This is a genomic window from Pseudomonas sp. GW821-FHT07F01, assembly GCF_059418825.1.
On record NZ_JBWKQO010000005.1, the window covers coordinates 386985 to 610206 of the forward strand.

Sequence of the window (223222 nt, forward strand, 5' to 3'; positions counted from 1 at the left end):
TTCTCGATCCGCTCCAGTACTGGTGCCGGTTTGCCACTGGCGTCCTCCGCGGCGTGCAGCGCCTGTTCGGCCGCCGCCAGGGCCGCGGCCAGGGTTTGCAGTTCGGCTTCGGGGGCTGCTGCGGCCTGGGCCTTTTTCAGTTCGGCGCGGCGCATCGCCAACTGGATCTTGGCTCGCTTGAGGTCGGCATCCCGGGCCACCGGCGCGGTCGGTGTAGGCGCCTGGGCTTCCAGTTGGGCCAATGCCTGCTCCGCTACTTCGAACTGGCGCTGCAGGACGATCAACTGCGATTGCTGCTCGAAGGTCGGCGGATGACCGAAGGCCTTGAGGGATTTGTGCAATTGGGCGCGACTCATGGCCAGCTCGATCTTGGCCTTTTTCAAGGCGGCATCGGCCGCCGCGGCTTTCTGTGCGCGGACCCGCTCGATAGCCGACTGAACCGGGTCCTGGCTGGCGTCGCTGGCCTGGGTGGCGCGCTGGGCCCTGGCCTGACGTTCGGCCAGGCGCCGGGCCTCTTCGCGCTGCAAGCGATCATTGCGCTGCTCGAAGCGGCGCCGGGCGTGATCGCGTTTGGCGGTGCGAGCCTGCAACTGCTCGGGGCTGCTGGCCAGGCCGCCGACAATGGGCAGCACTCGGGCCATGGGCAACTGCAGCATGTCGATGCAATCCACCGGGCAGGGCGCCACACAGAGGTCGCAGCCGGTGCATTCGTCGATCAATACGCTGTGCATGAGCTTCGCCGCGCCGACGATGGCGTCCACCGGGCAGGCCTGGATGCACTTGGTGCAGCCGATGCATTCGGCCTCGCGGATATGGGCGATCTGCGCCGGGGCTTCGCCACGGCTGTGGTCCAGTTCCACCACCGGCAACTGGAGCAGTTGTGCCAGGCCGGCGATGGTTTCCTGGCCCCCTGGCGGACACTTGTTGATGGCCTCGCCACTGGCGATGCCCTGGGCGTAGGGTTTGCATCCGGCGTGGCCGCACTTGCCGCATTGGGTCTGGGGCAGAAGGGCGTCGATGCGTTGAATCAGACTCATGTCTTGAGCAGTCCGTTGAAGCCGAAAAACGCCACTGCCAGCAGGCCGGCGCTGATCAGGTCGATCGGCAGGCCTTGCCAGGGCAGGGGAATATCGTTGGTGGAAATACGCTGGCGCAGGTCATTGAACAGGCACAGTACCAACCAGAAGCCCAGCCCGGCACCCAGGCTCATGGCGCCGAGGGTCGCCAGCCCGAGGTTTTCCCCGCTGGCGATCAACAGCAGGCCGAGCATCCCGGCATTGGCCAGCAACAAGGGCCAGAGGCCATCGAATGGCAAACCGGGCAGGGCTCGGGGCAGCCAGTGTAGGGCCGGCCTGATCAGCAGCACACTCAGGGACAGCCAGGCAAACAGCTGCAAGGACTGCAGCCCCGAGGGCACCAGCACACCACGATAGAGAACATGGCCGAGTACGCAACTGACCAGCATCAAGACCGTTGTTGCTAGGCCCAGCGCATGGATCCGAAGCCGAGCGCCATCGGCTGGGGCCTGCAGCAGCGGGTCGACGCCCAGCGGCCACTGCAACACGAAGTTGTTGATCAGGGCAGTGCTGACAAGGGCGAGGAGGAAGTCGGTCATGGTCGGGGCCGGTACGGGCAGGCTGTCCTTCAAGAGTAGGCAAACTCCAGCGTCGGCGCAGGGCCCGCCAGATATGCAAATCCCCCCGCTGCGCCGGGCGCAACGGGGGGATGGGGTCCAGCCTGCAGCCTTACTTGATCCGCTGGCCGGGCTTGGCGCCGCTGTCCGGGCTCAGCAGGTAGATTTCTTCACCGCCAGGGCCGGCAGCCATCACCATGCCTTCGGAGATGCCGAACTTCATTTTCCGTGGCTTGAGGTTGGCGATCATCATGGTCAGGCGGCCATCGAGCTTGGACGGATCAGGGTAGGCGCTCTTGATGCCGGAGAACACGTTGCGCTGTTCGTCGCCGATATCCAGGGTCAGGCGCAGCAGCTTGTCGGCACCTTCCACGGCTTCGGCCTTGACGATCAGGGCGACACGCAGGTCGATGGCGGCAAAGGCATCGAAGTCGATTTCCGCGGACAGCGGGTCCTTCACCAGTTCACCGTTGCCTTTAGGGCCACCGGTGTCGGTCTGGCTGGCGGCCAAGTCTTCCTTGGAGGCATCGGTCATGGCTTGCACTTTTACCGGGTCGATCCGCGTCATCAGCGGCTTGAATTCGTTGAGCTGATGGTTGGCCAGCAGTTGCTGGTGGTCGTTCCAGGTCAGCGGGGCCACGTTGAGGAAGGCCTCGGCATCGGCAGCCAGCAGTGGCAGCACCGGTTTGAGGAAGATCACCAACTGGCGGAACAGGTTGATGCCAGTGGCGCAGATGGCCTGGACTTCATCCTGCTTGCCTTCCTGCTTGTTCAGCGACCATGGAGCCTTGTCGGCGATCCAGGCGTTGGCGCGGTCGGCCAGGCCCATGATCTCGCGCATGGCCCGGGCGAAGTCACGGGCTTCATAGGCGTCGGCGATGCTTGGCGCCGCGGCCAGGAAAGCCTCGGTCAGCTCGGGGGCGGCATTGCTGTCCACCATCACCCCGGCATTGCCCTTGTGGATGAAGCCGGCGCAACGGCTGGCGATGTTCACCACCTTGCCCACCAGGTCGGAGTTGACCTTCTGCACGAAGTCTTCGAGGTTCAGGTCCAGGTCGTCGACACCACGGCCCAGCTTGGACGCGTAGTAGTAGCGCAGGTATTCCGGTGACAGGTGCTCCAGGTAGGTGCGGGCCTTGATGAAGGTGCCACGGGACTTGGACATCTTCTGGCCATTGACCGTCAGGTAGCCGTGGACGTTGATGCCGGTCGGCTTGCGATAGCCGGCGCCTTCGAGCATGGCGGGCCAGAACAGGGCGTGGAAGTTGACGATGTCCTTGCCGATGAAGTGATACAGCTCGGCGGTGGAGTCCTTGCCCCAGAAGGCGTCGAAATCCAGTTCCGGACGACGGCTGCAGAGGTTCTTGAAGCTGGCCATGTAGCCGATCGGCGCGTCCAGCCACACATAGAAGTACTTGCCCGGCTCATCCGGGATCTCGAAGCCGAAGTACGGTGCATCGCGGGAGATGTCCCACTGCTGCAGGCCGGCGTCCAGCCACTCGGCGATCTTGTTGGCCACGGCGTCCTGCAGGGTGCCGCTGCGGGTCCAGCTCTGCAGCATCTGCTGGAAGTCCGGCAGCTTGAAGAAGAAGTGCTGGGAGTCCTTGAGCACCGGAGTGGCGCCGGAGATCGCCGACTTAGGATCCTTCAGGTCGGTCGGGGCATAGGTGGCACCGCATTTTTCGCAGTTGTCGCCGTACTGGTCCTCGGTGCCGCATTTCGGGCAGGTGCCCTTGATGAAGCGGTCGGCCAGGAACATTTTCTTTTCCGGGTCGAAATACTGGGTGATGGAGCGCGTGGCGATGTGCCCGGCGTCCCGCAGCTTGAGGTAGATCTGGCTCGACAGCTCACGGTTTTCTTCGGCGTGAGTGGAGTGGAAGTTGTCGAAATCCACCAGGAACTCGGCAAAGTCGGCGCAGTGTTCAGCCTGCACGTTGGCGATCAACTGCTCCGGCGTGATGCCTTCCTTCTCCGCGCGCAACATGATGGCCGAGCCGTGTGCGTCGTCCGCGCAGACATAGATGCATTGGTTGCCGCGTAGCTTCTGGAAGCGCACCCACATGTCGGTCTGGATGTACTCAAGCATGTGGCCAAGGTGGATGGAACCATTGGCATAGGGCAGGGCGCTGGTGACGAGGATCTTGCGTGGCTCGGACATGGGGCTCGGCTACTTGATGAAACGGAGGTCGGCCACTATAAAGCGCCGGAGCGGAATTTTCACCCTTCCAGGCACATTGTGCGCAGCAAGCTTTCTCGCCACGAAGGAGTCGGCGGCGTAGGATAGCCGGCTGATTTTCCTGTCTTGTTATCGGAGTTGCCCATGAGCGCCGTCAATCGCGCAGCGGTGGAAGCCGTCCTTCGTCAATACACCGACCCTTACCTGAACCAGGACCCGGTCAGCGCCGGCTGCGTGCGGGACATCGAGGTCCAGGGCGACCGGGTTACGGTCCGCATGGAACTGGGTTATGCCGCCGGCCTGTTCAAGAGTGGCTGGGCGCAGATGCTGCAACTGGCCATCGAGGGCCTGGACGGCGTGAGCTCGGCCAAGGTCGAGATCAGCAGCGTCATTGCCGCGCACAAGGCCCAGGCGCAGATCCCGGGCCTGGCCAACGTCAAGAACGTGGTGGCGGTGGCTTCCGGCAAGGGCGGTGTGGGCAAGTCCACCACCGCGGCCAACCTGGCCCTGGCCCTGGCCCGCGAAGGCGCCAAGGTGGGGATTCTCGACGCCGACATCTATGGCCCGAGCCAGGGCATCATGTTCGGCATCGCCGAAGGCACCCGTCCGAAGATCAAGGACCAGAAGTGGTTCGTGCCCATCGAGTCCCACGGCGTGGAGGTCATGTCCATGGCCTTCCTCACCGATGACAACACGCCGATGGTCTGGCGCGGTCCTATGGTCTCCGGGGCCTTGCTGCAACTGGTGACCCAGACCGACTGGGGCAACCTGGACTATCTGGTGATCGACATGCCGCCAGGCACCGGCGACATCCAGCTGACCCTGGCGCAGAAAGTCCCGGTGGCCGGTGCGGTGATCGTCACCACGCCCCAGGACCTGGCTCTGCTGGATGCGCGCAAGGGCGTGGAGATGTTCCGCAAGGTCAATATCCCGGTGCTGGGCGTGGTGGAGAACATGGCGGTGCACATCTGCTCCAACTGTGGCCATGCCGAGCACCTGTTTGGCGAAGGCGGCGGCGAGAAGCTGGCCAGCCAGTACGACGTCGAGCTGCTGGCCTCGCTACCGTTGTCGATGCTGATCCGCGAGCAGGCCGACGGCGGCAAGCCGACGGTGATCGCCGAGCCGGAAAGCCAGATCGCCATGGTCTATCAGGAGTTGGCGCGGCATGTGGGCGCGCGCATTGTCTTGCAAGAAGCGGCCGCCCCGGCGATGCCCAACATCACCATCAGCGACGACTGAAGCCCCAGGCGGGTGAGTCATGTAGGAGCCGGCAGGATCAGACCCGCAGGCCGCCGTCCATTTCCAGGATGCGCCCGGTGTAGTAGTCGTTCTCGAAGATATAGGCCGCCGAGTGGGCGATCTCTTCCGGCTTGCCCATGCGCTTGAGAGGAATACCGGAAGTCATCTTCTCCAGGGCCTCGGGTTTCATGCCCAGGGTCATCTCGGTTTCGATAAAGCCCGGGGCAATGCCCGCCACGCGGATGCCGTAACGCGCGAGCTCCTTGGCCCAGGTGACCGTGGCTGCCGCGACCCCGGCCTTGGCTGCGGAATAGTTGGTCTGGCCGATATTGCCGGCGCGGGAGATCGAAGAAATGTTGATGATCGCGCCGTTGTTTCCGAGCTCGATCATCTTCGCCGCCACTTCCCGGGTACAGAGGAAGACCCCGGTCAGGTTGACGTCGATCACCGCCTGCCACTGGGCCAGGCTCATCTTGGTCATCTGGCCGTCCTTGACCTTGACCAGCAGGCCGTCGCGCAGGATCCCGGCGTTGTTGATCAGGCCGTGGATGGCGCCAAAGTCCTCGGCCACCTGGGCCACCATGTGGTTCACCTGCTCTTCATCGGCGACGTTGCACAGATAGGCACGGGCTTCGACGCCGTGGGTCTTGCACGCCGCGACAGCCTGGTCGAGCTTTTCCTGGTTCAGATCGACCAACGCCAGGCGCGCGCCCCTGGCTGCGAAATACTCGGCCATGGAGCGGCCCAGACCTTGGCAACCGCCGGTGATAATGATTACTTTGTCAGTGAGTTGCATTCGCATGTCCTGCTAGCTGGTCTTGAGGGGAGTCCTTTTCGGGAACCCTCGCTCGGCTGCCGGACCTGGCCTGGCTGCAGATGAGAATTGCCCTGTTGGCGTAGCTGGAACAATGCTCCAGGCGCCCGTCCGTTTTCGACGGATTCTACATAAGGAGTCATAAAGTGAGCGTTGAAGCTGCCAAGAATGCACGAGAACTGCTGCTCAAGGAATATCGTGGGGTGCTGTCCACTCACTCCAAGGCCATGCCGGGATTTCCCTTCGGGTCCGTGGTGCCCTATTGCCTGGACGCCGAGGGCCGGCCGCTGATCCTGATCAGCCGTATCGCCCAGCACACCCACAACCTGCAGAAGGATCCCAAGTGCTCGCTGCTGGTGGGTGAGCGCGATGCCGATGATGTGCAGGCAGTCGGTCGCCTGACCTACCTGGCCGAGGCTGAGAAGCTCGAGGACGAGGCCGCCATCGACGCCGCAGCCGAGCGTTACTACCGTTACTTTCCCGAGTCGCAGAACTACCACAAGGCCCATGACTTCGATTTCTGGGTGCTCAAGCCGGTACGCCACCGCTACATCGGCGGCTTCGGGGCGATCCACTGGGTCGACCAACTGACCCTGGCCAACCCCTTCGCAGGAAAGGCCGAGCTGAGCATGGTGGAACACATGAACAGCGACCATGCCAAGGCCATTGCCCACTATGTCCAGTTGACCGGGTTGCCGGACAACGCGCCGGCGCAGATGGCCGGGATCGATACCGAAGGCATGCACCTGCGCATCGGCCAGGCGTTGTATTGGCTGCCCTTCCAGGCGCCTTGCAATACGCCGACACAAGTACGCGAGGCCCTGGTTTTCCTGGCCCGAGCTGATCAATGGCCGAAAAATCCGCCCCCGGGTGCTTGAATTCACGAATTGGCGACGTCATTTACGGTCTACTGGAAGGCATTCTTCCGCAGAGGAAACCATTTGATGCGCCCTTTTCTGTTGCTCTTTTTACTTTTCCCGGTGCTCGAGCTGTTCGTCTTCGTCAAGGTCAGCGCGGCCATCGGGTTTTTCCCGGCGCTGCTGCTGATCATTGTCGGTTCGATGCTCGGTGTGCTGGTGTTGCGCGTGGCCGGTCTGGCCACGGCACTGCGTGCCCGTGAAAGCCTCAATCGCGGTGAGCTGCCGGCCCAGCAAATGCTCGAGGGCCTGATGCTGGCCCTGGGTGGTGGTTTGCTGATCCTGCCGGGTTTCATCAGCGATGTGTTCGGCCTGCTGATGCTGTTGCCGATCAGCCGTCGCCTGCTGGCCAATAAAATGCGCCAGCGTGCCGAGGAGCAGGCCCTGCGCCAGCGCGCCTTTGCCGACGACATGCGTGCCGCCCGTGGCGGCCCTGCGCCCCAGCAGCCGCTGGGCCGCGAGCCCAACGTGATCGAAGGCGAATTCGAGCACCGCGACTCCTGAGTCAGAAGCTCACGTCTCACGGCACCTTCGGGTGCCGTGTTCGTTTTGGCGCCAGCGATGTAAAAAATTTCATCGGCCAGCCCTTGTAATAACCTTATGCGCCCTTATGTAACGGTCACCGCAAGGTTTCTGGTGCTGACACCAGACAGACTTCCGCGGCTCGCTTGTCGAGCCGCACCCGGCAAAGCCGGATTTGCTAACCCGCCGGTATCGACACCGGCCGTTGAAAACCACAATTAGGAGAGATCGACAATGAAGCTTCGTCCTCTGCATGACCGCGTCGTCATCCGTCGCAGCGAAGAAGAATCGAAAACTGCCGGCGGTATCGTTCTGCCTGGTTCGGCTGCTGAAAAACCTAACCGTGGCGAAATCGTCGCTGTAGGTACCGGCCGTGTGCTGGACAACGGTGAAGTACGTGCGCTGGCCGTGAAAGTGGGTGACAAAGTGGTGTTTGGCCCGTACTCCGGCAGCAACACCGTGAAAGTCGATGGCGAAGATCTGCTGGTAATGGCCGAGAACGAGATTCTCGCTGTTATCGAAGGCTGATTTCCCGCGTATTTTCCCGCTACTACACAGTATTTAAGGAATATCGATCATGGCTGCTAAAGAAGTTAAATTCGGCGATTCCGCCCGCAAGAAAATGCTCACTGGTGTCAACGTTCTGGCTGACGCAGTAAAAGCGACCCTGGGCCCGAAAGGCCGTAACGTGATCATCGAGAAGAGCTTCGGCGCTCCGACCATCACTAAGGACGGCGTTTCCGTTGCCAAAGAAATCGAGCTGAAAGATCGCTTCGAAAACATGGGCGCGCAGCTGGTCAAAGACGTTGCCTCCCGTGCCAACGATGACGCTGGCGACGGCACCACCACCGCTACCGTTCTGGCTCAGTCGATCGTCAACGAAGGCCTGAAAGCCGTCGCTGCCGGCATGAACCCGATGGACCTGAAACGCGGTATCGACAAGGCGACCATCGCCATCGTCAAAGAACTGAAGGGTCTGTCCAAGCCATGCGCTGACTCCAAGGCCATCGCTCAGGTCGGCACCATCTCCGCCAACTCCGACAACTCCATCGGCGACATCATTGCCGAAGCCATGGAAAAAGTCGGTAAAGAAGGCGTGATCACCGTTGAAGAAGGCTCGGGCCTGGAAAACGAACTGTCTGTCGTAGAAGGCATGCAATTCGACCGCGGCTACCTGTCCCCTTACTTCATCAACAAGCCGGACACCATGGTCGCCGAACTCGACGGCCCGCTGATCCTGCTGGTGGACAAGAAGATCTCCAACATCCGCGAAATGCTGCCAGTGCTGGAAGCCGTTGCCAAAGCCGGCCGCCCACTGCTGATCGTGGCTGAAGACGTTGAAGGCGAAGCCCTGGCGACTCTGGTTGTGAACAACATGCGTGGCATCGTCAAAGTCGCTGCCGTCAAGGCACCTGGCTTCGGCGACCGTCGCAAGGCCATGCTGCAGGACATCGCCGTTCTGACCGGCGGTACCGTCATCTCCGAAGAGATCGGCCTGAGCCTGGAAAGCACCACCCTGGAGCACCTGGGTAACGCCAAGCGCGTGATCCTGTCCAAAGAAAACACCACCATCATCGACGGTGCTGGCGTTGAAGCGGACATCCAGGCTCGCGTGACTCAGATCCGTCAACAAGTCGCCGACACTTCGTCCGACTACGACCGTGAAAAACTGCAAGAGCGTCTGGCCAAGCTGTCCGGCGGCGTTGCAGTGATCAAGGTTGGCGCTGGCTCCGAAGTTGAAATGAAAGAGAAGAAGGCCCGCGTTGAAGACGCCCTGCACGCTACCCGTGCAGCCGTTGAAGAAGGCGTGGTACCTGGCGGTGGCGTAGCCCTGATCCGTGCTCTGCAAGGCATCAACGACCTGAAAGGCGACAACGCCGACCAGGACGTGGGTATCGCTGTACTGCGTCGCGCTATCGAAGCTCCACTGCGCCAGATCGTTGCCAACTCCGGTGACGAGCCAAGCGTTGTCGTGGACAAGGTCAAGCAGGGTGCCGGCAACTTCGGCTACAACGCTGCTACCAGCGAATACGGCGACATGATCGAAATGGGCATCCTGGATCCAACCAAGGTAACCCGTTCCGCGCTGCAAGCAGCTTCGTCCATCGGCGGTCTGATCCTGACCACCGAAGCCGCTGTTGCTGAAATCGTGGAAGACAAGCCTGCAGCTGGCGGCATGCCAGACATGGGCGGCATGGGTGGCATGGGCGGCATGATGTAAGCCAGCCTTACCCCTGTACTGAAAAAGCCCCGCCGGTGAAAGCCGGCGGGGCTTTTTTACGCCCCGGATATGGGGGGCGCCTGGATCTTCGCGGGCAAGCCTGCTCCACTTCTGCAGGAGCGGGCTTGCCCGCGAACGACTTCAGCGCTGGCTCAGTTCATCCGCCGCTGCCTTGGGCGCCTTCCAGCCCAGCAATTGCTGCTTGAAGCCATAACTGGCGCTCTGGTAGTAGCTGATGCCGCGCTGGATCAACGGATCGCTGTCCGGTACCCGGGATTCCTGGCTGGCGCCCAGGGCCTGGTCATGCCGGCGCAACCCCTGGCGCGGGCTGAGAATCGCCAGGTCCTGGCCGTCGAACAGGCCCAGGTGCTGATAGTTGCCCACCAGCACCCGGGGAGGCAGAGGGTTGTCCTGCAGCAGGTTGCGTCCGAAGAAGGTCGACTCGTAGTCCAGGTTCAACAGGCCCAGCAGGGTTGGCGCCAGGTCGATCTGGCTGGCCAGCTGTGCATTCTCCCGCGCCGGAATCAGCTTGGGCGCATAGATGAACAACGGAATCTGATAGTTGCTGATGGGCAGGTCTTCCTTGCCCGCGCTGCCTGCGGTGTGGTCGGCGACAAACACGAAAATGGTGTTGTCGAACCAGGGCTTCTGGCGGGCTGCCTTGAGGAACTCGCCAATGGCGTAGTCGGTGTATTTGACCGCGCCGTCCCGGCCCTTGCCGGACTTGATGTCGATCCGGCCATCGGGATAGGTGTAAGGGCGATGGTTGGAGGTGGTCATCAGTTGCAACAGGAAGGGCCGCTGCTGTGCGTAGTCGGCATCCGCCAGCTTCAGGGTCTGGGTGTAAAGGTCTTCGTCGGCCATGCCCCAGGCGTTCTTGAAGTGGATCTCGGACTCCTCGACGCTGCTCTGGTCCACCACGCGGTAGCCGTTGCCACTGAAGAAGGCATTCATGTTGTCGAAGTAACCTCGGCCGCCATAGACAAACACACTGTCGTAACCCACGGCCCGCAGTTGCTGGCCAAGGCTGGCGAAACCACTTTCACGACCGATGCGCTTGACGATGGAGCGCCCCGGGGTGGGGGGAATCGCCAGGGTGATGGCTTCCAGGCCGCGGTCGGTGCGGGTGCCGGTGGCGTAGAAGTTGTTGAAGTACAGGCTCTGTGCGCGCAACGCATCCAGGTTCGGGGTCAGGTTGCGGTCGTCGCCGTTGCTGCCCATGTATTTGGCGCTGAAGCTCTCTATGGTCACCAGGACGATGTTGGGGGTGCGTGGAGCCCCCGGGTTGTCGATGGCGCGCCGGATATCCAGCGGGTCCTTGCCGATGAAGCGGGCATTGGGTTCATTCAGTTCGGCGCGCATCTGGCGGGCCACCACATCGGCGGGCAGGCTGCGATAGAACTGCTGGTAGTCCAGCTCGTTGTTACGAAAGGCGGCAAAGAACTGATAGGGGCCGTTGCTCGCCAGTTCGTTCTGATAGGCGTTGCCGCCCTGGCTGCGCGGGCTGTCCTGGCTGAGCAGTTGCAGGCTGGCGCCGACCACCAGCAGCAGGCCGAGGGCACTGAGCAGGCGGCCACGCAGAGGCGGCAAGGGCGCATCCAGCGCAGCCTTCAGGGGCTTGCGCAGGGCCAGGCTCAGGGCGATTGCCGCCAGGGCCAGCAGGCTCATGTACAGGCCGATCGGGTAGGACTCGAGAATGTTGTTGAGGACCTCGTCGGAGTACACCAGGTAATCGACGGCGATGAAGTTGAAGCGCACGCCGAATTCATCCCAGAACAGCCACTCCGCCACGGCCGTGAACAGCATGGCGAACAGGCTCAGGCTGAACAGGCCCTGCAACAGCCAGCGGTGGCCGCGTCGACGCCACAGGGCGGGCGGGCAGAGCACCAGGTACAGGCCCAGGGGCAGGGCGGCATAAGCCAGGAAACCCAGGTCGTAGAGCAGGCCGACGCCAAATAGCGGCAGCCAGCCGCTACCGGCTTCGTCGAGGTGGGTGAGCAGCAAAATGCCGCGGGTCAGCAGGAAAATCGCCAGCCAGGTGCTGGTCAGCAGCAGCACGAAACGCGCCGGAGCTGTCTTGAGAAGATCCATCAGAGGGTGTTCCTTGGGGGCAAATGGCCCGCAGTCTGAGGTTGTCCCTGTAGTCAGCTTGTGAACCGCTGGTGAAAATATTGTTAAGCCCCCAGGCCCGGGAAAACTCTGCCTGGCACCGGCCGACAAGGCTGGCGGCGAGCCGGACTTGGCCTTAAGCTGCGCGAGCCAAGATGGCCGTAACCCTGTACGGAGAGAGTGCCGATGCGAATTCTACTGGTTGAAGACAACCGCGATATTCTCGCCAACCTGGCTGACTACCTGGGGCTCAAGGGCTATACCGTGGATTGCGCTCAGGATGGCCTGTCCGGGTTGCACCTGGCGGCCACCGAGCATTACGACCTGATCGTGCTCGATATCATGCTGCCGGGAATCGATGGCTATACCCTGTGCAAGCGCCTGCGCGAAGACGCCCGGCGTGATACTCCGGTGATCATGCTCACCGCCCGCGACCAGCTCGACGACCGCCTTCAGGGCTTCAAGTCCGGGGCGGATGACTACCTGCTCAAACCCTTCGCTCTCTCGGAACTGGCGGCGCGTATCGAGGCGGTGATGCGCCGTTCCCAGGGTGGTGGCCGTCGGTCGCTGCAGGTTGGCGACCTGAGCTACGACCTCGATACCCTGGAGGTCACCCGCGAAGGCCGCTTGCTCAAGCTCAACCCCGTGGGCCTCAAGCTGCTGGCGGTGCTGATGCAGAAAAGCCCCCATGTACTGCGTCGGGAGATCCTCGAAGAAGCCCTGTGGGGCGACGATTGCCCGGACAGCGACAGCCTGCGCAGCCACGTTCACCAATTGCGCCAGGTGATCGACAAGCCGTTCGCCAAGCCGCTGCTGCACACCGTGCACGGTGTCGGGTACCGCCTGGCCGAGGGCCGAGATGGAGTTTAAGCAGAGCCTTGCCCAGCGCATCATCATCGCCTTTGCGTTGATGAGCGCACTGGTGGCGGGGGCGTTTGCCATGGGCATCGTGGCGACGGTGCACCTGGTGGAGGAGAAGCTCATCTCCGCAGGCCTGGGCGGTGACCTGCAACGCCTGTTGCTGATGGATAACGTCGGCGACTGGAGCCACCGCCCCGAGCCCGACCAGTTGTTCTACTACAGTGGCGGGCGCGGCGACTTCGAGCTGCCCAAGGATTTGCGCCATCTGGATCCGGGTTTCCACGAGGTGTTCCGCGAGGAGTTGTCCTATCACGCCATGGTCGAGGTGGTGGACGGTCGGCGCTATGTGCTGCTGCAGGACCAGAGCGATTTCGAAGAGCGCGAGCGGGTGCTGTTCGCCGTGGTGCTGGTAGGTTTTGTCCTGAGCCTGGCGCTGGCGGTGTTTCTCGGCTGGGTCCTGGCTCGCCGAGTGATGGCGCCGGTGGTGCGTCTTGCCCGGCAGGTGCGCCACCGGGATCAACTGCTGGGCCTGGCTCCGCCCCTGGCGCCGGACTACGCGGCGGACGAGGTGGGAGAGCTGGCCATTGCCTTCGATGCAACCCTGGGCCGCTTGCGCCAGGCCTTGAGCCGCGAGCGGCTGTTCACCAGCGACGTCAGTCACGAACTGCGCACGCCATTGATGGTTCTGGCCACTTCCTGCGAGCTGCTGCTGGAGAATCCACGGCTGGACCCCCGTGGGCGAGCCCAGGTCGAACGCATCGCTCGCGCTTGCGACGAGATGCGCGAGCTGGTGCAGACGTTCCTGATGCTGGCCCGAGCACAGCGTGAAGATGCCAGCATGTCGCCGCAGCTGAGCCTGAGCCAGGCGGCCAGTGACTTGACCGGTATCTGGCGCGAAGCCATCGAGGCCAAGGGGCTCGAGCTGATCTTCGAGCCCGGAACCCCAGGTGACAATCGCTACAACGCCACCTTCCTGCATGCGGTGATGGGCAACCTGCTGCGCAACGCCTTGCACTACACCGAACAGGGTTTCATCCGCCTGAGCCTGGTGCCCGATGGATTCGTGGTGGAGGACAGCGGCGTGGGCATTCCCGAGGAGAAGCGCGAGGCAATGTTCCAGCCGTTTGTGCGGGGCGATGAAAAGCGTGGGGAAGGCCTGGGGCTGGGGCTGTCCCTGGTGCAGCGGATCTGCGAGAACCAGGGCTGGACTGTCAGCCTCACTACCATGACGCCCAATGGCTGTCGTTTTTTCGTTCAGCTGAACTCGGCCAAGGCCTGATTGTTCTTTCCCGGCCCTGTTTTACGGGGCCGGTCACTTGTCGTTTTTTCCTCTTAAGTGGCCCCAGGCCACTGTCCTCAGCCTGTAAAACCCTGAAATATTTCCTCGTTGGACGGTACGAAGTTTTCACAAAGGGATGACCTGTCGCTGACACGTCGCTGCTTAAGGTGGCGCCATCAGTTGCAGGAGACTTTGATGATGGCTACGCCGATCAAGCTGGAATTTTCCGAAAAATACGATGCCCAACACGCCCAGGAATACCTGCTCAAGCACCAGGATGGTCTGGCGCGGCAGTTGTCCCACAAGCGTGACGAACAAATGGCCCGTACTGCGCTGGCCCTGGCGGGAGAGCCCGGGCTGGTACTGGACCTGCCCTGCGGTGCCGGTCGTTTCTGGCCGCTGCTGGCAGAAAAAACCAATCGAGTGATTATTGGCGCTGACAATTCAGCGGCTATGCTGAGTACCGCCACGGTGGCCCAACCGGCAGACGTGGTAAAACGGGTACGGCCCTTGCAGACCTCTGCGTTTGCCATTGATTTGCCGGACAACGCCGTGGACTGCATTTTCTCCATGCGTTTATTGCACCACATAGGCCAGGCGGAGCACCGCATGGCGCTGCTACGGGAGTTTCAGCGGGTCAGCCGTGACAGCGTGATCATCTCGTTGTGGGTCGATGGCAACTTCAAGGCCTGGAAACGCAAGCGCATGGAGCGCAAGCGCCAGGCTGAAGTTGGGCAGGAGGGTTACCAGAATCGTTTTGTGTTACCGGCGGCCACGGTCGAAGAAGAATTCAGGCAAGCCGGCTTTCGTGTCCAGGAACACCTGGACTTCTTTCCGCTCTACGCCATGTGGCGGGTCTACGTATTACGCAAGAGGTAAGAGGATGGCTGTTGAATGTGCTTCGGAACTGGATGCCGCGCCCACAGATTGCTTCGAATACTTCTGGAACAAACAAGGTGAATGGGTCGAGGAACCCAATCAGCGTCGAGGCGGCGAGAGCGGCGTCCAACGCATTCAAAGCAGTAGCGGCGGCCTGCTCTATGCCAAGCGGCAGATCGGGCACATTCATCGCAGTTGGTTGCACCCTTTCGGGCGACCGACGGTCCTGCGTGAGCGCGAGGCTCTGCAAGGCCTGCGCCTGCTGGACGTGGAGGTCCCGGAACTGGTGTTCTGCGGGGCCCGGCGTGGCCCGGAGCGACAATGGCAGGCGTTGCTGGTCACCGCAGCGCTGGAGGGCTTCATGGAGGTCGACAACTGGTATGCCGCCGGTGGGCGCGAGCGCCATGGTGAAGCCTTTCATGATCGTTTGTTGCAGGCGGTGGCTGCGACCCTGGCGCGCATGCACAAAGGGCGCTGGCAACATGGTTGCCTGTACGCCAAGCACGTTTTCGTACGGGTGGACGGCGAGGGCGAGCAGGCTCAGGTGCGAGTCGCATTGCTGGATTTCGAGAAATGCCGCCAGCGCTTGAGCAGCCGCCGGGCCGCAGCCCATGACCTCAAGCAACTGCGTCGCCATTCGTCGTGGAATGACGCGGACTGGCAAAAGCTCTACTACTTTTACAAGACGGTGTTTGGCAGCCCCATCAAAGGTTTATAGCGATGAAGCTAGAAATTGCACGAGGTTTGTTCCTGGCAGGAGCCTTGGCAGTCGCTTCTTTGGCCGTAGCTGCCTGGGAGCAGCCGCGCACGCAGGTCCTGAGCGCCCAGGGAGACGCCCATTGCCCGTTGCCGCGGGTGGCCAAAGCCTCTGTGGCGGTCAAGCCCGATCATGACCTGTTGCTGTTCATGTTCGGCATGGCTCAAGGATTGAAACCCCAGAGTTGAAGCTTGTTCAGCCCCTAGAAAAAGGCCTCGCAATGCGAGGCCTTTTGTTTGCCCGGAAATGATCAGATCAGATGCAGGTGGTTGTCCCACAGGCCCGCTGGAAGGTCCAGGGGCTTGGCCACGATCTGCGTCTGACGGCAGTCGTAGAAGCGGCAGCGACCTTGTCCCGAGGTCACCACGAAGCCATCGGCTACCGCTCCGACACCGGCGCAATCGGGCAGCGGGGCGTCGACCCGCACGGCACCGCTGTCCAGGTCCCAGATAAAGAAGCGGTTGCCCCGGGGAGCGGTCAGGGCCACCAGCCGCAGGTCGCTGTGCACTGCCACGCTGGCGGTGTAGTGCCCCATGGCCTGCAATTGTTCCTGGGCTACCGGGAAGGGGGCGAAAGGCTGGCCGGGACGCTTGATCGCCAACAGTTCCGAGGATTCGTGGGCGGCGCCCATGAACTGCTGGCCGGTGACTATGGTGCCGTCGCCGGCAATGCCCATGTGGCGCACGCTGTTCATCTGCTGGGCCAGGGTTTCCTTGCTCAGCAGCGTGCCATCGCGCTGCATCAGGACCAGGCTCGGTTCCATGGCGTCAAGGTTCATCTCCACCCGGCTTTCGGCTTCGGTACGGATACCGCCGTTGGCCACCACCAGGGTTTCCCCGTCGGGCATCCATGACACCTGGTGGGGGCCGATGCCATGGGTGGACAGCTCGCTGTTGTGCACCAGGCGCTCACCCTCGAAGCGGTAGACACCCAGCAGGCCCCGGCCCGGGTCCCGGGTATCGTTCTCGGTGGCGTACAGCCATTCGCCGCTCTTGTGGATCACCGCATGTCCGTAGAAATGCCGGTCCGGTTGCGCGGTCAGGGTCTGCAGGAGCGCGCCGTTGCGCAGGTCGATCAGGTAGCTTTCGGTGCCCGGGCGCCGCGCCACGAACAGGGCGATGGGCAGTTGCGGGTGGTTGATGATGTCATGGCAACGTTGGCCGACCTGGGTGGCAAACACCTGTTTACCGTCCAGTTGATAACCGACGGCGTAATGCTTGCCGTCACCATCGTCCCTGGCCGAAAGCAGCAGGGGCTGCTTGCCCTTTTGCTTGAACAGCGTCCAGCCGCCCAAGGTCACCGCACTGAGCAGCAGGCTGCCCAGCGCCAAAGCCTGACGTCGCAGCATCATCAGTCACCGTCGTTGGCGTTGAAGCCCAGTTGGATCCCCAGCGCCTTGGCCAATTCGCCTTCATGCAGGCGGTGGACCACGTTGAGGCTGTCATACAGGTCGTTGAGTTGCTGGCGGCCAGCGTCGTCACTGAGCATTTCGGTCAGCGAGCGCTGGGTGCTGGCGAAGAGTTTCAGCGAGGCAGCGTAGGCGGCGTCGATCTTGTCGGCCAGAGGCTTCTGATCGGCAGGCAACAGGCCGCGCAGGCCCTTGTTGTCGACCCCGGCCCAGACTGTCTGGGCAGCGCTGAGGCTGGCTTCCAGGCCCTGCAGGGACGACTGGCTGCGCCAGGCATCGGCCTGGAACGGCTGCGGGATGCCCTTGGTCTGGCGGCCCATCGGCGTGCCGAGCTTCTTCTTCAGGGTATCCAGAGCCGTGACCTGGACCCGCAGCAGGTCGGCGATGGCCTCGTGGGAATCGGCGTACCGCTGGTTGGGGAACTTGCTCATCTGCGCGAGCATGCCGTCGTTGGTGTTCCAGCTCGACAGGATTTCTTCGGCCAGTTGTTTCTGGCGCTCACCAATGGCAGTCAGCAGCGGGCAGTAGCGGGCTTTCTGCGCGCTGTCGGCCATGTCGATCTTGCTGTCGAAGAGGATGTATTCGTAGGCCGACAGCCCCTGCACCACGACGCTGGACTTGGCCAGGGCGGCGGCATCGATCTGCGGGTTGGCGGTGACCAGTTGCTCCACCTGACGGCCCACCAGGTTCTTCTTGTCCGGCCAGAACTGGACCTGCCAGGAGCGGTTGCCCTCGGCCAGTGGGCCGATCAGCAACGGCTGGAGCTCGGCCCAGGCTTTTTGCGCATGGAGGAAGTCGGCCCGTGCGGTGTCCAGGCTTTCCTTGCCTTCACAGAAGGCCAGGGCACTGATGGCCAACTGGCGGTCGGCGTCGACCCAGCGACTGTAGGTCGGCAGGATGACCTGCTTGGCGATGGCCGCCGAGGTCACGGCTTGTGGGTCCTGGGGCGAGCAGGCGCCCAGGGCGAGTGCGGCAAGGCTGGTGAACAGCAGTTTGGGGCGGAACATGTTCGGGCTCCCTTTATTGTGGAGAAAACGTGTGAGTCGAGTGTTATAGAGAATTCAGGAATGCCAGCAACGCGGCGCGCTGCTGGGCATTGAAGGTCAAGACCTGTTGTTTCGCGCCTTCGGCTTCGCCGCCGTGCCAGAGCACCGCCTCCATCAGGTTGCGGGCGCGGCCGTCATGCAGGAACTGGGTGTGGCCGCTGACGGTTTCGGTAAGGCCGATGCCCCACAGCGGCGCGGTGCGCCAGTCGCGGCCACTGGCCTTGAACTCCGTGCGGTGGTCCGCCAGGCCTTCGCCCATGTCATGCAGCAGCAGGTCGCTGTAGGGGCGTATCACCTGGTTGGCCAGCTCGGGTTCGGCGGCGTTGGCTGCGGTGGTGAAACTTGGGGTATGGCAGGACTGGCAGCCGGTCTGGAAGAACAGGTTCTTGCCGGCCAGGACCTGGGGCGAGTCGACATCGCGACGTGCCGGCACCGCCAGGTTGCGGGTATAGAACAGCACCAGGCGCAGGATGTTGTCGCTGACCTCTGGCTCGCCATCCGGGCCGTTGCCATTGGGGGCCTGCTTGCAGGCGGTTTGCGCGTCGGTGCAGTCATCGAAGGGTCTCAGGCGGGTGGTCAGGCCCATATCACCAGAAAACGCGTGAACATTTTGTTGATTGAGGTTGGGTTGCCCGGCTTTCCAGCCAAAACGCCCGAGTACGGTCTTTTGCAGGGCGTCATCCCAGACCCAGTTGGGCCGGCCGGCGATGGCGTTTTTATTCGCCGGCCTGGCATTGGCCAGGATCGCCTCTTCGGGAATGGCTTCCAGCAGCCCCAGGCCGATCATCGGTGGCGCCACCCGGGCGGAAAAACGCGTGTCCGGGTGCATAGGCCCGTAGCCCAGGTCGGTGATCTGCAGCTTGGGTTTGCGCAGCTCCACTTGGGTGCCGTCCTGGAAGCGTACCGGCAGGGGATCGTAGTCCACCCGTACCCGGCCTTCGGGAGCGACCCCGGGAATGGCCATGTCCTGCAACTGGCCGCCGTACACCGGCTCCGGAACGATGCCTGCCTGTTCGATGAGCCTGGCAAAGGCCGGATCGTCGGGGATCGACAGGCGCACCAGCATTGACACCGCGTTCAGCGCATCCGGCGCCGGGGGATGGCCGCGCCCGTCCTTGACGTGGCAGTTCTGGCAGGCGTTGGTGTTGAACAACGGGCCGAGGCCGTCGCGGGCGGTGGTGGTGGAGGGGGCGATGACCCAGGGGCTGCGGAAGAAACTGTTGCCGACGCTGAAGTCCAGGCGTCGGGTGGGTGGCAGGTTGGCCGACGGCAGGGAGAAGGCATTGCGATCGCTCTTGTTGACCGTGGTCGCGCCGCCCGCCCGGGCTTCTCCAGGTTCGGCCTGGGTAAAGCGCGGCGCGTCATCGCAGGCACTCAGGCTCAGGGCCATGAACAGAGCGGACCAGCGAAGCGGCAACGAGGGCATCGGACATCCTGCAAGACGAGCAAAACAAGGGCGCAAAGTCTAACAGGGCGGCCTGGATTGAATAAGAGGAATTATCGTTTGGTTTGACCCAGGACAAGCTGGACGGGGCGCAGGCAACGATGTTGCAGGCTGTGCAAACGGCTGCGGCGGGCACAAAAAAGGCGACCCGAGGGTCGCCTTTCTGCCTGGCGCAATGCGGATCAGAATTCGTGATCGGCGTTGTCCGGGTTCAGGTCGCTGATGCCCAGCTTGCCGGCGGCCTGCTCGATCGAGCCGGTCTGCTTGACCAGGGCGGCGATGGCGTCACGCACGATCTGGTTGCCGGACTCGTTGCCCGCCGCAATCAGCTGGTCGTAGTGCTCGCCCTTGTTGGCGTGGTCGACCATGACCTGGATCTTGGCTTCGGTGGCCGCCAGGTCGGCTTTCAGGGCCGCGTCGGCGGCCGGGTCGGCCTTGGCCACCAGGGACGACAGGCTGGCGCCGCTCATCTTGGTGCCGTCGGTACGGGTGTACTCGCCCAGGTAGACGTTGCGGATGCCCTTGGCGTCGTAGAAGTGCGAGTTGTGGGTGTTGTCGCTGAAGCAGTCCTGCTCGTCTTCAGGGGAGTTGGCTTCCAGGGAAACCTTCATCCGCTCGCCCGCCAGTTCACCCAGGGACAGGCTGCCCATGCCGAACAGCATCTTGCGCAGGCCGGTCTCGGCCGGCTCGGCTTCCAGGGTGGCGCGGTAGTTGTCGGCCACGTCCGGCTTCCAGTTGCCGACCATTTCTTCCAGGTCGTTGACCAGCAGTTGGGTCACGGCCTTCAGGTAGGCACGACGACGGTCGTTGTGGCCGCCGGTGGCACCGGCACCTTCCAGGTAGTCCGAAGCAGGGCGGGCGCCGGCGCCAGGGCCGGTGCCGTTGAGGTCCTGGCCCCAGAGCAGGAATTCGATGGCGTGGTAGCCGGTGGCGACGTTGGCCTCGGCACCGCCCAGCTCGTTCAGGCTGGCGAGTTTTTCCGGGGTGATGTCTTTTACGTCGACCTTGTCTTCGCCGACCTGGATCTCGGTGTTGGCGATGATGTTGGCGGTGGCACCCGGGTTGCCCAGTGCGTGCTCGTAGCTCTTGTCGACGTAGTCGATCAGGCCTTCGTCCAGGGGCCAGGCGTTCACCTGACCTTCCCAGTCATCGATGATGGTGTTGCCGAAGCGGAACACTTCGCTCTGCAGGTAAGGCACGCGAGCGGCGACCCAGGCAGCCTTGGCGGCTTTCAGGGTGTCGTCGTTGGGCTTGGCGAGGAAGGCATCGATGGCGGTCTGCAGGGTTTTCGCGGTGGATTCGGAGTCGCTGTATACGGCGAAGACCATGTCGGCGTAATGCGCGACCACGGCCTTGGCAGCCGCTTCGTCGACCTTGCCGGCTGCATCGGCCGCTGGGGTGGCAGTGCTGGTGGCCGGGGTCGGCGCTTGGGCGGCAGCCTTGTCGTCTTTGCCTTCGCCGCAGCCGGCGAGGGAAATTGCGATGGCCAACAGACTGGCGGTAGCCAGAGGCATACGAATCATGGCGAACATCCTGCTTCGAGAGGGGAGTGGACGGCGCGGGGGCGCGCAAAAGCTGCGACATAATGCGAAAGATTTGCATTATGTGTAAAGGGTTGTGCCTGGAAATATTTCTTATTCAACAGGGGATTGCGCTGGGTCAGGTTCGCCAGCGCCGTGCCTGGCTCAGAGGATTGCCGCATTGCTGCGCTGGGCCTGTTTCAGGTAGGCCCCCAGCTCCCGGGCGGGCAGGGGTTTGCTGTAGTGGTAGCCCTGACCTTCGTGGCAGCCTTCGGAGATGATGTAGGCCTCCTGCTCGGCAGTTTCCACGCCCTCGGCGATCACCTGCATGCCCAGGCTCTTACCCAGCTGGATGATCGCGCGCACGATGGTGGCATCGTCGTCGTCGTCCAGCAGGTCCTGGACGAAGCTCTTGTCGATCTTGATCTTGTCCAGGGGCAGGCTCTTGAGGTAGCTCAGGGACGAGTAGCCAGTGCCGAAGTCGTCGATGGCAATCAGGGCGCCGGAGCGGCGCAGGCTCAGCAGGTGCTGGGCGGCGGTGCTGATGTCTTCCATCAGGCCGGTTTCGGTGACTTCCAGCTCCAGGCTGCGGGGCGGCAGGCGGTAGATCTGCAACAGATTGTTGACCACCCGTGGCAACTCGGCGTGGTGCAGTTGCACGGTGGACAGGTTGACCGCCATGCGCAGGTCGCTGAAGCCCATGTCGTGCCATTCCCGCAGCTGGCGACAGGCCTGGTCCAGCACCCATTCGCCGATGGCGATGATGGTGCCGTTCTGTTCCGCCAGGGGAATGAACAGGTCTGGCGGCACCAGGCCATGCTCGGGGTGCTGCCAGCGGATCAGCGCTTCGACGCCCACCACACGGTGGTCGCGATAGCTGATCTGCGGTTGGTAGACGAGGAAGAACTGATCCCGGGCCAGGGCCTCGCGCAGGTCTTTTTCCAGCTCGCGGCGGCGACGCATCTCGCTGTCGACGCTGGCGATATAGAACTGATACCGATTGCGTGACCGGGTCTTGGCCAGGGTCATGGTCTGTTCGGCTTTTTGCAGGAGCTTTTCCGTGCTGTCGCCGTCTTCCGGGAACAGGGTGATACCGATGGTGGCACGCAGGCGGATTTCCTGGTGATCCAGGGCGAAGGTGGCCTCCAGATCATCGAGGATGCTCTGGGCCAGTTCCGCAGCTTCGTAAGGCTGTTCGATATCGGCCTGGACCAGGGCGAACTGATCGCCCCCCAGGCGCGCCAGGGCGCCAAGCCGGCCGCTGTGGCCGCGCAGGCGGTCGGCCAGGGCCAGCAACAGCTGGTCGCCGGTCTGGTAGCTGAACTGTTCGTTGATGCCCTTGAAATCATCCAGGCCGACACAGAGCACCGCCACCCGGCGTTGCAGGCGCCCGGCGTCCACCAGGATCTTGTCCAGTTGCTGTTGCAACTGCTGGCGGTTTGGCAAGCCGGTGAGGAAGTCGTACTGGGCCATGCGCAACAGGCTGTTTTCCGCCTCGTGACGCAAGTGGGTGTTGCGCTCGATGGAGGCCAGCAACTGGTTGGCGGTATTGATCCAGATCCCCAGCTCGTTCTTCTCGTGGCCCTTGAGCAGGGGCAACTGGTGTTCGCTGGGGCGGTCGGGGTTGATGGTTGTCAGGTGCTCGATGATTCGCGACAGCGGCTTGGTCAGCAGCCAGTGATAGACCAGGTACAGCACCAGGCCCATGGCCAGGGCCCGCAGGACTCCGGAAATGAAGATGATCACCGAACTGACGATGAAACCCTGGCCATAAGTGGCGGTGTCGAGGGTGATGCTCAGGTCGCCGTAATATTCGCTGTAGGGGCCACGGCCCACCAATTGCGTAGTGAAGGTGCGTTCCTGACCGAGGATCAGGTCGGTCAGCCAGCGGCTGGAGGATTTCTGCAGGTCGCGGGATTTCTCCGCGAGCATGGTCTCGTTCGGGTGGCCAATGGAGGCCATGCGCACAGCGTCATCCTGGAACAGGCCTTCAATGACTTGCATGCCCATTTCCCGGTCCAGGCTGTAGACGGCCTGTGTCGATGGGTCGCGAAACATGTCGAGAATGCGCTGGGCATCGCTAGCTACCGCCTGCCGAGTCTTGTAGGCATCGAAGACGATCTGGGCGCAGCTCAGGACCACGCCCACTATGAGTGCCGACAGCAGCACAACCCGGAGCAACTTCACCGACAAGCTGTTTTTGAGTTCCAGCTTCAAAGGGCTATTCCTTGTTCCGTGCGTGTAGCGTCAAGTTGCCATGAGTATTGGCAATCCCGTGATGGCCGTCAAAGTGACATTAGTGCCGAGAACAGGATGTCTGCGGGCCAGGCCCGGGTGATCAGAATCAGGATTGCTCGTGCTGTGGATAGTGTGTCGGTAGCGACGCCTTGCAACTTGAGGGGCGGCGTTGTTTTTTACCTGCCATGAATCTTAGCGCTTCAGGTGGGCGGGACAAGATCCCGGCTTTGCCACAGGCAAAAAAAACCCGGCCAGGCCGGGTTTTTTACACTGCAAACGGACTTAAGCGACGAAGTTCTTGCCTTCGAACTGCTCAGCCACGAATTTCCAGTTGACCAGGTTCCAGAACGCTTCGACGTATTTTGGACGAACGTTGCGGTAGTCGATGTAGTAGGCGTGTTCCCAGACGTCGCAGGTCAGCAGCGGGGTGTCGCCGCTGGTCAGCGGGTTGCCGGCGCCGATGGTGCTGGCCAGGGCCAGGGAACCGTCAGCCTTTTTCACCAGCCAGCCCCAGCCGGAACCGAAGGTGCCAACCGAAGTCTTGGTGAATTCTTCTTTGAACTTGTCGAACGAACCGAACGCAGCGTTGATGGCTTCAGCCAGGGCGCCGGTAGGTTGGCCGCCGGCGTTTGGCGCCAGGCAGTTCCAGTAGAAAGTGTGGTTCCAGACCTGGGCTGCGTTGTTGAAGATGCCGCCCGAAGAGGTTTTGACGATCTCTTCCAGAGTCTTGCCTTCGAACTCGGTGCCTGGCACCAGGTTGTTCAGGTTCACGACGTAGGTGTTGTGGTGCTTGTCGTGGTGGTATTCCAGGGTTTCCTTGGAAATATGCGGCTGCAGAGCGTCGTGTGCATAGGGCAGCGGCGGCAATTCGAAAGCCATGATGATTCTCCTAATCAGGTCAGTTGCGGTGAGCGCAAGGCCGATCACGGGCGGCCAGACAAGCGCCGGGGAGTTTGTACTCTTTGCGGCGCAGGGTTCGGATCATAGCACCGGGGGTGCGGCTTAACCACGCAACAACTGTGTGGGATAGAGGTTCCAGAGCCTTTTGGAATAAGTCACGCGGCGCTGATCAACTGCAGGGCGACGCTGAACATCATCACCGCCACCAGCAGGTCGAGTATCCTCCAGGTGCTCGGGCGCGCCAGCCACGGAGCCAGCCAGGCGGCGCCCAGCGCCAGGGTGAAGAACCACAGCAGCGAAGCGCTCGCGGCCCCCACCACATAGGCGCCCGGTTCGGTCTGCTGGGCCCCCAGCGAGCCGATCAGCAGCACCGTGTCCAGGTACACGTGGGGGTTGAGCAGGGTCACCGCCAGGGCGCTGAGCATCACCGCCCGCAGCGAACGCACGGTCTGTCCTTCGCCCTGCTGCAGGCTCTGTTTCGAGCAGGCCCGGCGCAATGCCTGGGCGCCATACCAGATCAGGAATGCCGCGCCGCCCCAGCGTGCCACCGCCAGCAGCATCGGGCTCTGGGTGAGCACGGTGGCCAGGCCGAACACGCCGGCCGCCACCAGTAGCGCATCACAGGTGACGCACAGTGCCGCCACCGGCAGGTGGTGCTCGCGGCGCAGGCTCTGGGCCAGGACGAAAGCGTTCTGAGTACCGATGGCCATGATCAGGCCGAAGGCCACCAACAGGCCATTCACATAGCTTTGCCACATGGTTATTGCTCCTCGCCGGCGGCCAGTTGTTGCAATACCTGCATAGCCCGCCCGGCATCCGCCTGGCCGACAAACAGGTGGTCGTGGTAGTAGCCGGCGATCACGTTGCAACTGATCCCGGCCTTGCCCAGGGCCCCGGCGAAGGCAGCGGTCAGGCCTACGGCTTCGAGCGCCGAATGCACGTTGAGGGTGATCCAGGCGGCTACATAGTCGAAGCCCAGGCCCAGGCGCTCGGCCTGCTGGCGCGGGAGAATCACGGTCAGGCCTTCGCGCTCGCGAAAACTGCCCAGCACTTCGCAGTCCTGCAGCAGGCTGCGGTCGGGGAGGGAGCAGAACACGTACTCGCCGTCATTGAGCTGCGGGCTCATGCTGCGCAGCAGGGTTGCGAGGGAGGTTTCACCGGCCATGAACGGAATCCTTGAACGAAGAGGCATTGCTGAGGCTTTACGCTGGCTATTTTCCCGGCCCGGGTTGTATAAGAAAAACCAATATTGCTGATCTCTCATTAGGAAAACTGATGTTCGACTATAAGTTGCTCTCGGCCTTGGCCGCAGTGATCGAGCAGGCAGGGTTCGAGCGGGCGGCCCAGGTGCTGGGTTTGTCACAGTCGGCGATTTCCCAGCGGATCAAACTGCTGGAGGCCCGGGTCGGCCAGCCAGTGCTGGTGCGGGTGACGCCGCCGGCGCCGACGGAAATCGGCCGGCGCCTGCTCAACCATGTGCAGCAGGTGCGCCTGCTGGAGCGCGACCTGCAAAGCCTGGTGCCGGCGCTGGACGAGGAGGGCCTGCCGGAGCGCTTGCGCATCGCCCTCAACGCCGACAGCCTGGCCACCTGGTGGGCTGGCGCAGTGGGCGATTTTTGCGCCGAGCACCATCTGCTCCTGGACCTCGTGGTGGAAGACCAGACCGTCGGCCTCAAGCGCATGCGCGCCGGGGAAGTGGCGGCCTGCGTCTGTGCCAGCGAGCGCCCGGTGGCCGGGGCCCGCAGCCTGCTGCTGGGGGCCATGCGCTACCGGGCCATGGCCAGCCCGGAATTCATCGCCCGGCATTTTCCCCAGGGCGTGCGTGCCGAGCAGTTGCCGCGCACACCGGCTCTGGTGTTTGGCCCCGACGATTTCCTGCAGCATCGCTACCTGGCTTCCCTGGGCGTGGACGGTGCTTTCGAGCATCATCTGTGCCCGTCTTCCGAGGGCTTCATTCGCCTGACCGAGGCCGGCCTGGGCTGGGGGCTGGTGCCCGAGTTGCAGGTCCGCGAGCAGCTTGAGCGAGGCCTGCTGTTGGAGCTGTTGCCGGATAAACCCATCGATGTGCCGCTGTACTGGCATCATTGGCGCAACGGCGGCCAATTGCTGGGGCTGCTCACCGAGCACCTGGCACGTTTGTCGGCACAATGGCTGGTGCCCTGGGAGCAGCCGTAAGCGTCAAGCGACAAGCTGCAAGTAGACAGCTTGCGCACTGATTTTTAACTTGCAGCTTGTAGCTCGTAGCTCGTCACTGCTTTCTTAGGAATATTTCATGAAGATTCTGGTTACCGGCGCAAGCGGCTTCATCGGCGGGCGCTTCGCCCGCTTTGCCCTTGAGCAGGGCCTGGAGGTGCGGGTCAATGGCCGTCGCGCCGAAGCCGTGGAGCATCTGGTGCGCCGTGGCGCTGAGTTCGTCCAGGGTGACCTGAGCGATGCCGATCTGGTGCGCGAGCTGTGCCGTGACGTCGACAGCGTGGTGCATTGCGCCGGTGCCGTGGGCTTGTGGGGGCGCTACCAGGACTTCCACCAGGGCAATGTGCTGGTCACCGAGAACGTGGTCGAAGCCTGCCTCAAGCAGCGGGTGCAGCGGCTGGTGCACCTGTCTTCGCCCTCGATCTACTTCGACGGCCGGGATCACCTGGGGTTGACCGAGGAACAAGTGCCCAAGCGCTTCCGGCATCCTTATGCGGCCACCAAGTACCTGGCCGAGCAAAAGGTCTTCGGCGCCCAGGAGTTCGGCCTTGAAGTGCTTGCCCTGCGCCCGCGCTTCGTCACCGGCGCCGGCGACATGAGCATCTTCCCGCGGCTGTTGAAGATGCAGCGCAAGGGCCGCCTGGCCATTGTCGGCAACGGCCTGAACAAGGTCGATTTCACCAGTGTGCACAACCTCAACGAGGCGTTGTTCAGCAGCCTGCACGCCAGCGGCTCGGCCTTGGGCAAGGCCTACAACATCAGCAACGGCACACCGGTGCCTTTGTGGGATGTGGTCAATTATGTGATGCGCCAGATGCAGGTGCCGCAAGTCACCCGTTATCGCTCCTTCGGCCTGGCCTATGGCGTGGCGGCGCTCAACGAAGGTTTCTGCAAGCTCTGGCCGGGGCGACCGGAGCCGACTCTGTCGCGCCTGGGAATGCAGGTCATGAACAAGAATTTCACCCTGGATATCAGCCGTGCCCGGCATTATCTCGGCTATGAGCCCAAGGTCAGCCTGTGGGCGGCCCTGGATGAGTTCTGCGCCTGGTGGAAAGCCCAGGACATAAGCTGAAACCAAAGACTGAACCGAGTTTGCCCGGCCCGGTCCATTGGCCGGGCGAATTAGCGGTTTATACTCGCCGCACTCAGCCACCACCGCGTTTCACAAAGGTTGCCCCATGCGTAACGATGCAAACGATGACTTCGACGACGTTCCCAGTCTGCGCGCCGATCCTCTCGACGACGATGTCTTCCCCACCACCAGCGCTGCCCGCGAGCGTACCTCCGTGCATTCGCGCGGCACGCCGGTAGTCAAGGTCAAGAGCCCCAGCACCGGCCCGCTCTGGGCATTGGTGGGCGCCTTGTTCTTTGCCTTCATCGGCCTTGCCTGGTGGAGCTTCCAGCAGATTTCGCTGATGGAACAGCAATTGGTGGCGACCCAGGAAAGCTTCGCCAGGATCAGTGAGGAAGCGGCCGGACGCCTGCAGGACATCTCCGGCAAGGTGGTGGCCAGCCAGACCAATGTCACCACCGACAGCGAAGCGCTGAAGCTGCAGATCAAGCAACTGGAGAGCCGCCTGCAGGACCAGAGCCGCCAGCAGCAGGGCGTGGCGGGGCAGGCCACCGATCTGGACAAGCGCCTGGCGCAGATGAGCGCGCAGACCGCCGAGCAGCAAGCAGCCAACAGCCAGTTGCAGGCTCAGGTGAAAGCCTTGAGCGGTGAACTGGCGAGCCTGAAAAGCGCCCAGACCGACAACGGCAAGGTCGATGCCCAGCTCAAGAGCCTGGGCGCCGACCTGGCCACGCTGAAGAAACAGGGCAATCCGAGCGCCGCCATCGAGCGTCTGGAACAGGACCTGATCGTGCTCAAGAGCCAGCAGGACAACCGTCCCGCCGCTGCGCAAAACGGTGCCAGCACTGCCGAGTTCGACGCCTTTCGCGGCCAGGTGACCCGCAACATCAACACGCTGCAAAGCCAGATCCAGAACCTGCAGCAGCAGATCAACACCCGCCCTTGATGGGGGCCGCCTTCCCACGCCTGGCGTGGGAAGGCGTCGGTTCACCCCCCGTGTGCTGAATGTTTCCGCATATCCTGCAGCCGTCTACGCTCTTCGAACGCCAACACGAACGAGGAGCGGGCGATGAGACTGTGGCTTGGAAATACCTGGGTGGGCTGGCTGCTGCTGTTGTGCTTGGGCCCGCTGCAGGCGGCGCCGTCGGTGGATGATGGCGCGGCGGCCCGGGCGCTGCTGGAAAAGGCCCTGGGCTACTACCACGATCAGGGCGACAAGGCATTCGCTGCCTTCAGCCGCCAGGGCGAGTTCGTCGACCACGACCGCTATGTGTTCGTGGTGGATACCCAAGGCGTGATGCTGGCCAGTGGCGGTCCCTCGTCGGCGTTGATTGGCCGTGATGTGTCGCAAGTCCTGGGGCCGGACCTGCGCAAGGCGTTCAGGCAAGCGTTGAAGACGCCCGAGGGCAATGGCATCCAGCAGGCCGAGTACCGCTGGCAGAACTGGGCCGACGGCAAGATCGAGCGCAAGCATGTGTATTTCCAGCGGGTCGGCGAACGCATCCTGGCGGTGGGTTACTACCAGCCCCGGGCGTCGGCCGAGCAGGCCAGGGCATTGCTGGAGAGGGCAGCCACGGCCCTGAGCACGGACCGCAACGGCACGCTCAAGGCGATCAACCAGTTGCAGGGCGGTTTTCTTGAAGACGATCTGTACGTGTTCGTGGTGGACATGGACAGCCGGCGCTACCTGGCCCATGGCATCAACCTGCGTTTGCTCAACACCGACTTCGCCAAGATCAGGGATCCCGAAGGCAAGCCGGTGGGCGAGCCGATGCTGGCGCTCATGGCTCGCGAGGATCAGGGCGAATACCAATACCGCTGGAAGAACCCGGTGACCGGCAAGGTGGAGGACAAGCACGCCTACCTGCGCAAGGTAGGGAATCTGCTGGTTGCGGTGGGCTACTACAGCCCTTGATCATGCTGTCCTGCAGCCGCTGCCGCAGGCTGCTTCAGCAAAGGCTGGAGCGCTTCGACCAAAGCGGCTACAGGAGCCCGGGGTGGGTTAACGCGCCTTGTCTTCACGACCGCGCAGCAGGCGATTGGGCATGGCGATCGCCGCTGCCAGCCCCAGCAGGGATACCCCGGCACTGACCAGCAACAGATGCTTGAAGGTCGTCAGCAACTCGGCTCGCAAGGCGTCCCGCGCCGGGCCGGGGGCGGCGTTCAGGCCTTCCAGCAGGGCATTGCCGGAGTGCCCTTCAACCATCAGCCCGGCGCCACCGAGATGGGCCAGGCTGGAATCCTGGAGCAAGGCCAGCAGCAACGCCGACATCAGCGCCACACCCACCGCCCCGCCGAGGGCGCGGAACAGGTTGGTGGTGCTGGTGGCCACGCCGATATCCCGTTGTTCCACCGAGTTCTGCGTGCCCACCAGGGAGGTGGGGAACTGCATGCCGCCAGCGATCCCGCAGAGCAGCATGAACAGGCCGCTGAGCAGCTCCGACTGCGGCGGCACCAGGGCCATGCCGAGGATCGACAGCGGCATCAGCAGCGCGCCACTGAGGATCATCGGCTTGTAGCGCCCGGTGACCGAGGTCAGGCGCCCGGCACAATAGGCGCCCATTGGCAGACCCATGGCCAGCGGCAGCAGGTGCAGGGCGGCACTGTCGGCCCCGGCGCCGGTGATGCTCTGGAAGCGCAGCGGCATCAGCACGATCAGGGAAATGGCCTGGAAGCTGGTGAAGAAGATCGTGCACCAGCACAGCAGCGCGTTGCGGTTGGTGAACAGGTGCATCGGCAGCAGGGGTTCCCGGGCCCGGCGCTCATGCCAGACGAACAGTGCCAGGACGATGACCGCGATGGCCAGCAGATCGAGCACTTCGGCGCTGCGCCAGGAATAGCCCTGGCCTACCTGGGTGATACCCAGCAGCAGGGCGGTCAGGCCGATGATCATCAGCACGGTACCGAGGTAGTCGATGATCGGCTTGCGCTGGGGCACCGGCAGCCCGATCAGAGTGCGATGCGCCACCCACCAGGCGCCCAGGCCCAGAGGCAGGTTGATCAGGAACACCCAGCGCCAGGAAAGGAATTCGGTCATGTAGCCGCCCAGCACCGGGCCGGCGACGCTGGCCACTGCGTACATGCTGCTGAAGTAGCCCTGGTAGCGACCGCGCTCCCGAGGCGGAACTATGTCGCCAATGATGGCCTGGCTCACGGAGATCATGCCGCCGGCGCCGATACCCTGAAAAATCCGCGCCAGCACCAGTTGCTCCATGTTCTGTGCCAGGCCGCAGAACAGCGAGGCCAGGGTGAACAGCCCCATGCCGAACAGCATCAAGCGGCGGCGGCCGTAGAGGTCGCCGAGCTTGCCGTAGATGGGCACTGCCACGGTCATCGCCACCATGTAGCCGGAGATCACCCAGGCCAGCAGGCCGACGTCCTTGAACTGGGCGGAAATGGCCGGCATGGAGACGGCGACGATGGTCTGGTCCAGGGCGCCGAGAAAGATCGCCAGCATCAGGGCGATCAGCACGCTGCGAATGGCCGGTTTGGGCGAGACGGGCTGTTGGAAGTGGGTCACGAAAGAACCTGCGGGCAGAGATTGACCCGGCGGAGCAAGGCCGGTGGAAGTGCGCTTCAGTGTACTAGATAGGAGCCTACTAGATAGCCATACAAGGAAGTCTCCGGGGATTTTTCATCTGGGCTTAACTGATGGGAACGATGCTCTGTGAAGACCTGGGCAGTCATACGAAAGCGCAGATGATGCGGCAAGGATTAGCTGGTAATGGGACGCATTCTGTATAGTGCCCGGCACTGGGCTGGTGCTCTGAACACCGGCCCGGTCAATGTCCATTGATGTTGCTATTGCTTGCATTTCGCCCGGGCGTATTCGTTTATCGAAGAGCCCTGGCGGTTGTCTGATGGTTCGCCCGCTGGCGCCCCCGTCGCCCGTCACACTGAGGCCTGGACTGTAGTGATGAACAAGCCTGCCCTTGCGTCGATTCCGGTGTTCAAGCTCTATGGCGAGAGCCTGGACTGGCCTACCCCGGACCTGCTTCATTGCGAGCCCATCAGCCAGCGCAGCCGCGAGCACCATTGGGAAATCAAGCCCCATCGGCATGCCGACCTCTGCCAGTTGCTGTTTGTATACCGTGGGCAGGCGGAACTGGAGATCGAAGGCCAGCGTACCCTGCTGGACAAATCGATGGTCCAGGTCCTGCCGCCGCTGTCGGTCCATGGCTTCCGGTTTTCCGAAGACATAGAAGGTTATGTGGTGACGCTGGCAGCGCCGCTGGTAAGCCATCTGCAAACCCAACTGGGGCAGGGGCAAAATACCCTGGCCAGGCCCGAGGGATATCCGACGGGGGCAGACGAGGCGTACCTGAACGGTTTGTTCGCCGCCTTGCAGCAGGAGTACCAGGGGCAGCAGCCGGCTCGGGAAATGCTCATGCATGCGCTGGTCAGCATGATTGTGGTCTGGGTCGGGCGCCAGGCGTTGCAGCGCAGCAGTGCCAGCCGGCGTCCCCAGCGGGCCCGTGAGTATTTCAATGGCTTCATCCAGTTGGTGGAAGCCCATTACCGCGAGCATGTGAAGGTCGAGGACCTGGCCCACAAGCTGGGCATTTCCGTGTCGCACCTCAACGGCACCTGCCGTGAACTGGCAGGGCAGCCCGCGCTGCAGATCATGCACGAACGCCAGCTACTGGAAGCCAAGCGGCTGCTGACCTACACCGGGATGACCATCTACGAGATTTCCGCGGACCTGGGGTTTTCCGACCCCACCAACTTCACCCGGCTGTTCCGGCGCCGGGAGGGGATCTCGCCCAAGGTATTTCGCGACCGCCTGAAGGCCGATCAGGCCGGCGACGCCGATTCGCTGACGCTCACCTGAGGGCGTTCAAGGTGGCGTTGTGGGGCATGCAGCGCTCCAGGTTGCAACTGGCGTAGTTGCGCGGTTGCATGCGCGCCTGCTCCACGCGATAAGCGGCAGTACCGTATAGCGCCAGGGTCACGGTGCAGGTCATGAAGATGGCCAGGTACCTTCTTGTCTTGACGTTCATGGCAACGACCTCTGAACCCATACCCCTTTGGTTTAAAGGGGTACTGTTATCAGCATAGGTCAGTTGCGGGGGCTTGCCCGGCCTGTTTGGCAGGGTATTCAGCAGTTGGATCGAGCAGCCCGGCCAGCGCCGTGCATCTATCTACAAACCTTCGTCCCAGAGCGGTTGCTGGGGAAACCTGAGGACCAGGAAGTCGAGCATGCTGCGCAAGGTCGCCGGCATGTGCTTGCGCGAGGCATAGACCGCGTACATGTTCATCGTGCGCGGTTCGGCGTGGGGCAGCAGGCGTACCAACTCTCCACGCTTGATGTACTCACCGGCCTGGTAGCTGGGCAGCATGGCGATCCCGGCGCCGGCCATGGTGGTGCGCAGCAGCGTGCTGGCCTCGTTGGCGCTGATGTTGCCCTGCACCGGCACCGATACCTGTTCGCCATCCTGTTCGAAATGCCACAGGCTCTTGCCGAAGTAGGAGTGGGTCAGGCAGTTGTGCCGGTTCAGTTCCTCCACCCGCTGGGGCGCGGGGTGCTCTCGCAGATAGGCCGGCGAGGCGCAGATCACCGAGCGGCAGACCGTCAGGCGCCGGGCGATCAGGTTCGGGTCCAGGTCGTTGCTGGTACGGATCGCCAGGTCAATGCGTTCATCCACCAGGTTTACCGTGCGATCGAGCATCTGCAGGTCGATGCTGACCCCCGGGTAGCGCTTGACGTAGTCGGCCACGGCATCCGCCAGTTGCGACTGGCCGAACGAGGTACTGACGCTGATGCGCAGCAGGCCGCGGGGTGCATCGTCCGGCTCGCCAACCGCGGCCTGCATGTCGCTGGACAGCTCCAGCATCTGCCGGCAGCGGGGCAGGATCTCACCGCCGGCGGCGGTCAGGCTGAGCTTGCGCGTGGTTCGGTGCATCAGCCGGGCGCCGACCCAGTCCTCCAATTCCGCCAGATAACGTGACACCACCGGACGCGAAAGGTCCAGGTGATCGGCGGCGGCCGACTGGCTGCCCAGGTCGACGACGGTGACGAAGACCCGCATTGCTTGGAGACGATCCATGATTTGCCCGCTTTCAGAAACAAACTATGTTCAAGCATCGCATTTTTTGTAACGAGTCTGGCAACTAAGCTCTGTCCATCCCAACCCAGCCAACAGATGCCGGAGCTGCCCTCATGATCGGATTCACTTCACTCAAACGCTTGCTGCTGGCCACTGCCACCCTGGGCTTTGCCGCCCATGCGGCGGCCGCCGAGCCGACCCTGAGCCTGGATGTCTACAACCCGGGCGCCAACGCAATCTTCCCGGTGACCTCGGTGCTGGTCAGCGGCAAGAAGGACGCGATCCTGGTGGACGCCCAGTTCGGCAAGTCCCAGGCCCAGCAACTGGTGGACAAGATCCGCGCCAGCGGCAAGCACTTGACCACCATCTACATCAGCCATGGTGACCCGGACTACTACTTCGGCCTCGACACCCTGACCGCCGCCTTCCCCGACGCCAAGGTGGTGGCTTCGCAGCCGACCGTGGATCACATCAAGGCCACGGTGGACGGCAAGCTGGCGTTCTGGGGCCCGAAAATGGGTGCTGACGTACCGGCCAAGACCATCGTGCCGGGCGTGCTCAAGGGCCACAGCCTGACCCTGGAAGGGCAGAAGCTCGACGTCATTGGCCTGGACGGCAAGCAGCCGGACCGCAGCTTTGTATGGATCCCGTCGATCAAGGCGGTGGTCGGTGGCGTGGTGGTCGCGGAAAACATCCACGTGTGGATGGCCGACACCCAGACCCCGCAGTCCCATGCGGACTGGCTGGCTACCCTCAAGACCATCGATAGCCTGCAACCCAAGACCGTGATCCCCGGGCACTTCCTCGGTGACAGCGCGCGTTCCCTGGCCCCGGTGCACTTCACCGCGGACTACATCAAGGCCTTCGACGAGGAAGCCGCCAAGGCCAAGGATTCCGCCGAGCTGATCGCGGCCATGAAAAAGCGTTACCCGGACCTGGGCGAGGACAGCTCCCTGGAGCTGAGCGCCAAGGTCGCCAAGGGCGAAATGAAGTGGTGAAAACGGTTTGACCCGCTCCCTTGTGGGGGCGGATGCCTCTGTACTCTCTTAGCCAACTGGAGACATGTCATGAGCAAGATCGCAATTATTGGTGCCACCGGCCGTGCCGGTAGCCAACTGCTGGAAGAAGCCCTGCGTCGCGGCCACAGCGTGACCGCCATCGCCCGCAACACGGCGAAGATCGGTTCGCGTGCCGGCGTGGTCAGCCGCGATGTGGATGTGGCCGACAGTGCCGCGCTGCAAGCGGCGGTGGCCGGTCACGATGTGGTGATCAGCGCGGCGCATTTTTCCAGCATCGCTGCCAATGCCATCATCGACCCGGTGAAAAAGGCCGGGGTCAAGCGCCTGCTGGTGGTAGGCGGTGCCGGTTCGCTGTTGCTGCCGGGTGGCAGCAAGGTCATCGATAGCCCGGGCTTCCCGGAGGAATACAAGGCCGAAGCCAGCGCCGGCGGGGTGTACCTGGAGACCCTGCGCAAGGAGCAGGACCTGGACTGGACCTTCCTTTCGCCATCGGCGGAGTTCGTCGAGGGTGAGCGTACCGGGCACTTCCGCCTGGGCCAGGACGACCTGCTGGTCAGCGCAGAGGGCCGCAGCTGGATCACTTTTGCCGACTACGCCATCGCCATGCTCGACGAGGTGGAAAAGCCCGCCCATAGCCGTCAGCGTTTCACCGTCGGCTACTGATCACTGGCCGATTGACCCGTTAGCCGCCTGTTGCAGGCGGCTAACGGGTTGTTCCGGCAAGCGTTGAAGGCCCCTCGCGGGGCTTTTCGCTGTCTGCCGGTATTTCAGCGCTGCCGGGCCTGTTCCACCAGCCAGTCCAGCAGTTCCTGCAGGACCGGCGAAGGCCCCGGGCGCTCCGGGTACACCAGGTAATACGCCTGCCCTGTCGGCACCTTCAATTCAAAGGGCATGACCAGCCGCCCGGCACTCAGGTCATCGCCAATCAATGCCCAGTCGCCAATCGCCACACCTGTGCCCTGGGAGGCCACGGACATCGCCAGGTCCAGGGTCTCGAAGTGCTGGCCCTTGCCCAGGGTGTCCAGGGGCGTGCCAGCGGCCTTGAGCCAGGTTTGCCAGTCCCGCTGATCATGGGAGGGGTGCAGCAGCAGGTGCTGTTGCAGGTCTCTGGGGCTCGTCAGCGGCACCGGGCCTTCCAGCAGGGGCCGGGAACAGACCGGAGTCAGCTGTTCATTGAACAGGTGTCGCGAGCCCAGGGTCGGTGCCGGTGGCGCGCCGTACATGACCGCGGCGTCGAACGGCTCGCGGCCGAAATCCACGCCATGGGCAATGGTGGTGGTCAGTTGCACCGGCACATCGGGGCGCTCCTTCTGCCACTGCAGCAACCGCGGCAGCAGCCAGCGCATCACGCAGGTCGGGGCCTTGAGCCGCAGGTTGCGCTTCTGGCCGCCGATCTCGTCCACCGCGCCATTGATCATTTCGAACACCTGCTGCACCCGTGGCAGCCATTCCAGCCCCTCGGCGGTGAGGCTCAGGCCCCGGGCCTGGCGCAGGAACAACGGATAGCCCAGGTGACTTTCCAGCCCGGCGATCTGCCGGCTCACCGCTCCCTGGGTGATGTGCAACTGCTCGGCGGCGCGAGTGAAGTTGCAGCACTGGGCGGTGATCAGAAAAGTGTGCAGCGCGGGTAAGGGAGGAAGGCGTTTCATGGCTGGCCGAGGCATGACGTGGGGACATGGCTAGTATGACTTTTTATCCATTGTTGCGGCTACAGGCCCACCGTTCCAATAGCCCCTCTATCGGCGCCCGCAGGCGTTTTCCAGCCTGTGGTCGACGTGCGGTTTTCCTCCAATAAGAAGGGCGATGAGATGGCGACGTGCGGTGAAGTACTGGTCAAGCTACTGGAAGGTTATGGCGTCGAGCAGGTGTTCGGCATTCCCGGGGTACACACCGTGGAGCTGTATCGCGGCCTGGCCCGTTCGCCCATCCATCATGTGACTCCGCGCCACGAGCAAGGCGCCGGCTTCATGGCCGACGGCTACGCCCGAACCAGCGGCAAGCCCGGTGTGTGTTTCATCATCACCGGCCCCGGCATGACCAACATCACCACCGCCATGGGCCAGGCCTACGCCGATTCGATTCCCATGCTGGTGATCTCCAGCGTGCAGGCCCGCAGCCAGTTGGGGGGCGGGCGCGGCAAGCTTCACGAGCTGCCCAACCAGAGTGCGCTGGTCAGTGGCGTGGCGGCGTTTTCCCACACCCTGATGTGTGCCGACGAGTTGCCAGCGGTGCTGGCCCGGGCCTTTGCCCTGTTCCAGGCCGGGCGCCCACGCCCCGTGCATATCGAGATTCCCCTCGATGTGCTGGTCCAGGACGCCGACCACCTGTTGACCAGCGAGCCGGTGCAGATCGCCCGCGCCGGCGCCGCCCCGGCCGCTGTCGCGCAGATGAGCCAACTGCTGGCCAGTGCCAAGCGGCCGCTGATTCTCGCGGGCGGGGGCGCCATCGATGCCGCTCCGGCCCTGACCCGCCTGGCCGAGCTGTTGCAAGCGCCGGTGGCCCTGACCATCAATGCCAAGGGCATGCTGCCTTCGGCGCATCCGCTGCTGATCGGTTCCACCCAGTCCATGGTGGCGACCCGGGCCCTGGTGGCAGAGGCCGATGTGGTCTTGGCCATTGGCACCGAGCTGGCGGAAACCGATTACGACGTGACCTTCGCCGGTGGTTTCGAGATTCCCGCTACCCTGCTGCGTATCGATATCGATGCCGACCAGACCGTGCGCAACTATCCGCCGAAAGTGGCACTGGTGGCCGACGCCCGGATCGCTGCCGAAGCGCTGCTGGCGCAACTTGCCGGGCTGGAATTGGCAGCGCGTCGCAGCGACTGGGGCCAGGTCCGCGCCGCCGCCTTGCGCAGTGAGCTGAGCCAGCTCTGGGACGGCCCGACCCAGGCCCAGACCCTGTTTCTGCAGACTGTGGTCCAGGAACTGCCGGAGATTGTCCTGGTGGGCGATTCCACCCAGCCGGTGTACAGCGGCAACCTGACCTTCAACCCCGAGCAGCCACGACGCTGGTTCAACTCCTCCACCGGGTACGGCACCCTGGGTTATGCCTTGCCGGCGGCCATTGGCGCCTGGCTCGGCGGCGGTTCGCACGCCAGCCAGCGACGGCCGGTGGCCTGCCTGATCGGCGATGGCGGTTTGCAGTTCACCCTTTCGGAACTGGCCTGCGCGGTGGAGGCTCGCACCCCGATCATCGTCCTGCTGTGGAATAACCAGGGCTACGAAGAGATCAAGAAATACATGGTCAACCGCGCCATCGAGCCGGTGGGCGTCGACATCTACACCCCGGATTTCATTGCCGTGGCCAAGGGCCTGGGCTGCGCCGCCGAGCGCATCGACAGCGTCGAGCAACTGCGCGCGGCGCTGCGCTCGGCGGCGGATCGCCAGGGCCCGACCCTGATAGAGGTCGATCAGAACCGCTGGACCCAAGGAGTACAGGCATGAGCGCGCACCCCCTGTTGAACGGACTGTACATCGACGGCCAATGGTTGGCGGGCAGCGAGCATCTGCAGGTGATCAACCCCAGCACCGAGGGCGTACTGGCCCAGGTTGCCGGTGGCGGTCCCGAGGCCGTGGAGCAGGCGCTGTGCGCTGCCAGCGCCGGCCTTGCGCGTTGGTCGCACAGCAGCGGGGCTGAACGTGCCGCGGTCCTGCGACGGATTGCGGCCGGGGTGGCCGAACGCCGGGAGCAACTGATGCACCTGCAGTCGAGCAACAACGGCAAGCCGCAATTCGAGGCCGCCATGGATGTGGACGATGTGATTGCCACCTTCGAGTACTACGCCGGGCTGGCCGAAGGCCTGGATGCCGCTCAGGACGCCAACGTGGCACTGCCCAGCGAGGCCTTCAGTGCCCGCCTGCGCCGCGAGCCCTGTGGCATCGTCGGGCTGATCGTGCCGTGGAACTTCCCCATGGTCACCACCGCCTGGAAGCTCGCTCCGGCCCTGGCCGCCGGTTGCAGCGTGGTGCTCAAGCCTTCCGAAGTCACCCCTTTGCCGGAGCTGGAACTGGCGGCAATCATCGCCGGCAGCGGCTTGCCCCGGGGCGTGTTCAACCTGGTCTGCGGCACCGGCCTGGCAGTGGGCGCGCCCCTGGCAGCCGACCCGCGAGTGGCGAAAATCTCCTTCACCGGCAGCAACGCCGTGGGGGTCCAGGTGATGCAGCGCGCGGCGGAAACCGTCAAGGGCGTGAGCCTGGAGCTGGGGGGCAAGTCGTCGTTGTTGGTGCTGGCGGATGCCGATCTGGATCTGGCGGTGGAGCTGGCCTGTGGCGGCGGCTTCTTCAACGCCGGGCAGATGTGCTCGGCCACCAGCCGGGTGCTGGTGGCCGATGAGTTGGCCGATGAGTTCCTGTTGCGCCTCAAGGCCCGGGCCGAAGCCATTCGTGTGGCCGACCCGTTCGACCCCGAGGTGGAAATGGGCGCGCTGGTCAATCAGGCGCAATACCGGCGGGTGCAGGCCCATATCGAGGAAGGCTTGAATGTGGGGGCCAAGCTGGTCTGCGGCGGTGGCCGCCCGGCCGGCTTGCAGCAGGGGTATTTCATCCAGCCCACGGTGTTCACCGAGGTGCCGCTGGACAGTGCGCTATGGCGTGAGGAGATCTTTGGCCCGGTGCTCTGCGTGCGCAGTTTCAGCAACGAGCAGCAGGCCATCGAAATGGCCAATGACAGCGAGTTCGGCCTGGTGGCCAGCGTAGTGGGAGCGGATGCAGCGCATGCCGAGCAAGTGGCCAATGCCCTGCAGGCCGGTCTGGTGTGGATCAATGCGCCACAGGTGATCTTTCCCCAGACGGCGTGGGGCGGCTACAAGCAGAGCAGCATCGGTCGTGAACTGGGGCCCTGGGGGCTACAGGCCTTTCAGGAAATCAAGCATGTGATCCGCGCTCGTTAGGCAGGCCTCAGCTGCTCACCCGCAGGCGCGCCATATCCCGCAACGGCGGCGCGCCGAACAAGCGGCTGTACTCGCGGCTGAACTGCGACGGGCTTTCATAACCCACCCGATAGCCCGCTACCGAAGCCTCCAGCCCCTCGGCCAGCATCAGCCGCCGGGCTTCTTGCAGGCGCAACTGTTTCTGGTACTGCAGCGGGCTCATGGCGGTCATGGCCTTGAAGCGGTGGTGCAGGGTCGAGACGCTCAGGTTCACCTCCCGGGCCAGATCATCGATGCGCAACGGGTGCACGAAATTGCCGTTGAGCCACTTGATGGCCTGGTTGACCCGGTGGCCCTGGCTGTTGGCAGTGGCGATCTCATACAGGCGGTGGCCCTGGGGGCTGCGCAGCAGGCGATAGAGAATTTCCCGGCGTACCAGCGGCGCGAGCATGGTGATGTCTTTCGGGGTGTCCAGTAGGCGGGTCAGGCGCAGCACCGCGTCGAGCATCGCCGGGTCCAGGCGTTCCACGTACAGGCCGCGCCCGGTAGGCCGGGCGGGTACGCCGATGGGGCCGGCATCGGCAATCAATGCATTGATTTCCCCGGGGTCGATGTCCAGGCGCAGGGCCAGGATCGGCTCCTCTGGTGAAACGATCGCCACCTTGCCGCTCAGGGGGACGGAAACCGAGACCACCAGGTAATTCAAGGGGTCGTAGTTGTAGCTTTCATCGGCCAGGCGTACTTCCTTGCGGCCCTGGGCCATGATGCACAGCGCCGGCTGTGCCAGCACCGAACCGAATTGATGAGAGCTGCTGTGGCGCGAGACGAACAACGAGTCGATGGCCGTGGCGTAGCTGCCGTCCTCGGCGGTGTTGCGTGCAATGATCGCGGCCAGTTCCACGCGCTGCCGTTCCATCTCCGGGGCCAGGGGCGGTGGCGGGGTTTCCAGTGATGGCATGGGGCAGCCTCCGAGTGTTTGCAGTCGGCACAGCTTAAGTTTGTGCAAGAAGCGCGGGTAGGCGAATCCTGCGTAAAACTTGCCTGATCCTGCTGCTTGCGCGCGCGATAGGCAAGATCAGCCGATGCTCCTGAGCTTCACTTGCTTGAAACACCGTTGTCATGCTTTTGCCCAATGGCGGGGAGTCGGGGAGGGAGCAAAGGGCTTGTCGCAGGATTGGGCAAATCAACGGCAGAAATCGACTAACGCGCGCGAGGGCCTGCCCCGTATCGTTGATCCTGTCGCAGCCCGTCCCATGGCTGCCTCGACAACACCCTGGGAGGGTCGCACATGTCCACGCATATTCCCGTCAGTCACATGGCCTTTGTCCGAGCCCGGGCCGGGCGTTCCAAGGAGCTGGGTGCGCGCTTGAGCAGCCTGATCGAACCGTCCCGCCAGGCCTGTGGTTGCCTGCATTTTGCCCTGCAGCATTCGCAGTGCGATGCCGACCTGTGGCTGGTGTCCGGTTTCTGGAGCAGCCAGCAGGCGATGACGGCCTATTTCAATTCCCCGGCCATGGCGATCTTTGCCGAGCTGGTGCAGGACCTGGTGGTCAACAGCCTGGATTTTCATACCTTCAGTACCGTGTCGGCGCTGCAAGCCCATGGCGAATATCCGCAACTACAGCAGGCGCCGGTGCACAAGCTGGCCAGTTGAAGGTTTAGAATGGCCGACTTTTCATTGGCCAGGACTCGCAACATGGCACGCAAAGAGTTTGCACACTACGAAGCAGTTTCCGCTGTGGTTCCAGGGGAGGGGGGATACAGCGCCGCCATTGCCGTCAAGGCTCTCGGCGCATCAAGCGCACCACGCTTTCATAAAGTCCTGGATGAGCAGAAATTCAAGACGGCGCATGACGCCGACCAGGCTGCCGCACAACAACTCGAACAGTTGGCCGACGTCGATCAGGACGGCGAATTGAGCTGGAAGAGCTACTGAGTCCAAGCGCTATTTGACTGCCCCCGGGCGGTGCATCCTGAACAGAGCCTCTGGCCCCAGTTGGAAGTAATCCGCCGGCCCGCCGCCGCGCAGAATCGGCTCTGCCGCGGCGGTGTCGTAGATCCCGTCCTTGAGCAGCCACTTGGCGATATGCACGGCGACCACTTCGCCGAGGATCAGCCAGCTCGGCACCAGTTCCTTGTCCGCCCGCTGCAATTGAATGATCTGGGTGACCTTGCACTCGAAGGACACCGGGCTCTCGGCTACCCGGGGCACGCTGATGATTTTCGACGCCACGGGGGTCAGGCCGGCCAGTTCGAACTCGTTTACCTCGGCCGGGACTGCGGCGCAGCTCTGGTTCATCTGCTCGGCCAGAGGTCGGGTGGCCAGGTTCCAGGCGAACTCGCCGGTCTGCTCGATATTATTCAGGCTGTCTTTGCGCCCGACGCTGGAGAAACCGATGATCGGTGGAATGTAGTTGAAGGCGTTGAAGAAGCTGTAGGGCGCCAGGTTCAGGCGCCCCTCGCGATCCTGGGAAGAGATCCAGCCGATGGGGCGCGGGCCGACGATGGCATTGAACGGGTCGTGGGGCAGGCCGTGGCCCAGGGCAGGTTGGTAAAAGTGGATATCGTCGGGCATGGCTCAAGGTTCCTGCTTGGGGCGGGGTAAGGGCGTCATAGTGCAGTGCGCAATCGCCCAATTCCAGCGTCCTGGCCCTTGAGCGTTCCACGTTGTGGGTGTTTTCCCCTGGCCAGAAACGACTAAGCCCGGCCAAGGCCGGGCTGTGGTGTCAGGTGCATCAATCAGCTGATGCTGGCGGAGCCGGTGCGGTCGTAGCCATCAGCGGCGAAGGTGGCGGAACCGGTGCGGTCGTAGCCATCAGCGGCGAAGGTGGCGGAGCCGGTGCGGTCGTAGCCATCGGCGGCGAAGGTGGCGGAACCGGTGCGGTCGTAGCCATCAGCGGCGAAGGTGGCGGAACCGGTGCGATCGTAGCCATCGGCGGCGAAGGTGGCGGAACCGGTGCGGTCGTAGCCATCGGCAGCGAAGGTGGCAGAACCGGTGCGATCGTAGCCATCAGCGGCGAAGGTGTTGGCAGCCAGTACCGAGAGGGTCAGGGCGAGGATCAGTTTGCTTTTCATGATGGTGACTCCGGGTTCGTTGAGGTGAATACGTTGGGCTTGGAATGAATCCTACTCCGGTAAAGTTGATATAAAAGCGCAAATTAATGCTTATAAATATCTACTTTATCGATGTTTATGAGATCAGCCCTCGCCGCCAAATCCCGCGTTCAAGCCTCACTGCATAGAAGAGCCAAGTAACCACTTGGATTCATTAGCAGGCTATGCATCCAGCATTAACTGATCATTAATTGAGCAGATTGCTTGTAAGAAAATATTTCAACGATTTTTTCATCCGCGCCTTACCTGTTTTTCACCCCTTGACGTTCAGCCTCCGCGCAGGCCTGCAGTCCATAGACAGGCCGCCTTGAATGCGACCTTTGGAGCACCTTTGCGAATGAACAAGCTACCCCAGATCACCCTGGCCTTCTGGGTCATGAAAATCTGCGCGACCACCCTCGGCGAAACAGCGGGGGACCTGCTGTCGATGACCCTGAATGTGGGTTATGCCATCAGCTCGATGATTCTGATCAGTGTGTTCCTGCTGACCCTGGTCACCCAGCTGTGGTCCAAGACCTACAACCCGGTGCTGTACTGGATCGTGATCCTCTCCACCAGTACCGCCGGCACCACCATGTCGGATTTCATGGACCGCACCCTGGGCCTGGGCTATGCCAGTGGCTCGTTGATCCTGATCGGTATTCTGCTGGCGATCTTCGCGCTCTGGCGTCTGAGCGGCGACTCGCTGAACGTCAACAAGATCCAGACCTTTCGCGGCGAGATGTTCTATTGGATGGCGATCCTGTTTTCCAACACCCTGGGCACCGCCCTCGGCGACTACCTGGCTGACGATTCGGGGCTGGGCTTTGCCGGCGGGGCGCTGTTGATCGGCTCGACCATCGCCGTGGTGGTGCTGCTCAAGTACTTCACCAGGCTCTCGTCGGTACTGTTGTTCTGGGTCGCTTTCGTATTGACCCGGCCGTTCGGCGCAACCTTGGGCGACTTCCTCACCAAACCCCACGAAAAAGGCGGCCTGGATTTCGGCACCATCGGCTCGTCGGCGGTATTGGCGGGAATCCTGCTGGTGATGATCGTGGGGGCGGCCTGGGCCCAGAGCCGCGATGGGCGCCAGGGCGCTGCCGAACTTTCCTGACCTGTACAGCCTCTGTAGGAGCCGGCTTGCCGGCGAAAGCTTCCCCACAGATCGCGAAAAGCGCCCGGGCCTTGCACCCGGGCGTTGTTGTTTTCAGTCAGTCTCGATCCGCGAATGCTTGCGGGTGTCTTTCATGGTCGCGTAGACCAGCAGCGAACAGGCGATGCAGGCGGTGACGTACCAGTAGTAGCCGGTTTCCATGCCGATGCTCTTGAACCACAGGGCGATGTATTCGGCGGTACCGCCGAAGATCGACACGGTCAGTGCGTACGGCAGGCCCACGCCCAGGGCGCGGATTTCGGTAGGGAACAGCTCGGCCTTGACCACCGCGTTGATCGAGGTGTAGCCGCTGACGATGATCAGCGCCGCCATGATCAGGAAGAACGCGCCCCACCAGGTCTGGATGGTGTGCAGGGTGGTGAGGATCGGCACGGTGAACAGGGTGCCGAGGATACCGAAGGCAATCAGGATCGGGCGTCGGCCAACCTTGTCCGAGAGAGCACCGATCACCGGTTGCAGGCACATGAACAGGAACAGCGTGGCGGCGGAAATGGTGGTGGAGTCGGAGATGCTCATGCCGACAGTGTTCACCAGGTATTTCTGCATGTAGGTGGTGTAGGTATAGAAGGCCAGGGTGCCGCCCATGGTCAGGCCGACCACGGTCATCAACTCCTTGGGATGACGCATCAGGGTGCGCATCAGGCTTTCCTTGGGCTTTTCCTTCTTCTTGGTGAAGGACTCGGTTTCTTCCATGCCGCGACGCAGGTACAGGGCTACCACGGCGCAGAGGGCACCGATGCCGAACGGAATCCGCCAGCCCCAGGACTGCAGCTCCTCGGTGGTCAGAATGTTCTGCAGCACGATCAGCACCGCCAGGGCGATGAGCTGGCCGGAGATCAGGGTCACGTACTGGAAGCTGGAGAAGAAGCCACGACGTTCCTTGGTCGCCATCTCGCTGAGGTAGGTGGCGGAGGTACCGTATTCACCGCCTACCGACAGGCCCTGCATCAGGCGCGCCAGCACCAGCAGGATGGGAGCGCCGACGCCGATGGTTTCGTAACCCGGGGTCAGGGCGATGATCAGCGAGCCGAAGCACATCAGCAGCACCGAGGCCATCAAGGCGGCCTTACGCCCTTTGCGGTCGGCATACAGCCCCATCAGCCAGCCACCGATCGGGCGCATCAGGAAGCCCACGGCGAAGATCGCGGCGGTGTTCAGCAGTTGGGCGGTGGTGTCGCCCTTGGGGAAGAAGACTTTGGCGAAGTACAGCGAGAAGGCGGCGTAGACGTACCAGTCGTACCACTCGACCATGTTGCCCACGGAACCGCTGAAGATCGACTTCAGGCGGCTGGCGGTGGTCTTTTCTGTGGCGGGCGCAGCCGCCGACCCGGCAGGCAGGGTATTAGAGATATCCATGAAGGACCCTTCTATTCATTGTTTTTGTGGAGTGCGCGCGAGCGCAGCCTGCTGGGGCTATAGCAGGACCTGTGCCAAGGGCGAGAAGCCCGGGCTAGAGGGGGGAGGCGGGAGTGATGAGCGGAAATCCGCCTATCGGCACCTTGCGGGTAAGCGGGAAATTGCCGAAAGCGGCCGTGCCCCTGGGCATGTGGGCGAAGGCGTCGATGGGGGGGGGGGCCGGGCTTGAGGGCTGATTCTCCGGCAAGCCGGGTCCTATAGGGGTTACTCCTCCTTGAGGAACTGTTCCCTGGTCAGTCCATGGCGCTGCATCTTTTCGTTAAGAGTCCGGCGGGGCAGTTGCAGCTCGTTGAGCACCGCCTTGATATCACCCTTGTGCCGGCTCAGGGCCGCGCGCAGGCATTGGGCCTCGAAGGCTTCCTGCTGCGCCGCCAGGGACTGGCCGGGTTCGATGGCGTCGGGTTCCGGCTCGCCCAGGCCCAGCACCTGGCGCTCGGCGGCATTGGCCAGCTCGCGCACGTTGCCCGGCCAGTCGTGGCTGAGCAGGCGGCTCAGTTGCGCGCCGCTCAAGGGCGCGACGCTGCGCCCCAGGCGTTCCCCGGCATTCTGGGCAAAGTGCTCGTAGAGCAGGGGGATGTCCTCGCGGCGCTCGCGCAAGGGTGGCAGGCGCAGTTCAGCCACGGTCAGGCGGTAGGCCAGGTCTTCACGGAAACGCCCGGCACGGGCCTCGTCCAGCAGGTCGGGCTTGGTGGCGGCGATGATCCGCAGGTCGACCTTGATGCTCTGGTTGGAACCCAGGCGTTCCAGCTTCTGCTCCTGCAACACCCGCAGCAGCTTGACCTGCTGGGCCAGGGGCATGCTTTCGATCTCGTCGAGAAACAGCGTGCCGCCGTCGGCGTATTCCAGCTTGCCGATGCGTTTGCCCTGGGCGCCGGTGAAGGCGCCGCTTTCATGGCCGAACAGCTCGGCCTCGAACAACTGCTCGGGGATCGCCGCGCAGTTCAGGGCGACGAAGGGCTTGCCGGCCCGCGGGCCGAAGTCGTGCAGGCAGCGGGCAATCAGTTCTTTGCCGCTGCCGGTCTCGCCGCGGATCAGTACGTTGACCGGCAGGGCTGCCAGTTCCAGTACCTGGCGGCGCAAGGTCTGCAAGGCCCTGGAGACCCCCAGCAAGGTGGCGTCGAGCTTGGCCCGGCTGTCGGCCTGTTGGTGCAGGCGGCGGTTTTCCAGGACCAGGCGGCGCTTGTCCAGGGCCCGGCGCAGGCTGCTGAGCAGGGTGTCGGGGCTGAAGGGTTTTTCCAGGAAGTCGTAGGCCCCGTCGCGCATGGCTTCCACCGCCATGGGGACATCGCCGTGGCCTGTGAGCAGGATGATCGGCAGGTCCGGGTCCAGGCGCTGGACCTGGGCCAGCAGTTCCAGGCCACTGATGCCGGGCATGCGCACATCGCTGAGGATCACCCCGGGAAAGTTCTTCGGCAGTTGCGCCAGACAGTCCTCGGCCCGGCTGAACAGCTGGACCTCGAAGCCCGACAGGCTCAGCCACTGCTCGACGGCGGTACGGATGCTGGCTTCGTCGTCCACCACGATCACTGAGTTCAGCATTGGATATGGGCCTCCAGGTCGATGGGCAGGCTCAGGGTGAACACCGCCCCTTGCTCCTGGTTGGCCACGCTCAGGCGGCCACCCAGCTCGTGGACTATGGCATAGGACACCGCCAGCCCCAGCCCCAGGCCATCACCCACCGGTTTGGTGGTGAAGAATGGATCGAAGACGCTCAGCAAGTGTTCCTCGGCAATGCCGCCGCCGTTGTCGGCCACCCGCAGTTGCCAGAGCTGGTCTTCGGCTTCGAGACTGATCTCCAGGCGCTTGTGCGGTTTGTCCTGCATGGCGTCCAGGGCATTGCGCAGCAGGTTGATCAGCACCTGTTCCAGGCGGATGGCGTCGCCCCGGACCCAGGCCGGGCGGGTCAGTTGCAGTACCACTTCGACGTCTTCGGCACGCAGCCGGGCTTCCAGCAAGTGCAGCGACTGGTCCACCACAGCGGTCAGGTCCAGGCGTTCTCGCAGGCCACTGGGGCTCTTGCGGGCGAAGGTCTTGAGGTGGCTGGTGAGGGCGGCCATGCGGGTCAGCATGTCGTCCAGTGGGCGCAGGGCTTTGTAGGCTTCGTCCACCCGGCCGTGATCCAGCAACAGCCTGAGGGTTGCCAGCTGCATGCGCTGGGTGGTCAGGGGCTGGTTGATTTCGTGGGCCAGGGCGGCGGACATCTGCCCCAGGGCCGCGAGCTTGGCCGATTGCACCAGGCCTTCCTGGGCGGTGCGCAGATCGCGGGTACGTTCCTCCACCAGTTGCTCCAGCTCCTGGCGATTGCGCTGGCGGACTTTCCCCAGGCGCCAGCGCTGGTTGAGGAACAGCAGCAGGAACACCAGGGTCAGCCAGGCACCGGCGGCGGCAAGCCCGGCATTGCGGGTTTCCTCGAAGGCATTCGGCGGTTTGCGCAGCAGGTGCAGGGTCCAGCCTTCGGCGGCCAACGGCAGGGACTCCCAGAGGTAGCTGGCGCGGCCCTCGGGGCCTTCGACCCGGGCCAGGCTGCTGTTGTCGTCAAAGCGTTGCAGCGTCTGGTGCTGCAGCGGGGTCAGGGGCTGTTTGTCGTACTGGCGGGTGAGCTTGATTTCTTCCAGGTCGTTGCTCGACAGCGGCTGCAAGTGCCGGTAGCGCCAGCCTGGCTGGTTGGCGATGAACACGATGCCCCGGGCATCGCTGACCAGCAGGGTGTCGTTGCCCTGGCTCCATTCATGTTCCAGCTCGGGGAATTCCAGCTTGACCACCATGGCCCCGAGGAAGTCCTGGTTGTCGGCCTTGACTGCGCTGGCCAGGAAATACCCCGGGATGCCGCTGGTCACGCCCACCGCATAGAAGCGCCCGCTGCCCTGGCTGCGGGTCTGCTTGAAGTAGGGGCGAAAGCCGTAGTTGTGGCCCACGTAGCTGCTGGGCAGGCGCCAGTTGCTGGCGGCCACGGCCAGGCCCTCATGGTTCAGCAGTTCCAGGGTCGAGGAGCGGGCCGCGCCATTGATCTTTTCCAGCTTGCGGTTCAATGCGTCCTGGGTTTCGGTGGCCACAGGCCCCTGCAGCGCCGCGCGCAGTTCCGGGTCCAGGGCCAGGACCGCCGGCAGGGCGCGATAGCGTTCGATCAGGGTATGCAGCGAGTTGGCATACAGCCCCAACTGCTCATTGGCACGGGCGGCTTCCTCCACCAGCGTCTGCCGTTCTGCATGGCGCATGGCCAGGCCGGCGCTGAGCACGGTGCCAGCAAGAATCACCAGGATATAGAACGTCAAGCGGAGGGGGCGAGAGATCTGGGCCATGAGTCGGGGCAGGCTGCAATGGGGGCGGGAACGATAGCATGAGCGCCGGGGCTAACGTTGATCGCGGACAGTGTCGGGAAAGGGCGGTGCATAAAAAAAGCGGCGGGCCATTCAATGAACAGCACCGCCGCCTGGGCCGAACGGAGGAAGGACTTACTGCACTTCTACCGCCAGGCTGTCACTGATCTTCTTCTGCCAGATGGCGGGACCTGTGATGTGTACCGACTCGCCCTTGCTATCGACGGCGACGGTCACCGGCATGTCCTTGACCTCGAACTCGTAGATCGCTTCCATGCCCAGTTCGGCAAAGGCCAGGACCTTGGACTTCTTGATCGCCTGGGCTACCAGGTAGGCAGCGCCGCCGACGGCCATCAGGTACACGGCCTTGTTGTCCTTGATCGCTTCGATCGCGGTCGGGCCGCGCTCGGACTTGCCGATCATGCCCAGCAGGCCGGTCTGCTCGAGGATCTGGCGGGTGAACTTGTCCATCCGCGTGGCGGTGGTCGGGCCAGCCGGGCCGACCACTTCGTCACCGACCGGATCGACCGGACCGACGTAGTAGATGAAGCGACCCTTGAGGTCCACCGGCAGGGTTTCGCCCTTGTTCAGCATCTCGACCATGCGTTTGTGCGCAGCGTCGCGGCCGGTGAGCATCTTGCCGTTGAGCAGTACGGTTTCGCCCGGCTTCCAGCTTTGCACTTCTTCCGGGGTCAGGGTGTCGAGGTTGACCCGACGGGCCGACGGGCCGGCTTCCCAGACGATTTCCGGGTAGGCGTCCAGCGGTGGGGCTTCCAGGCTCGCCGGGCCGGAGCCATCCAGTACGAAGTGCGCGTGACGGGTGGCGGCGCAGTTGGGGATCATGCACACGGGCAGGGAAGCGGCGTGGGTCGGGTAGTCCATGATCTTCACGTCGAGCACGGTGGTCAGGCCACCGAGGCCCTGGGCGCCGATGCCCAGCTGGTTGACCTTCTCGAACAGCTCCAGGCGGATCTCTTCGATGCGGTTCTGCGGGCCACGGGCCTTGAGCTCGTGGATGTCGATGGATTCCATCAACACTTCCTTGGCCATCACTGCCGCTTTCTCGGCGGTGCCGCCGATACCGATGCCCAGCATGCCCGGTGGGCACCAGCCGGCGCCCATGGTCGGAACGGTCTTGAGTACCCAGTCGACGATCGAGTCGGACGGGTTGAGCATGGCCATCTTCGATTTGTTCTCGGAGCCGCCGCCCTTGGCCGCCACGTCCACTTCCACGGTGTTGCCCGGGACGATGGAGTAGTGGATCACCGCGGGGGTGTTGTCCTTGGTGTTTTTCCTGCTACCTGCCGGGTCGGCCAGGATGGAGGCGCGCAGGACGTTTTCCGGCAGGTTGTAGGCGCGACGCACGCCCTCGTTGATCATGTCGTCCAGGCTCATGGTGGCGCCGTCCCAGCGCACGTCCATGCCCACGCGCACGAAAACCGTGACGATGCCGGTGTCCTGGCAGATCGGCCGGTGGCCGGTGGCACACATGCGCGAGTTGATCAGGATCTGCGCTATGGAATCACGGGCAGCCGGCGATTCTTCCCGCAGGTAGGCCTCGTGCATCGCCTGGATGAAGTCCACGGGGTGGTAGTAGGAAATGAACTGCAGGGCGTCGGCAACGCTCTGAATCAGGTCGTCTTGCTTGATCACGGTCATGAGTCGCGCTCCTCTAAAAGACGGGAACATTTAATAAGGTGCCTGCACTTGGGTGCATCGGTCGGATGCAGGCACCTTCTAAGGCACGCCGGACAGACAACTGGCGCGACGCTAAAAAGGCGCGGCAGTATACCTCGCCTGGGGGTTGGGTACACCCGCTGGCCGGGCCAACCAAAGTCGCCCATCGGATGGGCACTGTTCTTGCCTGAGTCGGCGCTGAAACCTGGCGACGGGGTTTTAAATTTGAATAGTCATTTGCCGGGCTCAGCACTAAAGTGGCAAGTGGCCTGCAGGGTAGGAAACTCTTTAAGCCTCCTTTCTCACGGTGAGTCAACGATTGACCCATAAAGCCATCCAGAGCCTGTTATTCAAGCGCTTCGCCATTGCCGCGGGCACTTACGCACTGATCCTGCTGCTGTTCTGGCTGGCCGTCGTCACGGGGCATTCCCGTGCTTCGAGCGGCAGCGCGCTGCTGGGCACTGGCCTGGTGCTGGCCAGCCAGGGGCTGCTGTGCTGGGTGTTCGTCAGCGGACGCAACCTGCAGTTCGCCGACCCCAGCCTGACCGAAGTCCAGGTGGTGCTGGGCATCGCCTGGCAGACCTGGCTGATGGCCCATCTGGATCAGGCCCGCGGGGTGTTCCTGGTGTTCTACCTGCTGCCGTTGCTGTTCGGCTTGTTTCACCTCTCCCGCCGGGCCTATCTGCGCAGCGCGGCGCTGATCTTCTTCTGCTTTGCCGGGGTCAACCTGTGGGACGGCTATCGCCTGCTCCTCGGTGATCCGCAACTGGCCGCGCTGCAGGTCTGCGTGCTGCTGGTGATGCTGGTGTGGATGTGCCTGTATGCCGCCTATGTCCAGGCTTCGCGCTCACGCATGCGCCAGCGGCGCTTTGCCTTGCAGGCCCATCAGGACACGCTGCGAGGCATGATGCGACAGCTGGAGGACCTGGTAGCCACCGATGAACTGACCGGCCTGTTCAACCGCCGGCATTTCCTGCGCATTGCCAGCCGCGAGCTGCAAGCCATGGATCAGGAGCAGGTGCATGGGCTGGCGCTGATCGACCTGGACCATTTCAAGCGCATCAACGATCTCCACGGCCATGCTGCCGGCGACCAGGTACTGCAGGCCTTCGCCGCGGTGGCCACGGCTTGCCTGCGCGATGGCGACGTATTGGCCCGTTACGGTGGCGAGGAATTCATGGTACTGCTGCCCGAGTGTGACGCCGAGCGCCTGACCTCCTGCTGCGAGCGTTTGCGCCTGGCGTTCACCGAAGTGCAACTGGTGGGCCTTAACGTACGAGACCTGAGCCTGTCGGCGGGGATGACCCTGCTGCGGGCCGGCGACGATCTGGACCATGCCCTGCAACGCGCCGATCAGGCGCTGTATCGGGCCAAGCGCGACGGTCGCAATCGTTGCTCTGCGGCCTGGGAAAACCTCGATGCCTGAATTGACCGTTGGCAGCCGGTGCTGGCCGGTGGCGCCTGGAAGCAACTTGCTGGATGCCCTGAATCAGGCTGGCGTGACGGTGCCCTACAGTTGTCGCGCCGGTAGTTGCCATGCCTGCCTGGTGCATTGTGTCCAGGGCTTGCCCAGCGATAGCCGGCCAGATGCCTTGAGCGACGAACAGCGTCGGCTCGGCTGGCGCCTGGCTTGCCAGTGCCAGGTGGTGGAGGACCTGCACGTCGAGACCTTCGACCCTGTGCGTGATGGCCTGCCTGCGACGGTGAGCGGCCTGGACTGGTTGTCGAGCTCGGTCCTGCGCTTGCGCCTGCAGCCGCAGCGGCCCTTGCGTTACCGCGCCGGCCAGCATCTGGTGCTGTGGGCCGCCGGCCAGATCGCCCGGCCTTATTCCCTGGCCAGCCTGCCGGAAGACGACCGCTTTCTGGAGTTCCATCTGGACTGCCGGCATCCGGGCCAGTTCAGCGATGCGGCGCGCCAGTTGCAATTGGGCGATCCGATGCGCCTGGGGGAGTTGCGGGGCGGCGCCTTGCACTACGATCCGGACTGGCAGCAGCGCCCACTCTGGCTACTGGCCGCGGGAACCGGCCTGGCGCCGCTGTTCGGCATACTGCGCGAGGCCTTGCGCCAGGATCACCAGGGCCCTATCCGTATCATTCACCTGGCCCATGACAGCAGTGAGCATTACCTGGCCAAACCCCTGGCGGCCCTGGCGGCGAACCGGGCCCAGCTGTCCGTCGAGCTGTGGACCGGGGCCGAGCTGACAGCCGCTTTGGCGCAACTGCGGCTTGTTTCCCGGCAAACCCAGGCCTTACTCTGCGGTCACCCTGACAGTGTCGAAGCCTTCGCCCGGCGCCTGTACCTGGCGGGGCTGCCGCGCAATCAACTGCTGGCCGATGTGTTCCTGCCCCGTGGTTGAGCGCTGATTCTTCCAGAGCGAGATCCCCATGACCGATGCCATCGAGTTGCAACGTGAGGGCGGGCTGCTGACCCTGCGCCTGAACCGTCCCGACAAGAAAAACGCCTTGACCCGCGCCATGTACGCTCGCCTGGCCGACGCCCTGAGCGAGGCCGATGGCGATCCCGAGATCAACGCCGTGCTGATCTGCGGCAGCAGCGAATGCTTTACCGCCGGCAATGACATCGCCGACTTCCTCCAGCAACCGCCCCGGGACCTCGACAGCCCGGTGTTTCGCTTCATGCGCAGCCTTGTGCAATGTCGCAAGCCGGTGGTGGCCGCAGTGGCCGGCGCGGCAGTAGGTATCGGCACCACGATGCTGCTGCATTGCGATCTGGTCTATGTCAGTCGCGATGCACGGCTGCGCATGCCGTTCGTCAACCTGGGGCTGTGCCCGGAATTTGGTTCGAGCCTGATCCTGCCGCGCTTGCTGGGGCAGGCCAAGGCGGCGGAGTTGCTGTTGCTGGGCGAAGGCTTCAGTGGCGAACAGGCCGCCGCCTGGGGGATTGCCAGCGCCGCCCTGGGGGATGGTGTGGCCACCTTGGCCAAGGCCCGGGAGGCGGCCTTGCGTTTCAGCCAGTTGGCGCCCGAAGCGGTGCAGGTGAGCAAGCGCCTGATGAAGGCGCCGGACCGCGAACAACTGCGCCAGGTCATTGAGCAAGAGGGCGTGGAATTCACCCGGCGCCTGCAGTCCCCGGAAGCCATCGCCGCGTTGTCCGGGTTTCTCAGCAAGGGCTGAGGCCGTGGACAGCGGTTTCACGCGGGCATGAAAAAGCCCCGGTGTTTTCGGCACCGGGGCTTTTTGTTCAGCAAGGCGAAGACTCAGACCATCGGGTCGCCCACGTGCAGGATCTTCATGCCGTTGGTGCCGCCGGTGGTGTGGTAGCTGTCGCCCTTGGTGAGAATCACCCAGTCGCCTTTCTCTACGACACCGCGCTTGAGCAGCTCATCGATCGCTGCCTGGCTGACCTGCTCGGGCGGCAGGGAAGCCGGGTCGAACGGGATGGTGTAGACGCCACGGAACATGGCTGCGCGAGCCTGGGTTTCGCGGTGCGGGGAGTAGGCGTAGATCGGCACCGAGGAGCGGATGCGCGACATGATCAGCGGGGTGTAGCCACTTTCGGTCAGGGCGATGATCGCCTTCACGCCCGGGAAGTGGTTGGCGGTGTACATGGCAGCCAGGGCGATGCTCTGGTCGCAGCTTTCGAACACCTTGCCCATGCGGTGGCTGGAGGTCTTGCTGGTGGGGTGCTTTTCCGCACCGACGCAGATCCGCGCCATGGCCTGCACCGCTTCCAGCGGGTAGGCACCGGCGGCGCTTTCCGCCGAGAGCATCACCGCATCGGTGTAGTCGAGCACGGCGTTGGCCACGTCGGACACTTCGGCGCGGGTCGGCATCGGGTTCTGGATCATCGACTCCATCATCTGGGTCGCAACGATCACCGCCTTGTTGTGGCGACGGGCGTGCAGAATGATTTTCTTCTGGATGCCCACCAGCTCGGCGTCGCCGATTTCCACGCCCAGGTCGCCACGGGCAACCATGACCGCGTCGCTGGCCTTGATCAGGCCGTCGAGGGTTTCGTCGTCGGCCACCGCTTCGGCGCGTTCGATCTTCGCTACCAGCCAGGCAGTACCACCGGCTTCGTCACGCAGCTTGCGCGCGTATTCCATGTCGGCGGCGTCCCGTGGGAAGGACACGGCCAGGTAATCGACTTCCATCTCGGCCGCGAGCTTGATGTCGGCCTTGTCTTTCTCGGTCAGGGCCGGGGCGGTCAGGCCACCACCACGACGGTTGATGCCCTTGTGGTCGGACAGCGGGCCGCCGATGGTCACCACGCAATGCAGCTCGGTGGCGGTGGCGGTTTCCACACGCATCACCACGCGGCCGTCGTCCAGCAGCAGCTCGTCACCCACGCCGCAGTCCTTGACCAGATCCGGGTAGTCGATGCCGACGATATCCTGGGTGCCTTCGGTCAGCGGATGGCTGGTGGAGAAGGTGAACTTGTCACCGATCTTCAGCTCGATGCGCTTGTTGGCGAATTTGGCGATGCGGATCTTCGGGCCCTGCAGGTCGCCGAGGATGGCCACGAAGCGGCCGTGCTTGGCTGCCAGGTCGCGGACCAGTTTGGCGCGAGCCTTGTGCTCGTCCGGAGTGCCGTGGGAGAAGTTCAGACGGGCAACATCCAGGCCCGCGAGAATCAGCTGTTCGAGAACTTCCGGCGAGTTACTGGCCGGGCCAAGGGTGGCAACGATTTTGGTACGACGAACGGACATGCACGGACTCCTGAGTTCAAGCGCAACGAGAGGCTACTATGCTCCGAAGTTGTAGTCATTGTTCGTTTGCACTACTTATTGCTTTGTTTGTTTACCGCAACAACCTTGAAGATTTTTGCCGATGAGTCGATACACTGCACAAGACAGGAGATACCCCATGCGATTCGTACTCATTGCTGCCCTGGCCGTCAGTGTTGTCGGCTGTACCCGCTGGTCCATGGACCATCATTTGAATAACGCCTACCGCGCTTATGACCGCGGCAACTGCGAGAGCGTGATGCTCGAGTTGAGCCAGGTCGACCGTGACAGCCGTGCCCGTCGCTATATCCAGCCGGAAGTGTCGATGCTGCGCGGGCAATGCCTGGAGCGCCAGAAGTTGTTCGTCGATGCCGCGCAGACCTACCAGTTCATCATTACCCAGTACCCCACCAGCGAGTACGCGTTTCGCGCCCGGGCTCGCCTGGATACCCTGCAACAGTTGGGGCACTACCCGGCAAATGGCGCCGCTCAAGTTCGTCGCACGGCGTTGTAAAAGAGATTCACTAGGGGGCCGTGTAATTGCCCCTCGTGCTTGAGCTAACATCTGCACAGGCTGTTCGAAAACTGCCCCGGCCCGGCTGGTGGCAGTGGCGTTGGAATCCTTCTGGCAGTCTTCCTCGCGCATCGAATCCGGGAGGGCGGGCCGATTCAGGGCCTGTTCCGAAGCACTAGTGCGGTCATGCTTAATGACCTTTCATAGCGATACCCAGCATGTTCATGGAACCTCGGATCGAGCGGCACCAACTGCCGTCCTTTTTAAAAGTATTCAATCGTTTCACCGACAAGCCGGTGGGTTTCCTTGGCAACCTGTCGGCCGACGGGCTGATGCTGATCAGCCAGTTGCCGATGCTGATCGGTGCCGAATTCGACTTGCGGGTGAAAGTCCCCGGCGGTGACGGCCAGGTGCAGTTCATCGACTTCAGCGCCTGCTGCCTCTGGTGTCATGAGGACCTGACGCCGCACCACTACGACAGCGGTTTCAGCCTGTTGCGGGCCGGTGCGGAGTTTGTCGAGCTGGAGCAGGCGTTGCGTCATTACTTCAGCTTTCACCCGTTGCAGACCTCGGCCTGAGGCGCTCGGCAGCAGCTACAGGCTGCCGGCTTTCTTCCAGCTCAGATAGCGGCTGACCAGTTCGGCCCCCAGTTCTCCCGGGCGGGCGTCGAGCAGGGCGACGCCGTGGGCGCTCAGGCGTTCGTGCAGCTCGGCGCGGCTGTTCAGGTAGTTCACCGTCGCGCTGTAGGCCAGGGCTTCGGGCAGGGTTTGCACCGGGCTCTGGCGCAACTGGTCGAGCACCTCTTCGCGCAGGCTGGCCACCAGCACCCGATGCTGGCGGCCGATGCGCTTGACCGCCGTCAGCAGTTCCTGGTCATCCTCGTCCCGCAGGTTGGTAATCAGCACCACCAGTGCCCGGCGTTTCTGCCGCGCCAGCAGCTCGCTGGCGGCGGCCTGGTAATCGGCGGGGCGCTGGCTGGTGTCCAGGTCGTAGACGCCATTGAGCAGCACGCTCAACTGGGCCGAGCCCTTGACCGGTGCAAGGTAGCGCGAGCGTTCCCCGGCAAAGCTGTACAGGCCCACCGCATCGCCCTGGCGCAGGGCGACATAGCTCAGCAGCAGGCAGGCATTGAGGGCATGGTCGAAGTGCGCCAGCTCGCCATCCTGGCTGCGCATGCGGCGCCCGCAGTCGAGCATGAAGATGATCTGCTGGTCGCGTTCGTCCTGGTACTCCCGGACGATGGGCGCGCGTTGGCGGGCCGTGGCCTTCCAGTCGATCTGCCGCAGGCTGTCGCCTTCGCGAAACTCCCGCAGTTGGTTGAACTCCAGGCCCAGGCCGCGGCGTTGCCGCTGGCGCACACCGAGTTGGCTGAGCCAGTTGTCCACCGCCAGCAATTGTGCGCCGTAGAGCCGGGCGAAGTCCGGGTAGACCCGGGTGCTGTCGTGCACCTTGAGCAGGCGCCTGGCGCTCCATAATCCGAGAGGGCTGGGCAGGCTGACTTCGCACTGGTCGAAATTGAAGTGGCCGCGCTGCAGTGGGCGCACGTTATAGCCGATCCGGCTGACCTGCCCCGGCTCCAAGCGCGTGGACTGCGGCAGGTGCTCGAAGCCCAGGCCCTGGGGCGGGTGGTCGAACAGCTGCACATCCAGTGGTTGCCGGTAGTCGTGCAGGATCTCCAGTTGCACTTCGCTCCAGCGGCCCAGGGGCAGGCTGCCGGGTAGCTGGCGCTGGATCTGCGGCGAGGCCACGCGCAGCAGGCGCAGGGCGTCCAGCAATGCCAGCAGCAACAACGCCAGCAGCAGGCCCCAGGCAATCGAGTCCAGGCGCGGCAGGGCCTCGCTGCCCAGGGCACGGGCGGCGCCGAGCAGGGTGTACAGGCCGGTCAAAGTACCCAGCCAGATCAACAGCAGACGGGTCGGCTTCATTGGCGTGGGCGGCTCACAGGCGCGGTGCCGGAATCTGTTCGAGCATCTGCTTGAGCACCTGTTCCACCGACAGGCCTTCGATGTCCAGCTCCGGGGCGACCCGTACTCGATGCCGCAGCACGGCCATGGCGCAGCCCTTTATGTCATCGGGAATCACGAATTCGCCGCCACGCAGCAGGGCTCGGGCACGAGCGCCGCGCACCAGGGCAATGGAGGCGCGGGGGCCGGCGCCCAGGGTCAGGCCTGGCCAGCTGCGGGTGGCCCGGGCCAGGCGCACGGCATAATCGAGCACCTGCTCGTCCAGGGGCAGTTCGCTGGCGATGCGCTGCAGGGCCAGTACGTCCTTGGCCTGGAGTACGGTGCGCAGAGGCTGTACATCGAGCATGTCGGCGCGGGTCGAGCGCGTCACCTGGCGGACCATGGTCAGTTCTTGTTCGGCATCCGGGTAGTCCATGCGCAGCTTGAGCATGAAGCGATCCAGCTCGGCCTCCGGCAGCGGGTAGGTGCCTTCCTGTTCGATGGGGTTCTGGGTAGCCAGGACCATGAACGGCTGGGCGATGGGCAGCGCTCGGCCTTCGAGGGTGACCTGACGTTCCTGCATGGCTTCCAGCAGGGCGGCCTGGGTCTTGGCCGGCGCGCGGTTGATCTCGTCCGCCAGCAGCAGGTTGGTGAACAGCGGGCCCTTGCGCAGCTTGAACTGCTCGGTCTGCAGGTCGTATACCGCATGCCCGGTGACGTCGCTGGGCATCAGGTCGGGGGTGAACTGGATGCGCGCGAACTCGCCGCCAAAGCAGCGGGCCAGGGCTCGTACCAGCAGGGTCTTGCCGAGCCCGGGTACGCCTTCGAGCAGCACATGGCCGCCAGCGATCAGGGCGGTCAGCACATCATCGATGACCGCTTCCTGGCCGATCACCGCCTTCTGCAGTTCCAGGCGCACCGCCTGAGCCAGCTGGCTGGCCCGCTGGCGCTGCTGGGCAGCATGGACCTGAGGCTGTGGGGCCTCGGAAGGCTCGGGGAATTCGATCGGTTGTTCGCTCATAGGGCATTCCTGAGAGTTTGCAGGCGGGCGACCTGGTGGCTGAAATCAACGCTGGAAAGGCGCTGTCCGGACAAGGGTTGCAGGGCCTGTCGAATGGCCTCGACAGGTTGTTGGCTGAGCAGGGCCAGCACGTCCCACTGGGCCTCGGCCGGCAATTGCTCGAAGCCCGGGTGGCGGCGCCGTGCACGGCGCCGGATATCCAGTTGCAGGGCCTGCAGCAACGCACCCTGGCCAGCATGGCGCAGCAGGAAGTCGGCACTGGCCCGCAGGTGTTCACGCAGTTGACGCCGCGCCTTGGGGGCCGGAGCCAGCAACGGCCCGTGGCGCACGCCGGCCTGCCAGAGCCACAGGCCGAGCAGCAGGGCCAGGGCTACCAGCGCCTGGGGGAAATAGCGCCAGAGCAACTGCCAGAGGTCCGGGTGATCGGTATTGAACAGCAGCGTCACAGCGCTATCGGTATTGAGGTACCACAGCAGCCAGGCGTTGTCGTACAGGCCGATGGCCGGGGCTTTCCAGATATCGGCATCGGTGAGCACGATGACCGCGCCCTTGCCGTATTCAAGCTGGATCATGTGGGTCGCCACGCCGCTGTTGGCCCAGGATTGCGCCAGGCTTTGCGGGTCGTCCAGGTGGAAGTCGGTGTCGAAACTGATGTAGGCCGGAGCCTGTTCGTCTTCCAGGTAGACCTTGGTCAGCTTCGGATAGGCATCGTCGGCTTCCGGCTCCGGTGGCTCGTCAAGGTCCTGGCTGAGCTGCTGGTGGATCTGCACCTGGTCCAGCAGCAGGTCGCCGCTCTTCTGGCTGTCCTCGTCCCACAGGGCCTCGGCGACGAAGAGCAGGCGGCCGCCGGCGCGGGCCCACTCCAGGAGCTGGTCGACCTGGGGCGGGCTCATGTTCGAGCGCTCTCCCAGCAGCAACAGGCTGTTGCCGGCCGGGGGCAAGCTGGCCAGGACATCCAGGCTATTGGTGTGTTGTACCTTGAGGCCACGTTCACGCAGGAACATCTCGGCCGCCAGGTAGGGGTTGGCCCGGGCCTCGGGGGAGGGGCCGTGATCGACCAATTCCTGATAGGGAGTGGCATGGCGATACAGGTAATAGCCGCCGGCCCCGAGGACCAGAGCCAGGAACAGGACCAGGCCGCCCCACAGGTAGCGCTTCATGGCTGTGCTCCGGGGCCGAACAGGCTGCGCCAGGCGCCGCACAGTTGTGGTTGCAGATCGGCGCCGGGTACCTGATGACCGTACGCCATGTTCTGCCAGTGGCGGGTCAGGCTGATGCTGAAGGCCTCCAATTGTGGCTGCTGCAGCGCCTTGATGCGCTCCAGCACCTGGCCTTCGGTATCGGCCACGCTGAGGGGCAGGTGGAAGTCTTCCAGCAAGCGACTGAGCAGCGCCCGGTACAGCAGGCCCAGGGCTTCCCGGGGCTGGCTGGCCCAGAGTTCAGCGGCGCGGGCGGCGACATCGGCGGGCAGGGTTTCGCTGCTGACTTCCAGCCCGAACAACTGCTGGGGCATGGCCGCGGGGCGTTTCTTGCGCGTCAGCGGACGACGGCTGACGAAGGCCTGCAGCCAATCGCGGTAGCGCCAGATCAGCCAGCCCAGAGCCGCCAGCAGCAACCCCCAGAGCAGAATCTCCAGGCCCTTGGCGACCCCGCCGAAACTGTCCTTGCCGAGGCTTTCCAGCAGGTTCTTGAGCCAGCCTGGAGGCTTGCCCTTGGCGTCCTTCTTCTGGGCTTGCTCGTCACCGAAACGGTAGCGAGTGACCGACTCCTGGTTCTTGAAGGGGGGCTTGTCCAGGATGGCCTGGATGCTGTCCCTGGAGGCCTTGCTGGTCAGCGGTTGCTGCAGCAGCCGCGGGGTCTCGGGGCCGGCCGCGGAACTGCTGGGGGCGGCGGCCCAGAGCGCTTGGGTCGGTGCCAGGAACAGCAGGCCGGCGAGCAAGAGCAGCGTGCTGGCACCGGTCAGGCGCTGGCGCAGGCGACGGAATACCAGCTCGATGTCCCAGGCCTCCAGCTCGGTGCGTCGGTTCAGGTACAGGCTGAAACCGCAGGCCACGTAGATCGGCTCCCAGATCACCAGGACCAGGGCGTAGAAGACGTTGGTCAGGTGTTCCAGCCATAGCCAGTCCTGTTGGGCGGCGATCATCAGGCTCTGCCAGCTCCAGTCCACTTCGACCTGTTGTGGCAGCAGCAGGTAGAACAGCACCATCAGGCCAATCCACAGGGCGCCTTCCAGGTGCATGCCAATCAGGGTCAGCCAGCGCGCGGCCCCGGCATTTTTCTGTAGCAGCACCGCCAGGCGTTGTTGCCGGGCATCGGCGCTCAGGCCTTCAAGTTGTACCACCGGCAGGGTGAAGCTGCGGCTCATGCTGAAGCGACGCCAGGTCAGGCTGGCCAGCAGTTGCGGCTTGAGCAGGCGAGGCCATTGTTTCAGCGCTTGCCCCAGGCTGGGTGTTTCACCGAACAGGGCTTTAGACAGAATAAACAGCGGCAGGCGTTCGAAGGCCGGCTTCAGCCACCAGAACAGCAGGATCGCCAGCGACGGCGATTCCCAGAGCAGCAGGCTCAGCAGGGCGAACACTGGCAGGCTGACGATGGCCCAACTGCTCATCAGCAAGCGCCGATGACGCTGGCTCAGTAGCACGCCCAGGTCCATGGCCTCCCAGGCGCTGCGGGGGCGGATCACCACGCTGGCATCACTCAGGCGCATGGGATTCACGTCCGGCCAGGGTCAGGTAGGCCGCCACCAGGCCCCAAAGGGCACTGCCGACGCTGTATTTGACCCAGGCGGCCGGCCAGGTCATGGAGGACCAGTAGGCCTCGACAAAGGCGGCGATCAGCAAGAAGCCGATGACGCCGTAGATCAGTTGCACGCTGACGCGCGCGGCTTGCAGCAGGGCTTCGCCGCGGGTCAGGCGGCCCGGCGCGATCAACGCCCAGCCAAGTTTCAGCCCGGCGGCGCCAGACAGGGCAATGGCGCTGAGTTCAAAGGCGCCGTGGCCGATCACGAATGGCCAGAAGGTCTGGCCGAAGCCGATCTGGGTCAGGTGGCCGGCAATGGCGCCGATCATCAGGCCGTTGAAAAACAGGAAGAACACACTGCCCACGCCGAACAGCAGGCCGCTGGCAAAGGTCTGAAAGGCGATCCCGATGTTGTGCATGATGTAGTAGCCGAACATCACCCAGTCTTCGCTCGAGGCCCGTTCGGCGGCCCGCCCCAGGCGCCCGGCTGTAGGGTCGTACATGCCCTGCATCTCGCTGACTTGCTGCGGGCTCACCAGGCTGTAGATCAGATCGGGAAACAGGTACACCAGCACCCCGATGGCCAGCAGGCTGCCGAAGAACAGCAGGCTGGCCAGCAGCACCAGGCGCCACTCCTGACGCACCAGACGGGGGAAACCGGCCAGCACGAAACTCAACAGATTGGCCCCGAAGGCGCTGCGCTGTCGGTACAGCTGCTGGTGGCCACGCAGGGCCAGTTGTTGCAGCGGATCGATCAGGTAGCTGCTGTAGCCGCGTTCTTCGGCCAGGGCCAGGTGCTGGCACAGGCGCCGGTAGTCCTGGACGAAGCTCTGGCATTCCTCGGCTTTGGCCCGGCCATGTTCCAGACGCTCGAGCAATTGCTCGAACTGTTGCCATTGCGCCTGGTGGCGGTGTTCGAAAAGGCTTTGTTTCATGGGGTTCCCAGGAAGCCGCGGGCAATGCCATTGAGTTCGGCCGTGGCCTGGGCACTGGGTACATGTAGCGGTTGCGCGAGGATGCCGGCCAGTTCCCGGGTACGTTCGGCCGACAGCTGGCCCTGGCGCTCGGCAAAGCCGAGGATCGCCCGTTGCTCATTCAGGCTCAGGGCGAAGGGCGCAGTGCGGGGGACGGCTGGCGGCAGTTCGGGGCGTTTGACCGGCTGCTCGCGGTAGATCACCAGGGTACCGGCGGCCAGATCGCCGAGGCGTTTGAAGGTCGGGTGCTGCAGGCAACTGATGGCGCCGAGGAAATAGCCGAAAGGCAGCATGTCGGCAAAGCGCAGCAGGTTGCGGGTCAGGGAGGCACTCCAGCCAATCGGGGTTCCGTCGTCCTGCACCACTCGCAGCCCCATCAGTTGCTTGCCGGGGGAGCGTCCCTGGTTCAGCACCTCGAACAGCACCATGTACCACCAACTGATGAGGAACAGCAGGATGGAGCCGAGGCCGACGCCGACTTCGTCGAAAAAGCCCAGGATGATGAACAGCAGGCCCAGCACCAGCCCGCGGATGCCCAGGTCGAGACTGAAGGCCAGGGTGCGCACCAGCAACCCCGCAGGCCGCAGCGGCAGGTCGATGCCCTCGGGGGTTTCGACCTGGTAGCGCGTATCCAGTGGCGGGTGCAGCGATGCGTTCCTTGGCGTTGCTGTCGTCTCAAGCATGGGTAACTTATCGGCTTGGTCTGGTAAAAAATCCAGCGCCGATGCTAGCAGTGTCTGAGGGGCAAACGACATCATTAACTACGAATTCGCCAAGTCCAATGCCTTCGCCCCGGTTCGTGCGGCTGGCCCTGACGGCGCCTGAACGCCTAGACTGCGGCGGTCTTTCAGTTCAGGAACAGGCCGTGACTTCCCTCTTTTGGTACGACTACGAAACCACCGGCATCAATCCGCGTTGTGATCGCCCGTTGCAAGTGGCCGGCATCCGCACCGACCTGGCACTCAACGAGATCGACGAGCCGGTCAACCTCTACTGCCAGCCCAGCGACGATATCCTGCCCCATCCGATGGCTTGCATGATCACTGGCATTACCCCTGGCCGTCTGGCCGAACAAGGCCTGGGGGAGGCGGATTTCATGACCCGGGTGCACGAGCAACTGGCGCGCCCCGGGACCTGCGGCGTGGGCTACAACACCCTGCGTTTCGACGATGAGATGACCCGCTACAGCCTGTACCGCAATTTCTTCGATCCCTACGCCCGGGAGTGGCAGGGCGGCAACAGCCGTTGGGACCTGATCGACGTGGTGCGCACGGCTTATGCGTTGCGCCCCCAGGGGATCGTCTGGCCCGAGGAGCAGGGGCAGGTAAGCCTCAAGCTGGAGCGCCTGACCGCAGCCAACGGCATCGATCACGGCCAGGCCCATGACGCGCTGTCCGATGTCCGGGCGACCATCGCTCTGGCGCGATTGGTTCGCGACAAACAGCCCAGACTCTATGACTGGCTGTTCCAGTTGCGCAGCAAGCAGCGGGTGATGGATCAGGTCCGCCTGTTGCAACCCATGGTGCACATCTCCGGGCGCTTTTCTGCGGCGCGCCACTACATCGGCGTGGTCCTGCCCCTGGCCTGGCATCCACGCAATCGCAATGCCTTGATTGTCTGCGACCTGCACCTGGACCCTCAGGGGCTGTTGGAGTTGGACGCCGAAACCCTGCGCCAGCGTTTGTACACGCGCCGGGAAGATCTGCTCGAAGGCGAGTTGCCGGTGCCGTTGAAACTCATCCATATCAATCGCTGCCCGGTCGTGGCGCCATTGAGTGTTCTGCGCAGTGAAGATCAACAGCGGCTGCACTTGGACATGGAGCTATATCAGCGTCGGGCTGTGGCCTTGAGCGAAGCTCAAGAAGTTTGGCGGGATAAACTTTCGGTGATTTATGGCCCGGATGAATTTGCCGCAAGCGATGACCCGGAGCAACAGTTGTACGACGGTTTTATTGGTGACCGTGACCGGCGTTTGTGTGAGCAAGTACGTGAGGCTGACCCGTTGCACTTGGCCCAGCAACAATGGCCATTCGATGATGAGCGCTTGCCGGAATTACTCTTTCGCTACCGTGCCCGCAACTTTCCAGAAACATTGAACAAAGCCGAGCAAGAACGTTGGCTGGTTTTTTGTCAGCAGCGTTTGCTAGATCCGCAACTCGGTGCTCCCAATACCCTGGAAAGTTTCCGGCAAGGGCTTGAGCAATCGTTGTTAAGTGCGGACCCGATGCAGCGTCAGGTTCTGGATCAATGGCAGGACTATGTGCAGGCCCTGACGAGGCGCCTGGCTCTTTGAGCAGCGGCCCCGCTCCTTGAGCGGGTTGCCAGGGCATAAAAAAACGCCAGCATGCTGGCGTTTTCTCTGTAGGGCTGCAAAGCCCGGGCGCTCAACGGAGAGGCTTAGCCCAGCAGGGTGGCCCAGCCTTCTACCACGTCGCCGCCCCACTTGGCTTTCCACTCTTTCAGAGTCTTGTGGTTGCCACCTTTGGTTTCGATGACTTCGCCGTTGTGCGGGTTCTTGTACTGTTTAACTTTACGGGCGCGCTTGGTGCCGGTGGTTTTAACCGCGGCGCGAGGTGCTTTAACTTTCGAGTCGGGATCCAGCAGGGCGATGATGTCGCGCAGGGATTTGGAGTACTCGCCCATCAGGCTGCGCAGTTTGCCTTCGAACTCCAGTTCGGCTTTCAGTTTGTCGTCTTGGGACAGGTTCTTCAAACGCGCTTGCAGTTCTTTGATGGCTTCTTCAGTGGCACGGTATTCGTTGATCAGGGACATGAGGACTACCTTATTGAGCGCTGAGTGGCTGGGTGACAGTGTCGCAATAATAGTCAGGGAGTTTGAGCAAGTAAACATAATACCGCTGTTTTATTCGTCTCTCTTAGTGTGTTTAGGCGTAAAAGACATTTCGCTATTTAATAGGTTGATGCATTCGGGCCGGTTATTCACAAACTAGTTAAGCACTATTTACAAGTGCCATTACGGCGCCTGGAGTAGCGGCCGCTAAGCCGGGCCGGGGCGGCCCTTGGTGATCTACCCGGGGCGCTGGATGCAATGAATACTGCAGTTTTGTCGCGCAATCGCTAGAATGGCGACCTTTGCGAAGTTCTGGAGTTTCCCCCCCATGCGCACCTTTCGGTTGGTGATTTCTTGCCCTGACCGCGTTGGCATCGTTGCCAAAGTCAGTAACTTTCTAGCCTCCCACAACGGTTGGATCACCGAAGCGAGCCACCACTCGGACAATCTCAGTGGCTGGTTTTTCATGCGCCACGAGATTCGTGCCGATTCACTGCCCTTTGGCCTGGAGGCTTTTCGCGAGGCCTTTGCGCCGATCGCCGAAGAGTTCTCGATGGACTGGCGCATTACCGATACCGCCGAGAAAAAGCGCGTGGTACTGATGGCCAGCCGCGAATCCCACTGCCTGGCCGACTTGCTGCACCGCTGGCACAGCGATGAGCTGGATTGCCAGATCGCCTGCGTGATTTCCAACCACGATGATCTGCGCAGCATGGTCGAGTGGCACGGCATTCCTTATTACCACGTGCCGGTCAACCCGCAGGACAAGGAGCCGGCCTTCGCCGAGGTGTCGCGCCTGGTCAAGCAGCACGACGCCGAAGTGGTGGTGCTGGCGCGCTACATGCAGATCCTGCCGCCGGAGCTGTGCAGCGAGTACGCGCACAAGGTGATCAACATCCACCACAGCTTCCTGCCATCCTTTGTCGGTGCCAAGCCTTACCATCAGGCCTCGCTGCGCGGTGTGAAGCTGATCGGCGCAACCTGCCACTACGTCACCGAGGAACTGGACGCCGGTCCTATCATCGAGCAGGACGTGGTGCGGGTCAGCCACAGCGACAGCATCGAGGACATGGTGCGTTTCGGTCGTGACGTGGAGAAAATGGTCCTGGCCCGCGGCCTGCGCTATCACCTGGAAGACCGCGTGCTGGTGCACGGCAACAAGACTGTGGTGTTCTGATTGAAAAAAAACCAGGCGCGGGGGTTCAATACCCCGCTCCTGGTTTTGCACATCACGAGGTCAGCCCGATGACCGATCCACTGGATAAAGCCACGTCCAAGGCACCCGCCACCCTCGGCGAAGGTTGCCTGAGCCGTTATGACCCCGATGAGTTGAGCCCTGACGACGGCACCGATTTTCCCGATGCCGCGCAGTTGTGGGAGCAATTGCAGCAGGAACCCCAGGCGCCATCCCGGCCCAAGCCTGCTTGAGCCTGCCGCCGGCTAGCCGGCGACAGGGCGTTGGGCGCTTTCAGATCCTGAAACTGCCCACCAGTTGCTTCAAGCGTGCTGCCTGCTGCTCCAGATCGGAGCAGGCCCGCAAGGTAGCCTGGAGGTTTTCCACGCCTTCCTGATTCAGCGTATTGATCTCGGTAATGTCCATATTGATGGACTCCACCACCGAGGTCTGCTCTTCGGTCGCCGTGGCCACCGACTGGTTCATGCCGTCAATCTCGCCTATGCGCTGGGTCACGCTGTTGAGTCGTTCCCCGGCCTGGTTGGCGATTTCCACGCTGTCCTGGCTGTGGCGCTGGCTGTTGCTCATGGTGCTCACCGATTCGCGGGCGCCCACTTGCAGCTCCTCGATCATGCCCTGCACTTGCTGCGCCGACTCCTGGGTGCGGTGCGCCAGGTTGCGCACTTCATCGGCAACCACGGCAAAGCCGCGTCCTGCCTCGCCGGCCCGGGCCGCTTCGATGGCCGCGTTGAGGGCCAGCAGGTTGGTCTGCTGGGAAATGCTGGTGATCACTTCGAGGATCTGCCCGATGTTCACGGTCTTGCTGTTGAGGGTTTCGATGTTGCTGCTGGAGGCGCTGATCATGTCCGACAGTTGGTTCATCGCCTGAATGCTGCGATCCACCACTTGCTGGCCGTCTTCGGCGAGGTTGCGCGCATCGCTGGCCTGTTGCGAAGCCTGGGCGGCATTGCGGGCGATTTCCTGGGCGGCGGCCCCGAGCTGATTGATGGCGGCGGCCACGCTGTTGGTGCGGCTGGCCTGCTCGTCGGAGTTGAGCATCGACGAGTTGGAGGCGCTGACCACGCGCAGGGCGACTTCGTTGACGTGCTCGGTGGCCGAGGACACTTCGCGGATCGAGCCGTGGATGCGTTCGACGAAACGGTTGAAGGCGGTGCCGAGGATGCCGAACTCGTCCTGGTTATGGATGTTCAGGCGTCGAGTCAGGTCGCCTTCGCCATCGGCGATGTCCTGCATGGCCCGGGTCATCACGTGCAGCGGCTGCATCAGCAGGCGGATCAGCAGGCCCAGCAGGGCAATGGTCAGGGCCACGGCCGTCAGGGTGGCGATGATCGCCGAGGTGCGGAACTCGCTGAGCATGGCGAAAGCCTTGTCCTTGTCCACGGACAGGCCGATGTACCAGTTCACCGAGGACAGGCCCTTGATCTGGGTGAAGGTGACAATGCGCGGCTTGCCATCGACAGTGATCTCGCTGAGTTCACTGCTGATCTTGGGGGTGTCCTGGGGGTAGACGTCCTTGAGGGTCTTCATCACCAGGTTCTTGTCCGGGTGCACCAGGATCTTGCCGTCGGCGCTGATCAGGAAGGCGTAGCCCATGCCGTCGAAGTCCAGGGCATTGATGCTGTCGGTGATTACTTGCAGGCTCAGGTCGCCGCCGACCACACCGATCCTCTGGCCGGCCTTGATCACGCTGTCGACGATGGAGATCACCAACTGGCCGGACGCCAGGTCGATATAGGGTTCGGTCAGGGCCGAGCCGCTGCTGCTTTCGGCACTCTTGTACCAGGGGCGGGCGCGAGGATCGTAGCCATCCGGCATCTTGCTGTTGGGACGGATGATGAAGGTGCCGTCATTGTTGCCCAGGTAGGCCCCCATGAAGGTCGAGCTGACGGATTTCTGTTCCAGCAGGTTGCTGACATTCGCAGGGTCCGTGTTGAGGGCCACCGACTGGGAGATGTTCTCGATCAGCAGGGCGCGACCGGCGAGCCAGGTCTGAATATTTTTTGCCGTGACGTCGCCCATTTCCTGAAGATAGTTGTCCAGATCATCACGAATGGCGTTGCGTTGCAGGTAATCGTTGTAGAGCGTGAATAGTGCAAATGCAGCTATGACGATCAGCGAGGCGGCAAGCAGGATCTTGTGGCTGAAGCGCAGATTTTTGTTCATGGCTTGGGGTGTCCGCTAAGGTCTTTGAGTCCAGGGCATCGGGTTGGAAAAACGCACAGAAGGGCGGTGTTATAAGTAAGCTGATATCTCCATCTATCCCACGGGAATTACCTGACCTTTATTTCAGATACTTCTGATCCATCATTTATTCATATCGACCGTGTAAGGCCAAAGATTAACCAGGGGTGACAAAATGCCTGACTCATCGCAACTCGTAATCGGTGCCGGCCTCGATGGCCTGCCGATCGCCCAGGCCATGCGCCTGGCCAACCGCCACGGTCTGGTGGCGGGCGCCACGGGCACCGGCAAGACCGTCACCCTGCAGCGCCTTGCAGAAGCCTTCAGTGATGCCGGGGTGGCGGTATTTGCCGCAGACATCAAAGGCGACCTCTGTGGGCTGGGTGCTGCGGGCAACCCCCAGGGCAAGGTTGCCGAGCGGATCGCCGGCATGCCCTGGCTCAAGCATCAACCACAGGCCTATCCGGTGACCCTGTGGGATATCCATGGGCAAAGCGGTCATCCTCTGCGCACCACCCTGAGCGAAATGGGCCCGCTGCTGCTGGGCAGTTTGCTGGAACTCACCGACAGCCAGCAGTCGGCGCTCTATGCGGCGTTCAAGGTGGCTGATCGCGAAGGCCTGTTGCTGCTCGACCTGAAGGACCTCAAGGCGTTGCTCAACCACCTCAAGGACAACCCGCAGCTGCTCGGGGACGATGCTGCGTTGATGACCACCGGCTCCAGCCAGGCGCTGTTGCGGCGCCTGGCGACCCTGGAGCAGCAGGGCGCCGAAGCACTGTTCGGTGAGCCGGCGTTGCAGCTGGAGGACATTCTGCAGCCGGCCGCCGATGGTCGTGGGCGGATTCATCTGCTCGATGCCAGCCGCCTGGTGCATGAGGCGCCGAAAGTCTATGCGACCTTCCTTTTATGGCTGCTGGCCGAGCTGTTCGAGCAACTGCCGGAGCGGGGCGATGCGGACAAGCCGCTGCTTGCGCTGTTCTTCGACGAAGCGCACCTGCTGTTCGCCGGTACTCCCAAGGCCTTGCAGGACCGGCTGGAGCAGGTGGTGCGGCTGATTCGCTCCAAAGGTGTGGGGGTGTATTTCGTTACCCAGTCGCCCGGGGACCTGCCGGACAATGTCCTGGCTCAATTGGGATTGCGTATCCAGCATGGCTTGCGGGCCTTTACTGCCAAGGAACAGAAGTCCCTGCGCGCCGTGGCGGATGGTTTCCGTCCCAACCCCGCCTTCGATGCGCTGGCGGTACTGACCGAGCTGGGCATCGGCGAAGCGCTGGTGGGCACCTTGCAGGACAAGGGCACGCCAGAAATGGTCCAGCGGGTACTGGTGGCGCCGCCGCAGTCGCGGATCGGGCCGCTGACCGAGGCCGAGCGCCAGGCCCTGATCGCCAGTTCGCCGCTGCTGGGGCGCTATGACAAACCGATCGACCGCGAATCAGCCTATGAAGTGTTGCTGGGGCGCAAGGAGCTGGCACCGCAGGATCAGCAGCCTTCTGGCAAAGCAGCGGCTGAAGAGCCCAGCCTGGCCGACCGGGCGGGTGAGTTCCTTGGCACGGCTGCCGGGCAGGCATTGAAGTCGGCCATGCGCCAGGCGGCTAATCAATTGGGACGGCAACTGGTGCGGGGCTTGATGGGTTCCCTGCTCGGCGGCAGCAAGCGGCGCTGAAGTACAGGCTTGAGTCAGCCCCGCGGTTTGGCGTGGCTGGCCAGGCGCTCCAGGGCCGCGCGCAGGTTGGGGTCGGTGATGCCCTCTGCGGTGGCCTGGATGGTTTCAGCGGCGTTGTTCGACAGGTCCATGGTGTGTCCCGCGGCCCCTTGCTGGACCGTCGGCGGCTGGACCTTGAACAGGATGCGCGTCAGGTTGCTGAACTCGTTGAACTCCAGCAATTGACGTTGCAGACGCTTTTGCTGATAGCGCAGGCGCGTTGCCCAGTGGCCGTCGGTGACGATCAGCAGCAGGCTGCCTTCACGCCAGGAAGCAACGTGGCAATGTTCGCGAGCGGCCGGCTGCAGCTGGCTTTCCAGCAGGCGCTGCAGATGCGCCAGGCGCTGGGCGTGGCCGAGTATGGCTTTCAGAGGCTTGGCTTCGCGAAGAAGAACGGCGGGAGCGCGTGCCGTAAGGGGGCGAAATGCCATGATCAGAAACCTGAAGTTACAGAGGCGCCATGGTAGCAGAAAGCGCCCGCCACGCCGGCGCCATCGCTTGTTCGTACTTTGATCAATTTCTGGTTCTTTGCTGATCGTAATCATTAACTTCTGTGGTCAATGGGCTTGAAGTTCAGCGAAAAGCCCTTATTTTAGGTGAGCCCCGTCACAGCGCTGTGCCAGCATCGTGGAATAACGCCACTTTCCTCACCATCGTTTCCGGGTAGAATGCTCGTTCGCATGCGGCCATGAGGGCTGCTCGGGCGACTCACGGGGCCGCCCTCCAACCCTATGTGTGGAAGATCCTGCCGATATGTTTGCGCCTTTGTTAAAGAAACTTTTTGGAAGCAAGAACGAGCGTGAAGTCAAACGCATGCTCAAGACGGTACAGATCGTCAATGCCTTCGAAGAGCAAATGGTGGCCCTTTCGGACGATCAATTGCGTGCCAAGACTGCCGAGTTCAAGGCCCGTATCGCCAAGGGTGAAACCCTCGACAAACTGCTTCCCGAAGCCTTCGCGGTCGCCCGTGAAGCCGGTAAGCGGATCATGGGAATGCGCCACTTCGATGTGCAGCTGATCGGCGGCATGACCTTGCATGAAGGCAAGATCGCCGAGATGCGCACCGGTGAGGGCAAGACCCTGGTAGCGACCCTGGGTGTGTACCTCAACGCGCTGTCCGGCAAGGGCGTGCACGTGGTGACCGTGAACGACTACCTGGCTCGCCGCGACGCCAACTGGATGCGCCCGCTGTACGAATTCCTCGGCCTGAGCGTCGGCGTGGTCACGCCGTTCCAGCCGCCTGAAGAGAAACGTGCTGCCTACGCCGCCGACATCACCTACGGCACCAACAACGAATTCGGTTTCGACTACCTGCGCGACAACATGGCTTTCAGCATGGAAGACAAGTTCCAGCGCGAGCTCAATTTTGCCGTGATCGACGAAGTCGACTCGATCCTCATCGACGAAGCCCGTACTCCGTTGATCATTTCCGGCCAGGCTGAGGACAGCTCCCGCCTGTACACCGAGATCAACAAGCTGATCCCGCGCCTGGAGCAGCACATCGAGGAAGTGGAAGGCCAGGTCACCAAGGCCGGTCACTTCACCGTCGACGAGAAGACCCGCCAGGTCGAGCTCAACGAAGCCGGTCACCAGTTCATCGAAGAAATGCTGACCCAGGTCGGCCTGCTGGCTGAAGGCGAAAGCCTCTACTCGGCGCACAACCTGGGCCTGTTGACCCACGTTTACGCCGGCCTGCGTGCGCACAAGCTGTTCAACCGCAACGTTGAATACATCGTCCAGGATGGGCAGGTGGTCCTGGTCGACGAACACACCGGTCGTACCATGCCCGGTCGCCGCTTGTCCGAAGGCCTGCACCAGGCCATCGAAGCCAAGGAAAACCTCAATATCCAGGCCGAGAGCCAGACCCTGGCCTCGACCACCTTCCAGAACTACTTCCGTCTGTACACCAAGCTGTCCGGCATGACCGGCACCGCCGACACCGAAGCCTTCGAGTTCCATCAGATCTACGGTCTGCAGGTGATGGTGATTCCGCCGAACAAGCCGCTGGCCCGTAAGGACTACAACGACCTGGTGTTCCTGACTGCGGACGAGAAATACGCCGCGATCATCAACGACATCAAGGAATGCATGACCCAGGGCCGTCCGGTGCTGGTAGGCACCGCGACCATCGAAACGTCCGAGCACATGTCCAACCTGCTCAACAAGGAAGGCATCGAGCACAAGGTCCTGAACGCCAAGTTCCACGAAAGGGAAGCGGAAATCATTGCCCAGGCCGGTCGCCCGGGCGCCCTGACCATCGCCACCAACATGGCCGGTCGTGGTACCGACATCCTGTTGGGCGGCAACTGGGAAGTGGAAGTGGCTTCCCTGGAGAACCCGACTCCGGAGCAGATCGCCCAGATCAAGGCCGACTGGCAGAAGCGCCACCAGCAAGTGCTGGAGTCCGGTGGCCTGCAGGTGATCGCTTCCGAGCGCCATGAGTCCCGTCGTATCGACAACCAGCTGCGTGGCCGTGCCGGCCGCCAGGGCGACGCCGGTTCCAGCCGCTTCTACCTGTCCCTGGAAGACAGCCTGATGCGTATCTTCGCCTCTGACCGGGTGAAGAACTTCATGAAGGCCCTGGGCATGCAGTCCGGCGAGGCGATCGAGCACCGCATGGTGACCAACGCCATCGAGAAGGCCCAGCGCAAGGTCGAAGGCCGCAACTTCGACATCCGCAAGCAGTTGCTGGAGTTCGACGACGTCAACAACGAGCAGCGTAAAGTGATCTATCACATGCGCAACACCTTGTTGGCCGCGGACAACATTGGCGAAACCATCGCCGACTTCCGCCAGGACGTGCTCAACGCTACCGTCAGCGCCCACATCCCGCCGCAATCGCTGCCTGAGCAGTGGGACGTGGCAGGCCTGGAAGAAGCCATCCAGAGCGGCTTCGGTGTCAGCCTGCCGATCCAGCAATGGCTCGACGAAGACGATCACCTGTACGAGGAAACCCTGCGCGAGAAGCTGCTCAACGAGCTGATCGCCGCGTACAACGAGAAAGAAGACCAGGCCGGTGCCGAAGCCCTGCGCACTTTCGAGAAGCAGATTGTTCTGCGGGTACTGGACGACCTGTGGAAAGACCACCTGTCGACCATGGACCACCTGCGTCACGGTATTCACCTGCGTGGTTACGCGCAGAAGAACCCGAAGCAGGAGTACAAGCGCGAATCCTTCACCCTGTTCTCCGAGTTGCTCGACTCCATCAAGCGCGACTCGATCCGCGTGCTGTCCCACGTCCAGGTGCGTCGCGAAGACCCGGCCGAGGAAGAGGCTCGCCTGCGTCAGGAAGCCGAGGCTCTGGCCCAGCGCATGCAGTTCGAACACGCCGAGGCACCGGGGCTGGATCAGCCGGAAGCCCTGGAAGAGGGCGTCGAGGTCGATGTGGCCCTGGCCACCGCGCCAGTGCGCAACGAGCAGAAGCTTGGTCGCAATGAACTGTGCTACTGCGGTTCGGGCAAGAAGTACAAACACTGTCACGGCCAGATCAACTAAGATCCCCGCCAGACACTGAAACACCCGCGCCGTGACGGCATCAGCCGTCGCGGCGTTTTTCCATTTGCGGCACCGTCTTTTGAGACGACGGTGCAGACACCTGATAAGAGGAGCGCATTCATGGCTGTTGGTCTTGGTCCTTTGCCTACGTTGCACCCGGTTGCCGGCTTCGAGCTCGGCATCGCTTCGGCCGGCATCAAGCGCCCGGGGCGCAAGGATGTGGTGGTCATGCGTTGTGCCGAAGGCTCCACGGTGGCGGGGGTGTTCACCCTCAACGCGTTCTGCGCCGCACCGGTGATTCTGGCCAAGCAGCGGGTACAAGGCCCGGTGCGGTATCTGCTGACCAACACCGGTAACGCCAACGCCGGCACTGGTGAGCCGGGCCTGGCCGCGGCGTCCCGCACCTGCGCCAAGCTGGCGGAGCTGACCGGCGTCGATGCCAGCGCCGTACTGCCTTACTCCACCGGGGTGATCGGCGAGCCATTGCCGGTAGAGAAAATCGAAGGCGCTCTGCAAGCTGCGCTGGACGACCTGTCCGTGGACAACTGGGCTGCCGCCGCCACTGGCATCATGACCACCGATACCCTGCCCAAGGGCGCCAGCCGCCAGTTCCAACATGATGGCGTGACGATCACCGTGACCGGCATCAGCAAAGGCGCGGGGATGATCCGCCCGAACATGGCAACCATGCTCGGCTACATCGCCACTGACGCCAAAGTCTCCCGCGAAGTGCTGCAGAATCTGTTGCTGGACGGTGCCAACAAGTCCTTCAACCGCATCACCATCGACGGCGACACGTCGACCAACGACTGCTGCATGCTGATCGCCACGGGGCAGGCCAAGCTGCCGGAAATCACCAAGGCCGAGGGCCCGCTGTTCGCTGCCCTGAAGCAGGCTGTGTTCGAGGTGTGCATGGAAGTGGCCCAGGCCATCGTCCGTGACGGTGAGGGCGCGACCAAGTTCGTCACTGTGGAAGTCAACGGCGGGGCTACTTGCCAGGAGTGCCTGGACGTGGGCTACACCGTGGCTCACTCGCCACTGATCAAGACCGCGCTGTTCGCTTCGGACCCGAACTGGGGCCGCATCCTGGCGGCAGTAGGTCGTGCCGGGGTGCCGGACCTGGATGTCAGCAAGATCGACGTGTTCCTCGGCGAAGTCTGCATTGCCAGCCGTGGCGCCCGTGCCGCCAGCTACACCGAAGCCCAGGGCGCGGCGGTGATGCAGCAGGAAGAAATCACCATCCGCATCGAACTGGGCCGTGGCGCGTGCAGCGAAACCATCTGGACCACCGACCTGTCTCACGAATACGTGAAGATCAACGCGGAATACCGCACCTAAGAACCTCGCCGGCGTTGCCGCTCCTGCTGTAGGAGCCGGCTTGCCGGCGAAGCGCAGATCCAACGCCCGGCCCGCAAGGGCCTGGCCAACATGCCTGAGCAGAGGAAGTAGTGCGGTGAAACGAGTACATGTGGCTGCGGCCGTTATCCGGGATGCCAGCGGCAAGATCCTGATTGCCCGGCGTGCCGATACTCAACATCAAGGTGGCCTGTGGGAGTTCCCCGGCGGCAAGGTCGAGCCCGGGGAGGCGGTCGAAGCCGCGCTGGCCCGCGAGCTACAGGAAGAGCTGGGCATCGTCGTCACCGCAGCGCGCCCGCTGATCAAGGTGCAGCACGATTATCCGGACAAGCAGGTACTGCTGGATGTCTGGGAAGTCTCGGCGTTCAGCGGTGAGCCTCACGGCGCCGAAGGGCAACCTCTGGCCTGGGTCACTGCTCGTGAGCTGGCCGACTATGAGTTCCCCGCGGCCAATCAGCCGATTGTCGCTGCCGCGCGTCTGCCAGCCCAATACCTGATTACCCCGGAAGGGCTGGAAACCCCGACCCTGCTGCGAGGCATGCAAAAAGCCGTGGCCCAGGGCTGCAAGCTGATTCAACTGCGGGCTCCCGGCGGCTACGACCCGCAGTACCGCGACCTGGCGGTGGATGCGGTGGGCCTGTGCGCCGGCAAGGCGCAACTGATGCTCAAGGGGCCCTTCGAATGGCTGGGGGATTTCCCCTCGGCGGGCTGGCACATCACTGCGGCGCAACTGCGCAAGTACGCCAGCGCCGGGCGGCCGTTCGGCAAGGATCGCTGGTTGGCGGCTTCCTGCCATAACGCCGAGGAGCTGTCCCTGGCCCAGCAGATGGACGTGGACTTCGTGACCTTGTCTCCGGTACAGCCCACCCAGACCCATCCGGATGCACAGCCATTGGGCTGGCAACAGGCCGAGCAACTGATCGGCGGTTTCAACAAGCCGGTGTATCTGCTGGGTGGCGTGGGGCCCGCCGAATGCCAGCAGGCCTGGGCAGCGGGTGCTCAAGGTGTAGCGGGTATCCGCGCCTTCTGGCCGCAGGATTGAAGACATCCTCAATGGCAGCCTGGGCCCAGGTCTGCGGGAGCAGGCTTGCCTGAGAGGCATCGTCGGGCGCTTGCAGGCCCTTTCGCCCGCAAGCCGCGTGGTCAGGGCTTGGCGGCGGCCTGCCAGAGGATTTCGGCAATGCCCTGGCGCTTGGCGATCAGTCGCGCGGCGACAAACAGCAGGTCCGACAGGCGATTGATGTAGGCCAGCCCAACCCCTTGCAAAGGCTCAACGGCATTCAGGTGCTGACAGCGACGCTCGGCGCTGCGGGCCAGGCTGCGACAGACATGGGCCTGGGCGATCAGCACCGAGCCGCCGGGCAGGATGAAGTTCTCCAGCGGGCCCAACTCCTCGTTCCACAGATCGATGGCCGCCTCCAGGCGCTGTACTTCGGCCTCGTTGAGGGCCTGATAGACCGGCATCGCCAGCTCGCCACCCAGGTCGAACAACCGATGCTGACAGGGAGCCAGCACTGTGATCACTTCTTCGAGCCCGGGGCAGGCACCGCTCTGCTCACCGAGGCCTGCCAGTAGCAGGCCCAATTGGCTGTTCAGGGTATCAACCTCGCCAATGGCTTCGACCCGAGGGTGATCCTTGGGCACCCGACGGCCATCCCCCAGTCCGGTTTCGCCTTTGTCGCCAGTGCGGGTGTAGATCTTCGACAAGCGAAAGCCCATGTTCAGTTCTCCAGTGGTAACGGTTCTTGGACCAGCGGCTGGCTGCTGGCCAGGGGCAGGCGCAAGGTGAAGCAAGTGCCCTGCCCGCGAGTGGACTGCACCTCCATCTGCCCCTTGTGGTTATTGGTGATGATGAAGTACGACACCGACAGGCCGAGCCCGGTGCCCTGGCCGATTTCCTTGGTAGTGAAGAAGGGCTCGAAGGTACGCTTGCGCACGTTTTCGCTCATGCCGATTCCGTTGTCCTCCACCTGGATCTCTGCCCAGGGCGGATTCAAACGGGTACGCAGGATGATACGTCCGGGTTCGCTGTCATCTTCACGCTGATGGATGGCCTGGGCGGCATTTTTCAGCAGGTTGAGCAGCACCTGTTCCAGTTCGTTGGCAGTGCCGGGAACCGGGCCCAGGTTCGGGTCGAACTGGCGAATGATCGCCTGGCCCTTGAAGTCGAAGCCAATGGCTAGGTCGAAGTCGTTGCTGGCGATCTCCACCGCCTGGTCGATCAGCGCCGGCAGGTCGCAGGGGGCCATCTGCCGGTTGCTGCGCCGGCTGAAGCTGAGCATGTGGGTGACGATCTTCGCCGCCCGGGCTCCGGCCTGCTGAATGCCATCGAGCAGTTGCGGCACTTCGCGGCTTTCCAGGTAGCGATTGACGGTCTGCAGTTCAACACCGATCTGCTGCGCGTGCTCAAGGTTCTTTGGCAGATCGGCAGACAGTCGTCGGCGAATGTTCTGTACGTTGTGCAGGATCGCTCCCAGCGGGTTGTTGATCTCATGGGCCATGCCGGCCGCGAGGCCGCCCACCGAAAGCATTTTCTCCGATTGCACCATCATCTCTTCCAGGGACAGGCGCTGGGTGATGTCGTCGATACGGATCACCACCCCGCGTCCGGCGCCCCCCATCAGGGGATAGAAGGTCAGGGCGTAGTGCTTGGGTTCTTCGTCCTTGAACCAGGTGACCCGCTCGACCTTGGTCACCGTGTGCTGTTCGACGGTTTCCTTGAGTTGCGGCAGGAACGGCTTGAGCGGTTCGAAGGCGAGGAAGATTGGCTGGTTCAGGGCTTCGTCGAGCCGGGTGCCGGACAGGGCGCTGGCTTCCTGGTTCCACTGGGTGACGTAGAGCTGTTCATCCAGAGCGATCAGCGCCGAGGGCATGGAGTCGATGATGCTGTTGAGGTAGTTCTGAAAGCCGGTGAGCTTCTTCTCGATCTTGCTGCGCACCTGGACTTCCAGTTCCAGCTTGCGGTTGGTATGGCGGGTTTCCTCCGCCAGCCCCTGGGCCTGGTCGTAGGCGGCCTGGGAGTCGTCCCGGGCGCGCTTGAGCTGCTGCTCGCGAGCTTCGATGCGCGACAGCATGGTGTTGAAGGCTTCTGCCAGGCTGCCGATTTCATCGTGGTTGCCCCGGGCTGCGCGCAGGGCGTAGTTCTCCTCGCGGGTGACCTGGCGCGACAGTTCCTCGAGCTGATGGATCGGCTGGGTGATCAGGCGCTTGATCTGCCGGGCGATGACCAGCCACAGCAGCACACTGAAGATCAGGATTCCCAGGCTGGCGGTCAGGGTGCCGGTGTAGAAGGCCATCGGCAGTTCGCTGGTGGCCACCAGCAGCAGGTGGCCGGGGGCCTGGCCCGGGCGGGGCAGGGTGATGACCTGGTTGCTGCGAAACTCGGTCATTTGCCAGGCTTCGATGTGCCGGTAGCGTTCGGGCAGCTTGAGGCGTTCGCCGTGCTGCAACTGGGCCAGGCGCTGGCCCTTGCCGTCATAGAGTGCGGCAGCCCGCAGCGGGGTATAGCTGTCGAGTTCGTTGAGCAGCTTCTCGGCATCTTCGGGGGAGTTCAGCGCCTGGATCGCCAGGATCGGATTGGACACCAGGCGGCCAATGGTCTGCAGCGCCTGGGGCGCCATGCTTTCCTGGGAGATCCAGTAGGCCGCGCTGATAAAGGTCAGGTTGGCGACCAGCAGAACGGTGGTCAGCAGGACAAGCAGGGCGGCCAGGAGCTTTTGGCCCACTGGCAGGTTTTCGAGGCGCTGGCGCAATGGCATCGGCTATATCGCTGGAAATGAGCAAGTGGGGAGCGTAGCCGCTGCTCAGGCGCTGGGCAATCCGCGTTGCTGCAGCTGGTTCACCAGGCGCTGTTGCAACTGCTGCAGATGAGGCAGTTGCAGGCGATGCCGGGCAGCGGCTTCACAGGCGTAACCCAGCAGGTAGCTGATTTCGGTACGCCGCCCGTTGCTGACATCCTGGTGCATTGAGGAATAGTTGGCGGCGGTGGCCAGGATCACCCGTTCCACTTCCTGTTGCAGGTTTTGCGCGGCGGCGGGTTGCCCGCAGCATTGCAGCAGCTCGCTCAGCTCGGCGCACAGGGTGGCCACTTCGCACTGATGCTGCTGCAAGCCACCGTTACGGCAGTCATGCAGTACCGTCAGTGGGTTGATCGCGCAGTTGAGTGCCAGCTTGCGCCAGAGCCGGGTGAGGATCTGGGTGCTCCATTCATGGGGAATGCCGCTGGCCGCCAATTCGTCGAGCCAGATCGGCGGCGTGGGGTGCCCCGAGTCCCCCAGCCAGGTGTAGCCGTGGCCGGCAAAGACCACGCGCCAGTCGCCATCGCGGAAGGCGCCCTCGGTGCTGGAGGCGGCAATGCAGCGTGCCTGGGGTACTCGGGCGGCCACGGCATCCTGGCTGCCCAGGCCGTTCTGCAGCAGGATCAGTTCGGCTCCCGGCGCCAGGCGCGGGGCGATGCTGGCCACTGCCGCCTCGGCGTCGTAGGCCTTGCAGGCCAGCAACAGGCGCTGGATGGGGGCGCTGCTGGTGCTGGTTTCTCCAGGAATTGCCAGCAGGCTGCTCTGGCCCTGTTCTACCAGGGTCAGGCCGCCGGCCGCCTGATAGGCCTGCAAGCGGGCGGCGTCACGCAGAATCAGGCGTACCGGCAAGCCGGCGCGGGCCAGGCGGGAGGCCCACAGGGTGCCGAGGCTGCCGGCGCCGAGAACATGCCAGGTGGTGGACATCAGGTTTTCGCTCTGTTTGGCCGCCCGGGGGAGGGCGCGGGGTGAAGGAGGGGAAAGACCCGTTATAATGAGCGCGGATTTTAACCGCAAGCCGGGCGTGTTCGATGTTTTGAACAGCGCCCCTTTTTATTTGGAGAGATTACATGCCGTCGTTTGACGTGGTATCCGAACTGGACAAGCACGAAGTCACCAACGCGGTGGAAAACGCCGTCAAGGAACTGGATCGCCGCTACGACCTCAAGGGCAAGGGCAGCTTCGAGTTCAAGGACAAGGAACTGACCGTCAACCTGACCGCCGAGGCCGAGTTCCAGCTTGAAGCGATGATCGAGATTCTCAAGCTGGCCCTGGTCAAGCGCAAGATCGACGTGCAGTGCCTGGAGGTCAAGGACGCCTATGCCTCGGGCAAGGTGATGAAGCAGGAAGCGGTCCTCAAGGAAGGTATCGATAAAGAACTGGCGAAGAAAATCGTCGCCCATATCAAGGACGCCAAGTTGAAAGTGCAAGCCGCCATTCAGGGCGAGCAAGTACGGGTGACCGGCAAAAAGCGTGACGACCTGCAAGAGGCCATCGCCGCCCTGCGTGCCAAAGAGTTCGGCATGCCGCTGCAATTCAACAACTTCCGCGATTGATCGGCTTCTCCGGGAACCTCTAGAGCTTATTGGCGTCCGAGGCCGGAGGAATGGCAGAAACGATTGAGCTCCCGCGGGGCTGGTCGTTCTGCCTGTCAGTCATGTGCGCCGCAACCCCGGGAATCTGGAGAAATAGATGGATTTGAACGCTGAAGTAGACAATCTGGTCCGGGCCTCCCAGGCCTGGATTCCAATGATCATGGAATACGGCAGCCGGGTGCTGCTGGCTGTCATCACCCTGGCCATCGGCTGGTGGTTGATCAACAAACTGACTCACAAAGTGGGCAAGTTGCTGGCCCTGCGCAATGCCGACCTGGCGCTGCAAGGTTTTATCAGCAGCCTGGCCAACATCATTCTCAAGGTCCTGCTGATTGTCAGTGTGGCTTCGATGATCGGTGTCGAAACCACCTCCTTCGTGGCTGCGATCGGTGCTGCCGGCCTGGCCATCGGCCTGGCGCTGCAAGGCAGCCTGGCGAACTTCGCCGGTGGGGTATTGATCCTGCTGTTCCGCCCGTTTCGTATCGGTGACTGGATCGAAGCCCAGGGCATCAGCGGTACCGTCGACAGCATCCAGATCTTCCACACCGTGCTGCGTACCGGTGACAACAAGACAGTGATCGTGCCCAACGGCAACCTGTCCAACGGCATCATCACCAACTACAACCGTCAGCCGACCCGCAAGGTGGTGTTCGACGTGGGTGTGGACTATGACGCGGACCTGCAGAAGGCCCGCGAGGTGTTGCTGGAACTGGCCAAGGATGAGCGGGTACTGGCCGATCCGGCCCCGGTAGCTGTGGTTTCTACCCTGGGCGATAGCGCCATTACTTTGTCGCTGCGGGTATGGGTCAAGACTTCGGACTATTGGGACGTGCTGTTCCAGTTCAATGAGTTGTCCCGTGATCGCTTGAAGGCAGCGGGCATTGATATTCCTTTTCCACAACGGGTGATTCGAGTGGTTCAGGAAGCAGCAGCGCAATAAGTCAGTTTCATGACCTGGCCGTTCGGTCAGCTAATGTTGTTCAAGACAAGGGGCTATCAGCCCCTTGTTTGTTTTCGATACTAGCCAATAGCAACTAGTGAATCTGCTTTCGAGGCGGAACATGGACTATCCCAAGCACTCCTGTTAGTTAGCTTGCTATTTAATTGTGTATTTGATCTGGTACTTTTCCAGAGGCAAAAAAAACCGCCGCCCTGATTAGGAGCGGCGGTTCTTATTAGTGCTGCGCGTTAGCGCAATCAGCTGGGCATCGATATTACAAGATGCTCAGTGGGTACTCTACGATGATGCGAACGTCGTTGTTGTCTGCGGTGTAGTCTTTGTTGTAAGCACCGTTTGCACGGTACACAGCGCTACGCAGGCGGAACGACAGGTCCTTGGCTGGACCTTCTTGCATCACGTACTTGGTTTCGAAGTTGAACTCGTTTTCCTTGCCTTCGGTGTTCGACGAAGTGGTGATGTTGTCACCCTTCACGTAACGGGCCATGAAGCTCAGGCCTGGAACACCCAGGGTCGCCATGTTCAGGTCGTAGCGAGCCTGCCAGGAGCGCTCGTCTTCACCGATGAAGTCGGAGATCTGGATGGAGTTGGCGACGAAGACGGTACCGTTGCCGTCAACACCGTACAGGTAGTTGGTGTCGCCGGTGGAGCGCTGGTGGGCGATGGTGAACTTGTTCGGGCCGATGCTGTAGGCGGCCGCCAGGCTCCACAGTTTGTTGTCCAGCTTGCCGTACAGCTTCTTGCCGTCGTCTTCGGTGCGATAGCCGTTGAAGTCGAGGTTCAGCGACTGGTTATCGGCGATCGGGAAGGTGTAGTTCAGGTTGATGTACTGCTTCTTGAAGTAGTCATCGACCTTGGACGCGGCCACGCCACCGACGAAGTTATCGGTGAACTGGTAGGTAGCGCCCGCGAAGTCGGCAGCGGTCAGGCCCGGGTTTTTCAGGCCGGTGTCACCGTTGCGACCGTTGATGCTGTCGTTGTACTGGCCGGTTTGCGAGCGCAGTGCAGTGAAGTGACCAGCGTTCAGTTCCAGGCCTTTGATCTCTTTGCTGGTGATCAAGGTACCGGTGGCCACTTCAGGCAGCAGACGGCTGTCGTCGGTGGAGAACACAGGGCTTGCAACCATCTGGTCGCCGTACTTGAGCACGGTGTCGGAGATGCGGAATTTGACTGCGCCGCCTACGGCCGAAGAGTCTTTTTCGGGTTGGCCGAGGCTATTGTTGGCGGCCAGGCCGTTACCGGAGCGACCTGCGCCGCCGTCGAGTTTGATCACGCCCATGGCGAAAGCATCGACACCGACGCCTACGGTGCCCTGAGTGAAGCCGGAGTTGTACTGCAGCAGTTCACTCAGGCCGGTATCTTGGCGATAGCCGCTCTTGAAAGTACCGTCGTCACGCGCATGGTTGCCTGCACCGTTCTTGAAATCACGGTTCATGTACTCGAGACGGGTTTTGGCTGTCAGGGTGCTATCTTCGATAAAGCCTTTTGCATCGTCCTGGGAGGATGCAATTGCAAACTGCGAGGTGCCTGCTGATACAGCCAGGGCGATCATGCTCCACTTCATCACGCGCATCGTGATTTGCTCCTTTGGTTTTTAGAAGAGTACTGCCGTCCCACCTGTTTTTTTATCTGGGCGGCTCTTTCTTTTTGTGTCGGCGCAAACTTATATCACGCTGACAATGTTGGCGATACTTGCCTATCTATCCTTTCAGCTTCTTTACGGCCCTGTCGCAATTTGCTCGATAGGCGTCGTAATTCTGCAGTCAGTCTGTATCCAGGCCGACAACTTTCAGCAGTGTTTTTCGAAGCCGAGAATGAAGGAAACAAGTCCCCATGCACACACTCTAAAAAGCACCGCGGGGCAGCCCTGCCACTATTATTATGAGTCTGTAAGGCCTGACTTCCGTTAGACCGTTGCAGACGATGCGGGGTTGAATGCAACAAGCGTGCACAAACTGAATCTAGCCACCCATTTTTCTTCAAAGAGCCGTTCGGGCCTGTAAAAACCGCATAAAATCGCTGTTTCAAGGGGCGTTTTGTTTGGCTTGACTCTGTGGTTTTCCTGGTGCAGGGCTGTGCATTAAGTTGCACAGTGCGGCGAAACGTTACCGCTGCACACTGCAAAGTGAGTAAACGGCGGATGCTTGAGGAATTTAGCGTAGACCGCCTGTGCGATTCTGGTGCAAAACTTTTGCAACGCTGTGCACGATTCATACAGTCAGGCCCAGGCAAAATAAGGGGCGCAAGGGTTGGCTCGGGTCATTTTCCGAATGGTCTGCGGGTTGTGGGCGCAAATGGTGCGAGGCGCGAGAAAATGTCCTGCTGTGGGGCGTGGCCTTTGCATCGCGATCGGCTCCTTGCCGTGCCTGGGTGTGTGCTGTCCGGTCTCTGGCTCATTGGTCATGAAGCGCAGGGCATTCGCAGGTATGCTGCGCGTCTGTCGCCTGGCAGGAGTCCGTCTACTGGACGCCGGGCTGAAACAAGCTGAGCGGGAGTAAACGCGGTGTTCACTTTAGATTCACGGCTGCAACAAGACACATTGACCCTCGGGGATTTCCCCCTCTGCCGGTTGCTGCTGTCCAATGACGCCAACTATCCCTGGTTCATCCTGGTGCCGCGTCGCGAGGATATCAGCGAGTTGTTTCAACTGGATGTCACCGATCAGCAACAGCTATGGCAGGAAACCACCGCGCTGGCCGAGTTGCTCAAGGACTCGTTCGATGCCGACAAGTTGAATGTGGCGACGTTGGGCAATGTGGTGAGCCAACTGCATATGCACGTGATCGTGCGCAGGCGTGATGATGCGGCATGGCCGGCACCGGTATGGGGCAAGCATCCGGCCAAGCCTTACAGCACCGAGCAAGTGGCGGCGATCCGTGAACGCCTGCGGTTGGTGCTGACCGATGATTTTCAGTTTCTGGAGGGGTGAGGCATGAGTCTGCAAGAGCGTGTAACCGACCTGGAGAGCCGCCTGGCGTTTCAGGATGACACCATTCAGGCCTTGAACGATGTGCTGGTGGCCCAGCAGAGGGCAGTGGAGCGCCTGCAGTTGCAGATGGCGGCATTGCTCAAGCGCCAGGAAGAAATGGTCGGGCAGTTCGAGTCGTTCGAAGAGGAAGCGCCACCCCCTCATTATTGAGGGGATCGTTGGCCATAAAAAACCGCGCCTGGGCGCGGTTTTTTTATGGGCGGCCGATCAGCGGCGCGGCAGCGCGGCAATCACGTCTTCGGCTTGCAGGCCCTTGTCACGGTTCATTACCGAGAACTCCACGCGCTGGCCTTCCACCAGGACGCGATGGCCTTCTCCGCGAATGGCGCGAAAGTGCACGAAAATATCATCGCCGGAATCCCGGGAGATAAAACCGAAGCCCTTGGAGGTGTTGAACCACTTCACGGTACCGGTATCACGATTGCTCATATCGTAGCTTGGCGTGGCGGAAGCGGAAGGTGATGACTTGTAGAAGCTGATGGCCAGGTGCAGGACTACGGCGATCAGTGCAGTCAGCAAGCTGACCAGAACCGCCGGTTGGCCACCAATGACTGGCATGGGGGCCAGCAGGGTGAGGGTTTGCAGTACAACGACCAGCACCAGCAGGGCGCTGACCAGATTTTGCAGGTGATGACGAGAGCCTTTGTTCCAGTAGGGAATAACTGGAGCCAGGATCAGGTTGAGCAGGCCGAAAAGGGCCAGGTAAAGAGCATCGGGTTGTTGCAGGTAGGGAACCGCGTCAGATCTCAGACTCGGAATCAAGGACAGCAGCAAAGCTGCAATGCCTGTCAGCAGGTGGACGATTTTCAACATTTTGATTAACTCACGTTAAGAAGGAAGCACAAGGAGGAGCTGATCACGCACGGTTCGCTTCTGAACAAATAGGTGAGGCGGTGGTTACGTACGCGGTGTCAGCCTATGCGCGCTGGCCGAAGAAATAGGCAACAGCGACACGGGCTCTATTTAACAGCAAAGCCCAGGCCTTCTCAAATCAGCAGCGGGGCTTGGCCCGGGCGTACAAATGAGCGCTTCTGCAGGCCGAGCTCGGAGAATCGGGCAAAAGCCTGTTCTAGACAGATGGCGGTGATTTTTCCAAGGAACGTCGGATTTCTGCTGCTGTCTGACCTGACTCGAACTCAGTGAGGTTTATCCCGGGCCGGGCCACGGGACAATCCACCGCAGGCCGATTGACGATCCTGGGCGGCGCAGGGGCGGTACTCTTGCTAGAGTGGTCCGGCAGATGAATGGGTGAATCCATCCCGATAACGGAGAGAAACATGGCAATTGATATCGGTATCAGCGAAGAAGATCGTAAATCCATCGTCGACGGTCTTTCCCGTCTGCTTTCGGATACCTACGTGTTGTACCTGAAAACCCATAATTTCCATTGGAACGTCACCGGCCCGCAATTCCGTACCCTGCACTTGATGTTCGAAGAGCAGTACAACGAACTGGCCCTGGCAGTGGACCTGATCGCCGAACGCATTCGCGCCCTGGGCTTCCCGGCTCCGGGGGCCTATTCCATCTATGCCCGGCTGTCTTCGATCAAGGAAGAGGAAGGGGTGCCTGCCGCCGAGGAAATGATCAAGCAACTGGTCGCCGGCCAGGAAGCAGTGACCCGTACCGCCCGCGGCATCTTTCCGTTGCTGGACAAGGTCAGCGACGAGCCCACGGCGGATCTGCTGACCCAGCGCATGCAGGTGCATGAAAAAACCGCGTGGATGCTGCGCTCTCTGCTGGAAAACCGTTAAGCCCGCTCCTGCGAATGGCGTCCCGTACGCCGTTCGCACCCTCGCCCAGCAGGCAGCACCTGCGTTCTCCTGACCTTCCGGGGTTGCAGCCGGATAGATGCCTGACGGTCGGTGACGCCCGCGATGGGGTCATACGGCTGCACAGGGCCGATTTAATGGATATAATCCCGCTCTTTGCTACGTAGCCCGGGCTTTGGCGTGGGCTCTGGCTGTAGTTCAAGCAGTAATCTGGATTGCCGAGACGCCCCCCATGCCCATGTACGACTATCAATGCGCTTCCTGTGGTCATCAGCTGGAAGCCATTCAAAAGATCAGCGCCGCGCCGCTGGTCGACTGCCCAGCCTGCCAGGCGCCCGAGCTGAAAAAGATGCTGTCCATGCCTGGTTTCCGCCTGAGCGGCACCGGCTGGTACGAAACCGACTTCAAGACCGGCTCCAAGAAGAACCTGGCCGGTGGCGACAAAGCTGACTAAGTTGAACGACACGCGCGAGTTCTTGCACTATCCGGCACCTTGAGGTGCGCAAGGCCTCCATCGAATTTCGAATTACGAGAAGTGAAACCACTACCATGATGCGCAGCCATTATTGCGGCCAACTGAACGAAAGCCTGGAAGGTCAGGAAGTAACCCTTTGCGGATGGGTCCACCGTCGCCGTGACCACGGCGGGGTGATCTTCCTCGATATCCGTGATCGTGAAGGTCTGGCCCAGGTGGTGTTCGACCCGGACCGCGCTGAAACCTTCGCCGCCGCCGACCGCGTGCGCAGCGAATACGTGGTCAAGATCACCGGCAAGGTACGCCTGCGTCCGGCCGGTGCCGGCAACGCCAACATGGCTTCGGGCATGATCGAAGTCCTGGGCTACGAGCTGGAAGTGCTGAACGAAGCGGAAACCCCGCCGTTCCCACTCAACGAATACTCGGACGTGGGTGAAGAAACCCGTCTGCGCTATCGCTTCATCGACCTGCGCCGTCCGGAAATGGCCGAGAAGCTGCGCCTGCGTTCGCGCATGACCACCAGCATCCGTCGCTACCTGGACGAGAACGGTTTCCTCGACGTGGAAACCCCGATCCTGACCCGCGCCACCCCAGAGGGCGCCCGCGACTACCTGGTGCCGAGCCGCACCCACGCCGGCAGCTTCTTCGCCCTGCCGCAATCGCCACAGCTGTTCAAGCAACTGCTGATGGTGGCCGGCTTCGACCGCTACTACCAGATCGCCAAGTGCTTCCGCGACGAAGACCTGCGTGCCGACCGTCAGCCTGAGTTCACTCAGATCGACATCGAGACCAGCTTCCTCGACGAAAAAGACATCATGGGCCTGACCGAAGGCATGATCCGCAACCTGTTCAAGGAAGTGCTGGGTCTGGAATTCGGCGAATTCCCGCACATGACCTTTGAAGAAGCCATGCGTCGCTACGGTTCCGACAAGCCGGACCTGCGCAACCCGCTGGAACTGGTGGACGTTGCCGACCAGCTCAAGGAAGTGGAGTTCAAGGTGTTCAGCGGCCCGGCCAACGATCCGAAATGCCGCATCGCCGCCTTGCGCGTTCCAGGCGGGGCGAGCATGCCGCGCAAGCAGATCGACGACTACACCAAGTTTGTCGGCATCTACGGCGCCAAGGGCCTGGCCTACATCAAGGTCAACGAGCGCGCCAAAGGCGTTGAAGGCCTGCAATCGCCGATCGTCAAGAACATCCCGGAAGCCAACCTGAACGTGATCCTCGATCGCGTGGGCGCGGTCGACGGCGACATCGTGTTCTTCGGGGCCGACAAGGCCAAGATCGTCAGCGAAGCCCTGGGCGCGCTGCGTATCAAGCTCGGTCACGACCTGAACCTGCTGACGTGCGAATGGGCGCCGATGTGGGTTGTCGACTTCCCGATGTTCGAAGAGAACGACGACGGCAGCTTCACCGCCCTGCATCACCCGTTCACCGCGCCGAAGTGCTCGCCGGAAGAACTGGAAGCCAACCCGGCTACCGCTCTGTCGCGCGCCTACGACATGGTTTTGAACGGCACCGAATTGGGTGGCGGTTCGATCCGTATCCACCGCAAGGAAATGCAGCAAGCGGTATTCCGCCTGCTGGGCATCAGCGAAGCGGAACAGGAAGAGAAGTTCGGCTTCCTGCTGGACGCCCTCAAGTACGGCGCGCCGCCGCACGGTGGCCTGGCCTTCGGCCTGGACCGCCTGGTGATGCTGATGACCGGCGCCCAGTCGATCCGCGAAGTGATCGCGTTCCCGAAAACCCAGAGCGCGGCCTGCGTCATGACTCAGGCACCGGGTCTGGTGGATGCCAAGGCTCTGCGCGAGCTGCACATCCGCCTGCGCGAACAGCCCAAGGCTGAATAAGCCGGCCCGATAAGGCGCACCTTCGGGTGCGCTTTTTCTATGGGTCGAGTTTTGTTGCCCGCACCCGCCAGGCGGCGTGGGCAATGTTTCAAAGAGAATTTGGAGCAAGTTATGGCAGGTCATTCCAAGTGGGCGAACATCAAGCACCGCAAAGAGCGTCAGGATGCCAAGAGAGGCAAGATTTTCACCAAGTGGATTCGTGAGCTGACTGTCGCGGCCCGTCAGGGCGGCGGCGATCCCAACTCCAACCCACGCCTGCGCCTGGCCCTGGACAAGGCCCTGGGTGCCAACATGAGCCGCGACATCATCGACCGGGCCATCGCCCGTGGCACCGGCGCTGCCGGCAGCGACGATGTGGTCGAGCTGACCTATGAAGGCTATGGCCCCAACGGCGTGGCGGTGATGGTCGAGTGCATGACCGACAACCGCAACCGCACCGCGGCAGCTGTTCGTCATGCCTTCAGCAAGTGTGGCGGCAACCTGGGTACCGACGGTTCGGTGGCCTACCTGTTCGAGCGCAAGGGGCAGATCACCTTCGCCGAAGGTGTCGATGAAGACGCCTTGATGGAAGCGGCGATGGAAGCCGATGCCGACGATGTGGTCAGCAACGAAGACGGTTCGATCGACGTGTTCACCTCGTTCGCCGGTTTCTATGGCGTGCGCAATGCCTTGGAAGCGGCGGGTTTTACTGCTGCGGACGCGGAAATCGTCATGCTGCCGACCACCAGTGCCGAACTGGACCTGGAAGGCGCCGAGAAGGTCCTCAAGCTGATCGACATGCTGGAAGACCTGGATGATGTGCAGAACGTCTATTCCAACGCAGATATTCCCGAGTCGGTCGCCGAGCAACTCGGCTGATTCAACTGCACTAACCTTGAGGCCGGAGGTGCGACGCCGTGATCATTGCGCGGCAGGGCGCTTCCGGCTTCTGCCTTTTCGCTGTTCCGGTCCTGGCCGGCAAGCCTTTTTATTCAAGCAGCAGGCGTTATGACTCTTATTCTTGGCATCGACCCCGGTTCGCGCATTACCGGTTATGGCGTGGTTCGAGACACGGGGCGCGGCTGTGTGTACGTGGCCTCTGGCTGTATCCGTACCGGGGCTGGCGAGCTGCCCGACCGGCTGCAGATCGTCTATCGCGGGGTGCGTGAAGTGATCCAGACCTACGGTCCGGTGACCATGGGGATCGAGAAGGTGTTCATGGCGCGCAACGCCGACTCGGCGCTCAAGCTCGGCCAGGCGCGGGGGGCTGCGATCGTTGCCGGTGCCGAAGAGGGGCTGGAGATTGCCGAGTACACCGCCACCCAGGTCAAGCAGGCCGTGGCCGGCACTGGCGGGGCCAACAAGGAACAGGTGCAGATGATGGTCATGCACCTGCTCAAGCTGACCACCAAGCCGCAGATCGATGCCTCGGATGCCCTGGCCATTGCCATCTGTCACGCTCATACCCGTTCCAGCCTGCTGCCCCATGGTCTGGGGACAGCACGCAGTCGTGGCGGCCGCCTGCGTCTCTGATAGCATCAGCGCAGTCATTTTAGGGATTGAGCGTTTTGCGCCTGGGTAGCCGGCGCAGACGCTCGCCCAACGAGTCGCCAGCTGCGGGCTGGCCATCGCCTAAGGATCTGAAACGTGATTGGACGCTTGCGCGGCACCCTGGCTGAGAAACAGCCGCCGCACCTGATTCTTGATGTAAACGGGCTGGGATATGAAGTCGAAGTGCCGATGACCACCCTGTATCGCCTGCCGTCGGTCGGCGAGCCCCTGACCCTGCACACCCATTTGGTCGTCCGCGAGGATGCGCAGTTACTCTACGGTTTTGCCAGCAAGCGCGAGCGAGACTTTTTCCGCGAGTTGATCCGTCTCAATGGTGTGGGCCCGAAACTGGCCCTGGCGTTGATGTCCAGCCTTGAGGTGGATGAGCTGGTGCGTTGCGTGCAGGCCCAGGACACCTCGGCCCTGACCAAGGTGCCCGGAGTCGGCAAGAAGACCGCCGAGCGCCTGCTGGTAGAACTCAAGGACCGTTTCAAGGCCTGGGAAGCCGTGCCGAGCATGTTCGCCCTGGTGCCGAACCAGCCGGATGCGCCGGCGCCAGTGGCCAGCGCCGAGTCGGACGCGGTCAGCGCGCTGATCTCCCTGGGCTATAAGCCGCAGGAAGCCAGCAAGGCCGTATCCGCGATCAAAGACAAAGGCTTGAGCAGTGAAGACATGATCCGCCGAGCCCTGAAGGGAATGATTTAAGTGATTGAAGCCGACCGTCTGATCGCCGCCACGGGCCCCCGTGAGCGCGAGGAAATCCAGGACCGGGCGATTCGTCCGGTCAGCCTGGCCGACTACATCGGCCAGCCTAGCGTGCGCGAGCAGATGGAGCTGTTCATCCAGGCCGCCCGTGGGCGCAACGAATCCCTGGACCACACCCTGATCTTCGGTCCCCCGGGCCTGGGCAAGACCACCCTGGCCAACATCATCGCCGAGGAAATGGGGGTGTCGATCAAGAGTACGTCCGGCCCGGTGCTGGAGCGCCCTGGCGATCTGGCGGCCTTGCTGACCAATCTTGAGCCTCACGACGTACTGTTCATCGACGAGATTCACCGGCTTTCGCCGATTGTCGAAGAAGTGCTGTACCCGGCCATGGAAGATTTCCAGCTCGACATCATGATCGGCGAAGGCCCTGCGGCGCGCTCGATCAAGCTCGATCTGCCGCCGTTCACCCTGGTGGGGGCAACCACGCGTGCGGGGATGCTGACCAACCCGCTGCGGGACCGCTTCGGCATCGTCCAGCGCCTGGAGTTCTACAGCACTGCGGACCTGGCAACCATTGTCAGCCGTTCCGCCGGCATTCTTGGTTTGCCCCTGGATCCGGAAGGCGCCTTCGAGGTCGCGCGCCGTGCCCGGGGCACTCCGCGGATCGCCAACCGTCTGCTGCGTCGGGTGCGGGATTTCGCCGAGGTGCGGGCCAAGGGGCATATCACCAAACCGATCGCCGACCTGGCGTTGAACCTGCTGGACGTCGATGAGCGTGGCTTCGACCACCAGGACCGACGTCTATTGCTGACCATGATCGAGAAGTTCGACGGCGGACCGGTGGGGGTCGACAGCCTGGCCGCGGCCATCAGTGAAGAGCGCCATACCATCGAGGATGTGCTGGAGCCGTACCTGATCCAGCAGGGCTATATCATGCGCACCCCCCGTGGTCGTGTGGTGACCCGGCACGCCTACCTGCACTTCGGTCTTAACATTCCGTCACGAATGGGGGACATGCCCGTGGTAGACGAATTCCTCGATGCCGTGGACGATTAATAACCCGCTCTTTGTCGATTTATTCGGGGTTTGTGCTGTCCTAGGGACTGGCATGGTTAAAACATCACGAAAAGTCGTACAAGAATGAAAAAACAGTTGCCTGGCCGGATTGGCAACCTGAGGAGTAAGCACTAGAGTATGCGCGCGCAAAACGGGCTTGAGCCGTTCGCACATCGTTGTCGCGTTTATTACGAGGACACCGATGCCGGCGGCATCGTGTATTACGTTAATTACCTTAAGTTTATGGAGCGGGCTCGAACCGAGCGGCTACGACACCTGGGCTTTGCCCAGTCGCAGCTGGTGGGGGAGAACCTGTTATTTGTCGTGCACTCCAGCGAAGCGCGTTATCACGCGCCGGCGCGACTGGACGACGAACTTCTGGTCAGTGCCCAAGTTACCGAATTGAACCGGGTCAGCCTGCGCTTCACTCAGCAGGTCAGGCGAGCCAAAGACAATGCGCTGCTCTGTGAAGGGCAGTTCCTGGTGGCCTGTGTGCGCGCCGACAATTTCAAACCCCGCGCCATTCCAGACGCTCTGCGTACGGCCTTTGCCGACGAGAGCAGCGCGGGTACACACTCAGAGCAGGAGATAAAGCGTGGAAGCTAACGTCGTCGACCATTCCTCCATGTGGAGCCTGGTCAGCAATGCCAGCGTTGTAGTGCAGTTGGTAATGCTGACCCTGGTTGCCGCATCGGTGACTTCATGGATCATGATCTTTCAGCGCAGCAATCTGCTGCGTGCCGGTCGACGTGCCCTGGAGAGCTTCGAAGAGCGCTTCTGGTCCGGTATCGACCTGTCCAAGCTGTACCGCCAGGCGGGCAGCAACCCTGATCCGGATTCCGGCGTGGAGCAGATCTTCCGTGCCGGTTTCAAGGAGTTCTCCCGCCTGCGCCAGCAACCGGGTGTCGATCCTGAAGCGGTCATGGAAGGCGTGGCCCGTGCCATGCGCGTAGCGATTTCCCGCGAAGAAGAAAAGCTCGAGCAGAGCCTGCCGTTCCTCGCCACTGTCGGTTCCGTCAGCCCGTACATCGGTCTGTTCGGTACCGTCTGGGGGATCATGAACTCCTTCCGCGGCCTGGCTCAGGCCCAGCAAGCGACCCTGGCTACCGTAGCCCCGGGTATCGCCGAAGCACTGATCGCCACGGCCATCGGCCTGTTCGCGGCCATCCCGGCGGTGATCGCCTACAACCGCTTCGCCGCTCGTGGCGAGACGCTGATCAGCCGTTACTACACCTTCGCCGACGAGTTCCAGGCGATCCTGCACCGTAAAGTGCACACCAGCGAAGAGTGAGCAGGTAAAACCCATGGCCCGAGTTCGCCACAAACGCAAGCCGGTTGCCGAGATGAACGTGGTGCCTTACATCGACGTGATGTTGGTACTGCTGGTTATCTTCATGGTGACCGCGCCGATGCTCAACCAGGGCGTGAAAGTTGACCTGCCCAAGGTTTCCAGCGAAGCCTTGCCCCAGGACAACAACACCCAGGTGCTGACCATCTCGATCAAGGCTGACAAGACCTACTACTGGAACCTTGGCAGCGAAGTCGACACCGAAAAGCAACAGGACAAGGCGATGACCTTGCCGCAGATGACCGACGCGGTGACCAAGATCATCCGTGCCGGCAATGAAGGCGGCAAGCACACCCAGGTGTTCATTCGCGGTGATAAATCCGTCGACTACGGCGCCGTGATGGGTGCCATGGGCGGCCTGCAGAAAGCCGGAGTCGGTAACGTTGGCCTGATTACCGAGGCGCCCTGATGCACCAACAGCGAGAGCCGTCCGCCTCGGAAAGCTACTTCTGGCCTAGTGTCTGGGCAATTGCCCTGCACGTGCTGGTGTTTGGCATGCTGTTCGTCAGCTTTGCCATGACCCCGGAACTGCCCCCGGCCAAGCCGATCGTTCAAGCGACCCTGTACCAGCTCAAATCCAAGAGTCCGGCAACCACCCAGACCAATCACAAGATTGCGGGTGAGGCGAAGAAATCCGCCGCGCGCCAGACCGAAGCCGAACAGTTGGAGCAGAAGAAGGTCGAGCAGGAAGAGATCAAGGCCGCGGAACAAAAGAAAGAAGAGGCTGCTCAAAAAGCCGAGGAAGCGAAAAAGGCCGATGAGGCCAAGAAAGCCGATGAGGCGAAGAAGGCGGATGACGCCAAGAAAGCCGCAGAAGCGAAAAAGGCTGAAGAGAAACAATTGGCTGATATAGCCAAGAAGAAATCCGAAGAAGAAGCCAAGAAAGCTGCTGAAGAAGAGGCCAAGAAAAAGGCCGCTGAAGAAGCGAAGAAGAAAATCGTCGAAGACGCGAAGAAGAAAGCCGCGGAAGACGCGAAGAAAAAAGCTGAAGCAGACGAGGCGAAGAAAAAGATCGCCGAGGATGCCAAGAAGAAAGCTGCGGCCGACGCTGCGAAGAAGAAGGCCCAGGAAGCAGCGCGCAAATCTGCCGAAGAGAAAAAGGCCCAGGCCCTGGCGGACTTGCTGTCCGATAAGCCGGAGCGTGAAGCCACCAAGTCGGATGAGGTGGGTGACAGTGTCGCAGGCAGTTTCGATGACCTGATTCGCATTCGTGCGGCGGAAGGCTGGGCTCGTCCTCCTTCGGCGCGCAAGGGCATGACGGTGGAACTGCGGATCGGCATGTTGCCTGATGGCACGGTGACCACGGTCAGCGTGATCAAGTCCAGTGGTGATGGTCCGTTCGACGCTTCGGCGGTGGCGGCAGTCAAGAACATTGGGCGTTTGACAGAAATGCAGGGTTTGAGTCCGAAGGATTTCGCGCCCTATCGTTCATTCAAGATGACATTCACACCTGAGGATCTAGCCTTGTGAGAAACCTTCTTCGAGGAATGCTTGTCGTTATTTGCTGTATGGCAGGGATAGCGGCAGCGGATGAAAAAAACATTCTGGTCACCAGTGGCAGTGATCGGGCGACACCGATTGCGGTAGTGCCGTTTGGCTGGCAGGGCGGCAGCGTGCTGCCGGACGACATGGCACAGATCATCGGTGATGACCTGCGCAACTCGGGTTACTACGCACCGATTCCAAAGCAGAACATGATCAGCTTGCCGACTCAGGCCAGCGAAGTCATTTTCCGCGACTGGAAAGCCCTGGGCGCCCAGTACGTGATGGTCGGCAGCATTGTTCCAGCCGGCGGTCGCCTGCAGGTGCAGTACGCGCTGTTCAACGTCGCGACCGAGCAGCAAGTGCTGACCGGCAGCGTGTCGGGTAGCGTTGATCAGTTGCGGGACATGTCGCACTACATTTCCGACCAGTCCTTTGAAAAACTCACCGGCATCAAGGGGGCGTTCTCTACGCGCCTGCTGTATGTGACGGCTGAGCGTTTCTCGGTGAACAACACCCGTTACACCCTGCAGCGTTCGGACTACGACGGTGCTCGGGCGGTAACCCTGTTGCAGTCTCGCGAGCCGATCCTGTCGCCGCGCTTTGCTCCGGATGGCAAGCGCATTGCGTACGTGTCGTTCGAGCAGAAGCGCCCGCGCATCTTCGTTCAGCACATCGATACCGGGCGTCGTGAGCAGATCACCAACTTCGAAGGCCTGAACGGCGCTCCAGCCTGGTCGCCAGATGGCACCCGCCTGGCTTTCGTGCTGTCCAAGGACGGCAACCCGGATATCTATGTGATGAACATGGCGTCCCGGCAGATCAGCCGCGTCACCAGTGGCCCGGGCATCAACACCGAACCGTTCTGGGGCAAGGATGGTTCCACCATCTATTTCACCTCCGACCGTGGCGGCAAGCCGCAAGTCTATAAAAGCAATATCAATGGCGGTGGCGCCGAGCGTGTGACCTTTATTGGTAACTACAACGCCAACCCGAAACTTTCTGCTGACGAAAAGACCCTGGTAATGATTCACCGCCAGGATGGTTTCACCAACTTCCGGGTAGCGGCTCAGGATTTGCAGCGCGGTAGCGTAAAAATCCTTACAGACACTAACCTTGATGAGTCAGCTACTGTTGCGCCCAACGGCACCATGGTAATCTACGCCACCCGCCAGCAGGGCCGGGGAGTCTTGATGCTCGTGTCCATTAATGGACGTGTGAGGCTCCCGCTTCCTACCGCTCAAGGCGAAGTCAGAGAACCGTCCTGGTCCCCTTACCTGAACTGACGCGGCGCTACAATGTTTCACTTAACACACTGGGGTTCATTAGGAGTTTCACGATGGAAATGTTGAAGTTTGGTAAGTTTGCTGCGCTGGCTCTGGCCATGGCTGTGGCTGTAGGTTGCTCCTCCAAAGGCGGCGACAATGCCGGTGAAGGCGCTGTTGATCCAAACGCTGGTTACGGCGCTAACACCGGTGCTGTTGATGGCTCCCTGAGCGAAGAAGCTGCTCTGCGCGCAATCACCACCTTCTACTTCGAATACGACAGCTCGGACCTGAAGCCAGAAGCCATGCGCGCTCTGGACGTTCACGCCAAAGACCTGAAAGCAAACGGCGCTCGCGTTGTTCTGGAAGGCAACACCGACGAACGTGGTACTCGTGAGTACAACATGGCTCTGGGCGAGCGTCGTGCTAAAGCCGTTCAGCGCTACCTGGTTCTGCAGGGCGTTTCCCCTGCACAGCTGGAGCTGGTTTCCTACGGTAAAGAGCGTCCAGTTGCTACTGGCCACGACGAGCAGTCCTGGGCTCAAAACCGTCGCGTCGAACTGCGTAAGTAATTCGTCATGCGAACGTGCCGTCGTGCTGTAACTATTTTGGCTCTCAGTCTCACGCCGCTCGCGGCGTGGTCTGCGGTTCCTGTGGTCGATAACAACTCCGGCTATAACAATAGCGGGAGCAGTTATCCGCCAGCGGGTTATGGCACGAACGGCGCCTATGCCGGGGGAGGGGTTTCGACCCCTGTCTCGGCACAGGGCGAGCTGTTCCAGCAACTGCAGCAAATGCAGGAACAGATTGCACGCCAACAGGGTGTGATCGAAGTTCTGCAAAATGATGTAGCGCGGATGAAGCAAGAAAGCCTGGAGCGTTACCAGGATCTTGATCGACGCATAGGAAGCGGTGTCGCACCTGCCGCAACTCCTGAGAATTCTTCTGCCGGTGGCGATAACAGCGCTGCCGGTGCCGCTGCTCAGGCGCCAGCCGCCAGTAGCGAACCCGGTGATCCGGCCAAGGAAAAGCTCTACTACGATGCTGCCTTCGACCTGATCAAGGCCAAGGATTTCGACAAGGCCAGCCAGGCCTTCTCGGCATTCCTGCGCAAGTACCCCAACAGCCAGTACGCCGGCAATGCCCAGTACTGGTTGGGTGAAGTGAACCTGGCCAAAGGCGACCTGCAAGGCGCGGGCCAGGCATTTGCCAAGGTTTCCCAGCTGTATCCCAAGCACGCCAAGGTGCCGGATTCGCTGTACAAGCTGGCTGACGTAGAGCGTCGTCTCGGTCACACCGACCGGGTCAAGGGCATCCTGCAGCAGGTGGTGGCCCAGTATCCGGGCACTTCCGCCGCTCAGTTGGCCCAACGGGACCTGCAGCGCATGTAAGTGCGTTGGCCTCCGTTACAAGAAACCCGCGCTTGTCGCGGGTTTTTTCGTTAGAATCCATGCCCTTTTTCTGAAACACGCTTCCTGGGATCTGCGCGATGGCGGGGTTCCTTGAAGTGCCTGACGGAGGCGGACAGCCTGTTTAGCTGTTACGCCCGTGGCGACTATGCAAGACACATTGAGAATCACCGAAGTTTTCTACTCGTTGCAGGGGGAAACTCGGACTGCCGGGCTGCCCACGGTTTTTGTGCGCCTGACCGGTTGCCCGTTGCGTTGCCAATACTGCGACAGTGCCTACGCGTTCAGCGGCGGTAGCCAGCGGACCCTCGATAGCCTGCTGGAGCAGGTTGCCGGTTTCCGCCCTCGCTACGTCTGCGTCACTGGTGGCGAGCCTCTGGCCCAGCCCAATGCCATTCCCTTGCTCCAGCACTTGTGCGATGCCGGCTACGAGGTCTCGCTGGAAACCAGCGGTGCCCTGGATATCTCTGCGGTGGACCCGCGCGTCAGTCGGATCCTTGATCTCAAGACTCCCGGCTCCAAGGAAGCGCACCGCAACCGCTACGAGAATATCGAGTTGCTGACTGCCAACGACCAGGTCAAGTTTGTCATCTGCTCCCGCGAGGACTATGACTGGGCGGTGTCCAAGCTGATCCAGTACGGTCTTGAGCGACGCGCCGGCGAAGTGCTGTTTTCGCCCAGCCACCATGACTTGAATGCACGAGACCTGGCGGACTGGATCGTCGCCGACAACCTGCCAGTACGTCTGCAACTGCAGTTGCATAAATACCTGTGGAATGACGAGCCGGGGCGCTGACATGACTGAACAAGCACAGAACCCATCTTCGAGTGAAAAGCGTGCCGTGATCCTGCTGTCCGGTGGCCTGGACTCTGCCACCGTGGTGGCCATGGCTCGCGCCGAAGGCTACCGCTGCTACACCATGAGCTTCGATTACGGCCAGCGCCATCGGGCCGAGTTGCACGCCGCCGAGCGCGTGGCCCGGGACCTCGGTGTGGTGGAGCACAAGGTGATCGGCCTGAACCTCAACGGTATTGGCGGCTCGGCACTGACTGATAGCACCATCGAGGTGCCAGAGGCGCCGGGGGAGGGCATTCCTGTCACCTACGTGCCCGCACGCAACACCGTCTTCCTGTCCCTGGCCCTGGGCTGGGCGGAAGTCCTGCACGCGCGGGATATCTTCATCGGTGTCAATGCGGTGGATTATTCCGGTTATCCGGATTGCCGTCCCGAGTTCGTCGAGGCCTTCGAGCGCATGGCCAACCTGGCGACCAAGGCCGGTGTCGAAGGGCAGGGCTTTCGTATCCAGGCGCCGCTGCAGAACCTCAGCAAGGCCGAGATCATCCAGGCCGGTGTTCGCCTGGGGGTTGATTACGGGCTGACGGTTTCCTGCTATCAGGCAGACGATAGCGGCCACGCGTGCGGCAAATGTGACAGCTGCCGTTTGCGTGCTGAAGGCTTCAAGGCGGCCGGAATCAGTGATCCAACACCTTATTTTTGATTTTTTTCATATAGGGTGTTGAATTCCCGTTAGAAATCAGTATTATACGCGCCACCACACAGCGGGTCGTTAGCTCAGTTGGTAGAGCAGTTGGCTTTTAACCAATTGGTCGTAGGTTCGAATCCCACACGACCCACCATATTTGGCGGTTTAGAAAATCCGGAAGGCCCACGAAAGTGAGGATTTCCGGGTTTTTTTTTGCCTTGCAAAAAACCGTGATCCCGCCACTCAGCTGCTCAGCTTGCCTTCTTCTCACTGCTTGAATATCAACTCTTCTGCAGAGGCTGGCCTTTTGCCGGTAGCCGGGCTCATCTCTAAAAACCTTGATAAATTCAGGGGCTTTATCTGAATTCCCCCTTTTTTTCAGGGGTTATCGCTTTAAATTCAGAATAAGTGCGGGGCTCGTTGACAGCGCAAATGCCTCCCGCGTAAATCTTGCCGCCATTGCCGACAGGGGTTGCGTCCCTGGCAAGGAGAACACATACCAGGGTCGGTAACTTCGCAGTCAGCAGGGCTTTGCCCTGCCTGTACGAATCTGTCCCTGAGTCTGTGCGTGAGTCACAAGCCCGGCTTACTCAAGGTGACAGGATGTTCACAGAAGCAGTTGCAATATCCGTTAGGCGCAGTGCCCCCTCCAGCCCTTCCGTCATTCGTGGCAAGGGGTGCTTTCTCTACGATGAGCAGGGCAAATCCTTCCTCGACATGTCCGGTGGCAGCGGTGCCGCCAACCTGGGTTATCAGCGCGATGACCTGGTCGAAGTCCTCAAGCGTCAATCCGAACTGCTGATCCATACCGGTTGGAACATCGACAACCCGCAGCGCCATGAAGTGGTCGCCAAGCTGGAGGGGCTGGTGCCCTATGCGCAGGCTTCGGTGTTTGGCGCGGTCACCGGTGCCGAGGCAATCGAGGTGGCACTGAAAATCGCCCGCGCCGCTACCGGACGCCAGGGCGTGGTGTATTTCCACAATTCCTTCCATGGCAAGACCCAGGGCGCCCTGTCGGTGACCTCCAACCGCGGTTTTCGCAAGCACCTGGCCGGTGGCGACAGCCTGCAACTGACCGCCCTGGCCCTGGACTATGACGCCGACCAGGACCCGGCCCTGGCCGCCTTGTGGCGTGAGCAACTGGCCGAGGATCTGCGCCAGGCGCAGCAGGCCAATTGCTTGCCCGCGGCGCTGATCATCGAGCCGATCCAGGCAGCGGAGGGCATGTATCCGGTGCCTCTGGCGTTGCTCGAAGCGATTGTCGAACTGGGCAGGACCTTCGGCGTTATCACCATCTTCGATGAGATCTACACCGGTTTTGGCCGCACCGGGACGCCGTTTTTCAGCAACCCGCAACTGCTGCCGGACCTGTTGGTGCTGGGCAAGGCCCTGGGCAATGGCTTGCCGATTTCCGCGGTGGTAGGCCGCCCGGAACTGGTGGACTGCCTGGGCTATGCCGAGCATTCCTCCACCTTCACCCTGATGCCGCTGGCCTGTGCCGTGGCTTCCAAGGTGCTGGATATCTACCACCAGGAACAACCCTGGCAGTGGGCGGCGAGCAACGGCGCGTACCTGCGCCAGGCCCTGGAAGGCCTGGGGGCCCAGGACGCACGAGTGGTCAATGTGCGCGGCCGCGGCATGATGCTCGCCTTCGATTTCGAGGGCCAGGGCCAGGGCGCTGATGTACTGGCGCTGCGCAACCGGCTGCTGGAGCACGGGGTGATCGTGCGCACCGGCGGGCGCAATCCGGCGACGGTCAAGCTGACCCCGCCACTGAGCATCTCCCAGCAGGAAATCCAGGCATTCATGCAGACGCTGCAGGGCGTTTGTCGCTCCCTCTAATAACAACAAGGCAGGGATATCATGTTGCAGGCTTTTACCCGCATGGCGGGTACCGATGTTGCGGGTGTCATCGATGTCCAGGGCAGCCTTGGCTTTGCCGCGCTCGACCAGTTGCGCGAGGGGGTCAGCGCCGAGCTGCAAGGGCTGCCGGAGCCGGTGCTGGCGCTGTATGCCAGCCATGGCCGGGCCATGTATGCGGCGTTGATCGCGGCCTTGTCCGCCGCCCGGCGAGTGGTGTTCATCGACCCGGCGAGCAACCTCGACGAGTTGATGCCGGTGCTCCAGCACCTGGGCGTGAACCTGGTCCTCAATGGCACGACACGGCCTGGTTCACAACTGACCCGTTCCTTGCCGGTGCTCGACCTGCAGCACCTGCAACCCCGGCCCGTGCCCCCTGGCCGGGAATACCCGTTGCGTTGCCAGGACTACGTGATCTTCACCAGCGGCTCCACTGGCGAGCCCAAGGCCATAGTGCAGCGCATCGAGGCCCTGGGCCGGCACATCGACAACTACATCGGCTATGTCGGAATCGGCCCCGGGCAGCGTGTGCTGCAACTGGCTTCCGTGGGGTGGGACGCCGGCCTGATGGACATCTTCGCCAGCCTGAAGACTGGCGCCACCCTGTGCAGCCTCAACCCCCGGGAGCATGACTTCGCCGCAGTCGAGGCGCTGATCGCCGAACATGACATCGAAGTGTTGCATATGACGGTGCCCTATCTGCGTGCCTTCTACACCGATGCGAGCGCCATCTATGCCCGGCCCAAGCAACTGGTGATCGGCGGCGAGATCATCCACCCCTCGGACATCCAGCGCTTCAACCACGCCTTTGCCCCAGGCTCGCAGCTGTTCAACGCCTACGGGCCGACCGAATGCACCACCGCGCTCTACGCCCGCATCGACCAGGGGCAGACGCTGCAGGACCCGACCTGGGCCCTGGACCGGCCGGTGGAAGGCGTCACCCTGGACATTGCCAAGGAACCGGGGCAGCCCTACGGCGATGGGGTGGGTGAACTGCTGCTCTATTCTTCCCTGGTGGCCCGGCGCCTGGACCCGGCCAGCGGGCTGATCGTCGAGCTGACCCAGCCCAGCCCCCTGGACTCGCAGCGCCAGTGCTACGCCACCGGTGATCTGGCGTGCCACCAGCCCGATGGCGCCATACGCCTGCTGGGGCGCAAGGATTCCATCGTCAAGATCAACGGGCAGAAGGTCAGCCTGGTCCAGGTGGAATCGGAGCTCAAGGCTCTGGCCCAGGTACGGGAAGCCTGTGTGATCGCCCATCAGGCCGGGGACAACCTGGCCCTGGTGGCCTTTGTCATTGCCCGTGACGCCAGCCTTGGCGAAGACCTCCTGCGTCAGGCCGCCAGGGCCGCACTGCCGGCGCACCGGGTGCCGGCGCGCTTCCTGCTGGTGGAGCGTTTTGCCTTGAACCGCAACAACAAGATCGACCGGCAGGCGTTGGCGCAACTGGCTGCCCGCGCCATGGCGGCGCCGGAGCCGGCACAGGCCGCACCGGAGCCTTTCTGGCAAGCCATCGGCCAGGTACTTGGCGGGCAGAGCCCGGACCGGGCCAAGAGCTTTATCGACAATGGCGGCGATTCGCTGCGGGCCTTGCAGGTGGTTGCCACGCTGAAGAGAAAGGGCCTGGTGCTGGACCTGGAAGAGTTGCTGTCGGATCAGGCCCTGGGGCAATTGCCGGTGCATGCGGCGGCGGCCAAGGCCCGGCCCGGGGTTTCCCGGCCGCAGGTCGAGGGCCTGCCCAATCGCCGCTTCCTGCTGAGCCGCGGCATCAGCGACCTGGATCACTGGAACCAGGCCCTGGTGCTGGACATAGCCGCCGGCCAGGAGCCACAGCGAGTCAGCCAGGCGCTGCGGGCAATTTTCCGCCATCACTTTATCGAGGCGGGCGTTCAGGATCAGGGGCTGCAGCCTGCCGGGACGGATCTGCAGCAAGCGGTGCAGCGGACCTGCGCAGCCATCTCCCTGAGCCAGGGGCAACTCTTCTGCTTCAGCCAGCAACAGGACGCCGCTGGCCATCACCTGATCATTGCCGGGCACCAGTTCCAGGTCGATCGCTACTCCTGGATGCTGCTGGTTTCTGAGCTGGACGAATGCCTGGGGCAGGGCCTGGAGTGCATGCAAGGCTGGCCGCGGCCGACGGCCTTCGAGGAGTGGCAGCAGAGCTACCAGCGCGAGCATGCCTTGGCGACCCATGAAGCGTTCTGGGAAGCACTACCCTGGGATCGCTGCGCGCAGTTGACCGGGCAGCGCCCCGAGTTTCCCCGGCGCGAGGCCTTTCGGCGAGCCGAACTGTGCCTGGGGCCGGTCCGCGACCTGCCGCAGTGGGCCCGGGGTGTGGCCGAGACCAGCCAGTTGCTGCTGGCGGCCATCCTGCGCGCCATGAGCCAGAGCGAGGACAACCCGTTCCAGAAAGTCCATTTGCTCGACCATGGGCGGGCCCTGGACAAGAGCGGCGCCGAGCTCAACAGCGTGTTCGGCTGGCTGACGGTGATCTACCCGCTGGTGCTGCAGGTTGCCAGCCTGGACCTGGAGCAGATCGCCAGGGAAATCAAGGCCGGCCAGCAAGCCAGCCAGGGCATTGCCCACAGCTTCGGCAACCGTTATTTCGCCACGCCCGAGGCCGAGCGCCTCAAGGGCCTGTTCGATTGCGGCTACAGCTACAACTTCCTGGGCGCCGTGGAGAACCCGCCCGGGGCCCGGGTCGGCGTGCATCCCTTGAGCCTGCAACTGATGCAGGGCAGCCCCAGCCATCACCTGGAGTTCACCGGCTACCTGGCCGCGGGCGAATTGCTGCTGAAAATCGACTATGACCCGCAGGCCTTCGGCGAAGAACGCCTGGAGTCGCTGCTGACCGGGATCACCGCTGCCTTGAGCTAGAGAAACCTCCATGAACGCCTTACCCGATAACAACAAGAAACCCCGTTCACTGGTCGCCGTGCTGATTTTCCTCGGCTGCCTGCTGATCTGGTCCACCAACTGGATCGCCATTTCGCTGCAGGTGGAACACAGCGACGTCGGCTCTTCGCTGATGCTGCGCTTCCTCATTGCCTACGGGGTGCTGTGGCTGTGGCAACGGCTGTTCGCCGGCCCGCAGCAGCCGGTAACCCGCAAGGCCTACTTGCTGATGGCCGGGGTGGGGGCGGTGTACTTCTATGCCGGCATCGGCCTGGCCTACCTGGCCACCGCTTACCTGGGCAGTGCGCAGATGGCCTGCCTCAGCGCCTTTGTGATTTTCTACATCATCGGCATCAAGCGCCTGTTCCTGCATGTGCCGGTCGCCCTGCACAACCTGCTCGGCGCACTGGTGAGCATCGCCGGGCTGGGGCTGTTCATGCTTGGCGATCCGGGGCGGCCGCTGTCGCTGGCGGGAGTGGCCCTGGGGCTGACTTCCTTCCTGGCGGTGGCCATCGGATCGGTGCTTTCGGAGCACATCCAGAAGACCTGCCAGCTCGGCACCTTGCACATCAATAAGGTGGCGGCCGGCTGGGCCTGCGCTCTATACGCCGTCAGCCTGTTGCTGGGCGGCCATGGCTTGCAACTGCCGGGCACCCTGGCCGATCTGGGCATCCTGCTGTACCTGGGGGTGGTGTGCTCGGCGCTGGTGTTCGTGCTGTTCATCGACCTGATCAAGCGCATGGGCGCCGAGAACGCCGGCTATGTCGGCGTGCTGTACCCCATCGGCGCCAGCTATCTGTCGGTGTGGCTGGGGGAAACGCCCCTGAGCCTGCACCTGATGCTCGGCAGTGCCCTGGTGATGCTGGGCAGCCTGATCAATTTCAAGTTTCGCTACCACCCCGCCCCCAAGAAAGTGGAGTTCAGCTGAATGAGCAATGTACGGATACGCCAGGCCACCACGGACGATCTGATCGGTATTTTCGAGGCCCACCGCAACTCGGTAGAGCGCCTGTGCACCTCTGAATACAGCGATCAGCAGATCCGCATGTGGCTCGATGGGCGCTCCCCGGAAACCTACCGCGAAGCCGTGGAAAAGGGATCGCTGTGGCTGGCCGAGGGCGAGCAGATCGAAGGGTTCGTCGAACTCGACGGCAATGAGGTCAGCAAGCTGTTCATCCGTGGCGATGTGGCCAGGCGTGGCCTGGGCAGCCGTCTGCTGGAGGTGGCGCTGGCTCGGCTGCGGGCCAGCGGTGCCAGCTCGGCCTACCTGGAGGCGACCCTGACGGCCGAAGGCTTCTATGCCTACCACGGCTTCCAGAAGATCGGCGAGGGCACCTTCAGCCGCGGCAACAGCCCGGTGTCCATCGAGATCATCAAGATGGAACGCCCGCTTTGAGCTGACCGTCAGCGGCCACTTCAGCACAGCAGGTCTTGCCCGTCCCCGGTTCGCGGGGGCGCGGCCGGCTGCACCCGGAAAACGGCACACGAGGCTTATCCAAGATGACAGGGATGTTATTGAAATTGACGGTGCTCGATCAGAATCTGTGCGCCGGGTGCGGCGCCTGCGCCCTGGTGTGCCCACAGCAGGTAATCGTTTTCGACCCGGACCGGGTGGTGCCGCTGCTGGAGGGCATCGGCGACAGTTGTGAAAGCTGCACCGAGTGCCTGGCGGTGTGCCCGGGGCTGCAGCCGGATACCGATCGCTCCGAACTGGAACTGTTCGGCCGTACCCGCCGCGCCGAAGAGCGCTGGCTGGGGATCAGCCGCCAGGCCATCGGTGCGCGTTCCACCGACCCGCAGATAGTCCGGCGCTCGGCCAGTGGCGGCACCGCCACCACCTTGCTGCTGACCGCCCGGGAGCACTTTGACGTGAACCTGACCCTGACCATGGGCCGTCATCCGGGGCAGGGTTGGCGCAGCGCGCCGCAACTGGGCAGCGCCACACAGGCGATCATCAACAATGCCCAGTCCACCTACCAGCTGGCGCCTTACCTCAATGCCCTGCGCGAATGCTACGAACAGCAGCCGGACGCGCGCATTGCCGTGGTGGGGCTGGCCTGCCACGTCCAGGCGATCCGCAAGCTGCAGCGCCGGGACACCGCCATCGGCCACTGGGCCCGCAGCCGAATCATCTGCGTGATCGAGACCGCCTGCTCCTCCAACACCCTGCCGGCCGGCACCCATAGCATCATCAGCGAGGTGCTGGGGCAAGACCCGCAGCAGGTGCGCGATATCAAGTACCGCGAAGGCGATTACCCCGGCCGGCTGCAAGTCACCTTGCTGGACAGCCAGACCTTTGGCATCGATTTCTGGGAGATCCTCGGCAAGCTCAAGGACAACAAGACCTTTCGCTGCCTCAGTTGCGGTGACTGGATGAGCGGGCTGGCCGACGTCAGCGTGTGTGACGGCGACCCCAACATTTTCGAAGCCAGCCTCAACGGTTCCGAAGAACAGAAACACGGCCGCGCGCTGATCCGCACCGAGATGGGCCAGGCCCTGGTGGACAGCGCCATCACCCATGGCCGGCTGGAAAGCTGGGGAGTCGACCTTGGGGGCTTCAACCTCGGCCTTGAACGCAAGAAGAACCGTCGGCGCTTCTATGAAACCCAGCCGCTGGTGTTGCCCGCCGGCCCCGGGGTGGGCGACCACTTCGAGGACGAAGCGCTGGTGGACGACGCCGAACTGATCAACCCCGCCAAATACAGGAGTAGCCCATGATCGATTACCCGGACCGGCCCATCGATTTCACCCTCGGCCGCCAACAGCAAGTCTGGGCCAACATCGACGGCTACCTGCCATCGGACAAGTCCATCAGCCATCGGATGATCCTGTTTGCCGCCCTGGCCCGGCATCCGGTGCGCCTGCGGGACCTGAACCGCGGCAAGGCGGTGACCCTGTTGCTCGATGCCCTGCAGCAACTGGGCCTTGAGGTGACGCCAGGGCAGACGCCCCAGACCCTGGAGATCAGCGGTGAGTTCGCCCAGGCGACCCACGAGCGGCGGGTCGACCTGGGGCCCTCCAGCGCGGCCGCGCGGTTACTGATCGGGATGCTGGTGGGGCTCAATGTGCCGTGCATCGTCGATGGCGACGAAACCCTGCGCAACCGCCCCTTCGACTGGATCGTCGAGCCCCTGAACCAGATGGGCGCCCACCTGGAGTACCTGGGGCGTCCGGGCGCGCTGCCGATCCGTATCCACCAGGCTGCATTCCGCGGCGGCGCGGCGCAGATCCACATCGGCAGCGCCCAGGCCATCAGCACCTTGCTGTTTGCCGGGGTGGCGGCACGCAAGCCGATGTCGATCCGGTACCCGGTGGTGGCCCGGGATCACACCCAGCGCATCATCAACAGTTTTGGCGACCGGCTGCAGGACGAGCAGTTGCAGATCCACTACCAGCCACGGGACTGCGCGATTCCCGAGGAGATCAGCATCCCTCGCGACCCCTCGGCCATTGCCTATCCGGCGGCGTTGTTCCTGCTGTGCAACCGCCACCAGGAGCAGCAGCGCCTGAGCTTCGACAATGTGTGCCTGAACCCTACGCGCCTGGGCTTTTTCAACTGGCTGCTGGCCTGTGGTTTCAACCTGACCCTGGAGGTGGACAGCATTCGTCATGGCGAGCCGGTGGGCCGCCTGCTGCTGCGCGGGGGTGGCCAACCCAGGGCTCACGACTTGCGCGACAAGCACCAGTTCCACGCAATGATCGACGAAGTGCCGCTGGCCCTGGCCATCAGCTGCGTGCTGCCCGGCAGCGCGACCTTCAGTGACCTCTACGAGCTGACCTTCAAGGAATCGGACCGGATCGCCGCCACCCGCAGCATGCTCAATGCCCTGGGCCTGGACTACCAGGTCGACGGCTACGACGTGCGGGTGGAAGGCGGGCAGGTGCCCAGTGTGCAGGGAGCGATCCCGACTTTCGGTGACCATCGCCTGTCGATGACCGCCCACGTCCTGCTGCTGGCTCACGGGCTGCAGGCCACCATCCTCGAAGGGCATTGCTACCAGACTTCATTTCCAGGGTTTGCCCAGTGCCTGGATCGCCTGACCGGACGGGAGGCCTGATGAGCAGCAGCCGATACACACTCACCGCCTGTGGCGCCGATGGCGTGATCGCCGTGCATGAACCTCTGGCCGCCCTGGCGGCCACTGAAGTGCAGGTGGCGGTGGACTACTCCATGGTCAGCCCGGGCACCGAGCGTCATTACCTGCAGCAGGTACGCGAGACTGGCGAGCAACTGCCGCTGGGCTATTGCGCGGCCGGGGTGGTTAGCGCCGTGGGGCCCGAGGTGGAAGGCGTGCAGCCGGGGGACCGGGTGGTGGCCATGGGCTGGAAGATTGCCACCCATTCCAACTGGATCCAGGTGCCCCAGCGGCTGGTGTGCAAGGTACCGCCGCCACTGACCCAGGACCAGGCGATTCTCGCCACCCTGGGTGCCACTGCGGTGCATGCGGTGGACCGTGCGCAATTGCAGGCGGGGGAGCAGATCCTGGTGGTGGGCATGGGCCTGGTGGGCAAGATGCTGAGCCTGGTGGCGGCCTGTCATGGTGCGCGGATCTGGGTCGCGGACCTCAACCCCGCCGCCATCGACCCGGGCCTGCCGGTGCAGATGCTCGACCTGCTGGCCGAGCCGGGGGCGATGGCCGGGCAGTTCACCCGGATCTTCCTGTGCATCGATGCTGATATCAGCGCCTTGTTCCCGCGGTTGCTGGCCCTGCTCAATCCGCAGGGCAACGGGGCTGGCCGCTCGCGGCTGGTGAATGTCGGGCGGGTCAGCCTGACCCTGGAGCTCTCGCCGCAAATGGGCAACATCGACATCATCAACGTGTCCCGCTGCGGTAACGGTTACCGCGACGATGCCTACCATCACGGGCGCAAGAGCGTGCAGTGCCCGGCAGGGGAAGCCACGGTGGAGCGCAACATCGCTCGTTGCCTCGACTACCTGGTGGCCGGCAAGGATTGGCTGGAGCACCTGCAGCGGGTCGAGATGGACCTGGGGCAGGCGTTGGTGCACTACAACGGCGCGGCGTTCTTCGCCCCTGGAATCAACCTGATCAAACACAGGGAAGCGTGACGGCATGGCTCATCTATCTATTGCTTCGTGCCTGGACGACGTCTTCGCCCGGCATGCCACGGATACCGCGCTGAGCTGCAACGGCGCACGGCTCAGCTACCGGGAGCTGGAACAGCGTTCGGCACAGGTGGCGGCCCGCTTGCTGGGCTTGGGCCTGACGCCTGGCAGCACCCTGGGCCTGGAGGTGGAGCGCTCGATTGAACAATTGGTGCTGCTGGTGGGCATGGTGCGGGCCGGCCTGTCGTACTGCTATCTGGACCGCAACAACCCGCCCCAGTGGAACCAGTCGGTGTGTGAACGCAGTGGCGTGCGCTGGCGGGTCGCGCCGGAGGTTGCCGGTGGCCCGGGGTATCTGGCGCTGGATGAATTGCTCGCTCCCACCGACGAGGCTGCGTGCTGGCCGCCGCTATGCGGCGCCGAGCCGGTGTACGTGAACTTTTCCAGCGGCACCACCGGCGCGCCGAAGATCATTCCCTGTACCCATCGCGGGGTGTTGGGGTTCTGCTACCGGCCGCGACATTTTCCGCTGCAGCCGGGCTTTCGCATGCTGTACGCCTCGAACCTGACCTTCGACGCCTCGCAGTTCGAGATCTGGACCGCGCTGCTCAATGGCGGCGAATTGCATATCCATGTTCCCGGCGCCCTGACCCTGGAACACCTGCATCGTTACATCCACGAGGCCGGGGTCGACAGCCTGTGGCTGACCTCGACCCTGTTCAACACCTTCGTCGATATCGACCGCGGCTGGCTGCGGGGCGTCAAGCGGCTGATGGTCGGCGGTGAGGTCCTGTCCGCAGGGCATGTCCGCCAGGCCTATGCTGCCGCCGATGGGCTGGTTCTCTACAACGGTTATGGCCCCACGGAAAACACCATGGGTACCTGTGTCTATGCCATTCCCCGCAGCTTCGACAGCACCCGGGACATTCCCATCGGCCAGGCCGTGGACGATGCCACCCTGTTGCTGCTGCGCCCTGACGGGCAGCCGTGCGAGGAGGATGAACCCGGCGAGCTGCTGATCGCCGGGGGCGGCTTGTCCCCGGGGTATCTGGGGGATGCCGGGCTGACCCGGGAGCGCTTCATCGACCTGCCATGGCAGGGCCGGACGCTGCGTTGCTACCGCAGTGGCGACCTGGTTTCCCGGGATGGCCAGGGGCTCTATCACTTCCATGGCCGCAGCGATGACCAGATCAAGCTGCGTGGCCAGCGCCTGTCGCTGACCGAGGTCGCCGCCGCCTTCAAGCGTTATCCGGGAATGCTCGATTGTGTGGTGTTGCTGGATGACCAGGGAACCGAAGCGCAGTTGCTGCTGGTGTACCTCAAGGCGCCTGGGGTCGAGCCCCGGGTGCTGGCCGACTATGGCCGGCAAAGCCTGCCGCCGTTCATGGTGCCGTCGCGATTTGTCGAGGTTGAGCGCTTTGCCCTGCGCTCTTCCGGCAAGCTGGATATTGCTGAGCTCAAGCAGCGCCTGTGTCTCGGGCAGCCGGCCACTGAAACGGACGACTCGCCGGCAGGGCGTTTTCTCGCGCGTTTCGGCGTGTCGGCTCATGACCTGCAGCGCAGCTTCTTCGACAGCGGTGGCAACTCGCTGGCGGCGATCAAGCTGGTGGGCACGGTGAACCGTCACCTGGGCTGGGAAGGCCTGGGCCTGGAGCAGTTCTACCGCATGGCCACCCTGGGCCAGTTGCTGGACTGGCTACAGGCCCAACCCGGCCTGGCGTCCCTGCTGGAAAGCGGTGCGCAGGAGTACTACGTGATCGAGTCGGAGCAGGAGTCCTTGCCCGCCGCCCATGCAGGGTTTTCGATCAATACTCACCTGGGGCGTTTTGCCGTGGTCCGCGCCACCTCGGCCAGCCACGCCCGGGAGGCGCTGCGCAGCGGTTCCGGGCGGTTGCCGGCTGCCGGCGACAGCCGCTGGATCGGCTTGAACAAGAGCCAGTTGTCGATGGTGTATGCCGAACTGTTCAACAAGGATCTACGGGCCAACAACGTGCTCTACCTGTTCCGGCCCGAGCAGTTGCCGGCCGCCGGGCTGGACCTGCAGGCGTTGGCCCAGGGCTTGAAGCAGCGCTATCCACTGGCGGGCTGTCGGGTGGCGCGGGTCGAGGGCGAGTACTGTCTTGATCTGGCCCCCGAGCCGCCGGCGCGCCTGTGGCTGGAGCCTGTGGCGGAGTTTCCCAGCCAGCAGGCCTGTGTGGAGCATTTCCTTGAGCGGCCGCTGTCACTGTTCGAGCAGGACCTGTGCAGCCTGTTCAAGGTGCGCATCGACGGCACCTTGCACCTGGGGCTGTGGCTGCACCACATCCTTGGCAACCATGTCGGCCAGTTGAGCCTGCTGCGCAGCGTGGAACAGTTGGCGCTGGGCGTGCAGTCGCCGCCGGTGGCGGATTTTTCCTTTGTCGGCAATAACCTGATGCAGGCCGAGGAATATGAGCGTCTGGCAGATGCCGGCACCGAGGCCTGGGAGCAAGAGGCCGAGGAGTACGCGCCATTGGCCGATGTCCCGGCGCCGGCGGCCACTGCCCAGGCGCTGCAGTTGCGGGCGGCACTGGCCATGGATCCGATGAAGCTGGCCTCGCCGCAGCGTCTGTTCCACCTGTTGCAGGCGTTTCGCCAGGGCTGTGCCGAGGGCTTGGGGATAGAGGCGCCGATCGTCAATCTATTGTTCGCCTGGGCTGAGCGTTCGGTGATCAGCGGATTCTCCAGTTACACGGTGCCCGTGCCCCTGGCTCCCGGGCGCTTCGCCGAAGGCTGCGAGCCACAGGCCTGCATGGATTACCTGAATGCCAAGCTGGCCCGGGCGGCCTTGGGCTACGAGGAAATACTCGCGGCCCTGGGCCTGTACGGCTTTGCTCCGGCGTTCCTGTGCAATTTCGTCGAGCTGCCGGCCAGTGACGCCCGGTGGTTGCAAACGCGGATTGCCAACCCGGTTAGCGAGTGGCCCAAGACCCTGCTCGACCTGACGGTGGTCAAGTCGGCGCTGGGCTGCGAAGTGCTGCTCAACAGCTATCTGCCCGAGCCGCAGGCCCGGGCATTTCTCGAATCCTTTGTCGCGGCGGGGCAACGTCAATGAAACTGATCTGCTTTCCCGACTTCGTCGGCCATCCGATCTGTTTTTCCGCCCTGGGCCGGGCACTCAAGGGGCGGGTGTCGCTGGTGCAGGTCAACTACAGCGACTACTGGCCCTATTCCAGTGTCGAAGACCTGGCCCGGCAGATTGCCCAAGAGCATAAGCTGACGACCCTGGACGCGGTGCTCGGTTACTCCTTCGGCGCTTATGTGGCGGCCTGTTGCGTGGCCCGCAGCACGGCACCCGCCAGGCCGCTGCTGTTGGTGGACCCGCCGCTGCTGGCCGAGCTTCGAGGGTTGGCCCCTGACGCCATTGCCCGGCGTTTGGCGGCCGATCCGCAGTACGCCTACGTCGATGACCTGGTGGACGCGCAGTTGGTCAATCGCGAGTGCGTGCACGGCAATATCCTGCTGCTGTCCCAATGGCAGGCGGTGCCGCTGAAGGGGCGCGCGGTGGATGTGCTGTTGTCCGCCGGGCGCAGTGCCGAGGGGCTGGCCCCGGGCCTGGGGCTCGATCCGGCCCAGGACAATCGCTACTGGCGGGACGAGCAGCACCACCATGGCTCGGTGATCAATAGCCCCGATGTGCTCACCTGGCTGCTGGACCCTGGGGCCTTGCAGCGCATTGCTTGGTGATCGAAGCCGGCCCGTTCGGGGTGCCCTCAGTTCCAGCTAAGTTTTCCCTCGTAGCCTCTGCCTCGCGCCAATACACGCGCCGTTATGGAGAGGCACCCGATGAAGCCGCTGAGCAAGACCGATTGGCTGAACAAGGTTCCGGAGGTGACGCTGTCCTTCTGGATCATCAAGATCATGTCCACCACCGTGGGCGAAACCTGCGCCGACTACCTGGCCGTCGACGCCGGCCTGGGGCAGGGCGTGACCAGCATCGGCATGGCCCTGTTGCTGGGGCTGGCGCTGTTCGCGCAGTTCCGCAGCCGGACCTACACGCCATGGATCTATTGGCTGAGCGTGGTCCTGGTGAGCATCGTCGGGACCCAGATCACCGATGTGCTCACCGATCAGCTGGGCATCAGCCTGTACCTCAGCACCGCAGTGTTTGCAGGCTTGCTGGCGGTCAATTTCGCTGTCTGGTACGCCGTTGAGCGCAATCTGTCGATCCGCCAGATCGTTACCCCGCGACGCGAGCTGTTCTACTGGGCCACCGTGCTCTGCACCTTCGCCCTGGGAACTGCTGCCGGGGACCTGGCCACCGAGGCGCTGGGGCTCGGCTTTACCCTGGGAGCGCTGATCTTTGCCGCACTGATTGCCGTGACCCTGGTGGCCTGGCGCCTGGGGGGCAATGCGGTGCTGACCTTCTGGATCGCCTACATCCTCACCCGACCGTTTGGCGCCGCCCTCGGCGACCTGCTGACACAAGCCAAGACCTACGGTGGCCTGGGCCTGGGCGCCACCTGGACCAGCGCCATCTTCCTCTGCGTGATTCTTTTGCTGGTGACCGTCGCGCAGCTCAACGTCACCAACCGTCAGCGCCTTTCCCACTGATTATCCGACCCTCACTCAAGGACTCATCATGGCCTTTATCCGCTCTGCCATTCGCTACACCACGACTCTTTCCATGATTGCCCTGCTGGGGCTGGCCGCGGGGTGTTCCAAGCCTGCCGATGCGCCCAAGCCCGGCACTGCCGCTTCAGCCCAGGCTACCGCGGCCACGGCCTCCAGGCTGGGCGACCTGGCCGAGTTCCAGGCCATTGCCCGTGATGTGGCCGGCTTGGTGGACAAGCAGGACCTGGCGGGGGCGAAGCGCCGGATCAAGGATCTGGAAGTTGCCTGGGACTCCGCCGAAGCCGGCTTGAAGCCCCGTGCCGCCGGTGACTGGCATGTATTGGACAAGGGCATCGACCGAGCACTTGACGCCCTGCGCGCCGGCACCCCGCAACAGGCCGAGTGCAAGTCGGCGATGGACGATCTGCTGGCAACGTTCAGTCGCTTGCAAGGCAAGGCCTGACCCTCATCTTTTCCAGCAGACCGGCAGGCGAGTGATTACCCTTGGGGGGACTCGACCCGGGCCCGGCCTTGCTCAAGCGCAGGCCGGGCCTGTTTCACTACGGAGGCACTATGCGGATCTTGCTGGTGGAGGACGACGGGATGATCGCCGAGGCGATACAGGGCGCCCTCAAGGATGCAGGCTACGCCGCCGACTGGGTCAGCGATGGGGTGACCGCCCTGGCTGCCCTGGACAGCCAGCATTACGACCAGGTGCTGCTCGACCTCGGCCTGCCCGGCAAGGACGGGTTGCAGGTGCTCGACAGTATTCGCCGCCGTAACAACCCGGTGCCGCTGTTGATCATTACCGCTCGTGACAGCCTCGATGACCGGCTGCGAGGCCTGGACGGCGGCGCGGACGACTACCTGCTCAAGCCCTTCGCCATGGCCGAGCTGCTGGCGCGAATGCGTGCGGTCATGCGTCGCAAAGGTGGTAGCGCGGCACCGCTGCTGGGCAATGGTGTGGTTTTGCTGGACCCGGTATCGAAACAGGCAAGCTCGTTCGAGCAGCCTGCGGTGCAGCTGTCGAACCGCGAATTCGCCTTGTTGCAGGCGCTGTTGATCCGCCCGGGGGCGATTCTTTCCCGTAGTGAGCTGGAAGACCGCATCTACGGCTGGGGCGAGGAGGTGGAAAGCAATGCGGTGGAGTTCCTGATCCATGCCTTGCGCCGCAAGTTGGGAAGCCAGGTGATCAAGAACGTCAGGGGGATGGGATGGATGGTTTCAAAAGACGTCTGAGCGAGTCGGTCCAGCTCAGGCTGTCCATTGCCCTCTCAGTGGCGGTGCTGATCGTTGCGCTGCTGGCCGGAGTCTTTGCTTATGTCTCGGCCTTCGACGAGGCCCTGGAGATGCAGGACAACACCCTGCGCCAGGTGGCCGCGCTGTTCGAGCGCCAGCACATGACCCTGGCCTACCCGCCGCCGGGGCAGGTCGTCGCCGACGATAACGAGGAATCCAGGGTGGTCGTTCAATACCTGGCCGATGGCGCCAGGGCGGCGGCGGACAGTGATGCCGAAATCCCCCTGCCGCTGCCCACCACCCTGGCGGACGGTCTGTCGACCCTGACGGTGGGCGGCGAGCCGTTTCGGGTGCTGGTCAAGACCACCAGCGCCGGCCTGCGGATTGCCGTGGCCCAGGAAACCGGCGCTCGTGACAGGGATGCGCGGGAAAGCGCCTGGCGTGGACTGTTGCCCTTCCTGATCCTGTTTCCCGTGCTGTTGCTGGTGATTGCCGATCTGGTGCGCAAACTGTTTCGTCCCATCGAGCAGTTGGCGGCCGAGATCGATCTGCGTGACGAGCAGGAATTGCACCCGATCGACGAGCGCCATCTGCCGACCGAAGTGCGGCCTTTCGTGCGGGCCATCAATCGCCTGTTGCTGCGGGTGACTCAGTCCATGACGACGCAGCGGCGTTTCGTGGCGGATGCCGCCCATGAATTGCGCTCGCCGCTGACGGCCTTGTCCCTGCAGGCCGAGCGCCTGGCATCGGTGGAGATGCCCAGCCTGGCTCGGGAGCGCCTGCAACTGTTGCGCCGGGGGATCGAGCGCGGCAGGAAGCTGATCGATCAATTGCTCGGGCTGGCGTCTGCACAATCGGCCATCAATGGCCGGGTTGAGCCGGTCTCGGTGCACGGGGTGTACCGCCGGGTGCTGGAGGACCTGCTGCCCCTGGCGGAGGACAAGGCGATCGACATCGGCCTGGAAGGTGGGCCGGACAGGCAGGTGCTGATCAGCCAGGAGGACCTGCTGACCCTGGTGAAGAACCTGGTGGACAACGCCATCCGCTATACCCCGCAAGGTGGGCGGGTAGACCTGTCGGTGGCCCAGGTGCAGGACGAGATCCTGCTGCAGGTCAGCGACTCGGGGCCGGGTATTGCCGTGGCTGAGCGCGAGCGCGTGTTCGACCCTTTCCATCGCGGGCTGGGCAGCGATGAAGTGGGCTCCGGGCTGGGGCTCGCCATCGTCAAGGCCATTGCCGATCGGCATGCCGGCCGGGTCTGGCTGGATTACTCCGACCAACGGGCCAAACGCGGGTTGTGTGTGACGGTGGCTTTTGCCCGGGTGCAGGTGCCGCCGGCAGGGTAGGGAGCGGCTGTTGGGCAGAATAGGCTTTTGAATACCCTGGATATTCTGTAGCCTTGCGCGGCTCCAATGTTGTCCGTACCTGATGAACTCACTCTCCCGGCGGGGCCTTAAGCGGTCCGGAGCCGGTGGTATACTCGACTTTCGCGCCTCAAGCGCCTGCAGGTCTTGCGAACATGACGCAAATTTCTGAACGCCTTCTGGTTCAAGCCCACCTCGACGCCAAGCAGCCCAAACCCTTGAGCGCTGCGCAAGAGGCCCATCTGCGTGCCGCCATCGCTGCCGAGCTCAAGGCTCAGGATGCGGTGCTGGTTGCACACTTCTACTGTGATCCGGTGATTCAGGCCCTGGCCGAAGAAACCGGTGGCTGCGTGTCCGACTCCCTGGAAATGGCCCGCTTCGGCAATGCCCATCCGGCCAAGACCGTGCTGGTTGCCGGGGTCCGCTTCATGGGTGAGACGGCGAAGATTCTCAACCCTGAAAAACGGGTGTTGATGCCGACCCTGGAAGCCACCTGCTCCCTTGACCTTGGCTGCCCGGTGGAGGAGTTCTCGGCCTTCTGCGACCAGCATCCCGAGCGCACCGTGGTGGTTTATGCCAACACGTCGGCGGCGGTCAAAGCCCGTGCCGACTGGGTGGTGACGTCCAGCTGCGCCCTGGAAATCGTCGAAAGCCTGATGGATAACGGCGAGAAGATCATCTGGGGCCCCGACAAGCACCTGGGCACCTACATCCAGCGCCAGACCGGTGCCGACATGCTGCTCTGGGACGGTGCCTGCATCGTTCACGAGGAGTTCAAGTCCAAGCAGCTGGAAGACATGAAGGCGCTGTATCCGGATGCGGCCATTCTGGTGCACCCGGAGTCCCCCAGCTCGGTGATCGAACTGGCCGATGCGGTGGGCTCCACCAGTCAGCTGATTGCTGCCGCGCAGCGCCTGCCGAACAAGACCTTCATCGTCGCCACCGACCGCGGCATCTTCTACAAGATGCAGCAGCTGTGCCCGGACAAGGTGTTCATCGAGGCGCCGACGGCCGGCAATGGTGCGGCGTGCCGCAGTTGTGCCCATTGCCCGTGGATGGCCATGAATACCCTGGAGCGTACCCTGCAGTGCCTGAAGGATGGCAGCAACGAGATCAGCGTCGACCCGGCGCTGATCCCCAATGCGCTCCGCCCTCTGAAGCGCATGCTGGATTTCACCCAGGCCGCGCGGATGAAACTGGCGGGCAACGCCTGATCGGTTCTTCTGCTCGCTTAAAAAAACGCCCCGATCTGTCGGGGCGTTTTTGTTGGCGGCGGGCTTATTTCTTCTGCTTGGGAATGCGCACCAGCTGGCTGTTGGAGTAGATGTCGTGCCAACTGCGTTTCTGCTTGTCCACCAGCACCCAGAAGAAGCCCAGGCCGGCACACAGCCAGGACGCGATCGACACCATGAAGCGCAACAGCGCCTGCCACAGGCTGATACGGCTGCCGTCGGCGTTCTGCACCCGGATACCCCAGACCTGCATGCCCAGGGTCTGGCCGGAGTGGGTCCAGAACTTGGCGAAGAAACCGAACAGTACGAACAGCAGCACCGTGGAATACAACGGGTCACCGTCCAGGGCGCCGGATTCGGTCAGGGTACGCATCCGCGCCTCGCCGATGATCTGCATCTGGATCAGCTTGTAGACGCCGCCCGTGACAATCAGCAGGGCAACGCACAGCAGGAAATCATAGAACATCGCTGCCAGGCGACGACCCAGGCCGGCGGCGGGGAACTCGCCTTGGGGGCTTAGCAGATGTTTCGACATGACAGGCTCTCGACTGAAAAAAGAAGCCATTTTACGGAATTGCGCGCACAAAAAAGCCCCTGATGTCAGCATCAGGGGCTTTTTCGTTACAGACGATTAAGCTTCTGCTTGTACTTCGTCAGCCTGCATGCCTTTCTGGCCTTGCACAGCGATGAAGGTCACTTTTTGGCCTTCTTTCAGGCTCTTGAAGCCGTTGCCCTGAATGGCGCGGAAGTGTACGAACAGATCCGGACCGCTTTCTGGAGTGATAAAACCAAAACCTTTCTCGTCGTTAAACCACTTGACGGTACCGCTCTGACGTTGGGACATTTCTTATTTCCTTTGACGCTAAAAAATTAATGACAGTCTCTTTCTCATGAAAGAGTACTGGGCTGGGTTGCAGGAAAGTAAGAGACGTCGAACGGGTTGTAGCAAACTTGTTAGCTACTGCCCAGGTCACGATTCCAAGCGACCCATGCAAACACAGTGGGGAAACTCTACGCCAACTATGGGAGAAAAAACAAGCCCCGCGAAGCCCCGGTTTTACTCAGCTTGCCGAGGTTTGGCGGAACTAGCGTACGGGGCTTATTCGATAGAGTTGTTCAATTGTTTTCGGGCGTTATAAGTGAAGTTCAGTATCGAAAATATGCACTGTTTTATGGCGGTTGCGTTACAGATTAGTGCACTTTTAACGCAACCGCGTTACTTATAGAAACAGTCCCTCAGCCGCGGTAGTAGCGTTGTGGCACGAATGGCATTTTGCTTACAAGCATTGGCACCTTTTTCCCACGAACTATTGCTGCAACTGGCGTATCGAGTGCGCAGTGCTCTATGTCGAGGTAGCCCATGGCCAAGGGGCCGCCCAGGGTCGGGCCAAAACCGCCGCTGCACACGCTGCCGATAACCTTGCCTTCGGCGTCGACGATCTCTGCACCTTCACGTACCGGTGTGCGTTCCTGGGGCAGCAGGCCGACGCGTTTGCGGCTGACACCGCCTTGCTGTTGGGCAAAGATCACCTCGGCACCGGGGAAGCCGCCGGCGCGGGCGCCATCGGCACGACGTGCCTTGGAGATGGCCCACAGCAGGCTGGCCTGGATCGGCGTGGTGTCGCTGTTCATGTCATGGCCATAGAGGCACAGGCCGGCTTCCAGGCGCAGGGAGTCGCGGGCGCCGAGGCCGATGGCCGCTACTTCCGGCTCGGCCAGCAGGGCACGGGCGAGTTTTTCCGCCTGGGCCGCCGGCACCGAGATTTCGAAACCGTCTTCGCCGGTGTAGCCCGAACGGCTGACAAAGCAGTCTACGCCCAGCAGGGGCACCGGCTTGAACTGCATGAAGGTCATCTGCGCCACCTCCGGCGCCAGGCGCGCCAGCACCGTGACCGCAGCCGGGCCTTGCAGGGCCAGCAGGGCCCGTTCCTCGAACAGCGGTTGAATGTCGCATTGCTCGCCCAGGTGGCGGCGCAGGTGGGCCAGGTCCTGGTCCTTGCAGGCGGCGTTGACTACCAGGAACAGCTGTTCGTCCCCCAGGTTGGCCACCATCAGGTCATCGAGGATGCCGCCCTGTTCGTTGGTGAACATGGCGTAGCGCTGCATGCCCACCGGCAAGTCGATGATATCCACCGGCACCAGGGTCTCCAGGGCCTGGGCGGCATTGGCGCCGCGCAGCAGGATCTGCCCCATGTGGGACACATCGAACAGCCCGGCCTGTTCACGGGTGTGCTGGTGCTCCTTCATCACTCCCAGCGGGTACTGCACCGGCATGTCGTAGCCGGCGAACGGCACCATGCGGGCGCCGAGTTCCAGGTGCAGGCTGTGCAGCGGGGTTTTCAACAGTGTTTCGGTGGACATGGGCAACTCCTGAAAAAAACGTGCGGATACAGGTTGCGTATCAGCACTCGATAATGTTCACGGCCAGACCGCCACGGGCGGTTTCCTTGTATTTGCTTTTCATGTCGGCGCCGGTCTGGCGCATGGTGCGGATGACCTTGTCGAGGGAGACGAAGTGCTGCCCGTCGCCACGCAGGGCCATGCGCACCGCATTGATGGCCTTGACCGAGCCCATGGCGTTGCGCTCGATGCAGGGCACCTGCACCAACCCGCCAATGGGGTCACAGGTCAGCCCGAGGTTGTGTTCCATGCCGATTTCCGCGGCGTTCTCCACTTGCTGCACGCTGCCGCCGAGGACCTCGCACAAGGCCCCGGCCGCCATCGAGCAGGCCACGCCCACTTCACCCTGGCAGCCGACTTCGGCGCCGGAGATCGAGGCGTTTTCCTTGTAGAGGATGCCGATGGCTGCGGCGGTGAGGAGAAAACGCACCACCCCGTCTTCGTTGGCCCCGGGAATGAAGCGCATGTAGTAGTGCAGCACCGCCGGAATGATTCCGGCCGCGCCATTGGTGGGGGCGGTGACCACCCGTCCGCCGTTGGCGTTTTCTTCATTCACCGCCAGGGCATAGAGGTTGACCCAGTCCAGCACCGACAGGGCATCGCGCAGCGCCGCTTCCGGGTGCTTGCACAACTGGCGGTGCAGGGCCGCGGCACGGCGCTTGACCTTGAGCCCGCCGGGCAGGATGCCTTCGTTGCGGCAGCCGGCATCCACGCAGTCCTGCATCACCTGCCAGATCTTCAGCAGGCCGGCGCGGGTTTCAGCTTCCGGGCGCCAGGCACTTTCATTGGTCAGCATCACCTGGCTGATGGACAGGCCATAGGTAGCGCAATGTTGCAGCAGTTCCTTGGCATTGCGGAAAGGGAAGGTCAGGCGGGTGGTGTCTTCAACGATGCGATCGGCTCCGGCGGCATCTTCATCCACGACGAAACCACCGCCAACGGAGTAGTACTCGCGGCTGCGGATCTGCAAACCGGCGCTGTCGAAGGCACGAAAGATCATGCCATTGGGGTGATAGGCCAGGGGCTTGCGGATCATGGCCAGGTGTTCTTTCTCGTTGAACGCAATGCTGTGTTCGCCGAGCAGGTTGAGGCGCGCGCTGCTGCGTATTTCCTGCAGGCGCGCGGCGATGTTTTCGGTATTCACGGTGTCCGGGTGCTCGCCTTCCAGGCCTAGTAGCACCGCCTTGTCGCTGCCGTGGCCTTTGCCGGTGGCGCCCAGCGAGCCGTACAGCTCGACCTTGACGCAGGTGGTGCTGGCCAGCAGTTGATCGCGACGCAGGCCTTCGACAAAACGCGCGGCGGCGCGCATCGGGCCGACGGTATGGGAGCTGGAGGGGCCGATGCCAATCTTGAACAGGTCGAACACGCTCAGGGACATGTTGGTTCTCCGGTTTCTTATTGTATTGATCGGCAAGCAAGCACTTGCAGGAGCTAGCTTGCCCGCGATACAGGCAGCCGCTGCTCTACCCGATTGATGCGTTATCGCTCATCGCCGGCGAGCCGGCTCCTACAGGTATACGCGGTATCTGCAGGGGCACGGCTCTCCAGTGATGGACGGCTTACGCGTCCTGGTAGCTCTCGATCGAAGGGCAGGCGCACACCAGATTGCGGTCGCCGAACACGTTGTCGACCCGGCCAACCGGCGGCCAGTACTTGCCTTCCACCAGGGATGCCACTGGGTACACCGCCTGTTCACGGCTGTATGGATGGGACCACTCGCCCACCAGTTCGGCCGCGGTGTGCGGAGCGTTCTTCAGCGGGTTGTCGTCCTTGTCCAGGGCGCCGTTTTCCACTGCGCGGATTTCTTCGCGGATGCGGATCATGGCATCGCAGAAGCGGTCCAGTTCTTCCTTGGATTCGCTTTCGGTGGGCTCGATCATCAGGGTGCCGGCCACCGGGAAGGACATGGTCGGCGCGTGGAAGCCAAAATCGATCAGGCGCTTGGCCACGTCATCGACGCTGATGCCGCTGCTGTCTTTCAGCGGACGCAGGTCGAGGATGCATTCGTGGGCCACCAGGCCGTTGCTGCCGGTGTAGAGCACCGGGTAGTGCTCTTCCAGGCGGCGCGAGATGTAGTTGGCATTGAGGATCGCCAACTGCGAGGCGCGCTTGAGGCCGGCGCCGCCCATCATGCTGATGTACATCCAGGTGATCGGCAGGATGCTGGCGCTGCCGAACGGAGCGGCACAGACCGCGCCTTTCTTGTTTTCCAGCGCGGCATGGCCGGGCAGGAAGGGCGCCAGGTGCGACTTGACGCCGATCGGGCCGACGCCCGGGCCGCCACCGCCGTGGGGAATGCAGAAGGTCTTGTGCAGGTTCAGGTGGGACACGTCGCCACCGAACTTGCCCGGGGCGCAGAGGCCGACCATGGCGTTCATGTTGGCGCCGTCGATGTACACCTGGCCGCCGTTGTCGTGAATGATGCCGCAGATTTCGCGGATGCCTTCTTCGAACACGCCGTGGGTCGACGGGTAGGTGATCATCAGCGCGGCGAGGTGCTCGCGGTGCTCGATGGCCTTGGCCCGCAGGTCCTCGATGTCGACGTTGCCGCGGGCGTCGCAGGCGGTGACCACCACGCGCATGCCGGCCATGTTGGCGGTGGCCGGGTTGGTGCCGTGGGCCGAGGAGGGAATCAGGCAGATATCGCGGCGCTCGTCGCCACGGCTCTGGTGATAGGCACGAATGGCCAGCAGGCCGGCGTACTCGCCCTGGGAGCCGGCGTTGGGCTGCAGCGACACCGCGTCGTAGCCGGTGGCAGCGCAGAGCATCGCTTCAAGTTCGGTGGTCAGTTGCTGGTAGCCGGCGCTTTGCTCGGCGGGAGCGAAGGGGTGCAGTGCGCCGAACTCGGCCCAGGTGATGGGGATCATCTCGCTGGCGGCGTTGAGCTTCATGGTGCAGGAGCCCAGCGGGATCATGGTGCGATCCAGGGCCAGGTCCTTGTCCGCCAGCTTGCGCAGGTAGCGCATCAGCTCGGTTTCCGAGTGATAGCGGTTGAACACCGGGTGGCTGAGGATCGCCGACTGGCGTGCCAGGGCCGCGGGGATGGCGCTGGTGACCGCCGCCGCGAGTGCCGCGAAGTCCGGCGCGGGCTTGCCGTCGGCCAGCAGGCTCCACAGGGTTTCAACGTCGGCTTGAGTGGTGGTTTCATCCAGGGACAGGCCCAGGCGCTCGGCGTCTATCACCCGCAGGTTGATGCCCTGGGCGCGTGCCTTGTCGTGCAGCGCGGCGGTGTCGGCACCAGTGCGCAGGCTCAGGGTGTCGAAGAAGCTTTCCTGCTCCACGGTCAAGCCCAGCTGGACCAGGCCCTTGGCCAGGATCGCGGTCAGCTGGTGGATGCGCTGGGCGATCTGGGTCAGGCCCTTGGGGCCGTGGTACACGGCATACATGCTGGCGATGTTGGCCAACAGGACCTGGGCGGTGCAGATGTTGCTGGTGGCCTTCTCGCGGCGGATATGCTGCTCGCGGGTCTGCATGGCCAGGCGCAGGGCCGGCTTGCCGAAACGGTCCACCGAGACGCCCACCAGGCGGCCGGGCATGTCGCGCTTGAAGGCATCGCGGGTGGCGAAGTAGGCCGCATGCGGGCCACCAAAGCCCAGGGGCACGCCGAAGCGCTGGGCACTGCCGATGGCCACGTCGGCGCCGAATTCCCCGGGCGGGGTCAGCAGGGTCAGGGCCAGCAGGTCGGCGGCCACGGCTACCAGGGCGTTGGCAGCGTGGAAACGCTCGGTCAGCTCGCGGTAGTCGAACAGGTCACCGTTGCTTGCCGGGTATTGCAGCAGGGCGCCGAAGAACGGGCTGACGTCGGTCAGCTTGCGCTCATCGCCCACCACCACGTTGATCCCCAGGGGCTCGGCACGGGTGCGCAGTACATCGAGGGTCTGTGGGTGGCAATGCTGCGAGGCGAAGAAGGCGTGGCTGCCCTTGTTCTTGCTCAGGCGCTTGCAGAAGGTCATGGCTTCGGCGGCGGCGGTGCCTTCGTCCAGCAGCGAGGCGTTGGCGATCGGCAGGCCGCTCAGGTCGCTGATCAGGGTCTGGAAATTCAACAGGGCTTCCAGGCGACCCTGGGAGATTTCCGGCTGGTACGGGGTGTAGGCGGTGTACCAGGCGGGGTTTTCCAGGAGGTTGCGCAGGATCGGCGACGGCGTATGGCAGTTGTAGTAGCCCTGGCCGATATAGGTCTTGAACAGCTGGTTCCTGGCGGCGATGGCCTTGATCGAGGCCAGGGCCTGGGCTTCGCTCAGGCCCTGGCCCAGCTCCAGCACGCTGGTGCCCTTGATGCTCTCGGGAATCACGCTGGCGCTCAGGGCTTCCAGGGAGTCGAAGCCGAGGCTATTGAGCATGGCTTGCTCATCGCCCTGGCGCGGGCCGATGTGGCGCGCGATGAATTCGTTGGCGGTGCTCAGGTTGACGGTCATGGCGGCTCCTCAGGCTTCGGCGCTGGCTTTGATCAGGCGGTCGTAGGCGTCCTGGTCCAGCAATTGGCCAACGGCAGCGGCATCGGCAGGGATGAAGCGGAAGAACCAGCCTTCGCCCAGCGGGTCTTCGTTGACCAGTTCCGGGCTGTCTTCCAGGGCCGGGTTGGTGGCGACCACTTCACCGTCCAGGGGCATGTACACGCCGCTGGCGGCTTTCACCGATTCCACGGTGGCGGCTTCGGCGCCCTTGTCGTAGCCCTGCAGCTCCGGCAGTTGCACAAACACCACATCACCCAGGGCGTTCTGGGCGAAAGCCGTAATGCCGACGGTGACACTGCCATCCGCTTCGGTACGCAGCCATTCGTGATCTTCAGTAAAACGCAACTCGCTCATGGAAACTCCTCAGGGGCCAGACTCGTCTGGTGGACGCGATTGAATGCTCGGACAGCGCCGAGCCGAATGGCAATGTCCATAGCAAGAACACGGCCAATATTTATTTGGCCTTTGTAAATCAAGGGGTTGAGTGTTTTTTGTAGAGAATGGAATTTCACGGCCGTAGCGAAAACGCTACAGCACGGGGTGCGGAAAAAAGGCTTTGAGGATCAAAGCCTTGCACGGCTGCGATTGCAAGGCTTTGTAGCGAAATCGTTCCACTGTAGCGCTTTCAGTACAGATGGAGGTCGCTTTCAGAGCGGCAGGCGCAAGCTCAGGCCTTGCTGGGAATGCCGTATTTGCGCAGGCGGTGGGCAATCGCGGTATGGGAGGTCTGCAAGCGGTTGGCCAGTTGCCGGGTCGAGGGGTAACTGACGTAGAGGTTTTCCAGCAACTCCTTCTCGAAGGCTTCCACGGCCTGTTCCAGGCTGGCCACTTCGGCATCGTTCTGGCGGGCTACCGAGGTGCCGGCAATGTCCAGGTCACCGATGTCCACCAGGTTGCTCTCGCAGATCGCCGCCGCACGGAAGATCACGTTCTGCAATTGCCGCACGTTGCCCGGCCAGCGGTTGCCCAGCAGCGCCGGGTAGGTCCCCGGTGTCAGCCGGCACACCGGCCGCTGGATCTGCGCGCAGGCCTGCTGCATGAAGTAGCGGGCCAGCAGCAGGATGTCCTGGCCGCGTTCGCGCAGCGGTGGCACTTCCACGTTCAGCACGTTGAGGCGATAGAACAGGTCTTCGCGGAAGGTGCCTTCGTTGACCATTTTTTCCAGGTCACGATGGGTGGCGCTGAGGATGCGCACGTTGACCTTGATCTCGCGATCGCCACCGACCCGGCGAAAGCTGCCGTCATTGAGAAAGCGCAGGAGCTTGGCCTGCAGGTAGGGCGACATCTCGCCGATTTCATCGAGGAACACCGTGCCCTGGTTGGCCAGCTCCATCAGCCCCGGCTTGCCGCCGCGCTGGGCGCCGGTAAAGGCGCCGGGGGCATAGCCGAACAGCTCGCTCTCGGCCAGGTTTTCCGGCAGTGCCGCGCAGTTCAGGGCCAGGAACGGCGCGCCGTGGCGGGCGCTGATGGCGTGGCAGGCGCGGGCCACCAGTTCCTTGCCGGTGCCGGTTTCACCCTGGATCAATAGTGGTGCGTCCAGCGCTGCAACCCGCTGCGCCCGGGCCTTGAGGGTGCGGATCGCCGGTGATTCGCCGAGCAGGGCATCGAAGCCTTCGGCGTGGTCGTGATGCAGGGCCGAGAGCCGTTCACCGATGCGGTTGGGCGGGTACAGGGTCAGCAGGGCACCGGCGTCGGTAATGGGAGTGGCGTCCAGCAGCAGGGTCTGGCCATTGACGGTGATTTCCCGCAGCGGCAGGCGAAAGCCGTTTTCCAGCAGGGCCTCCAGCAGTGCGGGGTCGGCAAACAGCTCGGCGACGCTTTCCCCGGCCGGTTCGCGACCATACAGGGCGATCAGCGCCGGGTTGGCCAGCAGCACTTTGCCGGCACTGTCCAGGGCCAGCACCGGATCGGTCATGGCCGCCAACAGGGCGTCCAGTTGCAGGTGCCGGCGTTGCCCGGGAAGGATGTCCACCACCGTTACCGCCTGCACGCCACGTACGTTGAACAGCGCATCGCGCAGTTCTTCCAGCACCTGGGGGCTCAAGGTCGGGGCATCGATATAGACGTTGGGCGGCACCATTTCCACCGCATCCAGGTTGAGGTTGCGCCCGCCCAACAGGGCCAGGACTTCCTGGGTGATGCCGACGCGGTCGATGAAGCTGACGTGGATACGCATGGGGTGACTGACGGTTCTGCAAAGCGGAGGGTGGCCAGTATGCCTTGGGGCAGGGGCTTAGTCGAAATCGTCACGCATGCCGCAAGAGCCGGCTAGCCGGCGAAGGCGGGCCGGGCAGCGATGCAGGGCCGTGGTCAGTTCGCCGGCACGTCGGCCCCAGCAGGGGATCGGGGGTTATGCAAGGTGCTCGGGTTTCACCGGGTCGCCGGGCTTGACGTCCAGTTGCTTGCGTACGTCCTCGAACATTTCGTCGTAGTACTTGTGCATCGAGGCAATGCTGGCGCTCTTGGGCAGGCCGTGCTGCTGGGCGAGGCGGGTGGCGTGGCGGGCGAAGTCGAAAGCCAGGTCCTTGGCCAGGAAGAACTGCTCCTTCAGGGACTTGTCTTCGATGGTGCCATGCAGGGTGAACAGCATGCCCTTGCCCTCCTTGGGGTCGTGGGCCACTTCGTAGTCAATGCACAGGTTGTAGCTGAAGTCGTCCTTGTTCAGCGCATGGCGCTCGATATGCAGGTGACCGGGCTCAAACATGGCCATAGGCTTCTCTCCTCCAGGGCTTTGAAATGAGGGCAGGCGCCGGGCCTGCCCCGAGTTTTCACTGCAAGCGTCTTACAGGTAACTGATGCCAGGTTGCGCGGTGCTGATGCGGGTGCCGGCCTTGCCCTGGACGATCGCTTCGATGTCCGAGAGTGAACCGATCACTGCGGTTTTGCCAGTGTGCCGGGCAAATTCGCAGGCGGCCTGGACCTTCGGCCCCATGGAGCCGGCGGCAAAGCCCAGCTTCTCGATTTCGTCCGGGTGGGCCTGGCCGATGGCCTTCTGGGTCGGTTTGCCGAAGTCGATGAACGCCGCGTTGACGTCGGTGGCGATCACCAGCAGGTCGGCTTCCAGTTGCTCGGCCAGCAGCGCCGAGCACAGGTCCTTGTCGATCACGGCCTCGATGCCCTTGAGCTTGCCGTCCTCGCCGTACATGGTGGGGATGCCGCCACCGCCGGCGCAGATCACGATGCTGCTTTTTTCCAGCAGCCACTTGATCGGACGGATCTCGAAGATGCGCTTGGGTTTCGGGCTGGCCACTACCCGGCGGTACTTGTCGCCATCCGGGGCGATGGCCCAGCCTTTTTCCTTGGCCAGCTTCTCGGCTTCTTCCTTGCTGTAGACCGGGCCGATGGGCTTGGTCGGGTTCTTGAATGCCGGGTCCTTGGCGTCCACTTCCACCTGGGTCAGCAAGGTGGCGAACGGCACCTCGAAGTCCAGCAGGTTGCCCAGTTCCTGTTCGATGATGTAGCCGATCATGCCTTCGGTCTCGGCGCCTAGCACGTCCAGCGGGTAGGGCGAAACCTGGGTATAGGCCGCCGCTTGCAACGACAGCAGGCCGACCTGCGGGCCATTGCCGTGGGCAATCACCAGTTGGTTGCCGGGGTGGATCTTGGCGATCTGTTCGGTGGCGATGCGGATGTTGGCGCGTTGGTTGTCCGCGGTCATGGGTTCACCACGGCGGAGCAGGGCGTTACCGCCCAGTGCAACGACGATACGCATAATGCAGTCCTTCTAGAGTCCGGTGCCGGCGCCGCCTGGGCGGCCCCGGTGCTGGAGGGGGATTACAGGTCGGCCAGGGTCGAAACCAGGATCGCCTTGATGGTGTGCATGCGGTTTTCCGCTTGCTCGAAGGCGATGCAGGCGGGCGACTCGAACACGTCGTCGGTCACTTCAATGCCGTTGGCCAGGTGCGGATACTGCTCGGCGATCTGCTTGCCGACCTTGGTATCGCTGTTGTGGAAAGCCGGCAGGCAGTGCATGAACTTGGTCCGTGGGTTGCCGGTGGCTTTCATCAACTGGGCGTTGACCTGGTAGGGCAGCAGTTGCTCGATACGCTCGGCCCAGGCTTCCACCGGTTCGCCCATGGAGACCCAGACGTCGGTGTGAATGAAGTCCACGCCCTTGACCGCGGCTTTCGGATCCTCGGTGAGGGTGATGCGGGCACCGCTTTCCTCTGCGTATTTCTTGCAGCGCTGCACCAGGTCGTCATGGGGCCACAGGGCCTTGGGCGCGCAGATGCGCACGTCCATGCCGAGCTTGGCGCCCACCAGCAGCAGAGAGTTGCCCATGTTGTTGCGCGCATCGCCCAGGTAGGCGTAGCTGATCTCGTGGATCGGCTTGTCGGCGTGCTCACGCATGGTCAGCACGTCGGCGATCATCTGGGTCGGGTGGTATTCATCGGTCAGGCCGTTGAACACCGGAACCCCGGCGAATTTCGCCAGTTCTTCGACGATTTCCTGCTTGAAGCCGCGGTACTCGATGGCGTCGTACATGCGCCCCAGCACTCGGGCGGTGTCCTTCATGCTTTCCTTGTGGCCGATCTGCGAGGAGTTGGGGTCGATGTAGGTGACGTTGGCGCCCTGGTCATAGGCCGCCACTTCGAAGGCGCAACGGGTACGGGTCGAGGTCTTTTCGAAGATCAGGGCGATGTTGTTGCCCTTGAGGTGCTGCTGCTCGGTGCCGGTGTACTTGGCGCGCTTGAGGTCGCGGGACAGGTCCAGCAGGTAGCGCAGCTCACGTGGGGTGTGGTGTTCCAGGCTCAGCAGGTTACGGTTGTGGATGTTGAAAGCCATGATGGATCTCCTTTGATTTCGGTCGTCCACTTGCCGAGGCCCTTTGTAGGGGCAACGGCAAGCTGCTATGTCGGATAGGGCGCTTAGTAGTCGATCGGGTCGCGGATGATCGGGCAGGTCATGCAGTGGCCGCCGCCACGGCCCCGGCCCAGTTCGCCGGCGCTGATGGTGATGACCTCGACCCCGGCCTTGCGCAGCAGGGTGTTGGTGTAGGTGTTGCGGTCGTAGCCGATGACCACGCCGGGCTCCACGGCCACCACGTTGTTGCCGTCGTCCCATTGCTCGCGCTCGGCGGCGAAGGCGTTGCCACCGGTTTCCACCACGCGCAGGGCCTTGAGGTTGAGGGCCTTGGCCACGGTGTCGAGGAAGCTGGTCTCTTCGCGGCGCACATCGATGCCGCCGGGCTTGCTTTCGTCAGGGCGCAGGCTGAAGGCGACGATCTGGCTCACCACTTCCGGGAAGACCGTGACCAGGTCGCGGTCGCAGAAGCTGAACACGGTGTCCAGGTGCATCGCCGCGCGGGATTTCGGCAGGCCGGCGACGATCACGCGCTCCACGGCCTTGTGCTTGAACAGGTTCAGCGCCAGTTGGCCGATGGCCTGACGCGAGGAGCGCTCGCCCATGCCGATCAGGACCACGCCGTTGCCGATCGGCATCACGTCGCCGCCTTCCAGGGTGGCGTTGCCGTGTTCCTGGTCCGGGTCGCCGTACCAGATCTGGAAGTCGGCGTTGGTGAACTCGGGGTGGAACTTGTAGATGGCGGTGGTCAGCAGGGTTTCCTGACGTCGCGCCGGCCAGTACATCGGGTTCAGGGTCACGCCGCCGTAGATCCAGCAGGTGGTGTCGCGGGTGAACTGGGTGTTGGGCAGCGGCGGCAGGATGAAGCTGGAGTGGCCGAGGAAGTCGCGGAACATCTCGATGGTCTTGCCACCGAAGCTGGTGGGCAGGTCATCGGCCGATACACCGCCGATCAGGTACTCGGCGACCTTGCGCGGCTCCAGGCTGCGCAGCCACGAACCGACTTCGTTGACCAGGCCCAGGCCGACCTGGTTGGCGGTGATCTTGCGTTCCAGAATCCAGTCCAGGGCTTCGGGCATGGCGACAATGTCGGTCAGCAGGTTGTGCATTTCCAGTACATCGATATCCCGCTCACGCATCTTGGTGACGAAGTCGAAGTGGTCGCGTTTGGCCTGGGCCACCCACAGCACATCATCGAACAGCAGTTCATCGCAGTTGTTCGGGGTCAGCCGCTGATGGGCCAGGCCTGGGGAACAAACCATGACTTTGCGCAGTTTGCCGGCTTCGGAATGTACGCCGTACTTAACTTTTTCCGTGGTCATTACTGTGATCCTCCAGAGACAAAACAATCGGGGGTGTTGCTAGAGCTATAGGGTCAGGAAGCCGTCGTAGAGTCCGTAGGCCGCCACCAGGGCGCCTATGACCACTGCGGCAAAAATCAGCTTCTCGACGTTGGTGAAAATCGGTTTGTGCAGTTCCATCTTGGCCTTGGCGAACAGCACCACGCCGGGGGCGTAGAGCAGGGCCGAGAGCAGCAGGTACTTGACCCCGCCGGCATACAGCAGCCAGATCGCGTAGAGCAGGGCGATGCTGCCGATGATCAGGTCCTTCTTGCGTTCGGCCAGGGCCTGTTCATAGCTTTCGCCGCGCACCGCCAGCAGTACTGCGTAGGCCGCCGACCACAGGTAGGGCACCAGGATCATCGAGGTGGCGAGGTAGATCAGCGACAGGTAGGTGCTGGCCGAGAACAGGGTGATGACCAGGAAGATCTGCACCATGGCATTGGTCAGCCACAGGGCGTTGGCCGGTACGTGGTTGGCGTTCTCGCGGCGCAGGAACTCCGGCATGGTGTGGTCCTTGGCGGCGGCGAACATGATTTCCGCGCACAGCAGCACCCAGGACAGCAGCGCCCCCAGCAGCGAGATGATCAGGCCGACGCTGATCAGTACCGCGCCCCAGTGGCCCACCACATGCTCCAGCACTGCCGCCATGGACGGGTTCTGCAGCTTGGCCAGTTCCGGCTGGGTCATGATCCCCAGGGACAGCACGTTCACCAGCACCAGGAACAGCAGCACGGTGATGAAGCCGATGACGGTGGCCTTGCCCACATCCGAGCGTTTCTCCGCCCGGGACGAGAAGATGCTCGCGCCCTCGATGCCGATGAACACCCACACGGTGACCAGCATCATGTTGCGCACCTGGTTCATCACGCTGCCCAGGTCCGGATTCTTCACGCCCCAGATGTCGGCGGTGAAGATATCCAGCTTGAAGGCGAACAGGGCGATCAGCACGAACAGCAGCAGCGGCACCACCTTGGCAACCGTGGTCACCAGGTTGATGAAGGCCGCTTCCTTGATGCCGCGCAGCACCAGGAAGTGCACGGCCCAGAGCAAAACAGAGGCGCCGATCACGGCCGCGGGGGTGTTGCCCTCGCCGAAGATCGGGAAGAAATAGCCCAGGGTGCTGAACAGCAGGACGAAGTAGCCGACGTTGCCCAGCCAGGCGCTGATCCAGTAACCCCAGGCCGATGAAAAGCCCATGTAGTCACCGAACCCGGCCTTGGCGTAGGCGTAGACGCCGCCATCCAGGTCAGGTTTGCGATTGGCTAGAGTTTGGAAGACGAAGGCCAGGGTCAACATGCCGACAGCGGTAATTGCCCAACCAATAAGAACAGCACCAACATCGGCGCTGGCGGCCATGTTTTGCGGTAAGGAGAAGATCCCGCCGCCAATCATGGAACCCACTACCAGGGCGACTAAGGCGCCCAGTCTTAGTTTACCGGGGGATTCAGACATTGCATGACTCCAATGCAGGAGAAGAGAGACGTCAGAGTAAATCTGCTTGCAATCCGAACAGCTGACTCAGATCAGTTCATTACTGCATTCCGTTGTGAATGAATGACTTAAGATTTGTTGCGGGGGGTAGAATGCTGCCCGGAGAGGGCCATTCCAGACAGGTTTCGATCTCCTTATCAGTAGCGGTTCTCATTGCCGACGACGTTTGAAACTAGACCCTTTTGGGGAATGTGCAAATCTTTCAGCGGCATTGATTAATCACTTGGTAGTGATGGCACTTAGTGCATATACATAACAAAACAGTCGGTTATTCAGGGCTTTCTACGAGGTGTCCAGAGGTCCGTTGCATAAAGGATAAATAATTGACTGTTACTGTTAGACGCAAATTTGTAGAAGTTATTTAATAGCGTGTAGCTTTAATCGCCAGATCGACTCACTGAAGCAGAGGTAGGGATGTCACAACCGGCGCAGAAGCTGCAACTCGGTGCATTGATCGCCCTGGTGGTGGGTTCCATGATTGGCGGCGGGATCTTCTCGCTGCCGCAGAATATGGCGGCCCGGGCCGATGCCGGAGCGGTGCTGATCGGCTGGGCCATCACCGCGGTAGGGATGCTGACCCTGGCCTTCGTCTTCCAGACCCTGGCCAACCGCAAGCCGGAGCTCGATTCCGGGGTCTACGCCTATGCCAAGGCCGGGTTCGGCGACTACATGGGCTTTTCATCGGCCTGGGGTTACTGGATCAGTGCCTGGCTGGGCAATGTCGGCTACTTCGTCCTGCTGTTCAGCACCCTGGGCTATTTCTTTCCGGTGTTCGGCCAGGGCAATACCCCGGTGGCCATCGGCTGTGCCTCGGTCCTGCTGTGGGCCGTGCATTTCCTGGTGTTGCGGGGGATCAAGGAGGCGGCGTTCATCAACCAGCTGACCACGGTGGCGAAGATCGTGCCGCTGGTGATGTTCATCGTCATCGCTGCCGTGGCATTCAAGGCGGATATCTTCACCCGGGATATCTGGGGCCGCAGCAACCCGAACTTCGGCGGGGTGATGGACCAGGTGCGCAACATGATGCTGGTGACGGTGTTCGTGTTCATCGGTATCGAGGGCGCCAGCGTGTATTCGGCCCGGGCGCAGAAGCGCGCCGATGTCGGGCGGGCCACGGTGATCGGTTTTCTCGGGGTGCTGGCGCTGCTGGTACTGGTCAACGTGCTGTCGTTGGGGATCATGAGCCAGCCGGAGCTGGCGCAATTGCAGAACCCTTCCCTGGCGGCAGTGCTGGAGCATATCGTCGGCCCCTGGGGCGCCTTGCTGATCAGCATCGGCCTGGCGGTTTCCCTGCTGGGGGCCTTGCTGTCCTGGGCCTTGCTGTGCGCCGAGATCCTCTACGCCACCGCCCGGGATCGGACCATGCCGGCTTTCCTGAAGAAGGAAAACGCCAACCATGTGCCGGTCAATGCCTTGTGGCTGACCAACGTGATGATCCAGATCTTTCTGCTGATCACCCTGTTCTCCGCCGGCACCTACACCAGCCTGATCTACCTGGCGTCGTCGATGATCCTGGTGCCCTACCTGTGGTCGGCGGCCTATGCGGTGCTGCTCAGCGGTCGCGGGGAAACCTACGAGCAGGCCTCCCGGGAACGCAAGAAGGACCTGTTCATCGCCACCGTGGCCCTGAGCTACGCCATCTGGCTGCTGTACGCCGGCGGCTTGAAGTACCTGCTGCTGTCGGCCTTGTTGTATGCGCCGGGGGTGATCCTGTTCGCCAAGGCCAAGCATGAGCAGGGCGAGCCGTTGTTCACCCCGCTGGAAAAACTGATCTTCGCGGCTGTGGTCATCGGCGCCTCATTGGCGGCCTATGGCTTGTACAGCGGTCTGCTGGCGCTGTGATTCATCACCTGCCCTACCAGGGCGCCTACGACTGGCCGGCGATGCTGGGCTTTCTCAGGGCCCGCGCCATCGAGGGCCTTGAGGTGGTGCAGGGCGATACTTATGCCCGTACCTTCGCGCTGGCGGGCGGGCAAGGCATCTTGAGTGTCTGCCCGGGGCCTGCAGGCCATTTGCAGGTGCAGTTGCAGGGGGCCGAGCAGGCCCTGCTGCCCCAGGTGCTGGCGCGCTTGCGCCGGCAATTCGATCTGGACGCGGACCTGTCCCTGATCAACCGCCATCTGGCCCGTGATCCGCTGCTCGCACCGTTGCTGGCGGCACGCCCTGGCCTGCGAGTACCCGGGGCCTGGGACGGTTTCGAGCTGGCCATTCGCGCCGTGCTGGGCCAGCAGATCACCGTGCAGGGCGCGATCCGCCTGGCGGGCAAGCTGGTGGCGGTGCATGGCCGGTTGCTGGCCAGTCCCGACCCGCAGTGGCCTGGTTTGACCCACCTGTTTCCCACTCCCCAGGTGCTGTCCACTGCCAACCTGGCCGACCTGGGAATGCCCCGCAGCCGGGCACGCACGCTGTCTGCCGTGGCCCAGGCCTTGCTCGACGATCCACTCCTGTTCGAACCCAGGGCCAGCCTGCAACAGGGGGTGGAGCGCCTGTTGCAATTGCCGGGAATCGGCGATTGGACCGCGCAATATATCGCCCTGCGCCAGTTGCGCGAGAGCGATGCCTTTCCGGCGGCGGACGTAGGCCTGTTCAACGCTATGGCACGTCTGCAGGGGCTGCGGCCCAATGCCCGCCAACTGCTGGCCCGGGCCGAGGCCTGGCGGCCGTGGCGCGGTTATGCGGCGCAGCATTTGTGGGCGGCCATGGGCTGAAACGGTCCGCCGGTTCCTACGGGATCAACTGCCAGCCAAGGCCTTCACCACCATCTGGGGCGATGGGCGCCCAGGGCGGTGGCCGGGCAACTCCACTGCACCGGCGTTCCATTGATGTGCAACGGCACCCGCAGGCGCCGCGCCGGCCCCCAAGGGGTCTGTTCCAGCACCAGCCCCTGATCCTCGTGGTCTTCGGCGCGCAGTGGAATTTCGGCGGTTGCTGACGGGGAATGATCAACCAGCAACTGGGCGGTACGGGCCAGGGACAGGCGCGCCGATGCGCCCTGCTCGCCGCTCAGGGACCGGGTCAGTGCCCGCAGGGCGCTGGCTGCCATCAGGTAACCGGTGGCGTGATCCAGGGCCTGGACCGGCAGTGGTACAGGCCTGTCCGCGGCTTTCCAGGCCATGCCGGCTTCGGCGATGCCGCAGCTCATCTGCACCAGGCTGTCGAAGCCCCGGCGGTTGCGCCAGGGGTCGCTCCAGCCGTAGGCATTGAGGCTGACTTCGATCAGCCCTGGAGCGATTTTCTGGCGTGCCTGGGCGTCATAACCCAGGTGTTCCAGGGCATCGGCGCGGTAGCCATGCAGAAGCAGGTCGGCCTGCGCCAGCAGGCCTTCGAACAGGGCACGCTGCTCAAGGTCGTGCAGATCGAGGCGCGCGCAGCGTTTGCCCAGGGTCACCTCCGGCTCCAGGGCCGGCTCGTTCCAGTGTGGCGGATCGATGCGCAACACCTCGGCCCCGAGCCCCGCCAGCAGGCGGCTGGCCACCGGGCCCGCCAGGACCCGGGTCAGGTCCAGTACCTTGAGCCCGGCCAGGGGCCGGTCGACGCGACCGCTCCAGGCCTTGTGCCGCTGATCGGCCTGGGGCAGCCAGTGCACCAGGGGTTCGCTGTTTACCGCCCGGCCCTGGGGGTGGGCCTGCCACTGCGCCCAGCTGCGCATCTGCGCGGCACAACCGCCTTGGTCGACTATCGCCTGCTCCAGTTCCAGGGCGTTCCAGGTGGCCACCTGGGCGGCCATGGCCGAGCGTTCGGTCACCGCTCCCAGCACCCGTTCGGCGGCGGCACGGTGGTGAGGTGCGTTGGTGTGCAGGCGAATCCAGCCGTCGCGGCTGGCGTAGTCGCCGGCAATCGGGTCCCAGGGTGATGGCAGGCTCCAGCCCTGCGGGCGGATCGAGCTGGCGAACCAGAACGAGGCCAGGCGCCGGTCGACGCTGACCTCTGGCAGGCGTCCGGTCTGGCTGTACAGGAGTTCAGTGACTGCCTGCCCGGCAGCGGCAATGCTGGCGCTGGCCAGGTCGGTCACGGCGAAGGCCGAGGGCAGGGCGCCCAGGCCGGTTTGCCGGATGCTTGATGACGCCAGGCCCAGCGCGGCCTGGATGGATGCGAGTAACTCGGTCATGGCCCACTCCGCGGATCAGGGGAGGGCATTGCACCCTGAAACTGCCGCGGCTGTCGATCACCCCTGGTCATCGGCCGCGGCTGGCGCCGGAGCAGCGCTTACACGCGGAACTGATCCATGAGTTTCATTTGCTGGGTGGCCAGGGCATTGAGCTGGCTGCTGACCTGGGCCGACTCACTGGCCTGTTCGGTGAGGGTTTCGGTCACGGTGCGAATCGCCGAGACGTTGCGGTTGACCTCTTCGGCCACCGCGCTCTGCTGCTCGGCAGCGCTGGCGATCTGCAGGTTCATGTCGCTGATCACGGTGACCGCGTCGCTGATCTTGCCCAGGGCCTGGACTGCCTGCTGGATCTGCCCGGCATTGTTCTGCGCCTGGCTCTGGCTGGCGTGCATGGTGGTCACCACATCCCGGGTGCCGCTCTGGATGCGTTCGATCACCACGCGGATTTCCTCCACCGAGTCCTGGGTGCGCTTGGCCAGGTTGCGCACTTCATCGGCCACCACGGCGAAACCGCGGCCGCTTTCCCCGGCGCGAGCCGCTTCGATGGCGGCGTTGAGGGCCAGCAGGTTGGTCTGCTCGGCAATACTGCGGATCACTTCCAGCACCGACCCTATCTGTTCACTGCTCACCGCCAGGGCTTCGACTTCCCCCACCGCCTTGCTCACCTCGTCGGCCAGCAGGCTGATGTCCCGGGTGCTGCGCTCGATGATGGTCATGCCTTCCTTGGCCGACTGGTCTGCGCCACGGGCGGCCTGGGCGGCATTGGAGGCACTGTTGGCAACATCGTGGGCAGTGGCGCTCATTTCGTTGGAGGCGGTGGCCACTTGATCGATTTCGCGGAACTGCACTTGCATGCCTTCACTGGTCTGGCGGGCGATCTCCGAAGACTGGTCGGCGGTGCCCCGGGCTTCGGTGATGCTCTGCTTGATCTGGGCGATGGTCGGTTGCAGCTTGTCGAGGAAGCGGTTGAACCAGCCCACCAGTTCGCCGAGTTCGTCTTTCTTGCTGTAGTCCAGGCGCTGGGTCAGGTCGCCGTCGCCGCTGGCGATGGCCTTGAGCATCTGCGCCACGCTGTTGATCGGGCGGGTCACGCCCGAGGCACTGAGCCAGATCAGCAGCAGGCCCAGCAGGCCGGCGCCGACGGCCACCAGTACGGTTTTCACCGTGCCGCTGGTCTGGGCCTCATCCAGCAGGCCTTGCAGTTTTACCGAGTCTGCCAGCAGCACTTGTTGCGGCAGGTCGATGGTGACGCCCCAGGGCTTGGCATCGGCAATCGGGCTGAAGGGGTAGACCGCGCGGATCAGTTCACCCTGTTGCAGGACCTTGTTCTGGTTGCCGGCGAGCAGCGCGAGGATATCCTTGCCCTGGGCGCCGAGGGTTTCGTTGATGTTCTTGCCGACCTGGCTGGCATCGGCGCCCACGGCCGCCAGCAAGCCGCTGCCGGCGACGATCATCATGTGCCCGGCACCGTTGAACAGAAAACGCTGGGATTCGCCGGCCGCGGCCTGCAGGGAGTCCAGGGCGATGTCGACGCCAATCACCCCGATGACCTTGCCGTCCACCAGCAAGGGCTGGGAGATGGTGGTCATCAGCACCTGTTTCTTGTCCTCGCCGATGGTGTCGGCGTAGGGGTCCAGCAGGCAGGTACGGCGGCTGTCGCGGGGGCAGGTGTACCAGACGTTGTAGGGGGTGCCGCTGAGGTTGAGGGTGGTCTTGGTCAGGTCGTCTTCCACCATCACGGTGTTCAACTGCTGGCCCCCGGATCGGCTCCAGTAGGTGGCGAAGCGCCCGCGTTCGTTGGAAGCACGGGCTGCGTCATTGAGAAATTCGCTGTCCTTGCCATCCAGGGCGTTGGGTTCGTAGGCCAGCCAGATGCCGAGCACTTTGGGATTGCGCTCGAAGGCGGTCTTCAGGCTGTGGTTGAGCTCTTCGCGCAGTGCCGCAGCTTCCAGGCCGCGCTTGCTCGCCATGTCACGCAGGTCGCGTACCTGGTCCGCCAGGGCGGTGATCACCAGGTTGCTTTCACCGAAGGTCTTCTGCACCCGTACTGCCTGGTCGGCGGCCTTTGCCTGCAGCAACTCTTCGACCCCGGCGGTGAGCATCCGCGTGCTGGAGGTGTTGACCAGTTGGTTGTTCTGCTGGCTCTGGTACAGGTTCATGCCGACGATCAGCGCCACTACGCCCAACAGGCACAGTCCGGACAACAGCACTATTTTCAGGCGAATGGAGAGAGAGTCGAACATGGGGGCGATCTCGCGAAAGGACGGATGGAAAGCACGGAATCGGATGACTCCGGTCGCCAAGTCCATTCAGCGCTATGCCCGGAACATCGGCTCGGGCGGCCTTTGCGTGAGGGGCTGCCGACGAACGGTCATGTCCTTGACATATATGGCCTCGGGGGCAAGGGCATAGCTGCCAGCGGGCGCAGGTCAGGAGGCCTGCGGCAGGGCTTCTGGGCGTGACCAGATCCACAGGTTGCCCAGGGTCATGCCGGCAATGGCGGCATACATCGTCCAGTGATGGTTGAGCAGGGTCAGCATCAGCCCGGCACACAGCAGCATGCTGACCGTGGCGCTGACCTTGGCCTTGCGGCTGACGATCCGGCCGTTGCGCCAGTTGCAGAGGATAGGCCCGAACAGGCGATGGTTCTCCATCCAGGCGCTTAGCCGTGGCGAGCTCTTGGTGGCGGCCCAGGCAGCCAGCAGGATGAACTCGGTGGTCGGCAGGCCGGGTACGACGATGGCGATCAGGCCGATGGCCAGGCTGACATAGGCCAGCGCGCCAAACAGCAGGCGGGAAATCTTCGACGAGGAGGGGCGAGTGGGGGTCATGGTTTCGATGATGAGGTAACGCGTCGTACGGCTCAATCCGCGAATGCCGCCGGCCGACAAAATACCGCTGCGGGCAGGGGCACGCCTTGGCGCGCCACCTGCCCGCAACTACGCGGGTCAGGCCGGTTGTGCGGCGCCGGAGTAAGCCTGTTCCAGCAGCACGGTGAAGCGGTTGAAGGCATCCAGGGCACCTTTTTCCGCCGCGGCTTCTTCTTCGGCGGTGAACTCCAGGCCGTCGAGGATGCGGGTGAAGGTTTTCCAGCCTTCGGCGCGGCCACCGGCCGGTTCGCCCAGGTGACGGGCACCGAAGGTTTCGCTCAGGCCCAGGCCCACGGCACGCTTGATCAGGAACGCGGCACCCAGCTTGGAGCCCTCGGAGACGAAGATCCAGCCCAGGGCTTCGGCCTGGCTCGGGTTGCTGACGGCACCGGCCACTGGTGCAGGAACCTCGGTTTCCAGGTCGGCCAGGTCAGCCTTGGCAGCTTCGGCGCGGCAGCGCTCGGCCAGGTCCGGGACGATCTTGTTCAGTTCGGCATCGTTGTACAGGTCCACCAGTTCCGACTGGAACAGGTACTGGGCCACCACGAAACGGGCGAATGCACCCTGGGTTTCGAAGGGCGCATGGGCCTTGACCAGGGCGTCGAGCTTGGAATGCGGCTCGTGGGTGATCTGGTTCAGGCGTTGGGAGCGCAGGTGGTGACGCTGGGAGGAATCCTGGGAGGTCATGCAGATGTCCTTGAGAATGAGAGGCACTTAGTGACTAGACGAACAAGAAGACGCGACACAGTAAAAAATCCTCACTGCCCTGGATGAAAAAGGGCAGTGAGGTGTCCAGGCGTCAGATATCCCACACCAGGTTGACCGAGAAGTTGCGGCCGGGCTGGGTCAGGCGGTCGAGGTTGGCGGGTGCGGTCTGGCCGGCTTCGCCGACGCTGTCGTAGCCGCGCACGTCGTCCCAGTTCCAGTATTTCTTGTCGGTCAGGTTGTACAGGCCGGCGTTCACGGTCAGGTCATCGGTGACCTTGTAGAAACCGCTGAGGTCGAGAATGCCGAAGCCCGGGGATTTGAACTGGCTGCTGGTAACGCGCCCGTCCGGAGCCTTGAAGGTACTGTCGTCGACCCGGTCCTTGCGCTTGACCAGGGTCCAGCTCAGCAGGGCGCCGTAGTTGTCCTGGTCATAGCCCAGGCCGAACACGCCTTTGAGCGGGTTGACGCTGTTGATCGGTTCGCTGTTGTCGTTGTTGCGACCGTATGCGTAGGCCACCGAGCCGATGCTGTACAGCCCTTGTGGAGCACCGAAGGCGTCGAGGTTGAGGCGGCCCTTGGCTTCCGCGCCCTTGATGGTGGCGTGCTTGATGTTGTTGCTCTGGATGACCGACAACAGTGCCCCGGCAGTAATGGCGTCTTCGTTGATGAAGTCGCGGTACTGGTTGTAGAACACCGAGACGTCGAAGGAGCCCGCGTCGAAGTTGCCACGCAGGCCGGTTTCGTAGCTCTTGCTCGTTTCCGGCTTGAGGTTGGAGTTGGGCTCCACTACATAGCCGCCCGCGAGGTTTTCGAAGCGGCCGTAGAGCGCCTTGGCCGAGGGGGTACGGAAGCCTTCGGAGTATTGGCCGTAACCGGTGTAATGCTCGTCAAAGGCGTAGGTCAGGCCGAACTTGGGCGATACGCGGTGCCAGGTCTTTTCATCGTCGCTGACCGGGAAGGCGCCCGTTGAGTTGGCAACGTTGAGAAACTCCTGGGTCAGCTTGGGCTTGAGTTGGGTGTAGTCATAGCGCAGGCCCGGAGTGAAGGTCCAGGCGTTCCAGCTGATCTGGTCCTGGACGAACAGGCTGTAGGTGTTGATGGTCGGGTCCGGGAAGTCGCTGGACTTCTTCACGCTGTCACCGGCAGAAGGGCTCGGCGCGCCAACCGCGGTACAGCCGGCACCGACGGCCAGGCAACTGGCGGTACCATAGCGCGAGCCCGTGACCTTCTGCTGCTTGAGAGTGGTGCCGTAGGTCAACTGGTGATCGGTTTCACCCAGGGCGAAGGCCTTGTCCAGCTGAGCGTCGAACACCCATTGTTTTTCCTGGTACAGGGTTTTCCGCTCACGCTGCACGTCACGCGCCACCGGGCTGAAGATCGACACTGGGTTGTAGCGCTCGGAGGTGGTCTGGTCGGTCTTGGCGATCTGGTAGTTCAGGCTCCACTTGATCTGGTCGGCGATCGGCGACTCCAGGGCAAAGCTGTTTTCCAGGCCGAAGCGTTCGCGGGTGATGGTGTCGTTGCCGACGCGCGAGCGATACCAGTTCTGGCCAACGCCATTGAGGAACAGGCCGCCCACCGCACTTTTCTGATTGGTGTCGCGGTCGTCCTTGTACTTTTCGTAGGTCAGGCCCAGGCGTGCGTCGTCCGCATAGTTCCAGCCGAGCTTGGCCAGTACGTTGGTGGTCCGGGCGTCTTCCGGGTTGGCGGCAGTGCGGTTCAGGCCGGTGCCGTTGTTGCTGCCATAGGACTCGGTCTCGTGGCCGTCACGCTGGCTGAGGTGCAACAGACCGTCGAATTCGCCGACCCGCCCGGCGAAGGTGCCGGATTTCAGCCAGCTTTCGTCCGCCGAGCTGTAGCCGGTCTTCAGGCGCGCGCCAAAATCCTCGCCGGGCTTGATGATGTCGTCGGCGTCCAGAGTGTAGTAACTGACGGCGCCACCGATGGCGCTGCTGCCGTAGAGCACCGAGGCAGGACCGCGCAGGATTTCCACGCGCTTGACGATTTCCGGGTCGACGTAGTTACGGTTGGTCTTGGCATAAGGGCCGCTGAAGAAGTGATCCGGCACTTCCACGCCGTCCACCTGGGTGAGGATCCGGTCGCTGTCGATACCACGGATGTTGTAGCCGCTGATACCGGCACGCTGGCCTGCACCGCCGACTGAAACACCAGGCTCATAACGCACCAGTTCCTTGATCGTGTTGACGTTCTGGCGGTCGAGTTCTTCCCGGGTGTGCACGCTCACGGTGCTGGGCACCGAGTTGATGTCCTGCTCCTGACGGGTGGCGCTGATGGTCACCTGCTGCAGGTTCACCACATTGGCTGCGCTGCGCTTTTCCAGAACGATGTTGTTGTTGCCCAGCTTGCGGTAGCTCAGGTTGGTGCCGCTGAGCAGCCGATCCAGGGCCTTTTCCGGTGGCAGCGAACCGCGCACGCCCGGGGAGGACACCCCGCTGCCCAGCTCCGCCGGCAGGCCCACTTGCCAGCCGGTGACCGCAGTAAAGGCGTTGAGCGCCGATACCAGCGGCTGCTGGGCGATAGCGAAGTTGTAGTTGCCCATGTGCTGGCTGGAGGATGCCGGGGCATCGGCGGCCATCACGGGGGCAGCGTGGGCGCCGGCCAGCAGGATGGCTGCGGTCAGCAGCGACAGGGTGCAGTTTTGCAGGCGGGCACAGGGAACAGGGGATCGGCTGTTGAGGCGAGGGGACATCGAGAGCGCTCCGGGTCGCACGAAACTTTTATAGGTGCAGATACGCATTCAAAATGCGAATCAGTTGCATTGGCTATAACGAGACGTACGACCCGTAGAGATCGCGTAAAAATAATTGTTCTCAGTTGAGAATCACTAGTGCCGGGAACTCGGAAAGCCGTGCCGAAGTGATGTGGGCCAGGGAACGCACCACGTCCAGAGGCTGATCCAGGCGGTAGTTGCCGGTTACCGCGACCTTTGCCAGGTGTTCGTTGTTGTTGACGATCCAGCCCGGGTAATAGCGCCGCAGTTCGGCCAGGACCTGGCTCAGGGGGCAGTTCTCGAACACCAGGCGGCCCTGGACCCAGGCCAGTTCCTTGTCGGCGTCGAGCCTGGCCGGCTGGTCGAAGCCCTGGGGCCCGACCCGCACGCTTTCCCCGGCGCGCAGGCGCAGGCGCTGGTCGGCGTGGGTGGCGCGCAGGTCGATGTCACCGCGCTGCACCTGGACTTGTGCCACGCCGTCCAGGTAGCGCACGGCAAAGGTGGTGTCGCGCACGCTGGCCTTGACCGGGCCGGCGTCCAGTTCCAGGGGCAGGCCGCGATTGCCGGGGATCTCGAAGAAGGCTTCGCCCTGGTACAGCCGGGCCACGCGCTGGTGATCGTTGATGTCGCTGGAAAAGGCCGAGTTGGTGTTGAGCAGCACCCTGGAACCGTCTTCGAGCTGCAGGCGCTGGCGCTCGCCGACCTGGGTCAGGTGGTCGGCCTGCAGGCGCAGCGGCAGGTTGCTGAAGCTGAATAATCCGAGCAGCAGCACTGCGGCGGTGGCCAGGGGTTTCCAGTGGGGGCGCAGGCGCGCCAGGCGCGAGACTTTCGGTGGCGCTGCCAGGGTCAGGGCGCATTGCGCCACTTGCGGGCCATTCCAGATCGCCTGGGCCTTTTCGAAGGCCTGGGCGTTGAGCGGTGAAGCCGCCAGCCACTGATGAAACTGGCGCACTTGTTCCTCGTTCGGATGTTCCAGCTCGATCAGCCAATCCAGTGCCTGATCCATGGCCAGGGTGCTTGAGTGCGGGCCGGCAGGGGTGGGCGGCTCGGCGCTGTGAAAATCCGTCACGGGTGTTCCTCGGCTGCGTCTGTGCGCGGCTGTTTTTTCAAGAGAGAGCGAAAGCCGGCCAAGGTTAACAAAGGCTCGGGGCTGCCGCAGTCATTCTGCTCAGCGGTTGAGACTCACTGGCCGTCGAGACGTTCGGCGACGCCGATGCAGATGGCCATGATCAGTTTCAATTCCTTTTGCACCGTGCTCAGTGAAACCCCGAGCTCGTCGGCGATCTCCTGGTAACTGTGGCCGTGCAGGCGGCTGAGGATGAAGATCTGCTGCTGGCGCGGGCTGAGCTGGCCGAGGCTGAGGTTCAGGCGTTCCAGCATCTGCTCGGCGTGGGCTGCGTCTTCGGCACTGCTGACGGGCGCGGCGACATTCTCCACCACCTCCGGCGGTACGTCTTCGAGCAGGGTGCGGCCCTGGATGCGCCGGGCCCGCAGGTGATCCAGGGCGAGGTTGCGCGCGGTCTGGAAGACAAAGGGTTCAAGGTGCGTGATCGGCCGCTCGCTCAGGGCCCGGGTCACGCGCAGGTAGGTTTCCTGCAGCAGGTCTTCGGCGGTGCTGTGGTTGTTGACCATCCGCTCCAGCGTTCGCAGCAGAGAAATGCGTTGGGTGAGGAAGACGTGGTTGAAGTGCGATTGACTCACAGCAAGGCCTGATCCATTTTTTCAGCAGATGATAATGATTGTCATCTACGTCAATGGTCAAGCCTTGCGTGAATTATCCTCGGCCGGCCAGGTAGGCCTGATAGTCGGGAATCCGGTGCTCATGGGCCTGGTTCATCAGCGGGCTGCTGAGCAGGTAGTCGGCGCTGCACTCGTTGCAGGCCACCGGAATGTTCCATACCGCCGCTACCCGCAACAGGGCCTTGATGTCCGGATCATGGGGCTGGGGTTCGAAGGGGTCCCAGAAGAACACCAGCAGGTCGACCCGTTGCTCGGCAATCTGCGCCCCCAGTTGCTGATCGCCGCCCAGGGGGCCGCTGATCATGCTTTCCACCGGCAGCCCCAGGTGCTTGCTCAGCAACAGGCCGGTGGTACCGGTGGCAACCAGCTCGTGCTCGGCCAGGCGCGCCTTTTGCCGCCCGGCCCACTCCAGCAGGAACGCCTTGCAGTGGTCATGGGCGACCAGGGCGATGCGCTTGCGCGCGGCCATGGTCTTGTGGGTGAAACTGATACCGATCATCGACGAATATCCGTTTTATTCCGCGTTGCACAGGGCCAGGCAGTTATCCAGCATGCGGTTGGAGAAACCCCACTCGTTGTCGTACCAGGCCAGCACCTTGAGCAACCGGCCACCGCTGACCTTGGTGTGGTTGGCGTCGAAGATCGACGACAGCGGATTGTGGTTGAAGTCGCTGGAGACCAGCGGCAGGGTGTTGTAGCCGAGGATCGTCGAGTGCTGGCTGGCGCTCTTGAGCAAGGCATTGACCTCTTCGGCGGTGGTGTCGCGCTTGAGGGTCACCGTCAGGTCCACCAGGGACACGTTGATCACCGGTACTCGCACGGCCATGCCGGTCAGCTTGCCAGCCAGCTCCGGCAGCACCAGGCCCACCGCTTCGGCAGCGCCGGTCTTGCTCGGGATCATGTTCTGGGTGGCCGAACGGGCGCGATAGGGGTCGCTGTGGTAGACGTCGGTGAGGTTCTGGTCGTTGGTGTAGGCGTGGATGGTGGTCATCAGGCCGTTGTCGATGCCCAGCTCGCGGTGCAGTACCTGGGCCACCGGCGCCAGGCAGTTGGTGGTGCACGAGGCGTTGGAGATGATCTGGTGCGACTGGCGCAGGATGTCGTGGTTGACCCCGTAGACCACGGTGGCGTCGGCGCCCTTGGCCGGGGCCGAGATGATGACCTTGCGGGCACCGGCGGTCAGATGGGCGGCAGCCTTGGCGCGGTCGGTGAACAGGCCGGTGCATTCGAACACCACGTCGATCTTCTCCGCGGCCCAGGGCAGTTCGGCCGGGTTGCGGATGGCGCTGACGGCAATCCGGTCGCCATTCACGGTGAGGCTTTCCTGATCGTGTTCGACTTGGGCGTCGAAAGTGCCGTGCACGGTGTCGTATTTCAGCAGGTGGGCATTGATAGCGCTGTCTCCGAGATCGTTGATAGCGACGATCTGCAGATCCTGGCGATAGCCTTGGGTATAAAGTGCGCGCAGGACGTTACGGCCGATACGGCCAAAACCATTGATTGCGATTCGAAGAGTCATGTGCAAACGCCTGTCGTTGAATTTGTTGTTGGAATTACAAGATTATTCGCATAGAAATAGAAAACAAGCCTTTTTAGTGGCAATATTTTGTCTTATCTACAACGAGTGACCTGAATCAACTGGTCCAAATGGTCAGAAACATCCTCCGCTGTCCCTGAGCGGTGGCGCGTCTGATCAGCATAGACAAACAGGTCGCCACATCCGTTAGCCTGGAGTTCTACACATGCATCCCCGCGTTCTTGAGGTCACCGAACGGCTTATCGCCCGCAGTCGCGCCACTCGCCAGGCCTATCTCGCGCTGATCCGCGATGCCGCCAGCGATGGCCCGCAGCGGGGCAAGCTGCAATGTGCGAACTTCGCCCACGGCGTGGCCGGTTGCGGCACCGACGACAAGCACAACCTGCGGATGATGAATGCGGCCAACGTGGCAATTGTTTCGTCATATAACGACATGTTGTCGGCGCACCAGCCTTACGAGGTGTTCCCCGAGCAGATCAAGCGCGCCCTGCGCGAGATCGGCTCGGTGGGCCAGTTCGCCGGCGGCACCCCGGCCATGTGCGATGGCGTGACCCAGGGCGAGGCCGGCATGGAACTGAGCCTGCCGAGCCGTGAAGTGATCGCCCTGTCTACGGCGGTGGCCCTCTCTCACAACATGTTCGATGCCGCGCTGATGCTGGGGATCTGCGACAAGATTGTCCCGGGGTTGATGATGGGCGCCCTGCGCTTCGGTCACCTGCCGACCATCTTCGTTCCGGGCGGGCCCATGGTCTCGGGCATTTCCAACAAGCAGAAAGCCGACGTGCGCCAGCGTTACGCCGAAGGCAAGGCCAGCCGCGAGGAACTGCTGGAGTCGGAAATGAAGTCCTACCACAGCCCCGGCACCTGCACCTTCTACGGCACCGCCAACACCAACCAGTTGCTGATGGAAGTCATGGGCCTGCACCTGCCGGGCGCCTCTTTCGTCAACCCCAATACGCCGCTGCGCGACGCCCTGACCCATGAGGCGGCGCAGCAGGTCACGCGCCTGACCAAGCAGAGCGGGGCCTTCATGCCGATTGGCGAGATCGTCGACGAGCGCGTGCTGGTCAACTCCATCGTTGCCCTGCACGCCACGGGCGGCTCCACCAACCACACCCTGCACATGCCGGCCATCGCCCAGGCGGCGGGCATCCAGCTGACCTGGCAGGACATGGCCGACCTCTCCGAGGTGGTGCCGACCCTGTCCCACGTCTATCCAAACGGCAAGGCCGATATCAACCACTTCCAGGCGGCGGGCGGCATGTCGTTCCTGATCCGCGAGCTGCTGGAAGCCGGCCTGCTCCACGAAGACGTCAATACCGTGGCCGGCCGCGGCCTGAGCCGCTATACCCAGGAACCCTTCCTGGACAACGGCAAGCTGGTGTGGCGCGACGGCCCGATCGAAAGCCTGGACGAAAACATCCTGCGCCCGGTGGCCCGGGCGTTCTCTGCGGAGGGTGGCTTGCGGGTCATGGAAGGCAATCTCGGTCGCGGCGTGATGAAGGTTTCCGCCGTGGCCCCGGAGCACCAGATCGTCGAGGCCCCGGCCGTGGTGTTCCAGGACCAGCAGGACCTGGCCGATGCCTTCAAGGCCGGCCTGCTGGAGAAGGACTTCGTCGCGGTGATGCGCTTCCAGGGCCCGCGCTCCAACGGCATGCCCGAGCTGCACAAGATGACCCCCTTCCTCGGGGTGCTGCAGGACCGCGGCTTCAAGGTGGCGCTGGTCACCGACGGGCGCATGTCCGGCGCTTCGGGCAAGATTCCGGCAGCGATCCATGTCAGCCCCGAAGCCCAGGTGGGTGGCGCGCTGGCCCGGGTGCTGGACGGCGATATCATCCGCGTGGATGGCGTCAAGGGCACCCTGGAGCTTAAGGTAGACGCCGCAGAATTCGCCGCCCGGGAGCCGGCCAAGGGCCTGCTGGGCAACAACGTTGGCACCGGCCGCGAACTCTTCGCCTTCATGCGCATGGCCTTCAGCTCGGCAGAGCAGGGCGCCAGTGCCTTTACCTCTGCCCTGGAGACGCTCAAGTGAAACTGGCCCTGGTCGGTGATATCGGTGGCACCAACGCGCGCTTCGCGTTGTGGAAAGACCAACAACTGGAGGCGATCGAAGTCCACGCCACTGCGGACTACAGCTGCCCGGAAGACGCCATCAAGGCCTACCTGCGGGACCAGGGGCTGGCCCTGGGTGCCATAGGTTCGGTGTGCCTGTCGGTGGCCGGCCCGGTCAGCGGCGATGAGTTTCGCTTCACCAACAACCACTGGCGCCTGAGCCGCCAGGCTTTCTGCCAGGCGTTGCAGGTGGACCAACTGCTGTTGGTCAACGACTTCTCGGCCATGGCCCTGGGCATGACCCGCCTGCAGCCGGATGAATTTCGCGTGGTCTGCGAAGGCGTTGCCGAGCCCTTGCGCCCGGCCGTGGTGATCGGCCCGGGCACGGGCCTCGGGGTGGGCACCTTGCTGAACTTCGGCGACGGTCGTTACATGGCCTTGCCGGGGGAGGGCGGGCATGTCGACCTGCCCTTGAGCAGTGCGCGGGAAACCCAGCTCTGGCAGCACATTCACGACGAGATTGGCCATGTCAGCGCCGAGACCGCCCTCAGCGGTGGCGGCCTGCCCCGGGTGTATCGGGCGATCTGTGCGGTGGACGGCCATGAGCCGCGGCTCGAGACTCCGGAGGCCATCACCGCGGCCGGCCTGGCCGGCGACCCGATCGCCCGGGAAGTGCTGGAGCAGTTCAGCTGCTGGCTGGGCCGGGTGGCGGGCAACAACGTGCTGACCACCGGGGGGCGTGGCGGGGTGTACATCGTCGGTGGGGTGATTCCGCGCTTTGCCGATTTCTTCATCCACAGCGGCTTTGCCAAGAGCTTTGCCGACAAGGGTTGCATGAGCGATTACTTCAAGGGCATCCCGGTGTGGCTGGTGACCGCGCCCTATTCCGGGCTCACCGGTGCCGGCGTGGCCCTGGGGCAGGCCCAGGGCTGACGCCGCCCTGGCAGGCGACCCGGCATCAGGCATAATCGCGCACCCTGCCTAACAATAAGGACGGCCCCGGTGAGTTCAGTCAGTAAGTCGATTTTGTTGGTTGACGACGATCAGGAAATTCGCGAGCTGCTGGAAACCTATCTCAGCCGCTGCGGCTTCCAGGTGCGCAGCACCGCCGACGGGGCCGGCTTTCGCCTGGCCCTCAACGAGGCGCCCAGCGACCTGGTGATCCTCGATGTGATGCTGCCGGACGAAGACGGCTTCAGCCTGTGCCGCTGGATCCGCCAGCATCCCAAGCGCAGCCAGGTGCCGATCATCATGCTGACCGCCAGCTCCGACGAGGCCGACCGGGTCATCGGCCTGGAGCTGGGCGCCGACGACTACCTGGGCAAGCCTTTCAGCCCCCGGGAGCTGCAGGCGCGGATCAAGGCCCTGCTGCGGCGCGTGCAGTTCACCCAGGAGCGGGTTGTCGGCGAGGTGCTGTGCTTCGACGAATGGCGCCTGGATGTGATCAGCCACCGGCTGTTCCACAACGATGGCGAGGAGGTGATTCTCTCCGGCGCCGACTTCGCTCTGCTCAAGCTGTTTCTCGACCATCCCCAGGAAATCCTCGATCGCGACACCATCGGCAATGCCACCCGCGGGCGTGACCTGATGCCCCTGGATCGCATCGTCGACATGGCGGTGAGCCGCCTGCGCCAGCGTCTGCGTGACACCGAAAAGCCGCCGCGGCTGATTCGCACCGTGCGCGGCAGCGGCTATCAATTGGCAGCCAATGTGGTTGCCGGCAATGGCCACTGAGGCATTGCGCAGAATGCTGCGGCGCCTGCCGGTGCCCCGTTCCCTGCTGGGGCGGATGCTGCTTTTGACCTTGCTGGCGGTGCTGTTCGCCCAGGCGCTGTCCAGCGTGATCTGGGTTTCCCAGCTGCGCGCCACCCAACTCGAAGGGCTGGTGACCAGCGCCCGCAGCCTGGCCCACTCGATGACCGCCAGCGTCAGTTACCTGCGTTCGTTGCCGGTGGCGTACCGGCCCCTGGTGCTGGACCAGTTGCGCAGCATGGGCGGTACGCGGTTTGTCGTGACCCTCAATGACAAGCCCCTGGGCATGCAGGTGCTGCCCGCCACCCCGCGCAAAGAAGCGGTGTTGCAAGCCGTGGAGCAGGTGTTGCGCCAGTCCCTGGGCAATGACGCGGATATCTCCGTGACCTTCGTCAGCCCCGATGACCTGCGGATCTTCAATGGCGGCCTCAAGCTCGACGAATTGCCGCGCTCCTGGGCCCATTACGCCCTGACCCTGGAACCGGTGAACCCGCCGGTGCTGGTGACCCAGATCCAGATGGCGCCGGGAGAGTGGCTGTACATCGCCTCGCTGTTGCCCGAGCCCTATACCAGCCTGGAAGAACAGGGCCTGCCGGCGCAGCAGGTGTGGTTCATCCTGCTCACCAGCGGTTTTCTGCTGTTGTTCATCGGCCTGTTGGTGCATTGGCAGAGCCGGCCCCTCAAGCGCCTGGCCCGGGCGGCGCGGGACATGTCCCTGGGGGCCGACGTCGAGCCGGTAGCGGAGGGCGGCGGCAGTGAAGTGGTGGAGGTGGGCCGGGCCTTCAACAGCATGCGCGAGCGCATCAGCCGCTACCTGACCGAGCGCAGCCAGCTGTTCAGCGCCATCTCCCACGACCTGCGGACCCCCATCACCCGCTTGCGCCTGCGGGTGGAATTGCTGGAGGACGAGCAACTGCAGGCCAAGTTCGGGCGCGACCTGGATGAACTGGAGTTGCTGGTCAAGGGCGCGCTGCAGTGCGTCAAGGACACCGACATCCACGAGAACATCGAGCCGGTGGACCTCAATCAGGTACTCGACTGCCTGGTAGAGCCTTATCTGGCACCCAACGGCAATGGCCGCGTGACCCAACAGGGCCGGGCCCTGGCCAGCTACCCGGGCAAGCCCCTGGCGCTCAAGCGCTGCATGGGCAACCTGATCGACAATGCCCTGAAGTACGGACAGAACGCTCACCTGCACATCGAAGACGACGACAGCGGCTTTGTCCTGCATGTCGACGACGAAGGCCCCGGCGTACCGGAGCAGCGCCTGGAGCAAGTCTTCGAGCCGCACTTCCGTCTTGCTGGCCAGCAGCAGGGCTACGGCCTGGGCCTGGGGATTGCCCGCAACATCGCCCACAGCCATGGCGGCGAAGTCAGCCTGCAGAACCTGCGCGAAGGCGGCCTGCGCGTAACCCTGTACCTGCCCCGGACCTTCGACTGACCTGCCGGCCGTTGTAAGCGCTGGCTTGTGGAGGAACTGGCTTGCCAGCGAAGGCGTCCTCAAGGGCACCACAGGGCTCAAGGTGCAATGTCACGGTTTGGTGACATTGCGCTGGTCCTTTGTTACCTGCGGTCGCAGGCGGCTTGATTAGACTCAAGCCTTCGATAAAAACAACAACAGGTCACCCATGGACGCTCTCTCCCTGCCATTCAGCAGTTGGCTGAATGCCCCTGCACATCAGGCCTGGCTCGCCGCCGAAGGCCTGCGCCTGCTGGATTTTGCCAAGGCCTCACGGCTCCCCGCGGGCTTTGGCAACCTCGATGAACAGGGCCGCCTGCCCAGCGGCGCCCAGGCCGAAACCATGAACACCGCGCGCATGACCCACAGCTTCGCCATGGCCCATATCCAGGGCCTGCCGGGTTATGCCGCCCTGGTGGACCACGGCATCGCCGCCCTCGGCGGGCCCTTGCGTGATGCCGAGCACGGCGGCTGGTTCGCCGTGGCCGGGCAGGCCGACGGCAACAGCACCAAGGCCGCCTACCTGCATGCCTTTGTCGCTCTGGCGGCCAGCTCCGCGGTGGTGGCCCAACGTCCCGGCGCCGAGCGTTTGCTGGAGGAGGCCATCGCCATCATCGACCGGCATTTCTGGAGTGAGGAGGAGGGCGCGCTGCGCGAGTCTTTCAACTGCGACTGGAGTCAGCCGGAAGCCTATCGCGGTGCCAACAGCAACATGCACGCCACCGAGGCGTTCCTGGCCCTGGCCGATGTCACCCAGGACTCACGCTGGCTGACCCGCGCCCTGCGGATCGTCGAGCGGGTGATCCACACTCAGGCGGCGGCCAACGACTTCATGGTGATCGAGCATTTCGACCTCGCCTGGCAACCACTTCGTGACTACAACCGGGCCTTTCCCGCCGACGGTTTCCGGCCCTTTGGCACCACCCCGGGACACGGCTTCGAATGGGCGCGGCTGTTGCTGCACCTGGAGGCTTCGCGGGTGAAGGCCGGCATGCTGACCCCCGGCTGGCTGGTGCAGGACGCGCAGAAGCTGTTCGAAAGCAACTGCCGCCATGGCTGGAGCGTCGATGGCGCCCCGGGCATGGTCTACACCCTGGACTGGGACCACCAGCCAGTGGTGCGCGAGCGCCTGCACTGGACCCACGCCGAGGCCAGCGCCGCCGCCAGCGCCTTGCTCAAACGCACCGGCCAGGCCCAGTACGAGGCCTGGTACCGCTGTTTCTGGGAATTCTGCGAGGCCCATTTCATCGACCGCAGGCACGGTAGCTGGCACCACGAACTGGGCCCGGACAACCAGCCGTCAGCCCGGATCTGGGGCGGCAAGCCGGACCTCTATCACGCCTGGCAGGCGGTGCTGATCCCGCGCCTGCCGTTGGCCCCGAGCATGGCTTCGGCATTGGCCCAGGTGTCTGTTCCGGGCCTTGTGTAACCATGTGGTGACATTTCCCCATCGCTTCGTTACTCGAATGATCGACTAGGCTGTTTAGACTCGTTTGCAGCGCAAGCACCAGACTTGCATGCATAACAACAAGAAAGGTACTTCAAATGAATGCGATTTCTCGCCTCGCCACTGTCATTTCCCTTGCCTCTCTGTTTCCCCTGAGTGCCCTCGCCGCCGATTCCAAAGGTTCCGTGGAAGTCGTCCACTGGTGGACTTCGGGTGGTGAAAAAGCCGCCGTCGATGTGCTCAAGGCCCAAGTGGAAAAAGACGGTTTCACCTGGAAGGACGGCGCCGTGGCCGGCGGTGGCGGTTCCACTGCCATGACCGTGCTCAAAAGCCGCGCCGTGGCCGGCAACCCGCCGGGTGTGGCGCAGATCAAGGGCCCGGACATCCAGGAATGGGGCAGCACCGGCCTGCTCAGTACCGAAACCCTCAAGGACGTGGCCAAGGCCGAGAACTGGGACGGCCTGCTGTCGCCCAAGGTGGCCAATACCGTCAAGTACGAAGGTGACTACGTGGCGGTGCCGGTGAACATCCACCGGGTCAACTGGCTGTGGATCAACCCTGCCGTGTTCAAGAAAGCCGGGATCGACAAGGCCCCGACCACCCTCGAAGAATTCTATGCCGCCGGCGACAAGCTCAAGGCCGCCGGCTTCATCGCCCTGGCCCACGGTGGCCAGCCGTGGCAGGACAGCACCGTGTTCGAAGACGTGGTGCTCTCGGTCATGGGCCCGGAGGGCTACAAGAAAGCCCTGGTGGACCTGGACCAGAAAACCCTCTCCGGCCCGGAAATGGCCAAGGCCTTCACCGAGCTGAAGAAGATCACCGGCTACATGGACCCCAACCGTGCCGGGCGTGACTGGAACATTGCCGCAGCCGACGTGATCGGCGGCAAGGCCGGCATGCAGATGATGGGCGACTGGGCCAAGAGCGAGTGGACCGCGGCCAAGAAGGTCGCCGGCAAGGACTACCAGTGCGTACCGTTCCCGGGTACCGACAAGGCCTTCACCTACAACATCGACTCCCTGGCGGTGTTCAAGCTCAAGGCCGACCGCAAGGGCGATATCGCTGCCCAGCAGGACCTGGCCAAGGTCGCCCTGGGCAAGGACTTCCAGAAAGTCTTCAGCATCAACAAGGGTTCGATCCCGGTGCGTACCGACATGCTCAACGACATGAGCGCCGAGGGCTTCGACTCCTGCGCCCAGGCGTCGGCCAAGGACTTCCTGGCAGACGAGAAGACCGGCGGCCTGCAGCCGAGCATGGCGCACAACATGGCCACTTCCCTGGCGGTGCAGGGCGCGATCTTCGACGTGGTGACCAACTTCATGAACGACAAGGATGCGGACCCGGCCAAGGCCAGTGCGCAGCTGGCTTCGGCGGTCAAGGCCGCGCAGTAATCCTTGAACCCCGCCGCCGGTACGCCGGCGGCTCACCCGTGACTGTCGCCGCCCTGCCTGTGCCCCGGCCCATGCAGCGACGGTGTGCAGCCCGGATTCACTCCTGACTGGGTTATTCCGATGAGCTCTGTGGCGGTTTTCAGCAAAGCCTCACCGTTAGATGCATTGCAGCGCTGGCTACCCAAGCTGGTGCTGGCACCGAGCATGGTGATCGTGCTGGTGGGTTTCTACGGCTACATCATCTGGACGTTCATTCTGTCCTTTACCAATTCCAGCTTCATGCCGAGCTACAAGTGGGTCGGCCTGCAGCAATACCTGCGCTTGATGGACAACGACCGCTGGTGGGTGGCGAGCAAGAACCTCGCGGTCTTCGGCGGCATGTTCATCGCCATCAGCCTGGTGCTGGGAGTGTTCCTCGCGGTGCTGCTGGACCAGCGCATCCGCAAGGAAGGCTTTATCCGCACCGTGTACCTGTACCCCATGGCGCTGTCGATGATCGTCACCGGTACCGCCTGGAAGTGGTTGCTCAACCCCGGCCTGGGCCTGGACAAGATGCTTCGCGACTGGGGCTGGGAAGGCTTTCGCCTGGACTGGCTGGTGGATCAGGACCGGGTGGTGTACTGCCTGGTGATCGCCGCGGTGTGGCAGGCCTCGGGCTTTGTCATGGCGATGTTCCTCGCCGGCCTGCGGGGTGTCGACCAGTCGATCATCCGCGCCGCCCAGGTGGACGGCGCGAGCCTGCCGACCATCTACCTGAAGATTGTCCTGCCGAGCCTGCGGCCGGTGTTCTTCAGTGCCTTCATGATCCTCGCCCACATCGCCATCAAGAGCTTCGACCTGGTGGCGGCGATGACCGCGGGCGGGCCGGGCTATTCCTCCGACCTGCCGGCGATGTTCATGTATTCCTTCACCTTCAGCCGCGGCCAGATGGGCATAGGTTCGGCCAGCGCCATGCTGATGCTGGGCGCCGTGCTGACCATCCTTGTGCCGTACCTGTATTCCGAACTGCGGGGCAAGCGCCATGACTGACTCCCTTGGCAAACCGACCCTGAACTTCAGCCGGATCGCCATCTACGCCACCCTGCTGCTGGCGGCGGCGGTGTACCTGATACCGCTGGTGGTGATGCTGCTCACCAGCTTCAAGACCCCGGAGGATATCCGCACCGGCAACCTTTTGAGCTGGCCACAGGTGGTGGACGGCATCGGCTGGATCAAGGCCTGGGACACTGTCGGTGGCTACTTCTGGAACTCGGTGAAGATCACCGTGCCGGCGGTGCTGATCTCCACCTTCATCGGTGCAATGAACGGCTACGTGCTGTCGATGTGGCGCTTTCGCGGCTCCCAGCTGTTCTTCGGCCTGCTGCTGTTCGGCTGCTTCCTGCCGTTCCAGACGGTGCTGCTGCCGGCTTCGTTCACCCTGGGCAAGTTCGGCCTGGCCAACACCACCACCGGCCTGGTGCTGGTGCACGTGGTCTACGGGCTGGCCTTCACCACTTTGTTCTTTCGCAACTACTACGTGAGCGTGCCGGATGCGCTGGTCAAGGCTGCGCGCCTGGACGGTGCCGGGTTCTTCACCATCTTCGGCAAGATCCTGCTGCCGATGTCGGTGCCGATCATCATGGTCTGCCTGATCTGGCAGTTCACCCAGATCTGGAACGATTTCCTCTTCGGCGTGGTGTTCGCCAGTGGCGACGCGCAACCGATCACCGTGGCCCTGAACAACCTGGTCAACACCAGCACCGGGGCCAAGGAATACAACGTTGATATGGCAGCGGCGATGATCGCCGGGCTGCCGACACTGCTGGTCTACATCTTCGCCGGCAAGTATTTCCTGCGCGGGCTGACGTCCGGCGCGGTCAAGGGGTAAGGCATGGCAACTCTCGAATTACGCAACGTCAACAAGACCTACGGTGCCGGCTTGCCGGACACCCTGAAGAACATCGAGCTGAAGATCGATGACGGTGAATTCCTGATCCTCGTCGGCCCATCCGGCTGCGGCAAATCCACCCTGATGAACTGCATCGCGGGCCTTGAGAACATCAGTGGCGGGGCGATCCTGGTGGACGACGCCGACATCAGCGGCATGAGCCCCAAAGATCGTGACATCGCCATGGTGTTCCAGTCCTACGCGCTGTACCCGACCATGAGCGTGCGCGACAACATCGCCTTCGGCCTGAAGATCCGCAAGATGCCCGCCGCCGAGATCGACGCGGAAGTGGCACGGGTGGCCAAGCTGCTGCAGATCGAGCACCTGCTCACCCGCAAGCCGGGCCAGCTCTCCGGTGGCCAGCAGCAACGGGTGGCAATGGGCCGGGCCCTGGCCCGGCGGCCGAAGATCTACCTGTTCGACGAGCCGCTGTCCAACCTCGACGCCAAGCTGCGGGTGGAGATGCGCACAGAAATGAAGCTGATGCACCAGCGTCTGAAAACCACCACGGTCTATGTCACCCACGACCAGATCGAAGCCATGACCCTGGGTGACAAGGTGGCGGTGATGAAGGACGGGATCATCCAGCAGTTCGGCACCCCGAAGCAGATCTACAACGACCCGGCCAACCTGTTCGTGGCCAGCTTCATCGGTTCGCCACCGATGAACTTCATCCCCCTGCGCCTGCAGCGCAAGGATGGCCGCCTGCTGGCCCTGCTGGACAGTGGCCAGGCTCGCTGCGAGCTGCCCCTGGGGCCCCAGGATGCCGGGCTGGAAGACCGTGAGGTGATCCTCGGCATTCGCCCGGAACAGATCGCCCTGGCCGCGGGCGAGGCCAACGGCCTGCCGACCATTCGTGCCGAGGTCCAGGTGATCGAGCCCACCGGCCCCGACACCCTGGTGTTCGTCACGCTCAATGGCACCAAGGTCTGCTGCCGCCTGGCACCGGACCAGGCCCCCGAGGCCGGGGAAACCCTGACACTGCAGTTCGATCCGGCCCGGGTGCTGTTGTTCGACGCCCAGAGCGGCGAACGCCTGGGCGCCGCCGGGGCACCGGTGACAGAGGCCCGGGGCGGCAATGTGGCGCAGTTCAAGGGCCGCTGAATCCGTGACGGATGGCCTGTCATCCGTCGCCATTGCTGTAAACCGCGTTGGATAAATCGTTAATAACAATAAAGACGAGGATGTAGGGATGAAAAAGCAACACAGCAACACCCGATTGCTCTGCCAGTTGTCGGCGGTGGCGGCCCTGGTCCTGTCCGGCAATGCCATGGCCGATGAGGCGTTCAGCGCCGATTCGAAATGGATGACCGGCGACTGGGGCGGCGAGCGCACCAAGCTGATCGAGCAGGGGATCGACATCAAGGCCGACTACGTCGGTGAAATGGGCGCCAACCTGCATGGTGGTTACAACGACGACAAGACCGGGCGCTACAGCGACCAGTTCGGCCTGGGCGTGGCGTTCGACCTGCAGAAGCTTTTGGGCTGGGACAACACCCAGGCCAAGATCCAGCTGACCAACCGTAACGGCCAGAACATCTCCAACGACCGCATCGGCGACCCGCGTGCCGGCACCTTGAGCTCCTCCCAGGAGGTCTATGGCCGGGGGCACATGGTCCGCTTGACCCAGTTGTGGGTTCAGCACCAGTTCCTCGACGGCAAGCTGGACGTCAAGGCCGGCTACTTCGGCGAAGGCGAAGACTTCAACACCTTCCCCTGCGACTTCCAGAACCTGGCGTTCTGCGGCTCCCAGGTGGGCAACTGGGCCACCGGCATCTGGTACAACTGGCCGGTCAGCCAGGCGGCGCTGCGCATCAAGTACAACATCACCCCCGAGCTGTATGCGCAAATCGGCGCCTACAACCAGAACCCGTCGCAACTGGAGCACGGCAACGGCTTCAAGCTCAGCGGCAGCGGCACCAAGGGCACTGTGTTGCCGGTGGAACTGGTCTGGTCGCCCAAGCTCAACAGCCTGCCGGGCGAGTACCGCGTCGGTTACTACAAGAGCACGGCCGATGCCAATGATGTGCGCAAGGACGTCAATGGTCAGGATGCCGCGGACACCGGCGATGCCTATCGCGTGCACAACAGCAAGCACGGCTACTGGTTCGTCGGGCAGCAGCAACTCACCACCCACAACGGTGACGCTTCCCGGGGCCTGAACATCGCCGCCAACGCCACCTTCCACGACAAGGACACCAACGTCGTCGACAACTACCAGTCGCTGATGTTCGTGTACAAGGGGCCGTTCGATGCGCGTCCCAAAGATGACGTCGGCATCGGTTTTGCTCGGATCCACGTCAACGACGATGTGCGCAAGAACGCCCAGCTGATCAACGAGGACAACGGCATCAGCAACTACGACAACCCGCTGTACATGCCGCTGCGCGACACCGAATACAACTACGAGATCAACTATGGCTTCCACGTCACCAACTGGCTGACCGTGCGCCCCAACCTGCAATACATCACCCACCCGGGTGGTGTGGATGAAGTCGACAACGCGCTGGTGGCCGGCCTGAAAATTCAGTCGGTGTTCTAAGGCCGTTGCGATAAGCTCCTTCTCTCTGTGCGCATTTTGCGGATGGCCTGGGCCGTCCGCTTTTTTTTGTCGGGCCGGCGCCCCCCTCATGAGTAGCGAGACAGCATTGATTTTCAGGACTGCGGCCCATGCATGAGCATCCGCTACAACGCTTTTTCAGATCCTTGCGCGAGCGCCCGGTGTTTGCCTGGGAGCGTTATCAACTGCGTGACGTGCTGGTGATCGATCACCCGCTGTGCCAGGCCGTGTTCAGTCGTCAGGGTGCCCAGTTGCTGCACTTCCAGCCGGCCGGACAAAAACCCTGGCTGTGGTGTGCGGCGAAGTGGCCGCAGGTGGGGGCGATCCGTGGCGGAGTGCCGGTGTGCTGGCCCTGGTATGGGCGCCATCCCAGCGAAAATGCCTGGCCTTCCCATGGCTGGGCGCGGCTGCTGGACTGGAAGCTGCTGGACAGCAGCAGTGATGAAGAGGGCGTGCGCCTGCACTGGCAATTGCAGTTGTGCGACTGGAAGGTCGACCTGCATGCGCACCTGGGCCAGAGCATGGACCTACGCCTGAGCACCGAGCACCAGGACACCGAACCCTGCCAGTTGAGCCAGGCTCTGCACGCCTACTGGCGTATTGGTGATGTCGGCGAGATAGCGCTGTCTGGGCTCGATGGCGCCCAGGGTTATGACCAGTTGAACCGTCAGGTCTGCCAGCAGCAGGGCGAGTTGCGGGTCGAGGGCGGTTGCCAGCGGGTGTTCCAGCACGAGGGTGAGTTGCAGCTCAAGGATCACGCCTGGCAGCGCGAGTTGTGCATCGATACCGGTGACCATGCCGACACCGTGGTCTGGCACCCCGGCACCCGGCCGCTGCTGGGGGTGAGCTGGAATGAGGTGTCGCGGTTCGTCTGTGTCGAAGCGGCTGTGGGTGGCACCGACAGCCTGCGCCTGGCGCCCGGGGAGCAAGCGCACCTGAGCTTGCAGGCGCGCGCTGCGGGGTAGGGAGCCGGCTGGCCGGCGAACCGGCCCGGCTTCAGTTGAACTCGTCGCCCACCGGGTAGCGGCTGGCGTTGAGGCTTTCCTTGATCTTGCGCAGGTGTGGCTGGAAATCCACGCCGCGGCGCAGGGTCATGCCGGTGGCCAGCACGTCGAGCACGGTGAGCTGGATGATCCGCGAGGTCATCGGCATGTAGATGTCGGTGTCTTCCGGCAGCGGGATGTTCAGGCTCAAGGTGCTGGCCTTGGCCAGTGGCGAGTTTTCTGCGGTCAGCCCCAGCACCGAGGCGCCGTTTTCCCGTGCGATACGCGCCACTTCCACCAGTTCGCGGGTGCGGCCGGTGTAGGAAATGATCACGAACAATTCGCCGGTATGAGCCACCGACGCGATCATCCGTTGCATCAGCACATCGGCGTGGGCGGTGACGGCGAGGTTGAAGCGGAAGAACTTGTGCTGGGCGTCCAGGGCCACCGGGGCCGAGGCGCCGAGACCGAAGAAGTGGATCTGCCGGGCCTGGATCAACAAGTCCACGGCCTTGCTGATCAGGTTCGGGTCCAGGGCCTGGCAGGCGCTGTCCAGGGAGGCGATGGCGCTGCCGAAAATCTTTTGCGTGTAGGCTTCTGGGTTGTCGTCGGCCTCCACGGCACGGCTGACATAGGCCGCACCGCTGGCCAGGCTCTGGGCCAGTTGCAGCTTGAGTTCCGGGTAGCCGCTGACGCCAAAGGAGCGGCAGAAGCGATTGACCGTCGGTTCGCTGACCGAGGCAGCCTGGGCCAGGGCGGCGATGCTGAAGCGAGTCGCCTGCTGCGGGTTGAGCAGGATGACTTCGGCGACTTTACGTTCCGCCTTGTTCAGTTCTTCAAGACGGTTCTGGATCTGCTCCAGAAGGTTTCGCACTCGGTCCATTAAGGTTTCCTAGATCGGCTAGACAGGCGCTGCGGGCAGGGCCGGGAAGCGGTCAATCGAGCAAGGCGCGCCGACGGATTGTCGGTGCAGGCCTTTTGAGCTTGCTGCGATTGCGCTGCGCACCGGGTCGCTGGCGCGCCTGCAATGCGAAGTTGAGAGGTGGCCTATCCTACTGATGGCCCGGATCGACCACCACCTGGAATCTGTATTTTGTAAAAATGTTGTGTTTATTACTACATTTTTCCTTGAGTGATGCCTTGAAAAAAGGTATTTGTAGCTTAACTTGATAAAAGAACAAACATCATGCCTTCGATAACGGTTGAACCCTGCACCTTTGCCTTGTTTGGCGCGCTGGGCGATCTGGCGCTGCGTAAGCTGTTTCCTGCCCTGTACCAACTCGATGCCGCCGGTTTGCTGCATGACGACACGCGCATCCTGGCCCTGGCCCGCGAGCCTGGCAGCGAGCAGGAACACCTGGCGAATATCGAAACCGAGCTGCACAAGTATGTCGGCGACAAGGATATCGATAGCCAGGTCCTGCAGCGTTTTCTCGCCCGCCTGAGCTACCTGCATGTGGACTTCCTCAAGGCCGAGGACTACGTCGCCCTGGCCGAACGTGTCGGCAGCGAGCAGCGCCTGATTGCCTACTTCGCCACGCCGGCGGCGGTGTATGGCGCGATCTGCGAAAACCTCTCCCGGGTCGGGCTCAACCAGCACACCCGTGTGGTCCTGGAAAAACCCATCGGCTCGGACCTGGATTCATCACGCAAGGTCAACGACGCGGTGGCGCAGTTCTTCCCGGAAACCCGCATCTACCGGATCGACCACTACCTGGGCAAGGAAACGGTGCAGAACCTGATTGCCCTGCGTTTCGCCAACAGCCTGTTCGAAACCCAGTGGAACCAGAACTACATCTCCCATGTGGAAATCACCGTGGCCGAGAAGGTCGGCATCGAAGGTCGCTGGGGCTATTTCGACAAGGCCGGCCAGCTGCGGGACATGATCCAGAACCACTTGCTGCAACTGCTCTGCCTGATCGCCATGGACCCGCCGGCCGACCTTTCGGCCGACAGCATCCGCGACGAGAAGGTCAAGGTGCTCAAGGCCCTGGCGCCCATCAGCCCGGAAGGCCTGACCACCCAGGTGGTGCGCGGCCAGTACATCGCCGGCCACAGCGAAGGCCAGTCGGTGCCGGGCTACCTGGAGGAAGAAAACTCCAACACCCAGAGCGACACCGAGACCTTCGTCGCCCTGCGCGCCGATATCCGCAACTGGCGCTGGGCCGGTGTGCCGTTCTACCTGCGCACCGGCAAGCGCATGCCACAGAAGCTGTCGCAGATCGTCATCCACTTCAAGGAACCCTCGCACTATATCTTCGCCCCCGAGCAGCGCCTGCAGATCAGCAACAAGCTGATCATCCGCCTGCAGCCGGACGAAGGTATCTCGTTGCGGGTGATGACCAAGGAGCAGGGCCTGGACAAGGGCATGCAACTGCGCAGCGGTCCGTTGCAGCTGAATTTTTCCGATACCTATCGCAGTGCACGGATCCCCGATGCCTACGAGCGGTTGTTGCTGGAAGTGATGCGCGGCAATCAGAACCTGTTTGTGCGCAAAGATGAAATCGAAGCCGCGTGGAAGTGGTGTGACCAGTTGATTGCCGGGTGGAAGAAATCCGGCGATGCGCCCAAGCCGTACGCGGCCGGGTCCTGGGGGCCGATGAGCTCCATTGCACTGATCACGCGGGATGGGAGGTCTTGGTATGGCGATATCTGATTTGCAACTGCCGGCGGGCGTGCGCGCCCACGAATTCCGCAGCCCCACGCTGCTGGCTGAAGGCCAGGCGCTGAAGGTGGCCGAGCTGCTGCGCGAGGCCATTGCCGTGCGCGGCAACGCCACCCTGGTGGTGTCCGGTGGCCGTAGCCCGGTGGCGTTTTTCCAGGCCCTGGTGAAGCAGGAGCTGGATTGGTCCAAGGTGCTGATCACCCTGGCGGACGAGCGCTGGGTGCCTGTGGAGCATGCCGACAGCAATGCGGGCCTGCTCAAGCGCTACCTGCTCCAGGGGCCAGTGGCCAAGGCTCGCTTCCTCGGCCTCTACAGTGCGGCGGCCAATCTTGAAGAGGCTGCCCTGCAAGCGGACAGTCTGCTGGCCGAACTGCCAGGCATCGATGTGCTGGTGCTGGGCATGGGGGATGACGGCCACACCGCGTCGCTGTTTCCCAACAGCCCGAACCTGGCTGAAGCGCTCAAGGCCGATGGCACTCGTCGCTGCTGGCCGATGCTGGCGCCCAGCGTGCCCCATCAGCGCCTGAGCATGAGCCGGGCATTGCTGGCTTCGGCCCGCAACAGCCTGTTGTCGATTTCCGGTCAGTCCAAGCTGACCACCCTGAGCGCCGCACTGGCTGGTGACGCTGTCGCCGAAATGCCGATTCGCGCCTTCCTGCAAACCCCGTTAGAGATTTACTGGTGCCCATGAGCCAAGGATCAGCCGCTATGACAAACCTCGCCCCGACCGTTTCCATGGCGGACAAAGTTGCCCTGATCGACAGCCTCTGCGCCAAGGCGCGGATCCTGCCGGTGATCACCATTGCCCGCGAGCAGGATGTCCTGCCGCTGGCCGATGCCCTGGCGGCCGGCGGCCTGACCGCCCTGGAAGTGACCCTGCGTTCGCAGTTCGGCCTCAAGGCGATCCAGATCCTGCGCGAACAGCGCCCGGAGCTGGTGACCGGTGCCGGCACCGTGCTCGACCCGCAGATGCTGGTGGCGGCGGAGGCGGCAGGTTCGCAGTTCATCGTCACCCCGGGGATCACCCGCGACCTGCTGCAAGCCAGCGTGGCCAGCCCGATTCCCCTGCTGCCGGGGATCAGCAATGCTTCCGGGATCATGGAGGGTTATGCCCTGGGCTATCGCCGCTTCAAGCTGTTCCCGGCGGAAGTCAGTGGTGGCGTGGCGGCGATCAAGGCCCTGGGCGGGCCGTTCGGCGAGGTCAAGTTCTGCCCTACCGGCGGCGTCGGCCCGGCCAATATCAAGAGCTACATGGCGCTCAAGAATGTGATGTGTGTCGGCGGTAGCTGGATGCTCGATCCCGAGTGGATCAAGAACGGCGACTGGGCACGGATCCAGGAGTGCACGGCCGAGGCCCTGGCCCTTCTGGACTGAAGGTTCTACCCGATTCGTTGGTGTGTTCTACGGCTTTACGGTGCGCTTGGTCGGCGCACCGTTTTTTTTTGCCTGGAGAATAGCGCTGCCCGGCGCGCGACAGGTGGGCAGGGCTTACCGGCCGGCCAGGTCGGTGAGGGCTTCGATCAACTGCTGCATATGCGCAAGGGGAGTGGTCAGCCCCGGAGTGATGCGGATGCAGGTGCCGAACCCTGCGCCATTGCGGGCCACGGTAAACAGGTTGTAGTCCCGTAGCAGGCGATCCGCCAGGGCTTGCTGGTCCTGGTGGCGGGTGAAGCGCACAGCGCTGATGGCGCAGCACAGGCGCGGGTCCTGCGGGGTCATGACTTCCAGCCCGTCCATTTCGCGCACCGCTTCGCTCCAGCTATGGCGCAGGTAGTTCAGGCGCGCGCCCTTGGCCGCCGCACCACCCATCGCCCGGTGTTCCTCGAACACCCGGGGCAGGGTCATAAGCGCCGGAATGTTTGGCGTGCTGTAGGGCGTACGGGCGCGCACGTCGTCACGGGGAAAATGGAACTCGTCCATGTCCGGGTCGATGTCTTCCAGGCGTTCGGGGTGGATATACACAAAGCCCAGGCTCAGCGGTGCGCCGATCCACTTGTGCAGGTTGAAACCGGCGAAGGCGATGCCCAGGTCGCGAAGGTCGAAGTCGATCTGGCCCAGGGCGTGGGCGCCGTCGAGGATGATGTCGACCCCGTGTTCCCGAGCGGCGGCGGCAATTGCCCGGACCGGCATCACCAGCCCGCTGCGATGGGTGACATAGGTCAGGGGCATCAGCTTGAGCCGTGGGTAGCGCTCGAAAGCGCCTTTGTAGGTGCTTACAAGGCTGTCAAAACTGGCAGGATGCCGGTGGACGATCTCTATCACTTCGACGCCGCGCTGGCGGGCCAGCCAGCGCATGGCGCTCTTGACCGTGTCGTACTCCAGGTCGCTGAGCAGCACCTGGTCGCCCGGTTGCAGGCGGTTGTAGTTGCGGATCAGCGATTGCAGGGCGTCGGAGGCACAGCGGGTCAGGGCCACGGCGTTTTCCGGCGCCTGCAGCAGCGCCGCCAGTTGGCGGCGGATGTCCAGCGCGTCGATCTGCTCGAAGCGCTGGCGCACCAGCAGCGAGTTGCTGCGGTTCACCCACTGGATGTTGTGCTGGTACTCCTGGGCCACGCTGCGGGTCATGCGCCCGAAGTAGCCGTTTTCCAGGTTGATCGGCCCCGGCTCGATGTCGAACTGGCGAGCGATGCCCTGCCAATGATCTTCGTCGTGGGCAAGTGTGGCTGCAGTCCTTGGCATGGAGGGCTCTTTTTCAGTGACGGGGTTTGGGTTTGCCGTGTTTGGCCCGCAGGGGATCGAGCAGGTCGCTAAGGCCGTTGTGGTCGATTTCCTGCATCAGGGCCAGCAGGCCGCCGAGTTCGCCCTTGGGAAAACCTTCCCGGGCGAACCAGTTCAGGTAGGGGCCGGGCAGGTCGGCCAGGATTCGGCCCTTGTATTTGCCGAAGGGCATTTCCCGGGTGACCAGCAGTTCAAGAGTTTCAGGGGTCATGGCGGGGGCTGTCGTGTCATTCAAGAGCCTTGGAAAATACAGGCATTCTGCATGGAGGCCAAATGACAGATCATGCAAATAACTCGGATACAGATTTTTGTATATTTTCTAAGCCATTGAATAATAAGGAATAAAAATATAATCCAAGTCTGGCATGGCGGGTGCAACAGTTAACTCAACTAACTCAACTCTCGAGTTAACCCAATTCTCGCAACCCACAAGGAACCAGAAAATGACTGACTTGAACAAAGAAGCTATTTCGGTACTCAACAGCCTGATCGAGACCAGCAAGGACGGTCAGGAAGGGTTCAAGACCTGTGCCGAAGACATCAAGCACCCCGAGCTCAAGGCGCTGTTCATCAAGCGCTCCACCGATTGCGCCACGGCCGCGGCAGAACTGCAGTCGGTAGTGCGCTCCATGGGCGGTGATCCGGAAACCTCCACCAGTGTCAGCGGCGACCTGCACCGTCGCTGGGTCGACCTCAAGTCCCTGGTGACCGGCAAGGACGAGGAGGCGGTGCTCAACGAAGCCGAGCGTGGTGAAGACCATGCACTGAAGGCCTACAAGGAGGCTCTGGAGAAGATCAACAAGCACAACCTGGTGGGCATTCGTGATGTGGTAGAGCGCCAGTACCACGGCGTGCAACGCAATCACGACCAGGTCAAGGCCCTGCGCAATCAGGCACGCGCCCGTTCGTAAGGGTCAAAACCTGTCAAAAACGCCAGCCAGTCTGGCGTTTTTTTATGCCGGTAATTTAATGCTGGACGGTATTTAGTTAGCTAGCTAATAATTAGCCCAGCTTCGCTGATGCCTATCGCGACTATCGTTGTGTTTGTCCTGCCAAGAGTTGCCAGCCGTGCCCATTACCCTGCAAGCCCTGCTTGCTCCCAACCTTCCTGCATTGCAGTTCGCGATCAAGACCCTGCTCGGTGGTGGGGTAGCGCTGTGGCTGGCATTGCGCTGGGGGCTGGAGCAACCGGCCTGGGCCCTGATGACCGCATTCATCGTGGCTCAGCCGCTGTCCGGCATGGTCTTGCAAAAAGGTCTGGCGCGGCTGTTGGGGACCTTGGTGGGCACCCTTATGTCGGTGCTGTTCATGGGGCTGTTCGCCCAGACCCCCTGGCTGTTCCTCCTGGCCCTGGCGCTGTGGCTGGGGTTGTGTACGGCCAGTTCGACCCTGTTGCGCAGTGCCTGGTCCTACTCCTTCGTGCTGGCCGGCTACACCGTGGCCATCATTGCCTTGCCGGCCATCAGCCATCCCCTGGGGATCTTCGACCAGGCGGTGGCCCGCTGTACGGAGATTTCCCTGGGTATCATCTGCGCCACCGCCAGCAGCGCGCTGCTCTGGCCGCTGCGCGTCGAGCGACAGTTGGCCGATCAGGCCCGCAGCGCCTGGCACAGCGGGATGCAGGCGGCCCGTGCGACCCTGGCCGGGGATGCCCAGGCCCGCAAGGGCCTGCTGGAGATCCTCGGGCGCATCGTCGCCGTCGATGCCCAGCGCGAACATGCCTGGTTCGAAGGCCCGCTGGGCCGCCAGCGGGCCCGGGCGATCGGTGGCCTGAGCCAGAAACTGTTGATGCTGCTGCGCATCTCCCGTTCGGTGCGGCGCCAGTGGAAGCAGTTGGATAGCGTCGAAGCCGCGCGGTTGCAGCCGTGGATGGATCAGGTCCTGGCGGCCCTGGACAGCGCTGAGGGTGCCAGCCTGCAAGCCTTGTCGCCACGGGTGCTGGAGGCCTCCCGCGATGGGGCGATCAGCCCGGCGCAGAGTTACTGCCTGGCGCGTTTCAGCTTGTTGCTGGACACCGCCCTGGCTGCCACCCAGGCCTTGGAAGCGGTGCAGGAGGGGCGCGGGGCAATGGTGCAGCCGGCGACGCTGACACCTCACCGCGACTTGTCGCTGGCCCTGGTATTCGGCGCCCGCAGCGCCCTGGCTTTTCTGACGGTGGCCAGCTTCTGGCTGGCCACCGCCTGGCCCGCGGCCTCCGGGGCGATGCTCCTGACCTGTGTGGTCTGCAGCCTGTTCGCCAGCCGCGAGAACGGGGCGCAGATCGGCATGAGCTTCATGCGCGGGATCTTTCTGGCGGTTCCGGCAGCCTTCGTGGTGGGGCAGATCCTGCTGCCTCAGTGGAGCGGTTTCCCGATGCTGGCGATGGCCATGGGCGTGCCGCTGTTCTTCGGCGCCCTGGGCATGGCCAAGCCGCAGATCGGCGCCACGGCCACTTCGTTCTGCCTGCACTTCATCGTGCTGATCTCGCCGATGAACCGCATGAGTTTCGATGTTGCCAGTTTCTTCAATAACGCCCAGGCCATGGTGCTGGGGGTGGGCGCTGCGGTGCTGGCCTTCCATCTGCTGATCCTGCGCAACCCGGCGTGGCACGGCCGGCGCCTGCTGGCTGCGACCCTGCACGACCTGGTGCGCCTGACCCGGCGCAACCTGCGGGGTGCGGAAAGCTGGTTTGGCGGGCGCATGGCCGACCGCCTGTTGCAACTGGCGCGGCATTATCCGGAACTGCCGGAGCCGGCCCGCAGCCGCTGGGACGATGGCCTGCTGGGCCTGGATATCGGCGACGAACTGATGCACCTGCGCCTGAGCCTGGCGGTGGCCCAGGTACCGGTCGGCGCCGCGCAGCGAGCTTATTTCGAGCACCTGCAGCGCACTCTGGAACAAGGCCCGGCGGGCAGTCGTCAGGATGCCCTGGAGCAGCCCAGCGTGGCCCTGCTGGAGGCGCTGGGGCAGCAGCCGCCCAGTGATGCGTTGAAACTGGCGCAGGGCGCCGTCGTGCAATTGCAAAGCAGCTGGCGCAGTTGGTGCCGGCAGCAGGAGGAAAGTCATGGGGCTGCGTGAGTGGTCGCTGGGCGGGGTGCTGCTCAGCCCGTTCCTGAATTATGTGGTGCTGGCGCTGGTGCTGACCGGTGCCCTGCGGATGCTGGTGCGGGTAACCGGGCTGGGCCGCTGGATCTGGCACGAAGCACTGTTCGATTGTGCCCTGTACGTCTGTGTCTTGACGGTCATTACGCTGGTCCTGGGGCCCTTATAAGGAGTTGATCATGCGTACACCCGTACGTGTCGTGTTTACCCTCTGCCTGGTGGCGGTGGCGATCTTTGCCGGTTATCACCTGTGGCAGTACTACATGCTGACGCCCTGGACCCGCGATGCGCGGATCCGCGCCGACGTGGTGATAGTCGCCCCGGATGTGTCCGGCTGGGTGCGCGAGCTCAAGGTGGCGGACAACCAGCCAGTCAAGGCCGGCGAGTTGTTGCTGAGTATCGACCGCGACCGTTTCGAGGCCGCCCTGGAAAAAGCCCAGGCGGTGGTGCAGACCCGCCAGCAGCAGTTGAGCCTGCGCGAACATGAAGCCAGCCGCCGCGCTGCTCTTGGCCCCCAGGCCATCAGCGCCGAGCTGCGCGAGAACGCCCAGATCAACGCCGGCATCGCCCGTGGCGAGCTGCGCCAGGCCCAGGCCGAGGCCAAGGTCGCCGAATTGAACCTGGCCCGTAGCCAGGTGCATGCGCCCCGTGACGGGCATATCACCAACTTGCGCCTGGCCGAGGGCAACTACGTCAATGCCGGGCAGCCGGTGATGGCGCTGATCGATGACTCGACCTTCTATGTCCAGGCCTATTTCGAGGAAACCAAGTTGCCGCGGATCCAGGTCGGCGACCCGGTGAAGGTCTGGCTGATGAGCGCCGGTGATGCCCTGCAAGGCCATGTGGAAAGCATCAGCCGGGGGATCACCGACCGTAATGCCACGCCTGACGGGCAACTGCTGGCGGAAGTGGAGCCGACCTTCAACTGGGTACGCCTGGCCCAACGGATTCCGGTGCGGATCAAGCTCGACAAGGTGCCCGAAGGCATCAACCTGAGCGCCGGCATGACAGCCAGTGTGCAGGTGGAGGAGGGCGGCAAACAGTAGGAGCCGGCTTGCCGGCGAAAGCGCCGGCATAGCCTTCGCCGACAAGCCGGCTCCTGGGGAGCGAGACTCAGCCGATGGTGATGGCTGGCAGGGTCGGCAGGGTCACGGTCTGTTGCTTGCGTGGCGCGAGAATCTCGGCTTCGCCGTCCACCACCTGCTCATCGCGCTGGTTGAACACGCGGGTGGCGATGCGCACGCGGAACTTGGGCAGTTTTTCGAGGATCTCCAGGCGCACGGTCAGGGTGTCGCCAATCTTCACCGGCTTCTGGAAGCTCATCTGCTGGCCGATGTAGATGGTGCCCGGGCCTGGCAGCTCGCAGGCCACGGCGGCACTGATCAGCGCACCGCTGAACATGCCGTGGGCGATGCGCTCCTTGAACATGGTGGCGGCGGCGAACTCTGGGTCCAGGTGCACCGGGTTGTGGTCGCCGGACATGGCGGCGAACAGCTGGATGTCACGCTCCTCGACGGTCTTGCTGTACTGGGCGGTCTGGCCGACTTCCAGGGCTTCGTAAGGCGTGTTGGTTACCTGGGTCATGTTGCTGAAATCCTCTGACAGATAAATAAGCGCACTGGCTGCGCACCGGCTATTCCGACCGCGGTGGCCGGCGGTGCTGCAGGGCCTGGTCGAGCCAGGCCAGCACGTCGTGGGTCACTTGGTCACGGTTGCTTTCGTTGAACAGCTCATGACGTGCCTGGGGGTAGATATTGAGTTGCAGGCACTGGCTGCCGGCCTCGCGCAACGCGTTGGCCAGATCCTTGAGACGCTTGCCAGCGCTCACCGGATCACATTCACCACCCATTACCAGCAGCGGCAGGCCCGGATCGATCTGCTTGAGGTTGGCAATCTTGCTGATTTGCTGCAGCCCGCCCAGCAGATCGATCCACAACTGGTTGGTGCAACGAAAGCCGCACAATGGATCGGCCACGTACTTGTCGACTTCCGCCGGGTCGCGGCTGAGCCAGTCGAAGGCGGTGCGATTGGGTTTGAACGCCTTGTTGAACGAACCGAAGGACAGCCATTCGATCAGTGCGCTGCGCCCCTGGCCGCCCTGGCGCCAGCGTTCGATGCGGGCGATCAGGCTGGCGACGCGGTACAGCGCCACCGGCTGGAAATTCGAGCCGCTGAGAATCGCCCCGTGCAGGCTAGCGCTGTGATGTTGCAGATAGGCCTGGGCGATGTAGCTGCCCATGCTGTGGCCCAGAAGCACGATGGGCGTGCCGGGGTGCTGCTGGCCGATGTGCTGGTTGAGGCTGGCCAGGTCGCCGACCACCTTGCTCCAGCCGTTCTGGTCTGCGTAGTGGCCCAGCACCCCCTGTTCCGCCGTCTTGCCGTGGCCACGCTGGTCGGGGGCGTAGACGGCATAGCCTTCGGCGCACAAGGCCTGGGCCAGGCGCGCATAGCGCCCGCTGTGCTCGGCCATGCCGTGGGACAGCAGGACCACCGCCTTGAGTGGCGGTTCGGGCAGCCACTGGTTGACGAAGAGGCGGTGGTGGTCGCTCGTGGTCAACCAGAACGTGTCATGGGTCATGGCGATTCCTTTGCTCGAAGACGCTGCACTTTATAGCGCATCGGTGCCTGGGCGTCTGATTCGCGCGCCCGTTGGAAGCAAGATTCACAAAATTAATGACACACTTGCGCATATTTGCCTGAATCGCCATAGCTGCTAACGTCCGAGGAGCCCCGCCCCTGAGAGCGTTGCAGTGGCGGCCCGGACAGCTCAGGTACAAGAGAGGACAAGAATAATGCAACCTGATTTCTGGAATGATAAGCGCCCCGCTGGCGTCCCCAACGAGATCGACCTGGGGGCCTTCAAGTCGGTGATCGAGGTGTTTGAGCGTTCCTGCAAGAAATTCGCTGATCGCCCGGCCTTCAGCAACATGGGCGTGACCCTCACCTACGCCGAGCTGGAACGCTACAGCGCGGCCTTCGCCGGTTATCTGCAAAGCCATACCGATCTGGTTCCGGGAGACCGTATTGCGGTGCAGATGCCCAACGTTTTGCAGTACCCGATCGCGGTATTCGGAGCCTTGCGCGCAGGGTTGGTGGTGGTCAATACCAACCCGCTGTACACCGCGCGGGAGATGCGCCACCAGTTCAAGGATTGCGGGGCCCGGGCCCTGGTCTACCTGAACATCTTCGGCCAGAAGGTCCAGGAGGTGCTGGGGGATACCGATATCCAGTTCCTGATCGAGGCCCGGATGGGCGACATGATGCCCAGCGCCAAGGGCTGGCTGATCAATACCGTGGTGGACAAGGTCAAGAAGATGGTGCCGGCCTACCACCTGCCCCAGGCCATTTCCTTCAAGAGTGCCCTGCGCCTGGGGCGTGGCCAGAGCATCAAGCCGCTGCAGGTGGGCCACGACGATGTTGCGGTGCTGCAGTACACCGGGGGCACCACCGGCCTGGCCAAGGGCGCGATGCTGACCCACGGCAACCTGGTGGCCAACATGCAGCAGGCGCGGGCCTGCCTCGGCCAGCATGGGCCCGACGGCCACACCCAGTGGCGTGAAGGCCAGGAGGTGATGATCGCGCCGCTGCCGCTGTACCACATCTATGCCTTCACCGCGAACTGCATGTGCATGATGGTGACCGGCAACCACAACGTGCTGATCACCAACCCGCGGGACATCGGCGGTTTCATCAAGGAGCTGAAGAAGTGGCGTTTTTCTGCGCTACTGGGGCTCAACACGCTGTTTGTGGCACTGATGGATCACCCGGATTTCAAGAACCTGGATTTTTCCAATCTGAAGCTCACCAACTCTGGCGGCACGGCCCTGGTCAAGGCTACCGCCGAGCGCTGGCAGAAGCTGACCGGCTGCCGGATCACCGAAGGCTACGGGCTGACCGAAACCTCGCCGGTGGCCTGTACCAACCCCTATGGCGAGCGTTCGCGGCTGGGCACCGTCGGCCTGCCGGTACCGGGCACCACCTTGAAGATCATCGATGACCAGGGCGTCGAGCTGCCGCTGGGCGAGCGGGGCGAGCTGTGCATCAAGGGCCCGCAGATCATGAAGGGCTACTGGAACAAACCCGAGGCCACCGCCGAAGTGCTGGATGCCGAGGGCTGGTTCAAGTCCGGTGATATCGCGGTGATCGATCCGGACGGTTTCGTGCGCATTGTCGATCGCAAGAAGGACATGATCATCGTCTCGGGTTTCAACGTGTACCCGAACGAGATCGAGGATGTGGTCATGGCTCACCCGAAAGTCGCCAACTGTGCAGTCATCGGCATACCGGACGAGCGTTCCGGCGAGGCGGTGAAGCTGTTTGTGGTGCCGCGTGAGGCGGGGGTCAGCCTTGAAGAGCTCAAGGCCTACTGCAAAGAGAATTTCACCGGCTACAAGGTGCCCAAGCACATTGTGCTGCGTGACTCTTTGCCGATGACCCCGGTGGGCAAGATCCTGCGCCGCGAGTTGCGCGATATCGCTTGAGCCCAGGGCTTTTACCTGGCGGGCAAGCCGGTTGGCGCAACCGGCTTGCCCGCTCTGCATTCCGAGGGGCGCAAAGCCCCGGGCCAGAGCGGAATTCAGGTAGGTAGAATTTTTACTCTAAAAGTGACTATTTAAATGTCTTGAGTCATTTTTGTGACTATTCAGGCCTTCTTTGGCTCTAGTCGGCCTTTTCCAAAGCTGCTACTCTCGGCGCGCTTTGTGACTTCTCGGCCTAAGTAAAAGCCAGACTCACCAACAATAGACACCAATAAAAAACACAGACAAATAATAATCGCATCAAATGCGGTGATGAATTCGCGTTGCTGAGGAGTGGGCTTCCATGATCGAAGACTTTTGGAAGGATAAGTACCCAGCTGGGATTGCTGCCGATATCAATCCAGACGAGTATCCGAATATTCAGGCGGTGTTGAAGCAGTCCTGCCAACGTTTCGCTAACAAACCGGCCTTTAGCAACCTCGGCAAGACAATCACCTACGGTGAACTGTACGAACTGTCCGGGGCCTTTGCCGCGTACCTGCAGCAGCATACCGATTTGCAGCCCGGCGATCGAATCGCCTTGCAACTGCCCAACCTGCTGCAATACCCGATCGCGGTATTCGGTGCGATCCGCGCCGGCCTGATCGTGGTCAATACCAACCCGCTGTACACCGCGCGGGAAATGGAACACCAATTCAACGACTCCGGCGCCAAGGCCCTGGTCTGCCTGGCCAACATGGCCCACCTGGCAGAGGCCGTGGTACCCAAGACCGGGGTCAGGCACGTGATCGTCACCGAAGTGGCGGACCTGCTGCCGCCGCTCAAGCGCCTGCTGATCAACAGCGTGGTCAAGTACGTGAAGAAGATGGTGCCGGCCTATCACCTGCCCCAGGCCGTCAAGTTCAATGACGTTCTGCGCAAGGGCCATGGCCAGCCAGTGCAGGAAGCCAACCCTGCCAGCAGCGACGTGGCAGTGCTGCAATACACCGGTGGCACCACCGGGGTCGCCAAGGGCGCCATGCTGACCCACCGCAACCTGGTGGCCAACATGCTGCAGTGCAAGGCGCTGATGGGCTCCAACCTCAATGAAGGCTGCGAGATCCTCATCACCCCGCTGCCGCTGTACCACATCTATGCGTTCACCTTCCATTGCATGGCCATCATGCTCATGGGCAACCACAACATCCTGATCAGCAACCCGCGGGACTTGCCGGCGATGGTCAAGGAGCTGTCGAAGTGGAAGTTCAGCGGCTTTGTCGGCCTCAACACCCTGTTTGTCGCCCTGTGCAACAGTGAAGCGTTCCGCAAGCTGGATTTCTCGGCGCTGAAAGTCACCTTGTCCGGTGGCATGGCCCTGCAACTGGCGGCGGCCGAGCGTTGGAAGGAAGTGACCAACTGCCCGATCTGCGAAGGCTACGGCATGACCGAGACCAGCCCGGTGGCCACGGTCAACCCGATCCAGAACATCCAGATCGGCACCATCGGCATTCCGGTGCCTTCGACCCTGTGCCGGGTGGTGGACGACGCCGGGGAAGAGCTGCCCCTGGGCGAAGTCGGCGAACTGTGCGTGAAGGGCCCGCAGGTGATGAAGGGCTACTGGCAGCGCCAGGATGCCACCGATGAAGTCCTCAACAGCGAAGGCTGGCTGAAGACCGGTGATATCGCGCTGATCCAGCCCAATGGCTACATCCGCATCGTCGACCGCAAGAAGGACATGATTCTGGTCTCCGGTTTCAACGTCTATCCCAATGAGCTGGAAGACGTACTGGCCTCGCTGCCGGGCGTGCTGCAGTGCGCGGCGATCGGCGTGCCGGACGAGAAATCCGGTGAGACCATCAAGATCTTCATCGTGGTCAAGCCGGGCGTGACCCTGACCAAGGAGCAGGTGATGGCGCACATGCGTGCCAATGTCACCGGCTACAAGGTGCCCAAGGCTGTTGAGTTCCGCGATGCGTTGCCAACCACCAACGTCGGCAAGATCCTGCGCCGCGAGCTGCGTGACGAAGAGCTGAAGAAGCTCGGCGTGAAGAAGTAAGCCGCAGCGCCCACAAAAAAGCCCCGCCAGTGCGGGGCTTTTTTATTGGGCGGCGCCCGCCTTACTGCTGGAACTGGGCGAAGCTCACGCCGGTGCCGGCCGGGCGCACGTCCTTGAGGAAGGAGTCCTTGTCGGCGCTCAACTCCAGGCTCAGGGCGGCCTTGCGCTTGCCTTCGTTGCGGATCACCAGGCCTTCGAGTTTTTCCCGCAGGAACACCGTAGGCACTTTCAGGTGCAGCAGTTGATCGGTGTCCGGGGTGTGCAGCAGCAGGTGCACCCATTCGTACTGACCGATGGCCAGGCGGGTGACCAGGATATCGAACCACCAGATATTGCGGTTGCGGTTCAGCTCCGCGAAGTGGCAGTTGTTGACGCCCAGCACCGCACCGCCCAGTTCCTGGTTCCTGCGGGCGATAGCCTGCTTTTTATCGAGTTTCATAACGTTCCTACGGGGATTGGATCTTCAGTGCTTGGCCTGAACAGGGGGAGCATTCTCCCGGGTTGCCCGGCAAACATAAAGCGCTACCTGGGCGGCGCGATGAAATGCCCGGAAAAAATAATTGAAACTCTGCGCGAAAGCCGCGGGTCAACCTTGGGTAACGACGCAATCCCCTTTGTTCGATCAATGAATGTTCTACGGAGAAATACCATGGGCAGCACAGCGGATAAGGCAAAAGGTCTGGCTAACGAAGCCATCGGTAACGTCAAGCAAGGTGTCGGCAAAGCCACCGACAACACCAAGCTGCAGGCTGAAGGCAAGCTGCAGGAGAAGAAAGGCGAAGCCCAGCAAGCGGTGGGCAAAGCCAAGGATGCAGTGAAAAAGACCATCGACAAGGCCTGAAAACGGCCTGTTCGATGACCCACTGCAGCGGCCATCCACGGATGGCCGTTTTCATGTGAGGTGTGGGTGAGAGAGGGGAATCGGCCACTGGAAATGGTTGCGGTTCGCCAACTAGGCTAATTTGTTGTAGAAAACGCCCCCTGAGTCGCTATCGACTTCAACCTTTTTGCGGCGAAAGGAGACGCTATGATTTTTCCGGACCTCAAAGGTTTGCCCCTGCACCGGGTACTGATCCGCACGGTGAATGAGTTCATCGCGGACGAGATGTCCACCTACGCCTCGGCACTGGCCTACCAGATGCTGTTCTCGCTGTTCCCCTTCATTCTGTTCCTGATCGCCCTGATCGGTTTCCTCCATCTGCCGGACTTCTTCACCTGGCTGCGCCTGCAGTCGGAGCTGGTGCTGCCCCACGAGGCCCTGGAGCAGGTCAACCCGGTCATCGATCAATTGCAGCAGTCCAAGGGTGGCCTGCTGTCCATCGGTATCGTCATCGCCCTGTGGACCGCTTCGGCGGGTGTACGCCTGATGATGAGCGCGATGAACGCCGCCTACGACGTGGTCGAGGGGCGGCCGATCTGGAAGCGCTTCCCGCTGTCGGTGTTCTACACCGTGGGCATTGCCGGCATGCTTCTGGCCGCCGCGGCGCTGATGGTGCTGGGGCCGCAGGTGATGGCCTGGCTGGCGGGGCAGGTGGGCCTGGAGGACTTCATCGTCACCCTGTGGACCATCCTGCGCTGGCCGGTGATCGTGCTGCTGATGATGGTGGCCGTGGCCCTGATGTACTACGTGATGCCCGATGTGCAGCAGAAATTCCGTTTCATCACCCCGGGCTCGGTGCTGGCGGTGGTGGTATGGATCGTCGCTTCCCTGGGTTTTGCCTACTACGTGAAGACGTTCGCTAACTACAACGCCATGTATGGCAGTATCGGTGCGATCATCGTGCTGTTGCTGTACTTCTATATCTCCGCCGCGGTGCTGTTGCTGGGAGCGGAGATGAACGCGGTGATCGAACACATGTCGGCCGAAGGCAAGGACCCTGGCGAAAAGGACTTTGACCAGCACGACGAAAAACAACACGTTTCGGGACTGGGCCGGGACCACTCGCTCAAGCCGACCACTGACGAAGCCTGATCATGATCCGTGAAATCCTCAAGATGGGCGATGAGCGCCTGCTGCGCATCGCCCCGCCGGTACCGCCGGAAATGTTCGACAGCCCCGAGCTCTGGGAACTGATCGACGATATGTTCCAGACCATGGAAAGCGTGGGTGGCGTCGGCCTGGCGGCGCCGCAGATCGGTGTCGACCTGCAACTGGTGATCTTCGGCTTCGAGCACAGCGAACGTTATCCGGAAGCCGAAGCTGTGCCGCAAACCATCCTCATCAATCCGCTGATCACGCCCTTGAGCCCGGTGCTGGAAGAGGGCTGGGAAGGTTGTCTCTCGGTTCCCGGCCTGCGCGGCGCGGTGCAGCGCTACCAGCACATCCGCTACGAAGGCTTCGACCCCAGGGGCGAGCCCATTGTGCGCGTGGCCTCGGGTTTCCACGCCCGGGTGGTGCAGCATGAGTGCGATCACCTGATCGGCCGGCTGTATCCCTCGCGGATCAGCGATTTCAGCAAGTTCGGCTTCACCGAAGTGCTGTTTCCCGACCTCGACCCCAACGCCGACGAATAAGCCCCGGCCCGCCCGGTGTCAGGGCCTCGACCCAGGCCGGTCGATGGCCATGGCCAGCAACGGTTTGCTGCGCTGGTAGCGGGCCAGCCGTTCGTTCAAGGCGTGTGGCAGGCAGGTCGTGCTGCAGAAGCCCATCGACCGGTACAGGGCCTGCAGGTCCGGATGGCAGAACAGCCAGACCGGGCCTTCGACGCTTTGCACGGCCTGCCCCACCAGCTGGGTGGCCAGCCCCTGGCCGCGACTGGTCGGGGCGACGAACAGGCCTGTCAGCCAATAGCCTTCAGCTGCCGGGCTCAGGCTCATGCCAGCGATGATTTCACTGCTTCTGGCAACCCAGAGCTGCCCCTCGGAAGCGGCGCGCATGGATGACCGGTGCTGGCGATAGAACTTGTTCAGCAAGGGCCGTTCAACCTCGGCAAGCAGGTTGATCTGGAGGTCGGGCATGAGGTTTCCGGATTTGGCAACAGGGGCCGGCGGATTATAAAAGAACCCTGGCCGACTATAGGTGCTATACCTGAAGCCTTTCCCGCATCAGTGGAGTGAACGTCATGTCCAAAGGTATGAACGCCAAGAAAAATGCCAAGAAAAAGCCGGCAAAGAGCGCAGACGAGAAACGCGCCGAGAAAAAGGCCAAGAAGACCGAAGTGAATATCTTCGGCCACTGATCACTTTGACGAAGCCCGCCCCGCGGGCTTCGTGCTCTCTCCCCTCAGGCCAGTTCCAGCGCCAGGGCATCGCGTACCGCCGGTCGCTGTTCGACCCGAGCCTGGAACCGCGACAGCGCCGGCCAGTTCGCCAGGTCGATGGCGAACAATGCCGTCCAGCGCAGGACGGTGAACAGGTAGGCATCGGCGATCCCGAACTGCGCGCCTTGCAGGTAGTCCTGGTGTTCCAGCGTCTGCTCGAGCAAGGCCAGGCGCTTGAACAACTTCTGCTTGAACACCTCTTTCACCCCATCATCGAACCCCGGATTGAACAGCCAGCCCATGATCCCGTGCACTTCGCTGGTGATGAAGTTCAGGGTTTCCTGCAGGCGCACCCGTTCCCAGCTGCCATTGGCCGCGGCCAGGCCGGACTCGGGCTTGAGGTCGGCGAGGTATTGCAGGATGGCCGGGCCTTCAGTGAGGACCTGGCCATCGTCCAGTTGCAGCGCGGCTACGTAGCCCTTGGGGTTGATGGCGAGGAAGTCCCGGCCGTCGGCGGTGCGCTTGCTGCGGTTGTCGACGCGGATGGCCTCGAACGGCAATTGCAGCTCGCGCAGCACGATATGGGAGGCCAGGGAGCAGGCTTGGGGGGCGTAGTAGAGTTTCATCGGCAGGTCTCTGGTGAACGTGCGAGCCAGTGTCGTGCAAGGCGGCAACATGGGTAAAATTAATCTTTCAGAACACTGCCATAAGGACAGCTACTGCCATGATGAACCTGATGCACTGGCGCCTGCTGGTGGCGATTGCCGAGTGCGCCACCATCACCCGGGCCGCCGAGCAGGTGGGCATGACCCAGTCCGGGGCCAGCCAGGCCCTGGCCCAGATGGAGGACATGCTCGGGGTGCAGCTGTTTGTCCGCGAGAGCCGCCAGGCGCTGCCCACGGCGATCGGTTTGCAGGTGCTGGCCCAGGCGCGGGTGATGCTCGAGGCCCTGGCCGAGGTCCGCCGGCAGGTGGACGCGGCGCGGGGCATTCCTCAAGGCAGTGTGCGACTGGCGGGCTTTCCCATGGTCCTGGCGGCTTTCCTGCCGCCGTTGCTGCGGAGTTTCAAGCAGCTGTATCCGGGCATCGAGGTGGTGCAGCTGGAGGTCAGTGATGATGAAGTCGAAACGCTGCTAGAGGCGCAACTGGTGGACCTTGGGGTCGTGCTCAACCCGGCCCCCGAGCGCCGCTCTTGGTTGCTGGGGCGTGATTCGTGGGTCGCGGTGCTACCTGAAGATCACCCCTGGCAGGCCTCGACCATCGACCTTGAAACCTTGCTGGCGCAGCCCTTTGTCCTGGCCACCGGGGGCTGTTCGGTGAATGCCCGCAGCCTGGCCGCCGAGGCCGGGATTCCCCTGGCCGACGTCCGGGTGGAGGTGCGGGAATGGAACAGTGCCTTCAGCCTGGTGCGCGAGCGGCTGGGAGTGACTCTGGTGCCACAGAGTACGTTACCGGTGCAGCGCGAAGGGTTGCGGGTGCTGGAACTGAGCACAGGAGTGGAGCGGGAGTTCGCCCTGGTAGCGGCGCCGGGGCGGGAGTCGAGTGTGCTGGTCCAGGCGTTTCTGTCGACCCTCGAAGAGTTTTAGTGCGGGAGCTTCCCGGGCTTTGCCACAGGCTCTGTTTATGTCTTGTTTGTTACTTGTCGCGAATGCACTTCAATACCTCGAAAGTTGTGAAAACAGACTGACTAGTGGCCTTGCATAGAGACTGCGGCTGTCTATGCTCAATTGTGAAAATTCGTATCTGTTGGCCTATGAGTATCCGTCCCGCGCGGCCTGCGCCGTTGTAACCGGTATGCGTGCGACCTTCATCCAGGGCGCAGTATTGAATCCATGAATAAAGGCGAGAGTGCGCAGTTAGAGGCACCGCAGTATCAGGAGTGTCGATTTAGATGGAGTTTCTTAACTTTGTTAGGTCAGGCCCGGAAATGGGGCATCAAGTAAAGGATGGCTTGATAAGAGCGTTGCAACATGGACTCTCCGATTAAACATCATTTATCACCTGACACTTCCTCTCTCATATGGAGGGAGGCGCTTGCCCTGTTTTATAGATCGTTGTGGTGGATCAGTTGAAAGACTAGAAACTTCCGTCAATCAAAAGACAGCGTTGAAGGTGATACAACCATGTTTAACCTACATCACAAGGCTGACCTGCTGGAAATCGAACGATTCAACTGTGCGCTGAGCGAGGCCAACGCCAAGTTGGCGGCGATCAGTCGTTCCATGGCGATGATCGAGTTCTCGCCCGATGGCATCGTGCTGGATGCCAATGAAAACTTCTGCCAGGTCATGGGCTACTCCGCAGAAGACATACGTGGCAAGCATCACCGGATTTTCTGTGAGGAAGAGTTCTATCGCAGCGAGGAGTACAGCAAGCTGTGGCGCGACCTGGGGCGTGGCGAACCGGTCAGCGGGACTTTTCTGCGCCTGGACAAGCGTGGCCGGGAGATCTGGCTCGAAGCCAGCTACATGCCGGTGTTCGATGCCGATCGTCAGGTGCGCAGTGTGATCAAGGTGGCGTCGGACATCTCCGAACGCATCCATGTCGAACATGAGAACCAGAGCCTGCTGAACGCTATCGGCCGTTCCATGGCCATCATCGAGTTCAGCCCGGACGGCAGGATCATCACCGCCAACGACAACTTCCTGAAGACCATGCAGTACACCCTGAATGAAATCGTTGGCCAGCATCACAGCATGTTCTGCCACCGTTCCGAGGCTGAATCCCCGGAGTACAAGCAATTCTGGGCTTCGTTGAACCGGGGCGAGTTTCACTCCCATCGTTTCGAGCGGGAAAACAAGTATGGGCAGACGGTGTTTCTCGAAGCCTCCTACAACCCGCTGTTCGATACCAAGGGCCGCCTGTACAAGGTGGTGAAGATCGCCAGCGACATCACCGATCAGATGACCACCTTGCGCTCCGCCGCCGAGTCCGCCCACAGCACCTCGGTGCAGAACGACGCCTGTGCGCAGAAGGGCTCGGAGGTGGTGCAGCAAACCGTGGAAATCATTCAGCAGATTTCCCATGACCTCAATGAAGCGGCCCACAGCATCGATGCGGTGAGCAAGCAGTCGGACATCATCGGCAGCATCGTCCAGACCATCCGCGGTATCGCCGACCAGACCAACCTGCTGGCCCTCAACGCGGCCATCGAGGCCGCCCGTGCCGGTGAGCACGGGCGCGGTTTCGCCGTGGTCGCGGACGAGGTGCGCAGCCTGGCGGCGCGCACCAGCCAGGCGACGGTGGAAATCGTCGAGGTGGTGCGCAAGAACCACGACCTGTCGACGAGCGCGGTGACCAGCATGCAGTCGAGCCTGAGCCGCACCGGGCTCGGGGTCGAACTGGCGAATGAGGCGGGGGAGGTGATCCTGGAGATCCAGCAGGGCTCGCGGCACGTGGTGGATGCCATCAGCCAGTTCAACTCGACCCTGCAGTTGCAGTAGCCGGTTTTCGCCGGGCACAAAAAAGGGTTCCCATGGGGAACCCTTTTGCGCCCAGCGGGGTTACAGCGCGGCGAGGAACTTCTCGTCCACCGGTTTGGCGCTGTCCTTGGCGTCTTTCTCTTCCTTGGCCAGTTGCATCTTGTCCTGCAGGCGCTGGGCAATTTCCTGGTTGATCGCCAGCTGGCGCTCTGGCGGCAGGTTCTTCAGGTCTTCCTCGGTCAGCCCCATGTCCTTGAGGATGCTGTCGCGCAGGCGCTGTTCCGGGGTCTTGCTCATGTAGTCCTTGAACTCGCTCAGCGCGCCGGTTTCCGTCGCGCTGGTAGCCTGCGCGGCGCTGGCGGTCGGTGGCGTGGCCTGGAGCAGCACGCGGGTCTTGGCGAAGGCGGCGTTGACGTTGTCGTCCACGCTGTTGGCCTGCTGGCTGGAGGACTGGGACGCCGGGTAGGTCACGGAGTTCTGGGCCTGTTGCAGCATGCCGCTGTACAGCGCGCTGGCGGCTGCGGTAGTCGGGTCCATATCGGTGCGCGAGGTGGGCTGCACCGAAACGGATTTCTGGGCGTTGACCAACATGATCGGGAACCTGTGTAAGAGAACTAGGCTGAGGTTTTAGCAAGTTCCATGCCGATTGATACGGCCTTGTATATCAAGGGCTTGGCTCAAGACGCCGGTCGTGGCTGCCAGCAAGCGGACAAGTCTTGCCGCTTTCAGGCAACCGCTGCCGGCGCCGTCTTCATGCGTGGGCAATGTCTTCCAGGGCCAGGTTGCGGGTGCGCGGCCCGAAGCGGCCGATGGTCAGGATCACGATCAGCATGCTGCTGACGATAAAGGCCAGGACCCCGGGCGTGCCGAAATGCTCGAGGAAAAAGCCCACCAGCAAACTGCTGAACACCGTCGACAAACGGCTGAACGAGTAACAGAAGCCCACCGCCCGGGCGCGAATGTTGGTGGGGAACAATTCGCTCTGGTAGGAGTGGTAGCTGAAGCTCAGCCAGGCATTGCAGAAGGTGATCATCACCCCGCAGACAATCAGCCCCAGGGCGCTGCTCTGCAGGGCGAACAAGGTGCCGAAGGTCATGGCGCCCAGGGCCGAGCCGACGATCTGCCACTTGTTCTCGAAGCGGTTGGCGAAACGCACGAACAGCAGCGGCCCCAGGGGGTAGGCCAGGGTGATGATGAAGGCGTACAGCAGGCTGTGGGTGACGCTCACGCCCTGGCCCGACAGCAGCGCCGGCAGCCAGTTGCCGAAACCGAAGAAGCCGATGGCCTGGAACACGTGAAACACGATCAGCATCAGGGCCCGGCGGCGGTAGGGCGGTTGCCAGATATCGGCGAAGCGCCCACGGCCCTGGATATCCACGGCCTGGGGTTCGGGCTCATCCAGCGGCTTGGCGTAGTCCCGGGCGCAACGGGTCTCGAGGCCTTGCAGGATCCGGTCGGCTTCGTCGAAGCGCCCGTGCTGGGCGAGCCAGCGTGGCGACTCCGGCAAGCGTGAGCGCAACCACCAGATGAACAGGGCGAACACCGCGCTGGCCAGCACCACCCAGCGCCAGCCGGAGATCCCCCAGGGCGCCTGGGGCACCAGCCACCAGGACATCAGCGCCACTGCCGGCACCGACAGGAACTGCACGAAAAAGGCAAAGGCGAAGGCCGAGCTGCGCATGCGCTTGGGCACCAGTTCGCTGAGGTAGGCGTCGATGGTCACCAGTTCGATGCCCAGGCCGATGCCCACCAGGAATCGCATGCAGATGATCCCCGACGCCGTGCTCTGCAGCCCCATCAGCACCGTGGCCAGGGTGTACCAGATCAGGGCGAAGGTGAAGATCGCCCGGCGTCCGAAGCGGTCGGCTATCGGGCTCAGCAGGCTGGCGCCGAGGAACAGGCCGAGAAAGGTCGCCGAGGCGAAGGCCGCCTGGTCGGAAAAACCGAACACCCCCTGGTTGCCGCTGGCGAAGATCCCGTCGCGGATCAGCCCCGGGCTGATGTAGGCGGTCTGGAACAGGTCGTACAGCTCGAAAAAACCGCCAATGGACAGCAGCGCCACCAGGCGCCAGATCGTGGCCACGGCAGGCAGGCGGTCGATGCGCGCGCTGATGCCGGCGGCGCGTTGAGGGTCGAGGTCGCTGGTGAGCGGGGCAGAGGCGGGCATGCAGGGAATTCCACAGGACACAGAGCGGAAATCTTAGCCTGCTAACGGAAACCAAGGATTGTGAATCCACGTGCGTAAACCGGAGGATGCGCTGATTTATTGTCGTATTTCGTTACATCTGCCGGATTTATAGCGCAATGCCGGGCACCCGCGCGTGACGGCGGGTGCCCCGTGGTGGCTCAGTAGGTGATGGGAATGCCGAAATTTTCCTGGAAGGCATCGTCCACCGGTTCGTAGCCCAGCACCCGGGTGGTTTCGCTGAGGTCCAGGCGCTTGAAGCGATTGTTGGAAATGCCGTGGCCGATCAGCAGTTGCACCCCCGGGGTTTCCACTGCCCGTTGCAACAACTGCACTGCATCCCGTGGGCTGAGCCAGGCGCTCAGGTCGCGGGTGGTGGTCAGTTCGTGGTGTTTCGGGTCTTCGAACGCACCAATGCGCAGGGCAATGCAGGACAGCCCGCGCTTGGCGGCATAGAAGGCGCATAGCGCCTCGCCGTAGCACTTGCTCACGCCATACAGGTTGGCTGGCATCACCGGCATGCCCGGAGTGATCTGCCGGTCCACCGGGTAGCCCTCGATGGTCTGGGCGCTGCTGGCAAATACCAGGCGCCGGCAACCGGCCTGTACCGCGGCCTCGAACAGGTAGGTGGTGGCGAGGATGTTGTTCGGCAGCAACTCGTCGAAGCTGGCGCTGGCATGGGGAATGCCGGCCAGGTGCACGATGACGTCGATCCCCGGGAGCAGGCGGCCGATGGCTTGCGGGTCGTCGAAGTCCAGGCGCACGAAGCGGTGTGGCGCGGGGATTTCGAAGTCCGGCTCCACCCGGTCGGTGAGGGTGAAGCGGTGGCGCTCCTGGGAGCCCTGAAAAAACACCTTGCCGATCCTGCCGCAAGCGCCGGTCAGTAGTACGTTAAGTCCGTTCATTTCGAATCTCCGATGGGCCAGAGGAGGGATGGCCAGCTCAGGCGATGCCATTGCGCCCGTGCAGCATGAAGCCCGGGTGCAGGCTGAGGCGTTCGTAGTAGGCGGCCACGGCGGGGTAGGCCGGGTGCTCCATGGGGGTCATCTTCCAGCGATTCACCGAGAGACCAAGAACGATATCCGCAAGGCTGAAATCCTCGCCCAGAACATAGGCGCCCGAGCGCTCGAGCTGGCGTTCGAGGATTTGCATCTTGGCATTCCAGGCCAGCAGGCTGGCGCCGATGCGCTGGCTGTCCTGGTAATCCGCATGCTGGCGCACCAGGCCCATGAAGGCATAGCTCCAGGACGGGTTCAGCTCGGTGGCCTGCCAGTCCATCCACTGTTCAACCAGGGCCCGGGCGCGCGGGGCCGTGGGCAGCAGGCCGCTGCCGGGGTGCAGGTTGGCCAGGTAGCGGCAGATGCTGTTGGATTCCCACAGGACCCCGGCGTCGTCGATCAGCACCGGTACCTGGGCATTGGGGTTGAGGGCGAGAAACTCGGGGGTATGGGTGGACTGAAAGCCACTACCCCAGTCTTCCTGCTGGTAGGAAAGCCCAAGCTCCTCACAGGTCCACAAGACTTTCCTGACATTGATGGACGAGGCTTTACCGAGAATTCTGCAGCGGGTTCCCATGACGCTTCCTTGTTCGTGGTACTGGATGGCCATGGGAATCTAACAGCGTGGCGTCGTCTCGGCGACGATCAATTTGCCGATACGGGTATCTCAGGCCGGATCGGGGAGGGCCGAGGCCGGCAAGCCGAAAACCCGGTCGAACAGCCAGTTGAAGGCAAAGGTGTAGCAGGGGATGAACAGGATCAGCGCCAGGTCCAGGAGAAAGGCCTGCACCAGGCTGATCGCCATCCACCAGGCGATCAGCGGGATCAGGAACACGATCAGGGTCAACTGGAAACCCACGGCATGGGCAATGCGCCGCTTGACCGTACGGGTGCGCGATGGCTGGCGGCTTTCCCAGCGCTCGAACAGGGTGGTGTAGATGAAGTTCCAGGTCACCGCGATGCTGGTGATGACCACCGCCAGCGGCCCGGTGCTGCTGGGCGAGGTGCCGGACAGCAGGGCCAGGCCCAGGGCCGAGAAGGTCATGCCGAACACTTCGAATAAAGAGACATAGACCAGTTTGCGTTTCACGCCTTGCATGCGGGTTCCTCGATTTTGAATGGGAATGGCCAGCCTGAGGGTGGCGCAGGGCGCGGAAGATAGCTTCAATCAAGGTGACAGAAAAAGTCGGAAGCTTTCAGTTTTCCTGATAGGTTGTTTCTCATGAACTTCTCCAGCGACAGCATCCAGTTGTTTCTCGCCGTGCTCGATCGCGGCTCCTTTTCTGCGGCGGCGCGTTCTTTGGGCAAGGTGCCTTCGGCCGTGAGCATGGGCATCGCCAACCTCGAGGCGGAGTTGGGGTATGCGCTGTTCGATCGCAGCCACCGCGAGCCGCTGCCCACGCCGCTGGCCTTGTCCCTGGCGCCCCATGCGCGGCTGATTGCCGACCAGCTCAAGCAATTGCAGGTGCATGCCGTCGAGCTGTCCCTGGGCCTGGAGAGCAAGCTGTCGATCGCGGTGGTGGATGACATCGACAAGCAACGGGTACTGGCCGCCATCAAGCTGATTGCCGAGCGTTATCCGCTGCTGGAAGTCGAGCTGCTCAGTGCTCCCCAGGATGACGTGCTGCACCTTTTGCACAGTGGCCGGGTCAGCGTGGGCGTGGCCTTTGCCGGGTTGAGCGTGAATGCCCTGGAGTATTTCCAGTACCTGGGCTGCGAGCGGATGATTGCCTGCATTTGCGCCGGGCACCCTGTGTTCCAGGCCAGTGACGGTTCGCTGTACCTGGAAGAGCTGATCAAGGTCCGTCAGGTGGTGGTGGCCAGCCGCGACCTGCCCCTGAGTGATACCCGGCCCCTGGTGGGCGAGTCGCTGTGGCGCACCGACAGCCTGGCCATGGCCCTGCACATGGTGGAGGCGGGGATCGGTTGGGGCAATTTCCCGTTGTCGGTGATCCAGCCGTTGCTGGCGGTGGGGCGCTTGCAACGGCTGCATTTCAAGAACATCGACAACGGCCTGGTGTTGCCGGTGCACGCGGTGTGGTTGAAGAACCAGCCTTTGCAGAAGGGGGCCCTGGCCCTGGTGCAGTTGCTCAGCGGCGAGGACCCGGCGCTGGGGGCCGTGGCCCCGCCTGCCTGAGTGCCTACGCCAGGGCTTGCCGGCGCAACCAGTGCAGCAGTTTTCCGCTGGCCGAATCCGGGTCTATGGCCTGGGGGGAAAGCAGGTAATAAGCGCTGCCATCGGCGACAAAGCCGAAGGGCGCACACAGCAGCCCGCCCTCCAGGTCGTCACGCACCAGTTGCCAGGGGGCAATGGCCAGACCCAGCCCGGCCACGGCCGCTTGCAGGCTGAAGTAGAAGTGCTCGAAGACCTGCTCCGGTGGCGTCGGGGCAACCGGTTGTTGCTGCAATTGCAGCCACTGTTGCCAGGCGTGCGGCCGGGTGGCGCTGTGCAGGCGCGGTGCCTGCGCCGCCAGTTGCGCCAGCCCGGCCGTTGCCGGGGTCCAGTCGGCCTGGCGCTCGGGGCGGCATACCGGGCCTATGGCTTCGTCGAATAGCCAGTGGGCCTGGGTGTCGCGGCTCCAGGCAAAGTCGTTGCGGCGGATCGCCAGGTCGATACCGGCACCGAACGAGAAGGGCCCGCCGCCGGCCAGCAGCTGGATCGGCACTTGCGGGTGCTCGGCATAGAACCCCGGCATGCGCGGAATCAGCCAGCGCATCAGCAGCGTCGGCTCGCAGGACAGCACCAGCGGTGCTGCGGGAGCCGGGGCTCGCAGGCGGCTGGCGGTGCTCTCGATTAGGTCCAGGGCCTGGGTCACGCTGTGCAGCAGTTCGGCTCCGGCGGCGGTGAGAAAGACCCGCTGGCTGCGGCGCTCAAAGAGAGGGGTGCCGAGGTCCTCTTCCAGGGCGCGCACCGCACGGCTGATGGCGCCGTGGGTCAGGTGCAGGGTGGCGCCGGCCTGGGTGAAGCTTTCCAGGCGTGCAGCGGCTTCGAAGCAGCGCAAGGCGCTCAGCGGGGGCAGGCGCCGTCGCGAGAGTTGTGAGTTTTTATCACCAGGAATGTCAGTTTTCATCGTTATCGGCCTGGGTCATGGTCCCAATACAGTAGCGCCTGATTCTATAGCCTAGGCGTATTCAACGTGACCGAACTGTTACTCGTAATCACCATTACCATTCTTGCTGTACTCAGCCCCGGGGCCGACTTTGCCCTGGTAACCCGCAACAGCCTGCTGCTTTCGCGCCGCCACGGCGTGTTCACGGCCCTGGGCATCGGGCTCGGGGTCATGGTGCATATCGGCTACAGCTTGCTGGGGGTGGGGGTGCTGTTGCAGCAGTCGCTGCTGTGGTTTACCGGCTTGAAGATCGCGGGTGCGCTGTACCTGATCTACCTGGGCATCAAGCTGTTGCGCAGCCCTGAGCAACGTCCGGGGGAAGAACCGGCAGAGGGGGCTCGGATGTCGACCTGGGGCGCCTTGCGCAGTGGCTTTCTGACCAATGCCCTGAACCCCAAGACGATGATTTTCGTTCTCAGTCTGTTCATGCAGGTGATTCAGCCGGGCACGGCCTTGCCGGTACAGATCGGCTACGGCGCGATCATCGTCCTGGCCCACGTGCTGTGGTTCGTGCTGGTGGCGCTGTTTTTCTCGGCACCGGCGATTGCCGGCCGGCTACTGGCCTACAAACGCCGGATCGATCAGTTGTTCGGCGCGGTGCTGGTGGGCTTCGGCCTGTTGCTCAGTGTCCTGAGCGTCAGGCCCTGAGGCGTTTCAGGTGCTTTCCCGAACCCGCAGTTCAAACCCCATGTCCACCACCGGCTCGGCCACGCTGTTGCCGGCCAGCAGGGTCAGCATCTGTTCGGCGGCGCGGCGGCCAATGGCTTCGCGCGGAGTGCTGATGCTGCTCAGGCGCGGCACCATGTGTTCGGAGGAGGGCAGGTCGTTGAAGCCCAGCACCGCCACCTGCTCGGGCACCTTGATCCCGCAGCGCATGGCTTCCAGCAGCGCGCCCTGGGCCAGGTCGTCGTTGCCGAAGAAGATCGCGTCCACCTGGGGCTGGCTCTGCATCAGTTGCAGGAACAGCTCGGCCCCCAGGCCGACGGACGAGGGCCGTGGGGTCAACAGTTCCAGGTCGGGGTTGTACAGCCCGGCCTGCTGCAGGGCACGGCGGAAACCTTCGCCGCGCAGCAGGGTGCGCTGGTCCAGTTGCGCACCGACGTAGGCCAGGTGCTTGCGCCCGCGGGAAATCAGATGCTGGGCCGCCGTTTCGCCGGCGTTCAATTGCGAGAAGCCCACGCAGTTGAGCCCGGCGCCGGAGTCCAGGTCCATCATGTAGACGCAGGGAATGTTGTTCGCCTCGATCATCCGTCGGGCGCTTTCGGTGCGGTCGAAACCGGTCAGCAGCAGCCCCCGGGGCTGGTAGGTCATGTAGTTGCGCAGCAGGTTTTCTTCTTCGTCCCGAGAATAGTGGCAGTTGCCGATCAGCACTTCGAAGCCTTTGGGGCGCAGTACCTGGTGGATGGCTTCCAGGGTTTCGATGAACAGCAGGTTGGACAGCGACGGCACCAGCACCACCACCGACTGGCTCTGCGCCGAAGCCAGGGCGCGGGCGGCGGAGTTGACCACGTAGTTCAGTTCCTGCGCGGCCTTCTGCACCTTTTCCACCAGTTCGGTGGCCACGCTGCTGACGCCGCGCAGGGCCCGGGAGGCGGTAATCGGGCTGACTCCGGCCAGGCGGGCGACTTCATTGAGGGTGGGACGGCCCGTGGTACGGGTGTTTTTATCGTTTTTATGAGTGGTCATCAGACGGCTTGCCAAACAAAATTCAAGTCTCTAAGGTAGCGCTGTCCTGAAACAGCTGCAATGCGTGAGCGAGGTGTGCCTGACCCTCGCTCTTTGGTTTGGCGGACTATATACGCGGCAACCCACAAAAATGACAAGAAGGCGTCGGCAGACACTGTTTTTGTACTAGATTTTTTATTTGCGAAGGTAGCGCTGTCTGCGCGCTGAGGTGTTTCATGAGTCAACCCATCACCGCCCTGGTCATCATGGGTGTTGCCGGCTGCGGCAAGTCCAGTGTCAGTCAGGCCCTGTGCCAGCGCAGCGGCGCCATGGCCATTGAAGGCGATACCTTCCACCCGGCGGCGAACATCGCCAAGATGAGTGCCGGCATTCCCCTCGACGACGAAGACCGTGCCGGCTGGCTCGACAGCCTGTGCGATGAACTGCGTCGTGCCCTGGCCGCCGGCCAGCACCCGGTACTGACCTGCTCGGCGCTCAAGCGCAAGTACCGCGAGCGCCTGCGCGCCGCCACGCCCGGCCTGGGCTTTGTCTTTCTCGAACTGACTCCGGCAGTCGCCGCCGACCGTGTGGCGCACCGGCCAGGGCATTTCATGCCTTCGACCCTGATCGACAGTCAGTTCGCCACTCTCGAATCCCCGGTGGGGGAGCCGCTCACCCTGGCCCTGGATGCCAGCACCCTGAGCGTCCAGCGCCTGGCCGAACTGGCCAACCAATGGTGGCTGGAGCATGGCCTGGAACCTTCACATTAAGTGCTGGCTCGAAAAAGGTAGCGCTATCCCACTCGGCCCTTGTTTTTAACGCTTTAATAAAAACAACAAACCGGAGGCAATCCCATGTTTGGCATGTCCCAAGAGACCTATCTGCTGGTTGATGCAGTGGTCACTATCATCGGGCTGATCGTGTTGATCACCCGATTCAAGCTGCACCCCTTCATCGCTCTGATCATCGCCGCGGGTTTCCTCGGCCTGACGTCGGGCATGCCGGTGGACAAGATCATCAAGGCGTTCCAGGACGGCTTTGGTGGCGTGCTCGGTTTTGTCGGCATCATCCTGGCCCTGGGTACCATGCTCGGCAAGATGATGGCCGAGTCCGGTGGCGCCGATCAGATCGCCCAGACCCTGATCCGCTCGTTCGGCAAGGAGCGGGTGCAGTGGGCGATGATGTTTGCCGCCTTCCTGGTGGGCATCCCGCTGTTCTTCGAGATCGGCTTCGTGCTGCTGATTCCGCTGGTGTTCATCGTTGCGCGGCGTACCGGGGTATCGCTGATCAAGATCGGCATTCCGCTGCTGGCCGGCCTGTCGGCGGTGCACGGCCTGGTGCCGCCGCACCCGGGGCCGCTGCTGGCCATCGGCGTGTTCGGCGCCGACATCGGCAAGACCATCCTGTATGGGCTGATCGTGGCGCTGCCCACGGCGATCATCGCCGGGCCGATCTACGGCACTTTCATTGCCAAGTACATTCCCGGCAATCCGTCCCAGGAACTGGTGGACCAACTGGCCCGCGAGCCCCAGGCCGCCCAGTTGCCCAGCTTCAGCGTGACCCTGGTGACCGTGCTGCTGCCGGTGTTCCTGATGCTGCTCAAGACCTTCGCCGACGTGGCGCTGCCGGACGGACACTTCTTCCGCATCTGGATGGACATGATCGGCCACCCGATCACCGCCTTGCTGCTGGCGCTGCTGCTGTCGCTGTACACCTTCGGCTACAAGCAGGGCATCGGTTCCAAGCAGATTCTCAAACTGTTGGATGCCAGCCTGGCGCCGACCGCGGCGATCATCCTGATCATCGGTGCCGGTGGCGGCTTCAAGCAGATGCTGGTGACCAGCGGCGTGGGTGACGTGATCGGCCATATGGCGGTCAATGCGCAGATCTCGCCGATCCTCCTGGCGTGGCTGGTGGCGGCGGTGATCCGTATCGCCACCGGTTCGGCCACCGTGGCCACCATCACCGGTGCCGGCATCGTGGTGCCGGTGGTGGGGATGATCCCCGGGGTCAACCGCGAGCTGCTGGTGCTGGCCACCGGCGCCGGCTCGCTGATCCTGTCCCACGTCAACGACGCCGGGTTCTGGCTGGTCAAGCAGTACTTCAACATGACCGTGGCCGAGACGTTCAAGACCTGGACGGCGATGGAAACCATCCTTTCGGTGGTGGGCCTGATCTTTATCCTGCTGCTGTCGTTGGTGGTTTAAACGGCTTCGCCGGCAAGCCGGCTCCTACAGGGAGCAGGTTGTCGGTGAAACGCGAGTACAAAAAAACCGCATCGCTGCGGTTTTTTTGTGGCTGAAAGCATCTCAGCTTTTCTGCACCAGGCCGTCGGCGCGGAACATGCCGCGGATGCCGCGCACTGCCTGGCGAATCCGGTCCTGGTTTTCGATCAGGGCGAAGCGCACGTGATCGTCGCCGTATTCACCAAAACCCACCCCCGGCGAGACACAGACCTTGGCCTCGGCCAGCAGCTTCTTGGCGAACTCCAGGGAGCCCAGGTGCGCGTAGGCCTCGGGAATCTTGGCCCAGACGTACATCGAGGCCTTGGGGTTCTCCACCATCCAGCCCAGTTCGTGCAGGCCCTTGACCAGCACGTTGCGCCGCTGCCGGTACTGTTCGGCAATGTCGCGCACGCATTGCTGGTCGCCTTCCAGGGCGGCAATCGCCGCCACCTGCAACGGGGTGAAGGTGCCGTAGTCGTGGTAGCTCTTGATCCGCGCCAGGGCGCTGACCAGTTCCGGGTTGCCCACCATGAAGCCGATGCGCCAGCCGGCCATGTTGTAGCTCTTGGACAGGGTGAAGAACTCCACCGCGATGTCCTTGGCGCCCGGCACCTGCATGATCGACGGGGCTTTCCAGCCGTCGTAGACGATGTCGGCGTAGGCCAGGTCATGGATCACCAGCACGTCGTACTGCTTGGCCAGGGCGATCACCCGTTCGAAGAAATCCAGCTCCACGCACTGGGCGGTGGGGTTGGACGGGAAGCCGAGGATCATCATCTTCGGCTTGGGGATCGAACCGCGGATGGCCCGCTCCAGCTCGGCGAAGAAATCCACCCCGGGCACCAGCGGCACCGAGCGCACCTGGGCGCCGGCAATGACCGCGCCGTAGATGTGGATCGGGTAGCTGGGGTTGGGCACCAGCACCGTGTCGCCCTGGTCCAGGGTGGCCAGCATCAGGTGCGCCAGGCCTTCCTTGGATCCGATGGTGACGATGGCTTCGCTTTCCGGGTCGATATCGACCTCGTAGCGGTCCTTGTACCAGCGGGAAATCGCCCGGCGCAGCCGCGGAATGCCCTTGGAGGTGGAGTAGCCGTGGGTGTCTTCGCGCTGGGCGACGGTGACCAGTTTCTCGACGATATGCGGCGGGGTAGGGCCGTCGGGGTTACCCATGCTCAAGTCGATGATGTCTTCGCCGCGCCGACGCGCAGCCATCTTCAGCTCGGCAGTGATATTGAAAACATAGGGGGGAAGACGATCGATGCGCGCAAAGCGGCGCGGCGAACCTTGTTCGGCCATTGTTGCCTCGAAAAGACGTAAGCGCCCGGAACCGTCCGAGCGACGTTGGCCACTGCGGTGGCCTGCGGGGCAGACGATACGGGCGCCGCCGCCGGCTTGTCCAGAGGCGCGGAAAATTATTTTTGGTGCGCCGGGCGGATTTGCGAGGGGGCAGGATTTGCCGCTATAACGTGCACGCTTCTTGCCTGCAAGGGCTGTGAGCTGCCTCAGCCGGCCCGGCTTTCCCGGGTTCCTCGCACCTCGCCCCTCTTCGAACAACAGCAGCAAACGGGATGAATGATGGAGTTTACCAGCGGCTTCTTGTTGAGCCTTTCGCTGTGCCTGGACATCGGCGTGGCCAATATCGCGATGATTACCCTGGCCATGCAACGGGGTTATTTCCAGGGCTTCTGCCTGGGCCTGGGGACCTGTGTCGGCGACCTGATCTATGCGCTGTTGGCCCTGGCCGGGATGACCGTGCTGCTGCAATACCAAAGCGTGCGCTGGGTGCTGTGGATCGGCGGTTCGGCCCTGCTGGTGTACTTCGCGGCGAAGATGATCTACGCCGCCCTCCATCACAGCGCGGTGCTGGCCACCGCCGGGGAGGCGGACCAGGGCTCGCCGCGCCGGGAGTTTTTTCGCGGGATCTTCCTGGCCATGTCGTCCCCCAGTGCGATCCTCTGGTTCGCTGCCGTGGGCGGCACCCTGATTGCCCGATCCGGGGGCGGTGGGATTGCCGATTCGGGATTGTTCCTGGCCGGCTTTTTCTGTGCCGGGCTGGTCTGGACCCTGGGCCTGTGCCTGGCCGCGACCCAGGGCGGCAAGCTGCTGGGGGACAAGCTGTTGCGCTATTCCTACCTGGCATCTGCGGCGATCTTCTGCTATTTCGCGGTGTATGTGATTCTATCCGGCTACCAGGAGTTCATCCTTGGTACGGGCGCGGCAGACCTTCCGGCGCTCTGATCCTGGCCTTGGCTATTGGCTTCTATACTTCGTGCCGAACCCATCTTTTCTGCGGCAGGAGTGGCATTCATGGATGAGCAAGAACAGGGCAGAGGCCCAGAACCGCGCTTCGAAAGGGAGCGTTTTTTGCTGATCGCCGGCCTCGGCGAACGATTCACTCCTGCCACTCGCCAGGACATCGGCCTGCTGTGGCAGCGCTTTGTGCCGCACATTGGCAAGGTGCCGGGGCAGGTCGACCGCAAGACCTATGGCATCTGCTGCAACCCCGACGGCCAGGGCGGCTTCGAGTACATCGCCGGGGTCGAGATCAGCAAGCTCGACGATCTGCCCGAGCGCTATCGCTGGATCGAGGTGCAGCCGCAGCACTATGCGGTGTTCGAGCATGGCGGCGCCTTGCAGGACTTGCCCCGGACCTTCGACTACATCTGGAACACCTGGCTGCCCCAGTCGGGTCGAGAGGCCGCCGATGCCCCGGAATTCGAGCGCTACAGCGCCGACTTCAACCCCCAGGCCGGCACCGGGGTACTGGAAATCTGGCTGCCCCTGAAAAGTGAATGACCCCCTCGGGGGCGCTGGCCCGTCCCCGATTCTCCCGCCCCACACCGCCGCAATCTTTACGCCGTCTTAATGCCGCCCCCGGCAATCAGTGCCCGACCTTGATGCGCCCTCACCTAACCTGCGTGGCGCAGAGGAGAGCGGTGGACGAGGCGTTCCCGACTCCCTGCCGGCGCCCGTCGCGGGTGCCCTGACCGGCCGTGCCCGGGTTGTGCTTTGCGCTCCCGGCACCGCCTTTGAGCATTAAGGGGAGAGCTGCCTTGCTGACACTGCCATTCATCTACGGCGCCAGTGGTTTGTGCGCCGTGCTGCTGTTTGCCTACCTGGGTTATGCGCTGATCCGTGCCGAGAAATTCTGATGACCGCACGCAGCAACTGCCACCCACTTTCATTCGCCCGTCCGGGCATCTACCAGAAAGGAAACCAGCCATGTTCGACCTGATCTTCGTGGGCCTGACCCTGGGGTTCTTTGTGTTGACGGCCCTGGTCATCGTCGCCATGGGCAAGATTTGAACGGAGCATCGACATGTTGAGTACTGTGCTGGAATACGCGGTGATCCTCGGCCTGATGACCGGGCTGGCCGCGCTGATGGGCCAATGGCTGGCCCGGGTCTTCAGCGGCCGTGGCCACGCCTTGCCGGAGCGTGCCACCTACCGCCTGCTGGGGATCGACGCGGCTGAAACCATGGGCTGGGCCCGCTATGGCTCGGCCCTGCTGCTGTCCAATGCGGCGATGATGCTGCTGGGCTACCTGCTGCTGCGCCTGCAAGGCAGCACGCCGCTCAACCCCCTGGGGCTGGCGGCGCAGACCCCGGACCTGGCGTTCAACACCGCCGCGTCCTTTATCACCAACACCAACTGGCAGGCGTACTCAGGTGAAAGCAGCCTGTCGAACTTCAGCCAGATGGCAGTGATCACCTTCCTGATGTTCGTCGGCGCTACCGCAGGTATTGTCGCCGCAGCCGGCTTCATTCGCGGCCTGAGCCGTTCCAGCTCGGCGGATATCGGCAACTACTGGGTCGACTTCACCCGCACCCTGTACCGGGTGATGCTGCCGTTGTGCCTGGTCATGGCCCTGGTCTATGTCTGGCAGGGCATGCCCCAGACCCTCAACTCCCAGGCCCTGGCCACCACCCTGGAAGGCGCCCAGCAGCAACTGATCGTCGGCGCCGTGGCCAGTTTCGAGTCGATCAAGCACATCGGCACCAACGGTGGCGGCTTCTTCAGCATGAACGCGGCCCACCCGTTCGAGAATCCGACGCCGCTGACCAACGTCCTGCACATCCTCAGCATGTTGCTGATCCCTTCGGCCCTGACCTACGCCTTCGGCAGCATGCTGCTGCGTCGGCGTCAGGGCTGGGTGTTCTTCGGCACTTTCCTGGTGATGTTCGTCGGCTTCCTGGCGATTGTCTTCACCGCGGAGCAGGGCGGTAACCCGCTGCTGACCCAGGCCGGTGCCGACCAGCAGGTGTCGGAGACCCAGAGCGGCGGCAACATGGAAGGCAAGGAGCTGCGCTTCGGCATTGCCGACACCGCGCTGTTCGTCACCACCACCACCGGCGCCACCACCGGTTCGGTGAATGCCATGCACGACTCGCTGACCCCCATGGGCGGCTTCGTGCCCCTGGCGCAGATGATGCTCAACTGTGTGTTCGGCGGCGACGGCGTGGGCTTTATCAACCTGATCCAGTACGCCCTGCTGACGGTGTTCCTGGTGGGCATGATGATCGGCCGCAGCCCTGAGTTCCTCGGCAAGAAGATCGAGGCCCGGGAGATCAAGCTGGTGATGCTCTCGGTGCTCGCGCACCCGATCTGCATCCTCGGTTTCACCGCCCTGGCGGCACTGTGGCCGGGCACTCTCAATAGTCTCAACAATCTGGGCCCCCATGGCTTCAGCGAGGTGCTCTACGCCTACGCCTCGGGCACCGCCAACAACGGTTCGGCGTTTGCCGGCCTGAACGCCAATACACCGTTCTTCAACACCACCATTGGCCTGGCGATGCTCATGGGGCGCTTCTTCACCATGCTGCCGATGCTGGCCGTGGCCGGCTCCCTGGCGGCGAAAAAGAACATCCCGGCCGGTGCCGGCACCATTCCCACCGCCACCCCGCTGTTCATGTTGCTGGTGGTGTTCGTGGTGCTGGTGGTCGGTGGCCTGACTTTCCTGCCGGCCCTCGCGCTCGGCCCGCTGGTGGAGCAACTGCAGTTGCTCGCCGGCCAGACCTACAAGTAAGGGGTTGTGATGACTACGCAAATGCAAACCCAGGGCGCCACCGCGCTGCTGTTCAAGGGCCTGTTGCGCCCGGTGCTGGTGTCGGCGGTGTTCTTCATGCTGCTCACGGGGCTGGCCTATCCGCTGGTTACCACGGGGTTGGCCAACCTGCTGTTTCCGTTCCAGGCCCAGGGCAGCCTGGTGCAGCGTGATGGCCGGGTCGTGGGCTCGGCGCTGATCGGCCAGGCGTTCGACCGCCCGGAGTATTTCCAGGGCCGCCCGAGCATGACCCTGGGCAGCGATCCGCTGGACCCGAGCAAGAGTGTGCCCCAGCCCTACAACGCCGGGGCCAGTGGCGCCAGCAACCTGGGCCCCACCAGCCAGAAGCTGGTGGACAGCGTGGCCGCGCGGGTCAGCGCCTATCGCCAGCTCAATGGCCTGGCGGCAGACATGCCGGTGCCAGTGGACGCAGTGACCGCCTCGGCCTCCGGCCTGGACCCGCACATCTCCCTGGCCAACGCCCGGCTGCAACTGAACCGGGTGGCCCGCCAGCGGCAAATGGCCGCCGTGGACGTGCTGATGCTGCTGCAGGCGCACAGCGAAAGCCGCACCTTCGGCCTGCTGGGCGAGCCCCGGGTCAATGTGCTGCAACTCAACCTGGCGCTGGATGCCCAAGCGCCCCTGCATTCCTCGCCCGTTGCGGCCAGTGAGTAAGAGACGTCGATCATGAGTAGCAACCCTCGTATAGCGTTGTTCGACCGTGGGCTAGTGCTCACCGCGTGCCTGGATGCCGTGAAGAAACTGCTGCCCCAGGCGCAGTGGAAGAACCCGGTGATGTTCGTGGTCTACCTGGGCAGCCTTCTCACCACCCTGCTGTGGTTCCAGTCCCTGGGCGGCGAGGGTGAGGCCCCCAGCGGCTTTATCCTCAGCATCGCCCTGTGGCTGTGGTTCACCGTGCTGTTTGCCAACTTTGCCGAAGCTCTGGCCGAGGGCCGCAGCCGGGCCCAGGCGGCGAGCCTCAAGGGCATGAAGCGCCAGACCCTGGCCAAGCTGCTGCAACAGCCCCGGCATGGCGCCGCCTGGTTGCCCATGGCCGCCAGCGAACTGCGCAAGGACATGGTGGTGCTGATCGAGGCCGGCGACCTGGTGCCCCTGGACGGCGAGGTCATCGAAGGCGTGGCCACGGTGGACGAAAGCGCCATCACCGGTGAATCGGCGCCGGTGATCCGCGAGGCCGGGGGCGACTTTTCCTCGGTCACCGGCGGCACCCGGGTGCTGTCGGACTGGCTGGTGGTGCGCATCAGCGTCAACCCCGGCGAGTCGTTCCTGGACCGCATGATCTCCATGGTGGAGTCGGCCAAGCGCCAGAAGACTCCCAACGAGGTGGCCCTGACCATTCTCCTGGTGGGCCTGACCCTGCTGTTCCTGCTGGTGATCGTGACCCTGAGCCCGTACTCGATCTTTGCCGTGGCCATGAGCGGCACCGGCAGTGTGATCAGCGCCACGGTGATGGTGGCGCTGCTGGTGTGCCTGATCCCCACCACCATCGGTGGCCTGCTCTCGGCCATCGGTGTGGCGGGCATGAGCCGGATGATGTCGGCCAATGTCATTGCCACCTCCGGCCGCGCCGTGGAAGCGGCGGGGGACGTGGACGTGCTGCTGCTGGACAAGACCGGCACCATCACCCTGGGCAACCGCCAGGCCAGCGCCTTCCTGCCGGCGCCGGGGATCAAGGACAGCGAACTGGCGCAAGCCGCGCAACTGGCTTCCCTGGCGGACGAAACCCCGGAAGGCCGGAGCATCGTGGTGCTGGCCAAGCAACTGTTCGACATCCGTGGGCGTGACCTTCACGCCCTGGGCGCCAGCTTCGTGCAGTTCACCGCCCAGACCCGCATGAGCGGGGTCGACCTGCCCGAGGGCCGGAGCATCCGCAAGGGCGCGGCCGATGCCATCCGCCGGCATATCGAGGCCCAGGGCGGCAGCTTCCCGCCGGCCTTGCAGGCCAAGGTCGATGAAGTCTCGCGCCGTGGCAGCACCCCGCTGGTAGTCAGTGAAGGCGCCCAGGCCCTGGGCGTGGTGGAGCTCAAGGACGTGGTCAAGGGCGGGATCAAGGAGCGCTTCGCCGAGCTGCGGCGCATGGGCATCAAGACCGTGATGATCACCGGCGACAACCGCCTGACCGCGGCGGCCATCGCCGTGGAAGCCGGGGTCGACGATTTCCTCGCCGAAGCGCGGCCCGAGGACAAGCTGCAACTGATCCGCGACTACCAGGCCAAGGGCAAGCTGGTGGCCATGACCGGCGACGGTACCAACGACGCCCCGGCCCTGGCCCAGGCCGACGTGGCGGTGGCCATGAACAGCGGCACCCAGGCGGCCAAGGAAGCCGGCAACATGGTGGACCTGGACAGCAACCCGACCAAGCTGATCGAAGTGGTGGAAGTGGGCAAGCAGATGCTCATGACCCGCGGTGCCCTGACCACCTTCAGCGTGGCCAACGACGTGGCCAAGTATTTTGCTATCGTACCGGCCGCCTTCGTCGCCACTTACCCGCAACTGGCGGCGCTGAACGTGATGCACCTGAACAGCCCGAACTCGGCGATTCTCAGTGCGGTGATCTTCAACGCGCTGATCATCGTGTTCCTCATCCCCCTGGCGCTCAAGGGGGTGAAGTACCGGGCCATTGGCGCCGCGGCGCTGCTCAACCGCAACCTGCTGATCTACGGCCTGGGCGGGGTGCTGGTACCCTTCGCCGGGATCAAGCTGATCGACATGCTGCTGGCCGGCCTCGGCCTGGTCTGACAGGGACTTGCAAGGCGGCGCTCTTTCGAGTGCCGCCTTGTCCACTTAAGGATGCACATGGCTGTTCTCGATGCTGACATGCCGCCCCGCGACGGTCGCCCCGATCCCGATGCGCTGCTGGAAAAACTGCAGCAGGACGAGCAAGCGGCCCAACGGGGCAAACTGCGGATCTATTTCGGTTCCAACGCCGGAGTCGGCAAGACCTGCGCCATGCTCACCGCGGCGCGCAACGAAGTGGCCCAGGGCCGCGACGTGGTGGCCGGGGTGGTGGAAACCCATGGCCGGCGGGAAACCGCCGAGCTGCTGCAAGGGCTGCAAGTGCTGGAGCGCCACCGCCTGATGCACCGCGACTACGCGTTGCCGGAGTTCGACCTGGATGCCGCCCTGGCGCGCCACCCGGCGGTGCTGCTGGTGGACGAGCTGGCCCACAGCAACGTGCCCGGCTCGCGCCATCCCAAGCGCTGGCAGGACGTGGAGGAATTGCTGCGGGCCGGCATCGATGTCTGGACCACCCTCAACGTCCAGCACCTGGAAAGCCTCAACGACATCGTCAGCGGGATCATCGGCATCCGGGTGCGCGAGACGGTGCCCGACCACCTGTTCGACGAAGCCCACGAAGTGCTGGTGATCGACCTGCCGCCGGATGACCTGCTGCGCCGCCTCAAGGACGGCAAGGTCTACCTCGGGCCCCAGGCCGAACGCGCTTCACGGCATTTCTTTCGCAAGGGCAACCTGCTGGCCCTGCGTGAACTGACCCTGCGCCGTACCGCCGACCGGGTCGATGCACAGATGCGCGACTATCGCCGCGAGCGTTCGATCAATGCCTTGTGGCCAGCCCGCGAGCGCTTGCTGGTGGGGATCGCCGGCGACCCGGCGGACGAGCGCCTGGTGCGCGAAGCCGCGCGCCTGGCGCAAAAGCTCGAAGCCGACTGGATGGTGGTGCACGTGGCTTCGGCCCAGCGCCGTGGCGCCGGCGCCGCCCGTTATGCGGCGGCCATGAAGACCCTGGCCCTGGCCGCCGAGTTTGGCGCCGAGACCGCCACTTTGCCCGGCATGGATGTAGCCGAAGCCCTGGTGGCCTGCGCTCGCGAGCACAACGCCAATCGCCTGGTGCTGGGCCATTACCCGCGCAAGGTCTGGCAGTTCTGGCACCAGTCGGTGAGCGACCGCATCAGCCGCCAGCACCCGGAAATCGACCAGATCGTGATCGCCAACGGGCCCTTGAGCCGGCGCCCTGCGCCAGTGGACAAGCCCGAGGCCGGCCTGCCGCCCAGCCGCGCGCCGGCCTACCTGTGGGCGAGCCTGGCGTGCTTTGCCGCCACCGCGGTGGCGGCGCTGCTGCTCAAAGTGTTCGACCCGGCCAACGTGGTCATGCTGTTCCTGCTGACCGTGGTCCTGGTGGCGCTGCGCTACGGGCGGGGGCCCGGCGTCTGGGCGGCGATGCTGGCGGTGCTGTGCTTCGATTTCTTCTTCGTCCAGCCGGTGTGGTCGTTCACGGTCAACGACACCCAGTACTTCTTCACCTTCGCCCTGATGCTGGGGATTGCCCTGATCACCGGCCAGCTCACCGCGCGCCTGCGCCATGAAGCGCGTACCGCGGCCGCGGGCGAGCGTCGTGCCACCTCCCTGGCCGGGCTGGCCCGTGAGCTGTCGGCGGCGTTGACCGAGGAGCAGATCTGCGCCGTGGCCTTGCGTACCTTCAGCGGGGTGTTCGAGGCCCGGGTCGGGCTGGCGTTGCCGGATGCCGAGAACCGGGTGCGGGCGCTGAGCGCCAATACCCTGGCCATTGACGAGAGCATCGCCCAGTGGGCCTATGACCACGACCAACCGGCCGGGCGCGGCACCGATACCCTGGCGGCGGCCAAGGGCTGCTATCTGCCGCTCAAGGCGCCGATGCGGGTGCGTGGCGTGCTGGTGCTTGAAGCCGAGGATGCCGAGCGCCTCAAGGAGCCGGAAGAACAGCGCCTGCTGGAGGCCTGCATGAGCCAGCTGGCGATTGCCCTGGAGCGCGTGCATTACGTCGAGGTGGCCCAGAGCACTGTGCTGCAGATGGAGGGCGAGCGCATGCGCAACACCCTGCTGGCGGCCATTTCCCATGACCTGCGCACGCCGCTGACCACCATCATCGGCGCCGCCGACGCCGCCTTGCCCCACGCTGCGCAGGGCCCGCTCAAGCACCTGCTGGCAGGGATTCACGATCAGGCTTCGTCCATGCAGCGGCTGATCGAGAACCTGCTGGACATGGCGCGCATGCAGGAGCGCGGGGTACGCCTGAATCGCCAGTGGAACTCCCTGGAGGAGATTGTCGGCAGTGCCCTGCGCCAGCTGCGCGAGCCCCTGGCCGGGCATCAATTGCGAGTGGCCATGGCGCCGCAGCTGCCCTTGGTGGAAGTGGACGCGCTGTTGCTGGAGCGGGTGCTGGTGAACCTTCTGGACAACGCCGCCAAGTACACCCCGGCCGGGACCCTGGTGCAGATCAGCGCCCGCCAGGTCGACCAGCAGATCATCCTGCAGGTCAGCGACAGCGGCCCGGGCTGCCCAAAGGGCAGTTCCCCGGCCAGCCTGTTCGAAGCCTTCAGTCGCGGTCAGCAGGAATCCGCCGTGGCTGGCATCGGCCTGGGCCTGGCCCTGGCCAAACGTATCGTCGAGGCCCATGGCGGGCGCATCGAGGCCCAGCCTCATGCCGATGCCGGGCTGAGTTTTGTCATCACCTTGCCGGCGGGTCAGCCGCCTTCCATGGAAACCCTATGAGCAGTGCACGCATCCTGATCGTCGAGGACGAAGCCAATATCCGCCGTTTCGTCGGTATCGCCCTGGAGGACGAAGGTTTCCAGGTGTTCGAGGCCGACAGCGTCAAGCGCGCCCTGATCCATGCCGCCAGCCGCCAGCCGGACCTGGTGATCGTCGACCTGGGCCTGCCGGACGGCGACGGCAAGCAGTTGATCAGCGAGCTGCGCGGCTGGCTGGCGGTGCCGATCCTGGTGCTGTCGGCCCGGGATCGGGAGGACGAGAAAGTCGCCGCCCTGGATGCCGGCGCCGACGACTACCTGGTCAAGCCGTTCGGCGTGCCGGAACTGCTGGCGCGGATTCGCGCGCAACTGCGCCGTCATGGCCAGAGCGGTACGGCGGCCGCTACCAGCAAGGTGGCCTTTGGTGCCATCGAGGTCGACCTGGCCACCCATGAGGTGCGCCGCGAAGGGCTGCCTGTGCACCTCACGCCGATCGAGTACCGCCTGCTCTGCGCGCTGATCCGTGGCCAGAGCCGGGTGCTGACCCATCGCCAGTTGCTGCTGGAAGTCTGGGGCCTGGACTACGTCGACCGCGCCCATTACCTGCGGGTACACATGGCCCATCTGCGGCAGAAGCTGGAGGCCGATCCGGCCCAGCCCCAGCATCTGATCACCGAGTTGCAGGTGGGTTACCGCCTGGTGGGGCTGTGATCCCGGCCCAGGTTTTTTTCGCCGCGGCGCCGTTCGTGGACAAAGTCGATGTACAGGGTGATGCAGCCGAAGGCGGCAATGCCGAACAGCAGTAGAAGGCCGATCTGGATATTGCTCATGGGAAAGCTCCTGGGGGCAGGACGGGGCGGTTCCGGCCCGCTCGGGCCGGCCACCCTGACGTCGGGGAGCTGATAGATAAGCCCTTGGCGCAGGCGTTGCCAGGGCTTATATGAAAGCTTTACGGCGGCCCCTTCGATCCCTATGCAATGCATACGCAGGCTGCACTGTTGATAGAATCGGCGGCCCTTCTCCGACCCCAGGTTGCCGCCCATGACCGCTTCGACTCCGCTGATCCGCACCGTCCTGCCCACCGACCTGGACCGCTGCTTTGCCATCGAGACCCTGGCCTACGAAGGAGACGAGGCCGCGACCCGGGACAAGATCGCCACCCGCATCGCCACCTGGCCCGAAGGTTTCATCGTTGCCGAAGTGCAGGGTGTGGTGGCCGGCTTCATCAACTCCGGCGCTACCTTCGATGTGCAGATGGCCGACGAGGCCTTCAAGGAACTGATCGGCCACGACCCGGCTGGCCCGGAAGTGGTGATCATGTCGGTGGTGGTACACCCGGACTTCCAGGGCCTGGGCCTGTCCCGGCAACTGTTGCAAGCCTTCATCGCGCGCATGCGCGAACTGGGCAAGGCGCGCATCCACCTGATGTGCAAGGAACGCCATGTACCGCTGTACCAGCGCTTTGGTTTTGTCTACATCAAGGCGTCGGAGTCGGACCACGGCGGCATGGCCTGGCACGAGATGGTGCAGTCGCTGTAGAACGGATATCGGGTTTGCAGCAGCGGGCCCGGGGTCAGAACGCCAGCGCCATCCGCCGTTCATAGCCGATCCGGCCCTTGCAGGCTTCGCCGTTTTCCACCCAGCCCAGCTTGCGGTACAGCCTGAGGGCCGGCTGGTTGTCGCTGTCCACCGCCAGGGTCAGGCCCTTGAGTTCGGGCCAGGCCTGGCGGGCGGCCTCAGGCACCGCTTGCAGGCAGGCCTGGCCGAAGCCCCGGCCCTGGTGCCGCCGGTCCACTTGCAGGGCGTGCAGGCTGGCGCTGTCGGCATCGGCCCAGGCCGGCAGGCAGGGCGGGCGCTTGAGCAGCAGGAAGGCCACCGGCCACTCCTCGCTGAGCAGGGCAAAGCCCCTGATCGCTCCCCGCGGCGCGTTGTCGAGGGTGTACAGCGCGCCATGAATGTCCCCGCTAAACGCCTTCTGTCCGGGTAGCACCTCAAGCTCCAGCAAGCGGGCATGCTGGTGGCTGTCGAGCTGTTCGTAAGGCACCAGGCGAGTGGTCACGGGCACGTAGATCCGGTGGGGGGAGGGGGCGGATTCTAGCGATTTTGCCCCGCCGGTAAATTTTTTTATGCGCAGTGTCGATTGCGCGAATGGCCAGACGACTAAGGGTGAACTGAACATTCAACGGCGTGGGTGCAGGGGGTGTTCAGCAGCGGTTCATTCCATTCATGAGGAGTTTCGCCATGCACAATCCATCCAACGAAGCGCAGATCCGCAGCCTGATCGACAACTGGCAACAGGCTGTGATGGCCCGGGATATCCAGCGTATTGTCAGCTACTACGCCGACGACATCACTTCTTTCGACGCGGTCGGTGCCTTGCAATTCAAGGGCAAGGCCGCCTATCGCGAACACTGGGAAGCGTGCATGCAGGTCTGCCCCGGCCCGGGCATTTTCGAGTTCCATCAGTTGCAGGTGCTGGCCGACGAAGAGCTGGCCTTCGCCCACTGGCTGGCTCATTGCGGTGGCACCGATGCCGAGGGCGTGACCAAGGCCTGCTGGATGCGGGTGAGTGCCGCCTACCAGCGCCGTGCGGGCCAATGGCTGGTGGTGCACGAGCACTGGTCGGCGCCGTTCGACATGCTCACCGGGACCACCCAGTTCGACCTGCAACCCTGAGCAACCAGCGGTTCGCCAAAGCGGCGAACAGCGACCATAGTTGCTCAGCCCGAATCCGGAGGTGCCCATGAAATACCTATGCCTGGTCTACAGCGACGAACAGTTGCTGCACAGCCTGCCCGACAGCCCCGAGGATGCCGAGTGCCTGGCCTATGCCGAGTCGGTCCAGGGCAGCGGGCGGATGCTTGCCGCCGAGGCGCTGCAATCGGTGCACACCGCCACCACGGTGCGCATGCGCGGTGGCAAGCTGTCGATCACCGATGGCCCGTTCGCCGAAACCAAGGAACAGTTGGCCGGTTTCTACCTGATCCAGGCCAAGGACTTGAACGAAGCGATCCAGGTGGCCGGGCAGATACCGGCGGCCCGGGTCGGCAGTGTCGAAGTGCGTCCGGTACGTGAATTGAATCCCTGAAAACAACGATAAACAGGAGTTTCGCGATGACTTTCCAGACCACGGGCCGCAAGCCCGCCGAGCATGAACTGTCCATCAGCCGCCTGATCGACGCGCCGCGCAACAAGGTCTTTCGCGCCTGGACCGAGCCGGCCTTGCTGGCGCAATGGTGGGGGCCCCACGGCATGACCACTCCGGAGTGTGAAATGGACCTGTGGGTCGGTGGCCAGTTTCGTACCCTGATGCGCGCCCCGGACGGCAGCGAGTACCCGACCATGGGGGTGTTCCTGGAGATCGCCGCGCCGTCGCGGCTGGTGTTTACCGACGCCTACCTGCCGGGCTGGATCCCCTCGGGCAAGCCGTTCATGACCGCTGAAGTGACCTTCGAGGAGCAGGGCGGCCAGACCCTCTACACTGCCCGCGCCATGCACTGGACCGAGGCCGATCGCAAGGCCCATGAGGCCATGGGCTTTCACGAGGGCTGGGGGCAGAGCCTGGAGCGCCTGGTGGCCCTGGTCACCCGGGACCTGCCGGACTGATGAGCGACCAGCCTCGGGAAGTCATCGCGGCAACGGTGGCGCAGGTCTACCGCGAGCAGTCGCGGCGGATCCTCGCCACCCTGATCCGCCTGCTGGGGGATTTCGACCTGGCCGAGGAGGCGCTGCATGAAGCCTTCTTCGTGGCGGTGGAGCGCTGGCGCAGCGATGGCGTGCCGGACAACCCGCGGGCCTGGCTAGTGTCCGTCGGCCGCTTCAAGGCGATCGACGCCCTGCGTCGCCGGGCGCGCTTCGCGGCGTCACAGGCGGCGCTGCTCAGCCAGCTCGAGCAACTGGAACAGGACGACTGGAGCGCCGAGGACGTGCAAGACGATCGCCTGCGCCTGATCTTCACCTGCTGCCACCCGGCGCTGGCGGCGGATGCCCAGGTACCCCTGACCCTGCGGGAGATCTGCGACCTGAGCACCGAGGAAATCGCCCGGGCCTTTCTGGCCACGCCGGCCACCATCGCCCAGCGCATCGTGCGTGCCAAGGCGAAGATCCGCGATGCGCGGATTCCCTACCAGGTGCCGGCGTTGAGCGAGCTGCCCGAGCGCCTGGAGAGCGTGCTGCGGGTGATCTACCTGGTGTTCAACGAAGGGTATTCGGCCTCCATGGGCGCCGAGCTGACCCGGGAGGACCTGACCCGCGAAGCCATTCGCCTGGGCTACCTGCTGCTGGAACTGTTGCCGGAAGCGGAGGTGATGGGCCTGCTGGCGCTGATGCTGTTGCACGAGTCACGGCGTGGCGCGCGCCTTTCCAGCGACGGCGAGCTGGTCCTGCTGGACGAGCAGGATCGCGGGTTGTGGCAGCAGGATTTGATCGAGCAGGGCTGTGCCCTGGTAGAGCGCGGCTTGCGCAGCGGCCAGGCCGGGCCCTATTGCCTGCAGGCGGCGATTGCCGCGGTGCATGCCGAAGCGCCGAGTGCAGCACAGACCGACTGGCCGCAGATCGTCGGTTTGTATGACGTGCTGCTGCGCCTGCAGCCTTCGCCGGTGATCGAGCTCAACCGTGCCGTGGCCCTGGCCCAGCGTGACGGGCCCGGTGCCGGGCTGGCGCAAGTGGAAGCGATCCTGCTGCGCGGCGACTTGCAGGATTACCACCTGGCCCATGCCGCTCGTGCCGACTTCTGCCGGCAACTGGGGCATATCGCCGCGGCGCGCCAGTCCTACCAGCGGGCCCTGGCCCTGGTCCGGCAAGCCCCCGAGCGGCGCTTCCTCGAACAGCGCCTGGCCCAGCTCCCCCAGTAGCCGCTGCCGAAGGCTGCGACCGAACCCGCCGGGGCGCCAACCTCGCCCCGGCTCAAGCCTGCTGCCGGGTCGCCGCCAGGACGATCTCGCGGATACACACTTGCTGCGGCTGCTGGTAGGCAAAGGCAATGGCCCCGGCCACGTCGTCTGCACTCAGCACCGTACCGCCCATGTCCTGTTTCCAGGCCTGGTAACCGGCCTTGATGGCCTCGTCGGTGGTGTGGCTCAGCAGTTCGGTTTCTACCGCACCGGGGGCGATGGTGATGACCCGCACATTGTGCGGCGCCAGCTCTTCGCGCAGGTTTTCCGAGAGCCCGTGGACCGCGAACTTGGTGCCGACATAGGCCACGTGGTTGGCAAAGGTCTTGCGCCCGGCCACCGAACTGACGTTGATCAGGGTGCCCTGGCGGCGCTCGATCATCCCGGACACCACGGCGTGCACGCCATTGAGCAGCCCCTTGACGTTGACGTCGAGCATGCGCTCCCACTGCTGCGGGTCCTGCCGGCTGATTTCCCCCAGGAGCATGACCCCGGCGTTGTTGATCAGGGCGTCCGCCGGGCCGAACCGCGCTTCGGCCTCCGCCACGGCGGCCAGCAGTGCGGCGCGGTCGGTGATGTCCACCGCGCGGCTCAGGCTGTCGGGCAATTCCAGGGCGTGCAGGCGCTCGACGCGCCGGGCCAGCAGCAGGAGGGGATGGCCGGCCGCCGACAGCAGGCGGGCGGTGGCCTCGCCGATGCCCGAACTGGCGCCGGTGATGATGACGAGAGGCTTGCTCATGGGAGGACTCCAGGAATAAGAAAAATGCATGGCTTTACGGGGCGGGCAGTATATTTAGCCCTCTTGAGGCTGAAAAATGCCTTATTCCTCTGTCTGTCATCGGTATTATCTATGGATGTCCGCCATCTCAAAGCCTTCCTTGCGGTGTTCGAGGAGCGCAACATCACCGCTGCCGCCCAGCGCTTGTGCATCAGCCAGCCGACCTTGTCGGTGACCATCAAACAGCTTGAGGACGAGTTGGGGGCGCAGTTGTTCCTGCGCCAGCCACGGGGTGTTGAAGTCAGCGAGCAGGCGCGGGTGCTGTATCCCCAGGCCCGGCGCATGGTGGCCGAGGCCGAGAGCTTGAGCCGTCTGTTTCGCCAGGACGAAAGCCGTTTGGCGCTGGAGCTGGGAGTAGAAGGTGATATTGCCGACAGCCAGGTCTCCGCTTTCGTACGAATGGCCCAGCAGGCGTTGCCCAACCTGTTGCTGACCTTGCAGGAAGGCTGTGTCGGCGACGCGCGCCTGGCGGTGGAAGAGCTGTGCTGCGAGGACGAATTGTTCCTGCCGTTATGGGAGGAGCCTTATGTGCTGGCGGTGCCGGTGGGGCACAGGCTGCTGGAGCAAGAGCAGCCCCAGCCCCGGGTGGAGGACTGGGTCACTTGCCCGGAGCACGCCTCGCACCAGCGCCTGATGGCGCTCTATGGCGGTGCTGTGCAAGCCCAGGCCGGGCATGCCGGGAGCTTGAAGCAGGCGCTGAACATGGTGGCGGCGGGCCTGGGGGTGGCGATGCTGCCGCTGTCGCTGGTGCAGGGCCGCGAGGGAGTAGAAAGCCGGGCCTTGCACCTGCCGGCGCCCAGCCGGCGGATCGGCTTGTGCTACGCCGTGCAGGCGCTGGAGTCGGCGACCTTGCGCACACTGCATGACTACTTGCGCACCCTGCGGCCAATCGGCTAGCGGGCGGCGCTGACGAGCGCGGTCATTGCAGCATCTGCGCCAGCAACCAGCTGCCCGCCGGCCCTGGCGGGTGCAGGCGCGACCAGAGCGCGTCCACCGCCACGGTGCGCGGCCAGCCACGCACGTTCAGCTCCTGCAACTTGCCCGCGCCAAAACCTTCCACCAGCCAGCGCGGCAGGGGCGCCCAGCCAAAGCCGCCCTGGGCCATCTCCAGCAGCATCAGGTAGCTGGGGGCCGACCAGACCCGGCCCTGGCAGCGGCTGTCGTAGGGGTTGAGCACGGTGGCCAGACGTAATTCACGGTGCTGGCGCAGGCTTTCCTCATCGACCCGGGCCTGCTGCGCCAAGGGATGCTTGCAGGCCACGTAGAGGGAAATCTCACTGCGCTCTTGCATGGTCTTGTGCTCCAGGTCCGCCGGGTAGTCGGCCTGCATCTCGGCAAAGGCGATCTGCGCCCGGCCGCTCTGCACCAGGGCGATCAGGTCTTCGCACTCGGCAATCAGGCATTCCAGCTCGAGGTCCGGGTAACGCTGCTCGAAGGCGCTCAGGCTGCTTTCGAAGCGATCCGACTGGTAGGTGTCCGACAGCGCCACCGTGAGCTTCGCCTCAATGCCCTGGGACAGCTGGCTGGCGGCCATTTCCAGGCGGCTGGTGGCAGCCAGGATTGCTTCGGCACGCTGCAGCAGCACATGCCCGGCCGGGGTCAGGCCGGGCTTGCGGCTGGAACGGTCGAAAAGCTGCACGTCGAGGTCGATCTCCAGGCTGGCCACCGCCGCGCTGATGGTGGACTGGCTCTTGCCCAGCTTGCGCGCGGCAGCGGAAAAGGAACCTTGGGTGGCTGCCTGGACAAACGCCAGGAGCACTTCATGTGAGGCCATGAACTATCGCCCTGCTCGATGGTTATTGATTATGAAGTATCGGCCTTGTCCTGGAAGATCGGCAACACATTCATTCAAGGAGCCGACCATGAGCCTTCAGAAATCCCTTAACGAACGCATCTTCCAGGCGGTAGGTTTTGAACTGCTGGCGGTGCTGATCTGCACCCCGCTGCTGTCCTGGATCATGGACAAGCCCATGGCCGACATGGGCCTGGTGACCATCGGCATCGGCCTGTTGGCCCTGGCCTGGAACGTGGTGTTCAACGGCCTGTTCGACCGGTTGCTCAAGCGCTTGCAGTGGGTCCACAACGGCTGGACCCGGGTCCTGCATGCGTTGATGTTCGAAGGCGGGCTGGTGGCAGTGGGCGTACCGATGATTGCCTGGTGGCTGAACATCAGCCTGCTGCAGGCGTTCATCCTGGACATCGGCGTGCTGCTGTTCTTCCTGCCGTACACCTATGTCTATCACTGGGTCTACGACGTGCTGCGGGACAAGTGGCTGCAACAGCGCCTGGCTCACTGAGCCGGTTTCAGGGCGCCGGGTGCCGCCCTTCGATGGCAGCCAGATAGGCTTCCAGCGCCAGCGGCACTTCTTCGAGCAGCAGCTGGCTCTTGAACTCGGGGTGTTCCAGGGCCAGCTGGAACAGGCCAATGGGCAGGCCGAGCATGGCCATGGCGTAGGCCTCGCGCTCGGCGGCACTGGCCCGGGGAAGGCGCAGCGCCAGGACCTGGCGATAGACGCTCTTGATCTGCAGGCGCAGGTCCGGGGCCTGCAACTGGCCCATGGCAAACCCCGGGTTGATCATCAGCAGCAGGTCGGGGTGCTGCTCCAGGTATTCGAGGATCGGCAACACCATGCGCTCTATCACTTGCCGGCCACTGGACCCCGTCCAGACCTGCGGAGCAACCGCCAGCAGGTCGCTGGTGATGGTGCTCAGGGCTTCGATGTGGCGCTGGCCCAGGGCTTCGAGCACTTGCTGCTTGTCACTGAAAAAATGATAGAGCGAACCGATGGAGGTACCGGCCAGCCGGGCGATGCCGTGCATGGTCAGGTTCGCCGCCCCCTGGCTGGGCAGTAGACGGGCACAAGCGTCGAGGATCGCCATCACCCGTTCGTGGCCACGGGACTGTTTGGGGGCTCGGTGGGGAGCGGCGGGGGAGGGAATGGATTCGGTCATGGTCAGCGAAATGTCCGGGGGCGCCTATTATGGCGTAGAGCGTGGGGTGCAGTCCTAGAGAAAACTAGACACCATCCTCTACTTTTGCAGAAAATACCCGGCTTCGGGTTCCGTTCAGTGAACCTGCTGTCCTCCTGACTATCTGAAGGCCATGACTATTTCCCGCAACTGGATCATCTGCGAACACTGCGATTCGTTGTACGAGTCCGTGCCGCTCGGCAAAGGCCAGACGGCCCAGTGCTCGCGCTGTGGCGCGGTACTGGCCCGTGCCCGTTGGCTGAGTGTGCAGCAGCTGTTGGCCCTGTCGATCACCGCCGGGTTGTTGTTCGTCTTCGCCAATCTGTTTCCGGTGATCAAGATCAGCCTCGAAGGCCTGAGCAACGAGGCAACCCTCTGGCAATCGGTGGAGGCCCTGGCCCAGGGCCGCATCAGCCTGATTGCCGCGATCACCGGCCTGACCATCATTCTCGCGCCCTGCCTGCAGATCATCCTGCTGTGCTGGGTGCTGGGGTTTGCCAATGTGGGGCGCGCCGCGCCCGGCTTCAAGGCCAGCATGCGCGCTCTGGAGCACCTGCGGCCCTGGAGCATGCTGGAGGTGTGCCTGCTGGGGATCCTGGTGGCCATCGTCAAGCTGGCGGGGATGCTCGATGTGCACCCGGGGCTGGGGCTATGGGCCCTGGCGATGCTCACGGTGCTGATCATCCTGATTTCCGGCAAGGACATCCGCTACCTCTGGGATGACCTGGAGGGCCGCTACTGATGAGCGCTCCGCCCTACGCCCGGGACCACCAATTGATGCTGTGCCACACCTGCGGCCAGGTCTGCCAGGCGTCCGAGCATCAATGCCCGCGCTGCGATGCGCCGGTGCATGCGCGCAAGCCCAACAGCCTGGCGCGCACCTGGGCCTTTCTCCTGGCCAGCCTGATCTTCTACATTCCGGCCAACCTGCTGCCGGTGATGCACACCAGCATCTTTGGCAGCGCCAGTGAAAACACCATCATGAGTGGCGTGGTGGAGTTCTGGAAACACGGTTCCTGGGACATCGCCCTGCTGATCTTCATCGCCAGCGTGGTGGTGCCCTGCAGCAAGTTCTTTGTCCTCGGCACCCTGCTGGTGACCTGCCAGCGCCGCAGCCTCTGGGCCCAGCGCGAGCGGGCCAAGCTCTATCGTTTCATCGAGCTGATCGGCTACTGGTCGATGCTCGACGTGCTGGTGGTGGCCCTGGTGGCGGCCCTGGTGCAGTTTCGCGCCCTGAGTTCGATCGACCCGCGCATGGGTATTCTGTTTTTTGGTTTGGTGGTGGTGCTGACGATGTTGGCGGCCATGAGTTTCGATCCCCGGCTTATCTGGGACGCAGAGGTTGAAGATGTCTGATCATCCAGGTTCCAACGCAGCAAATCCCCCGCCCGTTCCTGGCGCTCCGGCGCTGCGCACGCGGCGTTTCAATGTCTCGCTGGTGTGGCTGGTGCCGATTGTCGCGGCCCTGGTGGGGCTGTCGATGGTGGTGCACAACTCACTCTCGGCGGGGCCGGAAATCAGCATCAGCTTCCAGACCGCCGAAGGCCTGGAAGCCAACAAGACCCAGGTCAAGTACAAGAACGTGGTGATCGGCAAGGTGACCTCCATCGCCCTGAGCGACGACCGCAAGAAGGTGGTGGCCAAGGTCGAGCTGGACCAGTCCGCCGAACCCTTCACCGCCGACGATTCGCTGTTCTGGGTGGTGCGCCCGCGAATCGGCGCCAATGGCATTTCCGGGGTCGACACCCTGCTTTCCGGGGCCTTTATCGGCGCCGACGCCGGCAAGTCGGAAAAACGCAAGGACAGCTTCAAGGGCCTGGAAACCCCGCCGCCCATCACCTATGGGCAGAAGGGCAAGCGCTTTACCCTGCACACCGACGACCTGGGCTCGCTGGACATCGGCTCGCCGGTCTATTACCGGCGCATCGAGGTGGGGCAGGTGGTGTCCTACCAGTTGGCCAACAGCGGCAAGGGCGTGGACGTGAAGATCTTCGTCAACTCGCCCAACGATAAGTACGTCACCACCGACACCCGTTTCTGGAACGCCAGCGGCGTCGACGTGACCCTCGGCGCCAACGGTTTGAAGGTCAACACCGAGTCGGTGTCGTCGATCCTCGCCGGCGGCATTGCCTTCGTCGAACCCAAGTACAGCCCCAACGCCAAGCCGGCTGACGAGAACGCCGAGTACACCCTGTTCGGCGACCAGGACACCGCCCTGGCGCCGCCCGACGGCGCGCCCTATTACATTCGCATGCGCTTCGACCAGGCCTTGCGCGGCCTGTCGGTGAATGCCCCGGTGGAGTTCCTCGGGGTGAACATCGGCAAGGTGGTGTCCATGGACCTGGACTACGACGAGCAGCGCAAGTATTTCCCGACCCTGGTAGGGGCGGTGATCTATCCCGAGCGTCTGGGCAAGGCCCATGAAAAACTGGTGAAGCAGACTGGCGGCGAAGACGACGCCCGCTCGGCGAAACTGATCGGCGCCTTCGTCAAGAATGGCCTGCGCGCCCAGCCCCGCAGCGGCAACCTGTTGACCGGCCAGCTGTACATCTCCCTGGACTTTGTCACCAACGCCAAGCCGGTGGCCTATGACGCTACCGCACGGCCCCTGGAGATTCCCACTGTGCCTGGCAGCATGGACAAGTTGCAGGAGCAGTTGCAGGCCGTGGTGGACAAGATCAGCAAGCTGCCGATCGACTCCATTGCCGCCAACCTCAATGGCAGCCTGGCGGAGATGCAGAAGACCCTCAAACAGGTCAACGGCGAAGTGCTGCCACAGATGCGCGACACCCTGGAGCAATCCAAGAAGACCCTGGCCAGCGCCAACGAGAGTTTCTCCGAAGACTCGCCGCAGCGGCAGAAACTCGGCCAGGCCATGGAGGAAGTGCAGCGCACCGCGCGTTCGGTGCGGGTGCTCAGCGATTTCCTCGGGCGTCATCCTGAAGCGCTGATCCGCGGGCGCCTCAAAGACAATCAACCGGATGCCTACCAGTCGCCATCCTCCTCTGTTCGCGAATCCGTACCGGAAGCCCAGCCATGAAAACCCGTGCCCTGTTGCTCTGCCTGACCCTGGGACTTGCCGCCTGCAGCTCCGCGCCCACCCATTACTACACCCTGCTGCCACCGGTGGCCGAAGGCAGCAGTGCGGCCCGCACCGGGGGCCCGCAGTTCGAAATGTCCACGGTGCGGATTCCGGTCCAGGTGGACCAGCCGCAACTGGTGGTGCGCCAGGACAGCGGCACCCTGGCGATCCTCGAAACCCAGCGCTGGAGCGCGCCGCTGGTGGATGAGTTCCACGACGCCCTGGCCAGCCAGATGGAGCAGAAGCTGGGTACCCGCAACCTTGAAGGCCTGCCCAAGCAGCCCGGGCGCCCGGTGCTGTCGTTGCAGACCGATGTGCGGCGCTTCGAGTCCCTGCCCGGGCGCTATGCACTGATCGATGTGGTCTGGAGCCTGCGCCAGCGGGGTGAGGGCGGCCCGGCCCGCAGCCTGACCTGCAGCAGCCAGATCCGCCAACCGGCGGGTGTGGAACTGAACAGCCTGGTCCAGGCCCATCAACAGGCCATCGCCCAGTTGGCCGGGCAGGTCGCCGCCGCCGCGCAACGCTGGACCTGCCCCTGACTAGGTTTGTGTAGCCGCTGCCGCAGGCTGCGAACGTCTCCGTAGGAGACGCGTGGATCTTGAGGCCGCTGGAGGTTCGGCAAGAGATCGCCAAGCAAGGTGTTCAGCGCCGGGCGCTGAGTTGCTGGGGCGCCAGGAAGGCGTCGTGGAAATAATCGCGCAGGGCCTGCATGGCCGGGGTGAAGGTACGCTCGCGGTGCCAGGCCAGCCCCACGCTCATGGGCGTGACCGCATCGCTCAGGCTCAGGGTCTCGATACGCTTGCCTTCCAGTGACCAGGGCCGGTGCACCAGATCCGAGAGGATCGCCACGCCGCTGCCGTTGGCCACCATGCTGCGCACCGCTTCCACCGAGCTGGTGCGCACGCGCACCCGGGGCTGCTGGCCGGCCTGTTCCCAATAACGCATGGCGCTTTGCTCGGCTTCGTCGACGGTGAGCAGGATGAACGGCTCCTCGGCCACGTCCGCCAGGCTGATGCTGCTGCGCTCGCACAGCGGATGATGGGCCGGCAGCCACAGCCGGCGCTCGGAGTTGAACAGGGTCTGCGAGACGATGTCCGGGTGCGTCAGGTTGGCGGTGAGTACCACTGCCATGTCGAAGCGGCCTTCCAGCAAGCCTTGCTCGATGGCCTGGCGTTCCTGTTCATGGAGCTCGATGGTGACGTCCGGGTGCCAGTGCTGCAGGCGCTGCAGGTGGTGCGGCAGGAAGTAGCCGATCACCGTGTAGCTGGCCGCCAGGTGCAATACGCCGCTGGCCCGATAGTCCGGCAACGGGCTGTTCAGGGCATCTTCGACGCTGCGCAGGATCACGTAGGCGCGGTTGAGAAAATGCCGCCCGGCATCGGTCAGGTTCATGCCCTGGGCCGAGCGCACGAACAGCTGCACGGCGAGCATCGCCTCCAGCTCCTTGATCGCCGTGGTCACCGCCGACTGGGAAATATTCAAGTGCAGCGCCGCCTGGGAAATCTGCCCGATCTCGGCGGTAGCAACGAAATAGCGCACCTGGCGCAAGGTCAACGACACGGCCCATTCCCCTCTAACGCTGCAGGAGCCGGCTTGCCGGCGAAAGCGATCGTGCAAGCGCCTGTGCCGTCACGCATCACGCTGCCTGCTAGCTTTATCTGTTTTTCAGAACAAGCTCTATCTGATAATAGATCTTCCCAAGGGGTCAAGGGCGCTCTAATTTTCGTCGCACGAAGTCACGAGAGTTGGAGCAACAGTGATGCAGGCAGTGGATTTCAATTCGGACATGGGCGAGAGCTTCGGCCCCTGGACCATCGGCGATGGCGTCGACAACGAGCTGATGGGCTTTATCAGCTCGGCCAATATCGCCACCGGCTTTCACGCCGGCGACCCCGGCACCATGCGCCGCACCATCGAACAGGCCAAGCGCCTGGGGGTAGCCATCGGCGCCCATCCGGGGTTTCGCGACCTGGTGGGTTTCGGTCGCCGGCACATCAATGCCCCGGCCCAGGAGCTGGTGGACGACATGCTCTATCAGCTTGGCGCCCTGCGGGAAATGGCCCGGGTACAAGGCGTGAAGCTGCAGCACATCAAGCCTCATGGTGCGCTCTACATGCACCTGGCCCGGGACGAGGAAGCGGCGCGGCTGCTGGTGCAAAACCTGCGCCGGCTGGAGCCCGAGTTGCTGCTGTATTGCATGCCCAATTCGGTGATCTGGCGCGTGGCCCAGGAGCTGGGGCAGCCGGTGATCCGCGAGTTCTACGCCGACCGCGACTACGACCTCAGCGGCTCCATCGTGTTTACCCGCAACGTCCGCGCCCTGGACCCGGCAGCCGTGGCGGCCAAGGTGCTGCGCGCCTGCCAGACCGGCCTGGTACGCACCGTCGAAGGCGAGGAGCTGTTCCTCGAGTTCGATTCCATCTGCCTGCACAGCGACACCCCGGGTGCCCTGGACCTGGTGCAGGCCACCCGAGCGGCGCTGGATCAGGCCGGCATCGAGGTCCGCGCACCGCGTTGAGGCGCATCGACACGAAGCACCGTGCACAGACGCGGGGCTCATCTGGTTTTGTTTTTTTTGCCTGCCTTTCTACAACTATTCCAAAAGGAACAGACATGGCCGAATACAGTGTTATCACCCCCTTGCCGGGCACCTTTTATCGCAAGGCCACCCCGGAGTCGGCGCCTTTCGTCGAGGTCGGCGACAGCGTCAGCGCCGATACCGTGATCGGCCTGATCGAAGTCATGAAGCAGTTTTCCGAACTGACCGCCGGGAGCGCGGGTCAAGTCAGCACCTTTCTGGTGGAAGACGGTGATCCGGTGGAACCGGGTCAGGTCGTCGCGACGCTCGAACAGTGAGGGCCGGGGCATGACTGGATCAATCAACAAATTGCTGGTGGCCAACCGTGGCGAGATTGCCGTGCGCATCATTCGCGCGGCCAAGGCCCTGGGGATTCCCACCGTTGCCGCCTGCAGTGAGGCGGATGCCGATTCCATGGCCGCACGTATGGCCGATGAAGTACAGATCATCGGCCCGGCGCGGGCCGACAAGAGCTACCTGAATGTCCAGGCCCTGCTCGGTGCCTTGCAGGCCAGCGGTGCCAACGCGGTACATCCGGGCTATGGCTTTCTTTCCGAGAATGCCGACTTCGCCGAGGCGGTGGTCGAGGCCGGGGCGATCTTCGTCGGTCCCAGTGCCGAAACCATCCGCCGCATGGGTGACAAGGCCGAAGCCCGGCGCACTGCGCAGGCGGCGGGAGTGCCGGTGGTACCGGGCTCCCCAGGAGAACTCTTCGACCTGGACAGTGCGCTGGCGGCCGCTGAAGTCGTGGGCTTTCCGCTGTTGATCAAGGCCAGTGCCGGCGGTGGCGGCCGCGGGATCCGCCTGGCCCGGGACGCGGCGCAATTGGCCGAGGAATTCCCTCGGGCGCAACGCGAAGCCCAGACGGCTTTCGGCAACGGCGCAGTGTACCTGGAGCGTTTCATTGGCCGTGCGCGGCACATCGAAGTCCAGGTGTTGGGCGATGGCAAACACGCGGTGCACCTGTTCGAACGCGAGTGTTCGCTGCAACGGCGGCGGCAGAAGATCTTCGAGGAAGCGCCGTCGCCGGTGCTCAGTGCCGAGCAGCGTGAGCAGTTGTGCAGCAGCGCCGTGCGCCTCACCCAAGCCTTGGGCTACCAGGGCGCGGGCACTCTGGAATACCTCTACGACGACAGCACCGGCGAGTTCTTCTTTATCGAGATGAACACGCGGATCCAGGTGGAGCACCCCATCAGCGAGCTGATCACCGGCATCGATCTGGTCCAGGCCATGCTGCGTATTGCCGGGGGCGAGCCCCTGGGTTTGCGCCAGAGTGATATCCGGCTTAACGGCGCGGCCTTGCAGATGCGCCTGAACGCCGAAGATCCGGCGCGGGATTTCTTCCCCAGCCCGGGCAAGGTCGAGCAACTGATCTGGCCGCAAGGCGCCGGGGTGCGAGTCGATAGCCACCTGTACCCGGGCTATGCTGTGCCGCCTTACTACGACTCGCTGCTGGCCAAGCTGATCGTCCATGGCCGTGACCGTGGCGAAGCCCTGGCCCGGGCGCGGCTGGCCGTGGAACACACCACCCTGACCGGCATGGCCAGCACCTTGTCGCTGCACCGTGAACTGCTGGCCGAACCCTGGCTGGAGCAGGCCGACTTTCACACCGGAACCCTGGAAACCTGGCTGGCCGAGCACCGCGCCGGAGGTGTCGCATGAACCTGCCTATCCGCTACAGCTTTGGTGCCGACGAGCACCTGTTCGCCGAAGTCAGCGACAGCATGTCCCTGGAAGCCTTCTTCAAGGGCATGGCGGTGACCCGCGCGGTGGAGCGCCTGGAATTGGATGGCGTGCTGGATGTGTGCCTGGCCAATGCTTCGTTCCAGATCCGCTTCGACCCGGACCGCATCGCCCCGCAGGATCTGCTGGAGGCGGTGCAACAGGCCGAGGCCTGCGCGGTGGCCGAGCGCAGCCTGCATACCCGGATCATCGAGATCCCGGTGCTCTACAACGACCCCTGGACCCATGAAACCCTGATGCGCTTTCGCGACCGGCACCAGGACCCCAGCGCCACCGATCTTGAGTACGCGGCGCGGATCAACGGCCTGGCGGATGTCGAAGCCTTTATCGCCGCCCACAGCGGCGCGCCCTGGTTCGTCTCCATGGTGGGCTTTGTGGCGGGCCTGCCGTTCATGTTCCAGATGGTCGAACGTGAACGGCAACTGCAGGTGCCCAAGTACCTGCGGCCGCGCACCGATACGCCCAAACTGACCCTGGGCCATGGCGGCTGTTTCGGCTGCATCTACTCGGTGCGCGGTGCCGGCGGCTACCAGATGTTCGGCGTCACCCCGGCGCCGATCTACGACCCGCAGCAACAGTTGGCCTACCTCAAGCAGCACATGGTGTTCTTCCGTCCGGGGGACATCGTGCAGTTCAAGCCCATTGACCGCCAGGCCTATGACCTTGCCGTGGCCGAGGTCGAGGCCGGGCGTTTCGACTTGCGCATCCGCGAGGTGGAGTTTTCCCTGGATGCCTTTCTCGCCGACCCGGTCGGCTATCCCACGTCGCTGCAGGAGGTGCTGGCATGATCAAGGTCATCAAACCGGGCCTGGCCACATCGGTACAGGACCTGGGTCGCGAAGGTTTCTATCACCTGGGGATTCCGCCGTCCGGGGCCCTGGACCAGTACGCCCTGAGCGCCGCCAACCAGCTGGTGGGCAACCCGGCGGGGGCAGCGGGGCTGGAGTGCACCTTGCTCGGCCCTGAGCTTGCATTCAGCACCGATGCCCTGGTGGCGGTCTGCGGTGCCCACATGACCCCCAAGCTCGATGGCGTGGACATGCACCTGGACACCGCCTTTGCGGTCAAGGCCGGGCAAGTGCTGCGCTTCGACTTTCCCAAGGCCGGGGCCCGGGCGTATCTGGCGGTGGCCGGTGGCATCGATGTGCCGCTGGTGCTGGGCAGCCGCTCGACTTACGCCTTGGGTACCCTGGGTGGTTTCCAGGGCCGGCGCCTGGTGGCGGGTGATGAGCTGCCGGTGGGCGTCGCCAGCGGCAAAAGCCGTCCCGGTGCCAGCTTGCCCATGGCGCTGCGCCAGTCCCTGGGGGGCGAAATCACCCTGCGGGTGGTGCCGGGCCTGTACTACGAGCGCTTGAGCGAGGCGGCCAAGGTCAGCTTCTTCGCCGAACCCTGGACCGTGGGCTCGGAGGCGGACCGCATCGGCTATCGCTTCAAGGGCGGCAGCGCCTTGAGTTTCCAGCCCCGGGAGCAGCCGTTCGGTGCCGGTTCCGATCCGTCGAACATCGTCGACAGCTGCTATCCCATCGGTTCGATCCAGGTGCCGGCGGGGCTCGAACCCATCGTCCTGCACCGGGACGCGGTGTCCGGTGGTGGCTACGCGATGATCGGCACGGTGATCAGCGCCGACCTCGACCTGATCGGCCAGATGCAGCCCAACCAGAAGGCCCGTTTTGTCGCGGTGACCCTGGAAGAAGCGCTGGAGGCCCGGCGTTCCTACAAGAAAAAGCTCAGTTGCCTGAGCAAGTTGTTCCCTTCCTGACCCTCTTGCTCGTGTAGCCGCTGGGAGCCTGAGGTTGCTGCAGGTTTGGCGAGGGATCGCCAGGCAAGGCCCCGCGGGCCTTTTCGCAGCCTCGCAGGCTCGGCAGCGGTTACAGAGGGGGAGGCACGCCCCTCAGAACAGCTGAGTGAACAACCAGTACAGGCTGCCGGACAGCAGGATCGCCGCCGGCAGGGTCAGCACCCAGGCCATGGCCAGGTTGCGGATGGTGCGCATCTGCAAGCCGCCGCCATTGGCCACCATGGTCCCGGCCACCCCCGAGGACAGCACATGGGTGGTGGACACCGGCAGGCCGAACATGTCCGCCGCGCCGATGGTCAGCATCGCCACGGTTTCCGCCGAGGCGCCCTGGGCGTAGGTCAGGTGGGTCTTGCCGATCTTTTCGCCAACGGTGACCACGATGCGCTTCCAGCCCACCATGGTGCCCAGGCCAAGGGCGATGGCCACGGCGATCTTCACCCACAGCGGAATGAAGCGCGTGGCGTTGTCGATCTGTTGCTTGAACAGTTGCAGTTTGTCCCGGGTGTCCTGGTCGAAGTGGCCTACCTGATTCTTGTCCATCAGGCGGATCGCCTCGCTGGTCAGGTACATGTCGTTGCGCACGTTGCCCATGGCTTCGGCGGGCACCTTGGCCAGCGAACCGTAGCCCTTCACTTCAGTGCCGATGGCGCCGGTCAGGGCGGCCAGCGCGGGGATCAGTTCCGGTGTCGCTTCCTTGCTGCGCATGTACTCCGAGAGCACCGCGCGGGAATCGGCCGGCGCCGGTTGCGGGGCACTCTTCACCAGGGCCTGCTGGGTGACTTCGGCCACCGCGGCGAATTGCAGCGACTGGTCGGCGGGCATGGTGCGGTTCAAGGCGTAGGCCATGGGCAGGGTGCCCACCAGGATCAGCATGATCAGGCCCATGCCTTTCTGGCCGTCGTTGGAACCGTGGGCGAAGGACACGCCGGTGCAGGTCAGGATCAGCAGCCCGCGAATCCACCAGGGCGGCGGTGCGTCGCCCTTGGGTGCCTTGTACAGGGCACGGTTCTTGACGAACAGGCGCAGGGCCAACAGCAGCAGGGCGGCGAACACGAAGCCGATCAGGGGCGAGAACAGCAGGGCGTAGCCGACCTTGGTGGCCTGGCCCCAGTCCACGCCGCTGGTGCCGTCGCGGCCATGCATCAGGGCATTGGCCACGCCGACACCGATGATCGAGCCGATCAGGGTGTGGGAAGACGAAGCCGGCAGGCCCAGCCACCAGGTGCCGAGGTTCCATAGGATGGCGGCGATCAGCAGGGCGAAGATCATCGCGAAACCGGCGGAGGAACCCACCTGCAGGATCAGTTCCACCGGCAGCAGGGCGATGATGCCGAAAGCCACCGCGCCGCTGGACAGCAGTACTCCGAGGAAGTTGAACAGGCCGGACCAGACCACCGCGAACTGCGGCGGCAGCGAGTGGGTGTAGATCACCGTGGCCACGGCGTTGGCGGTGTCATGGAAACCGTTGACGAACTCGAAGCCCAGGGCGATCAGCAACGCCACGCCCAGGAGCAGGAACGGGGTCCAGGTGGTGACCGTGGTGCCCAGCTCGTGCATGTCGTGCACCAGGCTGTAGGCGGTGAACAACAAGCCCATGGCCAGCACCGCGAAGAAGGCGACGAGGGTGAAGGGGCCGGGCTTTTTATCCAGTTGCGGTTTGCTGTCGAGGTTGGACGAAGCGGCAGTCAGGGACGGGGTGGCCATTGCTGGACAATCCTGTGGCGAGAAGGAGTGCTGCCCATGATCGTTGCTGAATGTTACAGGGAGGCTGCCTCAGGTCATGGTTTACGCAATTGAGCCGTTCCGTTGATCAGATCGATCACGCACGACCATCCCTCCATCCCGCTCATCCCGTAGGAGCCGGCTTGCCGGCGAAGAGGCCCTCAAGCCAAGCACCTGCCTTGGCGGACGCCTTCGCCGGCAAGCCGGCTCCTACAAGGTGGGGTCAGTAGTCCTGGCGTTTGCGAAAGGCCCAGCGCCCGGCGATCACGGTGAAAGTGGCCACCAGCGCTACCAGGATCCAGAAGCCCTCCGGGTCGCCGGAGAACGGAATGCCACCGACGTTCATGCCAAAGAAACCGGCGATGATGTTGATCGGCAACGCCAGCACCGTGACCACCGTCAGGGTGAACAGGGTGCGGTTGGTCTGTTCGTTGAGGTTGGCGGCGATCTCTTCCTGCAGCAGCTTGATCCGCTCCCCCAGGGCGGTGAGGTCGTTGATGATCAGGGCGAACTCTTCGGTGGACTTGCGCAGCTCCTTGACGTCTTCCTTTTGCAACCATTGCGGCGGGCGGTTGAGCAGGCGCAGCAGCGAGCCCGGCTCCAGGGCCAGCAGCCGTTGCAGGCGCACCAGCACCCGGCGCATGGCCCCCAGTTCGGCACGGTTGGTGGAGACCCGGGCTGCCAGCAACTGGTCCTCGATCTGATCCACGCTGAGGCTGGTCCGGCGCACGATCTGGGTCAGCACTTCGCCCTGGTCCCTTAGCAGGTGCACCAGCAGTTCCAGGGGCGAGCGAAAGCGTTCTCCGGCCTTGACCGAGGAGCGCAGCTTGTCCACCGAGTGCAGCGGCTGCAGGCGGGCGCTGACGATCAGGCGGCTGCGGGCGCAGACCCAGAGGGTGGAGATGTCCGAGGAAACCATGCTGCCGAAGTTGAACACCACGTCGTTGACCACCGCCAGCAGGGCCGAATCCACCTGTTCGATGCGGGTCGAGCGCGAGCCTTCGTGCAAGGCCTCGAAGAATTCGTCGGGCAATTGCAGGTGGGACTTCATCCAGCGCTCGCACGCGGCGTGAGCCAGGTTCAGGTGCAGCCAGAGGAACTCCTCGCTGTCCTCGGGGTGTTGCAGGGCTTGCAGGGCCTTGGCCGAGTCCAGTTCGCGGCCCCGTTCGCCGGGGCGAAAGCTGAAACCGTAGAGCAGGCCGAACAGATCGGAATCACGGTGACTCTGGTCGATGCTGTGGTTCATGGAGTCTCGCAGGAGGGACAGTGCCTGGCGCGGGTTTCTCAGGTTCACTTGAGCCCCATCATGGCAAGGCTTTTTGACATTTTTGTGACGTTTTGAAGTGCATGATGGAGCCCGTCATACCGATGGTCGGCGGCACTCAAGATTGTCTTGCGCAGGCCGATCACACTCCTACGCTGCACTCATTCGACCCCTCTCGAATGCGCCTTACAGGGATGTTCGGCACTACGCATGCCTTCATCGGGCCTGCTCTATCCCTGCCATGAGATCTCCTCGATGTTTTTGCAAAAATCCCTGAGAGCGCAAATCCTTGCCCTGCTGAGCGGTAGCCTGCTGGCGATGTTGTTGATCGCCCTGGCGAGTTTTCATTTGCTGTCCGGTGGCGTGCAGAGCTACCGCGAGCTGATTGAAGGTCCGCTGCGCAGTTCGCAGTTGATCGACGAGGCCAACCTGCAGTTCAAGAGCCAGGTACAGGAGTGGAAGAACGTATTGTTGCGGGGCAAGCAGCCCCAGGAGTTGAACAAGTACTGGCAGCAGTTCGAAGACCGCCAGCGCGATGTGCAGAGCATCCTCGGCCAGCTGGTGCAGACCCCCGGGCTGGACGCCTCCCTCAAGAGCCGGGTGCAGCGCCTGGCGGATGAGCACCGGCAGTTGGGTTCGGCCTACCAGAAGGGCCGCGATGCCTATGTGGCCGGCGGTGCCGATCCGAGTGCCGGCGATGCCGCGGTCAAGGGCGTGGACCGGGCCACCAGCGAGCAGATGAGCGAACTGGTGACCGAGCTGCGCCAGCACGGCGACCGGCAGTCCGCCGAGATCAGTGCGGCGGCCGACCGCACGGTGTGGCTGGGTATTCTGGTGATGCTGGCTTCCGGTTTGCTGATCGGCCTGCTCAGCCTGTGGCTGGTCAATCGCAGCCTGGTGCAGCCGATCCGTCAGTTGATCGACTATGTCGCCCAGCTCAGCCGCGGCCAACTGGCCCAGCGGGTGGCCAGCGAGCGTCAGGATGAACTGGGCAAGCTGGCGATGGCCGCCAACACCCTGCGGGATTTCCTGGCCCAGACCTTCGCCAGCTTGCAGCGCAGTGCCTCGGACCTGGACAGTTCCAGCGGCGAGCTCAACTCCATCGCCACCCTGATGTCCCAGGGCACCAACGAGCAGTTCAACCGCACGGACCAGGTGGCCACGGCGATGAACGAGATGTCCGCCACCGCCCAGGAAGTGGCGCGCCACGCCGCCGACGCCGCTCGTGCCGCAGACGATGCCGACCAGTCGGCGCAGCAGGGCGAACAGGTGATGCAGCAGACCATCCACAGCATCACCCAGATGCGTGGCGAGATTGCCAACACCGCCACCGTGATCCGCCGGCTGGAGGCCGACAGCGGGCGCATCGGCAAGGTCCTGGAAGTGATCCAGGGCATTGCCGAACAGACCAACCTGCTGGCCCTCAACGCGGCCATCGAAGCGGCCCGGGCCGGTGAGGCCGGGCGCGGTTTTGCCGTGGTCGCCGATGAAGTGCGCAGCCTGGCGCAGCGCACCGCGGCCTCGATCACCGAGATCAACCAGATCATCCAGAGCGTGCAGACCGGGGCCGTGGATGCGGCCCAGGCCATCGAGAGCGGCCAGTCCCGCAGCGAGCAGAGCGTGCAGCAGGTGACCGAGGCCGGGGCCATGCTCGAGCGCATCACCGAAGCGGTAGAAGCGATTCGCGACATGAACCGGCAGATCGCGACCGCCGCCGAGGAGCAGACGTCGGTGGCCGAGGACATTTCCCGCAACCTCACCGAGATCACGTCCATCGCCAGTACCAATCTGGACAACGTGCAGCGCACCGAGGCGGCGAGCCGCAATCTGCACGGCCTGTCGGGGCAGTTGAGCGAGGTCACGGCGCGCTTGAGCGCCTGAGGTCGGCCGGGGTGTATCGGCCTGCTTACCAGGCCGATACACGATCACTCTCAAGTGGCCGGGGCA

The 223222-nt window shown here is 63.3% G+C and carries 208 protein-coding genes, 1 tRNA gene and 4 pseudogenes (1 of these 213 running past the window's edge); 128 read left to right on the plus strand and 85 right to left on the minus strand.

The window, feature by feature from the left end:
- The 3 genes from AC07R1_RS20140 to metG all read right to left on the minus strand — a co-directional run.
- A protein-coding gene (locus tag AC07R1_RS20140) for an RnfABCDGE type electron transport complex subunit B (protein ID WP_495110879.1) crosses the window boundary here: on the minus strand, window positions 1-1037 show its 5' portion. The gene continues 169 nt to the left of window position 1, outside the view; the window shows 1037 of its 1206 coding nt (coding positions 1-1037); it begins with the start codon at window positions 1035-1037; its stop codon lies off the left edge, out of view.
- Window positions 1034-1615: an Rnf-Nqr domain containing protein gene (locus AC07R1_RS20145; RefSeq protein WP_495110934.1), complete on the minus strand. Its 582-nt coding sequence runs from the start codon at window positions 1613-1615 to the stop codon at window positions 1034-1036. The genes AC07R1_RS20140 and AC07R1_RS20145 overlap by 4 nt, the downstream gene beginning before the upstream one ends.
- A gap of 130 nt (window positions 1616-1745) precedes the next feature.
- Window positions 1746-3791: a methionine--tRNA ligase gene (gene metG, locus AC07R1_RS20150; protein WP_015636808.1), complete on the minus strand. Its 2046-nt coding sequence runs from the start codon at window positions 3789-3791 to the stop codon at window positions 1746-1748.
- A gap of 162 nt (window positions 3792-3953) precedes the next feature.
- Here metG and apbC point away from each other — a divergent pair, with 162 nt between their 5' ends.
- The gene (apbC, locus tag AC07R1_RS20155; protein WP_011063097.1) at window positions 3954-5048 is read left to right on the plus strand and encodes an iron-sulfur cluster carrier protein ApbC; all 1095 of its coding nucleotides are present in this window, start codon (window positions 3954-3956) and stop codon (window positions 5046-5048) included.
- 37 nt (window positions 5049-5085) lie between these two features.
- Here apbC and AC07R1_RS20160 read toward each other — a convergent pair whose 3' ends face one another.
- On the minus strand, window positions 5086-5844 hold the full coding sequence (locus AC07R1_RS20160; RefSeq protein WP_232641855.1) for an SDR family oxidoreductase: 759 nt from the start codon (window positions 5842-5844) through the stop codon (window positions 5086-5088).
- Window positions 5845-6008: 164 nt separating this feature from the next.
- Here AC07R1_RS20160 and AC07R1_RS20165 point away from each other — a divergent pair, with 164 nt between their 5' ends.
- The 4 genes from AC07R1_RS20165 (at window position 6009) to groL (ending at window position 9522) form a co-directional block, all read left to right on the plus strand.
- Window positions 6009-6740 (plus strand): HugZ family pyridoxamine 5'-phosphate oxidase, encoded by a 732-nt coding sequence (locus AC07R1_RS20165; protein WP_495110880.1) that lies wholly within the window; start codon window positions 6009-6011, stop codon window positions 6738-6740.
- A gap of 66 nt (window positions 6741-6806) precedes the next feature.
- Window positions 6807-7283: an FxsA family protein gene (locus AC07R1_RS20170; RefSeq protein ID WP_495110881.1), complete on the plus strand. Its 477-nt coding sequence runs from the start codon at window positions 6807-6809 to the stop codon at window positions 7281-7283.
- 252 nt (window positions 7284-7535) lie between these two features.
- Window positions 7536-7829: a co-chaperone GroES gene (locus tag AC07R1_RS20175; protein ID WP_011063093.1), complete on the plus strand. Its 294-nt coding sequence runs from the start codon at window positions 7536-7538 to the stop codon at window positions 7827-7829.
- A gap of 49 nt (window positions 7830-7878) precedes the next feature.
- Window positions 7879-9522 carry a chaperonin GroEL gene (gene groL, locus AC07R1_RS20180; RefSeq protein WP_011063092.1) on the plus strand — a complete coding sequence of 548 codons (1644 nt, stop codon included), beginning with the start codon at window positions 7879-7881 and terminating at the stop codon, window positions 9520-9522.
- A 141-nt stretch (window positions 9523-9663) separates the two neighbouring features.
- Here groL and AC07R1_RS20185 read toward each other — a convergent pair whose 3' ends face one another.
- The gene (locus AC07R1_RS20185; RefSeq protein ID WP_123431358.1) at window positions 9664-11613 is read right to left on the minus strand and encodes an LTA synthase family protein; all 1950 of its coding nucleotides are present in this window, start codon (window positions 11611-11613) and stop codon (window positions 9664-9666) included.
- Window positions 11614-11817: 204 nt separating this feature from the next.
- Here AC07R1_RS20185 and colR point away from each other — a divergent pair, with 204 nt between their 5' ends.
- From colR to AC07R1_RS20210, 5 genes are all read left to right on the plus strand, one after another.
- On the plus strand, window positions 11818-12501 hold the full coding sequence (colR, locus tag AC07R1_RS20190; protein WP_011063090.1) for a two-component system response regulator ColR: 684 nt from the start codon (window positions 11818-11820) through the stop codon (window positions 12499-12501).
- Window positions 12491-13771: a sensor histidine kinase gene (locus AC07R1_RS20195; protein ID WP_315868710.1), complete on the plus strand. Its 1281-nt coding sequence runs from the start codon at window positions 12491-12493 to the stop codon at window positions 13769-13771. The genes colR and AC07R1_RS20195 overlap by 11 nt, the downstream gene beginning before the upstream one ends.
- Window positions 13772-13969: 198 nt before the next feature.
- On the plus strand, window positions 13970-14650 hold the full coding sequence (locus AC07R1_RS20200) for a class I SAM-dependent methyltransferase (protein WP_495110882.1): 681 nt from the start codon (window positions 13970-13972) through the stop codon (window positions 14648-14650).
- A gap of 4 nt (window positions 14651-14654) precedes the next feature.
- A complete protein-coding gene (locus AC07R1_RS20205) occupies window positions 14655-15368 on the plus strand; it encodes a lipopolysaccharide kinase InaA family protein (RefSeq protein WP_011063087.1) in 714 nt (237 codons plus the stop codon).
- 2 nt (window positions 15369-15370) lie between these two features.
- Window positions 15371-15595 carry a hypothetical protein gene (locus AC07R1_RS20210; RefSeq protein WP_041119677.1) on the plus strand — a complete coding sequence of 75 codons (225 nt, stop codon included), beginning with the start codon at window positions 15371-15373 and terminating at the stop codon, window positions 15593-15595.
- Window positions 15596-15657: 62 nt separating this feature from the next.
- Here the strand turns inward: AC07R1_RS20210 and AC07R1_RS20215 are convergent, their stop codons facing one another.
- The 8 genes from AC07R1_RS20215 to AC07R1_RS20250 form a co-directional block, all read right to left on the minus strand.
- Entirely contained in the window at window positions 15658-16755 is a 1098-nt protein-coding gene (locus tag AC07R1_RS20215) for a DUF1513 domain-containing protein (protein ID WP_053160069.1), read from the minus strand.
- 2 nt (window positions 16756-16757) lie between these two features.
- Window positions 16758-17822 (minus strand): imelysin family protein, encoded by a 1065-nt coding sequence (locus AC07R1_RS20220; RefSeq protein ID WP_011063084.1) that lies wholly within the window; start codon window positions 17820-17822, stop codon window positions 16758-16760.
- A gap of 43 nt (window positions 17823-17865) precedes the next feature.
- Window positions 17866-19287, minus strand: a complete 1422-nt coding sequence (locus AC07R1_RS20225; RefSeq protein WP_495110883.1) for a di-heme oxidoreductase family protein — start codon at window positions 19285-19287, stop codon at window positions 17866-17868.
- Window positions 19288-19487: 200 nt separating this feature from the next.
- Complete coding sequence (locus AC07R1_RS20230; RefSeq protein WP_011063082.1) at window positions 19488-20828, minus strand: imelysin family protein; 1341 nt, start codon at window positions 20826-20828, stop codon at window positions 19488-19490.
- A 162-nt stretch (window positions 20829-20990) separates the two neighbouring features.
- Complete coding sequence (locus AC07R1_RS20235) at window positions 20991-23042, minus strand: putative bifunctional diguanylate cyclase/phosphodiesterase (protein ID WP_011063081.1); 2052 nt, start codon at window positions 23040-23042, stop codon at window positions 20991-20993.
- Between the two features lie 303 nt (window positions 23043-23345).
- A complete protein-coding gene (locus tag AC07R1_RS20240; RefSeq protein WP_011063080.1) occupies window positions 23346-23942 on the minus strand; it encodes a superoxide dismutase in 597 nt (198 codons plus the stop codon).
- Window positions 23943-24118: 176 nt separating this feature from the next.
- Window positions 24119-24721 carry a LysE/ArgO family amino acid transporter gene (locus AC07R1_RS20245; protein WP_011063079.1) on the minus strand — a complete coding sequence of 201 codons (603 nt, stop codon included), beginning with the start codon at window positions 24719-24721 and terminating at the stop codon, window positions 24119-24121.
- A 2-nt stretch (window positions 24722-24723) separates the two neighbouring features.
- Entirely contained in the window at window positions 24724-25128 is a 405-nt protein-coding gene (locus AC07R1_RS20250) for an ACT domain-containing protein (RefSeq protein WP_011063078.1), read from the minus strand.
- A 110-nt stretch (window positions 25129-25238) separates the two neighbouring features.
- On the opposite strand from AC07R1_RS20250, the gene AC07R1_RS20255 reads away from it, so the two are divergent.
- The 4 genes from AC07R1_RS20255 to AC07R1_RS20270 all read left to right on the plus strand — a co-directional run bounded on the left by AC07R1_RS20255 (window position 25239) and on the right by AC07R1_RS20270 (window position 29143).
- A complete protein-coding gene (locus tag AC07R1_RS20255; protein ID WP_015636800.1) occupies window positions 25239-26138 on the plus strand; it encodes a LysR family transcriptional regulator ArgP in 900 nt (299 codons plus the stop codon).
- Between the two features lie 97 nt (window positions 26139-26235).
- Complete coding sequence (locus AC07R1_RS20260) at window positions 26236-27228, plus strand: NAD-dependent epimerase/dehydratase family protein (protein ID WP_011063076.1); 993 nt, start codon at window positions 26236-26238, stop codon at window positions 27226-27228.
- A gap of 106 nt (window positions 27229-27334) precedes the next feature.
- Complete coding sequence (locus AC07R1_RS20265) at window positions 27335-28174, plus strand: coiled-coil domain-containing protein (RefSeq protein ID WP_011063075.1); 840 nt, start codon at window positions 27335-27337, stop codon at window positions 28172-28174.
- A gap of 123 nt (window positions 28175-28297) precedes the next feature.
- Window positions 28298-29143 (plus strand): cache domain-containing protein, encoded by an 846-nt coding sequence (locus AC07R1_RS20270; RefSeq protein ID WP_495110884.1) that lies wholly within the window; start codon window positions 28298-28300, stop codon window positions 29141-29143.
- Window positions 29144-29230: 87 nt separating this feature from the next.
- Here AC07R1_RS20270 and AC07R1_RS20275 read toward each other — a convergent pair whose 3' ends face one another.
- Window positions 29231-30748, minus strand: a complete 1518-nt coding sequence (locus tag AC07R1_RS20275) for an MDR family MFS transporter (protein ID WP_041752524.1) — start codon at window positions 30746-30748, stop codon at window positions 29231-29233.
- A gap of 396 nt (window positions 30749-31144) precedes the next feature.
- On the opposite strand from AC07R1_RS20275, the gene AC07R1_RS20280 reads away from it, so the two are divergent.
- A complete protein-coding gene (locus AC07R1_RS20280) occupies window positions 31145-32059 on the plus strand; it encodes a helix-turn-helix domain-containing protein (RefSeq protein WP_011063072.1) in 915 nt (304 codons plus the stop codon).
- On the opposite strand, the gene AC07R1_RS20285 is transcribed toward AC07R1_RS20280, so the two are convergent.
- Together AC07R1_RS20285 and AC07R1_RS20290 are read right to left on the minus strand one after the other, a co-directional pair.
- Window positions 32052-32228: a hypothetical protein gene (locus AC07R1_RS20285; protein WP_015636796.1), complete on the minus strand. Its 177-nt coding sequence runs from the start codon at window positions 32226-32228 to the stop codon at window positions 32052-32054. The genes AC07R1_RS20280 and AC07R1_RS20285 overlap by 8 nt on opposite strands.
- 141 nt (window positions 32229-32369) lie before the next feature.
- The gene (locus AC07R1_RS20290) at window positions 32370-33275 is read right to left on the minus strand and encodes a LysR family transcriptional regulator (RefSeq protein WP_011063070.1); all 906 of its coding nucleotides are present in this window, start codon (window positions 33273-33275) and stop codon (window positions 32370-32372) included.
- Window positions 33276-33388: 113 nt separating this feature from the next.
- On the opposite strand from AC07R1_RS20290, the gene AC07R1_RS20295 reads away from it, so the two are divergent.
- Complete coding sequence (locus tag AC07R1_RS20295) at window positions 33389-34273, plus strand: MBL fold metallo-hydrolase (RefSeq protein WP_495110885.1); 885 nt, start codon at window positions 33389-33391, stop codon at window positions 34271-34273.
- Between the two features lie 69 nt (window positions 34274-34342).
- Complete coding sequence (locus AC07R1_RS20300; protein ID WP_011063068.1) at window positions 34343-34957, plus strand: NAD(P)-dependent oxidoreductase; 615 nt, start codon at window positions 34343-34345, stop codon at window positions 34955-34957.
- A 104-nt stretch (window positions 34958-35061) separates the two neighbouring features.
- On the opposite strand, the gene AC07R1_RS20305 is transcribed toward AC07R1_RS20300, so the two are convergent.
- Window positions 35062-35943: a LysR substrate-binding domain-containing protein gene (locus AC07R1_RS20305; RefSeq protein WP_342400736.1), complete on the minus strand. Its 882-nt coding sequence runs from the start codon at window positions 35941-35943 to the stop codon at window positions 35062-35064.
- A gap of 159 nt (window positions 35944-36102) precedes the next feature.
- On the opposite strand from AC07R1_RS20305, the gene AC07R1_RS20310 reads away from it, so the two are divergent.
- Entirely contained in the window at window positions 36103-37740 is a 1638-nt protein-coding gene (locus AC07R1_RS20310; protein WP_011063066.1) for a 5-guanidino-2-oxopentanoate decarboxylase, read from the plus strand.
- Complete coding sequence (locus AC07R1_RS20315; protein WP_019092979.1) at window positions 37737-39185, plus strand: aldehyde dehydrogenase family protein; 1449 nt, start codon at window positions 37737-37739, stop codon at window positions 39183-39185. The genes AC07R1_RS20310 and AC07R1_RS20315 overlap by 4 nt, the downstream gene beginning before the upstream one ends.
- A gap of 7 nt (window positions 39186-39192) precedes the next feature.
- On the opposite strand, the gene AC07R1_RS20320 is transcribed toward AC07R1_RS20315, so the two are convergent.
- The gene (locus AC07R1_RS20320; RefSeq protein WP_011063064.1) at window positions 39193-40122 is read right to left on the minus strand and encodes an AraC family transcriptional regulator; all 930 of its coding nucleotides are present in this window, start codon (window positions 40120-40122) and stop codon (window positions 39193-39195) included.
- Window positions 40123-40452: 330 nt separating this feature from the next.
- Here AC07R1_RS20320 and AC07R1_RS20325 point away from each other — a divergent pair, with 330 nt between their 5' ends.
- Entirely contained in the window at window positions 40453-40818 is a 366-nt protein-coding gene (locus AC07R1_RS20325) for a putative quinol monooxygenase (RefSeq protein WP_011063063.1), read from the plus strand.
- A gap of 9 nt (window positions 40819-40827) precedes the next feature.
- Window positions 40828-41100 (plus strand): hypothetical protein, encoded by a 273-nt coding sequence (locus AC07R1_RS20330; RefSeq protein WP_041119660.1) that lies wholly within the window; start codon window positions 40828-40830, stop codon window positions 41098-41100.
- A 9-nt stretch (window positions 41101-41109) separates the two neighbouring features.
- Here the strand turns inward: AC07R1_RS20330 and AC07R1_RS20335 are convergent, their stop codons facing one another.
- A complete protein-coding gene (locus AC07R1_RS20335; RefSeq protein WP_093408440.1) occupies window positions 41110-41739 on the minus strand; it encodes a flavin reductase family protein in 630 nt (209 codons plus the stop codon).
- A gap of 164 nt (window positions 41740-41903) precedes the next feature.
- Complete coding sequence (locus AC07R1_RS20340; RefSeq protein ID WP_053153492.1) at window positions 41904-42239, minus strand: hypothetical protein; 336 nt, start codon at window positions 42237-42239, stop codon at window positions 41904-41906.
- Window positions 42240-42615: 376 nt separating this feature from the next.
- Between AC07R1_RS20340 and AC07R1_RS20345 the strand changes: the two genes are divergently transcribed.
- Complete coding sequence (locus AC07R1_RS20345; RefSeq protein WP_065365292.1) at window positions 42616-43371, plus strand: COG4705 family protein; 756 nt, start codon at window positions 42616-42618, stop codon at window positions 43369-43371.
- Window positions 43372-43464: 93 nt separating this feature from the next.
- On the opposite strand, the gene AC07R1_RS20350 is transcribed toward AC07R1_RS20345, so the two are convergent.
- From AC07R1_RS20350 to AC07R1_RS20365, 4 genes are all read right to left on the minus strand, one after another.
- Window positions 43465-44787 carry an MFS transporter gene (locus AC07R1_RS20350; protein WP_011063058.1) on the minus strand — a complete coding sequence of 441 codons (1323 nt, stop codon included), beginning with the start codon at window positions 44785-44787 and terminating at the stop codon, window positions 43465-43467.
- Window positions 44788-45051: 264 nt separating this feature from the next.
- The gene (locus AC07R1_RS20355) at window positions 45052-46386 is read right to left on the minus strand and encodes a sigma-54-dependent transcriptional regulator (RefSeq protein ID WP_011063057.1); all 1335 of its coding nucleotides are present in this window, start codon (window positions 46384-46386) and stop codon (window positions 45052-45054) included.
- Window positions 46380-48146 (minus strand): sensor histidine kinase, encoded by a 1767-nt coding sequence (locus tag AC07R1_RS20360; protein WP_011063056.1) that lies wholly within the window; start codon window positions 48144-48146, stop codon window positions 46380-46382. Before AC07R1_RS20360 ends, AC07R1_RS20355 begins: the two co-directional genes overlap by 7 nt.
- Before the next feature lie 153 nt (window positions 48147-48299).
- Window positions 48300-49823 carry a fumarate hydratase gene (locus tag AC07R1_RS20365; RefSeq protein WP_011063055.1) on the minus strand — a complete coding sequence of 508 codons (1524 nt, stop codon included), beginning with the start codon at window positions 49821-49823 and terminating at the stop codon, window positions 48300-48302.
- Window positions 49824-50160: 337 nt separating this feature from the next.
- Here AC07R1_RS20365 and AC07R1_RS20370 point away from each other — a divergent pair, with 337 nt between their 5' ends.
- Genes AC07R1_RS20370 through AC07R1_RS20380 form a run of 3 tightly spaced genes read left to right on the plus strand, consistent with a single transcriptional unit; the run spans window position 50161 to window position 52976 of the window.
- Window positions 50161-51267 (plus strand): GGDEF domain-containing protein, encoded by a 1107-nt coding sequence (locus tag AC07R1_RS20370; RefSeq protein WP_495110886.1) that lies wholly within the window; start codon window positions 50161-50163, stop codon window positions 51265-51267.
- On the plus strand, window positions 51260-52198 hold the full coding sequence (locus tag AC07R1_RS20375; protein ID WP_011063053.1) for an iron-sulfur-binding ferredoxin reductase: 939 nt from the start codon (window positions 51260-51262) through the stop codon (window positions 52196-52198). Before AC07R1_RS20370 ends, AC07R1_RS20375 begins: the two co-directional genes overlap by 8 nt.
- A 28-nt stretch (window positions 52199-52226) precedes the next feature.
- Window positions 52227-52976 (plus strand): enoyl-CoA hydratase-related protein, encoded by a 750-nt coding sequence (locus AC07R1_RS20380; RefSeq protein ID WP_047288807.1) that lies wholly within the window; start codon window positions 52227-52229, stop codon window positions 52974-52976.
- A gap of 83 nt (window positions 52977-53059) precedes the next feature.
- Here the strand turns inward: AC07R1_RS20380 and pyk are convergent, their stop codons facing one another.
- Complete coding sequence (gene pyk / locus AC07R1_RS20385; protein WP_011063051.1) at window positions 53060-54511, minus strand: pyruvate kinase; 1452 nt, start codon at window positions 54509-54511, stop codon at window positions 53060-53062.
- A gap of 157 nt (window positions 54512-54668) precedes the next feature.
- Between pyk and AC07R1_RS20390 the strand changes: the two genes are divergently transcribed.
- The gene (locus AC07R1_RS20390) at window positions 54669-55043 is read left to right on the plus strand and encodes a hypothetical protein (protein ID WP_011063050.1); all 375 of its coding nucleotides are present in this window, start codon (window positions 54669-54671) and stop codon (window positions 55041-55043) included.
- 218 nt (window positions 55044-55261) lie between these two features.
- Window positions 55262-55621, plus strand: a complete 360-nt coding sequence (locus AC07R1_RS20395; RefSeq protein WP_011063049.1) for a PilZ domain-containing protein — start codon at window positions 55262-55264, stop codon at window positions 55619-55621.
- A 15-nt stretch (window positions 55622-55636) separates the two neighbouring features.
- On the opposite strand, the gene AC07R1_RS20400 is transcribed toward AC07R1_RS20395, so the two are convergent.
- Genes AC07R1_RS20400 through AC07R1_RS20425 form a run of 6 tightly spaced genes read right to left on the minus strand, consistent with a single transcriptional unit; the run spans window position 55637 to window position 62403 of the window.
- A complete protein-coding gene (locus tag AC07R1_RS20400) occupies window positions 55637-56968 on the minus strand; it encodes a DUF58 domain-containing protein (protein WP_011063048.1) in 1332 nt (443 codons plus the stop codon).
- Window positions 56969-56981: 13 nt separating this feature from the next.
- On the minus strand, window positions 56982-58007 hold the full coding sequence (locus tag AC07R1_RS20405) for an AAA family ATPase (RefSeq protein WP_015636785.1): 1026 nt from the start codon (window positions 58005-58007) through the stop codon (window positions 56982-56984).
- Window positions 58004-59167 carry a DUF4350 domain-containing protein gene (locus tag AC07R1_RS20410; RefSeq protein WP_019094620.1) on the minus strand — a complete coding sequence of 388 codons (1164 nt, stop codon included), beginning with the start codon at window positions 59165-59167 and terminating at the stop codon, window positions 58004-58006. The genes AC07R1_RS20405 and AC07R1_RS20410 overlap by 4 nt, the downstream gene beginning before the upstream one ends.
- Window positions 59164-60714, minus strand: a complete 1551-nt coding sequence (locus tag AC07R1_RS20415; protein WP_495110887.1) for a DUF4129 domain-containing protein — start codon at window positions 60712-60714, stop codon at window positions 59164-59166. Before AC07R1_RS20415 ends, AC07R1_RS20410 begins: the two co-directional genes overlap by 4 nt.
- Window positions 60701-61681, minus strand: a complete 981-nt coding sequence (locus AC07R1_RS20420) for a stage II sporulation protein M (RefSeq protein WP_011063044.1) — start codon at window positions 61679-61681, stop codon at window positions 60701-60703. The genes AC07R1_RS20415 and AC07R1_RS20420 overlap by 14 nt, the downstream gene beginning before the upstream one ends.
- Entirely contained in the window at window positions 61678-62403 is a 726-nt protein-coding gene (locus AC07R1_RS20425; protein ID WP_011063043.1) for an RDD family protein, read from the minus strand. Before AC07R1_RS20425 ends, AC07R1_RS20420 begins: the two co-directional genes overlap by 4 nt.
- 182 nt (window positions 62404-62585) lie before the next feature.
- Between AC07R1_RS20425 and sbcB the strand changes: the two genes are divergently transcribed.
- Entirely contained in the window at window positions 62586-64013 is a 1428-nt protein-coding gene (sbcB, locus tag AC07R1_RS20430; protein WP_011063042.1) for an exodeoxyribonuclease I, read from the plus strand.
- A gap of 104 nt (window positions 64014-64117) precedes the next feature.
- Here sbcB and mvaT read toward each other — a convergent pair whose 3' ends face one another.
- Window positions 64118-64492 (minus strand): histone-like nucleoid-structuring protein MvaT, encoded by a 375-nt coding sequence (gene mvaT, locus AC07R1_RS20435; RefSeq protein WP_011063041.1) that lies wholly within the window; start codon window positions 64490-64492, stop codon window positions 64118-64120.
- Between the two features lie 346 nt (window positions 64493-64838).
- On the opposite strand from mvaT, the gene purU reads away from it, so the two are divergent.
- Together purU and AC07R1_RS20445 are read left to right on the plus strand one after the other, a co-directional pair.
- On the plus strand, window positions 64839-65687 hold the full coding sequence (gene purU, locus AC07R1_RS20440; protein ID WP_011063040.1) for a formyltetrahydrofolate deformylase: 849 nt from the start codon (window positions 64839-64841) through the stop codon (window positions 65685-65687).
- Between the two features lie 68 nt (window positions 65688-65755).
- Window positions 65756-65938 (plus strand): hypothetical protein, encoded by a 183-nt coding sequence (locus AC07R1_RS20445; RefSeq protein ID WP_011063039.1) that lies wholly within the window; start codon window positions 65756-65758, stop codon window positions 65936-65938.
- A gap of 40 nt (window positions 65939-65978) precedes the next feature.
- On the opposite strand, the gene AC07R1_RS20450 is transcribed toward AC07R1_RS20445, so the two are convergent.
- On the minus strand, window positions 65979-66743 hold the full coding sequence (locus tag AC07R1_RS20450) for a methyl-accepting chemotaxis protein (protein ID WP_370059447.1): 765 nt from the start codon (window positions 66741-66743) through the stop codon (window positions 65979-65981).
- Between the two features lie 93 nt (window positions 66744-66836).
- Window positions 66837-67868 (minus strand): annotated as a pseudogene (locus AC07R1_RS20455) (HAMP domain-containing protein); the annotation flags it as partial.
- Window positions 67869-68061: 193 nt separating this feature from the next.
- Here AC07R1_RS20455 and AC07R1_RS20460 point away from each other — a divergent pair.
- Window positions 68062-69549, plus strand: coding sequence for a helicase HerA-like domain-containing protein (locus AC07R1_RS20460; RefSeq protein ID WP_053153471.1), 1488 nt, complete (start codon window positions 68062-68064; stop codon window positions 69547-69549).
- A 14-nt stretch (window positions 69550-69563) separates the two neighbouring features.
- On the opposite strand, the gene AC07R1_RS20465 is transcribed toward AC07R1_RS20460, so the two are convergent.
- Window positions 69564-70019 (minus strand): DUF721 domain-containing protein, encoded by a 456-nt coding sequence (locus tag AC07R1_RS20465; RefSeq protein WP_011063036.1) that lies wholly within the window; start codon window positions 70017-70019, stop codon window positions 69564-69566.
- 322 nt (window positions 70020-70341) lie between these two features.
- Here AC07R1_RS20465 and secA point away from each other — a divergent pair, with 322 nt between their 5' ends.
- From secA to AC07R1_RS20480, 3 genes are all read left to right on the plus strand, one after another.
- Window positions 70342-73083 carry a preprotein translocase subunit SecA gene (gene secA, locus AC07R1_RS20470; RefSeq protein WP_495110888.1) on the plus strand — a complete coding sequence of 914 codons (2742 nt, stop codon included), beginning with the start codon at window positions 70342-70344 and terminating at the stop codon, window positions 73081-73083.
- A gap of 120 nt (window positions 73084-73203) precedes the next feature.
- Window positions 73204-74421 carry a bifunctional glutamate N-acetyltransferase/amino-acid acetyltransferase ArgJ gene (gene argJ, locus AC07R1_RS20475; protein ID WP_015636776.1) on the plus strand — a complete coding sequence of 406 codons (1218 nt, stop codon included), beginning with the start codon at window positions 73204-73206 and terminating at the stop codon, window positions 74419-74421.
- A 115-nt stretch (window positions 74422-74536) separates the two neighbouring features.
- Window positions 74537-75481, plus strand: coding sequence for a Nudix family hydrolase (locus tag AC07R1_RS20480; protein ID WP_125062107.1), 945 nt, complete (start codon window positions 74537-74539; stop codon window positions 75479-75481).
- A gap of 101 nt (window positions 75482-75582) precedes the next feature.
- On the opposite strand, the gene AC07R1_RS20485 is transcribed toward AC07R1_RS20480, so the two are convergent.
- Genes AC07R1_RS20485 through AC07R1_RS20495 form a run of 3 tightly spaced genes read right to left on the minus strand, consistent with a single transcriptional unit; the run spans window position 75583 to window position 79160 of the window.
- Complete coding sequence (locus tag AC07R1_RS20485) at window positions 75583-76158, minus strand: cob(I)yrinic acid a,c-diamide adenosyltransferase (RefSeq protein ID WP_495110889.1); 576 nt, start codon at window positions 76156-76158, stop codon at window positions 75583-75585.
- Between the two features lie 2 nt (window positions 76159-76160).
- Window positions 76161-78197, minus strand: a complete 2037-nt coding sequence (locus AC07R1_RS20490) for a sensor histidine kinase (RefSeq protein ID WP_495110890.1) — start codon at window positions 78195-78197, stop codon at window positions 76161-76163.
- Between the two features lie 45 nt (window positions 78198-78242).
- Window positions 78243-79160: a putative 2-dehydropantoate 2-reductase gene (locus AC07R1_RS20495; protein WP_258611107.1), complete on the minus strand. Its 918-nt coding sequence runs from the start codon at window positions 79158-79160 to the stop codon at window positions 78243-78245.
- Between the two features lie 143 nt (window positions 79161-79303).
- Here AC07R1_RS20495 and AC07R1_RS20500 point away from each other — a divergent pair, with 143 nt between their 5' ends.
- Both AC07R1_RS20500 and AC07R1_RS20505 read left to right on the plus strand, forming a co-directional pair.
- The gene (locus AC07R1_RS20500; protein WP_011063029.1) at window positions 79304-79789 is read left to right on the plus strand and encodes a YajQ family cyclic di-GMP-binding protein; all 486 of its coding nucleotides are present in this window, start codon (window positions 79304-79306) and stop codon (window positions 79787-79789) included.
- A 136-nt stretch (window positions 79790-79925) separates the two neighbouring features.
- Window positions 79926-80768, plus strand: coding sequence for a mechanosensitive ion channel family protein (locus AC07R1_RS20505; RefSeq protein WP_011063028.1), 843 nt, complete (start codon window positions 79926-79928; stop codon window positions 80766-80768).
- 274 nt (window positions 80769-81042) lie between these two features.
- Here AC07R1_RS20505 and AC07R1_RS20510 read toward each other — a convergent pair whose 3' ends face one another.
- Complete coding sequence (locus AC07R1_RS20510) at window positions 81043-82359, minus strand: OprD family porin (RefSeq protein ID WP_065365302.1); 1317 nt, start codon at window positions 82357-82359, stop codon at window positions 81043-81045.
- 930 nt (window positions 82360-83289) lie between these two features.
- On the opposite strand from AC07R1_RS20510, the gene AC07R1_RS20515 reads away from it, so the two are divergent.
- Both AC07R1_RS20515 and AC07R1_RS20520 read left to right on the plus strand, forming a co-directional pair.
- Window positions 83290-83715, plus strand: coding sequence for an HIT domain-containing protein (locus AC07R1_RS20515; RefSeq protein WP_011063026.1), 426 nt, complete (start codon window positions 83290-83292; stop codon window positions 83713-83715).
- 3 nt (window positions 83716-83718) lie between these two features.
- Entirely contained in the window at window positions 83719-83925 is a 207-nt protein-coding gene (locus AC07R1_RS20520) for a SlyX family protein (protein WP_011063025.1), read from the plus strand.
- A 57-nt stretch (window positions 83926-83982) separates the two neighbouring features.
- Here AC07R1_RS20520 and AC07R1_RS20525 read toward each other — a convergent pair whose 3' ends face one another.
- A complete protein-coding gene (locus tag AC07R1_RS20525) occupies window positions 83983-84588 on the minus strand; it encodes a cold-shock protein (protein ID WP_011063024.1) in 606 nt (201 codons plus the stop codon).
- Window positions 84589-85052: 464 nt separating this feature from the next.
- On the opposite strand from AC07R1_RS20525, the gene AC07R1_RS20530 reads away from it, so the two are divergent.
- From AC07R1_RS20530 to nadA, 31 genes are all read left to right on the plus strand, one after another.
- Window positions 85053-85526 (plus strand): Dps family protein, encoded by a 474-nt coding sequence (locus AC07R1_RS20530; protein ID WP_011063023.1) that lies wholly within the window; start codon window positions 85053-85055, stop codon window positions 85524-85526.
- A 250-nt stretch (window positions 85527-85776) separates the two neighbouring features.
- Window positions 85777-85998 carry an FmdB family zinc ribbon protein gene (locus AC07R1_RS20535; protein WP_010457489.1) on the plus strand — a complete coding sequence of 74 codons (222 nt, stop codon included), beginning with the start codon at window positions 85777-85779 and terminating at the stop codon, window positions 85996-85998.
- Between the two features lie 95 nt (window positions 85999-86093).
- A complete protein-coding gene (aspS, locus tag AC07R1_RS20540) occupies window positions 86094-87869 on the plus strand; it encodes an aspartate--tRNA ligase (RefSeq protein WP_011063022.1) in 1776 nt (591 codons plus the stop codon).
- A 111-nt stretch (window positions 87870-87980) separates the two neighbouring features.
- Complete coding sequence (locus AC07R1_RS20545) at window positions 87981-88727, plus strand: YebC/PmpR family DNA-binding transcriptional regulator (RefSeq protein ID WP_011063021.1); 747 nt, start codon at window positions 87981-87983, stop codon at window positions 88725-88727.
- Window positions 88728-88856: 129 nt separating this feature from the next.
- On the plus strand, window positions 88857-89381 hold the full coding sequence (ruvC, locus tag AC07R1_RS20550) for a crossover junction endodeoxyribonuclease RuvC (protein WP_011063020.1): 525 nt from the start codon (window positions 88857-88859) through the stop codon (window positions 89379-89381).
- Window positions 89382-89495: 114 nt separating this feature from the next.
- Window positions 89496-90104 (plus strand): Holliday junction branch migration protein RuvA, encoded by a 609-nt coding sequence (ruvA, locus tag AC07R1_RS20555; protein ID WP_011063019.1) that lies wholly within the window; start codon window positions 89496-89498, stop codon window positions 90102-90104.
- On the plus strand, window positions 90105-91163 hold the full coding sequence (gene ruvB / locus AC07R1_RS20560; RefSeq protein ID WP_011063018.1) for a Holliday junction branch migration DNA helicase RuvB: 1059 nt from the start codon (window positions 90105-90107) through the stop codon (window positions 91161-91163).
- A 138-nt stretch (window positions 91164-91301) separates the two neighbouring features.
- On the plus strand, window positions 91302-91769 hold the full coding sequence (gene ybgC / locus AC07R1_RS20565) for a tol-pal system-associated acyl-CoA thioesterase (protein ID WP_011063017.1): 468 nt from the start codon (window positions 91302-91304) through the stop codon (window positions 91767-91769).
- Entirely contained in the window at window positions 91759-92454 is a 696-nt protein-coding gene (gene tolQ, locus AC07R1_RS20570) for a protein TolQ (RefSeq protein WP_011063016.1), read from the plus strand. Before ybgC ends, tolQ begins: the two co-directional genes overlap by 11 nt.
- A 13-nt stretch (window positions 92455-92467) precedes the next feature.
- Window positions 92468-92920, plus strand: a complete 453-nt coding sequence (tolR, locus tag AC07R1_RS20575) for a protein TolR (RefSeq protein ID WP_011063015.1) — start codon at window positions 92468-92470, stop codon at window positions 92918-92920.
- Window positions 92920-93981 (plus strand): cell envelope integrity protein TolA, encoded by a 1062-nt coding sequence (tolA, locus tag AC07R1_RS20580; RefSeq protein ID WP_011063014.1) that lies wholly within the window; start codon window positions 92920-92922, stop codon window positions 93979-93981. Before tolR ends, tolA begins: the two co-directional genes overlap by 1 nt.
- 17 nt (window positions 93982-93998) lie before the next feature.
- Window positions 93999-95279, plus strand: coding sequence for a Tol-Pal system beta propeller repeat protein TolB (tolB, locus tag AC07R1_RS20585; RefSeq protein WP_015636767.1), 1281 nt, complete (start codon window positions 93999-94001; stop codon window positions 95277-95279).
- A gap of 53 nt (window positions 95280-95332) precedes the next feature.
- Window positions 95333-95830, plus strand: a complete 498-nt coding sequence (gene pal, locus AC07R1_RS20590) for a peptidoglycan-associated lipoprotein Pal (RefSeq protein WP_003227510.1) — start codon at window positions 95333-95335, stop codon at window positions 95828-95830.
- A gap of 6 nt (window positions 95831-95836) precedes the next feature.
- A complete protein-coding gene (gene ybgF / locus AC07R1_RS20595) occupies window positions 95837-96649 on the plus strand; it encodes a tol-pal system protein YbgF (RefSeq protein ID WP_011063012.1) in 813 nt (270 codons plus the stop codon).
- Window positions 96650-96815: 166 nt separating this feature from the next.
- On the plus strand, window positions 96816-97463 hold the full coding sequence (gene queE / locus AC07R1_RS20600; protein ID WP_011063011.1) for a 7-carboxy-7-deazaguanine synthase QueE: 648 nt from the start codon (window positions 96816-96818) through the stop codon (window positions 97461-97463).
- Window position 97464: 1 nt separating this feature from the next.
- Window positions 97465-98166, plus strand: coding sequence for a 7-cyano-7-deazaguanine synthase QueC (gene queC / locus AC07R1_RS20605; RefSeq protein WP_011063010.1), 702 nt, complete (start codon window positions 97465-97467; stop codon window positions 98164-98166).
- Window positions 98167-98229: 63 nt separating this feature from the next.
- Window positions 98230-98305: transfer RNA gene (locus AC07R1_RS20610), tRNA-Lys, on the plus strand.
- Between the two features lie 449 nt (window positions 98306-98754).
- A complete protein-coding gene (locus tag AC07R1_RS20615; protein ID WP_011062908.1) occupies window positions 98755-99993 on the plus strand; it encodes an aspartate aminotransferase family protein in 1239 nt (412 codons plus the stop codon).
- Between the two features lie 21 nt (window positions 99994-100014).
- Window positions 100015-102888 (plus strand): AMP-binding protein, encoded by a 2874-nt coding sequence (locus AC07R1_RS20620; RefSeq protein ID WP_495110891.1) that lies wholly within the window; start codon window positions 100015-100017, stop codon window positions 102886-102888.
- 10 nt (window positions 102889-102898) lie between these two features.
- The gene (locus tag AC07R1_RS20625; protein ID WP_125062103.1) at window positions 102899-103834 is read left to right on the plus strand and encodes a DMT family transporter; all 936 of its coding nucleotides are present in this window, start codon (window positions 102899-102901) and stop codon (window positions 103832-103834) included.
- Window positions 103835-104302 (plus strand): GNAT family N-acetyltransferase, encoded by a 468-nt coding sequence (locus tag AC07R1_RS20630; RefSeq protein ID WP_019094547.1) that lies wholly within the window; start codon window positions 103835-103837, stop codon window positions 104300-104302.
- 113 nt (window positions 104303-104415) lie between these two features.
- Window positions 104416-105624 carry a Coenzyme F420 hydrogenase/dehydrogenase, beta subunit C-terminal domain gene (locus AC07R1_RS20635; RefSeq protein ID WP_258571612.1) on the plus strand — a complete coding sequence of 403 codons (1209 nt, stop codon included), beginning with the start codon at window positions 104416-104418 and terminating at the stop codon, window positions 105622-105624.
- Window positions 105621-106964: a 3-phosphoshikimate 1-carboxyvinyltransferase gene (locus AC07R1_RS20640; protein WP_015636761.1), complete on the plus strand. Its 1344-nt coding sequence runs from the start codon at window positions 105621-105623 to the stop codon at window positions 106962-106964. The genes AC07R1_RS20635 and AC07R1_RS20640 overlap by 4 nt, the downstream gene beginning before the upstream one ends.
- On the plus strand, window positions 106964-107974 hold the full coding sequence (locus AC07R1_RS20645) for a zinc-dependent alcohol dehydrogenase (RefSeq protein WP_495110892.1): 1011 nt from the start codon (window positions 106964-106966) through the stop codon (window positions 107972-107974). Before AC07R1_RS20640 ends, AC07R1_RS20645 begins: the two co-directional genes overlap by 1 nt.
- Before the next feature lie 4 nt (window positions 107975-107978).
- Complete coding sequence (locus AC07R1_RS20650) at window positions 107979-111044, plus strand: non-ribosomal peptide synthetase (protein ID WP_495110893.1); 3066 nt, start codon at window positions 107979-107981, stop codon at window positions 111042-111044.
- The gene (locus AC07R1_RS20655; protein ID WP_495110894.1) at window positions 111041-111676 is read left to right on the plus strand and encodes a thioesterase domain-containing protein; all 636 of its coding nucleotides are present in this window, start codon (window positions 111041-111043) and stop codon (window positions 111674-111676) included. Before AC07R1_RS20650 ends, AC07R1_RS20655 begins: the two co-directional genes overlap by 4 nt.
- 99 nt (window positions 111677-111775) lie before the next feature.
- Complete coding sequence (locus AC07R1_RS20660; RefSeq protein ID WP_495110895.1) at window positions 111776-112543, plus strand: COG4705 family protein; 768 nt, start codon at window positions 111776-111778, stop codon at window positions 112541-112543.
- A 28-nt stretch (window positions 112544-112571) separates the two neighbouring features.
- Window positions 112572-113006 carry a hypothetical protein gene (locus AC07R1_RS20665; protein WP_041119609.1) on the plus strand — a complete coding sequence of 145 codons (435 nt, stop codon included), beginning with the start codon at window positions 112572-112574 and terminating at the stop codon, window positions 113004-113006.
- 110 nt (window positions 113007-113116) lie between these two features.
- Window positions 113117-113782: a response regulator gene (locus AC07R1_RS20670; RefSeq protein WP_495110896.1), complete on the plus strand. Its 666-nt coding sequence runs from the start codon at window positions 113117-113119 to the stop codon at window positions 113780-113782.
- The gene (locus tag AC07R1_RS20675) at window positions 113758-115128 is read left to right on the plus strand and encodes an ATP-binding protein (protein ID WP_053159874.1); all 1371 of its coding nucleotides are present in this window, start codon (window positions 113758-113760) and stop codon (window positions 115126-115128) included. The genes AC07R1_RS20670 and AC07R1_RS20675 overlap by 25 nt, the downstream gene beginning before the upstream one ends.
- A 173-nt stretch (window positions 115129-115301) precedes the next feature.
- Window positions 115302-116360, plus strand: a complete 1059-nt coding sequence (gene nadA / locus AC07R1_RS20680; RefSeq protein ID WP_015636755.1) for a quinolinate synthase NadA — start codon at window positions 115302-115304, stop codon at window positions 116358-116360.
- A gap of 64 nt (window positions 116361-116424) precedes the next feature.
- Here nadA and AC07R1_RS20685 read toward each other — a convergent pair whose 3' ends face one another.
- The 12 genes from AC07R1_RS20685 to arcD (AC07R1_RS20740) form a co-directional block, all read right to left on the minus strand.
- Window positions 116425-116913, minus strand: coding sequence for an RDD family protein (locus AC07R1_RS20685; RefSeq protein WP_011062898.1), 489 nt, complete (start codon window positions 116911-116913; stop codon window positions 116425-116427).
- 96 nt (window positions 116914-117009) lie between these two features.
- Complete coding sequence (locus AC07R1_RS20690) at window positions 117010-117222, minus strand: cold-shock protein (protein ID WP_007977299.1); 213 nt, start codon at window positions 117220-117222, stop codon at window positions 117010-117012.
- 392 nt (window positions 117223-117614) lie between these two features.
- On the minus strand, window positions 117615-118739 hold the full coding sequence (gcvT, locus tag AC07R1_RS20695) for a glycine cleavage system aminomethyltransferase GcvT (protein ID WP_495110897.1): 1125 nt from the start codon (window positions 118737-118739) through the stop codon (window positions 117615-117617).
- Window positions 118740-118779: 40 nt separating this feature from the next.
- On the minus strand, window positions 118780-120156 hold the full coding sequence (locus AC07R1_RS20700) for an L-serine ammonia-lyase (protein WP_011062896.1): 1377 nt from the start codon (window positions 120154-120156) through the stop codon (window positions 118780-118782).
- 181 nt (window positions 120157-120337) lie between these two features.
- Window positions 120338-123193 (minus strand): aminomethyl-transferring glycine dehydrogenase, encoded by a 2856-nt coding sequence (gene gcvP, locus AC07R1_RS20705; RefSeq protein WP_492617913.1) that lies wholly within the window; start codon window positions 123191-123193, stop codon window positions 120338-120340.
- A gap of 9 nt (window positions 123194-123202) precedes the next feature.
- Entirely contained in the window at window positions 123203-123586 is a 384-nt protein-coding gene (gcvH, locus tag AC07R1_RS20710; protein WP_011062894.1) for a glycine cleavage system protein GcvH, read from the minus strand.
- A gap of 313 nt (window positions 123587-123899) precedes the next feature.
- Window positions 123900-125408, minus strand: a complete 1509-nt coding sequence (gene gcsR / locus AC07R1_RS20715) for a transcriptional regulator GcsR (RefSeq protein ID WP_011062893.1) — start codon at window positions 125406-125408, stop codon at window positions 123900-123902.
- Window positions 125409-125582: 174 nt separating this feature from the next.
- The gene (locus tag AC07R1_RS20720) at window positions 125583-125942 is read right to left on the minus strand and encodes a DUF5064 family protein (RefSeq protein ID WP_011062892.1); all 360 of its coding nucleotides are present in this window, start codon (window positions 125940-125942) and stop codon (window positions 125583-125585) included.
- A gap of 72 nt (window positions 125943-126014) precedes the next feature.
- Entirely contained in the window at window positions 126015-126944 is a 930-nt protein-coding gene (gene arcC, locus AC07R1_RS20725) for a carbamate kinase (RefSeq protein ID WP_011062891.1), read from the minus strand.
- Between the two features lie 62 nt (window positions 126945-127006).
- Window positions 127007-128017 carry an ornithine carbamoyltransferase gene (locus tag AC07R1_RS20730; protein WP_025126828.1) on the minus strand — a complete coding sequence of 337 codons (1011 nt, stop codon included), beginning with the start codon at window positions 128015-128017 and terminating at the stop codon, window positions 127007-127009.
- A gap of 83 nt (window positions 128018-128100) precedes the next feature.
- Window positions 128101-129357 (minus strand): arginine deiminase, encoded by a 1257-nt coding sequence (gene arcA / locus AC07R1_RS20735; RefSeq protein WP_011062889.1) that lies wholly within the window; start codon window positions 129355-129357, stop codon window positions 128101-128103.
- 45 nt (window positions 129358-129402) lie between these two features.
- Window positions 129403-130830, minus strand: a complete 1428-nt coding sequence (gene arcD / locus AC07R1_RS20740) for an arginine-ornithine antiporter (protein WP_011062888.1) — start codon at window positions 130828-130830, stop codon at window positions 129403-129405.
- A gap of 453 nt (window positions 130831-131283) precedes the next feature.
- Here arcD (AC07R1_RS20740) and arcD (AC07R1_RS20745) point away from each other — a divergent pair, with 453 nt between their 5' ends.
- Both arcD (AC07R1_RS20745) and AC07R1_RS20750 read left to right on the plus strand, forming a co-directional pair.
- The gene (arcD, locus tag AC07R1_RS20745) at window positions 131284-132711 is read left to right on the plus strand and encodes an arginine-ornithine antiporter (protein WP_011062887.1); all 1428 of its coding nucleotides are present in this window, start codon (window positions 131284-131286) and stop codon (window positions 132709-132711) included.
- The gene (locus tag AC07R1_RS20750) at window positions 132708-133577 is read left to right on the plus strand and encodes a DNA-3-methyladenine glycosylase family protein (RefSeq protein ID WP_123472894.1); all 870 of its coding nucleotides are present in this window, start codon (window positions 132708-132710) and stop codon (window positions 133575-133577) included. The genes arcD (AC07R1_RS20745) and AC07R1_RS20750 overlap by 4 nt, the downstream gene beginning before the upstream one ends.
- A 44-nt stretch (window positions 133578-133621) precedes the next feature.
- Here AC07R1_RS20750 and AC07R1_RS20755 read toward each other — a convergent pair whose 3' ends face one another.
- The 9 genes from AC07R1_RS20755 to gap form a co-directional block, all read right to left on the minus strand.
- A complete protein-coding gene (locus AC07R1_RS20755; RefSeq protein WP_495110898.1) occupies window positions 133622-134977 on the minus strand; it encodes a CoA transferase in 1356 nt (451 codons plus the stop codon).
- 98 nt (window positions 134978-135075) lie between these two features.
- Window positions 135076-137220, minus strand: a complete 2145-nt coding sequence (locus tag AC07R1_RS20760) for a methyl-accepting chemotaxis protein (protein ID WP_011062884.1) — start codon at window positions 137218-137220, stop codon at window positions 135076-135078.
- 186 nt (window positions 137221-137406) lie between these two features.
- Window positions 137407-137808 carry a YbaN family protein gene (locus tag AC07R1_RS20765; RefSeq protein ID WP_011062883.1) on the minus strand — a complete coding sequence of 134 codons (402 nt, stop codon included), beginning with the start codon at window positions 137806-137808 and terminating at the stop codon, window positions 137407-137409.
- Window positions 137809-137925: 117 nt separating this feature from the next.
- The gene (locus tag AC07R1_RS20770; protein WP_011062882.1) at window positions 137926-138534 is read right to left on the minus strand and encodes a biliverdin-producing heme oxygenase; all 609 of its coding nucleotides are present in this window, start codon (window positions 138532-138534) and stop codon (window positions 137926-137928) included.
- A gap of 112 nt (window positions 138535-138646) precedes the next feature.
- Entirely contained in the window at window positions 138647-141265 is a 2619-nt protein-coding gene (locus AC07R1_RS20775) for a TonB-dependent receptor (RefSeq protein WP_495110899.1), read from the minus strand.
- 121 nt (window positions 141266-141386) lie between these two features.
- Window positions 141387-142355 (minus strand): FecR family protein, encoded by a 969-nt coding sequence (locus tag AC07R1_RS20780; RefSeq protein WP_495110900.1) that lies wholly within the window; start codon window positions 142353-142355, stop codon window positions 141387-141389.
- A 113-nt stretch (window positions 142356-142468) separates the two neighbouring features.
- On the minus strand, window positions 142469-142987 hold the full coding sequence (locus tag AC07R1_RS20785; protein ID WP_011062879.1) for an RNA polymerase sigma factor: 519 nt from the start codon (window positions 142985-142987) through the stop codon (window positions 142469-142471).
- A 73-nt stretch (window positions 142988-143060) separates the two neighbouring features.
- On the minus strand, window positions 143061-143525 hold the full coding sequence (locus AC07R1_RS20790; RefSeq protein ID WP_011062878.1) for a methylglyoxal synthase: 465 nt from the start codon (window positions 143523-143525) through the stop codon (window positions 143061-143063).
- 15 nt (window positions 143526-143540) lie between these two features.
- Complete coding sequence (gene gap / locus AC07R1_RS20795; protein ID WP_011062877.1) at window positions 143541-144545, minus strand: type I glyceraldehyde-3-phosphate dehydrogenase; 1005 nt, start codon at window positions 144543-144545, stop codon at window positions 143541-143543.
- A gap of 223 nt (window positions 144546-144768) precedes the next feature.
- Between gap and edd the strand changes: the two genes are divergently transcribed.
- The 11 genes from edd (at window position 144769) to AC07R1_RS20850 (ending at window position 158116) form a co-directional block, all read left to right on the plus strand.
- On the plus strand, window positions 144769-146595 hold the full coding sequence (edd, locus tag AC07R1_RS20800; protein ID WP_011062876.1) for a phosphogluconate dehydratase: 1827 nt from the start codon (window positions 144769-144771) through the stop codon (window positions 146593-146595).
- Window positions 146592-147548, plus strand: coding sequence for a glucokinase (locus AC07R1_RS20805; RefSeq protein WP_495110901.1), 957 nt, complete (start codon window positions 146592-146594; stop codon window positions 147546-147548). Before edd ends, AC07R1_RS20805 begins: the two co-directional genes overlap by 4 nt.
- A 69-nt stretch (window positions 147549-147617) precedes the next feature.
- Window positions 147618-148349: a response regulator gene (locus AC07R1_RS20810; RefSeq protein ID WP_015636744.1), complete on the plus strand. Its 732-nt coding sequence runs from the start codon at window positions 147618-147620 to the stop codon at window positions 148347-148349.
- Window positions 148339-149808, plus strand: coding sequence for an ATP-binding protein (locus AC07R1_RS20815; RefSeq protein WP_309499308.1), 1470 nt, complete (start codon window positions 148339-148341; stop codon window positions 149806-149808). Before AC07R1_RS20810 ends, AC07R1_RS20815 begins: the two co-directional genes overlap by 11 nt.
- 187 nt (window positions 149809-149995) lie before the next feature.
- On the plus strand, window positions 149996-151255 hold the full coding sequence (locus AC07R1_RS20820) for a D-mannose isomerase (RefSeq protein ID WP_015636742.1): 1260 nt from the start codon (window positions 149996-149998) through the stop codon (window positions 151253-151255).
- A gap of 116 nt (window positions 151256-151371) precedes the next feature.
- A complete protein-coding gene (locus AC07R1_RS20825) occupies window positions 151372-152664 on the plus strand; it encodes an ABC transporter substrate-binding protein (protein ID WP_053159862.1) in 1293 nt (430 codons plus the stop codon).
- Window positions 152665-152784: 120 nt separating this feature from the next.
- On the plus strand, window positions 152785-153693 hold the full coding sequence (locus AC07R1_RS20830; RefSeq protein ID WP_011062870.1) for a carbohydrate ABC transporter permease: 909 nt from the start codon (window positions 152785-152787) through the stop codon (window positions 153691-153693).
- Window positions 153686-154531: a carbohydrate ABC transporter permease gene (locus tag AC07R1_RS20835; RefSeq protein ID WP_011062869.1), complete on the plus strand. Its 846-nt coding sequence runs from the start codon at window positions 153686-153688 to the stop codon at window positions 154529-154531. The genes AC07R1_RS20830 and AC07R1_RS20835 overlap by 8 nt, the downstream gene beginning before the upstream one ends.
- Before the next feature lie 3 nt (window positions 154532-154534).
- The gene (locus AC07R1_RS20840) at window positions 154535-155695 is read left to right on the plus strand and encodes an ABC transporter ATP-binding protein (RefSeq protein WP_015636741.1); all 1161 of its coding nucleotides are present in this window, start codon (window positions 154535-154537) and stop codon (window positions 155693-155695) included.
- Between the two features lie 88 nt (window positions 155696-155783).
- Window positions 155784-157133, plus strand: coding sequence for a carbohydrate porin (locus AC07R1_RS20845; protein ID WP_047288671.1), 1350 nt, complete (start codon window positions 155784-155786; stop codon window positions 157131-157133).
- 128 nt (window positions 157134-157261) lie between these two features.
- Window positions 157262-158116, plus strand: a complete 855-nt coding sequence (locus tag AC07R1_RS20850) for a D-hexose-6-phosphate mutarotase (protein ID WP_019094568.1) — start codon at window positions 157262-157264, stop codon at window positions 158114-158116.
- 31 nt (window positions 158117-158147) lie between these two features.
- Here the strand turns inward: AC07R1_RS20850 and AC07R1_RS20855 are convergent, their stop codons facing one another.
- Window positions 158148-159008, minus strand: a complete 861-nt coding sequence (locus AC07R1_RS20855) for a MurR/RpiR family transcriptional regulator (protein ID WP_169892262.1) — start codon at window positions 159006-159008, stop codon at window positions 158148-158150.
- 312 nt (window positions 159009-159320) lie between these two features.
- Between AC07R1_RS20855 and zwf the strand changes: the two genes are divergently transcribed.
- From zwf to AC07R1_RS20870, 3 genes are read left to right on the plus strand one after another with little or no spacing between them, the layout of a single operon-like run.
- Window positions 159321-160790: a glucose-6-phosphate dehydrogenase gene (gene zwf / locus AC07R1_RS20860; RefSeq protein WP_015636738.1), complete on the plus strand. Its 1470-nt coding sequence runs from the start codon at window positions 159321-159323 to the stop codon at window positions 160788-160790.
- The gene (gene pgl, locus AC07R1_RS20865; protein WP_015636737.1) at window positions 160777-161490 is read left to right on the plus strand and encodes a 6-phosphogluconolactonase; all 714 of its coding nucleotides are present in this window, start codon (window positions 160777-160779) and stop codon (window positions 161488-161490) included. Before zwf ends, pgl begins: the two co-directional genes overlap by 14 nt.
- A 17-nt stretch (window positions 161491-161507) precedes the next feature.
- The gene (locus AC07R1_RS20870; protein ID WP_015636736.1) at window positions 161508-162173 is read left to right on the plus strand and encodes a bifunctional 4-hydroxy-2-oxoglutarate aldolase/2-dehydro-3-deoxy-phosphogluconate aldolase; all 666 of its coding nucleotides are present in this window, start codon (window positions 161508-161510) and stop codon (window positions 162171-162173) included.
- 114 nt (window positions 162174-162287) lie between these two features.
- Here AC07R1_RS20870 and AC07R1_RS20875 read toward each other — a convergent pair whose 3' ends face one another.
- Together AC07R1_RS20875 and AC07R1_RS20880 are read right to left on the minus strand one after the other, a co-directional pair.
- Window positions 162288-163478, minus strand: a complete 1191-nt coding sequence (locus AC07R1_RS20875; protein ID WP_495110902.1) for an aminotransferase class V-fold PLP-dependent enzyme — start codon at window positions 163476-163478, stop codon at window positions 162288-162290.
- Between the two features lie 13 nt (window positions 163479-163491).
- A complete protein-coding gene (locus AC07R1_RS20880; protein ID WP_015636734.1) occupies window positions 163492-163728 on the minus strand; it encodes a DUF3820 family protein in 237 nt (78 codons plus the stop codon).
- 232 nt (window positions 163729-163960) lie between these two features.
- On the opposite strand from AC07R1_RS20880, the gene AC07R1_RS20885 reads away from it, so the two are divergent.
- From AC07R1_RS20885 to AC07R1_RS20900, 4 genes are all read left to right on the plus strand, one after another.
- Complete coding sequence (locus tag AC07R1_RS20885) at window positions 163961-164428, plus strand: ferritin-like domain-containing protein (protein ID WP_011062859.1); 468 nt, start codon at window positions 163961-163963, stop codon at window positions 164426-164428.
- A gap of 157 nt (window positions 164429-164585) precedes the next feature.
- On the plus strand, window positions 164586-166574 hold the full coding sequence (locus AC07R1_RS20890) for an FUSC family protein (RefSeq protein ID WP_125063705.1): 1989 nt from the start codon (window positions 164586-164588) through the stop codon (window positions 166572-166574).
- Window positions 166561-166767: a DUF1656 domain-containing protein gene (locus AC07R1_RS20895; RefSeq protein ID WP_495110903.1), complete on the plus strand. Its 207-nt coding sequence runs from the start codon at window positions 166561-166563 to the stop codon at window positions 166765-166767. The genes AC07R1_RS20890 and AC07R1_RS20895 overlap by 14 nt, the downstream gene beginning before the upstream one ends.
- Window positions 166768-166777: 10 nt before the next feature.
- Window positions 166778-167644: an efflux RND transporter periplasmic adaptor subunit gene (locus AC07R1_RS20900; RefSeq protein ID WP_011062856.1), complete on the plus strand. Its 867-nt coding sequence runs from the start codon at window positions 166778-166780 to the stop codon at window positions 167642-167644.
- Window positions 167645-167711: 67 nt separating this feature from the next.
- Here AC07R1_RS20900 and AC07R1_RS20905 read toward each other — a convergent pair whose 3' ends face one another.
- On the minus strand, window positions 167712-168182 hold the full coding sequence (locus AC07R1_RS20905; protein WP_495110904.1) for a MaoC family dehydratase: 471 nt from the start codon (window positions 168180-168182) through the stop codon (window positions 167712-167714).
- Between the two features lie 49 nt (window positions 168183-168231).
- A complete protein-coding gene (locus AC07R1_RS20910) occupies window positions 168232-169176 on the minus strand; it encodes an alpha/beta hydrolase (RefSeq protein WP_011062854.1) in 945 nt (314 codons plus the stop codon).
- 214 nt (window positions 169177-169390) lie between these two features.
- Between AC07R1_RS20910 and fadD2 the strand changes: the two genes are divergently transcribed.
- The gene (gene fadD2, locus AC07R1_RS20915; RefSeq protein WP_011062853.1) at window positions 169391-171079 is read left to right on the plus strand and encodes a long-chain-fatty-acid--CoA ligase FadD2; all 1689 of its coding nucleotides are present in this window, start codon (window positions 169391-169393) and stop codon (window positions 171077-171079) included.
- Between the two features lie 340 nt (window positions 171080-171419).
- On the plus strand, window positions 171420-173111 hold the full coding sequence (fadD1, locus tag AC07R1_RS20920; RefSeq protein ID WP_011062852.1) for a long-chain-fatty-acid--CoA ligase FadD1: 1692 nt from the start codon (window positions 171420-171422) through the stop codon (window positions 173109-173111).
- 61 nt (window positions 173112-173172) lie between these two features.
- On the opposite strand, the gene AC07R1_RS20925 is transcribed toward fadD1, so the two are convergent.
- Entirely contained in the window at window positions 173173-173550 is a 378-nt protein-coding gene (locus tag AC07R1_RS20925; protein ID WP_015636730.1) for a hypothetical protein, read from the minus strand.
- 210 nt (window positions 173551-173760) lie between these two features.
- Between AC07R1_RS20925 and AC07R1_RS20930 the strand changes: the two genes are divergently transcribed.
- From AC07R1_RS20930 to def, 3 genes are all read left to right on the plus strand, one after another.
- Complete coding sequence (locus tag AC07R1_RS20930; RefSeq protein WP_011062850.1) at window positions 173761-173952, plus strand: CsbD family protein; 192 nt, start codon at window positions 173761-173763, stop codon at window positions 173950-173952.
- A gap of 186 nt (window positions 173953-174138) precedes the next feature.
- Window positions 174139-175083, plus strand: coding sequence for a YihY/virulence factor BrkB family protein (locus AC07R1_RS20935; RefSeq protein ID WP_015636729.1), 945 nt, complete (start codon window positions 174139-174141; stop codon window positions 175081-175083).
- 2 nt (window positions 175084-175085) lie between these two features.
- A complete protein-coding gene (gene def, locus AC07R1_RS20940; RefSeq protein ID WP_011062848.1) occupies window positions 175086-175625 on the plus strand; it encodes a peptide deformylase in 540 nt (179 codons plus the stop codon).
- 18 nt (window positions 175626-175643) lie between these two features.
- Here the strand turns inward: def and AC07R1_RS20945 are convergent, their stop codons facing one another.
- Both AC07R1_RS20945 and gstA read right to left on the minus strand, forming a co-directional pair.
- Window positions 175644-176069, minus strand: coding sequence for a GNAT family N-acetyltransferase (locus AC07R1_RS20945; protein ID WP_015636728.1), 426 nt, complete (start codon window positions 176067-176069; stop codon window positions 175644-175646).
- A gap of 265 nt (window positions 176070-176334) precedes the next feature.
- Complete coding sequence (gene gstA, locus AC07R1_RS20950; protein WP_011062846.1) at window positions 176335-176937, minus strand: glutathione transferase GstA; 603 nt, start codon at window positions 176935-176937, stop codon at window positions 176335-176337.
- Window positions 176938-177035: 98 nt separating this feature from the next.
- Here gstA and AC07R1_RS20955 point away from each other — a divergent pair, with 98 nt between their 5' ends.
- The 3 genes and pseudogenes from AC07R1_RS20955 to AC07R1_RS20965 form a co-directional block, all read left to right on the plus strand.
- On the plus strand, window positions 177036-177896 hold the full coding sequence (locus AC07R1_RS20955; RefSeq protein WP_495110905.1) for a LysR family transcriptional regulator: 861 nt from the start codon (window positions 177036-177038) through the stop codon (window positions 177894-177896).
- Between the two features lie 537 nt (window positions 177897-178433).
- Window positions 178434-179207 (plus strand): annotated as a pseudogene (locus tag AC07R1_RS20960) (PAS domain-containing protein); the annotation flags it as partial.
- Window positions 179208-179333: 126 nt separating this feature from the next.
- Window positions 179334-179753: pseudogene (locus tag AC07R1_RS20965) on the plus strand (methyl-accepting chemotaxis protein); the annotation flags it as partial.
- Window positions 179754-179813: 60 nt separating this feature from the next.
- Here AC07R1_RS20965 and AC07R1_RS20970 read toward each other — a convergent pair.
- The 5 genes from AC07R1_RS20970 to AC07R1_RS20990 all read right to left on the minus strand — a co-directional run bounded on the left by AC07R1_RS20970 (window position 179814) and on the right by AC07R1_RS20990 (window position 184014).
- A complete protein-coding gene (locus AC07R1_RS20970) occupies window positions 179814-180323 on the minus strand; it encodes a hypothetical protein (RefSeq protein WP_011062843.1) in 510 nt (169 codons plus the stop codon).
- Between the two features lie 160 nt (window positions 180324-180483).
- The gene (locus AC07R1_RS20975; protein ID WP_210483333.1) at window positions 180484-181899 is read right to left on the minus strand and encodes an MFS transporter; all 1416 of its coding nucleotides are present in this window, start codon (window positions 181897-181899) and stop codon (window positions 180484-180486) included.
- Between the two features lie 179 nt (window positions 181900-182078).
- A complete protein-coding gene (locus AC07R1_RS20980; RefSeq protein WP_495110906.1) occupies window positions 182079-182822 on the minus strand; it encodes an NAD-dependent epimerase/dehydratase family protein in 744 nt (247 codons plus the stop codon).
- Window positions 182823-182859: 37 nt separating this feature from the next.
- Window positions 182860-183492, minus strand: coding sequence for a glutathione S-transferase family protein (locus AC07R1_RS20985; RefSeq protein ID WP_011062840.1), 633 nt, complete (start codon window positions 183490-183492; stop codon window positions 182860-182862).
- Between the two features lie 90 nt (window positions 183493-183582).
- Window positions 183583-184014, minus strand: coding sequence for a PACE efflux transporter (locus tag AC07R1_RS20990; RefSeq protein ID WP_015636721.1), 432 nt, complete (start codon window positions 184012-184014; stop codon window positions 183583-183585).
- Between the two features lie 123 nt (window positions 184015-184137).
- Here AC07R1_RS20990 and AC07R1_RS20995 point away from each other — a divergent pair, with 123 nt between their 5' ends.
- Complete coding sequence (locus AC07R1_RS20995) at window positions 184138-185052, plus strand: LysR family transcriptional regulator (RefSeq protein ID WP_495110907.1); 915 nt, start codon at window positions 184138-184140, stop codon at window positions 185050-185052.
- A 4-nt stretch (window positions 185053-185056) separates the two neighbouring features.
- Here the strand turns inward: AC07R1_RS20995 and AC07R1_RS21000 are convergent, their stop codons facing one another.
- The gene (locus tag AC07R1_RS21000) at window positions 185057-185986 is read right to left on the minus strand and encodes a LysR family transcriptional regulator (protein ID WP_041119577.1); all 930 of its coding nucleotides are present in this window, start codon (window positions 185984-185986) and stop codon (window positions 185057-185059) included.
- A 66-nt stretch (window positions 185987-186052) separates the two neighbouring features.
- Here AC07R1_RS21000 and AC07R1_RS21005 point away from each other — a divergent pair, with 66 nt between their 5' ends.
- Window positions 186053-186673, plus strand: a complete 621-nt coding sequence (locus AC07R1_RS21005; protein WP_011062836.1) for a LysE family transporter — start codon at window positions 186053-186055, stop codon at window positions 186671-186673.
- 6 nt (window positions 186674-186679) lie between these two features.
- Here AC07R1_RS21005 and gntR read toward each other — a convergent pair whose 3' ends face one another.
- Window positions 186680-187711 carry an HTH-type transcriptional regulator GntR gene (gntR, locus tag AC07R1_RS21010; protein WP_011062835.1) on the minus strand — a complete coding sequence of 344 codons (1032 nt, stop codon included), beginning with the start codon at window positions 187709-187711 and terminating at the stop codon, window positions 186680-186682.
- A 215-nt stretch (window positions 187712-187926) separates the two neighbouring features.
- Here gntR and AC07R1_RS21015 point away from each other — a divergent pair, with 215 nt between their 5' ends.
- Window positions 187927-188460 carry a gluconokinase gene (locus AC07R1_RS21015; RefSeq protein WP_011062834.1) on the plus strand — a complete coding sequence of 178 codons (534 nt, stop codon included), beginning with the start codon at window positions 187927-187929 and terminating at the stop codon, window positions 188458-188460.
- 84 nt (window positions 188461-188544) lie between these two features.
- Entirely contained in the window at window positions 188545-189897 is a 1353-nt protein-coding gene (locus AC07R1_RS21020) for a GntP family permease (protein WP_011062833.1), read from the plus strand.
- Between the two features lie 102 nt (window positions 189898-189999).
- On the opposite strand, the gene alaC is transcribed toward AC07R1_RS21020, so the two are convergent.
- Window positions 190000-191211, minus strand: coding sequence for an alanine transaminase (gene alaC / locus AC07R1_RS21025; RefSeq protein WP_053153377.1), 1212 nt, complete (start codon window positions 191209-191211; stop codon window positions 190000-190002).
- Window positions 191212-191490: 279 nt separating this feature from the next.
- Here alaC and AC07R1_RS21030 point away from each other — a divergent pair, with 279 nt between their 5' ends.
- From AC07R1_RS21030 to AC07R1_RS21070, 9 genes are all read left to right on the plus strand, one after another.
- On the plus strand, window positions 191491-192153 hold the full coding sequence (locus tag AC07R1_RS21030; RefSeq protein WP_011062831.1) for a LysE family translocator: 663 nt from the start codon (window positions 191491-191493) through the stop codon (window positions 192151-192153).
- 69 nt (window positions 192154-192222) lie between these two features.
- Window positions 192223-192711, plus strand: a complete 489-nt coding sequence (locus AC07R1_RS21035) for a GyrI-like domain-containing protein (protein ID WP_011062830.1) — start codon at window positions 192223-192225, stop codon at window positions 192709-192711.
- 257 nt (window positions 192712-192968) lie between these two features.
- Window positions 192969-193067, plus strand: a complete 99-nt coding sequence (gene kdpF, locus AC07R1_RS21040) for a K(+)-transporting ATPase subunit F (RefSeq protein ID WP_019093583.1) — start codon at window positions 192969-192971, stop codon at window positions 193065-193067.
- Complete coding sequence (locus AC07R1_RS21045) at window positions 193051-193221, plus strand: hypothetical protein (RefSeq protein ID WP_011062828.1); 171 nt, start codon at window positions 193051-193053, stop codon at window positions 193219-193221. The genes kdpF and AC07R1_RS21045 overlap by 17 nt, the downstream gene beginning before the upstream one ends.
- A 13-nt stretch (window positions 193222-193234) precedes the next feature.
- Window positions 193235-194941, plus strand: coding sequence for a potassium-transporting ATPase subunit KdpA (gene kdpA / locus AC07R1_RS21050; RefSeq protein ID WP_495110908.1), 1707 nt, complete (start codon window positions 193235-193237; stop codon window positions 194939-194941).
- Window positions 194942-194950: 9 nt separating this feature from the next.
- Complete coding sequence (kdpC, locus tag AC07R1_RS21055) at window positions 194951-195634, plus strand: potassium-transporting ATPase subunit KdpC (RefSeq protein WP_015636717.1); 684 nt, start codon at window positions 194951-194953, stop codon at window positions 195632-195634.
- Window positions 195635-195646: 12 nt separating this feature from the next.
- Entirely contained in the window at window positions 195647-197719 is a 2073-nt protein-coding gene (gene kdpB, locus AC07R1_RS21060; protein WP_236184079.1) for a potassium-transporting ATPase subunit KdpB, read from the plus strand.
- 78 nt (window positions 197720-197797) lie between these two features.
- The gene (locus AC07R1_RS21065; RefSeq protein WP_019093585.1) at window positions 197798-200470 is read left to right on the plus strand and encodes a DUF4118 domain-containing protein; all 2673 of its coding nucleotides are present in this window, start codon (window positions 197798-197800) and stop codon (window positions 200468-200470) included.
- On the plus strand, window positions 200467-201159 hold the full coding sequence (locus tag AC07R1_RS21070; RefSeq protein WP_011062823.1) for a response regulator: 693 nt from the start codon (window positions 200467-200469) through the stop codon (window positions 201157-201159). Before AC07R1_RS21065 ends, AC07R1_RS21070 begins: the two co-directional genes overlap by 4 nt.
- Here the strand turns inward: AC07R1_RS21070 and AC07R1_RS21075 are convergent.
- A complete protein-coding gene (locus tag AC07R1_RS21075; RefSeq protein WP_495110909.1) occupies window positions 201138-201278 on the minus strand; it encodes a hypothetical protein in 141 nt (46 codons plus the stop codon). The genes AC07R1_RS21070 and AC07R1_RS21075 overlap by 22 nt on opposite strands.
- A gap of 211 nt (window positions 201279-201489) precedes the next feature.
- Between AC07R1_RS21075 and AC07R1_RS21080 the strand changes: the two genes are divergently transcribed.
- Entirely contained in the window at window positions 201490-201987 is a 498-nt protein-coding gene (locus tag AC07R1_RS21080) for a GNAT family N-acetyltransferase (RefSeq protein ID WP_072450738.1), read from the plus strand.
- 34 nt (window positions 201988-202021) lie between these two features.
- Here the strand turns inward: AC07R1_RS21080 and AC07R1_RS21085 are convergent, their stop codons facing one another.
- Window positions 202022-202507, minus strand: a complete 486-nt coding sequence (locus AC07R1_RS21085; protein ID WP_011062821.1) for a GNAT family N-acetyltransferase — start codon at window positions 202505-202507, stop codon at window positions 202022-202024.
- Window positions 202508-202689: 182 nt separating this feature from the next.
- Between AC07R1_RS21085 and AC07R1_RS21090 the strand changes: the two genes are divergently transcribed.
- From AC07R1_RS21090 to AC07R1_RS21105, 4 genes are all read left to right on the plus strand, one after another.
- Window positions 202690-203124 (plus strand): YybH family protein, encoded by a 435-nt coding sequence (locus tag AC07R1_RS21090; RefSeq protein WP_072442730.1) that lies wholly within the window; start codon window positions 202690-202692, stop codon window positions 203122-203124.
- 67 nt (window positions 203125-203191) lie between these two features.
- Complete coding sequence (locus AC07R1_RS21095; protein WP_011062819.1) at window positions 203192-203536, plus strand: YciI family protein; 345 nt, start codon at window positions 203192-203194, stop codon at window positions 203534-203536.
- Window positions 203537-203562: 26 nt separating this feature from the next.
- Window positions 203563-204054, plus strand: coding sequence for an SRPBCC family protein (locus AC07R1_RS21100; RefSeq protein ID WP_495110910.1), 492 nt, complete (start codon window positions 203563-203565; stop codon window positions 204052-204054).
- On the plus strand, window positions 204054-205301 hold the full coding sequence (locus AC07R1_RS21105) for an RNA polymerase sigma factor (protein ID WP_011062817.1): 1248 nt from the start codon (window positions 204054-204056) through the stop codon (window positions 205299-205301). Before AC07R1_RS21100 ends, AC07R1_RS21105 begins: the two co-directional genes overlap by 1 nt.
- Before the next feature lie 52 nt (window positions 205302-205353).
- Here the strand turns inward: AC07R1_RS21105 and AC07R1_RS21110 are convergent, their stop codons facing one another.
- Window positions 205354-206079 (minus strand): SDR family oxidoreductase, encoded by a 726-nt coding sequence (locus tag AC07R1_RS21110; protein ID WP_011062816.1) that lies wholly within the window; start codon window positions 206077-206079, stop codon window positions 205354-205356.
- 111 nt (window positions 206080-206190) lie between these two features.
- Between AC07R1_RS21110 and AC07R1_RS21115 the strand changes: the two genes are divergently transcribed.
- Window positions 206191-207015 (plus strand): LysR family transcriptional regulator, encoded by an 825-nt coding sequence (locus tag AC07R1_RS21115; RefSeq protein WP_011062815.1) that lies wholly within the window; start codon window positions 206191-206193, stop codon window positions 207013-207015.
- Window positions 207016-207037: 22 nt separating this feature from the next.
- On the opposite strand, the gene AC07R1_RS21120 is transcribed toward AC07R1_RS21115, so the two are convergent.
- Window positions 207038-207892: a LysR family transcriptional regulator gene (locus AC07R1_RS21120; protein WP_015636709.1), complete on the minus strand. Its 855-nt coding sequence runs from the start codon at window positions 207890-207892 to the stop codon at window positions 207038-207040.
- An 88-nt stretch (window positions 207893-207980) separates the two neighbouring features.
- Between AC07R1_RS21120 and AC07R1_RS21125 the strand changes: the two genes are divergently transcribed.
- Complete coding sequence (locus tag AC07R1_RS21125) at window positions 207981-208415, plus strand: multidrug/biocide efflux PACE transporter (RefSeq protein WP_011062813.1); 435 nt, start codon at window positions 207981-207983, stop codon at window positions 208413-208415.
- 7 nt (window positions 208416-208422) lie between these two features.
- Here AC07R1_RS21125 and AC07R1_RS21130 read toward each other — a convergent pair whose 3' ends face one another.
- On the minus strand, window positions 208423-209070 hold the full coding sequence (locus AC07R1_RS21130; protein WP_495110911.1) for a TetR/AcrR family transcriptional regulator: 648 nt from the start codon (window positions 209068-209070) through the stop codon (window positions 208423-208425).
- 151 nt (window positions 209071-209221) lie between these two features.
- Between AC07R1_RS21130 and AC07R1_RS21135 the strand changes: the two genes are divergently transcribed.
- From AC07R1_RS21135 to AC07R1_RS21150, 4 genes are read left to right on the plus strand one after another with little or no spacing between them, the layout of a single operon-like run.
- Window positions 209222-209830, plus strand: a complete 609-nt coding sequence (locus AC07R1_RS21135) for a paraquat-inducible protein A (protein WP_015636707.1) — start codon at window positions 209222-209224, stop codon at window positions 209828-209830.
- On the plus strand, window positions 209830-210444 hold the full coding sequence (locus AC07R1_RS21140; protein ID WP_011062811.1) for a paraquat-inducible protein A: 615 nt from the start codon (window positions 209830-209832) through the stop codon (window positions 210442-210444). Before AC07R1_RS21135 ends, AC07R1_RS21140 begins: the two co-directional genes overlap by 1 nt.
- Entirely contained in the window at window positions 210437-212128 is a 1692-nt protein-coding gene (locus tag AC07R1_RS21145) for a PqiB family protein (protein WP_015636705.1), read from the plus strand. The genes AC07R1_RS21140 and AC07R1_RS21145 overlap by 8 nt, the downstream gene beginning before the upstream one ends.
- On the plus strand, window positions 212125-212709 hold the full coding sequence (locus AC07R1_RS21150; protein ID WP_011062809.1) for a PqiC family protein: 585 nt from the start codon (window positions 212125-212127) through the stop codon (window positions 212707-212709). The genes AC07R1_RS21145 and AC07R1_RS21150 overlap by 4 nt, the downstream gene beginning before the upstream one ends.
- A gap of 103 nt (window positions 212710-212812) precedes the next feature.
- Here AC07R1_RS21150 and AC07R1_RS21155 read toward each other — a convergent pair whose 3' ends face one another.
- On the minus strand, window positions 212813-213730 hold the full coding sequence (locus tag AC07R1_RS21155) for a LysR family transcriptional regulator (RefSeq protein WP_011062808.1): 918 nt from the start codon (window positions 213728-213730) through the stop codon (window positions 212813-212815).
- Window positions 213731-213929: 199 nt separating this feature from the next.
- On the opposite strand from AC07R1_RS21155, the gene AC07R1_RS21160 reads away from it, so the two are divergent.
- From AC07R1_RS21160 to AC07R1_RS21180, 5 genes are all read left to right on the plus strand, one after another.
- On the plus strand, window positions 213930-214688 hold the full coding sequence (locus AC07R1_RS21160; RefSeq protein WP_047288609.1) for a 5-oxoprolinase subunit PxpA: 759 nt from the start codon (window positions 213930-213932) through the stop codon (window positions 214686-214688).
- Window positions 214689-214783: 95 nt separating this feature from the next.
- Window positions 214784-215026, plus strand: coding sequence for an acetyl-CoA carboxylase (locus AC07R1_RS21165; RefSeq protein WP_053159836.1), 243 nt, complete (start codon window positions 214784-214786; stop codon window positions 215024-215026).
- Window positions 215027-215036: 10 nt separating this feature from the next.
- Complete coding sequence (locus AC07R1_RS21170; protein WP_495110912.1) at window positions 215037-216410, plus strand: acetyl-CoA carboxylase biotin carboxylase subunit; 1374 nt, start codon at window positions 215037-215039, stop codon at window positions 216408-216410.
- Window positions 216407-217279, plus strand: coding sequence for a 5-oxoprolinase subunit B family protein (locus AC07R1_RS21175; protein WP_072450732.1), 873 nt, complete (start codon window positions 216407-216409; stop codon window positions 217277-217279). Before AC07R1_RS21170 ends, AC07R1_RS21175 begins: the two co-directional genes overlap by 4 nt.
- On the plus strand, window positions 217276-218250 hold the full coding sequence (locus AC07R1_RS21180; RefSeq protein ID WP_123397307.1) for a 5-oxoprolinase subunit C family protein: 975 nt from the start codon (window positions 217276-217278) through the stop codon (window positions 218248-218250). The genes AC07R1_RS21175 and AC07R1_RS21180 overlap by 4 nt, the downstream gene beginning before the upstream one ends.
- Before the next feature lie 132 nt (window positions 218251-218382).
- Here the strand turns inward: AC07R1_RS21180 and AC07R1_RS21185 are convergent, their stop codons facing one another.
- Both AC07R1_RS21185 and AC07R1_RS21190 read right to left on the minus strand, forming a co-directional pair.
- Window positions 218383-219993 carry an inorganic phosphate transporter gene (locus tag AC07R1_RS21185; protein WP_015636700.1) on the minus strand — a complete coding sequence of 537 codons (1611 nt, stop codon included), beginning with the start codon at window positions 219991-219993 and terminating at the stop codon, window positions 218383-218385.
- 241 nt (window positions 219994-220234) lie between these two features.
- The gene (locus AC07R1_RS21190) at window positions 220235-221257 is read right to left on the minus strand and encodes a transporter (RefSeq protein ID WP_011062801.1); all 1023 of its coding nucleotides are present in this window, start codon (window positions 221255-221257) and stop codon (window positions 220235-220237) included.
- A gap of 855 nt (window positions 221258-222112) precedes the next feature.
- Here AC07R1_RS21190 and AC07R1_RS21195 point away from each other — a divergent pair.
- Window positions 222113-222223, plus strand: a pseudogene (locus tag AC07R1_RS21195) (hypothetical protein); the annotation flags it as partial.
- Window positions 222224-222451: 228 nt separating this feature from the next.
- Window positions 222452-223156, plus strand: a complete 705-nt coding sequence (locus AC07R1_RS21200) for a methyl-accepting chemotaxis protein (RefSeq protein ID WP_370508325.1) — start codon at window positions 222452-222454, stop codon at window positions 223154-223156.
- Window positions 223157-223222 lie beyond the last annotated feature (66 nt).

Excerpts from the sequence above, each read along its gene's own strand:
- AC07R1_RS20145 (WP_495110934.1), bottom strand. The coding sequence starts at position 1,615 with ATGACCGACTTCCTCCTCGCCCTTGTCAGCACTGCCCTGATCAACAAC.
- metG (WP_015636808.1), bottom strand. The coding sequence starts at position 3,791 with ATGTCCGAGCCACGCAAGATCCTCGTCACCAGCGCCCTGCCCTATGCC.
- apbC (WP_011063097.1), top strand. The coding sequence starts at position 3,954 with ATGAGCGCCGTCAATCGCGCAGCGGTGGAAGCCGTCCTTCGTCAATAC.
- AC07R1_RS20160 (WP_232641855.1), bottom strand. The coding sequence starts at position 5,844 with ATGCAACTCACTGACAAAGTAATCATTATCACCGGCGGTTGCCAAGGT.
- AC07R1_RS20170 (WP_495110881.1), top strand. The coding sequence starts at position 6,807 with ATGCGCCCTTTTCTGTTGCTCTTTTTACTTTTCCCGGTGCTCGAGCTG.
- AC07R1_RS20175 (WP_011063093.1), top strand. The coding sequence starts at position 7,536 with ATGAAGCTTCGTCCTCTGCATGACCGCGTCGTCATCCGTCGCAGCGAA.
- groL (WP_011063092.1), top strand. The coding sequence starts at position 7,879 with ATGGCTGCTAAAGAAGTTAAATTCGGCGATTCCGCCCGCAAGAAAATG.
- AC07R1_RS20185 (WP_123431358.1), bottom strand. The coding sequence starts at position 11,613 with ATGGATCTTCTCAAGACAGCTCCGGCGCGTTTCGTGCTGCTGCTGACC.
- colR (WP_011063090.1), top strand. The coding sequence starts at position 11,818 with ATGCGAATTCTACTGGTTGAAGACAACCGCGATATTCTCGCCAACCTG.
- AC07R1_RS20195 (WP_315868710.1), top strand. The coding sequence starts at position 12,491 with ATGGAGTTTAAGCAGAGCCTTGCCCAGCGCATCATCATCGCCTTTGCG.
- AC07R1_RS20200 (WP_495110882.1), top strand. The coding sequence starts at position 13,970 with ATGGCTACGCCGATCAAGCTGGAATTTTCCGAAAAATACGATGCCCAA.
- AC07R1_RS20205 (WP_011063087.1), top strand. The coding sequence starts at position 14,655 with ATGGCTGTTGAATGTGCTTCGGAACTGGATGCCGCGCCCACAGATTGC.
- AC07R1_RS20210 (WP_041119677.1), top strand. The coding sequence starts at position 15,371 with ATGAAGCTAGAAATTGCACGAGGTTTGTTCCTGGCAGGAGCCTTGGCA.
- AC07R1_RS20215 (WP_053160069.1), bottom strand. The coding sequence starts at position 16,755 with ATGCTGCGACGTCAGGCTTTGGCGCTGGGCAGCCTGCTGCTCAGTGCG.
- AC07R1_RS20220 (WP_011063084.1), bottom strand. The coding sequence starts at position 17,822 with ATGTTCCGCCCCAAACTGCTGTTCACCAGCCTTGCCGCACTCGCCCTG.
- AC07R1_RS20225 (WP_495110883.1), bottom strand. The coding sequence starts at position 19,287 with ATGCCCTCGTTGCCGCTTCGCTGGTCCGCTCTGTTCATGGCCCTGAGC.
- AC07R1_RS20230 (WP_011063082.1), bottom strand. The coding sequence starts at position 20,828 with ATGATTCGTATGCCTCTGGCTACCGCCAGTCTGTTGGCCATCGCAATT.
- AC07R1_RS20240 (WP_011063080.1), bottom strand. The coding sequence starts at position 23,942 with ATGGCTTTCGAATTGCCGCCGCTGCCCTATGCACACGACGCTCTGCAG.
- AC07R1_RS20245 (WP_011063079.1), bottom strand. The coding sequence starts at position 24,721 with ATGTGGCAAAGCTATGTGAATGGCCTGTTGGTGGCCTTCGGCCTGATC.
- AC07R1_RS20250 (WP_011063078.1), bottom strand. The coding sequence starts at position 25,128 with ATGGCCGGTGAAACCTCCCTCGCAACCCTGCTGCGCAGCATGAGCCCG.
- AC07R1_RS20255 (WP_015636800.1), top strand. The coding sequence starts at position 25,239 with ATGTTCGACTATAAGTTGCTCTCGGCCTTGGCCGCAGTGATCGAGCAG.
- AC07R1_RS20260 (WP_011063076.1), top strand. The coding sequence starts at position 26,236 with ATGAAGATTCTGGTTACCGGCGCAAGCGGCTTCATCGGCGGGCGCTTC.
- AC07R1_RS20265 (WP_011063075.1), top strand. The coding sequence starts at position 27,335 with ATGCGTAACGATGCAAACGATGACTTCGACGACGTTCCCAGTCTGCGC.
- AC07R1_RS20270 (WP_495110884.1), top strand. The coding sequence starts at position 28,298 with ATGAGACTGTGGCTTGGAAATACCTGGGTGGGCTGGCTGCTGCTGTTG.
- AC07R1_RS20280 (WP_011063072.1), top strand. The coding sequence starts at position 31,145 with ATGAACAAGCCTGCCCTTGCGTCGATTCCGGTGTTCAAGCTCTATGGC.
- AC07R1_RS20285 (WP_015636796.1), bottom strand. The coding sequence starts at position 32,228 with ATGAACGTCAAGACAAGAAGGTACCTGGCCATCTTCATGACCTGCACC.
- AC07R1_RS20290 (WP_011063070.1), bottom strand. The coding sequence starts at position 33,275 with ATGGATCGTCTCCAAGCAATGCGGGTCTTCGTCACCGTCGTCGACCTG.
- AC07R1_RS20295 (WP_495110885.1), top strand. The coding sequence starts at position 33,389 with ATGATCGGATTCACTTCACTCAAACGCTTGCTGCTGGCCACTGCCACC.
- AC07R1_RS20300 (WP_011063068.1), top strand. The coding sequence starts at position 34,343 with ATGAGCAAGATCGCAATTATTGGTGCCACCGGCCGTGCCGGTAGCCAA.
- AC07R1_RS20305 (WP_342400736.1), bottom strand. The coding sequence starts at position 35,943 with ATGAAACGCCTTCCTCCCTTACCCGCGCTGCACACTTTTCTGATCACC.
- AC07R1_RS20310 (WP_011063066.1), top strand. The coding sequence starts at position 36,103 with ATGGCGACGTGCGGTGAAGTACTGGTCAAGCTACTGGAAGGTTATGGC.
- AC07R1_RS20315 (WP_019092979.1), top strand. The coding sequence starts at position 37,737 with ATGAGCGCGCACCCCCTGTTGAACGGACTGTACATCGACGGCCAATGG.
- AC07R1_RS20320 (WP_011063064.1), bottom strand. The coding sequence starts at position 40,122 with ATGCCATCACTGGAAACCCCGCCACCGCCCCTGGCCCCGGAGATGGAA.
- AC07R1_RS20325 (WP_011063063.1), top strand. The coding sequence starts at position 40,453 with ATGTCCACGCATATTCCCGTCAGTCACATGGCCTTTGTCCGAGCCCGG.
- AC07R1_RS20330 (WP_041119660.1), top strand. The coding sequence starts at position 40,828 with ATGGCCGACTTTTCATTGGCCAGGACTCGCAACATGGCACGCAAAGAG.
- AC07R1_RS20335 (WP_093408440.1), bottom strand. The coding sequence starts at position 41,739 with ATGCCCGACGATATCCACTTTTACCAACCTGCCCTGGGCCACGGCCTG.
- AC07R1_RS20340 (WP_053153492.1), bottom strand. The coding sequence starts at position 42,239 with ATGAAAAGCAAACTGATCCTCGCCCTGACCCTCTCGGTACTGGCTGCC.
- AC07R1_RS20345 (WP_065365292.1), top strand. The coding sequence starts at position 42,616 with ATGAACAAGCTACCCCAGATCACCCTGGCCTTCTGGGTCATGAAAATC.
- AC07R1_RS20350 (WP_011063058.1), bottom strand. The coding sequence starts at position 44,787 with ATGGATATCTCTAATACCCTGCCTGCCGGGTCGGCGGCTGCGCCCGCC.
- AC07R1_RS20355 (WP_011063057.1), bottom strand. The coding sequence starts at position 46,386 with ATGCTGAACTCAGTGATCGTGGTGGACGACGAAGCCAGCATCCGTACC.
- AC07R1_RS20360 (WP_011063056.1), bottom strand. The coding sequence starts at position 48,146 with ATGGCCCAGATCTCTCGCCCCCTCCGCTTGACGTTCTATATCCTGGTG.
- AC07R1_RS20365 (WP_011063055.1), bottom strand. The coding sequence starts at position 49,823 with ATGACCGTGATCAAGCAAGACGACCTGATTCAGAGCGTTGCCGACGCC.
- AC07R1_RS20375 (WP_011063053.1), top strand. The coding sequence starts at position 51,260 with ATGCCTGAATTGACCGTTGGCAGCCGGTGCTGGCCGGTGGCGCCTGGA.
- AC07R1_RS20380 (WP_047288807.1), top strand. The coding sequence starts at position 52,227 with ATGACCGATGCCATCGAGTTGCAACGTGAGGGCGGGCTGCTGACCCTG.
- pyk (WP_011063051.1), bottom strand. The coding sequence starts at position 54,511 with ATGTCCGTTCGTCGTACCAAAATCGTTGCCACCCTTGGCCCGGCCAGT.
- AC07R1_RS20390 (WP_011063050.1), top strand. The coding sequence starts at position 54,669 with ATGCGATTCGTACTCATTGCTGCCCTGGCCGTCAGTGTTGTCGGCTGT.
- AC07R1_RS20395 (WP_011063049.1), top strand. The coding sequence starts at position 55,262 with ATGTTCATGGAACCTCGGATCGAGCGGCACCAACTGCCGTCCTTTTTA.
- AC07R1_RS20400 (WP_011063048.1), bottom strand. The coding sequence starts at position 56,968 with ATGAAGCCGACCCGTCTGCTGTTGATCTGGCTGGGTACTTTGACCGGC.
- AC07R1_RS20405 (WP_015636785.1), bottom strand. The coding sequence starts at position 58,007 with ATGAGCGAACAACCGATCGAATTCCCCGAGCCTTCCGAGGCCCCACAG.
- AC07R1_RS20410 (WP_019094620.1), bottom strand. The coding sequence starts at position 59,167 with ATGAAGCGCTACCTGTGGGGCGGCCTGGTCCTGTTCCTGGCTCTGGTC.
- AC07R1_RS20415 (WP_495110887.1), bottom strand. The coding sequence starts at position 60,714 with ATGCGCCTGAGTGATGCCAGCGTGGTGATCCGCCCCCGCAGCGCCTGG.
- AC07R1_RS20420 (WP_011063044.1), bottom strand. The coding sequence starts at position 61,681 with ATGAAACAAAGCCTTTTCGAACACCGCCACCAGGCGCAATGGCAACAG.
- AC07R1_RS20425 (WP_011063043.1), bottom strand. The coding sequence starts at position 62,403 with ATGCTTGAGACGACAGCAACGCCAAGGAACGCATCGCTGCACCCGCCA.
- mvaT (WP_011063041.1), bottom strand. The coding sequence starts at position 64,492 with ATGTCCCTGATCAACGAATACCGTGCCACTGAAGAAGCCATCAAAGAA.
- purU (WP_011063040.1), top strand. The coding sequence starts at position 64,839 with ATGCGCACCTTTCGGTTGGTGATTTCTTGCCCTGACCGCGTTGGCATC.
- AC07R1_RS20445 (WP_011063039.1), top strand. The coding sequence starts at position 65,756 with ATGACCGATCCACTGGATAAAGCCACGTCCAAGGCACCCGCCACCCTC.
- AC07R1_RS20450 (WP_370059447.1), bottom strand. The coding sequence starts at position 66,743 with ATGCTCAACTCCGACGAGCAGGCCAGCCGCACCAACAGCGTGGCCGCC.
- AC07R1_RS20460 (WP_053153471.1), top strand. The coding sequence starts at position 68,062 with ATGCCTGACTCATCGCAACTCGTAATCGGTGCCGGCCTCGATGGCCTG.
- AC07R1_RS20465 (WP_011063036.1), bottom strand. The coding sequence starts at position 70,019 with ATGGCATTTCGCCCCCTTACGGCACGCGCTCCCGCCGTTCTTCTTCGC.
- secA (WP_495110888.1), top strand. The coding sequence starts at position 70,342 with ATGTTTGCGCCTTTGTTAAAGAAACTTTTTGGAAGCAAGAACGAGCGT.
- argJ (WP_015636776.1), top strand. The coding sequence starts at position 73,204 with ATGGCTGTTGGTCTTGGTCCTTTGCCTACGTTGCACCCGGTTGCCGGC.
- AC07R1_RS20485 (WP_495110889.1), bottom strand. The coding sequence starts at position 76,158 with ATGGGCTTTCGCTTGTCGAAGATCTACACCCGCACTGGCGACAAAGGC.
- AC07R1_RS20490 (WP_495110890.1), bottom strand. The coding sequence starts at position 78,197 with ATGCCATTGCGCCAGCGCCTCGAAAACCTGCCAGTGGGCCAAAAGCTC.
- AC07R1_RS20495 (WP_258611107.1), bottom strand. The coding sequence starts at position 79,160 with ATGTCCACCACCTGGCATGTTCTCGGCGCCGGCAGCCTCGGCACCCTG.
- AC07R1_RS20500 (WP_011063029.1), top strand. The coding sequence starts at position 79,304 with ATGCCGTCGTTTGACGTGGTATCCGAACTGGACAAGCACGAAGTCACC.
- AC07R1_RS20505 (WP_011063028.1), top strand. The coding sequence starts at position 79,926 with ATGGATTTGAACGCTGAAGTAGACAATCTGGTCCGGGCCTCCCAGGCC.
- AC07R1_RS20510 (WP_065365302.1), bottom strand. The coding sequence starts at position 82,359 with ATGCGCGTGATGAAGTGGAGCATGATCGCCCTGGCTGTATCAGCAGGC.
- AC07R1_RS20520 (WP_011063025.1), top strand. The coding sequence starts at position 83,719 with ATGAGTCTGCAAGAGCGTGTAACCGACCTGGAGAGCCGCCTGGCGTTT.
- AC07R1_RS20525 (WP_011063024.1), bottom strand. The coding sequence starts at position 84,588 with ATGTTGAAAATCGTCCACCTGCTGACAGGCATTGCAGCTTTGCTGCTG.
- AC07R1_RS20530 (WP_011063023.1), top strand. The coding sequence starts at position 85,053 with ATGGCAATTGATATCGGTATCAGCGAAGAAGATCGTAAATCCATCGTC.
- AC07R1_RS20535 (WP_010457489.1), top strand. The coding sequence starts at position 85,777 with ATGCCCATGTACGACTATCAATGCGCTTCCTGTGGTCATCAGCTGGAA.
- aspS (WP_011063022.1), top strand. The coding sequence starts at position 86,094 with ATGATGCGCAGCCATTATTGCGGCCAACTGAACGAAAGCCTGGAAGGT.
- AC07R1_RS20545 (WP_011063021.1), top strand. The coding sequence starts at position 87,981 with ATGGCAGGTCATTCCAAGTGGGCGAACATCAAGCACCGCAAAGAGCGT.
- ruvC (WP_011063020.1), top strand. The coding sequence starts at position 88,857 with ATGACTCTTATTCTTGGCATCGACCCCGGTTCGCGCATTACCGGTTAT.
- ybgC (WP_011063017.1), top strand. The coding sequence starts at position 91,302 with ATGCGCGCGCAAAACGGGCTTGAGCCGTTCGCACATCGTTGTCGCGTT.
- tolR (WP_011063015.1), top strand. The coding sequence starts at position 92,468 with ATGGCCCGAGTTCGCCACAAACGCAAGCCGGTTGCCGAGATGAACGTG.
- tolA (WP_011063014.1), top strand. The coding sequence starts at position 92,920 with ATGCACCAACAGCGAGAGCCGTCCGCCTCGGAAAGCTACTTCTGGCCT.
- tolB (WP_015636767.1), top strand. The coding sequence starts at position 93,999 with ATGCTTGTCGTTATTTGCTGTATGGCAGGGATAGCGGCAGCGGATGAA.
- pal (WP_003227510.1), top strand. The coding sequence starts at position 95,333 with ATGGAAATGTTGAAGTTTGGTAAGTTTGCTGCGCTGGCTCTGGCCATG.
- ybgF (WP_011063012.1), top strand. The coding sequence starts at position 95,837 with ATGCGAACGTGCCGTCGTGCTGTAACTATTTTGGCTCTCAGTCTCACG.
- queE (WP_011063011.1), top strand. The coding sequence starts at position 96,816 with ATGCAAGACACATTGAGAATCACCGAAGTTTTCTACTCGTTGCAGGGG.
- queC (WP_011063010.1), top strand. The coding sequence starts at position 97,465 with ATGACTGAACAAGCACAGAACCCATCTTCGAGTGAAAAGCGTGCCGTG.
- AC07R1_RS20615 (WP_011062908.1), top strand. The coding sequence starts at position 98,755 with ATGTTCACAGAAGCAGTTGCAATATCCGTTAGGCGCAGTGCCCCCTCC.
- AC07R1_RS20620 (WP_495110891.1), top strand. The coding sequence starts at position 100,015 with ATGTTGCAGGCTTTTACCCGCATGGCGGGTACCGATGTTGCGGGTGTC.
- AC07R1_RS20625 (WP_125062103.1), top strand. The coding sequence starts at position 102,899 with ATGAACGCCTTACCCGATAACAACAAGAAACCCCGTTCACTGGTCGCC.
- AC07R1_RS20630 (WP_019094547.1), top strand. The coding sequence starts at position 103,835 with ATGAGCAATGTACGGATACGCCAGGCCACCACGGACGATCTGATCGGT.
- AC07R1_RS20635 (WP_258571612.1), top strand. The coding sequence starts at position 104,416 with ATGTTATTGAAATTGACGGTGCTCGATCAGAATCTGTGCGCCGGGTGC.
- AC07R1_RS20640 (WP_015636761.1), top strand. The coding sequence starts at position 105,621 with ATGATCGATTACCCGGACCGGCCCATCGATTTCACCCTCGGCCGCCAA.
- AC07R1_RS20645 (WP_495110892.1), top strand. The coding sequence starts at position 106,964 with ATGAGCAGCAGCCGATACACACTCACCGCCTGTGGCGCCGATGGCGTG.
- AC07R1_RS20650 (WP_495110893.1), top strand. The coding sequence starts at position 107,979 with ATGGCTCATCTATCTATTGCTTCGTGCCTGGACGACGTCTTCGCCCGG.
- AC07R1_RS20655 (WP_495110894.1), top strand. The coding sequence starts at position 111,041 with ATGAAACTGATCTGCTTTCCCGACTTCGTCGGCCATCCGATCTGTTTT.
- AC07R1_RS20660 (WP_495110895.1), top strand. The coding sequence starts at position 111,776 with ATGAAGCCGCTGAGCAAGACCGATTGGCTGAACAAGGTTCCGGAGGTG.
- AC07R1_RS20665 (WP_041119609.1), top strand. The coding sequence starts at position 112,572 with ATGGCCTTTATCCGCTCTGCCATTCGCTACACCACGACTCTTTCCATG.
- AC07R1_RS20670 (WP_495110896.1), top strand. The coding sequence starts at position 113,117 with ATGCGGATCTTGCTGGTGGAGGACGACGGGATGATCGCCGAGGCGATA.
- AC07R1_RS20675 (WP_053159874.1), top strand. The coding sequence starts at position 113,758 with ATGGATGGTTTCAAAAGACGTCTGAGCGAGTCGGTCCAGCTCAGGCTG.
- nadA (WP_015636755.1), top strand. The coding sequence starts at position 115,302 with ATGACGCAAATTTCTGAACGCCTTCTGGTTCAAGCCCACCTCGACGCC.
- AC07R1_RS20685 (WP_011062898.1), bottom strand. The coding sequence starts at position 116,913 with ATGTCGAAACATCTGCTAAGCCCCCAAGGCGAGTTCCCCGCCGCCGGC.
- AC07R1_RS20690 (WP_007977299.1), bottom strand. The coding sequence starts at position 117,222 with ATGTCCCAACGTCAGAGCGGTACCGTCAAGTGGTTTAACGACGAGAAA.
- gcvT (WP_495110897.1), bottom strand. The coding sequence starts at position 118,739 with ATGTCCACCGAAACACTGTTGAAAACCCCGCTGCACAGCCTGCACCTG.
- AC07R1_RS20700 (WP_011062896.1), bottom strand. The coding sequence starts at position 120,156 with ATGTCCCTGAGCGTGTTCGACCTGTTCAAGATTGGCATCGGCCCCTCC.
- gcvP (WP_492617913.1), bottom strand. The coding sequence starts at position 123,193 with ATGACCGTCAACCTGAGCACCGCCAACGAATTCATCGCGCGCCACATC.
- gcvH (WP_011062894.1), bottom strand. The coding sequence starts at position 123,586 with ATGAGCGAGTTGCGTTTTACTGAAGATCACGAATGGCTGCGTACCGAA.
- gcsR (WP_011062893.1), bottom strand. The coding sequence starts at position 125,408 with ATGCGTATCCACGTCAGCTTCATCGACCGCGTCGGCATCACCCAGGAA.
- AC07R1_RS20720 (WP_011062892.1), bottom strand. The coding sequence starts at position 125,942 with ATGGCCATGTTTGAGCCCGGTCACCTGCATATCGAGCGCCATGCGCTG.
- arcC (WP_011062891.1), bottom strand. The coding sequence starts at position 126,944 with ATGCGTATCGTCGTTGCACTGGGCGGTAACGCCCTGCTCCGCCGTGGT.
- AC07R1_RS20730 (WP_025126828.1), bottom strand. The coding sequence starts at position 128,017 with ATGGCTTTCAACATCCACAACCGTAACCTGCTGAGCCTGGAACACCAC.
- arcA (WP_011062889.1), bottom strand. The coding sequence starts at position 129,357 with ATGACCACGGAAAAAGTTAAGTACGGCGTACATTCCGAAGCCGGCAAA.
- arcD (WP_011062888.1), bottom strand. The coding sequence starts at position 130,830 with ATGTCTGAATCCCCCGGTAAACTAAGACTGGGCGCCTTAGTCGCCCTG.
- arcD (WP_011062887.1), top strand. The coding sequence starts at position 131,284 with ATGTCACAACCGGCGCAGAAGCTGCAACTCGGTGCATTGATCGCCCTG.
- AC07R1_RS20755 (WP_495110898.1), bottom strand. The coding sequence starts at position 134,977 with ATGACCGAGTTACTCGCATCCATCCAGGCCGCGCTGGGCCTGGCGTCA.
- AC07R1_RS20760 (WP_011062884.1), bottom strand. The coding sequence starts at position 137,220 with ATGTTCGACTCTCTCTCCATTCGCCTGAAAATAGTGCTGTTGTCCGGA.
- AC07R1_RS20765 (WP_011062883.1), bottom strand. The coding sequence starts at position 137,808 with ATGACCCCCACTCGCCCCTCCTCGTCGAAGATTTCCCGCCTGCTGTTT.
- AC07R1_RS20770 (WP_011062882.1), bottom strand. The coding sequence starts at position 138,534 with ATGACCTCCCAGGATTCCTCCCAGCGTCACCACCTGCGCTCCCAACGC.
- AC07R1_RS20775 (WP_495110899.1), bottom strand. The coding sequence starts at position 141,265 with ATGTCCCCTCGCCTCAACAGCCGATCCCCTGTTCCCTGTGCCCGCCTG.
- AC07R1_RS20790 (WP_011062878.1), bottom strand. The coding sequence starts at position 143,525 with ATGATCGGTATCAGTTTCACCCACAAGACCATGGCCGCGCGCAAGCGC.
- gap (WP_011062877.1), bottom strand. The coding sequence starts at position 144,545 with ATGACTCTTCGAATCGCAATCAATGGTTTTGGCCGTATCGGCCGTAAC.
- edd (WP_011062876.1), top strand. The coding sequence starts at position 144,769 with ATGCATCCCCGCGTTCTTGAGGTCACCGAACGGCTTATCGCCCGCAGT.
- AC07R1_RS20815 (WP_309499308.1), top strand. The coding sequence starts at position 148,339 with ATGGCCACTGAGGCATTGCGCAGAATGCTGCGGCGCCTGCCGGTGCCC.
- AC07R1_RS20820 (WP_015636742.1), top strand. The coding sequence starts at position 149,996 with ATGGACGCTCTCTCCCTGCCATTCAGCAGTTGGCTGAATGCCCCTGCA.
- AC07R1_RS20825 (WP_053159862.1), top strand. The coding sequence starts at position 151,372 with ATGAATGCGATTTCTCGCCTCGCCACTGTCATTTCCCTTGCCTCTCTG.
- AC07R1_RS20830 (WP_011062870.1), top strand. The coding sequence starts at position 152,785 with ATGAGCTCTGTGGCGGTTTTCAGCAAAGCCTCACCGTTAGATGCATTG.
- AC07R1_RS20835 (WP_011062869.1), top strand. The coding sequence starts at position 153,686 with ATGACTGACTCCCTTGGCAAACCGACCCTGAACTTCAGCCGGATCGCC.
- AC07R1_RS20840 (WP_015636741.1), top strand. The coding sequence starts at position 154,535 with ATGGCAACTCTCGAATTACGCAACGTCAACAAGACCTACGGTGCCGGC.
- AC07R1_RS20845 (WP_047288671.1), top strand. The coding sequence starts at position 155,784 with ATGAAAAAGCAACACAGCAACACCCGATTGCTCTGCCAGTTGTCGGCG.
- AC07R1_RS20850 (WP_019094568.1), top strand. The coding sequence starts at position 157,262 with ATGCATGAGCATCCGCTACAACGCTTTTTCAGATCCTTGCGCGAGCGC.
- zwf (WP_015636738.1), top strand. The coding sequence starts at position 159,321 with ATGCCTTCGATAACGGTTGAACCCTGCACCTTTGCCTTGTTTGGCGCG.
- pgl (WP_015636737.1), top strand. The coding sequence starts at position 160,777 with ATGGCGATATCTGATTTGCAACTGCCGGCGGGCGTGCGCGCCCACGAA.
- AC07R1_RS20870 (WP_015636736.1), top strand. The coding sequence starts at position 161,508 with ATGACAAACCTCGCCCCGACCGTTTCCATGGCGGACAAAGTTGCCCTG.
- AC07R1_RS20875 (WP_495110902.1), bottom strand. The coding sequence starts at position 163,478 with ATGCCAAGGACTGCAGCCACACTTGCCCACGACGAAGATCATTGGCAG.
- AC07R1_RS20880 (WP_015636734.1), bottom strand. The coding sequence starts at position 163,728 with ATGACCCCTGAAACTCTTGAACTGCTGGTCACCCGGGAAATGCCCTTC.
- AC07R1_RS20885 (WP_011062859.1), top strand. The coding sequence starts at position 163,961 with ATGACTGACTTGAACAAAGAAGCTATTTCGGTACTCAACAGCCTGATC.
- AC07R1_RS20895 (WP_495110903.1), top strand. The coding sequence starts at position 166,561 with ATGGGGCTGCGTGAGTGGTCGCTGGGCGGGGTGCTGCTCAGCCCGTTC.
- AC07R1_RS20900 (WP_011062856.1), top strand. The coding sequence starts at position 166,778 with ATGCGTACACCCGTACGTGTCGTGTTTACCCTCTGCCTGGTGGCGGTG.
- AC07R1_RS20905 (WP_495110904.1), bottom strand. The coding sequence starts at position 168,182 with ATGACCCAGGTAACCAACACGCCTTACGAAGCCCTGGAAGTCGGCCAG.
- AC07R1_RS20910 (WP_011062854.1), bottom strand. The coding sequence starts at position 169,176 with ATGACCCATGACACGTTCTGGTTGACCACGAGCGACCACCACCGCCTC.
- fadD2 (WP_011062853.1), top strand. The coding sequence starts at position 169,391 with ATGCAACCTGATTTCTGGAATGATAAGCGCCCCGCTGGCGTCCCCAAC.
- fadD1 (WP_011062852.1), top strand. The coding sequence starts at position 171,420 with ATGATCGAAGACTTTTGGAAGGATAAGTACCCAGCTGGGATTGCTGCC.
- AC07R1_RS20925 (WP_015636730.1), bottom strand. The coding sequence starts at position 173,550 with ATGAAACTCGATAAAAAGCAGGCTATCGCCCGCAGGAACCAGGAACTG.
- AC07R1_RS20930 (WP_011062850.1), top strand. The coding sequence starts at position 173,761 with ATGGGCAGCACAGCGGATAAGGCAAAAGGTCTGGCTAACGAAGCCATC.
- AC07R1_RS20935 (WP_015636729.1), top strand. The coding sequence starts at position 174,139 with ATGATTTTTCCGGACCTCAAAGGTTTGCCCCTGCACCGGGTACTGATC.
- def (WP_011062848.1), top strand. The coding sequence starts at position 175,086 with ATGATCCGTGAAATCCTCAAGATGGGCGATGAGCGCCTGCTGCGCATC.
- AC07R1_RS20945 (WP_015636728.1), bottom strand. The coding sequence starts at position 176,069 with ATGCCCGACCTCCAGATCAACCTGCTTGCCGAGGTTGAACGGCCCTTG.
- gstA (WP_011062846.1), bottom strand. The coding sequence starts at position 176,937 with ATGAAACTCTACTACGCCCCCCAAGCCTGCTCCCTGGCCTCCCATATC.
- AC07R1_RS20955 (WP_495110905.1), top strand. The coding sequence starts at position 177,036 with ATGATGAACCTGATGCACTGGCGCCTGCTGGTGGCGATTGCCGAGTGC.
- AC07R1_RS20970 (WP_011062843.1), bottom strand. The coding sequence starts at position 180,323 with ATGTTGGTCAACGCCCAGAAATCCGTTTCGGTGCAGCCCACCTCGCGC.
- AC07R1_RS20975 (WP_210483333.1), bottom strand. The coding sequence starts at position 181,899 with ATGCCCGCCTCTGCCCCGCTCACCAGCGACCTCGACCCTCAACGCGCC.
- AC07R1_RS20980 (WP_495110906.1), bottom strand. The coding sequence starts at position 182,822 with ATGAACGGACTTAACGTACTACTGACCGGCGCTTGCGGCAGGATCGGC.
- AC07R1_RS20985 (WP_011062840.1), bottom strand. The coding sequence starts at position 183,492 with ATGGGAACCCGCTGCAGAATTCTCGGTAAAGCCTCGTCCATCAATGTC.
- AC07R1_RS20990 (WP_015636721.1), bottom strand. The coding sequence starts at position 184,014 with ATGCAAGGCGTGAAACGCAAACTGGTCTATGTCTCTTTATTCGAAGTG.
- AC07R1_RS20995 (WP_495110907.1), top strand. The coding sequence starts at position 184,138 with ATGAACTTCTCCAGCGACAGCATCCAGTTGTTTCTCGCCGTGCTCGAT.
- AC07R1_RS21000 (WP_041119577.1), bottom strand. The coding sequence starts at position 185,986 with ATGAAAACTGACATTCCTGGTGATAAAAACTCACAACTCTCGCGACGG.
- gntR (WP_011062835.1), bottom strand. The coding sequence starts at position 187,711 with ATGACCACTCATAAAAACGATAAAAACACCCGTACCACGGGCCGTCCC.
- AC07R1_RS21015 (WP_011062834.1), top strand. The coding sequence starts at position 187,927 with ATGAGTCAACCCATCACCGCCCTGGTCATCATGGGTGTTGCCGGCTGC.
- AC07R1_RS21020 (WP_011062833.1), top strand. The coding sequence starts at position 188,545 with ATGTTTGGCATGTCCCAAGAGACCTATCTGCTGGTTGATGCAGTGGTC.
- alaC (WP_053153377.1), bottom strand. The coding sequence starts at position 191,211 with ATGGCCGAACAAGGTTCGCCGCGCCGCTTTGCGCGCATCGATCGTCTT.
- AC07R1_RS21030 (WP_011062831.1), top strand. The coding sequence starts at position 191,491 with ATGGAGTTTACCAGCGGCTTCTTGTTGAGCCTTTCGCTGTGCCTGGAC.
- AC07R1_RS21035 (WP_011062830.1), top strand. The coding sequence starts at position 192,223 with ATGGATGAGCAAGAACAGGGCAGAGGCCCAGAACCGCGCTTCGAAAGG.
- kdpA (WP_495110908.1), top strand. The coding sequence starts at position 193,235 with ATGTTGAGTACTGTGCTGGAATACGCGGTGATCCTCGGCCTGATGACC.
- kdpC (WP_015636717.1), top strand. The coding sequence starts at position 194,951 with ATGACTACGCAAATGCAAACCCAGGGCGCCACCGCGCTGCTGTTCAAG.
- kdpB (WP_236184079.1), top strand. The coding sequence starts at position 195,647 with ATGAGTAGCAACCCTCGTATAGCGTTGTTCGACCGTGGGCTAGTGCTC.
- AC07R1_RS21065 (WP_019093585.1), top strand. The coding sequence starts at position 197,798 with ATGCCGCCCCGCGACGGTCGCCCCGATCCCGATGCGCTGCTGGAAAAA.
- AC07R1_RS21070 (WP_011062823.1), top strand. The coding sequence starts at position 200,467 with ATGAGCAGTGCACGCATCCTGATCGTCGAGGACGAAGCCAATATCCGC.
- AC07R1_RS21075 (WP_495110909.1), bottom strand. The coding sequence starts at position 201,278 with ATGAGCAATATCCAGATCGGCCTTCTACTGCTGTTCGGCATTGCCGCC.
- AC07R1_RS21080 (WP_072450738.1), top strand. The coding sequence starts at position 201,490 with ATGACCGCTTCGACTCCGCTGATCCGCACCGTCCTGCCCACCGACCTG.
- AC07R1_RS21090 (WP_072442730.1), top strand. The coding sequence starts at position 202,690 with ATGCACAATCCATCCAACGAAGCGCAGATCCGCAGCCTGATCGACAAC.
- AC07R1_RS21095 (WP_011062819.1), top strand. The coding sequence starts at position 203,192 with ATGAAATACCTATGCCTGGTCTACAGCGACGAACAGTTGCTGCACAGC.
- AC07R1_RS21100 (WP_495110910.1), top strand. The coding sequence starts at position 203,563 with ATGACTTTCCAGACCACGGGCCGCAAGCCCGCCGAGCATGAACTGTCC.
- AC07R1_RS21105 (WP_011062817.1), top strand. The coding sequence starts at position 204,054 with ATGAGCGACCAGCCTCGGGAAGTCATCGCGGCAACGGTGGCGCAGGTC.
- AC07R1_RS21110 (WP_011062816.1), bottom strand. The coding sequence starts at position 206,079 with ATGAGCAAGCCTCTCGTCATCATCACCGGCGCCAGTTCGGGCATCGGC.
- AC07R1_RS21115 (WP_011062815.1), top strand. The coding sequence starts at position 206,191 with ATGGATGTCCGCCATCTCAAAGCCTTCCTTGCGGTGTTCGAGGAGCGC.
- AC07R1_RS21120 (WP_015636709.1), bottom strand. The coding sequence starts at position 207,892 with ATGGCCTCACATGAAGTGCTCCTGGCGTTTGTCCAGGCAGCCACCCAA.
- AC07R1_RS21125 (WP_011062813.1), top strand. The coding sequence starts at position 207,981 with ATGAGCCTTCAGAAATCCCTTAACGAACGCATCTTCCAGGCGGTAGGT.
- AC07R1_RS21130 (WP_495110911.1), bottom strand. The coding sequence starts at position 209,070 with ATGACCGAATCCATTCCCTCCCCCGCCGCTCCCCACCGAGCCCCCAAA.
- AC07R1_RS21135 (WP_015636707.1), top strand. The coding sequence starts at position 209,222 with ATGACTATTTCCCGCAACTGGATCATCTGCGAACACTGCGATTCGTTG.
- AC07R1_RS21140 (WP_011062811.1), top strand. The coding sequence starts at position 209,830 with ATGAGCGCTCCGCCCTACGCCCGGGACCACCAATTGATGCTGTGCCAC.
- AC07R1_RS21145 (WP_015636705.1), top strand. The coding sequence starts at position 210,437 with ATGTCTGATCATCCAGGTTCCAACGCAGCAAATCCCCCGCCCGTTCCT.
- AC07R1_RS21150 (WP_011062809.1), top strand. The coding sequence starts at position 212,125 with ATGAAAACCCGTGCCCTGTTGCTCTGCCTGACCCTGGGACTTGCCGCC.
- AC07R1_RS21160 (WP_047288609.1), top strand. The coding sequence starts at position 213,930 with ATGCAGGCAGTGGATTTCAATTCGGACATGGGCGAGAGCTTCGGCCCC.
- AC07R1_RS21165 (WP_053159836.1), top strand. The coding sequence starts at position 214,784 with ATGGCCGAATACAGTGTTATCACCCCCTTGCCGGGCACCTTTTATCGC.
- AC07R1_RS21170 (WP_495110912.1), top strand. The coding sequence starts at position 215,037 with ATGACTGGATCAATCAACAAATTGCTGGTGGCCAACCGTGGCGAGATT.
- AC07R1_RS21175 (WP_072450732.1), top strand. The coding sequence starts at position 216,407 with ATGAACCTGCCTATCCGCTACAGCTTTGGTGCCGACGAGCACCTGTTC.
- AC07R1_RS21180 (WP_123397307.1), top strand. The coding sequence starts at position 217,276 with ATGATCAAGGTCATCAAACCGGGCCTGGCCACATCGGTACAGGACCTG.
- AC07R1_RS21185 (WP_015636700.1), bottom strand. The coding sequence starts at position 219,993 with ATGGCCACCCCGTCCCTGACTGCCGCTTCGTCCAACCTCGACAGCAAA.
- AC07R1_RS21190 (WP_011062801.1), bottom strand. The coding sequence starts at position 221,257 with ATGAACCACAGCATCGACCAGAGTCACCGTGATTCCGATCTGTTCGGC.
- AC07R1_RS21200 (WP_370508325.1), top strand. The coding sequence starts at position 222,452 with ATGTCCGCCACCGCCCAGGAAGTGGCGCGCCACGCCGCCGACGCCGCT.